A 225,059-nucleotide genomic window follows, 5' to 3' on the forward strand; every position below is an offset into this window, starting at 1 on the left:
CACTCACAGGTTCCACCTTTCGCCCCAGGGCACATTGCGCTGGACCATCGCCGGCCTGCTGCTGGTCTCCCATCTGCCCCTGGCCCTGGCCGGCGGGATCACCGTGGCCGAGGGGCCCGGCGGCATCCCCCAGCTGCAAAACCAGGGTGGCGTACCCATCGTCAACATCGTCGCGCCCAATGCCGGCGGCCTGTCCCACAACCAGTTCCTGGACTACAACGTCGGGCAACAGGGCGTGGTACTGAACAACGCCTTGCAGGCCGGGCAGTCGCAACTGGCCGGGCAATTGGCGGCCAACCAGCAGTTCCACGGCCAGGCGGCCAGCGTGATCCTCAACGAAGTGATCAGCCGCAATGCCTCGCAACTCAATGGTGCCCAGGAGATCTTCGGCCGCGCCGCCGACTTCGTGCTGGCCAACCCCAATGGCATCTCGGTCAATGGCGGCAGCTTCATCAACACCCCCAATGCCAGCCTGGTGGTGGGCCGCCCGGAACTCCAGGACGGCAAGCTGCAAGGGCTCAACACCCAGGATGCCCACGGCCAGTTGGCTATCCAGGGCGGTGGCCTGCGCAACGCCGAGGGTTCGATCAATCTGATCGCCCCGCGCATCGACAGCCAGGGCGCCCTCAAGGCCCGGGACCAGTTGAATGTCACCGTCGGTCGCAACCAGCTGGACTACCCCAGCGGCCAGGTGCGTAACGTCGACCCGGCAAGCCGCACCCAGGAGCAGCGCATCGACGCCAGCCTGTTCGGTGCCATGCAGGCCGGGCGGATCAATATCGTCAGCACCGCCGAAGGTGCCGGGGTGCGTGTCGGCGCCGTCCAGGTGGACGGCCGCGACGGGGTCAAGCTGAGTTCCGCCGGTGACCTGGACATCCGTGGCCAGGCCGTGGACAACAGCCTCGACGCGATCCGTGCCGGGGTCAGCAGCCAGGGCGACATCGAGCTGCACGGGGCCAAGGACCTGACCCTGGCCGCCACCGATGTCAGTGGCCGCAACGTCAAGCTCGACGCCGGGCGCAACCTGACCCTGAGCAGCATCGAAAGCCGCAAGCTCCAGGAAAAACGCCAGCAATGGGAAAACAGCACCATCGGCATCACCTGGGAAACCTACGACAGTACCCACACCGACAGCGACAGCCGCCAGCACGGTAACAAGGTCGTCGCCCGGCAGGATGCCGAGCTGAATTCCGGCGCCACCACCCAGATCCAGGGCAGCAGCGTCGAGGCCGGCAATCGCCTGAGCGCCCAAAGCGGCGGCGACCTGCGCCTGACCGCTGCCACCGAGACCCACACCCAGCGTGACCAGGGCCAGCATCGCAAGCACCTGTGGAAGGAAAACTGGGACAACGCCAGCAGCGAGCAGCGCACCGTCACCAGCCAGCTCAAGAGCGGCAAGCAGCTGGAACTGACCAGCCAGCAGACACTGCAACTGCAGGGCGCCGAGCTGCACAGCCAGGGCGACATCCTGCTGAGCGCCAAGGACGTCGACATCACCAGCGCCAGCCGCCAGCAGAGCCAGAGCAACCAGCGCTACTCCGGCGACCTGGTGGGCGGTGGCTTCTTCGGCAAGAACGCCGACGGCGACCAGGGCAAGACCCAGAACCAGGGCAGCAAGGTCAACGCCGACGGCAAGCTGATCGTGCGCGCCGACAGCGTACGCATCAGCGGCAGCCAGGCCCGCGGCGGCACCGAGGCCAGCGTCATCAGTGACAAGGGCGCGCTGACCATCGACGGCGTGCGGGACACGTCCCACAGCAATAACCACAGCAAGGACAGCAAGTTCTTCGGCATTGCCAAGGACGAGAGCCGCCAGCAGAACAAGGGCAGCACCACGGTCGGCAGCCAGTTGCGCTCGGACAGCAACCTCAAGTTGCAGAGCGCCGAGGACCTGACCGTCAGCGGCTCCCAGGTCGCCGCAGCAGGGGCACTGGACGCCAGCGCCAAGGGCACGATCAAGGTCGCGGCCGCCGAAGACACCCAGCACGACAGCAGCAGCACCCAGAAGCGCGGCTTCGACGCCTACGCCAAGGAAAATGCACCGGGCACCGGCCAATACCGGGCCGGGGTGCGCTACCAGGATCAGCAGCGCAACGACAGCAGCGACAGCACCCGGCAACAGGCCTCCAGCCTCACCGGCGGCACCCTGGCGGTCACTGCCGGCGAAGATCTCAAGGTGCAAGGCAGCGACCTTGCGGCCACGGCCGGCGATGCCAGCCTGAGCGGCAAGCATGTGCAGTTGCTGGCCGCGGACAACACAACCGAGAAGCACAGCGACAGCACCACCACCGGCGGCGGCTTCTATTACACCGGCGGCCTGGACCGGGCCGGCAACGGCGTGGAAGTGGCGCACAACAGCAGCCAGGACAGCAGCAGCAAGAGCACCGCGCAAACCAGCAACATCGGCGCCAGCGGCAACCTGACCATCAACGCCGGCAACCGCCTGACCACCGAAGGGGCCCAGGTCAAGGCTGGCGGTACCTTGCAGGTCAACGCCGGCGAGGTGGTGAACAAGGCCGCCCGCAACAGCGAAACCAGCCACCACCAGGACAACAACTGGGCAGTGGATGTCGGCGCCAACGTTGAATACAAGGGCGTCACCCGGCCGATCGAGAAGGCCATCCAGGGCGTGGCCCAACGCAAGTTCCATCAACCGGGAGTACTCGATGCCCTGGAACAGCCCAACGTCGGGCTGGACGTGGACGTCAGCCACCAGAACCGCCAGCTGGACAGCAGCAGCGGCACCGCGGTGGTCAGCCAGTTGAGCGGTGGCCAGGTCGAGGTCAAGGTCAAAGGCCAACTGCAGGACCAGGGCACCCAGTACCGTGCCACTGATGGCGCGATGAAAATCAGCGCCGACAGCCTGCTGGCCAGCGCCGCCAGCAACAGCACCAGCAGCAGCGAACAGGCCCTGGATGCCAAGGCCGGCGTGCGGGTCTACACCAATACCGGCGAGGACCTGAACATCCGCGGCAGCGGCGCCGGTGGCAGCAGTACCGTCACCAGCAGCAAGGACCAGGCCCAGGTCGGCAGCTACAACGCCAGCCAGGGCGTGGACATCCAGCTGGCCGGCGACGGGCGCTTCGAAGGCAGCCAGTTCAATGGCGGCCAGGGTGGCGTGACGCTCAAGAGCGGCGGTGAACTGGCGCTGAACCAGGCCAATGACCGCCAGAGCAGCAGCAACTCCAGCCTGCGTGGCGACGCCTCGCTGACCCTGGGCACCACCCCGGGCAGCAACGGCAGCAACCTCAACCTGGGTGCCGGTGTCCAGCTGGACCACAAGAGCCTGGAGCAGCAGGACAGCCAGGCGCGGGTTGCCAGCATCCAGGGCCAGGGCCCGGTGCAGCTCGACAGCGGCGCCAACCTGACGCTGCAAGGCACGCAGATCGGCAACGCGGCACGGCCTACCGGCGATATCCGCCTGGGCGCTGGCGGCAAGCTGGACCTGCAAGCCGCCGTGGACACCCACACCAGCCAGGGCAGCAACCTGGGTGGCGGGCTCACCGCCGGTGCCAGTAAAACCAGCAGCGAGCAAAGCAGCGGCAAGAGCGCCAACCTCAGCGCCAACTTCAACATTGGCCGGGTCTCTGAAAACGACCAGAGCCAGCGCGGCGCGCAACTCTACAGCCAGGGCCAGGTCCTGCTGGGCAGCGCCGCCACCGGCGACGACGCGATTCACTTGCAGGGCACCCGGATCGATGCCGGCAAGGTCGTCCTGGATGCGGCCCAGGGCGGCATCTTCCAGGAGTCGGCGCACTCTACCCAGGCCCATGACAACTGGGGCCTGACCCTGGGCGCCGGTGGCAGCATGGGCAAGACCACCCTGGCCGATGCCAGCGAGCACGACTCGCCGAAAATCGACCGCGGGATCAACGCCCGGGCCAAGATCGACGTCGACCAGCGCCAGAGCACCACCCAGCACAACAGCCTGATCAAGGCCGACCAGGTGGTCCTCAACAGCGCCGGCAACGTGCATCTGGCCGGGGCCAACATCGACGCGCAACGGGTCGACGGAGCCATCGGTGGCCGCCTCGACATCGAAAGCCGCCAGGACCGCCTGCGCAGCACCCAGGTCAATATCGACGCCAAGCTGGAGGTGGCGAAGAACCAGCCCGGGCTGGTGGACAAGCTGGCCAAGCCGGCCGGCCCGCTCAAGGACGACCTGAAGGCCAAGGCCGAGAAAGGCTTCGACAAGCACCGCGAAAAACTGGAGAACGCCGTGGACAAGGGCGTCGACAAACTCGGCTCGGCCAAGGACAGCGTGGTCGCCCAGGCCAGCAACGCCAAGGAGCGCCTGGGCGAGAAGCTCAGCCGCAGCGGCAGCTACGACGTCAACCCCGAGCCCCGTGGCGCCTTTGGCAACGGTGTGGACAAGGCCAAGAGCTACCTGGCCGACAAGGCCGACGCCGTGGGCAATGGCTTCTCCAGCCTCAAGGAACGTTTCTGGCCGAAAACCAGCGACAGCTACTCGGTCAGCGAGAAGAATACCACCGGCAGCAAGGTGGCCAACACCGCTGAAGGCGTACTGTTCGGCGACAAGAGCGGCAACACCTCCTACACCCCGACCTTGAACCTGGGCTTCAGCCATGCTGGCAAGGACAGTGTGGAGCAGGCCTCGGGCATCCGTGGTCAGCAAGGGGTGAACCTGCGGGTCAGCGGCGAAACCACGCTCACCGGTGCACGCATCGGTGCCAGCGAGGGTCGGGTCGACCTGGGGGGCTCCAAGGTCACCAGCAACGCCCTGGCCGGCTCGGACTACCGCGTCGACACCGGGCTCAACCTGTCCAAGTCACCGGTCAACCTGGCCCTGGGCGCCGGTAGCGAGCTGACCCGCAAACAGGACGAGGCCACCAGCAAGGACCAGGTGTTCAACCTCGGCCCGCTGCGTGTCGGCGGCCACAGCAACAGCCAGCTGCTGCAAGCCGGTATCGATCAGAAAACGCCATGAGGTCATGGCCGCCCTCCTTCCTGGGAGGGCGGCCTGGGTGCCCCACCCTGTTGAACTTCCATTAGATGCCACCCGCCTGTAATCCCTCCCCTTATTCTGTGTAAGGCGCTTCCGAGATTGCGTCTAACCGCACTTTCGCCACTTTTCCCCTCCACCAGCTGGGCTAACGTTCGGGCTTTCCATTGGTCGGCTGGAGGCCTGTATGGGCTCGGTACTAATCATTGATGATCATCCCGTGGTGCGCATGGCCATTCGCATCCTGCTGGAGCACGAGGGGTATTCGATCGTTGGTGAAACCGATAACGGCGTCGATGCACTGCAAATGGTCCGTGATTGCGAACCGGACCTGGTCATCCTCGATATCTGCATTCCCAAGCTGGACGGGCTGGAGCTGCTGGAGCGCCTCGGCAACATGCCGAAGCCCTCGCGGATCCTGGTCCTGACCGCCCAGTCCGCTGCCCTGTTCGCCAACCGCTGCATGCGCGCCGGGGCTTGCGGCTACGTCTGCAAACAGGAGGACATGAGCGAGCTGCTCAGCGCCATCAAGGCAATCTGCAGCGGCTACAACTACTTCCCCAGCCAGGCCCTGCAGGTTGACCGCATCACTTTTGGCTCGCCACTGGAGTTGGCGCAGTTCAACTCACTCAATGACCGGGAATTGATGGTCCTGCAGCTGTTCGCCATGGGCCAGACCAACAAGGAAATTGCCGCCGGCATGTTTCTCAGCAACAAGACCGTCAGCACCTACAAGAAACGCATCATGCAGAAACTGGCGACCACCTCGATGAGTGAACTGGTGGACATGGCCAAGCGTAACGCATTGATATGAACCGCCAGCCAGCCCCTTCCCCGATGTGCCGGGTACCCTGGCCATGACCCCGGCCCTGCTGCCGATGGGCGTCGCTGCCCTGCTGTTGCTGTCGATGGCGGCCGGGCTGGGCCTGGCCTGCCTGTACCGGCAACTGCGCCAACACCGGCAACAGGTCCAGGCGCTGCAACAGACGGTGGCAACCCTGGGCACCAGCCTGCAGCAGGCCGAGCGGGCCAACCGCCTGAAAGGCCAGTTCCTCGGCCACCTTGGCCATGAGATCCGCACACCACTGAACGCCTTCATCGGCCTCCTGGAACTGGTGCTGCAACGCACCGAGGACGGCTCAGCCAACCGTGGTTCCCTGGAGCTGGCCCTGGGTGCCGCCAGTGACCTGCGGGAGCTGCTCGGCGACCTGCTGGACATCAGCCGGATCGAGTCCGGGCAACTTCAACTGAACCCGGCCTGGACCTGCCTGAGCCACAGCGCCGAGGCAGTGCTGGGGGTGTTCCAGGCCCTGGCCCGGCAGAAGAACCTGGACCTGAGCCTGGAGTTCCAGGCCCCATCCCCCGAACCCCAGGTACTGGTAGATGGCCTGCGTTTCAAGCAGATCCTGACCAACCTGTTGAGCAATGCCCTCAAGTTCACCCGACAGGGCAAGGTGCAGGTCAAGCTGCAATTGCTGCCGGCGGCGCGCCCCGGGCACTTCGACCTGCTGCTGCGGGTGCTGGACACCGGCATCGGCATTCCCCCACAGGAGCGCCAGCGCCTGTTGCAGCCCTTCGCCCAGGTGGAACCGACCAGCCAGTCGCCACGGGACAGCAGTGGCCTCGGCCTGCCCATCAGCCATCAGCTTTGCCTGCAGATGGGGGGCAGCCTGAGCCTGCACGGCCGCACGGGCCCCGGATGCGAAGTGCAGGTCAGGCTGACCTTGCCCGGCCGCACGGCCGTCGCCCCCAGGCCCGTCGCCGCCACGCCGGCTGCTGCCCAACTGCCGCTGGATGTGCTGCTGGCAGACGATCACCCTGCCAGCCTGACCTTGCTGCAAGGGCAACTGGAGCACCTCGGGCACCGGGTCACCTGCGCCGGGAACGGGTTGCAGGCCTATCAGCTATGGCACGAGGGCGACTTCGACCTGCTGATCGTCGACTGCAACATGCCCTTGATGAATGGCTACCAACTGGCCGAGGCCATACGCCGCAGCGAAGGCTCCGGGCCGGCGGTCAACCTGATCGGCTGCAGCGCCAGCAACGACCCGCAGACGCATCAGCGTGGCCTGGATGCCGGCATGCACGATTGCCTGTGCAAGCCCTTGGGGCTGGAGTTGCTGGGCTCACGCCTGGCGACGCTGCACCCCCGGCCAAGGCCTGACAGTTTCAGCATCGAGGCCTTGTTCACCCTGACCCATGGCAAGCCGCAGTTTGTCCGGAGCATGCTGGAAAAACTGTCGCAGTGTTGCCGTGAGGATCGCCACCTGCTGGGGAGGATCCCGCCCGACGATTTCACCGCCCTGCTGGAGCTGGCCCACAAGATCAGGGGCTCGGCGCTGATGGTCCGGGCCACCCCCTTGCAGAACTGCTGTGAAGACCTGGAGCGGGCTTGCCTGGAACGGGCCGGGGCTACCGTCATCAGCACCGCTGTGCGCGCCCTGGACCTGGCCCTGATACGCCTTGCCCAATCCCTGCACCGACACCTCGAAGGCCAGGCTCGATCGCAACCTGCGCTGCCCCGCGAAGCAACCCGGCCTGCCTCTTGCCAGGAAAATAGCAAAAGGCCAGTATTGCCTCGCCGTCAGCCACACCCATGAAACCCGTAGCGACGGTTTCCTCGACACCCTCGGCCCCCGGTAAAGCCAAGGCAGGCAATGCCAGCCTTAACTATGCTTGGGTCCTGAGCCATGCCTCGTGTGCCTTTGGAGTGAATTGGAATGCTGAGCACCCCTGCCTTAGCACAACGCCGCTTTCCTCTGCATATCCATATCAGTGCAATGTTCACCTTGCTGTTGCTCCTGACGGGTGTGGTGCTGGGCCTCTACAACTACCAGCAGACCACGCGACTGATCCTCGACAGCAGTGAAAAGCTTTTCCAGCGCATCGAGCTGGATGTACGCAGCGACGTCAAGGCCACCTACGATCCCATGCGCCATCTGCTCAGCCTGCTGGCGGGCTCGCCGGCGGCCCAGGCGGCGAACCTGGAAGACCGGCTGACCCTGCTGCGGCCTTTCAGCCAGGCCCTGCTGGACAACCCGGACCTGGCTTCGCTGTACCTGGGCTACGCCAATGGCGATTTCTTCATGGTGCGGCCACTGCGCAATCCGCAGATCCGCGAAAGGCGCCAGGCCCCGCAGAACAGCGCCTACGAGGTGTGGAGCATCGAACGCGACTCGCGCACCGGCCAAGTCCATTCCCAATCGCTGTTCTATGACCCCGCGCTGGTATTGATCGACCGCCTGGAGCACCCCGACGAGCGCTACGACCCACGTAACCGCGACTGGTTCTCCAGCGCCCGGGGCGACGCCGACCAGATCACTACCCGCCCCTATGTGTTCTTTTCCACCCAGAACGTCGGCACCACCCTGGCCCGGCACAGCGGCAAGATGGCCGTGATCGCCGCCGACCTGACCCTGGAACAGCTGTCCTCGACCCTTGCCAAGCACCGCGTCACACCCTCCACCGAGGTTGCCCTGCTGGATGACCAGGGCAACGTCGTGGCCTACCCGGACAGCCAGAAGCTGCTGCCGGAACAACGCAGTGCGCGGCTGGTCAAGGCGAACGACCTGAGCCCGGCGCTCGCTGCCCTGATGCGTGGCCAGACCGAAGGCGGCCATCTGCAGGCCCAGGGGCGCAGCTGGATTGTCGCCAGCGGCCATATCGCCGAGGGTGGCCCCGGCGGCTTGCAGTTGGCGCTGCTGGTGCCCGAGGACGAACTTCTGGCCGACGCCTATCGCCTGCGCTGGCAAGGCGCGCTGATCACCCTCACCACCCTGCTGCTGTGCCTACCCCTTGGTTGGCTGATCTCCCGGGTCCTGGTACGGCCGCTACACGCCCTAGTGCAGGAGGCCGACGCGATCCGCAGTTTCGATTTCGACTATCCGGTTTCCCGGCGTTCACCGGTGCTGGAGGTTGATCAACTGAGCATCTCGATGGCGCGGATGAAAGACACCCTGGCGAGCTTTTTCGAGATCAACGCCAGCCTGTCCGCCGAAACCCGTTTCGACCCGCTGCTGCAACGGGTGCTGTTCGAGACCGTAAAGATCGCCCAGGCCCAGGCCGGCCTGATCTACCTCTGTGAAAGCAAGGGCACGCGCCTGGAGCCCCATGGGCTGATCATCGATGGCCAGCCCCAGGACATGACGCAGTTCCCCATTGGCTCCCGGGAACTGGCGGACAGCCGGACTCCCGAGTGGCTGAGCCAACTGACCCACAACGACAGCGTGGTCACCACCCTGGGATTCGATCAGGCCGCAGACCTGCAGAGCGTGTTGCTGGCCCTCGACAGCCCCAGTGCGCACCTGGTGGGCATCCGCCTGCGCAACCGGCACAACGAAACCATAGGCATGCTCCTGCTGTTCCTGGTGGACAGCGGCGCCGAGGCCGACCTGGACAAACTCAGCCCGGACCGCATCGCCTTTATCCAGGCCGTGTCCGCCACCGCCGCCCTGTGCATCGAGAGCCAGCGCCTGCAGAACAAGCAGAAACAGTTGCTGGATGCCTTTATCCAGTTGCTGGCCGGGGCCATCGACGCCAAGAGCCCCTACACCGGCGGCCACTGCCAGCGGGTACCGGCCTTGACCCTGATGCTGGCCGAGGCGGCCGCCGCCAGCCAGGACCCGCGATTCGCTGCCTACCAGCCCGGCGAGGACGAGTGGGAAGCCTTGCACATCGCCGCCTGGCTGCACGACTGCGGCAAGGTCACCACCCCGGAATACGTGGTGGACAAAGCCACCAAGCTGGAAACCCTGAACAACCGCATCCACGAAATCCGCACCCGCTTCGAGGTGCTCAAGCGCGACGCCTGGATCGACTACTGGCGCGCCCTGGCCCTGGGCGGCGACGAACAGCCTCTTGCCGCCGAGCGCGAGGCCCGGCTGCTGGCCCTGGACGATGACTTCGCCTTTGTCGCCCGCTGCAACATGGGCACCGAATTCATGGCCGAGGCCGATCAGCAGCGCCTGCAGCGCATCGCCCAGCGCACCTGGAGCCGGACCCTGGACGATCGCCTGGGGGTTTCCTGGGAGGAGAACCAGCGCCAGGAACGCACCCCGGCGCCGAGCCTGCCGGTGCTGGAACCGCTACTGGCGGACAAGCCCGAACACCTGCTGGAGCGCAGCGCCACGGAAGTCATGGCGGCGGACAACCCCTGGGGCTTCAAACTGCAGGTGCCCAGCCACAAGTACAACCGTGGTGAGCTGTACAACCTGAGCATTGCCCGGGGCACACTGACGGCCGAAGAACGCTATGTGATCAACCACCACATCGTGCAGACCATCATCATGCTCGAGCACCTGCCCTTCCCCAGCCACTTGCAGAACGTGGCGGAGATCGCCGGCGGCCACCACGAGAAGATGGACGGCACCGGCTACCCCAAGCAGCTCAAGCGCGAACAGATGAGCCTGCCCGCGCGAATGATGGCCATCGCCGACATCTTCGAGGCCCTGACGGCGGCAGACCGCCCCTACAAAAGGGGCAAGACCCTGAGCGAGGCGCTGAACATCATGGCCATGATGTGCCGCGATGCCCATATCGATCCCGAGCTGTTCGAGCTGTTCATCCAGCAGCGGATCTACCAGCGCTACGCGGAGCGTTTCCTGACGCCGCAACAGGTCGACCCGGTGGACCAGGATTCACTGCTCAAGAAGGCGGGCTTGAGCACCTGAGGGCTTCAGCAGTCGCTCAGGCGCAGAAAGATCGCCGCCAGTTGCTCGATTCCCGCCTGGTCGGCAACACCGAAGCGCGCCAGCTTCGGGCTGTCCAGGTCGAGCACGCCGATCAACCGGCCGTCCTTGACCAGCGGCACCACCAGCTCGCTGTTGGAGGCGCTGTCACAGGCAATGTGCCCGGCAAAGGCGTGCACATCTTCCACCCGCTGGGTCTGCAGAGTCGCCGCCGCGGTACCGCAGACGCCACGGCCAAACGGAATCCGCACGCAGGCGATCTGCCCCTGGAACGGCCCGAGCACCAGCTCCTGGTTGCGGTTGAGGTAGAACCCCGCCCAGTTCAGGTCCTCCAGCTGGCTATAGAGGAAGGCTGAGAACTGCGCGGCGTTGGCGATGAAATCACGCTCATCGGCCAGCAGCGACTCCAACTGCGCGCACAGCAGCCCGTAACCGTCCAGGCCTTGGCCGGCGCTTTGCAAATCGATCATGCTTTTTGCTCCAACAACTGCAGGCCCACCCAATAGCGGGCAAATTGATAGGCACAACGGCCATTGCGGTTGCCCCGGCCGGTGGCCCAGCGTACCGCGAGGATGTCCAGTTCTTCGTCACGCTGCCAGTCGAGGCCGGCCTTGCGCGCCAGTTCGCCGATCCAGTGCTCCACCACGTTGAGGAAGTGCTCCTGGGTGAAGGGATAGAACGACAGCCACAGGCCGAAACGGTCCGACAGGGCGATCTTGTCTTCCACGGCTTCACTGGGATGCAGCTCGCCGTCGACGCGCTTCCAGTTCTCGTTGTCGCTTTCCTTTTCCGGCACCAGGTGCCGGCGGTTCGAGGTGGCGTACAGCAGCACGTTCTCCGGGGCCTGCTCCAGGGAGCCGTCGAGCACGCTCTTGAGCACCCGGTAATCGCCCTCGCCGGCCTCGAACGACAGGTCATCGCAGAACAGCACGAAACGCTGGGGCAGCTTGACCAGCTGTTCCACCACCCGCGGCAGGTCCGCCAGGTGGTCACGCTCGATCTCGATCAGCCGCAGGCCGCCCTTGGCGTGCTCGGCCAGCAGGGCCCGTACCAGGGAAGACTTGCCAGTGCCACGCGAGCCCCAGAGCAGGGCATGGTTGGCTGGCAGGCCGTCGAGGAACTGCTGGGTGTTGCGCGCCAGTTGCTCACGCTGCTTGTCGACCCCGATCAGGTCGCTCAGGCGCATGTCCAGGCTAACTTCCAGCGGCAGCAGGAAACCGCTGCGCCCTTCACGCTGCCAGCGGGCCGCCAGGCACTGATTCCAGTCGATGGGCTGGCGCAGGGTGGGCAACAAGGGTTCAATCCGCGCCAGAACCGCATCGGCACGTTCAAGAAATGCATTCAATCGAGCATCCACGACTTTTCCTCAGGCACGTTCAAGGTAATGATGCGGCACACAGAGCAAACGCAATCCCGATCAAGGGGTCTATCGCTTTATCAGCTGCTGCCCGGCCAGCCCGGCAACCAAAAATGATCAGCTATGCTTGCGCAGCGAAGGGAAACGAAAGTGGTTCAACCCCCCATGGATATCAAGTTCACCAACCGCCTGTCCTATAAACAGGCCCGGCTCACCGTGCTGGTGGGTTTCATTCTGGGGACCGCGCTCAGTCTGCTGCAAATCGGCATCGATTATGCCAGCGAAGACGCCTCCATCAATCGTGAAATCCAATCGCTGCTGGAAATCAGCCACAATCCGGCCTCGCGCATCGCCTACAACATCGACGCCGAGCTGGCCCAGGAATTGACCCTGGGCCTGCTGCGCTCCCCGGCGATCATTCGCGCGCAATTGATCGACAACAACAATACCCTGCTGGCCAACGTCGAACGGCCACCGCAACAGAGCCGCTATCGGGCCATCAGCGACTTCCTGTTCGGCGCCGATCGCCAGTTCGAGGATCGCCTGTATCTGAGCCACCTGCCGGAGGAGTCCCTCGGCACCCTGCACCTGGATGTGGATACCTACGCCTTCGGCAGCCGTTTCCTGCGGCGTGCCGAAGTCACCCTGATCAACGGGTTCGCCCGCAGCCTGATCCTCACCGGAATTCTCCTGGCGCTGTTCTACGTGATGCTGACCAAGCCTTTGGTGCGGGTGATCCGCGAGCTCAGCAGCCGCGACCCGCGCAGCCCGAAACAGGCCAAGCTGGACTTTCCCCATGGCCACGAGAACGACGAAGTCGGGGTGCTGGTCAAGGTGGCCAACCAGCAGTTCGACATCATGGCCACCGAGATCCAGCAGCGGCGCAACGCCGAGAACCGCCTGACCGAATACCTCGGGCAGCTGGAGAACATCGTCTCGGCCCGCACCACCGAGCTCAAGGCCAGCAATGCCCGGCTCAGCCAGTCCAACGAGGAACTGGAGATCGCCCGGCGCACTGCCCTGGACATGGCCCAGGCGCGGGCGGCGTTTCTGGCCAACATGAGTCACGAGATTCGCACCCCGCTCAATGGCCTGCTGGGGATGATCGCGCTGTCCCTGGACAGCCCGCTGAACCCCGAGCAGCGCCAGCAGCTGTCGATTGCCCATGACTCCGGCAAGGTCCTGGTGGAATTGCTCAACGATATTCTCGACATGTCCAAGTTCGACGCCGGGCAACTGGAGCTGGAGCGAATTCCCTTCGATCTCGGGGTACTGGTGGAGGACACCGCCAACCTGCTGTCGCAAAACGCCGCGGCCAGCGTGGAGCTGGCTTGCCTGATCGCCCCGGACTTCCCCGCCCTGGTACTGGGGGACCCGACCCGAGTGCGGCAGATCGTCAGCAACCTGCTGTCCAACGCCCTCAAGTTCACCCGTTTCGGCCGCGTCGATGTGCGCCTGAGCACCCTGGGCGACGGGGTGCGCATCGAGATCTGCGACACCGGCATCGGCATCGCCCAGGAAGCCCAGGTGCGCATCTTCCAGCCCTATACCCAGGCCGGCGCCGGCATCACTCGCCAATACGGCGGCACCGGCCTGGGCCTGGCCCTGACCTACAACCTCTGCGAAGCCATGGACGGCCGCCTGAGCATCAGTTCGGAAGTCGGCTTCGGCAGCCAGTTCTGCGCCGACCTGCCGCTGCCCTGCCACACTCCGGCCGCCCCGCCGCCGGCGCTGGCCGGGAAGATCATCGCCATCACCGAGGCCGGCAGCGGCCTCGCCGAGCTGCTGGCCAGCCTGCTGCCCAGTTGGGGCCTGAGCTATCAGCGCTGTGATATCGAGGATTCCCTGGCCGGCCTCGACCCCGACCTGCTGATCACCGACTGCCCGGAATGCCTGTTCGGCCTGCGCCCGGCGATCCGCGCGCCAATCCTGCTGGTGACCGCCTATGGCAGCTTCCTGCCCAGCGAAGAGGCCAACGCCCTGGCACCGCTGCAACAGCAGGCCCGGCCCCTGGCGCGCAATGCGTTGTATCAGACCCTGCGACGCTCGTTGCTGGGGGAAACCATCACCCTCAACGACGCCCAGCTGGAAATGCCGGTGCAACGGCGCCGGGCGGACATTCTGCTGGTGGAGGACAACCCGGTGAACCAACTGGTGGCCAAGGGCATGCTGAGCAAGCTCGGCTGCGCGGTGACCGTGGCCGCCCATGGCGCCGAAGCCCTCAACCAGTTGGAGCTGCATCGTTTCGATCTGGTGCTGATGGACTGCAACATGCCGGTCATGGATGGCTACGAAGCCAGCCGGCAGATCCGGCGCAGCGGGCGCTGGCCGGACCTGCCGATCATCGCCCTGACTGCCAACGCCATGCCCGAGGAACGCGAACGCTGCCGCGCCGCCGGCATGAGCGACTACCTGGCCAAACCGTTCCGTCGCGAAGAACTGATCGCCCTGCTCGATCTCTGGGTGCCGACTACGACAAAGCTTTGATCTGCTGCAGCAACTGATCCAGGCCGTCGCGCAACTGATCGAGGTTATCCAGATCGATCCCGCTGTCGCACAGCAACGCCGCCTTCAGCGGCGGCACCTGCTCACGCAGCGCCAGGCCGCGCTCGCTCAAGCTCAAGTGCACCTCGCGCTCGTCGCGCCCGGACCGCTGGCGCTGCACCAGTTGCAACTGCTCCAGACGCTTGAGCAACGGGGTCAGGGTCCCGGAATCCAGGGCCAGGCGCTCGCCCAGGGCCTTGACCGTCGGCAGGGACGGAGGCGTTGCCTGCCATTCCCACAGCACCAGCATCACCAGGTACTGCGGGTAGGTCAGGCCCAGGCGGTCGAGCATCGGCTTGTAGCCACGGACCACCGCCCGCGAGGCGGCGTACAGCTTGAAGCACAGCTGGGAATCGAGTTTCAGTGAATCCACGGACAGGTCGTTCATTTGAGCAGGGCTTCGATCTCGCGGCTCAGGTCCTGGGGTTTGGTTGCCGGAGCGAAACGCTTGACCAGCTTGCCGTCCTGGCCGATCAGGAACTTGGTGAAGTTCCACTTGATGCCTTGGGAGCCGAGCACGCCGGGTGCGCGCTTTTTCAACTGAGCGAACAGTGGATGGGCCCCGGCGCCATTGACCTCGATCTTCTTGAACAGCGGGAAACTCACACCGTAGTTGAGCTCGCAGAACTCGGAGATCGCCCCTTCGTTGCCTGGTTCCTGCTTGCCGAACTGGTTGCAGGGAAAGCCCAATACCACCAGCCCCTGGTCCTTGTAGGTCTGCCACAGCTCTTCGAGCCCCTTGTATTGCGGGGTGAAGCCGCACTTGCTGGCAGTGTTGACCACCAGCACGGCCTTGCCGGCGAAGTCCGCCAGGGTCTTTTGTTCACCCTTGATGGTGGTGCAGGGAATGGTCAGCAGTGAGTCGGTCATGACGGCAACTCCATGTGTGGAAGTAAGAGGCAGCAAAATAGCGCTCAATTAAATTGCATGCAATTTAATTGAACAAAAGGCGATTCCGAAGAATCGCCAACCGGTCAGCGCGGCACCAGGTCCAGGCACACCGAGTTGATGCAGTAACGCAGGCCGGTGGGCGGCGGGCCGTCCGGGAACACGTGGCCCAAGTGCGCGTCGCACTTGGCGCAGACCACTTCGGTACGGATCATGCCGTGGCTCATGTCACGGATCTCCACCATGGCGCTGTCGGCAATGGGCTCGTAGAAACTCGGCCAGCCACACCCGGAATCGAACTTGGCCTTGGAATCGAACAGCGGCTCATTGCAGCAGATGCAGTGATAGACCCCATCGGTCTTGGTGCCGTTGTACTTGCCCGAGAAGGGCCGTTCGGTGCCCTTGAGCCGGCAGACGTTGTACTGCTCCGGGTCGAGCATCGACCGCCATTCTTCCAGGGTTTTTTCCAGCTTTTCCATGGTCCTTCCTCTGCAACGGAAAAAGCCCGATCTGTGTCTTTTCCACGGATCGGGCGGCACGTATGATTGCGCCTCGTCAGACGCCAGTCTGGCAGCCGCGTTACACCCATTCAAACGGATTTTGCCGCAGCCGGTGCGGGTTACAGGCCGGTGTGACACGGCAGGATTCCCAGTACGGTAGTTCATCCTCCGCCTGGATCGTTCATTTTCGGGAACACATCGCCATGCAGGTCAGCAAATCGAACAAGCTCGCCAACGTCTGTTATGACATTCGCGGCCCAGTGCTCAAGCACGCCAAACGTCTGGAAGAGGAAGGCCACCGCATCCTCAAGCTGAATATCGGCAACCCGGCGCCCTTTGGTTTCGAAGCGCCGGACGAAATCCTCCAGGACGTGATCCGCAACCTGCCCACCGCCCAGGGCTACAGCGACTCCAAGGGCCTGTTCAGTGCGCGCAAGGCGGTGATGCAGTACTACCAGCAGAAGCAGGTGGAAGGCATCGGCATTGAAGACATCTACCTGGGCAACGGCGTCTCCGAGCTGATCGTGATGGCCATGCAGGCCCTGCTCAACAACGGCGACGAAGTGCTGGTGCCGGCCCCTGACTACCCGCTGTGGACCGCCGCGGTGAGCCTGGCCGGCGGCAACCCGGTGCACTACCTGTGCGACGAGCAGGCGAACTGGTGGCCGGACCTGGCCGACATCAAGGCCAAGATCACCCCGAACACCAAGGCCCTGGTGATCATCAATCCGAACAACCCCACCGGCGCCGTGTACCCCAGGGAAGTGCTGCTGGGCATGCTGGAGCTGGCCCGCCAGCACAACCTGGTGGTGTTCTCGGACGAGATCTACGACAAGATCCTCTACGATGACGCCGTGCACATCTGCACCGCCTCGCTGGCCCCGGACCTGCTGTGCCTGACCTTCAACGGCCTGTCCAAGTCCTATCGGGTAGCCGGTTTCCGTTCCGGCTGGGTGGCCATTTCCGGTCCCAAGCAGCACGCCCAGAGCTACATCGAAGGCATCGACATGCTGGCCAACATGCGCCTGTGCGCCAACGTGCCCAGCCAGCACGCCATCCAGACCGCACTGGGCGGCTACCAGAGCATCAACGACCTGGTGCTGCCCCCGGGCCGCCTGCTGGAACAGCGCAACCGCACCTGGGAACTGCTCAACGACATTCCCGGAGTCAGTTGCGTCAAGCCCATGGGCGCGCTGTATGCCTTCCCGCGGATCGACCCGAAGATCTGCCCGATCCACAACGACGAGAAGTTCGTCCTCGACCTGCTGCTCTCGGAAAAGCTCCTGGTGGTGCAAGGCACGGCCTTCAACTGGCCATGGCCGGATCACTTCCGCGTCGTGACCCTGCCGCGGGTGGATGACCTGGAGCAGGCCATTGGTCGGATCGGCAGCTTCCTCAAGTCCTACCGCCAGTAACGGAAAAATCGCAGTGCGATCCTTCTCTGGTCGCACTGCGATTAATTCAGCAACACATCTTCACTGCCCTGCTCCACTCCCCTTCTATAAGCTTGCACTTTCCGTCCTGCCCACTGTCACACCTCTGCACCGCAGCCGGGTGGCGGCCGCCCTGGCGTTGGCTCATGGCGTTGAACTACAAGCGTCTAGACCCGGTCTGTGCGACACAGTTTGAAATAGAAGCCGTATTGAATAGGCGGTTGCCGCACCTTATATACCCCGCAGTACGCTACATCTTTAGCTTGAGGAGATTTCTACAACCATGATGCGAATCCTGCTGTTTTTGGCCACTAACCTTGCGGTCGTGCTGATTGCCAGCATCACCCTGAGCCTTTTCGGCTTCAACGGGTTCATGGCGGCCAATGGGGTTGATCTGAACCTCAATCAGCTGCTGATTTTCTGTGCGGTCTTCGGTTTTGCCGGTTCGCTGTTCTCGCTGTTCATCTCCAAGTGGATGGCGAAGATGAGCACCAGCACGCAGATCATCACCCAACCGCGCACCCGCCATGAGCAATGGTTGCTGCAGACCGTCGAGCAACTGTCCCGCGAAGCGGGCATCAAGATGCCCGAAGTGGGTATTTTCCCAGCCTATGAGGCCAACGCCTTTGCCACCGGCTGGAACAAGAATGATGCGCTGGTAGCCGTCAGCCAGGGCCTTCTGGAACGTTTTTCGCCCGATGAAGTGAAAGCCGTGCTGGCCCACGAGATCGGCCACGTCGCCAACGGTGACATGGTGACCCTGGCACTGATCCAGGGTGTGGTGAACACTTTCGTGATGTTCTTCGCACGGATCATCGGCAACTTCGTCGACAAGGTGATCTTCAAGAACGAAGAAGGCCAGGGCATCGCCTACTACGTGGCGACCATCTTCGCCGAACTGGTTCTGGGTATCCTGGCCAGCGCCATCGTCATGTGGTTCTCGCGCAAACGCGAATACCGCGCCGACGAAGCCGGCGCCCGTCTGGCCGGCACCAACGCGATGATCGGCGCGCTGCAGCGCCTGCGTTCGGAACAGGGCCTGCCGGTGCACATGCCCGACACCCTGAATGCCTTCGGCATCAACGGTGGCATCAAGCAGGGCCTGGCTCGCATGTTCATGAGCCACCCTCCGCTGGAAGAGCGTATCGAGGCCCTGCGTCGTCGCGGCTGATCCAGTGCAAGGCAATACCCAAAAGGGCGACGCAAGTCGCCCTTTTGCTTGGCCGCCAAAAACCTATCTCGCGGCACCCTGCTTGCTCAGGCGATAGACCCTCTCCACCAGCCGGGTCACGCCACCCTGGAGAAACTTCCAGCTCTCGCCAAGAATGTCGCGCTCCGTTTCTACCTGCAGTTGCCAGACGCCCCCCAGACGTTGCCGGACCTCATCGTCGAGCACCGCAAATGGCGGGCCGTCCAACTGCTCCTGGGCGTAATCCATGGTGATCAGCAGCCCCTTGCTGCCATTCGGCAACAGGCCATTGAGGTGAGCGGCATAGCGCTGTCGCATGGGCGAGGGCAAGGCAATCATGGCTGCACGGTCATACAGGCCCGTGCAATCAGCGGTGTCCTCGGCGGTCAGGGCAAAGAAATCACCGCACCAGAGCTCAATGGGCCCGTGGGCGTAGACCTTGAACACCCCGTGCTGGCTGATCTGCGGCTGCAACTGGTGCTCACGAAAGAAATCCTCCACCGCCTTTTCCGCCAGTTCGATGCCCAGCACCTCGAACCCTTGGTCGGCAAGCCAGATCAGGTCCAGGCTCTTGCCGCACAAGGGCACCAGCACGCGGCTTTGCGCCGCCAGGCCCAAGGCCGGCCAGTACTGCTGCAGGTAAGGGTTGACCTCTGCCAGGTGAAAGCCGATCTGATCGCGCTCCCAGCGCTTTTGCCAAAAGTCCGCTTGCATGAGAAGTCCTTAAAATTCGATCAAAAAGCGCTAAAACTTATATTAGATTTAGATCATTGATCTGATTGAAGATGGCGCATCTTAACCTTCAGGAGCCTCTTCATGCTTCCCAGCCTGTTCATCTCCCACGGCTCTCCCATGCTGGCGCTGGAACCCGGCGCCAGCGGCCCGGCCCTGGCTCGCCTGGCAGCCGAGCTGCCCCGGCCCAGGGCGATCCTGGTGGTCTCGGCCCACTGGGAAAGCTCCGATCTGCGGGTCAGTTGCAACCCGCACCCGGAAACCTGGCACGACTTTGGCGGCTTCCCCGCCGCGCTGTTTGCCGTGCAATACCCGGCCCCGGGCGATCCGGAACTGGCAGCCCAGGTGGTGGAGCTGCTCCAGGCCGAAGGCCTGCCCGCCCAACTGGACAGCCAGCGCCCCTTCGACCACGGCACCTGGGTACCGCTGTCGCTGATGTACCCGCAGGCGGACATCCCGGTGGTCCAGCTGTCGCTGCCCAGCCGCCTGGGCCCGGCCCTGCAGACCCGTATCGGCCATGCCCTCGCGGGCCTGCGGGAACAGGGCGTGTTGCTGATCGGCTCCGGCAGCATCACCCACAACCTGCGGGACCTGGACTGGCACGCTGGCCCGGAAAGCGTCGAACCCTGGGCCAAGGCCTTTCGCGACTGGATGATCGACAAGCTGGCGGCCGATGACCAGGCGGCCCTGCATGACTACCGCCAGCAGGCACCGAATGCCGTGCGCAGCCACCCCAGTGATGAACACCTGCTGCCGCTGTATTTCGCCCGGGGCGCCGGTGGCGAATTCAGCGTGGCCCACCAGGGCTTCACCCTGGGCGCCCTGGGCATGGACATCTACCGATTTGGCTGATGGCCGCCAGCGCCAAGGCAAATGACAGGCAAAAAAAATCCCCGAACCAGTCGGGGATTTTTTATGCCTGATCAATCAGCCCAGGGGCCGATCAATCTTCGCGATAGCGACGCAGCTTCAGCTGCTTGCCGGCAACGCGAGTGTCCTTGAGCTTGGTCAGCAGACGGTCCAGACCGTCCTCCGGCAGCTCGACCAGGCTGAAGCTGTCACGCACCTGGATGCGGCCGATAGCTTCACGGGCCAGGCCGCCTTCATTGAGGATCGCGCCCAGAAGGTTTTTGGCAGCGATGCCGTCACGGGCACCCAGCGCGGTACGGCAGCGTGCACGACCTTCGCCCAGAGGCATTGGCGCGCGACGCTCACGGTCACCACGATCAGGACGGTCACCGGAACGCTCGGGACGATCGCCACGTGGGGCGCTGTTGGGCACCAGTGGACGCTCTTTCTCGATCGCGGCCAGGTTCAGCGCTTGACCGTTGGTAGCCTTGCGCAGCAGGGCTGCGGCCAGGGCACGCGGGCTGCAACCGATGTCGGCGGTCAGGCGATCAAGCAGATCACCGTGGGTCGCTTCAGCATCAGCCACCAGCGGCGACAGGCTGTTGGTCAGCTTCTTGATGCGGGCATCGAGAACGGCTTGGGCGTCCGGCAGGCGAACTTCGGCAACCTTCTGACCGGTTACACGCTCGATCACTTGCAGCATGCGGCGCTCACGTGGAGTCACCAGCAGCAGCGCGCGGCCTTCGCGACCGGCACGGCCGGTACGGCCGATACGGTGCACGTAGGATTCCGGGTCGTACGGCATGTCCACGTTGAATACGTGGGTGATGCGCGGTACGTCCAGACCACGGGCGGCTACGTCGGTCGCCACAACGATGTCCAGGCGGCCATCCTTGAGGGAGTCGATCACGCGCTCACGCTGGTTCTGGGCGATGTCGCCGTTCAGCGCAGCGGCTTTGTAGCCTTTGGCTTCCAGGGCACTGGCCAGGTCCAGGGTCGCTTGCTTGGTGCGCACGAACATGATCAGGGCGTCGAAATCTTCAACTTCCAGCAGGCTCAGAACGGCAGAGGTCTTCTGGTCGGCGTGAACCAGCAGGTGAGCCTGCTCGATCGCGGTGACGGTCTGAGTCTTGCTCTGGATCTTGACGTGTTTCGGGTCCTTCAGGTGACGCTCGGCGATGGCCCGGATCGACTGCGGCAGGGTGGCCGAGAACAGTACGGTCTGGCGGGTCTCCGGCATGGCCTTGAAGATCACTTCCAGGTCATCCATGAAGCCCAGCTTGAGCATCTCGTCGGCTTCGTCGAGAACCAGGTGGTTCACGGTGGCCAGGACTTTTTCGTCGCGACGCAGGTGGTCGCACAGACGGCCCGGAGTGGCGACAACGATCTGTGCGCCATTACGGATTGCTTTCAGCTGTGGGCCCATCGGCGCACCGCCGTAGACGGCCACAACAGTCACGCCCGGCATTTGCTTGGCGTAGGTTTCGAAAGCGGTTGCTACTTGCAGCGCCAACTCACGGGTTGGGGCCAGGATCAGAGCTTGCGGCTCGCGCTTGGACGGATCAATGCGGTGCAGGATAGGCAGGGCAAAGGCAGCGGTCTTACCGGTACCGGTTTGCGCCTGACCAATCATATCGTGACCGGCAAGGATGATCGGGATCGACTGCTGCTGAATAGCCGAAGGCTCTTCATAGCCGGTAGCGACTACTGCAGCGACAATATTGGGATGAAGTTCAAGAGCGGCGAAGCCGCCGATTTCCTGGGTCATGGGTCTGCCTCTAAGTGCATCCGCAAAGACCCATGCTCCAAAGCTGCGCATGCCGTGTAAGACTCAAGAGTCACCCTGGCAGCTTTGTCGGCGGGGATTTGCGAAAACGATTGGATGAATGGATCGTCAAGGATAGTCCGCGCAGCGGACAAGCAGCCGAAGCTGACTTCGGGGAATTGCATTACCTAAACGTGGCCCGGCTAAAGGCCGGCGCGCACTATACCGGAATTACTCAAAAAAGGGAGTTTTTTTTATCGGAAAAATCCGCTGAACACCCGATTGTCATGGGCTTTGCGCAGACTTCGGCGGCGCGCTATTTTGCTCAGGCCCGGCGCTGTTGGTCATCGCGCTTAAACGGTTCACCTTTGTGCACGAAACCGCCCGCGCCAACCTCCCCTCTTTCTTCCCAGGACAGCGCTCATGAATCAGCCCAGTGCCAGCCGTGTCAGCCGTGAACTACGTGGTCACCTGTTCCTTATCGGCCTGGACCGGGTGGCCAAGCGCAATGCCTTCGACCTCGAGCTGCTCAACCAGTTGAGCCTGGCCTACGGCGAGTTCGAAGCCAGCAGCGAGGCGCGAGTGGCGGTGGTGTTCGGCCACGGCGAGCACTTCACCGCAGGCCTGGACCTGGCCAATGTCGGCGCCGCCCTGGCCCAGGGCTGGCAAGCACCAGCCGGTGGCTGCGACCCCTGGGGCGTGTTCAGCGGCCCACGGGTGAACAAGCCGGTGATCGTCGCCGTACAAGGCTACTGCCTGACCATCGGCATCGAGCTGATGCTGGCCTCCGACATCAATCTCTGCGCCAGCAATACCCGCTTCGCGCAAATGGAGGTGCAACGCGGAATCTTCCCTTTCGGCGGCGCGACCCTGCGCCTGCATCAACTGGCCGGCTGGGGCAATGCCATGCGCTGGTTGCTGACCGGGGACGAATTCGATGCCCATGAAGCCCTGCGCCTGGGCCTGGTGCAGGAGGTCATGGCCAGCGAAGACCTGCTGCCCCGAGCCATCGAACTGGCCGAACGGATTGCCCGCCAGGCACCGCTGGGGGTGCAGGCGACCCTGATGTCGGCACGCCAGGCCAGGCTCGAAGGGGAAACGGCGGCCGCCCAGGGGCTGGCGCCGCTGGTGCACAAACTGATGAACAGTGAGGACGCCAAAGAGGGCGTGCGGGCGATGATCGAAAAACGGCCCGGGGTGTTCAAGGGCTGCTGAACAGGGGCCGGCAGATCGGCTTCGCCGGCCAGCCGGCGCCAGCAAGGGCTTATGTGGCCGGGCGGATCGCCTTGATCAAGGGTTGCAGGGAGTAGCCCAAGCGTGGGGCCAGGGCTTGGGCCCGGGCATTCAGGCCTGGCAGGTCCAGCTCCTGGTCGAGGTCGGACGGCACGATCAGAATCACGTTGCCCTCCTTCACCGGCAACTCCCAGTAATGGCGGTGATAGAGCCCGCGCAACAGGGCGGCGCCCAGGGGCTTGCCATCATCGGTGGCCCACTGGTTGATCACCAGCCAGCCGCCGGGGTTGAGGCGCTTCTGGCAGTTCTCCAGAAACCCCCAGGCCAGATGCCCGACGCCGGGGCCGACGTCGGTGTACAGGTCGACGAAGATCAGGTCGGCGGATTCAGCACTGTCCAGCAGCTCCAGGGCATCGCCGACTCTTATATATAGACGCGGATCGTCGTCCAGCCCCAGGTACTCGATAGCCAGGCGCGGCACGTCCGGTCGCAGTTCGATGGCTTCCACATCTTCCAGGGGCAGGAACTTCAGGCAGGCCTGGGTCAGGGTGCCGGCGCCCAGCCCGAGAAACAACGCGCTCTCCGGCGCCTCATGGCACAGGGCACCGATCAGCATGGCCCGGGTGTAGTCGTACTCCAGCCAACTGGGGTCCGCCGTGAACACGCAGCTTTGCTCGATGGCATCGCCAAACTCGAGAAAACGATAGTCCGCCACTTCCAGGACCCGGATCATGCCGAATTCGTCATGCACTTCGGCGAGCAGGCGCTCGACGCGCTCCTCAGTCATTTCATCTCCTAGCCGCGCGGGCACAGAACCTTGCCGGCGCGATAAACCAACCGCTCGGCAGCGAGCGGGAAAGGCGCGATTGTCGGCCAAGCGAGAGGAGCAGGTCACGCACTAATTTGCTGCTAACATGCCCCTCCCACCGTTAAAGCACTCGAGTCCGCGATGAGCCAACCCTGGAGCCCCGACAGCTGGCGCGCCCTGCCGATCCAGCAACAACCCCACTACCCCGATGCCGCGCACCTGCTGCAGGTCGAGCAAAGCCTGGCCAGTTATCCACCGCTGGTGTTTGCCGGTGAAGCCCGGGAGTTGCGTCGCCAGTTTGCCGAAGTCACCCAGGGCCGGGCATTCCTGCTGCAGGGTGGCGATTGTGCCGAGAGCTTCGCCGAATTCTCCGCGGCGAAGATTCGCGACACCTTCAAGGTGCTGCTGCAGATGGCCATCGTCATGACTTTTGCCGCCGGCTGCCCGGTGGTCAAGGTCGGGCGCATGGCCGGCCAGTTCGCCAAGCCGCGCTCGGCCAACGACGAAACCATCAATGGCGTGACCTTGCCGGCCTACCGGGGCGACATCGTCAACGGCATCGGTTTCGATGAAAAAAGCCGGGTGCCGGACCCCGACCGCCTGCTGCAGTCCTACCACCAGGCCACCGCCACCCTCAACCTGCTGCGAGCCTTCGCCCAGGGCGGTTTCGCCGACCTGCACCAGGTGCACAAGTGGAACCTGGATTTCATCGCCAACTCGGCCCTGGCCGAGAAGTACAGCCAACTGGCAGACCGCATCGACGAAACCCTGGCCTTCATGCGTGCCTGCGGCCTGGACAGCGCGCCGCAACTGCGCGAAACCAGCTTCTTCACCGCCCACGAAGCGTTGCTGCTCAACTATGAAGAAGCCTTCGTGCGCCGCGACAGCCTGACCAACGACTACTACGACTGCTCGGCGCACATGCTGTGGATCGGCGATCGCACCCGGCAACTCGGCGGCGCCCACGTGGAGTTCCTGCGCGGGGTGAACAACCCGATCGGGGTCAAGGTCGGCCCGAGCATGAACACCGACGAACTGATCCGCCTGATCGATATCCTCAACCCGGAAAACGATCCCGGCCGCCTCAACCTGATCGTGCGCATGGGCGCCAACAAGGTCGGCGATCACCTGCCACAGCTGATTCGCGCGGTGGAAAGCGAAGGCAAGCAGGTGCTGTGGAGCTCGGACCCGATGCACGGCAACACCATCAAGGCCAGCAGCGGCTACAAGACCCGGGATTTCGCGCAGATCCTCACCGAGGTCAAGCAGTTCTTCCAGGTCCACCAGGCCGAAGGCAGCTATGCCGGTGGCATCCATATCGAGATGACCGGGCAGAACGTCACCGAATGCATCGGCGGTGCCCGGCCGATTACCGAGGATGGTTTGTCGGACCGTTACCACACCCATTGCGACCCGCGGATGAATGCCGACCAGTCTCTGGAACTGGCCTTCCTGATTGCCGAGACCTTGAAACAGGTCAAGCGCTAAGCACACTTTCGCCGGCAAGCCCGCTCCTGCAAGGGCTGTGTAGGAGCGGGCTGGCCCGCGAAGCTCTTCACCCCAGCACCTCACGCAGGCGTCGCGCGCCATCACGCTGGCAATTGAGCTGAATCTGTTCCAACCCCAGCCAGTCGGCCATCTTTCGCAATTGCAGGGCCAATGCCCGGACACCCTCTTCGTCCAGACCGAATGGCTCCTCATGCACCGCGTGCACCGCCAGACGCCCCTGGGCCCGCTCCGCCCGCAGGTCGACCCGGGCGGCAATCCGCTCGTTGTGCAGGAACGGCAGCACGTAATAGCCATAGACCCGCTTGTGCTCAGGCGTGTAGATCTCCAGGCGGTAGCGGAAATCGAACAGCCGCTCGGTACGGCTACGCTCCCAGATCAGGGAATCGAAAGGTGACAACAGCGCGCTGGCTTCGACCTTGCGCGGCACCCGCGCCTCGGGCAGGCAATAGGCACTTTGCTTCCAGCCCTGGACCTCACAGCCCAGCAGTTCGCCGGACTCGCACAACTCGGCAAGCCGCGCGCGACTATCGCCGGGATCGAGGCGAAAGTAGTCCCGCAGGTCCTTTTCCGTGGCTACCCCCAGTGCCCCGGCCGCCTGCAGCAGCAACCGGCGCTGGGCCTGGGCTTCCTCCAACGGCATCTGCTGGAGGATCGCCGCCGGGATCACCCGTTCCGGCAAGTCATACAGACGCTCGAAACCGCGGCGGCCGGACACTGTCACCTCACCGGCAGCGAACAGCCATTCCAGGGCATGCTTTTCTTCGCTCCAGTCCCACCAGGGGCCGGCCCGCTCTTCGCGGGTGGAGAGGCTGCCGGCCCCCAGCGCGCCCTGCTGCTCCACGGCCGCCAGCACCCGGCGCAGAGTGGCCTGGCGTTCCTGGCCGAAACGCGCCAGTTGCGAGTAGATACCCTGCCCCTGGCGTGCGCGCTGCATGCGCCAGCGCATCAAGGGGTACATGGACATCGGCAGCAGCGAGGCCTCATGCCCCCAGTACTCGAACAAGGTGCGCTGGCGCCCCTGGCTCCAGGCGGCCTGATCGAGCAGCTGCTGTGGATAACTGCCAAGACGGGAAAACAGCGGCAAGTAATGGGCGCGCACCAGGGCGTTGACCGAATCGATCTGCAACAGGCCCAGGCGCTCGATCTGCTGATTGAGTCGGGAGGCCTTGATCGATGCCGGCGGCTGGCGCCCGCCGAAGCCTTGGGCGGCCAGCGCCAGCCGGCGGGCCTGCTTGAGCGAGAAAGAAGGTAGTGCGGGCATGAGCGTCTCCTGGTCTGCCCGCACGCTAGCGCACCCTGGACCAGCTTGTGTAGTGGCCACCGGGTTATTTGTGCATCGGATCGTCCCAGAACGGGCGGACCGCTTCATGCTCCACATCCGCCCGGCTCAGCCCCAGGTCATGCAGGGCCGAATCGCTCAGGCCGGCAAGCATCCGGCGCTCCTGCGCCAACTCGTGCCAGCGGACCACCTGGCGCCATAGTGCACGTAACGACAACGCCTGAATTGGCAGTTTGTGAACCAGCAGATAACCCTTTTGCGCTTTCATGATCCTGTCCTCCAGTGGGGATGAGCACAGTCTCTTCCCCGAACAAGGATCAATCCAACGAATGTTTCTTATGCAATACATCTCAGGGTTTGATGCCTTGGTTCCCCACCGGTGTTTCCAGGGACCGCTTTCAGATCCGGTAATCCCCCGGCCAGCCGCCCAGTGGGTCGCGACCGAAACCATCGAGGCTGGCCGCCGCCGACTCTTCACAGGCCAGCAGGCTGTAGCCGCCAAGATCATCGGGCAACGGCAGAGCCGAAGGGGGAGTCAGGACAATGGACGGGTGCAGTTGCCCGAGCAACTCTTGCACCGTGCTGCTGACCGCGGGCCGGGCGCCGTTGATGGCCAGCACCGCCGCCTGCGGGGTCAGGGCTTCGGCAAGGACGGTGTAGCCATGGTTGCTGCAACTGACCGGCAACCGGTGTTCCTGGCGCTGTTCCTCGATGACGCGGGCCGGCTGCTCCTCCACCGACAGGACCACCCCGCAACAGCCGGTTGCAGCAATGATCCGCGCGTCCGGGTAACGGTTTCGCAGGCTGGTGTAGGTGGACTGCTTGCCGGTGAGCACGATCAGGCCATCGCGCCCATGAAACTGCCGCACCAGCTCTGCCGAGGATTCCTCACTGACCCGCAGCCAGTCCTTTACGCCAAGCACGGCCGCCAACTCGCCAATCACTGCACTGGCCTCCTGATAACGGTCGTGACGCACCGACACCGTGGTGGGTATGCCCATCAAGGCAAAGGGCGCGGCGCGGCGGATTGCGTGCAGACAAAAGCCGTAATAGGGCAGCAGGCACAGGACTTCCTGGCCATAGCCCTGGCCCGCCCCCTGGTCATCCAGGCTCTCCCTGGCGCGAATCAGCCCCCAGCGAAACAGCGACAGGAGCTCGCCATGCAACACATCGCGCCACTTTTCCAGAGCCATCCTGGGTTCCGGCAAGCGCCTGGCCAGGGCCTCGAAGTCATCACGCTCGAATAACAATTCCTGCAACTGCGCCAGGGGCTCCAGGTTCTGGAAATAGGGCTGGTTCATGTTGCGCTCCAGGCCTGGCGCTGCAGCACCGCGTCCTTGCCGGTGCAATAGTGCTGGCGGATGCCATCCAGAAAGCTCCAGGCCAGTGACGGGAGCATGGCCGCACGCGCCACCGAGTCACGGCCCACGTCGCCCCGCGCCAGCAGGTACTCGATGTTGAGCGACGGCCGCTGATCGTGGCCCAGCTCGTCATCCAGTTCGTCATGGGCTGCCATGGCCCCCAGCAACGCTGCACAGCGCGGGTTGTTGGCGGACACCTGCGAGTAGAAACGCAGGTGACGATCATCGCCACGGCATTCGCTCAGGCTTTTTTGCAGGTAGGTCGAACCGATCAGGTAGCCCTTCCAGTCATGCCGTGCCAGGTCGCTGAGATAACCGACAAAGGCAGTGGTGGTCGGCAAGGGTCGCATCGCTTCCGGGCGCCGGACTCCCAGTTCGCGCAGCCTGGGCTTGAGGATGTCGCAGTGGGTCAGCTCATCCTGCAGGTGCTGCAACAGGTTTTCGCGGATCCGCGCATCCGCACAGGCGGCAATGGCCGGGCTGACATGTCGGGTCGCCGAGGCCAGGTAATGATAGTTCTCCAGCATGTAGCCGATGATCAGCTCATCCGCGCAGCCCTCGGTCATCTGTTGCCACAGGCCGTGGCCGTCCACCGATACCAGCCAGTCGGTGGTCATCTGTTCGATGGCCGCCACACTCTCGGCGCTGGAGCTCTGGCCATTGAGCAACTGCTCATGCACCTGGCTGATCAGTGCGCCAAAAGGCGCCGGGCTCATGACCAGTTGCGTCATTCGCGGCCCCAGGGCATAGCAGGATGCAACGACGGTATCGGCAGGGTTGTCATCGCCGGAACGCTCACCGTTGACCAGGCTCATCACACTGGACGGCCAGACCGGCAGGCCCTGGAAAATTTCCACGTCCAGGGGTGAATCAGCGGCGTGCAACAGTTGGTCCAGCCCCTCCTCGGCCACCAGTTGGGCCGCGGTGACAATGGAACTGGCACATCCCTGCTCCAGCGCAGTCAGCCAGCGGTAGATCATTTCGCTGAGGCTGCAGACTGCATTGAGCACCGTGGCCACCACCGGCGCGGGGTAGCAGTCCTGAGTGCGCACGGCCTTCTTCCAGTTATCCGAATGCCCATACTGGATGTCGGTGGAAAAATGCCCCAGCACCTTGTCTGTCGCCTTGCGGCTCAACAGGTTGTGGCCCACCAGCAACTCATGCCAACCCAGCACCGCCTCCTGCTCCACCGAGGAGTGCTCCATGAAACCGGAGCAGGCCGCCGACACCAGCTCGCCCATGGCCGCGATCTGCCGGGACAGGTGAATCCACTCCAGGGTTGCGGGCAAAGGCCGGGCCAGCCTGACCATGTCGCCGGAACAGCCGATCAGCTCCAGGGCCTCATTGAAGAACTGCGCATGATCCCACTCCTCCAGCGCATGCCTGGACAGCATCAGGGAGATCGGCGACAACCCTATGCCCGGGCTGACCGAGGGGCACATCCTCGAGGCCGCGGCAGCCAGGTAGTGCCGGGTTTCCAGAATATAAGCGTAGAGCGCAGCTTGATCACCCTCTCTTATCTTTCGCCAGATGGGGTGACCATAAACAAACTCTTCTGCAGCGGTATATTGCTCGTTCAGCAGAAAAATAACTTCTTCCGCATTGAACTGGGCGCCCAGCGCCGACAAGTTGAGACTCTGGGCAATGCGTTCGACAATAAAAGCATTATCACTAAGTGTAGAGATAGGCGCTTCCAGACTTCCCAGCAGCAGTACCGAGTGACTGCCGATAGTGCTGCGCGCTAAAAATGGAGGGCTACGCAACGGTTCAGATATATCGATATGAGTAGTTCGAGTAGTGAGGTCCATTTCTGATCCTGCCCTCCAAAGCGTTAGCGTCATTTACTCGACGATGGCTGCCCTAAGTTGCTTCGCCGCCTTCTCCGTACGTTCCACCAGGCCCACCAGCGCCTTGAGGTCTTCCGGCGCCAGCTTGCCGGCTTTGAGCTTGGTCTTGAGCTGTGTCAGCTCGGCAGTGGTTGGCTCAGTGTGTTCCGCTTTCACGTTCATGAAAGGACCCTCCAAAGTTGGTCGCAATCCCAGTACAGACCATCTGTACATGGCAAGCGCAACACTAGTAGCGGATGTTTCTTTAGGCAAACCCAAACAACGACAAAGTTGACCATTAATCGGCCCAGGGCATATTCATTGATTTTTATCGCGCAGCGAAATTAGCAAACGACAACTTATAGCCAACACTCCAGACCTTTCTTGAAAACTTATAGCCAGCACCGATAAGGCTTATCGCCAATAAAACAGCACAACTAAAGCCAAAGACAAAACCAATAAAAGCCACGAGCATTAATTGCTGGATCGAACATCATTTATCCGCAGTACTACTTGAACTGAAGGAGCACTATCGACACTCTGTTATCCAGCTATCCCTATTGCGATTGCCCAGCACTACTGATCAGGAGGAAGCGTCATGAGAGACATGCTGAGCGTGGACTGGTCGCGTATCCCGCCCCCCCAGGACGATGGCGCAGCCCGTCACTTGCAAGGCCTGCACTTGCCCGGGCTACGACTGCCCTCCACCTCGGGCGAAGGGGTCGACCTGTCGACGTTGCCCGGCATAACGGTGCTCTATGTCTACCCGCGCATGGGACGACCGGATTTGCCGCTGCTGGAGGGCTGGGACATGACCCCCGGCGCCCGCGGCTGTACCCCGCAGTCCTGCGGCTTTCGCGACCTGGCCGAGGAACTCGCGGCCGCCGGGGCGGCGAACCTGTTCGGCCTCTCGAGCCAGGACAGCGACTATCAACGTGAAGCCGTCGAGCGGCTGCACCTGCCCTTTGCCCTGCTCTCCGATGCACAGGGGCAATTGACCGAAGCCCTGGGGCTGCCGATGTTCGAATTGAACGCCACCCGCTTCCTGAAACGCCTGACTCTGATTCTCAAGGCCGGGCAGATCGAAAAGGTGTTCTACCCGGTGTTTCCACCGGACCAGAACGCCCGGCAGGTGCTGGCCTGGCTGCAAGCACAACGCCAGGGATGACGCCGTGGCCTTTCGAGGAATAAGATCAGGCCCAGGAATGCTTCCTGCCCCATGCATCTCAGGATTTGATCAATGTCCCAGTTCCCCAGCATCGACACCGAAGTGCTGCGCACCTTCGTCGCCATCGCCGATGAAGGCGGTTTTACCCGGGCTGGAGAACGGGTCAACCGCACCCAATCGGCGGTGAGCATGCAGATGAAGCGCCTGGAAGAGGACGTGCTGCAACGCCAGCTGTTCCAGCGCGACGGACGCCAGGTCAAGCTGACCGCCGAGGGCCAGGTACTGCTGGGCTATGCCCGGCGCATCCTGAAACTGCATAGCGAAGTGTTCAATACCCTGCGCGAACCGCACATGGTGGGGCTGGTGCGCATCGGCACGCCGGATGACTATGTGATGCGTTTTCTACCGGGGATTCTGTCGCGCTTCGCCCAGAGCTACCCGCTGATCCAGATCGAAGTGCATTGCGAATCGTCCAAGCAACTGCTGCAACGCCAGGACCTGGACCTGACCATCGTCACCCGAGAGCCGGGCAACGAGATCGGCCAACTCCTGCGCAAGGAGCGCTTCGTCTGGGCCGTGGCCCAGTGCTTCATGCCCCATGAACAGACGCCACTGCCGCTGGCGATGTTCAACAGCGACTGCTTTTGCCGGCTGTGGGCCTGCAACGCCCTGGATGCCATCGGCCTCGACTATCGCATTGCCTACAACAGCTCCAGCCTGTCGGCAATCATGGCGGTGGTCAGCGCCGGGCTGGCGATCACCGCGCAGCTGGAAAGCCTGATCACGCCGGACCTGCGCATCCTCGGCGAGAACGAAGGGCTGCCGGAGCTGCCCGAGGCCAGCATCATGCTGCTGCGCAACCTCAACCAGCCCTCGCCCATCACCGAATGCCTGGCCGAACACATCGTCGAAGGCTTCAAACTTTAAACGCCAGCATCACCGCACACACCACCAGGAAGCCGCAGAACAGGCCGCGCAACAGCCGCTCGGGCAAGGCGTGGGCGACCTTCACCCCCCAACTGATGCTCAGCAAGCCACCGGCTGCCAGCGGCAGACCGATCGCCCAGTCCACCTGATGGTGAAAGCCATAGGTCACCAGGGTGACCCCGGTGCTGGGTAGCGCCAGCGCCAGGGACAAACCCTGTGCTACCACCTGGGTGGTGCCGAAGACACTGGTCAGTACCGGCGTGGCAACCACTGCGCCCCCCACCCCGAACAGCCCGCCCATGGCCCCGGAAGCGGCGCCCAATACCCCGAGCCAAGGCCAGGGGTAACGCATCTCGCTGCTGGCCGGGGCACTGGCCATGAACATGCGCAGCAGGTTGTAGGCCGACAGCACCAGAAGAAAGGCGACAAAGCCGATGCGCATCTTCTGGGCATCGATGCCCACCGCCCAGATCGAGCCCAGCCAGGCGAAACTGAACCCCATCAGGGCCAGGGGCAAGGCGTGGCGCGCCTCTATGCGGTTGCGCTGGTGATAGCGCCACAGCGCGAGTAGCACATTGGGTACAACCATGACCAGCGCCGTGCCCTGGGCAATCTGCTGGTCCAGGCCAAACAGCACGCCGAGCACCGGAATCGCGATCAAGCCACCGCCAATACCGAACAGCCCGCCCACCGTACCCAACGCCGCGCCCAACAACAGATACATCATCAACTCGATCACAACCGCTCTCCTCACCTGAGAGCTGCATGCTACGCAGTCGGCCCTGGCACGGAAACGCATAGCAACGCACAATGGCTTTGCCGTTTTCGCATAAGCGAGCTGATCATGAATCCCAATACACTGACCGAACAACTGGGGCTGTTTCTTGATGTGCTGGAAGCGGGCAGCTTTTCCGCCGCGGCACGCCGCCATCCGCTGACGCCCTCCGCCGTGGCCCGGCGCATCGATAGCCTGGAAAACGCCGTGGGCACCACTCTGTTCATGCGTACCACCCACGCCGTGGTCGCCACCGCCGCCGGCCAGGCCTTTGCCGAACGGGCCCGGCGTATCGTTGCCGAGCTGCAACTGGCTCGGGCCGAGGCAGTTTCCCTGAGCCATGCCCCGGAGGGCCTGATCCGCATCGATGCCCCCGCTGCCTTCGGGCGCCGCCACCTGGCGCCGGCCATTGCCGATTTCCTGGTGCTCTACCCCGGGCTGGATGTGCAGTTGCACCTGATCGACAGCTTTGTCGACATGCAGGGCTCCCACCTGGGCAAGGTCGACCTGGTGCTGCGCGCCGGCCAGCGCGTGGACACGCGGATGGTCGCCACCTCCCTGGCCAGCATCGTGCGTATCGCCTGTGCCAGCCCCTCCTACCTGAAAAGCCGCGGCACCCCCAGCCACCCCGCCGAACTCAGCCAGCACGACGGCCTCGACTGGGATGGCCTGGCGCCGCTGTTCGCCTGGCGCTTCGAGCTTGACGGCCAGGTGCAGAGCCATCGTCCGCAGCGTATACGCCTTGGTGCCAATAACGCTGAAGCCCTGCTTTCCGGGGCCCTGGCCGGGCTGGGCATTGCCCACCTGCCCACCTGGCTGGTGAGTGAATACCTGCTGCGCGGCGAACTGGTGCCGCTGTTCTGCGAAGGCGGCCTGCCCAAGCCGGAAACCGCCGGCATCTACGCCTTGCGCATGGAACAGCACCCCAATGCCCGTAGCCGCCTGCTGCTGGAGTACCTGAAAAGCCGCTTCAGCCCGGTTCCGCCCTGGGATCTGGCATTGCAAAGCGCAATGGGCTGAAACCTGAGGAAAATTATCTGGCGCATTAAAGACTCGCCCGCTAGATTCATGACCATAAATGATCAAGGCCGCCAACATGACCACCGAACGCTCCCCCCTGGACTCCTGCGATCAACTGCTGCTGGACAACCAGGTGTGCTTTGCCCTGCACTCCACCTCGCTGATGCTGACCAAGGTCTACAAGCCTCTGCTGCAGAAGCTGGGGCTGACCTACCCGCAGTACCTGGCGATGCTGGTGCTCTGGGAACGGGACGGGTTGACGGTCGGCGAGATCAGCCAGCGCCTGCTGACCGACCCCGGCTCCCTGACTCCGCTGCTCAAGCGCCTGGAGGCCGAAGGTCTGCTCAGCCGCACCCGCAGTCGGGAAGATGAACGGGTGGTGATTGTCCAACTGACGGAACAGGGCCGGGTGCTGCGCGAGCAAGCCCGGGACATTCCCCAGTGCATCCTCGGGGCCAGCGGCCGGAGCGTGGAGCAATTGCGTCAGTTGCAGGAAGATTTGCAGGTGTTGCGCGGGCATCTGCAGGGCAGTCTTTGACGCTTTGCTGGCAAGCCAGCCCCCTATGGCTGAGGCTAGCTTCTCAACCGAAAAAATATCTTTTTCAGAATCAATGAGTTGCCCATGACTCAAGGCTAATGGAGGGGTTTTCAGCAAAATTTATCTTGCGCACTAAATATTAGCGAGATACATTTATTTCGCACTTACTTAGCGCGCAAATAATTAGCGCGAAAATCACCTACCACGAGGCTTCCACCATGCAAACTCTCTACACCGCCGTTGCAACCGCCACCGGTGGCCGTGATGGCCGCGCTGTTTCCAATGACCAGATCCTCGACGTCAAACTGGCCACCCCCAAGGAACTCGGTGGTGCCGGTGGCCAGGCGACCAACCCTGAACAGCTGTTCGCAGCCGGTTACTCGGCCTGCTTTATCGGTGCCCTGAAGTTCGTCGCCAGCCAGAGCAAGCGCAAGATCCCGGACGACGCTTCGATCACTGCCCATGTCGGCATCGGCCAGATCCCCGGCGGCTTCGGCCTGGATATCGACCTGCATGTGAGCCTGCCCGGCCTGGCCCAGGACGAAGCGCAAAGCCTGGTGGATGCCGCGCATCAGGTCTGCCCCTACTCCAATGCCACCCGTGGCAATGTGGATGTGCGCCTGCACGTTACGGTCTGAAACGGCAAATTCCAGGCATAAAAAAGCCCGACTCAAGGTCGGGCTTTTTCGTCTACAGGGGCGAGCCAGGTTTAAACCTTGGCGCGGCCTTTGTAGGAACCGCCTTCGCGGGTATCGATCTCGATCATGTCGCCGATTTCGATGAAGTCCGCAACGCTCAGCTCGGTACCGTTTTTCAGTTTGGCAGGCTTCATCACCTTGCCCGAAGTGTCGCCGCGCGCGGAACCTTCGGTGTAGTCAACCTGGCGCACGATGGTGGTCGGCAGGTCAACGGAAACCAGACGGTCTTCGAAGAACACGGCTTCGCAAACGTCGGTCATGCCTTCTTCGATGAACGGCAGAACCGCTTCGATGTCTTCGGCGTTCAACTCGTACATGGTGTAGTCAGTGGTGTCCATGAACGTGTAGGTGTCGCCGCTGATGAACGACAGGGTCGCTTCTTTGCGATCCAGGATCACGTCGTCCAGTTTGTCGTCCGCACCGTAAACGGTTTCGGTCTTGTAACCGGTCAGCAGGTTCTTCAGCTTGGTCTTCATGATCGCGCTGTTACGACCGGACTTGGTGAATTCAGCTTTCTGAACCAGCCAAGGATCGTTGTCGATACGGATCACGGTACCGGGTTTGAGTTCTTTACCAGTTTTCATTGCGAATATCCGAATTTGGATGGGATTTACAAAAATCTAGGCCGCGTATCATATCCAATTTAGGTAAAACTGCACCAGCGCCGCAGCAAGATCGGGCTGGGAGCCTTGTTCCAGACACCATTGCTCGGCGTGCGCGGCGACTTCCGGCCAGTATTGCAGCAGGTTTTTCCAGGGTTCGGCCATCGATGCTTCGCTGTTCCAGGCCTGCCACAGGGCCAGCACTGCAGCCTTGGCCCCCGGGGAAAGGGTGCGGGTATAGAGGCCGAGAAAAGCTTCGAGCTTGTCCAGGTGGATGTCTTCATCCTGGCGATAGATGTGCCAGAGCATCGGACGCCCGGCCCATTGCGCGCGAACGAAGGAGTCCTCCCCGCGCACCGCGTTGAAGTCGCAGCACCAGAGCAGCCGGTCGTAATCCTCCTGGCGCACGAAGGGCAACACCTGAACGGTCAGCGACTGGCGTACCTGGGGACAGCCCGGCGCCAGCGGTTCCTCTCCCAGCCAGCGCTGCACATCGGCCAGCACGCGGCCCTCGGGCACCAGCAGATGAGTCGGCTGCCCGTCGTCGGCCAGGGCCTGCAACCAACTGGCAACCCCGGCATTTTCGTAGGCGAACAGCGAGATCAAGCGACTGCCGGCAACAGGCGATACGCCCAGGGATTTCAGGAAATCCAGCCGGGCCTGGGGCCTGCCCTGGAAATCCCGGCGCTGCTCGAGCAGCCCGGCCTCGCGCAGCAAGCCGCCGGTATCGGCCTGGAATCCGGGAAAGAAGAAGTACTTCTGCACCCCGCGAAACTTCACGGAAGGCAGGCCATGGCACCCGCCGACCCAGTCCTCGGCGCTCAGGTAGTCCAGGTTCAGCCACAGTGGCGCACGCGCACGGTCGGCCATGGCGTCCATGTAGGCGTGGGGCAACTGGCAGGCGAAAGCCGCGATCACCACATCGGCCGCCGCCTCGTCCGGCCACTGGGCGGGCCAGTGCCGCACCTGGACGCCATCCTGAATCTGGCTGGCCTTTTGGCTATCGATCTGCGGGCAGATCTTTTCGAAAGCGCGCAAATCATCGACCCACAGGCGCACCACACATTGATGCTCGGCCACCAGTTGCCGGGCCAGGCGCCAGGTCACGCCGATGTCGCCGTAGTTGTCGACCACGCTGCAGAAAATATCCCAGGAGGCTTTCATTCCACTCCCCGATTGGCAAAGGCGCCGATTGTCCGCATAAATGCTCCTGCGCAGAAGAGCCAACCGCGATTATCTTCGTGCGACAATCGGCCCTTGCCCAACACCGCCCGCCAGGAGGCAGCCATGTCCCATCGTCCCACCGCACGTCGCTCCTTGCGCATCAGTTTCAACTTCCTGGCGCTCACCGCCAGCATTGCCCTGGGCCTGTGGCTGGGTTTCCTGGCGATCGCCCTGACCTGCTGGCTGGCCTCGCACTACCTTTTCAGCCAGCAATTGGCTCCGGTCGCACAAGCGGTGCAGCAGTTGGCAAAACCACCGGTGGCCGCGCCACCCGAGCCACAGAACCGAATGTTCGAGCATTACCAGGAAAACCTGCGCAAGAACGAGGAACTGCAATCCCTGGACAACGCCCGCAGCAACCTGCGCAACCTGTCCAACCCCAAATGCCAGTTCTGGTTGCAGCAGGACCAGACCGCGCCGAGCGAAAAAAGCCGGGCCAACGTCCTGCAATTCTGTAATTGACCATGAATAAACAGTCCGTCTGCCAACTGATTCTGCAACAGCTCCGGGACGACCTGGAGGTCGCGGTGCGGGCGGCACAAACCGCTTACGAAACCGCCACCCACGAAGAAAATATCGCCGAGAACAAGTACGACACCCTGGGGCTGGAAGCTTCCTACCTGGCCGCCGGCCAGGCTCGACGGGTCGAGGAAATCCGCCAGGCCCTGGGCCTCTGGCAGAACCTGAGCCTGCGCCCTTACGACCCTCAGAAGGGGATTCAGATCGGTGCGCTGTTGGGGCTGGAAGATGAAAACGGCCACGAACAGTGGCTGTTTCTCGGCCCGGATGGCGCGGGCCTGAAGGTCTACGTGGTGGGGCAACTGGTGACCGTCATCACCCCCCGCTCGCCCCTGGGCAACAGCCTGCTGGGCAAGTTCGAGGACGATGAGGTGGAGATCGTGGTGGCGGGCGCCCGGCAACAGTTCACTGTCACCGAGGTCCGCTAGGCAGGCTGGGGATCAGTGGACCGGCAATTCGACGCCGTCGAACAGCTCTTCCAGTTCCTGCTTGTTATGGCAGGCAATGGCCTTGGCCATGACTTCGCGGGTCAGGTGCGGGGCGAACTTCTCGATGAAATCGCACATGAAGCCACGCAGGAAAGTGCCGCGACGGAAACCGATCTTGGTGATGCTCGATTCGAACAGTTCACTGGCATCCAGCACCACCAGGTCGCTGTCGAGCTTGGTGTCGACCGCCATCTTGGCCACGATGCCCACACCCAGGCCCAGGCGCACATAGGTCTTGATCACGTCGGCGTCGGCAGCGGTGAATACCACCTTGGGCGTCAGGCCGCGATGGCTGAAGGCCTCGTCCAACTTGGAACGACCGGTAAAACCGAACACGTAAGTGACGATCGGGTACTCGGCCAGGGTTTCCAAGGTCAACTTCGGCAGCTTGGTCAGCGGGTGGCCCTGAGGCACTACCACGCAGCGGTTCCAGCGATAGCACGGCATCATCACCAGGTCACCGAACAACTCCAGGGCCTCGGTAGCGATGGCGAAATCCACGGTGCCGTCAGCGGCCATTTCGGCAATCTGCATCGGCGAACCCTGATGCATGTGCAAGGCCACATCCGGGTACTGCTTGATAAAGCTGCTGATCACCGGTGGCAAGGCGTAGCGCGCCTGGGTGTGAGTAGTGGCGATGGACAGGGTGCCCTTCTTCTCGTTGGAGAACTCCTGGGCGATCTGCTTGATGCTTTCGACCTTGCGCAGGATCTCGCCAGCGGTGGTGATGATGCGCTCGCCGGCCGGGGTCACGCGGGTCAGATGCTTGCCACTGCGGGCAAAGACCTCGACCCCGAGTTCGTCCTCGAGCAGACGGATCTGCTTGCTGATACCCGGTTGCGATGTGTAAAGGCTTTGCGCGGTAGCGGAGACGTTGAGGTCGTGGTGCGCCACTTCCCAGATGTAGCGCAATTGTTGAAGCTTCATATCAATCCCTCAAAGCAGGTAGACGCCACGGGTATCAGCGACGGTATATAACTATATTAATGGTCAGGAGAATAAATCTAGAACTTTTATTCAGAATTTTCCATTCCATCCTCAGGTATCGCCCTGACGTCGACGCTGCACCAGAGGCACCAGGTAAACCGGGACTTTGGCCAGTTGCAGAACTCGCGTTGCGGTACGCCCCAAAGGCGTTTGCGCCCCCACCCCATGGCTGTGACTTCCTACGATCAGCAAATCCACAGAGAGTTTCCCCGCCTGCTCCAGAATCACCTGGGACGGGTCCCCCTGAAGCACCCGCACCGACTGGATCAAGGTCAGGTCCTGCATCCCCTCCCCCAGCTCCTCGCGAAAACTGTCCAGCACCCGTTGCTCTATATTGGCCATCACTGTATTCAGGCCCTGGCGGTGAAACTCATTCAACGACTGCTCATCCAGGTAGCTCTGCAACACTGATTCGGCGAACAGGCCCATGGGCTCCACGGCGTGCACTACATGTAAGTCGGCATTGAACGTTCGAGCCAGCTCCAGGGCATGTTGCATCACAAAGGGCGCATACAGACCGAGGTCAGTGGCATACAGCATCGAACGAATCATATGACCTCCTCAACTGCCAAGATGGCGGAGATTGATTCAGCTTAGCAGTGCCTGGAACTGTGGGAGGTCCGAGGAAAAACCACGGATTTTAGGATTCAAGCCTTGGTTTCGTTGCTCACGCCGTGCGGCACGTGACCGGTGGCGACCACTTCGCGAGCCAGCTCGCAGTGACCGGCCTGGTCGTCGAAGAACACGTCGGCTGCAAAGGCTTCGAGGAAGGCGGCTTTTTCCAGCCCGCCAAGGAACAGCGATTCGTCCAGGCGGATGTTCCACTCGCGCAAGGTGCGGATTACCCGCTCATGGGCCGGCGCGGAACGGGCTGTCACCAAGGCGGTACGGATCGGACTGGCCTCATCGGAAAACTCTCCCTGCAGCAGGTTGAGTGCCGCCAGGAACCCCTTGAACGGCCCGCCCGGCAACGGTTCTCGTGCCGACTGCCGCTCACTGGCCTGGAATGCCTCCAGGCCGCCGGACTGGTAGATACGCTCCGAGTCATCGGAAAACAGCACCGCATCACCGTCGAACGCGATGCGCAGTTCGCCATTTTCAGCGCGCCGGGTGCCGCCGGACAGAATGGTTGCCGCAGCAAAGCCGGCCTCTAGTGCACTGCGCACATCATCGGCATGGGTGGAGAGAAACAGGTCGCTGCCAAAGGCCGCCAGATAGGGATAAGGGCTGCGCCCGCCGACGAAGGCTGCTCGGGAAATGCCCAGGCCGTAGTGCTCGATCGAGTTGAACACACGCAACCCGGTGTCGGCACTGTTGCGCGAGACCAGCACCACTTCGACCCGGGCTCGGCCCAGGCTGGCATTCAGGCTGAGGAGTTTCTTGACCAGAGGGAAGGCATCACCGGGCTCGAGGACTTCCTCTTCATGTTCGATCTGGTACTGCCGATAGGCCTCGACCCCCTGGGCCAGATAGACCTTGTGGCTGTCGCCCAGGTCGAACAGCGCCCGCGACGAGATCGCCACCACCAGCTTGCCATCCAGGCCCTTTGCCATATTTCATCCCCTTAAAGGTAATAAGCCCAACTCAGGCGTGGTGCCGGTCGATGAAACTCAAGGCCTGGTACAACGCCTGGATCTTCGGCAGCTCACAACCTGCGGCCCGCGCTGCCGCCAAGGGTGCAGCATAGATAGCTGCCAGTTCCAGAGGACGCTGGTGCAGGAAATCATGGTACATGCTGGGCCAGTAATCCGGCATGTGCTCGGTGGACTTGAACAGTTGCTGCGCATAGGCCGCGGGGATGGCATGCCCGCAAGCCGCCGCCCCCTGCAGCACTTCCTGCATCAGGTCCTGGATCAGCTCGCGGCTGGCGGGGTCGGCCATCAGTGGCGTGGTACTGGCTCGGAGCAGAACCGACAGGCCGTTATACGGGACATTCCACACCAGCTTCTGCCAGCGCGCCTGCTGCAGGTTGCTCATGGCCTGGGAATCGAGCCCCGCCTCGCGAAACAGCGCGGCGCCCTCCTCGACTATCGCCTGGCTCAGGGTCGCATCGGCACTGGCCGGGCCACTGTGGTAACCCAGGTTTACCGCGCCAAGCGCCTGGTGCTCGATCTGCCCGGGCCCGGCGCGGTGCACACAGATAAAGCACAAGCCGCCCAGAAGATGCAGCGAATCGGGAAGCACCGCGCGCAGGTCGTCTTCGACATCCAGCCCATTCTGCAGTACCAGAACCTTGGCATCGGTGGCCGCGGCCTGAATGATCGCCGGCGCCAGATCAAGGTTGCTGGTGGTCTTGGCGCCCACCAGCAGCCAGTCGCAAGGCGGCATCTGTTCGGCATTGGCGTAGGCCTGCGCCGGCTTCAACGTCAGCTTGCCGTGCTGGCTGCTGTTGACTTGCAGCCCATGCTCGAGCACTGCCGGATATTCGCTGCGCAATAAAAAGTGCACGTCGAAACCGGCACGTGCCAGCATCACCCCGTAAAAACCTCCGATCGCTCCGGTCCCGATAATGCCTACACGCGGTTTACGGCCTGCACCCATCAAGGCAACTCCTCTGGTATTCGATTAAGCGCCTGACGCAGGCTCTCGCTGAGATCCTGCTGCGTCAGGCGCGACTGTAGCGCTCCATGAAACTCACCGTCGCGGACCACGAACAAAGCCGGCAAGTGGAACACCTGATAGCGCTGAACCGCACCGCCATTATCGCCCGCATCGACCCAGCAAAGACGGTCGATGGGTAGCTCCAACTCCGGCAACCGCGCCCGGGCCCAACGGCAACTGGAACAGCCGACACTGGTGAAAACAACCAGGGAAACGCCGCCCAGGCCCAGTAATTGCTGGTCGATATCGAAATCGGTCAGTTCCAATTCGAGCACTATACTGGGGGAAACAATGTCAAATGGACGACACTCGGAGTCTGCGGTCATGGGACGTTTTCTGCCTCATCCTGATGATGTTCCGGTTGAACTGACCTTGCGCAAGCACGCCTGTATTTCACGCCAGCGGTTGCACACTATCAGCCTCGGTGGCATGGCGTGCAATTACCACCGTGCCTGGCGCCGCGGTACCGCGCTGGAGGTGTACATGCCAACGTTGGGGGATAACGCCCGTTACAACGGCTATGTCGCCTGGTGCCTGAAACGCAAGCGTGGCTACCTGGTGGGCATCGCTTTCGTCGACGAACAAACGCTGTTCGGCGCGCGCATGGGTGAGCAGGTGTGCCAGATCGCCCGCTACTGTCGCCTGCATGAACCTCAGAGCGAACAGCAATGCATTGAGGCGCTGGCGCTGGATTGGGTCGAGCAGCACGCAGAAGACTATTCCGAAGACCGTGTGCACCAGGCTTTTGTGCAGCCATAGCCCAATAAAACCGCCACCTGCCCATTGTAGAGTCACCGGCTAACGCGCTAAGGTTCCGCTCCCCGACGCGCTCAAATCCGCTGTGCTCCGCCGCGCGGGGATCGCTGGCGGCCGGCACCCGTGACCTGACGAGTAACACGATGGCTGATTTACCGATCAACGACCTTAACGTCGCCTCCAACGAGACCCTGATCACCCCTGATCAACTCAAACGAGACATCCCGCTGAGCGACACCGCCTTGCGCACCGTGACCAAGGGTCGCGAAGTGATCCGCAATATCCTCGACGGCACTGATCACCGCCTGTTCATCGTCATTGGGCCCTGCTCGATCCACGACATCAAGGCAGCCCACGAATACGCCGAGCGGCTCAAGGCACTGGCGGCTGAAGTCTCCGACACCCTGTACCTGGTGATGCGCGTTTATTTCGAGAAACCGCGGACCACCGTCGGCTGGAAAGGCCTGATCAACGACCCTTACCTGGACGACTCGTTCAAGATCCAGGACGGCCTGCACATTGGTCGCCAATTGCTGCTGGACCTGGCTGAAATGGGCCTGCCTACTGCCACTGAAGCCCTGGACCCGATCTCCCCGCAATACTTGCAGGACCTGATCAGCTGGTCGGCCATTGGTGCACGTACCACCGAATCCCAGACTCACCGCGAAATGGCTTCGGGCCTGTCCTCGGCCGTGGGCTTCAAGAACGGCACCGACGGTGGCCTGACTGTGGCAATCAACGCCTTGCAGTCGGTTTCCAGCCCTCACCGTTTCCTGGGGATCAACCCCCAGGGCGGCGTGTCGATCGTCACCACCAAAGGCAACGCCTACGGCCACGTGGTACTGCGCGGCGGCAACGGCAAGCCCAACTATGACTCGGTCAGCGTCGCCGTCTGCGAGCAGGCCCTGAGCAAGGCCAAGATCAAGCCGAACATCATGATCGACTGCAGCCACGCCAACTCCAACAAGGACCCGGCACTGCAGCCGCTGGTCATGGAAAACGTGGCTAACCAGATCCTCGAGGGCAACCAGTCGATCATCGGCCTGATGGTGGAAAGTCACTTGAACTGGGGTTGCCAGGCGATTCCGAAGAACCTGTCGGAACTTCAGTACGGCGTATCGATCACCGATGCCTGCATCGACTGGGAAAGTACCGAGAAGACCCTGCGCGGCATGCACGCCAAGCTCAAGGACGTCTTGCCGAAACGCGATCGCAGCTGACCCTTTCCTGCAGACACAAAAACGCCGGGCCAAGCCCGGCGTTTTTCATGGTCGCCCCGGTCAGAGCTTTGCTGCGTGACGCTGATGACGCTCCATATAGCGCTCTACGTACGAGCAGGACGGAATCACTGTGTAGCCCATGCGTTCGGCGTACTCCAGCGCCTGCTCGGTCAACGCCGCGGCAATACCGCGCCCACGCAGTGCGTTGGGCACGAAAGTGCGATAGATATCCAGGGTCTGCTTACCCAGGTCCATATAGGTCAGGTAGGCACGATGACCGTCCACATTGGTCTCGAACTGATGACCAGCCTGGTCATGGTGGATGGACAACGCCTCGCTCATCACTACTCCTTGCGGGTCTGGAATGCTGACCCCTACCTTACCGATGTTTTTCCGGCGAAGGAACAACTTACGCCACCTCGTGCCTGTCGGCCGCCCGTAGAAGCTCTCGCTCTTGCGCCATCAGCACGTTACAAAATATAGGCGCCATTGGCACAAATGCTCAAGCCACACTCGTCACAGATCGGCGCAAAACCTTGTTGAGGCTGAGTACGAGCCTTAGTCGGGATCGATACCTAAACGTCTTGAGACGGTACATCGCCGGATGCTGAAACATAAGACGAGCGACGCCTCTTAAAGTCACCCACAAGATGCTTAAACATAGGTTCAGGGCTGAACAAATTCTGAAGAAAAGTGCAGTCGACACAATATAGACCGACTTTAGCCTAGGCTCTGAAACAGCGCCCGGAAACTCCGATAACGATGCTGGCAAACAAGCAGCATTCGGCCCCGGAGCTTCGCCGCTGAATATTTTTTATACAACCCGCTAAAAAGTTGCTCGAAAAAGAAACAGCGCCTAGAATTTTTTTTGCTTCTTGCGCTACGTCAGTTTACTTACTACAAGTAATGGGTAGTATGTACGCCGGCTATTTCCTCACTCTGAGGTGATAGCTACTAATAGAAAGTCCTTGAAGGGGAACACGATGAACAACGTTCTGAAATTCTCTGCTCTGGCTCTGGCCGCAGTTCTGGCTACCGGTTGCAGCAGCGTATCCAAAGAAACCGAAGCTCGTCTGACTGCTACTGAAGACGCAGCAGCTCGTGCTCAGGCTCGTGCAGACGAAGCCTATCGTAAAGCTGATGAAGCTCTGGCTGCTGCTCAAAAAGCACAACAGACTGCTGACGAAGCTAACGAGCGCGCTCTGCGTATGCTGGAAAAAGCTAGCCGCAAGTAATAGTCCCTCGGGATTGTTATCGAGCCGATCCATTTTTTGGATCGGCTTTTTTATTGCCCGGAGTTCTTCACCGGCAATAAAAAACCCGCCGCTACCAGCAGGTATCGGCGGGTTGCACTTAAGCGCTTACTGCTGCAAATCGTAGGTCGCGTTGGACATTGTTGTCACAGGCGCTGTCGTCGGCACGGCGATCTCCACCGGCAAGCCATCTTCGGCTGCCACTACATCACGCACCACATCCCAGTTCATGCGCAGGTTGTTAGCCAGGTCCTCACGCTTGAGCAAGGCATTGATCACTGCGGTGTGCTTGTCGACCACCGAAGGATTGCCTTTGTCATCCAACGGCGTATGAGCTTCCAGGTAGACTTTCCCGCCGCTGATACCGAACTTGTACGGATCGTTGATGATGCGCACCGAAGTTCCCACCGGCACCATGCCGGCCATTTCCAGCACGTTGTTGTTGAGCATGCGGAAACAGCCGTGGCTGGTGCGCATGCCGATACCGAACTTCTTGTTCGAACCGTGAATCAGGTAACCCGGCGTGCCAAGTGTGAACTTGAATGGCCCCAAGGGGTTGTCCGGCCCGGCCGGTACCACGTTCGGCAAGGGGTCACCGTCGGCGGCATGCTCGGCCTTGATCGACGCCGGGGGCGTCCAGGTCGGATTCGGGGTTTTCGCGGTAATGCTGGTGTGCGCGATCGGTGACCCCCAGCCTTCACGACCAATACCCAGCGGGAAGGTGTAGACCACGTTCCGACCCTTGGGGTAGTAGTACAGTCGATACTCGGCCAGGTTGATCACGATGCCTTCGCGCGGCCCGGGCGGCAGAATGAAACGCGTAGGCAGGATCACCTCGGTGCCCGCCCCCGGCAGCCAGGGATCGACCCCCGGGTTGGCCGCGACCATTTCCAGGTAACCCAGGTCGTAGGTCGTGCCCAGGTCGGCGAAGGTATCCTCGTACTTGGCCTTGATCACCTGTACCTGGCCGACGATGTCTTCACCCGGCGGCGGTAGAGGCAATTCCAATGCGGCAACAGGACCGGCCACACACAAGGCGGCGAGTGTCAGGCAGCGGGTGACGACAGGGAGGCGGGGCAACATCCGGATAATCCTTCGCATGAACAACGAATGAAAGAAACACGATTGTACACCCCGCCCTCCGGCTACGGCAGCCAGGCCGGGGAGACAAGCGCAGACACATGAATTCCCTGTCGAAACGGCCTGCTGGCGGCCGCCTACAACTCGAAACGCAGCTCAGGCCAGATTGGCGGAGTGCCACGTTTTTGCGACTCCAGAATCGCCCGGCACAACGGGCAGAGTCGCTGGTCCTGGAAAATCGTCCGATCCACGCTCGACCAGCGCGGTTGCGCGGGCAACAAAGTGCCGCACAAGGTGCGGTCGGCAGAGCCGCCCAACTCCAGTTGACGCGTCACCAGATGCACCCGAACTTCCTGGCAGGCGAACAGGTCAAGCTGCTCATCAGGCTCGATCAGTTGATAGGCAAACAGGGACCAGGCGGGACGCGGCATCGGGGGCTCCAAATCGGGGGCGCCACATTAGCCGAAACACTGTCACTAGAAAAGCGTCAAAGCAGCGGTTTTAGCGTCGGCCAGACATTTTCCAGCAACTTGCCCTGGGCCGCTGCCGCAGGGTGCAGACCGTCTGCCTGCATCAGTTCGGGATGCCCCCCGACCCCGTCAAGAAAAAACGGCACCAAGGCTACCTTTTTCTCGCTGGCCAACTGGCTGTAGACCTGGGAAAAGGCCTGGGTATAGCGCACGCCATAGTTGGGCGGCAATTGCATGCCTAAAAGCAGCACCTTGGCACCCTGGGCCTGGGAGCTGTCGATCATCGAAGCAAGATTTTGTTGCAATTGCCGGGGCGGCTGGCCGCGCAAGCCATCGTTACCCCCCAACTCGAGAATCACCACTTCAGGCTTATGCTCTGCAAGCAGCGCCGGCAGCCGCGCCTGGCCCCCGGCACTGGTGTCACCACTGACCGAGGCATTGACTACCCTGTCGTTAAAACCCTGGTCCTTGAGCCTCTTTTCCAGCAGGGCTACCCAGCCCTGACGGGTATCCAGGCCGAAAGCCGCACTGATACTATCGCCAACGATCAGGACCGTACCCGCCGCTGCGTTCTGGGCCATGCACATCAAGGCCAGGCCGGCACTCAAAAACCATACACGCATCGGATTCTCCATGGGCGCAAGCATTCTCACTGCGCGGAACCTTAGCAAAGTGGTTCCCAGCGCGGAAGGTGAACTGACCATCCTGCATGAACTCAGCCTCGAGCTGAACCAGGGCGACAGCCTGGCCATCGTCGGCGCCTCCGGCTCCGGCAAATCGACCCTGCTGGGCTTGCTGGCGGGGCTCGACCTGCCCAGCAGCGGCGAAGTCACCCTCGCCGGCCAGGCCCTGAGCCAGCTGGACGAGGATCAGCGGGCCCGTATCCGGGCCGAGCATGTAGGGTTTGTCTTTCAGTCCTTCCAATTGCTCGACAGCCTCAATGCCCTGGAAAACGTCATGCTGCCCCTGGAGCTGGACGGCCGTCGCGATGCCCGCGAGCGGGCCACCGAACTGCTGCAGCGGGTTGGCCTTGGCCAGCGCCTTAGCCACTCGCCACGCCAGCTTTCCGGTGGCGAACAACAGCGGGTTGCCATTGCCCGGGCCTTCGCTGCCGAACCCGATGTGCTGTTTGCCGATGAACCCACCGGCAACCTCGACAGCCATACCGGTGAACGCATCAGCGACCTGCTGTTCGAACTCAACAAGGAAAGCGGCACCACCCTGGTGCTGGTGACCCATGATGAACGCCTGGCCCATCGTTGCCGGCGCCTGATCCGTCTTGAAGCGGGCCTGCTGGTCGCCCCTATGGAGCCCTGATGGCACGTCTGCCGCTGCCGCGCCTGTTCAGCCTCGCTGTCCGCCAACTATTGCGCGATGCCCGTGCCGGAGAGTTGCGGGTACTGTTCTTCGCCTTGCTGGTAGCGGTTGCGGCCAGCACGGCCATCGGCTACTTCGGTGCACGCTTGAACGGCGCCATGCTGTTGCGCGCCACCGAGTTCCTCGGCGCCGATCTGCTGCTTGAAGGCAGTTCCCCAGCACGCCCGGAACAGCTCGACAGCGGCCTGAAACTGGGGCTGGATCATGCGCGGATAGTCGAGTTCTCCAGCGTCATTGCCACCGACAATGCGATCCAGCTCTCCAGCATCAAGGCCGTCGACGAAGCCTACCCCCTGAGGGGGCAGCTCAAGAGTGCCGCAGCCCCCTATGGGGTCGAGGAGCCCGGCGGCGGTCCCGCGCCCGGAGACGCCTGGGTCGAACCGCGCTTGCTGACTGCGCTGGACCTCAAGATCGGCGACAGCATCGACGTCGGCATGAAAACCTTGCGCCTGGCCAGGGTACTGACCTACGAGCCTGACCGGGCCGGCAACTTCTACAGCCTGACGCCCCGGGTCCTGATCAACCTGCAAGATCTGCAAGCCACCGGCGTGGTCCAGCCTGGCAGCCGGGTCAGCTTCAAGGAACTGTGGCGCGGACCGGCTCCGGCGCTTGAGGCCTATCGTCAACAGATCAAGCCGGCGCTGGCCGCCAACCAGCGGCTGCAGGATGCCCGCGATGGCAACCAGCAGATCGGTGGAGCCCTGGGCAAGGCCGAACGTTATCTGAACATGGCCAGCCTGGTAGCGGTGCTGCTGTCAGGGGTTGCAGTAGCCTTGTCAGCCAATCGCTTCGCCGGGCGACGCTTTGATGCCAGCGCCCTGCTTCGCTGCCTGGGCCTCTCACGCCGGGAAACCATGCTGCTGTTCAGCGTACAGCTGGGCGTTCTGGGTCTGCTGGCCAGCCTCAGTGGGGCGTTGCTGGGATGGCTGGCCCAACTCGGCCTGTTTTACCTGCTACATGACCTGCTGCCCAACGACGTACCACCCGGAGGATTGCTACCCGCCATCGCCGGCATCGGTACCGGGCTGGTGGCCCTGGCTGGATTCGCCTTGCCGCCCCTGGCTGCGCTGGGACGGGTGCCGCCGCTGCGCGTACTGCGGCGCGACCTGCTGCCAATCCCCTCCAGCACCTGGATGATCTACGGCGCCGCTCTGTTGGCCCTGGGCCTGATCATGTGGCGCTTGAGCCTGGACCTAGTGCTGACCTTCGCCCTGCTGGGCGGTGGCCTGCTGGCGGCACTGGTATTGGGTGGCTTGTTGCTACTGCTGTTGCAAAGCCTGCGGCGCCTGCTGGCCCGCGCCGCCCTGCCCTGGCGCCTGGGCCTGGGCCAGTTGCTGCGTCACCCCCTGGCTGCGGCCGGGCAATCCCTGGCTTTCGGCCTGATACTGTTGTCCATGGCGCTGATTGCCCTGCTGCGGGGCGAACTGCTGGACACCTGGCAAAACCAATTGCCGAAAAATGCCCCCAACTACTTCGCACTGAACATTCTGCCGGCGGAAAAACAGGCCTTCAGCGAGCGCCTGGTGCAGCTCTCCGCCCCTTCGGCGCCCTTGTACCCCGTGGTTCCGGGGCGCCTGGTGAGCATCAATGGCGAGCCGGTAAGGGAGATCGTCAGCAAGGATTCCAGCGGTGATCGGGCCATACAACGCGATCTGAGCCTGACCTGGGCCGCCGATCTGCCCAGCGGCAACAGCATTATCGAGGGCAGTTGGTGGTCAGCCCAGCCGGACGATGGGTTGCCCGGCGTCTCGGTCGAGGCCAAGGTGGCGCAGAGCCTGAAGCTTAAGCTGGGTGATCACCTGACCTTCACGGTCGCCGGCGCCAACCGGGAGGCCCGGGTCACCAGCCTGCGCAGCATCAACTGGGACAACTTCCAGCCAAACTTCTTCATGATCTTCCAACCGGGCACCTTGAAGGATCTGCCCGCCACCTACTTGACCAGCTTCTACCTGAGCCCTGGGCACGATCAGCAGATTGTCGAGCTGTCCCGGGCCTTCCCGGCAGTGACCATCCTTCAGGTCGAAGCCCTGCTGGAACAACTGCGCAGCATCCTGGCCCAGGTCACCCTGGCGGTGGAGTATGTGTTGCTGTTTGTCCTGGCGGCAGGAATGGCAGTGCTGTTTTCCGGGCTCCAGGCCACCCTGGACGAACGCATTCGCCAGGGGGCGCTGCTGCGTGCCCTCGGGGCCGAGCGGCAACTGCTGGTGAAAGCCAGGCGGATCGAGTTCGGCCTGCTGGGCGCAGTCAGCGGCCTGCTGGCGGCACTGGGGTGCGAACTGGTCAGCCTGGTGCTCTACCGGTTCGCTTTCGATCTGCCCTGGCACCCGCATCCATGGCTGTTACTGTTGCCTCTGGTGGGGGCGCTGCTAGTAGGCGGGGCGGGAGTTTTCGGTACCCGTCGAGCATTGAACGCCAGCCCGCTGAATGTATTGCGCGAAGGTTGAAAGCCCAAGGCTCGCCTGCCCAGGTCGGCGAGCCTACTTCACATAATCGATCTGGTTGATCCACCAGCAGGTTTCACCTGCCGGGGTGTGGACAACGGCCTCGTCACCCACTTCCTTCTTCAGTAACGCCCTGGCCATGGGCGAATCGATGGAGATGTAGTCCTTGCGCAGGTAGATCTCGTCGTAACCGACGATACGAAAGCGCTTGATCTCGGCCGCCTCGTTTTCGACTTCGACCCAAGCACCAAAGAACACCCGTCCCTCCTGTTCCGGCGCGTAGGAAACCACCTTCATGTCTTCCAGGCGCTTGCGTATGTAGCGCACCCGACGATCGATTTCCCGCAGAAGCTTCTTGTTGTACTGATAGTCCGCATTCTCGCTGCGATCGCCCAGCGAGGCCGCCCAGGTGACCTTCTGCGTGATATCCGGGCGCTTCTCCCGCCATAAATAGTCCAGCTCTTGTTTCAGAGCGTCGTAACCATCCTGTGTGATGAGCTTGGTACTCAATTGGCTAATCAGCCTCCAGCCTTATGCATGCTGCGCATTAGTTGTATGAGCCGACAAAGCCGGCACGTCATGAGCGGCATCTGCCACCGATCTATGGACATCACTATCAGATTTGTCCGATTTAGATTTCAGAGAGGTCAGCCAATCATAGGGCCAAACAGCCGAGCCGTACGGCCCAGGGCATAGGTTCGACAAGAGCGTCGGCAATCGGCACGCCACACTGCTTGATACCCATTCCCCACAGAGCTGGCCAATAACTACCAACACCTCAAAAACAAAGGGAAAGTACCACATGGGCAACATCATTATCGTCGATGACCATCCACTGATCAGACTGGCCATCAGGTCGGTGCTGGATCCTCATCATCACAATATCGTCGCCGAAGCCGACAACGGTGCCGATGCCGTGCAACTGGTGCGCAAGCACCTGCCGGACCTGCTGATCCTCGACCTGGGCATCCCCAACCTGGATGGTTTCTCGGTCATCGCGCACATCAAGTCCGCCGGGCTGCACGTCAAGACCCTGGTACTGACCTCAAGTGATTCGAAAAACTTCGCCCTGCGCTGCCTGCAAGCCGGAGCCGCTGGCTTTCTGTGCAAGACCGAGAACCTTCACGAATTGGCCAATGCGGTAAAGGCCATCCTTTCCGGGTACAGCTACTTTCCGGAAGACACCATTAATATCCTGCAGCAGAACACCAACGCCGCCAACCAGGAGAGTGTGTTGATTTCCCGCCTGACCGACCGCGAAATAACAGTGCTGAAACTGCTGGCTACCGGTCTGAACAACCAGCAGATTGCCGATGCGCTGTTGATCAGTCACAAGACCGTCAGCACCTACAAAGTGCGGTTACTCAAGCGTTTCAATGTTTCCAACCTGGTGGCCTTGGCCGAATTGGCCAAACGCAATGCCGTAGTTTGATCATCAAGCCATTAATCGCCATCAAATGACGGACAGCCGCCACGACTGAAGACGTTCCAGTCGGTTTCTGTTCAATGGAATTCCGATCTGTACAAGGCGCAGTTCAGCAGCCGTGATGCACTACCGGCGGGTCAACTGCTGAACTGGCGGCGGATGATCAACCCCTGGCGAGCGACGCGGGTCAGTTGCTTGATGACTTCAGCAGCATCCGCAGCACTGGGTGCCGGAATGACCGCCAGATCGAAGCTGTCACTGGCAAAGCGTGCCAGGGACTCACCTTCTTCGACAAATTGAATCAGAAACGCCGCTGGGCCCGGGGAACGTCGTGGCCAACCGTCGAGATAACGCAATAGTGTGGGCTGGTGCTTGCCACCCAGGAGGATTTTCGGATTGCGCTGGGAAAGACTCGCCGTGATCGGCGCAAGACGTACAAGGGGGCGTGGTGCATTCATCGTATTGTGTCTCTGCCTCAGATTTCTGCCGGGCAGGTGAGAGGCAACACCGAACCAGCGCTTTAGCGGTATTTCGAAGCCTGACTATAGCTTCTATCAGTGATCTTTCGACTCACCTGGCGCCCCGCAAGTAGCTGTTTAAATCGGCGCATGAGCAGCATCCTAGAGAAGCCGACAGGTCAGTGTCAAGATTTGTCAGCAACGAAAAAGGCCTGCATTCGCAGGCCTGGGATAACTTTGCCGACGGCTGATCCAGAGCCTCTGGAACACCGCCCGCGTATCGACTTACTTGGCGATTACCGCATCCAGAGACAGCTTGCCGGCCCCCTCAATCAGAACTGCGACAGTGCCGCCAAGCAGTGCCAGAGCGAACTCATAACCGTTGTTGGCCATGAACAGGCCATGGCTGATATGCACCGAGAAAATCGCCACCAGCAAGGTAAACGACAGGCCCAATGCAGCGGGACGCGCCAGCAGGCCAATAATCAGTGCCAGACCGGCAAAGAACTCGGTCCCCCCCGATAACAACGCCATCAAATAGCCGGGAGCCAGACCGATACTCTCCATCCACTGCGCCGTTCCCGCCAGACCGCCACCACCAAACCAGCCAAAGAGTTTCTGCGAGCCGTGAGCCACGAAGATGATGCCGACGAAGATCCGCAGTACGGTCAAGCCGTAGCCCGCGCGAGTGCCCAGTAGCTTGTTGGTCAGTGTGCTCATGCTGTGTAGTCCTGTGTGAAGATAGGAAAGTTGGTCGCCATACTAATCAGTTTTAATCATGTTAAAAGCGGAAATTACCCAAGCTAATAATCGATTTTTTAGATTATTTACGTGACGCAACTTTTCGCTCCGGAGGCTCCAGGGAGTCTCGTTCACGATCAAAGGCCAGATAGTATTTGTTGACGCTATTAACATAGCTGACGGCCCCCATGCCCACTTGCTCCATGGCGATGCGCTCCACCTGGAAGAACCACTGGTTGGGGTTGAGCCCCCGCCGCCGGGCTTCACTGCGCATACCCTGCACCCGCTCCGGCCCCATGTTGTAGGCCGCCAGCACAAATGCCATGCGCTCGCGCTCATTGAGTTTGGGGCTGGCAAAAAATTTACGGCGAATCATCGCCAGGTACTTGGCCCCTGCCTGCACATTGCTATCTACGGACTGAATATTGTTGACCCCGACCCGCTGCGCTGCCGAAGGCGTGATCTGCATCAGCCCGGTAGGGCCGCTGCCGCTTCTGGAAGGGGGTTGCAACGCTGACTCCTTGAACGCCAGCGCCGCCAGGTTCAGCCAGTCCATGCCCTGTTCGCCGGCATGCTTCTGCAAAACCGGACGCAGTTTTTCCAGACGCTGACGGTCGGCCCGGGCCAGGGGATAGTGCACCTGATACTGGCGTCGGTAGATACGCAGGAACGCCACATCCTGATCCGCCGGCGCCTTATAGGTCTTGAGGAAGCGGTCGATACTCGCCCGCAGCATCGACGCATCGCGCCGGACAAACCAGTGTTCTTCACCCGGCTCACTGATCTTCAACTGCCTGTCCAAACGCAATTTGGGCAGGATCTTGCTCCAGCGTTCGGCAATCGGCTGCTCGACAACCGTCAGGTGGAAAATGCCGCCCTGGACCATTTCCAGCACATCCTCCACCGCCAGGCTGGGGTCGACCCACTCCACCTTGATCGGCGCCAGCTTGTGCAGCGCCAGCTTCTGATTGATCTGGCTGACCGCGTCCCCCGCCGCACTACCGGTAGTCAGGGTCAGGGTCTTGCCGGACAGCTGTTCGATCCGTGTATAACGGCGCTCACCCTTGATCCCGACCAGCAGCAGGGGAACATTACTGACGATCGGGTCGCTGGAGCTGACCGCATTTCCGGGCTGGGCTTCCAGCAGCTCACCAGGCGCCACCAGGTCGCCCTCGCCCCGCTGCAATGCACCCAGCAATTGATCCTTGGCTTTGGGAATGATCTTCAGGCTGATTTCCTGGCCGTCGCGAGCATGGCCATTGAGGTACTGCTCGAACGAGCGCAGGCGGTGGTACTCGACACCTATGGCCTGGCCCTGGACTTCTCCGGAGCTATTGCGGCTCTGATTGACCAGCACCCGGAGTACCCGGCTGCTGCGGATTTCCGCCAGGTCGCGCACTTTTCCCGTGGCGTGTGCTTCCAGTGGCCCGGGCAAGCGCGCCAGCGCCGGCAAGGGCAGCAGCAATGACAGGCACAGCGCGAGCAATATCGAGGATCGGGTCATCCGTTCTCCGCAAAGAATACTGTTCAACCCTTCGTCGCTTTTTGAAGAATTGATTGCCAGAAACAGAGCGCCTTGAGCGCTGGCAAGCTGCGAAAGACCCGTGCAATGGCGCTGAAGAACGTGGCCGTTGCTCTGGTCCGGCAGCAAAAGACAGCTATAACTCGTTGTAGTTCTTGGTTTTTCTTATAAATCTACAGCTCTGATATGCTTTCCGGCCGCAAGCGGAGATAGCACCATGCAACTCATCGATATCGGCGTCAACCTGACCAATCCCAGTTTTGCCGAAAAACACCAAGCCGTTCTCAATCGTGCTTATGAGGCTGGGGTGTGCCAGTTGGTCCTCACCGGAACCAGCGTCGAAGGCAGTGAACAGGCCCTGGAGTTGTGCCAGAAACTGGACGCCGACGGGCAGAGACTGTTTGCCACCGCCGGGCTGCATCCCCACAGCGCCAGCGACTGGAATGCCGACAGCCCGCGACGCTTGCGCGCTCTACTTGGAGAGCCACGGGTACGCGCCGTGGGCGAATGCGGCCTGGACTTCAACCGGGACTTCTCTCCCCGCCCGCAACAGGAAAAAGTCCTGGAAGAACACCTGGCCCTGGCTGTCGAGTTGCAGTTGCCAGTGTTTCTCCACGAACGTGACGCCAACCTGCGCTTGCTGGACATCCTGCGGGATTTCCGTGATCGCTTGCCGGCTGCTGTAGTCCACTGCTTTACCGGTGAACAAAAGGCCCTGTTCAGCTACCTCGACCTGGACCTGCACATCGGCATCACAGGCTGGATCTGCGACGAACGCCGCGGCACCCACCTGCACCTGCTGGTACGCGACATCCCCCGCGGGCGCCTGATGCTGGAAAGCGATGCCCCCTACCTGCTACCCCGCAGCTTGCGGCCAAAGCCGAAAAATGGTCGTAACGAACCGGCCTATCTGACCGAGGTTTTACGAGAAGTTGCGTTGCACCGCGGTGAAACCCTGGAAGACCTTGCAAGCCACAGTACCGCCTGCTCTCGGGCGTTTTTTCGCTTGCCAGAGATTGCTTGACCCACATCAAGATTTTTCCGAGATCATGGCGGCACAATAATGGCACCTTGCCAATACTGTTTCGCTCAATCAGAGAAGACCTTCCATGGGTGCCTGGCTTAGCAATATCTCGCTGAAGTACAAATTCTGGGCGGTCAATGCAGTCGCCTTCGTCACCACCTTGTTATTGGTGCTGTACGCCGTGCAACTGGAGCAACAGGCTCGCAGCCAGACAGCCCAGGCTGCCGCCCAGGCCGAGGCGAGGCTGCTCGGCGCCTGGCCCGTCGGACAGGCGCTGCCCAGCGCCGAACACCTGCTGTATTTCTCCCGGGGGCAGACCCCCAGCCTCAACGAGCAGACTCTCAGCGAACTCAACGGCGCCAACGGCTGGGTCGAGCTCAACCCGATGCCGCTGTTCGGTGAAAATCCGCTACTGGGCGCTGACGTGATCCAGCGCGCCGACGGCCAGCAGGTCGCCGTACTGGCCTACGCCCCGAGCCTGGCCCAGGTCTTCAGCGATCGTTTCACCAATTACGCCGTCGCAGTGTTCATCCTGATGTTCGCCATGCTCTGCGCCTCGCAGTTGCTGATCCGTTTTCTCCTCAGCCAACTCAACACCCTCAAGGACGTCATGCTGCACGTGGAGAAGACCGGCGACCTGTCTGCTCGCGTGCCGCTGTCCTGCAAGGACGAGGTGGGTCAGATGGCCAGTGCCTTCAATGCCATGCAGGCCGGATACCAGCGGGTAGTCAATACCGTGGCCAATACCGCCCGGCAGCTGGACCAGGGCGCTGCACGCCTGGCCTCGAGCATGAACGATGTACGCCACGGCATGCTCGGCCAGCAGAGCGAAACCGATCAGGCCGCCACGGCCATCAACGAGATGTCCGCCACCGTCTATCACATCGCCCAGCATGCCGGTGCCACCCGGGACCTGTCGCAGACCGCCGACACCCTGGCCGGTACCGGCCATGAAGTGGTGGGCCGGGTGCAGAAATCCATCGCCGGGCTTTCCAATGGCGTGCAGCAGACCGCCGAGATGATTCAGAAGCTCGCCGAGGACAGCCAGAAGATCAATGGCGTGGTCAACGTTATCCACAGCATCGCCGAGCAGACCAACCTGCTGGCACTCAATGCCGCCATCGAAGCCGCTCGAGCAGGGGAAATGGGCCGCGGTTTTGCCGTGGTAGCGGATGAAGTGCGCAACCTGGCCAAGCGTGTACAGACCTCCACCGACGAGATCACCAGCATGGTCTCGGCCCTGCAGGCCGGCACCCGGGATGCCGTGGATTTCATGCAGGAAAGCTCGTTCAAGGCCGATGACTGCGTGCAACAGGCCCAGGAAGCCGGCGCGGCACTGGCGGAAATAACCGGCGCCGTAGCCCAGATGCGCGAAAGCAACACGCAGATCGCTGTTGCAGCGGAACAGCAGAGCCAGGTAGCGGAAGAAATGAACCGGGCGGTGGTGAGCATTCGCGATGTCACCGAGAACACCGTGCAACAGACCGTTGCCTCGGCCACCACCAGCAGTGAACTGGCGACCCTGGCTGGTGAGTTGAGCAAAGCCATAGGCCAGCTGAAACTCTGATCCGAGTGCCTCTACCCCCCTCTACTGGCTATCGCACCGATAGCCAGCCTTGATTCGCCGCCATCCCAACTGGCCCCTATCCTTGGTTCATGAGTCTTCAAGAACTAAGGATGATCATCATGGGCAAACGTCACCCCAACCTCCCCGCCTGGCAATGGCGCGTCTACCCGCAGAATCACCAGCACCCTGCCAATCTGGTATTGCACCTGATTGCCGTACCGCTATTCATCATCGGCTTTCTGCTGATTGTTTCGGGCGTGTTTTCCTTGAGCTTCCTGAGCCTGGCCATCGGTGTGGTCGGCATCCTCGCAGCCCTGGGCCTGCAGCGCCACGGACACAGCCTGGAGGCCCAGGCCGCCGAGCCCTTCAGTGATCGCAAGGATGCCGTGCAACGGCTGCTGGTGGAACATTTCGTGACCTTTCCGCGCTTTGTCCTGAGCGGTGCCTTGTGGCGTGCCTGGTTGCAGCGCCACCGGCACTGATGGCTCAGGCGAAGATGGTCACCGTCTGGCGGCTCAGGGCGATCAATTGGCCCTCAGCATTCCACAAGGCCGCTGCCGCATGCCCGTAGCCGTCACGCGCGTGTTCGATTTCCACCCGGTACTTGCACCAGTCCAGAGTGCTCAGTTCCAGCAACGGCTGGACGAACTCGATGGTCCAGGTCAGGGTGCTGCCCGCAGCGGGCTTGGTCAGGTGCGGCAACAGCGCCGGCGGCCAGGCATCCACCAGCGCCAGGATATGCGCCTCGGTGACCGGTTCTTCCTTCACATCCCCACGCAAGCGCACCCAACCGCCCATGTCGCGGGAACGATTGCCGGTGAATGGCAGGCCACCGATGCTCCAGCGCATTGCCAGATGACGCATGAACTCCGGCGTCACGCCCTGGATATAAGGCAGCTCCTGGCAGTCATCCCAGTGTTTCATTTCGGGCGCTGGTTCGGCGGCCACACTGACGGACGATTCACGGGAAGCGCCAAAACTGCCCTGCACCAGAGTCACCACCTGACCCTCCTGCATGACCCGCCCCAGTACCTGGCTGACGGCCTTGCCTTCGCGCAGCACATCCACCTCGAAACTGACCGGCACATCTGGCGCCACCGGGCCGACAAAGGTGACCGCTAGCGACCGCACGGGGCGGTCCGCCGCAACCTTGGCCCGCATCGCTTCATACTGCAGAGCAACCACCAGGCCACCGAAACTGGCGCGCCCCTGGGCCCATTCCGCCGGAATGGTCAGCGCCTGGGGCTGGCCGCGAACGGCTTCGAGCAAATCGTAGAAACGCATGAAAACCTCGGGGGACAAAAAATAGACTGAGGGATCTTAACCAGCGTCGCAGAGCCACACAGCCATTATTCCGGCCAAAGCAGCGGACAGATAAGCCGCCCTTTGGCCTTCACCGCTTGAAGCAATCGCGATGCAGTTGCTCCAGCACCTGATCGGAGCGGGCCTCGGCCTTGAGCATGGTTCTGCGCCAGACCGCCACACAGGGCAGTAAATCCAGTTGCTGTTCGGCCTGGGCCAGCCATTGCCAGCAATCATGCCAATCGCCCAGGGCGCTTTGAGCCGCCTTGAGGCGCTTCATCGCCTGGGAGGGCAAGCGATCCAGCTCGGGATAGGCATCGGCGGCGTAACGCACCCGCTTGATCAGCAGACGCAGGCGATGACGGTCGTGGGCAGGGTCCAGCAGCGCCTGGCCCAAGGCTTTCCACTGTTTGGCCAGGCGTTTTTCGATACTGCCGCGCAGGCCCCGCAGCAAACCTTGGCGCTCAGAGGCCCGGAGGAACCTGGGGAAGGCATCCAGCACCAGAAACAACTGCGCCAATTCCGCCCCCGCGGCCACTGCCGAGTACTCATGCAACAGTTGTGAGGTACGACGGTCGGCAGCAGCATGCTGGCCATGCTGATGCAGATAGGCCGCCAATACTTCACGATCACGAATCGGCGTGGTCACCCGCCCCACTTCGCTGGCCGCGGCTTCCAGTTGCTCCACTCCGGGCAGGCCACGCAACGGGCGCAACAGGCTGCGCAAGCGTCGCACGCTGATGCGCAGATCATGCAAGGCCTCGGCATCCGTGGCGGCCGACAAGCGGGCCTGACAAGCCAGCAAACTCACTTCCAGGCCCAGAACCTGAGCCACCAAACGATCAACCAAGGCAGACATCAAGGCTTCCCCAACACGAGTCAAAAGCCTGACTTCGGCTTATCCAGTTCCAAGAATGGCACCGCGAACCGGCGACAGGCATTGCGCCAGATCATTCAGGTTCGCGGTGATGATTGTCGGACCAGCTTAGCGGCTGTCGCGGCTCAGCGCCCGGCCCGGGATTCACGAATGTAGAAACGCGCCTTCTCGGCCTTGTTGGTGCAGCCTTCGAAGGCTTCGAACTGCTGCTGGGTCTTGGCGCCGGTCAGCAGCGACAACGCCTTGGAGTAACTCACGGTGCCAGCGAAACCTTCGGCCTTGGCCAGGTCCAGCTCGTGCCAGGCAGCGTCCAGCTGCGTGCCGCAACTGTCACGGTAGGCAGTCTTGCCTGCACAACCGGTCAATACCAACGCAATCAGGGGCAGGCAGATCCAGGCTTTCATCGATGACACCTCAAGATAGGGAAAACAGTCGTACAGGTTAAGACGATGGCCGCAGGAAAAAGTGCCAGTCCCACCCCTTGGAAAATATAGCTGCAGGAGCATAGCCTCGCGGCCCCGGCGGCCCTAGAAAAAAACTCACAGGCCCCGCAGCGCATCAGCAATTGAACCACGAGGCGCTATGGGTGCATTGTTGCAGCCTGTTTGTCGAAGGGACGAATCATGAGCAAACGTGTCGCATTGGTCCTTGGGTCGGGGGGCGCTCGCGGTTACGCCCATATCGGCGTCATCGAGGAAATCGAAAAACGCGGTTATGACATCGCCTGCATTGCCGGCTGCTCGATGGGCGCGGTGGTCGGCGGCATCTACGCCGCAGGTAAGCTCGCCGAGTACCGGGAATGGATCGAAAGCCTGGACTACCTCGACGTGCTGCGCCTGGTGGACGTGAGCTTTCGGCTGGGGGCGATTCGCGGCGAGAAAGTCTTCGGCCAGATCCGCAAGATCGTCGGCGAAGTGAACATCGAAGACCTGCGCATCCCCTATACCGCCGTCGCCACCGACCTGACCAACCAGCAGGAAATCTGGTTCCAGGAAGGCTGCCTGCATCAGGCCATGCGTGCTTCCGCCGCGATCCCCAGCCTGTTCACCCCGGTCATGCAGGGCAACCGCATGCTGGTGGACGGCGGCCTGCTCAACCCGCTGCCCATCGTTCCGGTGGTTTCCAGCCACTGCGACCTGATCATTGCGGTGAACCTCAACTCCACCAACCAGCGCCACTACCAGTTACCGGTGATCCAGCGCCCACCCGCGTTCAAGAGCCGCTTTGACAGCCTGATCAACTCCCTGGGCTCACACCTGCCGTTTCGCCGCAAGCAGGCCGAACAACTGCTACTGCTCGAGCAGGAAGCCTTCAAGAGCGAAGCCGCGGAGATCAATCCATGGGTCGAGGGCGCCGACCCGGAAGCCCAGCAACCGGCCGCCGCGCCGCAAACCGACGGCGCGCCGAAATCCGCCAGCGGCTCCTTCATCATCGACAACGTCGGCCCGGCGTCACTGCTGGACCTGGTCAACCAGAGCTTCGAGGTCATGCAGACCTCCCTGGCGCAGTACAAGATCGCCGGTTACCCGCCGGATATCCTCATCAACGTGCCCAAGCGCGTCTGCCGCTTCTTCGAGTTCTACAAGGCGCCGGAGCTGATCGCCCTGGGCCGTGAGATTGCCAGCGATACCCTGGACCGCTACGAGCAGGACCAGTAGCGAAAGGCCGCAAACTCAGGAATCGGCGCCCAGCAGGCGGTAGCCGACCCCCGCCTCGGTGACGATGAAGCGTGGCCGGGTCGGATCGTCCGCCAGCTTCTGGCGCAAGTGCCCGACCACGATCCGCAGGTAATGACTGTCCTCGGTGTGGGTCGGGCCCCAGATGTCCTTGAGCAGTTGCTGCTGGGTAATCACCCGTCCCGGGTGCCGCGCCAGCTGGGCCAGCACCGCATACTCCTTGCGGGTCAGGGCCACTTCGACACCGTCCAGCAGCACCCGCCGATAAGCCAGGTCGACCGTCAGCGGCCCCACTTGCAACGCCGCCTCCTGCACTTCCCCGCTCGGCGCCTGGCGCAACAGGGCGCGAATCCGCGCCAGGAACTCCTGGATACCGAAAGGCTTGGTCACATAGTCGTTGGCACCACCATCCAGCGCCTCGACCTTCTGCAACTCGCTGGCACGCACCGAAAGCACCAGCACCGGCACCGCCGACCACTCGCGAAACTCGCGCAGCACCTGCTGCCCATCCATGTCCGGCAGCCCCAAATCAAGTACCAGCAGGTCCGGCTTGTTCAAGGCGGCCTGGGCCAGGCCTTCGGTGCCGGTCCCGGCTTCAATCACTTTGTATCCCTGGGACGCCAGGCTGATGCGCAGGAACTTGCGAATCTGCGGCTCGTCGTCGATGACCAGGATGGTCGCGGTCTGGCTCATGGTTTCAGTTCAAGACAAATTAAGAGGCAAAAGCGTAGCGCAAGGCATGCCGCATCCGTGTGGCGCTGACGCGGCAAGGCCGCAGCGCGTTCTACAGGTATTCACAGGTCGGACTCAAGCTCCGGCTGGGTCTGCAACGGCAGGTGCAAGGTGATGCATGTCCCCTTGCCGCCAATGCCCTCGGCGACACTGATATGCCCGCCATGGGCGCCGACCATGCCCTGGCAGATCGCCAGGCCCAGGCCGGTGCCTTGCCCGCCGCGGTCGCCACGGGCAGCGGTGTAGAACATGTCGAAGATCTTTGCCCGCTCATCCTCGGGAATCCCCGGGCCCTCATCACTGACGGCGAAGCTCAATTCCTGCTCGCTGGCACTGACTTTCAACTGCAGATGGCCATGGGGTGGCGAGAAGCGGGCAGCATTCTCCAGCACATTGACCAGCGCCTGCTCGATCAGCGCCGCATGGACGTAAAGCAAGGGCAAGTCCGCTGGCAGTTCGGTGGCCACTTGCAACGGCGCCAGCACCGCCCGCAGGCGGTTCAGGGCACTGCCGACGATATCCCCCGGCGCGACCCAGTCCCGGGCCAGCTTCAGGGCCCCATGGCCGAGCCGGGTCATGTCCAGCAGGTTCTGTATATAGCGGTCCAGGCGCTCGGCCTCATCCCGCGTGCCCTCCAGCAGCTCTCGCCGATCTTCCAGGGGGATCGCTTCCCCCAGGGCCAGCAGGCTGTCGATACTGCCGCGCATTGAGGTCAGCGGTGTGCGCAGGTCATGGGATACCGAAGCCAGCAAGGCGCTGCGCAACTGTTCGGTCTCCCCGTGCAGCCTCGCCGCTTCCAGGTCCTCGGCCAGCCGCGCCCGTGCCAGGGCCTGGGCCAGTGGCTGGCTGAGCGCAGTGAGCAGGCGCCGGCGCTGGCCGCTGAACTCTTCACCCTCACGGGGGCAGACACCGAGCAACCCCAGGGGCCCGTCATCCACCGACAGCGGCCACCACCACCATCGACCAAAGGGCAAGGTCCCGGTGCCCAGCCCCGCCGGCTGGTCATGCTGCCAGGCCCAGTCGGCCGCCGCGCGCTCGGCCTCGGAGAACTGCGGCGAACCACCGGTCTCGACTTTCCATCCACCCTGCCCGTCGCGGTTGATCAGGCAGACACGCAACTCGTCGCGACCATTCAAATGCTGGGCCGCGGCGTTGATCACCGCTTGCCGGTCAGTGGCGGCAGTCAACTTGCGCGACAGGTCCAGGAGCTCGCCGGTTTCCTCCTGGGTATCGCGCAACGCCTGCAACTGCCGGCGCTGGCGGGCCGCCAGATTGCCGGTCAGCGCGGCCATGAGCAGGAAGAACAGCAGGGTCAGTACATCTTCTTCCCGCTGGATGGCCAGGGAGAAGTTCGGCGGAATGAACAGGAAGTCATAACTGAGAAAGGACAGCGCCGCGCAAGCCAGGGCCGGCCCCAGGCTGCTGCGCACTGCCACCAGCAGCACCGCGGCGAGGAACACCAGGGAGATGTTCGGCAACGGCAGGACACTGGCCACCCCCCAGGCCAGGGCGCTGGCCAGGAGGGTGGCCAGGACTGCCAGGACGTAGTCGAACCAGATCAGCGAATGCTTGACCCGCAGGCCCGGCTGATGGGGCTGGGGCTCGCTGTCCAGGACATTGATCTCCAGGCCATCGGCATTGCGCAGCAAGCGCGCCGCCAAGCCGCCACCGAACCAGCGCCGGCGCCAGCGGCGCCTGGACTGCCCCACCAGCAGCAGGCTGGCGCGACGCTCCGCGGCGTGCTGGATCAGGGTCTTGGCCACCTCGCCGGCGCGCAACAGGACCACTTCCCCGCCCAGGCGCTCGGCCAGTTGTTGAGCAGCCTGCAAGCGCAAGCGTGCCTGCTCGTCGCGCAACCGGCCGTTATCCACATGCACCAGGCTCCAGGGCAGGTGGCGACGCTGAGCCACACGGCTGGCATGACGTACCAGCCGCTCGGCCTGGGCATCGCCGTCGATACCCACCAGCAGCCGCCCGCGCACCGCCGGTGCCGCCTGCCCCAACTGGCGATAGCCCTGGGCCAGGTCGTTGTCCACCTGGGCGGCGGCGGTCTGCATCGCCAGTTCGCGCAGGGCGGTGAGGTTGGTCTGGGTGAAAAATGCATCGATGGCCGCCCGCGCCTGCTCCGGCACGTAGACCTTGCCGTCCCGCAGACGCTCCAGCAGCTCTCGGGGCGGCAAGTCCACCAGCAGCAACTCATAGGCCTCTTGCAACACCCAGTCAGGCAGGGTTTCGCGCACCTGGACCCCGGTAATGCCGCGCACCTGGTCATTGAGGCTTTCCAGGTGCTGGACATTGACCGTGGTGAAGACGTCGATCCCGGCCGCCAGCAACTCCTGAATGTCCTGCCAGCGCTTGGCGTGCCGGCTGCCCGGGGCATTGCTGTGGGCCAGTTCGTCCACCAGTACCAGCTTGGGCTTGGCCTTGAGCAGGCCGTCGAGGTCCATTTCCTCCAGCAATACGCCACGGTATTCCGAACGCACCAAGGGCTGCTGGGGCAGCCCGCTCAACAAGGCTTCGGTCTCGGCGCGGCCGTGGGTCTCCACCACCCCGGCAAGCACCTTGACCCCTTGGCGCAGTTGGCTATGGGCCGCCTGGAGCATGGCGTAGGTCTTGCCAACCCCGGGGGCGGCGCCCAGGAACACCTTGAGCCGGCCGCGGCCGTCCCGTGGCAGCTCGGCTAGCAGCGCGTCGGCGCGACCGGAATCACTCATGGGTTATCTCTCTGCGACAAGACATTCGGTTCAATCTGCGCTCACTTCAGTTGTGTTTGCCAGCGCTCCCTGGGGCTGGAAGCCCCCGCGGGGCATTTTGCATGCCTCGCAGGTTCGGCAGCGGCTACAGCTGTTCCAGGGCCAGGTTCAGGGCCAGTACATTGACCACCGGCGGCCCCACCAGCGGCTGCTCTATATGGGCGTCCACCAGGGCCTGCAACTTGGCTGGCGACAGGTTGCGCGCCGCCGCGACCCGCGCCAGTTGATAGTCAATTGCCTGCGGTGGCAAGTGTGGATCGAGGCCGCTGCCCGAAGTGGTCAGCAATGCCAGGGGCACCGGCCCCTGCCCAGGTACCAGGAGCTTGCCGGCATCCTCGATCACCCGCGTGGCCAGGGCCGGGTTGCTCGGCGCCAGGTTGCTGGCAGAGCTGGATACCGTGGCAAAGGCCCCCGCCGAAGGGCGCGGATGGAACCAGGCATCACCGACGAAATCCTGGGCGATCAGGGCCGAACCCCGCACCCTGCCGTCGGCATCGCGCACCAGGCTGCCATTGGCCTGTTCCGGGAAGGCCAACTGGGCCACGCCGGTCACCACCAGGGGATAGGCCACACCGGTGATCAGGGTCATCAACACAATCAGGCTCAAGGCCGGACGCACTACGCTAGTCATCTCTCACTCCTCGATTCGTTCAGATCTGCAGGCCGTTACACCAGGTGCAGCGAAGTCAACAGCATGTCGATCAGCTTGATCCCAACAAAGGGCACGACAATGCCACCCACGCCGTAGATCAACAGGTTGCGCCGCAGCAGGTGCGCGGCACTGGCCGCCTGTACCCGCACCCCACGCAATGCCAGGGGGATCAGCACCACGATGATCAGGGCGTTGAACACGATGGCCGAAAGGATTGCGCTCTGCGGGCTGGCCAGCCCCATGATGTTGAGCACCCCCAGCTGTGGATAAATCGCCGCGAACAGCGCCGGCAGGATGGCGAAGTACTTGGCCACGTCGTTGGCGATGGAGAAGGTGGTCAGGGCACCCCGGGTCACCAGCAGCTCCTTGCCGATCTGCACCACATCCAGCAGCTTGGTCGGGTCGCTGTCCAGGTCGACCATGTTGGCCGCCTCGCGCGCCGCCTGGGTGCCGTCGTTCATGGCCATGCCGACATCGGCCTGGGCCAATGCCGGTGCGTCGTTGGCGCCATCACCGCACATGGCCACCAGACGCCCGTCGTTTTGCTCGTGGCGAATGCGCGCCAGCTTCTTCTCCGGCGTGGCCTCGGCCAGCACATCGTCGACTCCGGCTTCGGCGGCAATGGCCGCGGCGGTCAGCGGGTTGTCGCCGGTCACCATCACGGTACGGATACCCAGTTTGCGCAACTCGGCGAAACGCTCGCGAATGCCGGGCTTGACCACGTCCTTGAGGTGAATGGCGCCGAGCATCCGGCCCTCGGCACAGACCAGCAGCGGGGTGCCGCCGCTCTGGGCGATCTTGTCGATCTCCCGGGACAGGGCCGGTGCCAGCTCGCTGCGTTTGAGGCCGACGAAACTCAACACCGAATCCACTGCACCCTTGCGATAGACCCGGCCCTGGTAATCGACCCCGGACAGCCGGGTTTCAGCGCTGAAAGGCACTGCCGTCAGCAGATCGCTGCCCGGCTCGGGCTGTGGATAAAGCTCCCGCAGGTACTCGACGATGGACTTGCCTTCGGCGGTGTCGTCCGCCAGGGAGGCCATCAAGGCCGCTTCGGCCAGTACCTGGGCACTGACGCCCGGCGCCGGGTAGATGGCGCTGCAACGGCGATTACCGAAAGTGATGGTGCCGGTCTTGTCCAGCAGCAACACGTGCACGTCCCCCGCCGCCTCCACCGCACGCCCGGACTTGGCGATCACGTTCAAGCGCACCAGGCGGTCCATCCCGGCAATCCCGATGGCCGAGAGCAGGCCGCCGATGGTGGTGGGGATCAGGGTCACCAGCAGCGCCACCAGGAACACCAGCGGCAGGCTGCCATTGGCAAAGTGGGCGAAGGGCTGCAGGGTCACCACCACCAGCAGGAAGATCAGGGTCAGGCCGATCAGCAGGATATCCAGGGCCACTTCGTTCGGTGTCTTCTGCCGCTTGGCGCCTTCCACCAGAGCGATCATGCGGTCCAGGGTCGACTCGCCAGGGTTGCTGGTAATGCGCACCAGCAGCCAGTCGGAGACCAGCCGGGTATTGCCGGTCACCGCCGAACGGTCACCGCCGGATTCCCGGATCACCGGAGCCGATTCACCAGTGATTGCCGCTTCGTTGACCGCGGCGATACCTTCGATCACCTCGCCATCGCCGGGAATCATTTCGCCGGCTTCGACCCGTACCACGTCGCCTTTGCGCAGATTGACCGCCGGCACCAGCTGATAGCTGCCGTCGCTGGCCCGGCGGCGGGCGCTCAAGCCCTCGCTACCGGCCTTGAGGCTGTCGGCGCGAGCCTTGCCGCGGCCTTCCGCCAGGGCCTCGGCGAAGTTGGCAAAGAGCACGGTGAACCATAGCCAGAGAGCAATCTGGGCGGCGACGAAGGTCGGCACTGCGGTGTCCGGAATGAAACACAGCACGGTGGTCAGGATCGCTGTCAGTTCCACCACCAGCATCACTGGCGAGCGCTGCAACTGGCGCGGGTCAAGCTTGACGAAAGCCTGGATCAGCGCCGGGCGCCACAGGGCAGAGATTGCGGTACTCGCCACTTCGGCCTTGGCCGGCTGGCTCTTGGCGAGCGCATCGGCGGCTTTGTTCGAGGCAGGAACATGCATATTCATCATCAGGTCCTCAGAAGCCCATGCTCAGATGTTCGGCGATTGGGCCCAGCGCCAGGGTCGGCAGGAAGGTCAGGCCGCCCACCAGCAAGATGGTCACGGTCAGCAAGGCCACGAACAGCGGGCCATGGGTGGGAAAACTGTTCTGGCCGATGGGTGCGGTCTTCTTCATCGCCAGGCTGCCGGCCAGGGCCAGCACCGGCAGGATGTAGCCGAAGCGACCGATCAGCATGCCCAGGCCCAGCATCAGGTTATGGAACGGGGTATTGGCGCTGAAGCCACCGAACGCCGAGCCGTTGTTGGCGCTGGCCGAGGTGTAGGCGTAGAGCAGTTGACTGAAGCCATGGGGCCCCGGGTTGCCGATGGCTGCTGCCGGCCCCGGCAAGCTGGCGGCCAGGGCGCCCAGCACCAGGACGCCGATGGGCATCACCATCAGGGTCACTACCAGCAACTGCACCTCCTTGGCCTGTAGCTTCTTGCCCAGGTATTCCGGGGTGCGACCGATCATCAGCCCGGCCAGGAACACTGCGATCAACACGTTCAGCAACATTCCGTAGAGGCCCGCGCCGACGCCGCCGAAGATCACTTCGCCGACCATCATGTTGATCAGCGCCACCATGCCGCTCAGCGGGTTGAGGCTGTCGTGCATGCCATTCACCGAACCGTTGGAGGCCGCAGTGGTGGTCACCGACCAGAGCACCGTGGCAGTGGTGCCGAAGCGGGCTTCCTTGCCTTCCAGGGGCGCAGCCTGCTCTACCGCTGCGTTCTGCAACGCCGGGTTGGGTTGATACTCCGCCCACAGCGAGGTAGCACCGCCGATCAGGAACAAGGCGAACATGCAGGCGATGATCGCCCGGCTCTGACGCAGGTCCTTGACGTAATGGCCGAAGGTGAACACCTGGGCCACCGGAATCAGGATGATCGATACCAGTTCGAACAGATTGCTCCAGGCCGTGGGGTTCTCGAACGGGTGCGCCGAGTTGACGCCGAAGAAACCGCCACCGTTGGTGCCCAACTGTTTGATGGCAATCTGACTGGCGGCCGGGCCCAGCGGAATGACCTGGTCATTGCCCTGCAGGGTCAGGGCATCCACGTAATGGGCAAAGGTCTGGGGTACGCCCTGCCAGACCAGGAACAGCGCCAGCAGCAGGCACAGCGGCAGCAGGCCGTAGAGGGTGGCGCGGGTCATATCGACCCAGAAGTTGCCCAGGGTGCGCACCGAACGCCGGCCAATGCCACGGCACAAGGCAACCAGCACCGCCAGCCCGGTGGCAGCGCTGACGAAGTTCTGCACGGTAAGGCCGGCCATCTGGCTGAGGTAGCTCAGGGAGGCTTCGCCGCTGTAGGACTGCCAGTTGGTGTTGGTCATGAAACTGACTGCGGTGTTGAACGCCAGCGTCCATTCCTGCCCCGGAAGATGCTGCGGATTGAGCGGCAGGTGATCCTGAAACAGCAAGATGGCAAACAGCAGGACAAACCCGGCCAGGTTGAAGGCCAGCAGAGCCAGGGTGTATTTCTGCCAGCTCTGCTCAACCTGTGGATCGACCCCGGAGATTCGATAGCAGACACGCTCCACCGGGCCCAGAACCGGGGTCAGCCAGGTGCGCTGGCCCTCCATCACCCGGTAGTAGAAGCGCCCCAGCCAAGGTGCGGGCAACAGCACCAGAGCGAAGAAGGCGAGGATCAGCCAATAGTCATAACTGTGCATAACCGCAGCTCCTAGTTCCGATCCGCGCGCAGCAGCGCAACCAATAGATAAATGAACAGGCCCACTGCCAGCAGCAGCGACACCGCGTCCAGAATGTTCATGGAATGTCTCCGTGGTACGGCGATTGCCGCGAATGCAGGCATTGTCCGCAGGGTGCCTGTAAAGGAACGAGATCGACGGGGCGGGCAGCGCATAAAGAAAGCGTAAAGACTGGCGTCATCCAGCCTTTACGAGGGGCGATGAAGCGCATCGCTCGCCTCTGGAGCGCGGCTGCCCCGATGCGAGGCATCACGCCCCCCATGCACTGAAGGTCAATAGTGCTAAAAATCGGCGAAACATCCTCGATACGACAGCTTTTCGTGCTTTACGACGGTGTTCCAGGAACTGGCATGGGCACTGCACAGAACAGCCGCGAGCACGTCCTAATCGTTCAGGGAGCAACCGATGAACACACAACTCAAGCCCACCTTGGGCACGCTGCATTTATGGGGCATCGCAGTCGGACTGGTGATTTCCGGGGAGTACTTCGGCTGGAGCTATGGCTGGGGCGTGGCAGGAACCCTGGGGTTTCTCGTGACCTCGCTGATGGTGGCGACCATGTATACCTGCTTTATATTCAGTTTCACCGAGCTGACCACGGCGATTCCCCACGCCGGCGGCCCGTTTGCCTACAGCCGTCGCGCCTTTGGTGAAAAAGGCGGCTTGATCGCGGGGCTGGCCACCCTGATCGAATTCGTCTTCGCCCCTCCCGCCATCGCCCTGGCCATCGGCGCTTACCTGAACGTGCAATTCCCGGCCTTGGATCCGAAACATGCGGCGGTTGGCGCCTACATCGTATTCATGGGCCTGAACATTCTCGGGGTGAAACTGGCAGCCACCTTTGAACTGGTGGTCTGCGTGCTGGCGGTGGCCGAACTCCTGGTGTTCATGGGCGTGGTGGCCCCGGCCTTCAGCTTCAGCAACTTCGCCCTCAACGGCTGGGCAGGCGCCGACGCCTTCGGCGCCCCGGCAATTGCCGGGATGTTCGCCGCCATTCCCTTCGCCATCTGGTTCTTCCTGGCCATCGAAGGCGCGGCCATGGCTGCCGAAGAAGCCAAGGACCCCAAGCGCACCATTCCCAAAGCCTATATCAGCGGCATCCTGACCCTGGTGCTGCTGGCCATGGGGGTGATGTTCTTCGCCGGCGGCGTGGGGGACTGGCGCAGCTTGTCGAACATCAACGACCCGCTGCCCCAGGCGATGAAGACCGTTGTGGGTGACAGTTCCGGCTGGCTGCACATGCTGGTATGGATCGGCCTGTTCGGCCTGGTGGCAAGTTTCCACGGGATCATTCTCGGCTACTCGCGCCAGTTCTTCGCCCTGGCCCGGGCCGGTTACCTGCCTGCCTCCTTGGCCAGGCTGTCGCGCTTTCAGACGCCACATCGGGCGATCATCGCCGGCGGCCTGATCGGCATCGCCGCCATCTACAGCGATGGCCTGATCAACCTTGGCGGCATGACCCTCACTGCCGCCATGATCACCATGGCGGTGTTCGGTGCCATCGTGATGTACATCATGAGCATGCTCAGCCTGTTCAAACTGCGCAGGGCGGAACCGAATCTGCCACGCAGCTTCCGCGCCCCGGGCTACCCGCTGGTGCCGGCCATCGCCCTGGCACTGGCCGCGGTCTGCCTGGTGGCCATGGCCTGGTTCAATGCCCTGATCGGCCTGATATTTCTGGTGTTCATGGCCCTGGGCTTCATCTACTTCCTGCTGACCGGGCAACTGCGGGCCGACGCACCGGTGGACGCCATGCTCACCGGCCGTTGAACCGCGCTCTGCTCGCACCAGGCGGATCAGGCATACAATGGAACCACTGCGAAGCGCTTTAACTCAAAGCGTTATAGGCAGGCCCGAAGGCGAACCTTCGCCTGCGGGCTACTGCCCATTAAGGAGAGCCCTATGCCCTGGTATGCCTGGTTGATTCTGGTGGTTGCTATCGGTTCTATCGTTGGCGGCTTGATGATGCTGCGCGACACCGCCAACAAGGTCGAGCTGACCGATGAGCAACGCAAGCGCGTGGCCGAGCGCAACGCACAAATGGATGCCAAGGAAGCGCAGGATCGTTAAGCCTAGAGCCCCTTCACCCTAACGTGCAGGGGCTGCCTGGAGGCTCAGCGCTCCCATTCGGCCTTGGCAATGTGCAACCCGTGCTGGCCCTTATAGGCTGCACGTTGCGGCTGGCTCCAGCCTTCGAGCAGCGATTCGTCCAGACGATAGATTTCCACTCCCAGTGGACGGCACACGCTTAACGGGTCCTGGGCTTCAGGCCCCCACATCGGCAAGGACAGATCTCCGCCCGGACAGGTCGACAATGCACAGAGCAGGTCGATTTCGGCGAAGAACTCCAGATAATCCCCCTTCTGCGCCGGGCAGGCCTTCATGAAGTACATGTCGTCATGGTTCAGGCCCGTGCACTGGAAGATGTTCAACACATCATGCACATCGAACTCGGTCAGGCCATGAGGCAGCACTGCCCGCGTCAGGTTGGAATGGCAGTGATGGTGAAAGTCCTCGCCGGTAAGCATGCGATTCACATAGGGGTCGCAACGGGTACCCAGTAGATCGTGCAGGCGGCCACCATGCTCGTCGATGCCGTAATGGGCCAGGCTGTCATCGGTGATGGTCACCAGCGGCCGCAGAAAAGGCAGGTTCGACCAGAGCCGGTCGTGGGTACTGACATGCGCCCCCTGCAACTGCCGGGTGCGCGCAGCCCAGAGGCGCTCACGCGGATCGTTGGCATTCCATACGTTGAAGTCGCCCACCTGCGGCCCTACCGGGGTGGTCACCCGAAATACGTGCCCGGCGGGCACCTTCCAGGCGCGTCCGGTACGGATCGGAACCTCGAACTGCTCGATCAGATGGCGTTGGCCCTGATTGTGCCGAATGCGTTCGTAAAACGCCTTGTCCACCTGTAGCGCCGAACCTTTGCTGACCTGATAAGCCGCTGGATAGTCTTTGTACATGGGTATCGCCCTCATTCAGTGACACAGGGATTGGTCGAGCATGTCCAACAGCAGGCGCTCCGAGTCGTCCAGGTACAACTCCATGGCCTCGATGGCGGCCGCCTTGTCACCCTCCAGAAGCCATTCATGGATCTGTCGGTCGCGGACCAGCCAGGGCGCCTGAAACCGCGCCTCATCCGGCGCCGTACAAAACACCAGGCGCAACTGCGCCACCACGTTAGTGAAGAACTCATCGAATAGTGGCGAGCCCAGCAACCCCACCACATGCTGGTGAAAACGCAGGCCATGGGTTCCCACGGCGCGCCAGTCCTCGCGCTCCCGGGCAAGCTCCGCCGCTTCGATGGCATCGAGCATGCGATCGGACTGGTACTCGCGTAGCGGGCGAGCATTGGCGATGGCCTGCAACTCCAGGGTACGGCGCACTCGGAACAGATCCCGCACGTCATCAGCACCAAGGCGACGGACCACCACGCCTTTGTGCCGCACGTACCAGGTCAGCCCTTCCTGCCCCAGGCGGTGCAGGGCTTCACGGATGGTATTGCGTGAGGCGTTATAGGCACTGACCAGCTCGCTTTCCACCAGCGCCATTCCGGGCAATAAACGACCACCGATGATGTCAGCCCGCAGTTCCACAGTAATGTGGTCCGCCAGGGATAGTCCGTCGCTCATGGGGGCACCTCACGATTGTTCAACAATTCATGAACAGCAGGTAATCACTTATCGTGCCAACTTCAATCACCCCCTTATGCCCTCACGAAAAGCTGTCGGGAAGCTGTCAACGCTGACAATCCCTGCCTAGAAGTAGGGGCATGATCTGATAATCCTTGGTTAAAATGGCCTTCTAGTTGCGGAGGTTTCTCAAATGCGTTACTCGCCAGACCATAAAGCCCAGACTCATCAACGCATTATCAAGGAAGCTTCAGAACGTTTTCGGCGTGACGGGATAGGTGCAACAGGTCTACAGCCACTGATGAAAGCCCTGGGGTTGACCCATGGCGGCTTCTATTCCCACTTCAAGTCCAAGGATGAACTGGTAGAAGAAGCCCTGCGCGCCGCCGCCCAAGAGCTGGACGCCCATTGCGCTGCACTGTTCGCACAAGAGCATCCACTGCCAGCCTTTATCGATAACTACCTCTGCGAGTGGCACCAGAAGTCCCCTCATCAAGGCTGCCCGCTACCGACCATGAGCTCGGAACTCGGCCAGCGCGGGCAACCCAGTGCGACTACAGATGAGGTGCTCAACACCAGGCTGGAACAACTAGAATCGGTGCTGGAAGGCGAACAGAAAGCCGAGCGAAGCCTGATGCTCATGTCCACCTTGGTCGGTGCACTCATGCTTTCTCGTAGCGTGGAAAACCCGGAGTTGGGAACTCGGATACTGGAGGTGGTTCGCGAGGGCCTGAAGGAACAGGAGCGGCGCTGAAGCGATCCGCTCCAACCTACTCTTCTTATTTATAGCGAGCGGCCGCACTGCTCCTGGACAGATTGGGGCCAAGAGCCAAGCGCGCCGCCACCAAAGCCTGCCAATCCGCAGGATCGGGTAGCGAAGGCAATGTAATCAACTCACCCTGATCCAAGCCGCTCAACGCCGCATCGACCATCTCCTGTACCTCCATCACCATTTCCGCCGGAATGGCCTTGGCATCGAGCCCTGAACGCTCCCAGATTTCGGTACGAGTGACACCCGGCAAGACAGCCTGTACACGAACCCCGCTGCCCTTCAACTCAGCCTGCAGCGACTGAGTCAAACTGAGTACATATGCCTTGGTTGCACTATAAGTCGCGTTGAAACGCTCAGGAATCAAGGCCACCACCGAGGCAATATTGATAATCGCCCCACGCCCAGTCGCAGAGAAACTCGTTGCAGCCACCCCGGCCAGCCGGGTCAGTGCCACTACATTGAGCTGAATCATGTGCTCCATCTGATCCAGGTCGGCGCCAGCCAAAGCCCCGTTGGCAGCTACTCCCGCATTGTTCAGCAGCAAGCTGATACGGGAGTCGTCGCGCAAACGTTGCTCGACATTCAGTAAGTCCTTCTTGAGCGTCAAATCCGCCTTCAACACCTCCACTTGCACGTTATATTTATCGCTCAACGCATTGGCTGCCACCTTCAAACGTCCCTCATCCCGAGCAACCAGCAACAAATCAAAACCTCGCGCCGCCAGTCGCTCGGCATAAACCGCTCCAATACCGGATGAGGCCCCAGTGACCAATGCTGTACCTTGGGATTGAATCGAACTCATAGCTGGACTCCTGACAATGCATGAAAGTAATGAGCGCCTTCGGCCAGAAACATTTGGCGCCCAAAAATATTATTACCATAATATTTTCGAGCCATCATGAAAATAATCAATCCAGGCGATAGAGATTCACTGTCAGCTACCCCACTCATGAAATACAAAAGGCCGGTCAGAGACCGGCCTTCAAACGTTATGCGGGAGAACTCAATTGACTTCGAGCTTATCCAGATTTCGTTCCAGAATTGCCCTGCCAATCCCCTTGACCTCCAGCAACTCGTCCACCGAAGCAAAGGGCCCATTTTCTTCCCGATAAGCGACAATCGCCTTGGCCTTGGCAGCCCCCACCCCATAAAGCTCGCGTTGCAGCACAGCCTCATCCGCCGTATTGAGGTTGACCTTGCTCGCTTGAATCGGCGCCTGCTCCGCCACTTGCGCAGAACCGGGCTGGGTCTTGGGCCCCGGCGCTGCTTGAGTGACAAGTGCAAAGCTGGCGAGAAAAGCAAAGATCAATGAGGTGAAAAAAGAGTTACGCATAGTGACGCTCCATGACATCGAGTAAGGAAAGCAGCTTTCCAAAGCTGCCTTCCAAACCTAGGTTGATGCCACGAGCAAATCAAAAGCCAGAGAGTTACTGCTTATGTAGATTCAAGGTTTGAGACGACGCTGCTGATAGACCCAGTCGACGATTTCACCATCCGGTGTGTAGCCACTTACGGTCTCGCGAAGCAACTGGCGAACTCTTGCATAGTCGTCCAACTCAAGGGCTGCAAGGAGTTCAGCGAGCTTCAGCTTGAGTGTTTCCCACGGTAGATGATCCTCGTTGGCACTCATGATCATCGGGTGCTGAGTAGCGGCGACGTTGTCTCCAATCAGCAACTCTTCGTAAAGCTTTTCACCAGGCCGCAAGCCAGTAAATTCAATCGCGATATCACCATGAGGATTTTTCTCCGAGCGAACACTCAGCCCGGAAAGATGAATCATTTTTTCTGCCAGCTCGACAATTCTGACTGGCTCGCCCATATCCAATACAAATACGTCCCCGCCCTGCCCCATCGAACCTGCCTGAATGACCAATTGGGCAGCCTCTGGGATGGTCATGAAATAACGTGTGATCTTTGGATGCGTGACCGTCAACGGGCCACCAGACTTGATCTGCTTATGGAATAGCGGAATAACCGAACCTGAAGAGCCCAGTACATTCCCGAAACGGACCATGGTGAAACGAGTTTTATTAACCCGTGACACATTTGACAAATCATCGAACAGAACCGGGGCCAGCTCCTTGCTCAACGCCTGCAACGTAAGCTCCGCCAGTCGTTTGGTGCTACCCATGACATTGGTTGGGCGAACCGCCTTATCCGTAGAAATCAATACAAAGTTGGCTACACCACATTGCAGTGCGGCCTGCGCGGTATTGAGCGTCCCCATGACATTATTAAGTAAACCTTCAGCGATATTATGCTCTACCATCGGAACATGCTTATATGCAGCAGCGTGATAAACCGTATCGACGCTCCAGGTTTTCATGACTGACAGCAACTTTTCGTAGTTGCGTACCGAACCAAGAATTGGCAATAGTTTTACAAGCCGAGACTCTCTCGATACACGCTGCTCAAGTTCGGACAAGATACTGTAAAGATTGAACTCACTGTGATCGAGCAATATTAGCGTGCTAGGGCCCTGGAGCAGAATCTGCCGACAAAGCTCAGAACCGATAGACCCTCCAGCACCTGTCACCAGAACTGTCTGCCCCTTGATACAGTGCGCCAACAGGTCAACTTGAGCCGGGACCGCGTCACGCCCAAGCAGGTCAGCTATGTCCACCTCTTGAATGTCATCGACTTTCACTCGGCCACTGGCCAGATCCATGAAACCGGGAACACTTCGTACATGTAAGGGGAACCCTTCCAAATACCCCAGAATCTCTCTTCGACGGCTACGACTGGATGAGGGAATTGCCAGGAGAATCTCTTCTGCCCCCGTGTCATCAATCATTTGCTGCAAATGCTTGGGTTTATACACCTGCAGCCCGGCGATCATCCGATCGGCAATACTGCCGTCATCATCGATAAAGGCCACAGGACGCATCAGCCGCCCCAATCGCAACGCCGCCACCAGTTGATTGCCTGCCGCTCCAGCACCGTAGATAGCCACCTTAGGCAAACCATCATCACGATTGGTAAAGGGTACATGCTGGGCGGTGGTGAACCAGTCACCAAGAAAGTACTGACGCATCGCCAGCCTAAGTCCGCCAATCATCACCATACTCAACCACCAATAGTTGAATACGATTGAGCGCGGCACCACGGTCTGGTGATTGCTATGTAAATAGACAATCAGAGCGAGAATCAGCGCCGACAAGGTTACAGCCTTAACGATAGCAATAAGGGCATCGTTGCCGAAGTAACGCATGACGGCGCGATACATCCCGAACCGAATGAACAGCGGAATAGCCACTACCGGAGCGCTGGCGAATAGCCAGAAATGCACAATAAAGGGATTGTTCAGGTCATCAAAACCCAGCCTGACGACAAAAGCCATCCACAGCGCAATCCACACCAACACAATATCGGTGACTACCTGCAACACCCTCTTCTGCCGCCGCGGGAGCCTCAACAGAAGTGTTCGTATCTTATCCATAATTCCTTTTTCGAACCTCGGCCTTCAGCCTCGATCTATGTTGCATACTGATGGAAAGCGCCCTATTTGGCAGTCTCGAATACTAGGCAGTATCAGCCTGTTTTCTCCAACTCACCCGCCCGAAACCTGAAAGCAAGAAAAACCAGCGGCGCGTAAGCCAGTACCAGACCAATAATACCATCCAACCCGAACAGCCCCACGCCTATGGCGATTGGCAGCAGCCAGAGTGTATTGATCCCCAAGACCGCCAAGGTCACTGGTAGATGCCGACCAAACTGGCGGGAGGCGAACTGATAAGCATGACTACGATGTGCTTCATAGACCTTGTCTCCGCGAACTAACCGCCGAATCAGAGTAAAAGTCGCATCAACAATGAAGACGCCAAGAAGAATCAACCACACCCAAAGAAAGCGCGAGGATGCCCAAGCTCCCTGTACGGAAAGAACCCCCAGAACAAGCCCAAGAAAACCGCTGCCAGCGTCCCCCATGAAAATACGTGCAGGAGGGAAGTTCCAATAAAGAAAACCCAGCACTGCCATCGACAATAACAGTGGCAGCCAAATCAATGATGGAGCATCAGCAAACCAGTAAATTACGCAGGCACCAAGACACGTACTCACTGCCTGAACACTGGCAATCCCATCGATACCATCCATAAAGTTGTATAGATTGAGCATCCAGACTAGGTAGAAAATTGCGCAGATATGCCCAAGCCATGAAAGATTAAGATCAAAGCCAAACACATGAATCGCAGGCAATCCCCCTAGCCAGCTCAGCGCCCAGATCGCTGCTATAAAATGCGCGAGCAGCCTCCAACGCGCCGCTATATGCCCATGATCATCTAAAAAACCAACTACAGCTATCAGTGCTCCTGCTCCCCATAAGGAGCCTATTGACAGCGGAGGAACATCAGCCAACACGCTCAACAGAGGCGCAGCGGCCAGAAAACTCAGGACAATTGCAACTCCTCCCCCTCTCGGGGTAGGCACCGAGTGAGAGCTGCGACTATTGGGAACGTCCATCAAGCTGCGAGCTAGAGCATAGCGTCGCAATACCCAAGTTAGTAGAAGCGAAACACCGGCTACCACTAACATAAAAAACAAAATCACCATGTAACTTTAACCCTTAAAGCGCATGAAAAATTTAAAGCCATTAGAGCCACGCCACGCAAACCAAAAAGCCCTTCAAACACATTAAAACTCAAACACAACTATCAATAAAGTATTTCGCTGTAGCATCAAGTGCTTTATCTACGCTCAGAGGAGGAACCCACCCCAATAGCTCGCGATTCTTGGATATATCAACCTGAAGAGAACCGCACAGTCGTTGGGAAATAGGCGTTTTGCCCATCAATGCAGCACTAAAACTCAGGATCCCACTAGGTATGGGCAGCAGGCGAGCAGGTTTACCCAATGCGCGCCCTGTTCTTTTCAGCAGTTCGGTTGTCGAAAGATCTTCACCATCACTAACTAAAAACACCTGGTTTGCAGCTAATGGATGATCAATACACGTAACAATCAGATCCACCAAATTATCTAATGCCACCAAACTACGACGATTATCTATTGCCCCAAAAGGTAAAGGCACTCCCTTATACAACCAGCGCATCATATTGAAAAAGTTTGCTTTAACACCAGGACCGTATACAAGGACTGGACGAATAATTACAACTTCCATTCCTGTTTGAGAGGCAATGATCATCAAGCCCTTTTCCGCTTCCATCTTGGAAATACCGTAAGGATCTGTAGGGGCGGGCTCATCATCAGCAGTGTAAGGAACATTGAGCAGTGTCCCCTCACCATTAACCTTGATGGAACTGATAAAAATGAATCGACCTACACCACGCTGAGCTGCCTGGCGAGCCAAATTTAGCGTCCCTTCCACATTGACCTTCCGGAAGGCCTCGAGAGGATCGAGTGAGGACTCATGCATTACATGGACACGGGCAGCCGCATGTACTACGACATCGCAATCAAGCAGTATCGAACTCCAATCCGTCATACCATCAATCTGTTCTACCTGAGTAACAGACGTGGTAGCTGCCAAGGCCGGAATGGGCTTTCGCAACACAACAGTTAACTTATGGGGTGAACTCTTAGATAAACACTCATGAACAGCGCCACCTACAAAACCGGATGCTCCCGTCAAAAGGATTCTGGCCATTATCTACCGTACCTTCTAAAACTGGCGCCACAGAGTAATATCTGAAACACTCGAAAATGACATTATGCGCCGCCAACAACCTGCCGAGCCATACTGTCCATCAAAAAAACATCCCACCCTCAATGCAACGCAGAATACCGCAGACACTGCTCCAGGTAATCGCGCAAGCAGCAGAACTGCCATCGCAAAGCATCAGTCGATATCAAAAAAGACTTAATGCCCACTTCGATTGAAAGGAAGAACAATCAACGCTGCGGGATTTTAGGACGGTAGAAACAAGGAAGTCGCCAGGAGAAACCCAGAAGCGGCACTATAAAAATAGCTTAAAAGCAACCCAACTCAAGCCAAAGACCTATTCGATCAACACAAGACAAGCATTCCGCCTTACTCGACGAACGAAAAGCATACTAAAAGCGACTTCATCTAGAGTATTTTTATCTTAGGCTCACAGGCCATCCACCTCCTCTTCGTTAACTCGATCACGAAGCTCCTTACCCGGCTTAAAGTGGGGAACGAACTTTCCATCCAAGCTGACTGACTGACCTGTTTTTGGGTTACGACCTACACGAGGTGCGCGATAGTGAAGCGAAAAGCTGCCAAAGCCTCGGATCTCAATTCGATCGCCAGTGGCTAGGCATTGAGACATCTGTTCAAGCATCGTCTTGATGGCCAACTCGACATCCTTGGATGAGAGCAGCCCTTGATGGGTGACAATTCGTTCGATCAACTCCGACTTCGTCATATTTTTCCCTTCTTTTTCAAGCAGCTAGGTCAGTGCTTCAAAGGTTTTAGCATGCTCTGAGGGTTTTGAACAGCCCATCTGCGACACCAATACAAACTCCTTTCTTGTAGAAGATGCAGTGACAAAAACGCAAAGCCGCCCTATCGACACATGACCAGCATCGTTCGGGTCAGATAACCCGCCGGATTCCAACCGAAGGGATAATCCCCCTCCTCATCCTTGGCATCACTGGACTTGGTAATGACCTTGTAGCCATTGGTCTTACACTCACGCGCAGCACGCTTGTAGCATTTATCCCAATCCGACCCCAGCCCCGAACAGTCGACCTCTATGCCACTGACCCCGCGTGTCGCATGGGTCTTTACATTGGTCGTACACCCTGCCAAAAGAAGAATCAAAACCACTACACCCAACCTGCTCATGCTCTTCCTTAAGGCAGCTTATGCTGCTTGAATAATGCATCTATTGAGTAAGCCTAGACTCAAATACGCAGCCGACCCACCTAAGAAAGAGACAACTCATTGCACAAATTGGTTTCCCCAGCACCCTGCTCCCAACCTCTCAAATTTCAGGCACAAAAAAGGGCGACCGAAGTCGCCCTTTTTATGGTCTGACAGAACTTAGTTCTGCTTTTCCATTTGTGCACGCAGCAGGTCACCCAGAGTGGTAGGACCAGCAGCGATATCCGAAGCAGCTGGCTTGTCGCGCAGGCTCTGGATAGCTTCTTTCTCGTCTTCAACGTCTTTCGACTTGATCGAGAGCTGGATTACACGGCTCTTACGGTCAACGCTGATGATCTTGGCTTCAACTTCTTCGCCTTCTTTCAGAACGTTACGCGCATCTTCGATGCGGTCACGGCTGATTTCGGAGGCTTTCAGAGTAGCTTCGATATCGTTAGCCAGGGTGATGATGGCGCCTTTGGCGTCAACTTCTTTTACAACACCCTTAACGATTGCGCCTTTGTCGTTCTCTTGAACGTACTCGGAGAACGGATCGCTTTCCAGTTGCTTGATACCCAGGGAGATACGCTCGCGCTCTGGGTCAACCGACAGGATAACGGTGTCCAGCTCGTCGCCCTTCTTGAAACGGCGTACGGCTTCTTCGCCCACTTCGTTCCAGGAGATGTCGGACAGGTGAACCAAACCGTCGATGCCGCCGTCCAGACCAATGAAGATACCGAAATCGGTGATCGACTTGATGGTGCCGGAGATCTTATCGCCCTTGTTGAACTGGCCAGAGAAGTCTTCCCATGGGTTGGACTTGCACTGCTTGATGCCGAGGGAGATACGACGACGCTCTTCGTCGATGTCCAGAACCATAACTTCCACTTCGTCGCCGACTTGTACGACTTTCGAAGGGTGGATGTTCTTGTTGGTCCAGTCCATTTCCGAAACGTGTACCAGGCCTTCCACGCCTTCTTCCAGCTCAGCGAAGCAGCCGTAGTCGGTCAGGTTGGTTACACGAGCGGTAACGCGGGTGCTTTCTGGGTAACGAGCCTTGATAGCAACCCATGGATCTTCGCCCAGTTGCTTCAGGCCCAGGGAAACACGATTGCGCTCGCGATCGTACTTCAGAACCTTGACATCGATCTCGTCGCCAACGTTGACGATTTCGGAAGGATGCTTGATACGCTTCCAAGCCATGTCGGTGATGTGCAGCAGGCCATCGACGCCACCCAGATCGACGAATGCGCCGTAATCGGTGAGGTTCTTGACGATACCTTTGACTTGCTGACCTTCCTGCAGGGATTCCAGCAGAGCTTCGCGCTCAGCGGAGTTCTCGGCTTCGAGGACGCTGCGGCGGGAAACGACAACGTTGTTGCGCTTCTGGTCGAGTTTGATGACTTTAAACTCGAGCTCTTTGCCTTCCAGGTGCGTGGTGTCGCGCACTGGACGGACGTCAACCAGAGAACCTGGCAGGAACGCACGGATGCCGTTAACGTCGACAGTGAAGCCGCCTTTAACCTTACCGTTGATAACGCCCTTGACCACTTCTTCGGCTGCGAAGGCTGCTTCCAGAACGATCCAGCATTCAGCGCGCTTGGCTTTTTCACGGGAGAGCTTGGTTTCACCAAAGCCGTCTTCAACCGAATCCAGAGCAACGTGAACTTCATCACCAACATTGATGGACAGTTCGCCAGCATCGTTGTAGAACTGCTCAAGCGGGATCAGTGCTTCAGACTTCAGACCAGCGTGAACGGTTACCCAACGCGCTTGGTAGTCGATGTCGACGATAACACCGGTGATGATGGAGCCTGCCTGAAGGTTCAGGGTTTTTAGGCTTTCTTCAAAGAGTTCCGCAAAGCTTTCGCTCATTTTAATTCCTGTTGATAAGGGCGAAGAATCCGCCCATCTGCCACACCCCAGACGATGTGGGTTACGTTCATATAAAAGAACGATCGCAGGACTATGACTGGTCCCCTGCAATCCTTCTTGTTCACCCGGCGATATCGCGAATGGCGATTTCACTCAAGATGCGTTGCAACACCTGATCGATGGACAACTCCGTGGAATCCAGCTGTATGGCGTCAGCCGCCGGCTTGAGCGGGGCCACCGCTCGCTGGGTATCGCGCTCATCACGCGCACGGATCTCATCTAGCAGACTCGACAGACTAACACCATCGACCTTTCCCTTCAACTGCAAGTAACGGCGACGAGCACGCTCCTCGGCACTGGCAGTCAGGAAAATCTTCAACGGAGCGTCGGGAAACACCACGGTTCCCATGTCGCGGCCATCGGCAACCAACCCCGGCGGCTCCTGAAAGGCACGCTGACGCTGCAGCAGGGCGTCTCGCACAGCAGGCAACGCCGCAACCTGAGAAGCCCAGGCCCCGACCTGCTCGTTGCGCAGGTCATCCGTCACGTCATCACCCTCAAGAATGATCCGCTGCGGATGGTTCTCGGTAGCTCCGAGAAACTGCACATCCAGGTGAGCCGCCAACAATTTCAGCGACTCTTCGTTGGTCAGATCGACGCCATGATTGCGCGCGGCGAACGCCAGAAGCCGGTACAGCGCTCCGGAGTCCAGCAGACACCAGCCCAGATGCTTGGCCAGCTTCCCGGCAATGGTGCCCTTACCCGAACCACTCGGCCCATCGATGGTGATCACCGGCGCCTTAATATTCACGACTGAGCCTCTTGCGCGACACGGATCCCCACCTGCGCGCACAGCGCAAGGAAGTTCGGGAACGAGGTCGCAACGTTGGCGCAGTCATGAATGCGGATCGGCGCGTTGGCGCGCAGCGAGGCGACACTGAAAGCCATGGCGATACGGTGGTCACCATGCCCATGAACCTCCCCGCCGCCGATCTGGCCACCCTCGATGATGATGCCGTCCGGGGTCGGTTCGCACTTGACCCCCAGGGTCAGCAGGCCATCAGCCATCACCTGGATACGGTCAGACTCCTTGACCCGCAGCTCTTCAGCGCCACGCAGCACCGTGCGTCCTTCGGCGCAAGCGGCCGCGACGAACAACACAGGGAACTCATCGATTGCCAGCGGTACCAACTCTTCGGGAATCTCGATCCCCTTGAGCTTGGCGGCGCGCACATGCAGATCGGCAACCGGCTCGCCACCCACTTCGCGCTGGTTTTCCAGACGAATGTCAGCGCCCATCAACCGCAGGATATCGATCACACCTGTACGGGTCGGGTTGATCCCCACGTGCTCCAGCACCAGCTCGGAACCTTCGGCAATGGATGCAGCCACCAGGAAGAACGCCGCGGAAGAAATGTCCGCAGGCACCTCAATATGGGTTGCCTTGAGCTTGCCGCCGGATTCGACCGAGGCCGTGGCGCCGTCGACACTCACCGAGTAGCCGAAGCCACGCAGCATGCGCTCGGTATGGTCACGGGTCGGAGCCGGCTCGGTGACCGTGGTTTTCCCTTCGGCATATAAACCCGCCAACAACAGGCAGGACTTAACCTGCGCACTGGCCATCGGCAAGGTGTAGGTGAGCCCCTTGAGCTTGTGACCGCCACGAATCACCATCGGCGGGCGACCCTCGGCAGCCGTCTCAATGACCGCGCCCATTTCCCGCAGCGGGTTCGCCACACGATTCATCGGACGCTTGGACAGGGACGGATCGCCAGTCAACGTGCTGTCGAAGCTTTGTGCAGCCAGCAAGCCCGACAGCAGGCGCATCGAGGTACCGGAGTTCCCCAGGTAGATCGGCCCTGGAGCCGGCTTCAAGCCGTGCAAGCCAACACCATGAATGGTCACACGACCATGATGCGGCCCTTCGATGACCACGCCCATGTCGCGGAAAGCCTGCAAGGTCGCCAGAGCATCTTCGCCCTCGAGGAAACCTTCCACTTCAGTGGTGCCCTCAGCCAGCGAGCCAAGCATGATCGAGCGGTGAGAAATCGACTTGTCGCCCGGTACACGAATCCGCCCAGACAGGCGGCCACCAGGATTTGCCAGGAAAATCAGATCGTTGGAGTTCATAGCGTCCACATAGGCCCGGCGGGCCAGGATTTTACCGAAATGCTCGCGGGCAACCCGGGCGCGAGTGAATACGCCCAACAATTGATGCCCGTCCCCTGCATCGACCGCGTCACGCAGAGCGTCGAGGTCGTTGCGAAATGTATCGAGTGTGCGCAGTACCGCCTCGCGATTGGCAAGGAAGATGTCGTGCCACATGACCGGGTCGCTGCCGGCGATTCTCGTGAAATCGCGGAACCCGCCCGCAGCGTAACGGAAGATATCGAGATTTTCACTGCGCTTGGCCAGGGAATCGACCAGACCGAACGCCAGCAGGTGCGGCAAATGGCTGGTCGCCGCCAGGACTTCATCGTGACGCTCGACCTGCATGTGCTCGACATCCGCCCCCAGCTCACGCCAAAGCCTGTCGACCAGGTCCAGCGCCGCGGCATCAGTCTGCTCCAGAGGCGTCAGGATCACCTTGTGTCGACGAAACAGCTGCGCGTTGGAGGCTTCCACACCACTCTGCTCGGAGCCCGCAATGGGGTGCCCCGGGACAAAACGTGCAGGCATGCCGCCGAAAGCTTCTTGTGCAGCGCGCACCACATTGCCTTTGGCGCTGCCGACATCGGTCAGCACCGCTTGGCCCAGATCCATACCGGCAAGCAGAGCCAGCAGCTTTTCCATGGCCAGGATCGGCACCGCCAGTTGAATCACATCGGCGCCCTGGCAAGCCAGGACCAGATCTTCTTCACAGCGATCCACCACCCCCAGTTCGACCGCCAACTGGCGGGACTGCGGATCCAGATCGACACCGACTACCTCACGACACAGGCCACTTTCACGCAAACCCTTGGCAAAGGAACCGCCAATCAACCCCAGGCCGATCACCACCAGGCGACCGATCATAGGCACAGCAGATTGCATTGGAATGACATCAAGCACGGGCCAGAACCTTGGCCAAGGCCTCAAGGAAACGAGTATTTTCCGCCGGCAGGCCGATGGTGATGCGCAAATGATTTGGCATGCCGTAGTTGGCTACCGGACGCACGATCACCCCCTCACGCAACAACCCCTGGAAAATCGGCGCAGCCTCACGCCCCAGGTCCACGGCAATGAAATTGCCCTTGGAAGGAATCCAGCTCAGGCCCAGATCACGGACCCCCTCCTCCAACTGCTGCATGCCGGCCTCGTTCAGACGACGACTCTCGGCCAGGTAGTCCATATCCTCAAGTGCGGCGCAAGCCGCAGCCAAGGCCAGGCTGTTGACGTTGAAAGGCTGGCGCACACGGTTCAGCACATCCGCCACCACCGGGGTCGACAGCCCATAACCGACCCGCAGGGCTGCCAGGCCATAGGCCTTGGAGAAGGTTCGCGAAACCAGCAGGTTCGGGTAGGCCGCCAGGAAGTCCAGGCCATCCGGCAGGTCGCTGCCCTCGGCGTACTCGATATAGGCCTCGTCCAGCACCACCAGCACGTGGGCCGGTACATCCTGCAAGAACTCGTCCAGCTCCTCGGCACCGAACCAGGTACCGGTCGGGTTGTTCGGGTTGGCGATGAACACTACACGGGTCCGATCATCGATCGCCTTGAGCATGGCTGGCAGGTCATGCCCCCAGCTCTTGGCCGGAACCACGCGAGCCTGGGCTCCGACAGCCTGGGTAACGATGGGGTAGACGGCAAATGCGTGCTCGCTGAACACCGCATTCAAGCCAGGCGCCAGGTAGGCACGAGCCACCAGCTCCAGAATGTCGTTGGAACCGTTGCCCAGGGTCACCTGGTCGATTTCTACACCGCAGCGCTCGGCCAGCAGGGACTTGAGGGCAAAACCGTTGCCATCCGGATAACGGGTCAGCTCGGCAAGCTCGTCACGAATCGCCGCCAGGGCCTTGGGGCTGGCGCCCAGCGGGTTTTCATTGCTCGCCAGCTTGACGATGGTGGCCGGATCGATGTCCAGCTCACGGGCCAGTTCGTCCACGGGCTTGCCCGGAACGTAAGGCGAAAGTTGTTGCACGCCTGGTTGTGCCAGTGCGAGGAAGTCGCCACTCATTGTTAAAGCCTCAGAGAACCGCTTTCGGGTAGGAACCCAGCACCTTGAGTGCTACTGCTTCCTGACTGATCTTTTCCAGCACACCCTTGACCAACGGATCACGGTGGTGGCCGACGAAGTCGATGAAGAACACATAGGTCCATTTGCCACTGCGCGAAGGTCGGGTCTCGATTCGCGTCAGGTCGATGCCATTGTCGTGGAATGGCACCAACAGCTCGTGCAAGGCACCGGGCTTGTTGCTCATGGACACGATGATCGAGGTCTTGTCGTCGCCGGTCGGCGGCACTTCCTGATTACCGATCATCAAAAAGCGCGTGGAGTTGTCCGGACGATCCTCGATTTTCTCTGCCAGGCGCGTCAGGCCATACAGGCCTGCCGCCATGTCGCCGGCGATCGCCGCCGAATTCCACTCGCCCTTGACCCGCTTGGCCGCCTCGGCGTTGCTGGACACCGCCACGCGCTCGACATTCGGGTAATGGGCGTCCAGCCACTTGCGGCACTGGGCCAGGGACTGGGCATGGGAATAAATGCGACTGATGCTGTCGGTCTTGGTGTTCTCACCCACCAGCAGATGATGGTGAATGCGCAGTTCGACTTCACCGCAGATCACCATGTCGTGCTCGAGGAAGCTGTCGAGAGTGTGGTTCACCGCACCCTCGGTGGAGTTTTCCACCGGCACCACGCCGAAGTTCACGGCGCCGGCCGCCACTTCACGGAACACCTCATCGATCGCTGCCATCGGCTTGCTGATCACCGCATGACCGAAGTGCTTCATGGCCGCGGCTTGGGTGAAGGTACCTTCAGGACCGAGGTAGGCCACTTTCAATGGCTGCTCCAGGGCCAGGCACGAAGACATGATTTCGCGGAACAAGCGCGCCATCTCTTCATTGCCCAGCGGCCCCTGGTTGCGCTCCATCACCCGCTTGAGCACCTGGGCTTCACGCTCGGGACGATAGAACACCGGCACTTCGCCCTCGGCGAGGGAGCCCATCTTGACCCGCGCCACTTCCTGGGCACAGCGCGCGCGCTCACTGATCAGCTCCAGGACCTTCTCGTCCAGGGCGTCAATACGCAGGCGCAAAGCCTTGAGTTCTTGCTCAGACATCAGCCGTGTTCCTTCTCGAACTCCGCCATGTAGGCCACCAGCGCATTGACTGCGTTGATGTCCACGGCGTTGTAGATGGAAGCGCGCATGCCACCCACCGAGCGGTGGCCCTTGAGGTTCAACAGGCCGCGAGCCTCGGCGCCCACCAGGAACGGTTTGTCCAGGCGATCATCGGCCAGACGGAACGGCACGTTCATCCAGGAGCGGTCGGTCTTGTTGATCGGGTTGCTGTACAGGCCGCTGGCGTCGATGAAATCGTACAGGGTGCGCTGCTTGGCCTCATTGAGCTTGGCGATGGCTTCAACCCCGCCCTGCTCCTTGAGCCATTCGAACACCAGGCCGGACAGATACCAGGCCAGGGTCGGCGGCGTGTTGTACATCGAGCCGTTGTCCGCCGCGACCTTGTAGTCGAGCATGGTCGGGCACAGCGAACGGGCACGCCCCAGCAGGTCTTCGCGAATGATGTTCACCAGGATGCCGCTGGGGCCGATATTCTTCTGCGCGCCAGCGTAGATCATGCCGAAACGGGAGATATCCACAGGGCGCGAGAGGATGTCGGACGACATGTCGGCCACCAGGGGAACGTCGCCGGTTTCCGGGATCCAGTTGAATTCCAGGCCGCCAATGGTTTCGTTCGGCGCGTAGTGCACGTAGGCCGCATCTGGCGACAGCTGCCATTCGTTCTGGCCGGGAATTGCGAAATAGTCGTAAGGCTTGGCAGTGGCCGCCACATTCACCTGCCCGTAGCGGGAGGCTTCCTCAATGGCTTTCTGCGACCAGATACCGGTGTCGACATAGTCGGCCTTGCCACCCTCGGGCAGCAGGTTCAGTGGGATCTGGGCAAATTGCTGGCTGGCGCCGCCTTGCAGAAACAGCACTTTATAGTTCGAGGGGATATTCAGCAGATCACGCAGATCCTGCTCGGCCTTGGTGGCAATGGAAACGAACTCATCGCTGCGATGGCTCATTTCCATGACCGACAGGCCCTTGCCATGCCAATCCAGCAATTCGGCCTGGGCACGCAACAGGACAGCTTCAGGTAGCGCAGCGGGACCTGCGCAGAAGTTATAGGCTCGTTTGCTCACATCCACTCTCGCTATGCATTCACGGTAGCGGACAGAGCAAACACTCTGCCCTGCTACGATTTATTTAGTCTTGCGACTCTTCTTCGCCTGCGGCGTCTGCCTGTTGGCCTTCGGCTGCCTCATCGGTATCGGCAACCGCATCCAGCACGGCTCCCTCGAATTCAGCACCCTCTTCACCTTCGAACTCTTCGCCCTCGATTTCCGATGGCTCCTGCACCCGCTCCAGGCCCACCAGGGTTTCATCGCTGGCCAGCTTGATCAGGGTCACGCCTTGAGTGTTACGGCCCAGGCTCGACACTTCGTCGACACGAGTACGCACCAGGGTGCCCTGATCGGAAATCAGCATGATCTCCTCACCATCCAGCACCTGCACCGCGCCAACCAGGCGACCGTTACGCTCGTTGCTGACCATGGCGATAACGCCCTGGCCGCCACGCTTGTACTCGGGGAACTCGCCAATGGCGGTACGCTTGCCGAAACCACGCTCGGAGGCGGTGAGGATCTGGCTGCCTTCTTCCGGAATCAGCATGGAAATCAGCTTCTGGCCTTCCGCCAGGCGCATGCCGCGCACACCGCGAGCGGTACGGCCCATGGCGCGCACGTCGGACTCCTTGAAGCGAGTGACCTTGCCTCCGTCGGAGAACAGCATGACTTCACGCTCGCCATCGGTGATGGCGGCACTGATCAGCACGTCGCCTTCGTCCAGCTCCAGGGCGATCAGGCCCACGCTGCGCTGGCGGCTGAAGGACTCCAACGGGGTCTTCTTCACGGTGCCGTTGGCGGTCGCCATGAAGATGTAGTGACCTTCGGTGTACTCTTCTACCGGCAGCATGGTGGTGATGTATTCACCCTCATCCAGCGGTAGCAGGTTGACCAGCGGACGACCGCGTGCCGCACGGGATGCTTCAGGAATTTCATAAGTCTTCAGCCAGTACACCTTGCCCTTGCTGGAGAACAGCAGCAGCGTGGTGTGGCTGTTGGCAACCAGCAGGTGAGCGATGTAGTCCTCATCCTTGACGCCTGTGGCCGACTTGCCTTTACCGCCACGACGCTGGGCCTGGTAGGCAGCCAGCGGCTGGGTCTTGGCGTAGCCGCCGTGGGAAATGGTCACCACACGCTCTTCTTCCGGGATCATGTCACCCAGGGTCAGGTCGAGGCGGGCATCGAGAATCTCGGTGCGGCGCACGTCGCCGTATTCGGCGCGGATCACTTCCAGCTCTTCGCGGATCACTTCCATCAGGCGCGTGGCGCTATTGAGGATGCGGATCAGCTCGCCGATCTGGTTGAGGATCTCCTGGTACTCGGCCAGCAGCTTTTCGTGCTCCAGGCCAGTCAGGCGGTGCAGGCGCAACTCCAGAATGGCTTGTGCCTGTTCCGGGGACAGGAAGTACTTGCCGTCGCGCAGACCGTATTGCGGATCAAGGTTTTCCGGACGGCAGGAATCCGCACCGGCACGCTCGACCATGGTCATGACCGCGCTGGACTCCCAAGGGGTGCTGATCAGCGCTTCCTTGGCTTCCGACGGCGTCGGCGAGGCCTTGATCAGGGCGATCACCGGATCGATGTTGGACAGGGCAACGGCCTGGCCTTCAAGGATGTGGCCACGCTCACGAGCCTTGCGCAGCTCGAACACGGTACGCCGGGTAACGACTTCACGACGGTGACGAACGAAGGCTTCCAGCAGATCCTTGAGATTGAGGATCCGCGGACGGCCGTCGATCAGCGCCACGATGTTGATGCCGAACACTGCTTGCAGCTGGGTCTGGGCGTAGAGGTTATTGAGGATCACCTCAGGCACTTCGCCACGACGCAGCTCGATCACGACGCGCATACCGTCCTTGTCGGACTCATCGCGCAGTTCAGTGATGCCTTCGAGTTTCTTCTCTTTCACCAGCTCGGCGATCTTCTCGATCAACCGCGCCTTGTTCAGTTGGTAAGGCAGCTCGGTGATGACGATCTGTTGGCGGCCGCCAACCTTGTCGATGTCTTCGATGATCGAGCGGGCACGCATATAAATGCGGCCACGGCCGGTGCGATAGGCCTCGATGATGCCTTCGCGACCGTTGATGATCGCCGCGGTCGGGAAATCCGGGCCGGGGATGTACTGCATCAGCTCGTCGACAGTCAGCTCGGGATTGTCGATCAGCGCCAGGCAACCATCGATGACTTCACCGAGGTTGTGCGGCGGAATGTTGGTCGCCATGCCCACGGCGATACCGCTGGAACCGTTGACCAGCAGGTTGGGGATCTTGGTCGGCATGACCGCCGGGATCATCTCGGTACCGTCGTAGTTCGGCACCCAGTCCACGGTTTCCTTGTGCAGGTCGGCCAGCAGCTCGTGCGCCAGCTTGGTCATGCGAACTTCGGTGTATCGCATGGCCGCCGCGTTGTCGCCGTCGACCGAACCGAAGTTACCCTGGCCGTCTACCAGCAGGTAGCGCAGGGAGAATGGCTGGGCCATACGAACGATGGTGTCGTACACCGCGGTATCACCGTGCGGGTGATACTTACCGATCACGTCACCGACAACACGGGCAGATTTCTTGTACGGCTTGTTCCAGTCGTTACCGAGCTCGCTCATCGCGTACAGCACACGCCGGTGCACGGGCTTCAAGCCATCGCGCGCATCAGGCAGTGCCCGCCCGACGATTACGCTCATCGCGTAGTCGAGGTAGGACTGTTTCAGCTCGTCTTCGATATTGACCGGGAGGATTTCTTTGGCCAGTTCGCCCATGAGAAGCCTGATTCCTTTTTCTGGTGAAACTTCGTCACATCCATATGGGACGAACGAAGCTCGCCGCTGCAGGCCTAGTGCCATGCACCGACTTACGACAAATCAACAAGTTATGCCATGGATTTGCGCAGTGAAGGCAGCCGCGTCGGACCACCTTGGAAACCGCCGGATGTTATCACAATCGCCGCCACGCACCTATCCCCCTGACGCGCATGGAGCATAGTTAGTTGACCGGTGACAGCCTGATAAGAGACGAGAGGGGCTCAGAGGCCAAATTCGCACATAATTAAGCGCTTTTTACTGAGCTGACAGCTTTCCCGGGAAGCCGCCACCAACGACTTGCCCGGACACTCGTCAGTGCAAGCGCTTGCGGCACATCAATTGCGCCATCTTGGCCGTGTCCGGCCGCTCGACAACGCCCTTCTCGGTGACGATGGCATCGATCAGGTCCGCTGGCGTGACATCGAACAGCGGATTGAAGCCTTCTACCCCCTCCCCCATGCGCTTGCCCGCGATCTCCAGCAACTCCTCGCCCGCCCGCTCTGCCAAGGGAATGTCATCACCGCTGGCAAGGCTCATGTCGATGCTCGAACTGGGCGCCACCACCATGAAGCGAACACCGTGGTGCATGGCATTGACCGCCAGCTGGTAAGTGCCAATCTGGTTCGCTACATCGCCATTGGCAGTGATGCGGTCCGCCCCCACCACGACCCAGGTCACGCCCTTGGTCTTCATGATGTGCGCGGCGGCTGCATCGACATTTACCGTTACCGGAATGCCTTCGCTGGCCAGCTCCCAGGCCGTCAGGCGCGAACCCTGCAGCCAGGGCCGGGTTTCATCGGCGTAGACCCGCTCCACCATACCTTCCAGCCAGGCCGCGCGAATCACCCCCAGGGCCGTGCCGAAGCCACCGGTGGCCAGGGCGCCGGTATTGCTGTGAGTCAACAGGGCCTGGGGGTTGCCCTGATGCCGCCGGATCAGGTCCACACCCAGCTGAGCCATGGTCAGGTTGGCTTCGCGATCGCTCTCATGAATGGCCAGGGCTTCAGCTTCTAGCGCTGCCAACGGATCAGCATGTTCCCTGACCCGCTCCAGGCGCTCGCGCATGCGATTGAGCGCCCAGGACAGATTCACCGCCGCAGGAGCGGCATCCGCCAGCAAGGTGAAATCCTCTTCCAGCGCCGCAAACCAGTCGCCACCTGCGACAAATCGTCCACGTGCTGCCAGAACCAGGCCGTAGGCAGCACTGATGCCAATGGCCGGCGCCCCACAGACCACCATCGAGCGAATCGCCTCGGCCACTCCAGCGGCGCTGTCATAGGCAATCCAGGATTCCTCGAAAGGCAAGGCCCGCTGATCGAGCAGGTACAGAGTGCTATCCCGCCATTCAATGGCCCTGACTTTCTCCGCAGCCAACAGACGATCGCGCATCCCTCACCCCGCACTCATGAACAAAAGCCGCCGATTATAGCGATCCCCCTGCCAGGACGCTCGGGTATACTTCGCCATCCTTTTATATAAAGCCCTGGACCGATACTCGATGCCGAACCGCGACATTGCGCTCGACCTGCTGCTGCTCCCGACCTGGCTGGTGCCGGTGGAGCCGGCCGGCGTCGTCCTCAGGGAACACGGCCTGGGCATCCGCGACGGGCACATCGTGTTCATCGGCCCACGCGCCGAGGCCTTGAAGTATCGCGCCACGGAAATCCGCGAACTGCCCGACACGCTGCTCACCCCGGGCCTGATCAACGCCCACGGGCACGCCGCCATGACCCTGTTTCGCGGCCTGGCCGATGACCTGCCGCTGATGACCTGGCTGGAAAAGCACATCTGGCCCGCCGAAGCCAAGTGGGTGGATGAAGCCTTCGTCCGCGACGGCACCGACCTGGCCATCGCCGAGCAGATCAAGGGTGGGATCACCTGTTTCTCGGACATGTACTTCTTCCCGAAGGTTGCCAGTGAGCGGGTGCACAACAGCGGCATGCGAGCACAGGTCGCCATCCCCATTCTCGACTTCCCGATTCCCGGTGCCCAGAATGCCGACGAAGCCATCCGCCAGGGCGTAGAGCTGTTCGGCGATCTCAAGCATCATCCGCGAATCAACATCACCTTCGGCCCTCATGCACCCTACACCGTTGGCGACGAGAACCTGGAAAAAATCCGGATCATTGCCGAAGAACTCGACGCTGCGATCCACATGCATGTGCATGAGACCGCCCACGAGGTGCAGCAATCCGTGGAGCAGCACGGTGAGCGACCGCTGGCGCGCCTGGCTCGCCTGGGGCTGCTGGGACCACGCTTCCAGGCCGTTCATATGACCCAAATCAGCGATGACGACCTGGCTTTACTGGTAGAAACCAACACCAGCGTCATTCACTGCCCGGAATCCAACCTGAAACTGGCCAGCGGCTTCTGCCCTGTAGAACGCCTGTGGCAGGCCGGAGTCAACGTGGCGGTAGGCACCGATGGCGCCGCCAGCAACAACGACCTGGACCTGCTGGGGGAAACCCGTACCGCCGCGCTGCTGGCCAAGGCCGTGGCCGGGTCGGCTACCGCCCTGGATGCCCATCGCGCACTGCGCATGGCTACCCTCAACGGCGCCAGGGCCATGGGCCTGGAAAGCCAAGTGGGCTCCCTGGAAATCGGCAAGGCCGCAGACCTGACAGCCTTCGACCTGTCCGGCCTGGCCCAGCAGCCGATCTACGACCCGGTGTCGCAACTGATCTACGCCACCGGCCGAGACTGCGTGAAACATGTATGGGTCGCCGGCAAGCAACTGCTGGATGACCGACGCCTGACCCGCCTGGACGAGCATCAGCTGGGCGCTACCGCCCGCGACTGGGCCCGGCGCATCAGCGGCCACCACCCATAACCCGGGCCTTGAGCACAGGCTCGAGGCCCGACAGAGAATTTTCTAGCTTTGGAGCACTACCCATGAGCAACGTCGACCACGCTGAAATCGCCAAATTCGAAGCCCTGGCCCATCGCTGGTGGGACCGTGAAAGCGAGTTCAAGCCCCTGCACGACATCAACCCCCTGCGGGTAAACTGGATCGACGAACGGGTCGGCCTGGCGGGCAAGAAAGTCCTCGACGTCGGTTGCGGCGGCGGCATCCTCAGCGAAGCCATGGCCCAGCGCGGCGCTACCGTGACCGGCATCGACATGGGCGAGGCCCCGCTGGCCGTGGCGCAATTGCACCAGCTGGAATCCGGCGTCAACGTCGAGTACCGGCAGATCACTGCCGAGGCCCTGGCCGAGGAAATGCCCGAGCAATTCGACGTGGTCACCTGCCTGGAAATGCTCGAGCACGTGCCGGACCCTTCGTCGGTGATTCGCGCCTGCTTCCGCATGGTCAAGCCCGGTGGCCAGGTGTTCTTCTCCACCATCAACCGCAACCCCAAGGCCTACCTGTTCGCCATCATCGGCGCTGAATACATCATGAAGCTGCTGCCGCGCGGCACCCACGACTTCAAGAAGTTCATCCGCCCATCCGAGCTCGGTGCCTGGAGCCGCTCTGCCGGCCTGACCGTCAAGGACATCATCGGCCTGACCTACAACCCGCTGACCAAGCACTACAAGCTGGCCCCGGACGTGGACGTCAACTACATGATCCAGACCCTGCGAGAGGAGTAAGACATGGCTATCAGAGCCGTTCTCTTCGACATGGATGGCACCCTGCTCGATACCGCTCCGGACTTCATCGCGGTGTGCCAGGGCATGCGCCGTGATCGCGGCCTGCCACCCATCGCCGACCAGCACATTCGCGACGAGATCTCCGGCGGCGCCCGCGCCATGGTGGCGGTGACCTTCTCCATGGACCCCGAATCCCCGGGCTTCGAGGAACTGCGCCTGGAGTTTCTCGAGCGCTACCTCAAGCATTGCGCCGTGCACAGCAAGCTCTTCGACGGCATGGCCGAGCTGCTGGCAGATATCGAAAAGGCCCACCTGGTCTGGGGCGTGGTCACCAACAAGCCGCTGCGCTTCGCCGAGCCGATCATGCAGCAACTGGGGCTGGCCGAGCGCTCGGCACTGCTGATCTGCCCTGACCACGTGAAGAACAGCAAGCCCGACCCCGAACCGCTGATCCTGGCGTGCAAGATGCTCGACCTGGCCCCGTCCAGCGTGCTGTTTGTCGGCGATGACCTGCGCGATATCGAATCCGGCCGCGATGCGGGCACCAGGACCGCTGCGGTGACCTATGGCTATATCCATCCGGACGACAACCCACGGCACTGGGGCGCCGACGTGGTGGTCAGTCACCCGCTGGAACTGCGCCAGGTTCTGGACAACGCGCTGTGCAGCTGCTGAGCAGCGGCATGCCCGGCTAAGCGCCGGGGACGATCCAATTTCTGTTGAGGCCTTTTATGTTTGATTATTCCGCTCGCCCAGAACTGCTCAAGGACCGGGTCATTCTGGTCACCGGCGCCGGTCGTGGCATCGGCGCCGCCGCCGCCAAGACCTTTGCCGCTCATGGCGCCACCGTGCTGCTGCTGGGCAAGACCGAAGCCAACCTGACCGAGGTCTACGACGCCATCGAGGCGGCCGGCCATCCGCAGCCGGCGGTAATCCCGTTCAACCTGGAAACCGCCCTCCCGCACCAGTACGACGAACTGGCGGCCATGATCGAAACCGAGTTCGGCCACCTCGACGGCCTGTTGCACAACGCCTCGATCATCGGCCCGCGCACGCCTCTGGAGCAGCTCTCCGGGGAGAACTTCATGCGTGTGATGCAGGTCAACGTCAACGCCATGTTCATGCTTACCAGCACCCTGCTGCCCCTGCTTAAGCTGTCCCAGGATGCTTCGGTGGTCTTCACCTCCAGCAGCGTTGGCCGCAAGGGCCGGGCTTACTGGGGCGCCTACGGCGTGTCGAAATTCGCCACCGAAGGCTTGATGCAGACCCTGGCCGACGAGCTGGACACCGTGGCCCCGGTGCGGGCCAACAGCATCAACCCAGGCGCCACCCGCACCAGCATGCGGGCCCAGGCCTACCCGGGAGAAAACCCCAGCAACAATCCGACCCCGGAAGAAATCATGCCGGTCTATCTGTACCTGATGGGGCCGGACAGCACCGGGATCAACGGTCAAGCCTTCGACGCGCAGTAATACCCCTCCCGTTCGTCGCGACGGAATACCGTCGCGACGCCTCGGCAATGCCTACCCCGCGTAGGTTTCAAGCCAAACAAATGTCATTTTTGACGACAGCCTTTTTACGCCGAAACCCAACCTTCTGAATCCAAACAAGTTTTCCCAATATGAACCGAATGGCACGAGTTTCGCTCTAACGACACTCAATACACAGTGCATTGACGCTGTGGAAAACGGCTTGCGCTGAGGGCTTTATAGCCACAGGCGAGACGGCCTAAAATATGCGCGTTGTCCTACGGGACTGATGGAACAGTATGACGCGCAGCTCTGAGCCGCTCTCACCCAGGCAGTTAGACCGTACACAGTGCTCAGGGGGCTCAAGCTCAGATGAAAACACCGACCCAGACCAACGCAATTGACTTCGATAGCGCCAAATTGCAACGCCTGGGCTTTGGCCAGCAGTCGCCACTGATCAAGCAGCCCATCAGCCTCGCCCAGTTGCGCCAGCAACTGGGCCTGCAGCTGCAGACCAGCCTTGAACCGCAACGCATCCTGGGCCTGTTCTTTCGTGAGGTTCAGCGCCTGGTCCCCCTGGATGCCCTGCAGTACCAGCACACTCCGAGCGACCTGCGCCTGGAGTTCGGCCAGCGCGGCCATCACTCCATCAGCTACAGCCTGAGCCACGAAGGCGAACCGATGGGCGAGCTGGTCTTTCGCCGCAACCAGCGCTTCAGCGAATCAGAACAGGGCTCCCTGGAATCGCTGCTCTCGACCCTGCTGTACCCGATGCGCAATGCCCTGCTGTATCGCGCCGCCACTCGCAGCGCCCTGCGGGATCCACTGACCGATACCGGCAATCGCATCGCCATGGACCAGACCCTGCAACGGGAAATCGAAATGGCCCGTCGTCACCTGCTTCCACTGTCGCTGCTGATGCTGGACATCGATCACTTCAAGCGCATCAACGACAACCACGGCCACAGCGCCGGCGATCAAGTGCTCAAGGCCGTTGCCGCGGCAATCAAGGGGCAATTGCGCAATGTCGACATGGTGTTTCGCTTTGGCGGGGAAGAGTTCTTGATCCTGCTGTCCAACACTGGGCGCGAAGCCGCGGCGATGGTGGGCGAGCGTCTGCGCCATGCCGCCCAGGCCCAGGACTACCGAGCCGATGGTCAGCCGATCGAACTTACCGTAAGCCTGGGGTGTTCGACTCTGCTACCGGGAGAATCCGCAGAAAGCCTGTTGCGACGCGCCGACAGCGCGCTGTACGTGGCCAAGCGCGAAGGGCGCAACCGCCTGGCAATGGCGGGCTGAGCACAAGGTAGCGCCCTGCCCCGTTGATGCACGGGCAACTTCATCACCCCACACGCCCAGCGTGCGCGGCAATCGAAGCGCCCGACATTCCCTGACTCAGCCTTCGGCCAGTGCCAGGCGCTCGCGGGTCACCGCAGTCTTTTCCTGCTGCATGCAGCGTTCCAGGAACAGGTACATATAGTCATAGCTCTTGCAGATGGCCTGACGCAGCTCGACCTGCAGGGCCTTGCTCGGGTTCAGCCCTGCCAGGGTGACGATGATTTCCAGCGCTTCCCAGGGATGGGCGTCGTCGTACTGGGCATGCATCTTCAGCCACTTCATGGCACGTTTGCGATCCTCTTCCGGGAACGCCGCGGCATAGATGCCGTTGGAACACACCAGCGCCGACCACTCGCCCGTAGCCCCTTCAATGGCGTAGTTGGTGGCGGCAATGGCCACGATCAGGGAATCGGCAGAACTGGTATGCCAGCACCAATGGCTCAAGGCATGCAGCTCTGGCGGTACTTGCTGGGCCTGCAGGTCTTCCAGGGTCACGCCATGGGCCCGGCTCCAGTGCACCCAGTAATCGGCATGATTGAGCTCGACCCGGATATTGCGCATTAGCCAGCGACGCGCCATGTCTTCGCCGGGATGGCGGGCAAAACGGGTCTTGGTCAGGTTTTGCGCCATGTACAGGGCGAACTGTTCAACCACCGGCCAGCCGCCAATCAGATACTGACGCATGACTTTGGCACTGAGTTTGTTATCGCGCATGCGCTGGTACAGCTCATGCTCCACGACGCGGCGCTTGCTCTCGCTGCAGTCCTGGATCAATTGCTGGGTCCAGGCGGGGTAACTGGCAGCTTCCATGAGCGGGCCGGTTCGGCTGAATGTGTCGATCACTGTCGGGCTCCTTTTGATTGTGATGTACGGATCCAAAAGAGGTTTCAACGGAACGTACCGGGCGCCTTGAACAACAGTGGCTGTGGTCTCACGGGTCGACACTGCAGGCTGTCACAGGTGAACAATTGCGGGCGTTCAATAATGTAGCCTTGAGCATAATCCACGCCGATCTCAAGCAATGCCTGCTCGATCTGCGGTGTTTCAACAAACTCGGCAATCGTGCGCTTACCCATGACATGCCCGATGTGGTTGATCACTTCGACCATGGCGCGGTTAATCGGGTCGTCCAGCATATCCTTTACGAAACTTCCATCGATCTTGAGGAAGTCTACAGGCAAATGTTTGAGATAAGCGAACGACGACATTCCCGCACAAAAGTCATCCAGGGAAAAATGGCAGCCTAAGCCCTTGAGTTCATTTATGAAACGAATGGCACTGCCCAAATTGGCAATCGCACTGGTTTCAGTAATTTCAAAACAGATCAACTTTGGCGGTACGCCATAGACGACAAACTGCTCGCGCAAGAAGTCGAGAAACGCATCATCACCGATGGTGATACCCGACAGGTTGATGGCGCACATTGCCATTGGCCCTTCACGGCCTTCGGCAATGCATTGGGCAATGATCTTGAATACGTTCTGTACCACCCAACGGTCCAGAGAGGTCATCAGGCCGTAGCGCTCCGCCGCCGGAATGAAGCTGTCCGGCAGAATCATCCGACCCGCCTCGTCATGCAGGCGCAACAGAATCTCCACATGCCCGCCGCCACGCTCGACATGCCCCAGGGCGGTGATCTCCTGCGAATAGAGGCAGAAGCGGTTTTCCTCCAGCGCCATGTGCAGACGCTGGACCCAGGCCATCTCGCCAAAGCGCAGCGACAGCTCGGAATCGTCGGCATGGTAGACCTGCACCCGGTTACGCCCCTTTTCCTTGGCCATGTAGCAGGCCATGTCCGCCGCTCTCAGCGAGGCTTCGAGGGTGGTCGGGGTCTGGGCGATGTGCACCAGGCCGATACTCACGGTGGTCACGAAGGGCCGGCCTTTCCAGACGAAATGCAGATTCTGCACGGTCTGGCGCAGCCCCTCGGCAATCTTCTCCGCGGCCTCTGGCGAGCAATTCTCCAGGAGGATGCCGAACTCGTCCCCACCCAGCCGTGCCAGGGTGTCGCCTTCGCGCAGGCCCGACTGCAGCAGCGCGCAGATATGCCGCAGCAACTCGTCCCCGGCAGCATGGCCACAGGTGTCATTGACCAGCTTGAACTGATCCAGATCGAGGAACATCAGCGCATGCCGTGCCGGCTGGCGAATCAGGCTGTGCAGGGCCTGCTCCAGGCGGAACTCGAACTCCCGGCGATTGGCCAGCCCGGTCAGGGCGTCATGGGTCGCCTGCCAGGAGAGGTTGGCGATGTATTGCCGCTCCTGGGTCATGTCGTGCAGCACCAGCACCGTGCCGCTGACCTTGCCGGCATTGCGGATCGGCGCCCCCACCAGGGTCACCGAGACTGTGCTGCCGTCCAGACGCTGGATCAGTTTGGAATGCTCGCTGCCGCCGCTGAGCTGACCGCTGAGGATGTGTTCGATGAGGGTGAAACCGTCAGCCTGGGCATTTTCATCCAGCAGGTTGAACAAGGCTGCCAGGGGCAACCCCACTGCCTGCTCGGCCTTCCAGCGAGTCAGATCCTCTGCCGCCGGGTTCATGTAGGCGATGGCACCTTCGACGTCGGTGGTGATCACCCCGTCGCCGATGGACTGCAGGGTGATCTGCGCCCGCTCCTTTTCCAGTTGCAGGGCGTCGGCAAAGGCATGACGCTGGGCCAGCAGCTTGTGCGTGCGCAGCAGGGCCAGGGCAATCAGCACCAGCGCGGTTGCCAGGTTGGTCACCAGCAACAGCCGCAAGATCACCCGCGAACCCTCGCCCAAGGCATCGCTGAAGGCCTTGGCAGCGGGAGTGACGCCGTCATTGATGGCGAAAATCTGACTCTTCCAGCGCTGCACGTCGCCTTCGCTGGCGCTGTTGCTGCCGATCCTCTGGTGCATCTCCCGGGCCACGGTGTCCAGTTGCAACAGGTATCCGTCCCCCACGGTCCACAGATCGATGGCCTTTTCCAGGTAGCTGAAATGACGGAAGTTGAGGTACAGCCAGATCAGGCTGGAGACATCGTCCGGGTGATTGCCGCCCTTGAGGATGCCCAGGCGTGCGGCCTCCAGATCCGGTGGCTGGTGATCCAGGGCAACCCGCAACTCATGCCCGCCCTGGGGCACGGCAATTGCGTTCTGGTACTTGAGGAAAGTGCCTTCGTCGCGGCTGTCGGCATACAGATTGAGGTAGTAGATGGCGTCTTTCTGGCCCTTGGACCACAGGCTTTCACCAGCCACATAGCCCCGTACCGCCGACAGTACGTACAGGCTGAGGCCGCCCAACAGCGCTTGAAATAACACCACGGCGATGAAGGGCCAGACGATGCCCAACAAGCGCGGCGTTGCGAAAGTCCGCTTTTGCTTCATGAGGGTCCTTGCTTGCGCACAGCCAAATGAACACCCAGTAGTTGCGCCTCAGACAGCACAGGTTAGGCCAATTTCCACAGAACCGGCGCAGGGCAGGCTGCCGCTGACGCAGACTGGCCGGGGAAACGGGCCGCCGCACTAAAGCTGAAACGGTTGTTCCACCAGGAAATTCAAGCACTAAGCACAGAAAGACGGATAAAACTCAAGGCTATCGAACCTGCTGCAAATGCCCGTACAGCTTGGCGTAAAGGCCGCCATCGGCAATCAGCTGCTGATGGTCGCCATCTTCGGCAATCTGCCCGCCATCGAACACCAAAACCCGGTCCGCCTGTTTTACCGCTGACAAGCGATGGGCAATGATCAGCGTAGTCCGCCCACGCAGAAAACGCGTCAAGGCCTGATGCAGGTTGTACTCGGTGGCAGCATCCAGGGCGGAAGTGGCCTCATCGAGAATCACCACCTTGGGCTCGGCCAGAACCATCCGCGCAATCGCCAGGCGCTGGCGCTGGCCCCCGGACAAACGCACACCGGAACGCCCCACCACGCTGTCCAGCCCCTGCGGCAAGGCCCTGACGGTAGCGTCCAACTGAGCAATTTCCAGGGCCTGCCAGCAGGCTTCGTCACTGCGCTCGCGCCCCATGGCCAGGTTGGCGCGGATGGTGTCGTTGAACAGCGCGGGATGCTGCAACACCACCGCCACGTTCTCCCGCACCGTCTCCAGGCCGATTTCCTGCTGGGTCGAACCACCAAAGCGGATCACCCCGGTCTGCGGTGTGTACAGCCCCAGCAGCAACTGCACCAGGGTGCTCTTGCCGCCACCGCTGGCACCGACAATGGCTACCTTTTCACCGGGAGCGATGGACAGGTCCATATTGTCCAGCACCCGCTCGTCACCGTAGCCGAAGCTCAAGCCGCGGACCTCGATGCCGACGGTCTCGCGCCCCACGAACGGGTCCGCACCCGGGCCGTACTGCGGTTCGTCGGCCCGCGCCAGCAGCTCGTTGATCCGGGTCAGTGCGCCGCCCGCGGCGTAGTAGGCGTATTGCAGGTTCAGCAACTGTTCCACCGGCCCGATCATGAACCACAGGTAACTGAATACCGCCAGCATCTGGCCGATGGACAGGTCGGAGAACAACACGGTCAGCATCGCCGCCGCGCGGAAGATATCGATGCCGAACTGGAACAGCAGCCCGCTGGCGCGGCCCGAGGCATCGCTTTTCCATTGCGAGGCCACAGCGTAGTCCCGCACTTCCTCGGCACGCCGCCCCAGGCGCCCGAGAAAGTAGCCCTGGCGATTGCTCGCGCGAATTTCCTGGATAGCCTCCAGGGTCTCGGTCAGGGCCTGGGTAAAGCGCGAAGTGCTGTCGTTTTCCAGCTTCTTCAGGTGCTTGACCCGCTTGCCCAACTGCACCGTGGCGAAGATCACCAGCGGGTTGAACAGCAGGATCAGCAAGGCCAGTTTCCAGTGCATCCACATCAGGATGCCCGCCGTGCCCACCAGGGTCAGCATGGCCACCAGGAAGCGGCTGAGGGTCTCACCGACGAACTTGTCCACCGTGTCCAGGTCGGTGACCAGGTGAGTGGTGACCGTACCGCCCCCCAGGCTTTCGTATTCCCCCAGGGAAATGCGCTTGAGCCGCTCGATCAGCCGCACGCGGATGCGGTAGACGATGTCCTTGGCCAGCCCGGCAAACAGCCGCGCCTGAATCACGTTGAACACCAGCGCCGAGCAGCGCAGGATCAGCGTCACCATGAGCATCAGGCCGATATAGCCAGCGGCACTCTGCCATCCCTGGGGCAGGAAGCGGTTCATCACCTGCAGAGCGGCATCGCCGTGCCCCAACAGCACCTCATCCACCAGCAAGGGCAGCAGCAGCGGGATCGGCACACTGCACAGGGTCGCCAGCACGGCGACGCCGTTGGCGATCCACAGAGATTTCTTGTGCTCAAGAGCCAGGCGACGGATATGCGCCCAGCTCAGGCGATCGATCGGCTTACCGCTGACGCTTGAATCCACCGGTTCAGGCACAGGCGGCGCGCTCCAGCCAGCGCCCCAACAGAGGAGACAGCTCGCTCAGCGGCTGATAGCCGTTGGTCAGCAACGCCAACTGGCCATTACGCTCGGCCAGCAAGGTAGGAAAGCCGGCGATTCCCAGGTCCTGGACCCAGGTGAAGTCCGCCGCGGTAGCCACATGCTGCTCGGCCCGGTCGAAGGCCTCGGCGAATTCGATGCGCGGCACCCCTGCCCGCTCCGCCAGCTCCACCAGCACACTGGCCAGGGTGACATCCCGGCCTTCGACATAGAACGCCTGCTGGATCAGCCCCAGCAGGGTCCAGGCGCAGTCCGCCGCCAGGCCACGTGCGGTGACGATGGCGCGACAGGCCGGTTCGGTGTCATAGACAAAGCCATCGGGCAAGGCGCCCTCGAAGCCGAACGGTTGGCCGGTGGCCTGGTGCACCGCCTGCCAGTGCTCGAGGATGTAGCGCCGGGTATTGGGTTCCAGGGCCGCACCGCTACCGGTACGCAAGCCCCCCACCACCAGGTGCACCTCGACCCCGGCGGCCCGGGCCTGCTCCGCCAGGGCCTGGGCCACGGGCGCAAAGCCCCAGCACCATGAACACATCGGGTCCATCACATAGAGCAGGCGGGCAGACATGGCTCAAGCCTCGGAAGAAGATTGCTTGTAGTTGTAACCAATCGGGTGCGGCATGTTGCGAGCCTTGGCCAATTCGATCTGCTTCTGCCGGTCGATGGCGCTGCGGCGGGTCTTCTCGCTCAGCTTGTCCCAGCAGTGCGGGCAGCTGATACCAGGCACATAGTGCTCGGATGCACGATCCTCGACGCTCACTGGAGTACGGCAGGCATGACATTGATCGTAGTCGCCTTCGCTCAGGTCGTGGCGCACGGTGACCCGGTTATCGAACACGAAGCAGTCGCCCTGCCATTTGCTCTCTTGCTGCGGCACCTCTTCGAGGTACTTGAGGATCCCGCCCTTGAGGTGGAACACCTCGTCGAAACCTTCGCTGAGCATGTAGCTCGAGGCCTTCTCGCAACGGATGCCGCCGGTGCAGAACATCGCCACCTTCTTGTGCTTGCTCGGGTCGAAGTGGGCTTTGATGTAGTCCGGGAACTCGCGGAAGCTGGTGGTCTTGGGGTCGATGGCGCCTTCGAAGGTGCCAATGGACACTTCATAGTCGTTGCGGGTATCGATCAGCAGCACTTCCGGATCGCTGATCAGGGCGTTCCAGTCCTGTGGCTCGACGTAGGTCCCGACCTTCTTGTTGGGATCGACGCCGGGCACGCCCAGGGTAACGATCTCTTTCTTGAGCTTGACCTTGGTGCGGTAGAACGGCTGCTCGTCGCAGTAGGATTCCTTGTGATCGATATCCACCATGCGCGGGTCGTTCTTCAGCCAGGCCAACAGCCCGTCGATGCCTTCGCGGCTGCCGGAAACCGTGCCGTTGATGCCTTCTTCGGCAATCAGCAAGGTGCCCTTGATGCCGTTGTCGAGCATTGCCTGCAACAGGGGCTCACGCAGGTTGACGTAATCTTCGAGGGTGACGAACTTGTACAGTGCCGCCACGACAATAGGTTGTGCCATGGGTAATCTCCAGGTGGCTACCCTCGTAAAGGGTGAACCGGATGCAAAAAAAAACGCGCCGGCATAAGCGGCGCGTTGCGGATTCTAACAAAAAAACCGCGGTTAATGCTGACTGCCACCGGCACAGGTCGGCGAAGCCGGAGCCACACCGATCTTCGACCATTCCTCAGGCGTATAAGTGTGCAGCGCCAACGCATGGAACTGGCCCATCAGCTCACCCAGGGTGGCGTAGACCTTCTGATGGCGCTTGACGCTGTTGAGGCCGGCGAACTGCTCGCTGACCAGTACCGCCTTGAAGTGGGTTTCCAGGCCACGGCTGTGCATGTGGCTTTCATCCAGCACTTGCAGGTGCTCGGGCTGCAATGCCCCGAGCGCCGCTTCGATACGTTGTTGCATGGTCATTGCGGGCTCCGCTTACTTCTTCTTCGCCGGGGCAGCCTTGGGCTCGAGCTCGGCGGTCATGTCAGCCAGCAGCTTGTTCACTACCGGTACCGCGCTTTCCAGCTTGGCCTGGGTCATCTGCGCCGATTGCTGGGTCAGCTGGGGCATTTTTTCCAGGACTTTCTTGCCCAGTGGCGACTGATAGAAAGCCACCAGTTCCTTGAGCTCCGATTCGCTGAAATTGCTGGTGTAGAGCTTGACCATGTCCGGCTTCAGCTTGTTCCAGCCAATGGCCTGGTCCAGGGCGGCATTGGCCTTGGCCTGGTAGGTTTCCAGCAGGGCACGCTTGGATTCCGGGGCTTTGGTCTGCTCGAAGCGCTGGGCGAACATTTGCTGAACTTGCATGTACACCGGGGTACCGAGCTTGTCCGCATGGGCCAGGGTCAGGAAGGCCTCGGCACTGGCGTTGTGGCTGGCGGTATCGGCAAGAACCTGGCCGCTGGCACACACCAGAACAACCGCGGTACAGATGGCACGAAAACGGGTCATCGAGTTTCCTTTATCTAGCAGGCGAGGTAGAACCCCAAGGGCGCCCATTCTGCGCCTATTAATCCGCGTCCCTCAACCCCACGCCGACCGGCCCCCGGTTTTGCTCGGCCATGGCGGGGAAAAACCCCCGGCATGGAACCCGAGCCGCGGATCACGGCCTAAACTGGCCTGTCAGACTAGGAGGATTGCCACGATGAACCGAATCGAAACCGACAGCCTGGGCCAGGTTGAAGTCCCGCAAGAAGCCTACTGGGGCGCGCAGACCCAACGTTCGCTGGTCAACTTCGCCATCGGCAACGAACGCATGCCCTTGGCGGTGCTGCATGCCCTGGCCCTGATCAAGAAAGCCGCGGCGCGGGTCAACGACCGCAACGGCGACATCCCTGCCGATATCGCCCGCCTGATCGAACAGGCCGCCGACGAAGTGCTCGCGGGCGAGCATGACGACCAGTTCCCTCTGGTGGTGTGGCAGACCGGCAGCGGTACCCAAAGCAACATGAACGTCAACGAAGTGCTGGCTGGACGGGCCAACGAGCTCGCGGGCAACCCTCGGGGCGGCAAGACGCCGGTGCACCCCAATGACCACGTCAATCGCTCGCAAAGCTCCAACGACTGCTTCCCCACTGCCATGCACATTGCGGCGGCCCAAGCCGTGCAGTTCCAGTTGCTGCCAGCGATCACCGAGCTCTCCGGCGGCCTGGCCGAGCTGTCGGCGCGGCACATGAAGCTGGTGAAGACCGGTCGCACCCACATGATGGACGCCACACCCATTACCTTCGGCCAGGAAATCTCGGCCTTCATCGCCCAACTGGGGTACGCCGAGCGCGCCATCCGCAGCGCTTTGCCGGCCGTCTGCGAACTGGCTCAGGGCGGCACCGCGGTAGGCACCGGGCTCAACTCACCCCACGGTTTCGGCGAGGCCATCGCCGCCGAGTTGGCGGCGCTCTCGGGCCTGCCCTTCGTCACGGCGTCGAACAAGTTCGCCGCCCTGGCCGGCCATGAACCGCTGACCAGCCTTTCCGGCGCCCTGAAAACCCTCGCCGTGTGCCTGATGAAAATTGCCAACGACCTGCGCCTGCTGGGCTCGGGGCCACGGGCAGGCCTGGCCGAGGTCAAGCTCCCCGCCAACGAGCCCGGCAGCTCGATCATGCCCGGCAAGGTCAACCCGACCCAGTGCGAAGCCCTGTCGATGCTGGCCTGCCAGGTCATGGGCAACGATGTGACCATCGGCTTTGCCGCCAGCCAGGGCCACCTGCAACTGAACGTGTTCAAGCCGGTGATCATCCACAACCTGCTGCAATCGATCCGCCTGCTGGCCGATGGCTGCAGCAACTTCCAGCACCATTGCATCGCCGGGCTGGAGCCCGACCCGCAACAGATGGCCGCGCACCTGGAGCGCGGGCTGATGCTGGTGACCGCGCTCAATACCCATATCGGCTACGACAAGGCCGCCGAGATCGCCAAGAAGGCCTATGCCGAGAACCTGACCTTGCGCGAGGCGGCGCTGGAACTCGGGTACCTGACCGATGAACAGTTCGATGCCTGGGTCCGCCCGGAAAACATGCTGGAGGCCGGGAAGCAGGGGTAAGACCGCAGTCGCCTTCGCTAGCGAGCCAGCTCCTGCCACAACCCGACTGCAGGAGCTGGCTCGCCAGCGAAGCTCAGCCCGCCGCGATCCGCTGCCGCCGCGCTCGCAACCCCGCCATCAACGACGGACCCAGTGCCGTCAGCGCCGACCCCAGCACCACCAGCAGCGCCCCGCCATAGCCCAGGCCATTGATCTGCTCGGCCTGCACATACTCGGGCCAGAGCCAGGCGGCCCAAGCCACCGCGACAAAGGTCACCAGCGGCGTAATGGCCAGGGTCGCGCTGACCCGCGACGCTTCCCAATGGGCCAGAGCCTCGGCAAAGGCGCCATAGGCAATCAGGGTATTGAGGCAGCACGCCAGCAACAGCCAACCCTGCAACGGGTTCAATTCCAGCGCCTCCAGCGGGTGAGCCCAAGGGGTGAGCAACAAGGCGCAGAACAGGTAGATCACCATCATTACCTGCAGGGAATTCCACACGCTCAGCAGTTGCTTCTGGCCCAGGGCGTAGAAGGTCCAGACCGCGGAAGCGGCAAGAATGGTCAGGACCCCCGCGGTGTAGTCGCTCAGGGAAGTCAGCAGTTCGCTCAGGCGCTGATTGAAGAACAGCCCAAAGCCGATCAGCAGCACCAGAAGCCCCAGGCCCTGGCCGAGGCTGAACCGCTCCTTGAATACGAACAGGCTGGCGATCAATAGCAGGATAGGCCCCATCTGCACCACCAGTTGCGCGGTGCCCGGGCTCAACAGATTGAGGCCCATGAGGTACAGCACGTAATTGCCTACCAGGCCACAGACCGAGATCGGCACCAGCCAGATACCCTTGGGCCCCAGCACTCGCCAGCGCGGCAGGCGCCCCACCGCCGCCAGGTAGGCCAGCAGGCAGCCACCGGACACCGTCAGGCGAAACCAGGTCACGGTGACCGGGTCCATCACTTGCAGTACCTGCTTGAGCTTGATGGGCAGGATGCCCCACAACAGCGCGGTCAGTAAGGCCAGGAACAGACCATAGACCCAGCGACCGGACGAGACGTGCATGCGAACCCCACAAGGCCTTACGAGCAAGGCTCACATACTAGGCCCGCGCCGGCAGCCGACACAGAGACAGTTGGCGACAAAGCGCAAACAGGATTGTGCAGGTCGCAAACCGGCCCCACGGGAGCCGGCTTGCCGACGAAGCGAAACCTAGCGTACCGCCTCGAACAACCCCGTGGCCCCCATGCCGCCGCCCACGCACATGGTGACGATGCCATAGCGCAGGTTGCACCGCTGCAGCTCGCGCACCAGATGCCCGACCTGACGCGAACCGGTCATGCCGAACGGGTGGCCGATGGAGATCGAGCCGCCATTGACGTTGTAACGGGCGTTGTCGATCTCCAGGCGGTCGCGGGCATACAGGCACTGGGAAGCGAACGCTTCATTGAGCTCCCAAAGATCGATATCAGCCACGCTCAGGCCCTTGGCCTTGAGCAGCTTGGGCACCGAGAACACCGGGCCGATACCCATCTCGTCCGGCTCGCAGCCGGCCACGGTAAAGCCGCGGAAGAATGCCTTGGGCTTGAGCCCCAGGGCCAGGGCCCGCTCCAGGCTCATCACCAGGGTCATCGAAGCACCGTCGGACAGCTGCGAGGAATTGCCCGCCGTCACCGAACCGTCGTCGGCAAACACCGGCTTCAACGCCGCTAGGTTTTCCAGGGTGGTGTCGGGGCGGTTGCAATCGTCGCGGTCCACCACGCCATCAAGGATCTGCACCTCACCGGTGTTCTTGTCCTCGACCTTGTACTTGACCGTCATCGGCACGATCTCGTCGCTGAAAAGGCCGGCGGCCTGGGCCTGGGCGGTACGCTGCTGGCTTTGCAGGGAGTAGCGGTCCTGGGCTTCGCGGCTGACACCGTAGCGCCGGGCCACCACTTCGGCGGTCTGGCCCATGGGGAAGTAGATGCCCGGTACCTGCTCCTTGAGAAGCGGGTTGACCAGGTTTTCGGTGTTGACGCTCTTCATGGTCAGGCTGATGGATTCGACGCCACCGGCCACGATGATGTCGCTGCAGCCGGAGGCGATCTGGTTGGCGGCGATGGCGATCGCCTGCAGGCCCGAGGAACAGAAGCGGTTGAGGGTCATCCCCGCGGTGCCGGTGCCCAGGGCCGAGAGCACCGCGACGTTGCGCCCTATGTTGAAACCCTGGGCCCCTTCATTGGAGCCGGCGCCGACGATGCAGTCCTCGACACTGGCCGGGTCGATGCCGTTGCGGGCGAGCAGCGCATTGACGCAGTGGGCGGCCATGTCATCCGGACGGGTCTGGTTGAACTTGCCCCTAAAGGACTTGGCCAGGCCAGTCCGTACGCTGTCGACGATCACCACTTCACGCATGACGCACCTCATTGTTGTTGGCGGCAGGAAGAGCATCGAGCATAGATCCCCCTCCTGTCCCGCCGCGACAATCATTCACTGGGCGTATGCGCGACTATCGACCTACTTCTTGTCTTTCTTGTCGTGCTTGTCCGAGCGCTCGAACGCGGCTTCCAGGGCGCGGTTGATGGTGCGCAGAACCTTGACCCGGGCCCAGCGCTTGTCGTTGGCCTCCACCAGAGTCCAGGGCGACACCTCGGTGCTGGTGCGGTCGACCATGTCGCCGACGGCAGCGCGGTAATCGTCCCACTTGTCGCGGTTGCGCCAGTCGTCCTCGGTGATCTTGAAACGCTTGAAGGGAATCTCCTCCCGGGCCTGGAAGCGCTCCAGCTGGGTGTCCTTGTCGATGGCCAGCCAGAACTTGACCACGATCACCCGGGCATCGGCCAACTGCTCCTCGAAGTCGTTGATCTCGCTGTAGGCCCGCAACCAGTCGGCGGGGCTGCAGAAGCCCTCGATGCGCTCCACCAGCACCCGGCCGTACCAGGAACGATCGAAGATGGTGAACTTGCCCCGGGCCGGGATATGCCGCCAGAAACGCCAGAGATAGGGCTGGGCGCGCTCCTCTTCCGTGGGCGCGGCAATCGGCACGATGCTGTACTGGCGCGGGTCCAGGGCCGCCGCGACCCGGCGGATGGCCCCGCCCTTGCCCGCCGCGTCGTTGCCTTCGAACACCGCCACCAGGGCGTGCTTGCGCATGCGCTTGTCCCGCAGCAGGCCGGCCAGGCGCGCCTGTTCGGTAATCAGTTGTTCTTCGTAGTCGTCCTTGTCCAGGTGCTGGGTCATGTCCAGGCTGTCCAGCAGACTGAGCTGATCCACCGCCGGAGGCAGCGGCGCCGCGTTGACCTGGGTGGCTCGCAGGGGCTGGCGGTTCAGCGCGCTTTGCAGCCCTTCCAGGAGAATCCGCCCCACGGTAAGGCTGCGGTAATGCGGATCGACGCCCTCGATCACGTGCCAGGGCGCATAGTCGCGGCTGGTGCGGCGCAGCACGCGCTCGCCGTACTTGACGAACTTGTCGTAGGTTTCTGACTGCTGCCAGTCCAGCGGGCTGATGCGCCAGCTGTGCAGCGGGTCGTCCTGCAACGCCTTGAGGCGGGCCTTCATCTGTTTCTTGGACAGGTGGAACCAGAACTTGAAGATCAGTGCGCCTTCATCGCAGAGCATCTTCTCCAGGCGCTCGGCGCCGTTGATCGCCTGGTCCAGGCGCGGATCCTTAATCTCGCCATGGACCCGGCTCTGCAGCATCTGGCTGTACCAGTTGCCGAAGAACACCCCCATGCGCCCCTTGGCCGGAAGCATCCGCCAGTAGCGCCAGGCCGGTGGCCGCGACAGTTCCTCGTCGGTCTGCTGGTCGAAGGTGCGCACCTCGATCAGCCGCGGGTCCATCCATTCGTTGAGCAGCTTGACCGTCTCGCCCTTGCCCGCACCCTCGATCCCGTTGATCAGCACGATCACCGGAAAGTTCGCCTTCTGGCGCAGTTCGAACTGGGCTTCGAGCAAGGCCTCGCGCAACGCCGGCACCTCGGCATCGTAGGTTTCTTTGTCGATGGCGTGACCGATTTCAGCGGATTCGAACATGGGTGGCTCCCTTCCAAGAATTTTCCAAGACTAGCGGATCGACCTCGGCCAGGGAAAACAAATCCCCGAACCTGCAGCGCCTTGCCATGGATCAAGCGCCGCCGGCGCGATGGGCTAGAATGGCCGCCTTGCGCAACATGAGCCGAACATGATCCCTGAACTGCCCCACGCCCAGCTCGACTGGGACGACCAAGGACGCCCGCGCTCGCGGGTCTTCGACGATGTGTACTTCTCCAGCGAATCGGGCCTGGATGAAACCCGCCACGTGTTCATCGAACAGAACCGCCTGGGCCAGCGCTTTGCCGCCCTGGCCGATGGCGAACGCTTCGTTATCGGTGAAACCGGCTTCGGCACCGGGCTGAACTTTCTCTGCGCCTGGCAGTTGTTCCAGCAACAGGCCCCGACCGGTGCCCGGCTGCATTTCGTCAGTGTGGAAAAGTACCCCTTGAGCCCTGCCGACCTGCAACGGGCCCTGGCCCTGTGGCCGGAACTGGCGAGCTTCTCTGCACCGCTGCTGCAGCAGTACGTGGCAGTGCATGGCGGCTTCCAGCGCATCGTGCTGGAGGGCGGGCGAGTGACCCTGACCCTGCTGATCGGCGATGCCCTGGAGCAACTGCCGCAACTGGACGCCCAGGTCGATGCCTGGTTTCTCGACGGTTTCGCACCGGCCAAGAACCCCGACATGTGGACCGCCGAGCTCTTCGCCGAACTGGCGCGCCTGGCCGCCCCAGGTTCCACTATCAGTACCTTCACCAGCACCGGCTGGGTGCGCCGGCTGCTGAACAGTGCCGGCTTCAAGATGAAACGCACCCCGGGCATCGGCCACAAATGGGAGGTACTGCGAGGCGAGTTCCTCGGCTGGCCAGAGGATGCGCCGGCGCCGGCCAGGGCCAGGCCCTGGTTCGCCCGCCCCCCGCGGCAAGAGAAGACCGCCCTGGTGATCGGCGGCGGGCTGGCCGGTTGTGCCAGCGCCGCCAGCCTGGCCGCCCGCGGCTGGCAGGTGCAATTGCTGGAGCGTCATGCAGAGCTGGCCCGAGAGGCCTCGGGCAATCCCCAGGGCGTGCTCTACCTCAAGCTCTCGGCCCACGGCACCGCCCTGTCGCAGATGATCCTCAGCGGCTTCGGCTATACCCGGCGCCAACTGGAGCATTTGCAGCGCGGCCAGGACTGGGATGGCTGCGGCGTGCTGCAACTGGCCTTCAATGCCAAGGAAGCCGAGCGCCAGGCCCAACTGGCCGCGGCTTTTCCCGCCGACCTGCTGCACCTGCTGGACCAACCCCAAGCCCAGGCCCGGGCCGGTATCGGCCTTGAGCACGGAGGCCTGTTCTACCCCGAAGGTGGCTGGGTGCATCCGCCGGCCCTGTGCCAATGGCAGGCCAGCCACCCGCGGATCCAGGTCCTGGCACACCGGGAAGTCCTGGAACTGCGCCGGGTCGATGAGCAATGGCAAGCCTGGGACGGCGACCGGATGCTGGCCAGCGCCGCGGTGGTGATCCTCGCCGGTGCGGCCGAGATCAAGCGCTTCCCGGCCAGCGCCGACCTGCCCCTCAAGCGCATTCGCGGGCAGATCACCCGCCTGCCCCAGACCGCACAAAGCCAGAGCCTGGCCACGGTGGTCTGCGCCGAAGGCTACGTCGCCCCCGCGCGCCTGGGGGAACACACCCTGGGCGCCAGTTTCGACTTCAAGAGCCAGGACCTGACCCCCACCAGCGCCGAGCATTCCGGCAACCTGGAGATGCTGCGGGAAATCTCCAGCGACCTGCTGCAGCGCCTGGGTGCCGAGCAACTGCCCCTGGACAGCCTGCAAGGCCGCGCGGCCTTTCGCTGCACCAGCCCGGACTACCTGCCCATCGTCGGCCCCCTGGCGGACCCGCTTGCCTTTGCCGAAACCTACGCCGCCCTGGGCAAGGATGCGCGCCAGGTGCCGGACCTGCCCTGCCCCTGGCTCGACGGCCTGTACATCAACAGTGGCCACGGTTCCCGTGGGCTGATCACCGCGCCGCTGTCCGGCGAGCTGCTGGCCGCCTGGCTGGAAAACGAGCCCCTGCCCCTGCCCAGAAGCGTGGCCGAAGCCTGCCATCCGAACCGTTTTGCCCTGCGTCGCCTGATTCGCGGCAAGGCCTGAAGCAGAGCGGCGGCGCTGACTTTCCAGCGCCGCCAATGGCCGCTGGCCAGCACCAAGCGCTACATCCAACCGTCCGGCCCCACTCAACTGCTTATAACCGATCGATCTAAAACTCCCGAGTTACGCACAGGTCAGTTTCCAGGTAGCCGCCCTTTTGACGGCGGCAGATTGACTCTCCCCAACGGAAAAACCGGTAAGGACTTATGTGCGGACTAGCTGGCGAATTACGCTTTGATCATCAACCTGCCGACCTGGCAGCGGTTGAACGAATCACCCACCACCTGGCCCCTCGCGGCCCGGACGCCTGGGGCTTTCACAGCCAGGGCCCGATTGCCCTCGGCCATCGACGGTTGAAAATCATGGACCTTTCGGACGGCTCGGCGCAGCCCATGGTCGACAACCAACTGGGCCTGTCCCTGGCCTTCAATGGCGCGATCTACAACTTCCCCGAACTGCGCGCCGAACTGGAAGCCAAGGGTTATGCCTTCTATTCCGGCGGCGACACTGAGGTGTTGCTCAAGGGCTACCACGCCTGGGGCGCGGACCTGCTGCCCAAGCTCAACGGCATGTTCGCCTTCGCCATCTGGGAGCGCGATGCCCAGCGCCTGTTCATCGCCCGCGACCGCCTCGGGGTCAAGCCGCTGTACCTGTCGCGCACCGGCCAGCGCCTGCGCTTCGCCTCGGCCCTGCCGGCGTTGCTCAAAGGTGGCGACATCAACCCGTTGCTCGACCCCGTGGCGCTCAACCACTACCTGAACTTCCATGCCGTGGTGCCAGCACCGCGAACCCTGCTGGCAGGCATCGAAAAACTGCCGCCGGCCACCTGGATGCGTATCGAGGCCGACGGCCGCACCGAGCAGCAGACCTGGTGGACCCTGCCCTACGGCCCCCGTGCCGACGAAACCAACCTGACTCTGGAAGACTGGCGTGACCGGGTGCTGGACAGCACCCGTGAAGCGGTGGCCATCCGCCAACGGGCAGCGGTGGATGTGGGCGTGCTGCTGTCTGGCGGTGTCGACTCCAGCTTGCTGGTGGGCCTGCTGCGAGAGGTCGGGGTGGACAACCTGTCGACCTTCTCCATCGGCTTCGAGGACGCCGGTGGCGAGCGGGGCGACGAGTTCCAGTACTCCGACCTGATTGCCCGGCACTACGGCACCCGGCATCACCAGTTGCGCATCGATGAACGTGAAATCATCGAACAGTTGCCCGCGGCCTTTCGGGCCATGAGCGAGCCGATGGTCAGCCACGACTGCATCGCTTTCTACCTGCTGTCCCGGGAAGTGGCCAAGCACTGCAAGGTAGTGCAAAGCGGCCAGGGCGCCGACGAACTCTTTGCCGGCTACCACTGGTACCCGCAGGTGGACGGCGCCAGCGACCCCTACGCGGCCTACCGTCCGGCCTTCTTCGACCGCAGCTACGACGACTACGCGGCCACCGTACAACCGCAGTGGCTGACCGCCAACGATGCCGCCGGGGATTTTGTCCGCGAGCATTTCGCCCAGCCCGGCGCCGACGCCGCGGTGGATAAGGCCCTGCGCCTGGACAGCACGGTGATGCTGGTGGATGACCCGGTCAAGCGTGTGGATAACATGACCATGGCCTGGGGCCTGGAGGCGCGCACGCCGTTCCTCGACTACCGCCTGGTGGAGCTTTCGGCCCGGGTGCCGGCGCGCTTCAAGTTGCCGGACGGCGGCAAGCAGGTGCTCAAGGAAGCTGCGCGGCTGGTGATCCCCAGCGAGGTGATCGACCGCAAGAAAGGCTACTTCCCGGTGCCGGGCCTCAAGCACTTGCAGGGCGCGACCCTGGACTGGGTACGCGAACTGCTGCTGGACCCGAGCCAGGATCGCGGCCTGTTCAAGCCGGCCATGCTCGACCGCCTGCTGACCGATCCCCAGGGCCAGTTGACGCCCTTGCGCGGCTCCAAGCTGTGGCAACTGGCGGCATTGAACCTGTGGCTCAGCGAACAAGGAATCTGACCGATGAAAGCTCACGCCACGGCTTACAGCCAACGCCTGCTGCGCGGCCAGGCGCCGTCCTATGAACGCCTGCAGGCGCGCTTCGCCGAAGACGGCAGCGAACCCGGGTGCGAACCGATCGCGGTACATTGCGGTTGGGGCCGCCTGCTGATCGGCCATACCTTTCCCGACCCCACCAGCCTGGCCGGGGAGTTGCTCAACGAGCGACCTGGCGAGCGCGACATCGCCCTGTATGTGGCAGCGCCGCAACAGGTGCTCGGGCTGGAACCGGCGCAACTGTTCCTCGACCCTTCCGATACCCTGCGCCTGTGGTTCAGCGATTACCGCCAGGCCACTCGGGTATTTCGCGGCTTCCGCATCCGTCGCGCCCAGAGCGAAGCCGACTGGCAAGCCATCAACCATCTGTACCAGGCCCGCGGCATGCTGCCCATCGACCCGCAACTGCTGACCCCGCGCCATCAGGGCGGGCCGGTGTACTGGCTGGCCGAGGACGAAGACAGCGGCGCGGTGATCGGCAGCGTCATGGGCCTCAATCACCACAAGGCCTACCAGGACCCGGAACACGGCAGCAGCCTCTGGTGCCTGGCAGTGGACCCCGACTGCAGTCGCCCGGGCGTCGGCGAAGTGCTGGTGCGCCACCTGATCGAACACTTCATGAGCCGCGGCCTGAGCTACCTCGACCTGTCGGTGCTGCACGACAACCGCCAGGCCAAGAACCTCTACGCCAAACTCGGGTTTCGCACCCTGTCGACCTTCGCCATCAAGCGCAAGAACGGCATCAACCAGCCGCTGTTCCTCGGCCCCGGGCCCCAGGCGGAGTTCAACCCCTATGCGCGGATCATCGTCGAGGAAGCTCATCGCCGGGGCATCGATGTTCAGGTGGATGACGCCGACGCCGGGCTGTTCACCCTCAGCCACGGCGGGCGCCGGGTACGCTGCCGGGAATCGCTGAGCGATCTCACCAGCGCCATCAGCATGAGCCTGTGCCAGGACAAGAGCCTGACCCACAAGGTTCTCAAGGGTGCTGGCTTGAACCTGCCGGCGCAGCAACTGGCGGGCAACGCCGATGACAACCTGGGCTTTCTCGACGAGCACCAGCGGGTGGTGGTCAAGCCCCTGGATGGCGAACAGGGGCAAGGCGTGGCGGTGGACCTGCGGACCATCGAAGAGGTGCAAAAGGCCATCGACCACGCCCGCCGCTTTGACAGCCGGGTATTGCTGGAAAGCTTCCACGAAGGCCTGGACCTGCGCATCCTGGTGATCGGCTTTGAAGTGGTGGCAGCGGCTATCCGCCGTCCCGCGGAAATCATCGGTGATGGTCAGCACTCCATCGGCGCGCTGATCGAAGCCCGCAGCCGTCGCCGCCAGGCGGCCACCGGCGGCGAGAGCAAAATCCCCCTGGACCAGGAGACCCAGCGCACCCTGCACGCCGCCGGCTACGACTACAACAGCGTACTGGCCGCCGGGGAGCGGCTGTTTGTACGGCGCACCGCCAACCTGCACACCGGCGGCACTCTGGAAGACGTCACCGGCATCCTTCATCCGACCCTGGCCGACGCCGCCATCCGCGCAGCCCGTGCCCTGGACATTCCCGTGGTGGGCCTGGACCTGATGGTGCCGGCGGCGGATCAGCCCGAGTACGTGTTCATCGAAGCCAACGAACGCGCCGGGTTGGCCAATCACGAACCGCAACCCACCGCCGAACGTTTTGTCGACCTGCTGTTTCCCCACAGCCAACCGGCGCCGTGATCCTTCGCCGGCAAGCCGGCTCCTACCCTCACTGGTAGGAGCCGGCTTGGCAGCGAAGGCGCCCCCTGGCCCTCCATCCATGCCCTCATCGAAACCATCGATGGCCGTTTCTCATCAGGAGTTTCCATGACCCGCAAGATTCCCGAACCCGACCTCGCCTACCTGCAGAAAGTCCTCCTGGAAATGCTCGCCATTCCCAGCCCCACCGGCTTTACCGACACCATCGTGCGCTATGTCGCCGAACGCCTGGAAGAACTGAGCATCCCCTTCGAGCTGACCCGTCGCGGCACCATTCGCGCCACCCTCAAGGGCCAGAAGAACAGCCCGGATCGGGCCGTCTCGGCGCACCTGGACACCATTGGCGCCAGCGTGCGCGCGGTGAAGGACAACGGCCGCCTGACCCTGGCCCCGGTGGGCTGCTGGTCCAGCCGCTTTGCCGAGGGCAGCCGGGTCAGCCTGTTCACCGACAACGGCGTGTTGCGCGGCAGCGTCCTGCCGCTGATGGCCTCCGGGCACGCCTTCAACACCGCGGTGGACGAACTGCCCATCAGTTGGGACCACATCGAGCTGCGCCTGGATGCCTACTGCACCACCCGCGCCGACTGCGAATCCCTGGGGATAGGCGTGGGTGACTTTGTTGCCTTCGACCCCTTGCCCGAGTTCACCGAAAGCGGCCATATCAGCGCCCGGCACCTGGACGACAAGGCCGGTGTCGCCGCGCTGCTGGCCGCGCTCAAGGCCATAGTCGACAGCGGCGAGCCGCTGATGATCGACTGCCATCCGCTATTCACCATCACCGAAGAAACCGGCAGTGGTGCGGCAGCGGCCCTGCCCTGGGACGTCAGCGAGTTCGTCGGCATCGACATTGCCCCGGTCGCCCCGGGCCAGCACTCCAGCGAGCATGCGGTGAGCGTGGCCATGCAGGACTCCGGCGGCCCCTACGACTATCACTTGTCCCGTCACCTGCTGCGCCTGGCCGGCGAACACGAGTTGCCGGTGCGTCGCGACCTGTTCCGCTACTACTTCAGCGACGCCCATTCGGCGGTCACCGCCGGCCACGACATCCGCACTGCGCTGCTGGCCTTCGGTTGCGACGCCACCCACGGCTATGAGCGCACCCATATCGACAGCCTGGCGGCACTCAGCCGCCTGCTGGGGGCCTACATCCTCAGCCCGCCGGTATTTGCCAGCGACGCGCAACCGGCCCAGGGCTCACTGGACCGCTTCAGCCATCAACTGGAGCACGATGCACAAATGGAAAGCGATACCCGGGTGCCCTCGGTGGACAGCCTGGTGGGGCAGAAATCCTGAACCCGCCCCGGAGTTTGTGCACGCCCTGGCTGGCGGCACGGCCCCGGGCGCAGTAGGATCCCGGATTGTTTGCCGGAGGCCCCCATGCTGATTCCCCACGACCAACTTGAAGTCGACACCCTGACCCGCCTGATCGAGGACTTCGTGACCCGCGAGGGCACCGACAACGGTGATGAAACGCCCCTGGAGACCCGTGTGCTGCGGGTGCGCCAGGCCTTGACCAAGGGCCAGGCGGTAATCGTCTTCGATCCGGACAGCGAACAGTGCCAACTGATGCTCAAGCACGATGTGCCCAAGGAGCTGTTCGACTGACCCTACCCCCGGCCCAGCCCCCTGGGCCGGGTTATTCAGCCATTGGAAAAGCGCGGGCCGAACAGAATCACACTGGCCCCGATCACGCACAGCGCCAGCCCCAGCCAATCCGAACCCAGGGGCCGTACCCGCTCCACCACTGCCAGCCAGCCAATCGAAGCGACGATATAGATGCCTCCGTAGGCGGCATAGGCGCGCCCGGCGTAGGTGGCCTCGACCTTGGTCAGCAACAGGGCGAACAGGGTCAGGCTGACCAGCGCGGGAATCACCCACAAGGCACTCTTGCCCTGACGCAGCCACATCCAGAACGCATAGCAGCCGGCGATTTCAAACAGCGCGGCGAGGAAGAACCACAGGTAATTGAGCATGCAGGAACTCGTCAGGATTGTCGGATGCCGGCAACCCTAACGACGCCCAGGGGGATTGGGCAAGCTCAACTGGCGCTTTGCTTGGCCTTGGCGCGCATCTTGTCGGCCATCAGGGTCATTTCGTCGTACAGCGCCTGGGGATTTTTCTGCTTCAGGGCCCAGGCCATACGGCCCTGCTCATGGGGCAGGATCATGAACTGGCCGGCATCGACCTGGGCATGGATGTAGTCGGCGATCTCGGCGGCGGTGATCGGCGAGTTTTCCAGCAACTTGCCCACCTGGGCCTTCATGGCCGGGGTCGGCCCCCGGAAGGAGTCCAGCAGGTTGGTCTGGAAGAACGACGGGCAGACCACATGCACGCCGATTTCCTGCTGCGCGAGCTCGATCAACAGGCTCTCGGAAAGCGCCACCACTCCGGCCTTGGCCACGTTGTAGTTGCTCATGGCCGGGCCCTGCATCAAGGCCGCCATGGAAGCGATATTGATGATCTTGCCCTTGCTCTGCTCCAGCAGCGGCAGGAAGGCCTTGCAGCCCTTGACCACCCCCATCAGGTTGATCGCGATCTGCCAGTCCCAATCCTCCAGCGACAGTTCGCTGAAGAACCCGCCAGAGGCCACGCCGGCGTTGTTGACGATGATGTCGATGCCGCCGAACTTCACCTCGCAGGCCTGAGCGAAGGCGGTCAACTGGCTGTAGTCACGCACATCGCAACGCTGCACAAAACCGTCACCACCGGCTGCACGCACCAGTTTCAGGGTTTCCTGCAGGCCCGCCTCGCTGACATCGGACAAGGCCAGCCGCCAGCCCTCGCGGGCCCAGCGCAAAGCGATTTCGCGACCCAGGCCGGAGCCGGCGCCAGTGATCATCATGCGATTTTGCATAAGAGTTGCCTTGTTGTTCCGGGGAAGATGAGCCGCAGTGTAGCGAAGGCCCCTGCGCCACCCACGCACCATCAGGGTGCTGAATGCCCCGGGCAAACCGCCGGCCCGGTGCCCCCGACCTGTCATCCGCCTCCCCTGCTCCGGGCAGGCGCAAAGGAAATAAGACCGAAAGCGGAAAGCTTTAAAAATACTTGGAATTTTCTGGAGGGGCGCAGAGTCGGATTTATTAAGCGGTTCGCTTTATCCCTAAAACGAACTTGTCCTTGAATAACTGCGTTGTTCAACTCTATTCCAATAAGGAAACAGCCATGGGCACCATTCTGATCGTTATTCTGATTCTGCTGCTGATTGGCGGCCTGCCAGTATTCCCGCACTCCAGAAGCTGGGGTTATGGGCCTTCAGGAATCATTGGCGTCGTGCTGGTGGTGCTGTTGGTACTCTTGCTGCTGGGCAGGATATAACGCCCTTATTGCTCGCCCCAGAGCATGTTTGAACGTAAAAAGGCGCCGGTCTTCACCGGCGCCTTTTTATTAGCCCGAATAAAAAACACCCCACTTGTGGGGTGTTTTATTCACGCGGGCAACTTGCGCCAACCCCGCATGACAGGGCCGGCGCTACAGCGTTTAGTCCGGTTTCCCGTTGACCACGCCTGCGGTGTTGTCGAGCAAGCTCTTGGTCGCCGTCTGCAGGAAGGATTCCAGCTTCTGCTTGAGCTGCGCCTCATCGGCAGAATCCGGGATCAGTTCGCCCCCCGGTGCCGAACCCAGTTCGTACTTGTACAGCCGTGGCGGCATTTCCTTGGGCAGTACCAGCACCCGGTCCGCCGTCAGCAGCGCTACGGTCTGGTCACTGCCCGAAGGCTTGATCACGCCGAAGCCCTTGTCGCCTTCCGGCAGGTTGAGTAGGTCGCGCCCCCAGCACTGGTGCAGTACGTCGCCACCCAGGCGGCCCATGATGGTGGGCACGATGTCGATCTGGGTGCCCACGGTGTGGTCACGCTGGCCGAACTTTTCCTGGATGCCCGGAGCGATCATCAGCATGGGCACGTTGAAGCGCCCCAGGTCCATTTCGGTGATCTGCTGCTCGTTGCCGAAGCCATGGTCGCCCACCACCACGAACAGGGTTTCCTTGAAGTAAGGCTCCTTGCGCGCTTTCTCGAAGAACTGGCCCAGGGCCCAGTCGGAGTAGCGCATGGCCGTCAGGTGTTCGTTGAGGCTGCCGCGGTCGGTCACCTTGTCCACCGGCAAAGGCGTGGGCAGGGCATACGGCGTGTGGTTGGACAGGGTCTGCAGCAGGGCATAGAACGGCCCCTTGCCTTCCCGGGCCTTCAACTCTTCCAGGCCGCGGTTGAACATGTCCTGGTCGGACACGCCCCAGGTCGGGTCGGAGAACACCGGATTGACGAAGTCGTTACGGCCGATGAAGTTGGTCATGCCCTGGTTGCTGAAGAACCCCGACTGGTTGTCCCAGGCGAAATCGCCGTTGTAGACATACACGTCATCGTAGTTGCGAGCACTGAGCAGTTGCGGCAGGCCGGACAGCTTGTGGCTGCCTTCCGGGGTCTGCATCAGGTATTCGAAGCCAGGCAGGTTGGGGAAGCACGCCATGGTGGCGAACATGCCCTGGTGGGTGTGGGTGCCGTTGGAGAAGAAGCGGTCGAACAGCAGGCCTTCCTTGGACAGTTTGTCGAAGTACGGAGTGATCTCCCCCGGACGTCCCAGGGCGCCCACCGAATGCCCGGCGAAGCTTTCCATCAGGATCACCACGACGTTCTTGATCGGCAGGGTCTTTTCCCCATCCGGCGTGTAGGTGCGGCGTACAGCGGCGATGTCGGCATCCACCAGCTTGTCACTCGGCACCAGCAGCATGTCGCGCACGGTCTGCTGCGCCAGAGGCTGAGGCAAGGTGGCCTTCCAGATATTGGTGCGGTCCTCGGACAGACGATCCTTGGCCGCCGCCATCAGTTGCAGCGTGCCATTGAGGCCCAACTGGTTGGCGAAGTTGGATTCAGTGGTGTAGACGTCACCCCAACGCATCGGCGGGCCCTGGCGCAGAGTGCCACGGGCTGCAACCACGCAGATCAGCAGACACACCACGAACACCGCAATGCGCGCATACCAGGGGGCAATCTGCCGGGTGCCGACATTGCCGCCGCTGAACGGGCCGCGGGGCCGGGTGGCGCGGTCGGCCCCCTTGAATGCCAGGCTCAGGATCCAGGTGCCCACGGCCCAGGCCAGCAGGTAGCGGACCACCGGGAAGCCGTACCAGAGCATGCTCATCACGGTTTTCGGGTCTTCCTTCACATACTGGAAGACCAGGCCGTTGAGGCGCTGGTGGAACTCTCGGTAGAAGTCCATCTCCATCAGGCCGAGGAACAGCGCGATGCTGGAGGTGACTGTCAGCCAGAAGCGCAACACCCCGCGAGCCGCCATGGCCCGGGCGCTGAACAGCGCCAGCAGCAGCGGTACGCTGAGGTAGACCACCAGCCGCAGGTCAAAACGCAGCCCGTTGGCAAACGCTTCGAGGAAGGTCGAGGCCGGAGTGTCGAGAATCATCTCGCGGTTGTAGATCAGCAGCGCGACGCGCAACAGGGAAAGCATCACCATCATGACCAGGGCGCACAACAGCGTGTAGGCCAGATGGGATTTAACGGTCGGTTGCAGCAGGCGATTCGAGGATCGCTGCTGACTCAGGGCATCCGAGTTTGCCATGTGGTTTTAGGACCCATTGGAAGTTTAAGTTGCAAAGATAAAGCTGCGTTCTGCCCTCTTGTTGCCGCCAGGGCGACGGGGGAATTCGCGGTGCGCAAATGTTGCACGATCACTCAAGGCATTGCCATTGATTAGTGGGCAGCACCGAAAAACCCACTGCCAACGGCTCTGGGACAAGAGATTGCAGAAAGTTATACCGGGGAAAAAGCGCCGGCGAATTGTCTTAGAGCGTTTGTGAAAATTTCGTTCAACGCATGTTTAGTCACACAAAAAAGGGCCTGACGGCCCTTTTCCCTGTGCAACCTGCGTCTCCAGCTTCAGAGCCGCACATTGCCTCGCGGCCCGGCGATCGCCCAGATGATCAGCCCCAGCACCGGCAGGAGAATGATCAAGAGCACCCAGAGGACCTTCATCCCGGTTTCGGCGCCGCTTTTGAGTACGTTGATGATGGCCCAGATATCCAGGGCCAGAATGATCAGGCCAACCAGGCCATTGAAGGTGGAACCCATGGTGTCGCTCCCTAAATGATGGCGTGCCTCTTTAGGATAGCCGTGCTGGATCAGGGTTCCGTTTTATTCCACAGCCGCTCGGGCTTCAGACATGAACGGCGATCTTCAAGGCCTCCAGGGCCGGCGCTGCGGCGATCCCGACCTCGGCGCACAGCTCCAGCACCCGCGGCACGTCGTTGCCGTAGACCAGTACCATCTGCAACTCGTCATCCAGCAACTGGCTGAAGTTCATCAACACATAGCCGCCGTTTTCCGGGTTCATGCTGCCCATCTGGATCTGGATGCGGTTCAAGGCCGTCAGGGCTTCGATCTTGGCCAACTGCTTGGGCTTGATGTTGAAAGCCACGTCCTTGCCGAACGAGGCGACGATCTGGGCGAACAGGTCGACATAGGTATCGGCCTGAAACAACACGGTTTCCGGCAGGCTGCCGACCACCACCCATTCCCCCAGGGGAATGGGGAAGCTGTCGTCGTAGTTGATATCCGGGTTGGCTGCCAGGAATCCCTGAGGGTCGGCGTAGGCCTGGCTCGCCTCCTCGGCGATCTGCTGGATCTCGGCATCGCCCATGCACCCGGAGCTGATCTTGCTAATGAGTTCGATAAGGGCGGTTTTCATGGGCACATCCTGGAAGCGAGGAAATCAAGGGGCGCGAAGAATAGCCTAAAGTGCCCGAGCTATCACGCCAGGCAGCACCTGACGCCTGCACGCCCCGATCATCGCCGGCTCAGGCCAGGAGTTTTTCGAGCTGCGCCGTGGTATCCATGGCGCCCATGGTCTTGGCCGCTTCCAGGGCACTCACGCCATTGCTGTCGCGGGCCTTGGGGTCGGCGCCCTGGCTGATCAGGTAGGTGACGATTTCCGTGCGGTTGAACATCGCCGCCATCATCAGCGCGGTACGTCCGTCGAAGGACGAGCCTTCCACTTGGGCGCCCCCCTCCACCAGCGCCTTGACCACCGCCAGGTCGCCCTTGAAGGCAGCCCCGGCAATCGGGCTCTGGCCATTGTCGTTGCGGATCTCGGGGTCGGCCTGGTGCTTGAGCAGCACCTGCACCGCGTCCACATGGCCGTGATAGGCGGCGAGCATCAGCAGCGTGTCGCCCTTGTGATTGCGCAGGTTGACCGGCAGGCCACTGGCAGCCAGCTTGTCGAGCATCTGTGCGTCGCCCTGGCGGGCCACGTTGAACACCTGTTCGACAAACTGGGCGGCCTCTTCTTCAGTCATCTGGCGGCTTTTGTCGGTCATCGGAAACTCCAGGTTCGGCAATTCGGAAAGGCGCTAGTTTCCCCAAGCCGGCGCCAGCCTGTCATCCCTTTTTTCCCGAGAGCCACCATAGGCAGAATCAATAACGCAGGCGCCCACCCTGAATGTCCGCGAGAATCTGCGGGGTCAGCCGCACGTAGGTATCCGAGCCCGGCAACCAGGCATACACCGGCTCGTCACCGATTTGCTGCAGATCGAATGCCTGCTCCTTGAGGCGACTCTTCTGGTACTTGAAGGTGCCGGTGGTGTCCATCTTCACTTTGATCCGCAGGAACAGCGGCACTGCGTAGGCCGGCAACTGCTGCCGGGCGAACTGCAGCAACTCGCTGAAATCCAGGGTCGCCAGGGATTCTGCCGGAGTGATCGCCACCATCCCGGCCCGACCGTTGGTGTTGTGGATCTCGACACCATAGGCCACCACCTCGGCAACCTGCGGGTGCCCCAGCAGGACGTTCTCCACCTCGGTGGTGGAAACGTTCTCGCCCTTCCAGCGATAGGTATCTCCCAGCCGGTCGACGAACTGCACATGGCCAAAGCCGATATCGCGCAGCAGATCGCCGGTGTTGAAGTAGCAGTCGCCCTTCTCGAATACGTCCTTGAGAATCACCTTGAGGTTCTTTTCCGGGTCGGTGTAGCCATCCAGGGGCGCCTTGTCGTCGATCTTCGCCAGCAGCAGCCCCTGGCCACCCTTGGCTACCTTCTGCATGAAGCCCTGGCTGTTGCGCAGTGGCGCACCGGTATCGTGGGCGTATTCCACCAGCGCCCAGGGGATCAGGGAAAAGCCCACGGTATTGTCGAAGTTGAGGATGTTGCTGAAACCGATATTGCCGTCGCTGGCGGCATACAACTCACAGATATGACCGACGCCGAAACGTTGCTTGAACTCGCTCCAGACGCCCGGGCGCAGCCCGTTGCCGATCATCTTCGAGACCCCGTGCTCGGTATCCCGTGCGCAAGCCGGCTGGTCGATCAGGTAGCGGCACAACTCCCCGACATAACCCACGGTCGTGGCCTTGTAGCGGCGCACGTCATCCCAGAACTGGCTGGCGCTGAATTTGCGGCGGATGGCAAAGCCCGAGGCGCCAGTAATCGCCGAGCCCCAGCACACGCACAGACCGGTGGCGTGGTACAGCGGCAAGGTGCAATACACCACGTCGCCGGGCTGCATATCCAGGGCGATGGTGCCGAAGCCGGCAGAGGTGCGCATCCAGCGACCATGCTTGAAGATCCCGGCCTTGGGCAACCCCGTGGTGCCGGAGGTATAGATGTAGAAGCAAGGGTCGTTGAGGAAGATGCGCTGGGTCTGCGCCAGGTTGTCCGATGGGTAACCGGCGCTCTCGGCCATCAGGTTGCGCATTCCCTCGGGGGTCGGCCCGGGGTCGGCAAAGGTGTCCTGATCGGCCACGAACCAGGTGCGCTGCGGATCGATGCCCACCTGCTCGCGTACCGCCGAGTAAGCGGCCTGCAGCTCGCCGCCGAGGATGATCGCCGCCGGTTTCACCAACGCCAGGCTGTGCGCCAGCACGCCCTGGGTCTGCGCGGTGTTGAGCATCGCGCAAATGCCTCCGAGCTTGGCCACCGCCAGCACCGTGACCAGCAATTCCGGGCGGTTCTCGATGAAGATCGCCAGCACATCACCCTTGCCGATGCCCTGCTCCTGCAGGTAGGCAGCAATGCGGTTGGCCCATTGATTGACCTGTGCATAACTGAGCACCCGATCACCGTACAGCAAGGCCGGCCCCTCGGGGTTGCGCAGGGTCGCCTGCTCAAAGCTCCAGCCCAGGCCGCAGGGCTGGTCCGGGTTGTCGATATTGCCCGCCTTCATGCCCCGCACCACTCGCGGCAGTGCCCTGGCAATGGAGGGCACCTTACGCAGCATCATGCCCCAGGTGATCATGTCGCTCTTGTGCTTGTTCATGGTTGCTCCGGTTGCACAGCAAGGATCTGGGCCCGGGCCTGGCCGGCCGGGCGTTGGCAACAGCGGCGCAAGGCTCAACCGGGGGTAGCGATCCAGGGTGCGGCGAGCGGCACGCGGGAGCTGTGGATATCTCTCGCAAAGGGATGAAGGCAGGACAAGCGCAGGGCTGCAAAGAGCACCGGCGATGAGGCGCAGGAAAGGTTCATGGAGAGCGTCCTATGTTCTTATTATTGGTCGGGCGGGATCGCAAGATCGCGCCACAACACATTCCATGTCGCAGAAACGCCGTTCAAGCCGCTTTCGCGGGGCCGCCGAGGCCAGGTTGAACCAACGTGACTGGCTGGAAAATACGTCAGCTCTCGCGACGCTGTACACGGGGTTTTTGCAAACTTTTGTATCTACCCTCGGTCTCCCCACGCAGCGTACTTGTCCCCGCTTCAACGATTGAATTTTCCACCCTGGCCCGCGGTCACAACACTGCCACGGCACCCGCCAACACCCCCTGCGGACCTGCAAAATGCAGGATGCACGATGGCCATTCATGCAATTTGCACGAACAGGCGCTTTTTGGATTTTTATAAGCTATTGTTTTTAAAGGATATTTTAAAAAAACGATACTGGCACAATCGCTGCACCTATCACTCCACGCTTGCCCTTCAAGAGCTAACGGAGCTGATAGACATGAGCCTGATCCAAGAAAAATTTTCTTCCCTGTTCTCCAACTTCGAAGTGACCACCCAGCCACGCCCTGACGGTGGCATCCTGTTGACCCTGCGCAACAGCGAAGGCAAACAGTTCAAGCGTTCGATCTCCTACGCACAGTTGCACGCCGCCGACCAACTGTCGTGGGTCATCAGCGCAATTCGTCGGGACTTGGCCGAACAGGCCAGTGAGTTGCCACAGATCTCCATGCTGCAAAGCCAGAACCGCTTTGCCCTGCCGACTTACCACTCCGCGTAAGCCGCTTGCGCTGCACCTGTCCGGGCCGGCCCCACCTTGCGTGGGTCCGGCCCGTTGACGTTGTGCTCCCCGCTCAATCGTCCAGGCGCGGGAACTGGCTGGCGATCGCGTCGCCGGTCAGGCTGGCGTTCCAGCCCTGGGGGTTGTTGAACATGCGGATGGCCACCAGGTTCGGCCGCTCGCCCATGTCGAACCAATGGGCGGTGCCCGCCGGCACCGAGATCAGGTCATTCCTTTCGCACAGTACGGCGTACACATAGTCATCGATGTGCAGGTTGAACAGGCCCCGGCCCGCAACGAAGAAACGTACTTCATCCTCACTGTGGCGGTGCTCATCGAGAAAGCTGGCGCGCAGCTCGGCCTTCTGCGGATGGTCTTCATCGAGGCTGATGACATCCACGCTGGCGTAGCCACCCTCGGTCATCAGGCGATCGACCTGCTCCTGATAGGCGCTTATCACTTCTTGCTGGCTGGTGCCCGGCGCAACACGCGTGGTGGCAGGCCAACGGTCGAAACGAATCCCCTGCTCGGCCAGGGTTGCAGCGATATCGTCGAAGTGGGTCAGGACCTTGTTCGGCAGGTCCGGACTGGATACGTGGTAGACGGACAGGCTGCTCATTACGGCAACTCCTCTTGCATGCGGGTGGCAATGATAACGGCTGCGGCCAAGGCTGCGACGCTGGCAATACTAAAGGTCAATGTGGGGCCCAGGGCATTCCAGCTATAACCCGAATACAGGGCCCCCAGGGCGCCCCCGGTTCCCGCCAGGGCCGCGTACAACGCCTGGCCCTGGCCTTGCTGGCGGGCACCGAAACTGCGCTGCACAAAATGAATGGCGGCGGCGTGGAAACTGCCGAAGGTCGCCGCGTGCAGCACCTGAGCCAACAACAGCACCCCGAGGTGTTCCGCCAGGCTGCCCAGCAGCAACCAGCGCAGAGCCGCCAGCAGGAAGCTCGCCAGCAGCACTCGCCGCACGGAAAAGCGCGCCAGGAGCCAGCTCATCGCCAGAAACATCAACACTTCGGCCACCACACCCAGGGCCCAGAGCATGCCGATCACCCCGCGGGTATAGCCCAGGCGCTCCAGGTGCAGAGTCAGGAAGGTGTAATAGGGGCCGTGGCTCATCTGCATCAGTGCCACGCACAGGTAGAAGGCCAGCACACCGGGGCTGCGCAGTTGCCTGACAAAGCCCTCCCCGGCGTGCCGCGGCCCCTGCACCCGAGGCTGGGCGTTAGGCACCCACAGGCTGCTGAGGACGATGCCCGCCATGATCACCACCAGCGCTACCGGGTAGATGTCCAGGCTCAACCACTCGAACAAACGCCCCAGGGCCACCACGGTAAGAATGAAGCCGATGGAGCCCCAGAGGCGGATCTGGCTGTAGCGCGAGGCCTGGCCTTGCAGGTGCGCCAGGGTGATCACTTCGAACTGCGGCAGCACCGCGTGCCAGAAAAAAGCATGCAGGGCCATGACCATGGCCAGCCAGGCATAGCTCTTGTCGACGAAGATCAGGGAGAAACAGACCAGGGTGCAGAACGCACCAAAACGCACGATCGCCAGGCGCCGCCCGGTGTAGTCCCCCAGCCAGCCCCAAAGGTTGGGCGCCACGCAGCGCATGAGCATGGGAATGGCCACCAGTTCGCCGATGCGCGCACTGGAGAACCCCAGGTGATCGAAATACAGCGCCAGGAATGGCGCGGTCGAGCCCAGCAGCGCGAAATAGAACAGGTAGAAACTGGAAAGCCGCCAGTAGGGAAGTGCCGCCACGGCCTTCAGACCGTGGCGACTGGCAGGACCGGCATTACAGCTGGCCCAGCACCGGCGTGCTGACGCGCACGTCGGCATTCTGGCCGCGGTGGCGCAGCAGGTGATCCATCAGCACGATGGCCATCATCGCCTCGGCGATCGGCGTGGCGCGAATGCCCACGCACGGGTCGTGGCGCCCCTTGGTGATCACGTCCACCGGGTTGCCGTCGATATCGATGGAGCGCCCGGGGGTGGTAATGCTGGAGGTCGGCTTGAGCGCCAGGTGAGCGACGATCGGCTGCCCCGAGGAGATGCCGCCCAGAATGCCGCCGGCGTTATTGCTGAGGAAACCTTGCGGGGTCAGTTCGTCACGGTGCTCGGTGCCGCGCTGGGCAACGCAGGCGAAACCGGCGCCGATCTCCACGCCCTTGACCGCGTTGATGCTCATCAGCGCATGGGCCAGCTCGGCGTCCAGGCGATCGAAAATCGGCTCGCCCAGGCCCGGCATCACCCCTTCGGCCACCACGGTGATCTTCGCTCCGACCGAATCCTGGTCTCGACGCAACTGGTCCATATAGGCTTCCAGCTCCGCAACCTTTCCCGGATCAGGGCTGAAGAATGCGTTGTTCTCTACCGAATCCCAGGTCTTGAAGGGAATCTCGATCGGGCCCAGCTGGCTCATGTAGCCGCGAATCACGATGCCCTGGCTGGCCAGGTACTTCTTGGCAATGGCCCCGGCCGCCACGCGCATGGCGGTTTCCCGGGCCGAGCTGCGGCCGCCACCACGGTAGTCGCGGATGCCGTACTTGTGGTGGTAGCTGTAGTCGGCGTGAGCCGGGCGGAACAGGTCCTTGATCGCCGAATAGTCCTTGGACTTCTGATCGGTGTTGCGGATCAACAAGCCGATGGAACAGCCGGTGGTCTTGCCTTCGAACACCCCGGAGAGGATCTCGACCTCGTCGGGTTCCTGGCGCTGGGTGGTGTGGCGGCTGGTGCCAGGCTTGCGCCGGTCCAGGTCACGCTGCAAGTCCTCCAGCGTCAGTTCCAGGCCCGGCGGGCAGCCGTCGACAATGGCGACCAACGCCGGACCATGGCTTTCGCCCGCGGTGGTGACAGTGAACAGCTTGCCGTAGGTATTGCCGGACATGCAGGGAGCTCCGTGAAATCAGCCGAAATAACTCAATCTGGATTAGCGCGTGCGCCAGTATACGCAGGCTACCCAACTAGTTCATCCTCGAACCTTCTGCCTGTTACCGAGTCAAACCGGCACCTTATCCATGATGGCGCGATGATGCTGCGAGTTCTTCTCTTGAGCCTTTCCCTGTTCACCGGCCTGGTTCATGCGGCCGTCCTGCAACGCCCCGTGAGCCTGGACACCGGGCACGGTGAGCTGTACGGCTCGCTGCTGCTACCCAAGTCCGAGCAGCCGGTGCCGGTGGTGCTGATCATTTCCGGCTCCGGTCCCACTGACCGCGACGGCAACAACCCCGATGGCGGGCGCAACGACAGCCTCAAGCGCCTGGCCTGGGTACTGGCCAAGCACAACATCGCCAGCGTGCGTTATGACAAGCGCGGCGTGGCCGCCAGCCTCGCCGCGACCCCGGACGAACGCAACCTGACCCTGGACGCCTATGTGGCGGATGCCGTGGCCTGGGGCAACAAGCTCAAGGCCGATCCACGCCTGGGCCAACTGATAGTCCTGGGGCATAGCGAAGGCGCACTGATCGCCACGCTGGCGGCACCGCAACTGAATGCCGCAGGCGTTATCTCGATCTCCGGAACCGCCCGCCCGGTGGACCAGATCCTGCGCCAGCAGTTGAGCTACCGCCTGCCACCGGCGCTGATGCTGCGCAGCAATGAGCTGCTGGACAGCCTCAAGGCCGGCAAGGTCGACCCGGATGTGCCCCCTGCCCTGCAAGTCATCTTTCGCCCCAGCGTGCAGCCTTACCTGATCACCCTGTTTCGCGAAGACCCGGCGGCGGCCTTCGCCCGCCTGAAGATGCCGGCGCTGATCATCCAGGGCAGCAACGACATCCAGGTCAGCGTCGATGACGCCAGGGTCCTCAAGGCCGCCAAACCGGATGCGCAACTGGCCCTGATCGAAGGCATGAACCATGTGATGCGCATCGTGCCCAATGACCTCAAGCGCCAGCTGGCCTCCTACAAGGACCCGCAATTGCCGCTGGCAGCGGAACTGGGCAGCGCGATCATCGATTTTATTGACGGACTTCACACCCGTTAGGCTGTTTTTGCCCTCCAGTCCTGAAAAAAACGGCCGATAAGCCTTTGCCGGCCGTTCAATTGCTGTCGGCGCGCAGCGATTGGACAGGATCTCGCCGTTATGACTGATACCCCGAATTCACCCGCCACCGAGCAAGAAGCCGCCGCCCCGGAAGCGCCGCCGCTGCCGTGGGCCGATGTGCAGGCCGAGCACCACAAGATGCTGCGCCTGGCACCCTTGCAGACCGATCGCGCCACGGGCGGACGGCCTCTGCGCTTTGTCGAGTTCGGTTATGCCGAACGCAACAACAAAGAGCACAGCCTGCTGCGCATGACCATCAGCCTCCCCGGCCAACGGGTGCGCAAGGAACAGAATCACCTGGATGTGTGGGTCGAGCACGACACTCGCCGGGTGCACTTCGAGCCCGAAGGCGGCCTGCAGGTCGAACCGTTGAACCGCGGGATCGGCCGTTTCCTGCTGGCCCAGGCAGCGCAGTGGGCCCAGAAGAAGTGGCCGCACTACCGGGTCGACGGCTTCGATCTGGCGAACAAGGATGCCCTCAACGAAGACACGCGCCTGCGTCGTGACCACGTGCTGCGCACCCAGGGTTTCGATGTGGTGTATGCCGATGCCCAGCACCTCAAGGGCAGCGTCAAGGATGTCCAGGTGGGTGAACTGCTGGGCCAGTGGAATAGCGAAAAGCTGCAGTTCGTGGAGATTCTGGAAGCGGCGCAGATGCTCCAGCAGGCCGAACAGAATCTTGAAGAACTGGAAGTGAAGCTGCGCAAGCAGGAAGAGAAAGTCACCAAGTACAAGCGCGAGGACACCGGTCTGCGCTTCACCATCACCTGCCTGGTGGCCTTTGCGGTGTTCCAGGCCGGGCTGCTGATCTGGATTGCGACTCATCGCTGAGCCGCAACGCCTGACCGCCAGAGGCCCGCGTTGCGCGGGCCGGCAATCGGCTCAGACCCGGGACGCGAACAACGCCTGATGTTCGCGGCACTGCTCCGCGGTCAGCATGAACACACCGTGGCCACCGCGCTCGAAGTCCAGCCAGGCGAAGTCGACCTCCGGGTACAGCGCCTCGACATGCACCTGGCTGTTGCCCACCTCGACAATCAGCAAGCCCTTCTCGGTCAGGTGGTCCGCCGCCTCGGCCAGCATCCGCCGCACCAGGTTCAGGCCGTCCTCGCCACAGGCCAGGCCCAGCTCGGGCTCGTGCTGGTATTCATCCGGCATGTCGGCGAAGTCTTCGGCATCGACATAGGGCGGGTTGGACACGATCAGGTCGAAGCGCTGCCCGGGCAGGCCATCGAAGCCATCGCCCTGGACCGTGAACACCCGCTCATCGACGCCATGGCGCTCGATGTTCTGGTTGGCCACTTCGAGGGCTTCGAAGGACAGGTCCGCCAACACCACCTCGGCATCACGGAATTCATAGGCACAAGCGATACCGATGCAGCCGGAACCGGTACACAGGTCGAGAATCCGTGCCGGCTCGCTGCCCAGCCAGGGTTCGAAACGTTTTTCGATCAGCTCGCCAATCGGCGAACGGGGAATCAGCACGCGCTCATCGACAATGAACGACATGCCGCAGAACCAGGCCTCGCCCAGCAGGTAGGCGGTAGGCACGCGCTCCTGGATACGGCGCTTGAGCAGGTGCTGCACATGGACCAGCTCGTCGTCTTCCAACGCGCAATCAAGGTAGCTGTCGGCAATTTCCCAAGGCAGGTGCAAGGCGCCGAGCACCAGTTGACGGGCCTCGTCCCAGGCATTGTCGGTACCATGGCCGAAGAACAGATCCTCCCCATGAAAGCGGCTGACAGCCCAGCGGATATGGTCGCGCAAGGTGCGCAGGCGGGAAGTGATCACGGCACAGACTCCTGACAAAACGACCGGCGATTCTAACAGCCAAAACGCTTGCCGACGACGAATGAAAAACCAGCGACGGGCAATGGTGTTCAAGCGTTTTTTTCTCGGGAAGGCTGCATACCTTGCCCCACTTGACAAGGCTACAGGCCAGCAACGGCGCACCTTACGTTAGTAGCGATTCACAGAAGCGCTCAGCCAGAGGACAATGGCGCAAAAGCCCCACTCACAGGAGCCCCAGAATGTCCGTTCCAAAGACGATGTTTCAACTCAGCGGTCGTGGTTATGCAGCGGCCAATTTGAGCCACGCGACCCTTGTGATCATCGACGCCCAGAAAGAATACCTCAGCGGCCCGCTGGCCCTGTCCGGCATGGACGCGGCAGTGGCCAACATCCGCCAACTGCTGGCCGCGGCCCGGGCTGCCGGTCGCCCAGTGGTGCACGTACGCCACCTCGGTACCGTCGGCGGCCTGTTCGACCCACAAGGCGAGCGCGGCGAGTTCATTCCCGGCCTTGAACCCCAAGGCGACGAAACCATCATCGGCAAACTGCTGCCCAGCGCGTTCCACGGCACCGAACTGGAAAAGCGCCTGCAGGACCTCGGTTCCCTGGACCTGATCGTCGCCGGTTTCATGAGCCACTCCAGCGTCAGCACCACCGTGCGCGCGGCCAAGAACCTGGGCTTTCGCTGCACCCTGGTAGAAGACGCCTGCGCCACCCGCGACCTGCCCTACAAGGGTGGCATCCTCAGCGCCGAACACGTTCAGCAAACCGAAATGGCAATCATGGCCGACAACTTCGCCACCCTCGCCCAGACCGCAAGCCTGATCTGATCAGCCCTGGTGAGCGGCTGGCGGGCCGCTCATCCATAAACCCCTCGCCTTTGCAGCAATTGCCTTAGCCTCAGGAACCACCCGGTCAACTTCCGGTCGAAGGGCCGATACCCATTGAGGAAGGTCGGAATGAAGATATCCGATGGTTTTGACGCACGCCGATTGCGGCCCAAAAGCCCGCGAAACTGGCGGTTGCGCCTGGGTGCGGGATTCTCCGCGCTACTGGCGACATTTGGCGTGCTGCTGGCGATGGCCGGTACTGCGAGCCTGCTGGGCCGTGCCCCGGCGCTGGGGGAAATGAATGCCAGCCCGGCGGGCTCGGCGGTGATCCTGGTGGTCGGCCTGTTGCTGCTGTATGTCGGCGTGCGCTTGTGGCGGCGCTGCCGGCGGCGCATGCGCCAGCCCCTGGCGCTGAACATGGCGCCGCACCTGATGAAAAAACACGACTGACATTCCCGAGGCGCGATTTGCGCGCCTTAAGGTGTTCCGAGTTGGGTAAACTAGCCGCCCTTCGCGGAGGCTGACATGCAAGACGACGATTTTTCCCTGTTCAAAAACGAGATCCGCGGCGTCAAGCCGATCAAGCACGATCGTGCCGATACAGGCAAACCCAAGAGCGACCGGGCGCAGATCGCCAAGTTGCGCCAGGCGGCCACCGTACGCAGCGAGACCACCACGGTGGACGGGCTGTCCGACCAGTTCGTCATCGACGTGGGGCCGGAAGATGAGCTGATGTGGGCCCGCGACGGGGTCCAGGAAAGCCAGATGCGCAAGCTGAAGATCGGCCAGATCCCCTTTGAAGGCAGCCTCGACCTGCATGGCATGACCGTGGAAAAGGCCCGGGAAACCCTCTGGGCCTTTCTCGCTGAAGCCACCCAGTTCGAAATCCGCTGCGTGCGCGTCACCCACGGCAAGGCCGTGCGCCTGGACGGCAAGCGACCGATGATCAAGAGCCACGTCAACACCTGGCTGCGCCAGCATCCGCAGGTGCTGGGCTTCACTTCCTGCCAGGCCAGGCATGGCGGTACCGGGGCGCTGTACGTCATGCTCAAGCGCACCATGATGGAAGGCCGTGACGAATAAAGCCGCTGCATCACGCTTGCAGCGTCGTGTCCGCCACCGTACCCTTGCCCTTTGCGTAAAATCCCACAGGTAGTTTCATGTCCCTGGAACAGAATTACACCGCGATCCTCGGCCAGCTGGGCGAGGACGTCTCCCGCGAGGGCCTGCTCGACACGCCCAAGCGTGCCGCCAAAGCCATGCAGTACCTCTGCCGCGGTTATGCCCAAACCCTGGAAGAGGTCACCAACGGTGCCTTGTTCAGCTCCGACAACAGCGAAATGGTCCTGGTCAAGGACATCGAGCTCTACTCGTTGTGCGAACACCACCTGCTGCCGTTCATCGGCAAGGCCCACGTCGCCTACATTCCCAGCGGCAAGGTCCTGGGGCTGTCGAAAGTCGCGCGCATCGTCGATATGTATGCCCGCCGCCTGCAGATCCAGGAAAACCTCAGCCGGCAGATCGCCGACGCCGTCCAACAAGTGACCGGCGCCCTCGGGGTGGCCGTGGTGATCGAGGCCAAGCACATGTGCATGATGATGCGCGGTGTGGAGAAACAGAATTCGTCGATGATCACCTCGGTGATGCTGGGCGAATTCCGCGAGAATGCCGCGACCCGCAGCGAATTCCTCAGCCTGATCAAGTAACAGGCTGCAGGCGAAAAAACCGGCGTTGATCGCCGGTTTTTTTTCGCCCGGGAAAAATCAGGTAAGCTGCCGCCCCTTCATTCATGGGCAAGAGGCAATAACCGTGATCGTCAAAGCGCTGCGAGTCGGCCTGGGCCAACTCATCATTTTCATCGACTTCATCACCCGCCCACGCAAGCAGCAGCGGGACGCCGCCGCTCAGGCGCAAGTCGTGGAAGCCGCCAAGGGCCTGACCCTGTACCAGTTTCACGCCTGCCCGTTCTGCGTGAAGACCCGCCGTACCCTGCATCGCCTGAATGTGCCGGTGGCCCTGCGCGACGCAAAAAACAACGAGCAGGACCGCCAGGCCCTGTTGGAGCAGGGCGGCAAGATCAAGGTGCCGTGCCTGCGCATCGAAGAGAACGGCCAGACCACCTGGATGTATGAATCCAAGGTGATCATCGATTACCTGAACCAGCGCTTCGCGACCGTCTGACGCCCTCCCCGGGGCTCTTCAGCCCCGGGCCAACTGCAAGTCAAGCAAGGCCGCGCCCAGGCACTTGCCGTGGGCATCCAGCGCCAGGGAGCGGGTCACTCCGCCGCGCAGGATGCCCGGCAAGACAAAGTTCAAGGCCCGCACATTCTCCAGGACATAGCGCTGTACCGGCGCCGCATCGCTCCCCAGCAAGCCGGCGAAATATTGCGCCACGCGCTCGGCGGTAAGCTGCTCGCAAAGAAAGGCAAAGTCCTCGGCGCGGTAGGCAATCACCGAAATATTCGAAGTGTCGCCCTTGTCCCCGGTACGCGAGTGCGCCAAGTCACGCAATTTGACCTCATTCATGCCCGTACCTCCTGATGCAAGGTGACCCTGACGGCCTCCCGGGGCAGTAATAGCGAAGCCACCGCCACCACCTGCCGCAGGCTTTTACTGGCCCCGCCGCCACCAGCGGGCCCATTGGTATAGAGGGTTTCCACCTCATTGCCGACGCGCACCGCTTCGGCCTTGTCCGTGCAGCGAGCCGCCACCCGCAGGCGCACTTCCCAGGGTTCGGCAGGCGCTCGCTGGCCCAGTTCAACACCGTGCAAGGCATCGATGCCGATCAGTTCCGCGCGCACTTCCTGCATCTGCACCCCGGTCAGGGCCAGGCGCTCGAGCACGATATCCCGGGCCAGCCGCGCCCTGGCCACAGCCCCAGGGCCGCCATAGGAAATCTGCCCTTCGCCGATCCAGCCATCCAGGTAGCCGACGCTGACCTTGAGCCGCTCAGGCCGTGGGCTGCCTGCCGCCCCTTGCAGCCGCACCCGGTCCGGTGCCTCCTCGACAAAGCCCACCGCGGAAAAGTCGGCACAGACATCCGGCGTCAGGTAGGCCGCCGGGTCATGCACTTCGTAGATCAACTGCTCGGTACAGGTAGCGCTGCTGACCTGCCCCCCGGAGCCCTTGACCTTGGTGATCAGCGCCGCGCCCTGTGCATCCACTTCGGCCAGGGGGAACCCCAGGCGCGCCAGACCGGCCACATTCTTGACCCCCGGATCGGCAAAGTAGCCGCCGCTGACCTGCCCTGCGCACTCCAGCAGATGCCCCACCAGGGTCCCGCGCCCCAGGCGCAGCCAGTCATCCTCGGCCCAGCCGAACTCGAAGATCTGCGGCGCCAGGAACAACGAGGGGTCGGCCACCCGCCCAGTGATCACTACGTCGGCATCGGCCCGCAGCGCGTCGACGATGCCCTGGGCGCCCAGGTAGGCATTGGCGGAAATCAGCCGCTGCCCCAGCGAGCCCAGGGTCTGCCCGTTGTCCAGCACCCACTCCGGCCGGGCCCGCAGAGTCTCGAGCACATCGTCCCCCAGCACCGCGATCACCTTGAGCCCTGGCAAGCCCAGCTCGGCGGCGATCCGTTGCACCTCGGCCACCGCCGCCAACGGATTGGCCGCCCCCATGTTGCTGATGATGCGCAAACGCCGCCCCGAGGCCGTGGCGCCGACAAAGGGCAGCACCCCGCGCATCCGCGCCCCCAGCAACGGGTCGTAGCCGCTGTGCGGGTCGGCCAGGCGCGCCTGCTGCGCCAGGGCGATGGTGCGCTCGGCCAGGCATTCGAACACCAGGTAATCCAGGTCGCCCTGTTGCGCCAACTCGATGGCGGGCTCGATACGGTCACCGGAGTAACCGGCGCCGGAGCCGATACGTAGGCTTTTCATCTTAAAAAACTCCCAGCAGCAGCGCGGTCAGGGTCATCAACACTGACGCAGCGAATAGAAAGGGGATGGTGAAACGCTGGTGGTCGGCCAGTTCGATCTTGCACAGGCCCACCAGCAGGAAGGTCGCCGGGGTCAGCGGGCTTACCGGGAAACCGGTGGTGTGCACGCCGAGCAACGAAGCCTGGGCCACTTGCAGCGGGTCGACACCCAGGGCCTTGCCCACTTCGGCAATCACCGGCATCACCCCGAAGTAGTAGGAGTCAGGGTCGAACAGCATGCTCAGGGGCATGGACAGGAACCCCACCACCGTCGGAATCAGCTTGCCGTGACCAGCAGGAATCTGCGCCACCGCCACTTCGGCAATCGCCTTGAGCATGCCGCTGCCCTGCATGATGCCGGTGAACACACCGGCCGCCAGGAGAATGCTGGCCATGGTCAGGGCCGTCTTGGCATGAGCATCGATGCGTGCCCGCTGGGCCTCGACATCCGGATAGTTGATGCACAACGCCAGCACCGTGCCGACCATGAACATCACCACCGGATCGACCCAGCCGGCAATCATCACCAGCATCACCAGCACCGTGAGCAGCAGGTTGATCCAGAAGCGCCCGGGACGGCGCAGCGCCTCTTCGGCGGGACTCAATACCCGGGTCGGGATGCCTGCACCGGCCGTGGCATCGGCACCGAGCCCCAGGCGGCGCTCCTCCCGGCGGCCGAGCCACCAGGCGCTGGCGAAGACGAACAGCAGGCCGACGATCTGCACCGGGATCAGCGGCTGGAACAGATCCGCCACCGGCACATGCAGGGCCGCTGATGAGCGCAGTACCGGGCCGGTCCAGGGCAGGAAATTGACCCCCGCGGCCATCGCCGCGACACAGGCCAGAATCCGTCGATCGATGCCCAGCCGGGTATACAGCGGCAGCATTGCCGGCACCGTCACCAGGAAGGTCACCGCGCCGGAACCGTCCAGGTGCACCAGCAGCGCCAGAAGCGCCGTACCGACCACGATCCGCGTCGGCCGGGTGCCGACGGTGCGCAGGATGCGGTCGATGATCGGGTCGAGCATGCCGGCGTCGGTCATGATGCCGAAGAACAGGATAGCGAACACGAACATGCCTACCACGGGGGCGACGTTCTTGATGCCGGTGACGATGAAGGCGCTGGTCTGCAGACCGAAGCCGCCGATCAGCGCGGCGATGATCGGCAGCGCAATCAGCGCGACCAGAGGCGACAGGCGCTTGCTCATGACGGCCGCGAGCAGGCAGAGAATGGTGATGACACCCAGGGTGGCGAGCATGGAGCAACTCCAGTGTGCCGCCTCTTCAAGCCGGGGCCGGAAGGCGGACGGTTATTGTTTTTCTGGAGTATTGAAATCGCGCTAGTCTTTGTAAATTGGAATATTCGGCGCCTTGCATTCGGAAAAACAAAATGAAGAACTCGATCCAGCATATCCAGGCCTTCCTCGCCGTGGCCCGCAGCGGCAACTTCAGCAAAGCCGCCGCCGAGCTGCACCTGTCGCCATCAGCCCTTACCGTGCAGGTCCAGCAACTGGAGGAATGGCTGGGGGTCGCCCTGCTCGATCGCAGCCCGCGCCATGTCAGCCTGACCGCTGCTGGGCTGCAGGCCCGGGGACCGATGGAGAAACTGCTGCTGGACCTGGACAACATCGTCAGTGGCTCCCGGGACCTGGCCGCCCTGCGTCGGGGCGTGGTCACCCTCGCCGCGCTGCCGTCGGTCTGCGCCGGGGTGCTGCCGCCGGCCTTGCGCCAGTTTCGCGAGCAATTTGCCGGAATCGAGGTACGCCTGCAGGACCTGGTGGCTCACCGCATTCATGCCCAGGTCCGGGCCGGCGAGGTGGATTTCGGTATCGGCGGGCGCGCCCGGCTCAGCCACGGGCTGGATTTCCAACCTCTGCTGGAGGATCGCCTGTGCCTGTTCGTGGCCACCGATCATCCCCTGGCCCAGCGCCAGTCAGTGACGCTGAAGGACCTGGCCCGCCAGCCGATCATTCTCACCGGCCGCGACAGCAGCGTGCGCGAGCAGGTCGAAGCGCTGTTCGACGACAGCCGACTGTCCCTGCTTCCAGCCATGGAAGCCAACTACATGAGCACGGTGCTGGCGCTGGTACGCCAGGGGCTGGGCATTACCCTGCTGCCGGAATCCGCCGATGACGGCCGTGAGGGCCTGCGCCGGATTGCCATCAAACACCCGGGGGTCAGCCGCGAGATCGGCCTGATCCGCCGCAGTGGCCAGCAACTGAGCCCAGCGGCGCAGCGCTGTTATGAGTTGCTACGCCAGAACCTGGCCGGCAAACATCGTTAGCGGGCCCCACAACGCACCGAACCGGCACAAGGCCGGTCCAGTGGGGATAAAAGCACCCGCTCAGTCGAGCATCGGCACGTGTCGCGGATGGCTTTGCACTCGCTGCATCCAGGCCTGGATGCCCGGGTAGCGGCTCAGGTCGAAACCGCCCTCATCGGCCACGTGGGTGTAGGCATAGAGCGCAATATCGGCGATCGAATAGTGCTCGCCCACCAGGTACGGGGTGCGGCTCAATTGTTTCTCCATCACGTCCAGCGCCTTGTAGCCACGCTTGTGCAACTTCAGGTATTCCTCGCGGCGCTCCTCCGGCAGCCCCTCGTAAAGCTGGATGAAACGCGCCACCGCGATGTAGGGCTCATGGCTGTACTGCTCGAAGAACTGCCATTGCAGAACCTGGGTGCGCAAGCGCGGTTCGCTGGGCAGGAACTGACTGCCGTCGGCGAGGAAGTTGAGAATCGCGTTGGACTCCCACAGGCAGGTGCCGTCTTCCAGTTCCAGAACCGGAATCTTGCCGTTGGGGTTCTTTGCCAGGAAGGCCTCGGTCTGGGTATCACCCCCGAGAATATCCACCGCCTGCCATTCATAAGGCAGCCCCAGCAGATTGAGCATCAACTTGATCTTGTAGCAGTTGCCCGAACGGTAATCGCCATAAACCTTGTACATGGCCCTCCCCTTAGGCTGCCTGTGCAGCCTGTGCTTGACGTATCACGGTGGCCAGCCGCTTGAGGCCTTCGTCCAGCCGCGCCGGATCGATATGGCTGAAATTCAACCGCAGATGCCCAGGGTTGCGTTCCGGATCGGCAAAGAACGGCTCACCGGGCATGAATGTGACGTCGTGCTCCAACGCCGACTTGAGCAAAGTGCGGGTATCCAGGGGCTGTTTCAAGCTCAGCCAGAAAAACAATCCGCCCTGGGGCACCTGCCAATCCGCCAGATCGGCGAAATGGGTGAGCAAGGCGCCCTGGAATTCATCCCGGCGCTGGCGATAGAAACTGCGCAACTGATCCAGGTGCGCCTGATACTGCTCGCTGCCGATCCACTGCATGGCCTGCCACTGGCCAACCCGATTGGTGTGCAGGTCCGCCGACTGCTTCAGCCGCAGCAGGTGCGGAAACAGGTCCGGGCTGGCAATCAGGTAACCCACCCGCAGGCCCGGCAACAGGGTTTTAGACACGGTGCCGGTGTAGATCCAACTGGCTTTTTCCAGGCGGCCGACAATAGGCGTGGCACTGCCACCATCGAACGTCAGCTCACGGTAGGGCTCGTCCTCGATCAGGGTCACGCCGAACTCGTCCAGCAAAGCCGCCACGGCATCACGCTTGGCTTCGCTGTAGCGCACCGCCGAGGGGTTCTGGAACGTCGGAATCAGGTAGATGAACGCCGGCCGGTGCTGCTCCAGGCGCGCGCGCATCTGCACCAGGTCCGGGCCATCGGCCTGCAGCGGTACGGTCAGGCAGTCGGCGCCGAACAGCTGGAAAATCTGCAGGGCGGCCAGGTAGGTCGGTGCTTCCAGCATGATCTGGGTGCCCTTGTCGATGTACAGCTTGGCTGCCAGATCGAGGGTCTGCTGGGAACCACTGACCACCAGCACCTGGCTCGCCTCGCAAGGCACCCCGAGCTGGCGCGCCTGGGCCGCGAGGGCTTCACGCAATTGCGGCTCGCCTTCGCTCATGCCGTATTGGCCCATGGCCAACGGCATGTCCTGCCATTGCACCTTGGGCAGCATCACTTCGGCCGGCAGGCCCCCGGCGAACGACATCACTTCCGGGCGCTGGGCCGCGGCAAGGATTTCACGGATCAGAGAGCTTTTGAGACGCGATACACGTTCGGAGAAGGCCATGGAGATCACCGCTAGCGAAGGCTGAGGAAAATACGTCAAACTGCTTGACCGAAATTACGCCGACCTTTGCAGATACGTCAATATGCTTGACCTTAAAAACCAGGCTTCGCAACAAGCGGCCATGGAAGCTTTCTTCTTCGGCTATCAGGCGTTTACCGCCAAGGCCGACGAAATGCTCGAACGCCGGGGCCTGAGCCGGGTGCACCAGCGCATCGTGTTTTTCATCGCCCGCTATCCCGGGCTCAGCGTCAAGGAACTGCTCAATCTGCTGGGGGTGAGCAAGCAGGCATTGAACACACCGTTGCGCCAATTGATGGAAATGCACCTGGTGGACAGCATCGCACCGGACAGCGACAAGCGTAAGCGCCTGTTGCAGTTGACCGCCGATGGCACAGGCTTCGAGCAATCCCTGCGCCGCGAGCAGGTCAAACTCCTGCAACGGGCCTTCAGCGAAGCTGGCGAGAGTGCGGTCAATGGCTGGCTGGCGGTGAACCAGGCGCTGGCCGGCAAACCCGTCGAAGACTGAGCCCCTGCGGGCGCCATTCATTGGTGCGCCGGCCCCGGCCTTGCCCCAAACCCTTGCACACCCCGGCGCAACGTCGGGGCCGCGATATAGCCATGTTCGCGGATTTTTCGCACACAACCCTAAAAACATTATTTGCTTTCTTTGTATACAAACGCATAATTCGCCCGACGAGTTCTTGACCCGCAGGTCAACAAAACCCGCACGCCTTACCTGCCTCAAAGAGCCGCTGCCCACCCTTGCGTGTCCGGCTCTGGAAAAAACAATAAAACTCTTGAGGAGTACTCGCTGTGGAAAGCCGCAAATCCGAAGCCTCTACGCTCGATCTCTCGCCGTCGCTGAACAGCGGCTGGCTGGAGCGCATCTTCAAACTCAGGTTGCATGGCACCACGGTGAAGACCGAGTTGATTGCCGGTCTGACAACCTTCATCACCATGGCCTACATCATCTTCGTCAACCCCAACATCATGGCCGACGCCGGCATCGATCACGGCGCAGCCTTCGTCGCCACCTGCATCGCCGCCGCCCTGGGCTGCCTGTTGATGGGCCTGTACGCCAACTGGCCGGTGGGCCTGGCCCCGGGCATGGGGCTCAACGCCTTCTTCACCTACACCGTGGTCGGCACCATGGGCTACCACTGGGAAACCGCCCTTGGCGCGGTGTTCATTTCCGGTGTGCTGTTCATGATCCTGACCCTGTCGCGGGTACGTGAATGGCTGCTCAACAGCATTCCGGTGAGCCTGCGGTTCGCCATGGGTGCCGGGGTCGGGCTGTTTCTCGGCCTGATCGGCCTGAAGACGGCCAACATCATCGTCGACAGCCCGGCCACCCTGATCAAGCTCGGCAACCTGCGAGACCCCGGCCCACTGCTGGCGGCCGTCTGCTTCTTGATGATCGCAGTGCTCAGCTATCACCGGGTCTTCGGCGCGATTCTCATCAGTATCATCGCCGTGACCCTGGCCGGCTGGGGCCTGGACCTGGTGCACTACAACGGGATCATGTCCACTCCGCCGAGCCTGGCGCCGACCTGGATGGCCATGGACATCGCCGGGGTGTTCAACGTCAGCATGATCAGCGTGGTCCTGGCGTTCCTCTTCGTGCACATGTTCGACACCGCCGGCACCCTGATGGGCGTGGCCCAGCGCGCCGGCCTGGTGAACGCCGATGGCAAGATCGAGAACCTCTCCCGCGCACTCAAGGCGGACAGTGCCTCCAGCGTGTTCGGTGCCGTGGTCGGTGTACCACCAGTCACCAGCTATGTGGAAAGTGCCGCCGGGGTCGCCGCTGGTGGCCGCACCGGGCTGACCGCGGTCACCGTGGGCGTGCTGTTCATTGCCGCAATGTTCTTCGCTCCCCTGGCAGGCATGATCCCCGCCTATGCCACCGCCGGCGCGCTGATCTATGTGGCGATGCTGATGATGGGCGGCATGGCCCACATCAACTGGGACGAGGCCACCGACAGCATTCCGGCCATCGTCACCGCGATCATGATGCCCCTGACCTTTTCCGTCGCCGATGGCATTGCCCTGGGCTTCATCACCTATGTGGTGCTGAAGGCCGGCACCGGCAAGTACAAGGAAATCTCCATCAGCCTGTATGTGCTGTGCGCGATTTTCATCGCCAAGTTCATTTTCCTCTAGGACGCCCTGCTCCACCCAGGCCCCATCCCGCTGGATGGGGCTTTTTCGTTGCCGATGATCAGCTGTGGCCAGCAGGTCCGGGGCGGTCACAGGGCCCTTTCGGCGGCGAGCCTGCTCCTGCGGGATCTAGTGGAGCCGACGACCAGTGAAGGCTTTATGCCAGACGAAAAAAAGCCCGCAGTGTGGGCGGGCAAGGACCAAAGAAGCTATTTGCGCAGGATTCTTGGGGGGAAAGTCCTAGCTTCCTCTGTAGGTCGAATAGCTGTAAGGCGAGATCAGTAGCGGTACGTGATAGTGGTCCTGCTCGGCGCTGATGCCGAACCGCAGTACCACCACATCCAGGAACGCCGGCTGCGGCAGTTGCACACCACGGGCACGGTAGTAGTCACCGGCATGGAAGTGCAGCTGGTACACCCCGGAACGGTAGTCATCACCCTGCAGCAGCGGCGCATCGCAACGGCCATCGCTGTTGGTCAGGGTGCTGGCGACCAATTCCAGCTGGGCCCCTTCCACTCGATACAGCTCGACCTTGATAGCGCTGCCAGGGCAGCCATGTGCGGCATCCAAAACGTGTGTAGTCAAACGTCCCATTGATTCTGCGTGCCTGGCGCCTTCAAGCGTTCAGGCCTCGCGCCTCCCGGAGTCAGTAATTGAAGGAGACCGCAGCGTTTCGACCGGTGAAAAGCTGCGGCGAGAGCAAGATTAAGACATTTTTCAAAAAAATTGTACACAATAATAATCGCAAATATTCCCGGCTCCGCGACGCTTCGAATGCATCAGCGGATTTGCCTGAACGCCATAGCGACAGACGACTTGTCATCCATTAGCTGACCATCCAGGCAAGTTTCTTGCAGGTGACAGCCATAGCGATAAAAGCGGAAAAATGCAAAAAATCAGGCTTACAAAGTGAAGACAAACTTGTATACAATCATTCCATCGCAGTGACGCCCACCTGGCTTTCCGGCTTCAGGTTCCGCCACGCCACCGTTATCACGAATAAGAAGGAAGACTGCAGTGAGCGCTGACTACCCTCGCGACCTGATCGGTTACGGCTCCAACCCTCCTCACCCTCACTGGCCGGGCAATGCCCGCGTCGCCCTGTCCTTCGTGCTCAATTACGAAGAGGGCGGCGAGCGCAACATCCTTCATGGCGACAAGGAATCGGAAGCCTTCCTCTCGGAAATGGTCTCGGCGCAACCGCTGCAGGGCGAGCGCAACATGAGCATGGAATCGCTGTACGAGTATGGCAGCCGTGCCGGCGTCTGGCGGATTCTCAAGCTGTTCAAGGAATTCGACATTCCACTGACCATCTTCGCCGTGGCCATGGCCGCCCAGCGTCACCCGGACGTGATCCGCGCCATGGTCGAAGCCGGCCACGAGATCTGCAGCCACGGCTACCGCTGGATCGACTACCAGTACATGGACGAGGCCCAGGAACGCGAGCACATGCTCGAAGCGATCCGCATCCTCACCGAAATCACCGGCGAACGCCCACTGGGCTGGTACACCGGCCGCACCGGCCCGAACACCCGGCGCCTGGTGATGGAGGAAGGCGGCTTCCTCTATGACTGCGACACCTACGACGACGACCTGCCCTACTGGGAACCCAACAACCCCACCGGCAAGCCGCACCTGGTGATCCCCTACACCCTGGACACCAACGACATGCGCTTTACCCAGGTGCAGGGCTTCAACAAGGGCGACGACTTCTTCCAGTACCTGAAGGACGCCTTCGACGTGCTCTACGCCGAAGGTGCCGAAGCGCCGAAGATGCTTTCCATCGGCCTGCACTGCCGCCTGATCGGCCGCCCGGCGCGCCTGGCCTCGCTCAAGCGCTTCCTCGAATACGTCAAGGGCCACGAGCAGGTGTGGTTCAGCCGCCGGGTGGACATCGCCCGTCACTGGCAACAGACCCACCCTTACCAGGGAGCGGCGAAATGACTGCCTTCCAGAGCCTCAAGCCCTCGACCCTGAGCCGCGAAGATTTCGTCAAGGCCTTCGCCGACATCTACGAACACTCGCCGTGGGTTGCCGAAAAGGCCTACGAACTGGGGCTCGACGCCTCCGTCGACCAGATCGAGACCCTGCACCAGCGCATGAGCGACATCCTGTTGAGCGCCGATCACGCCAGCCAGCTGGCACTGATCAACGCTCACCCGGACCTGGCCGGCAAAGCCGCCGTCCAGGGCCAGTTGACCGAAGCCAGTACCAATGAGCAGGCCGGCGCTGGTATTCACCAATGCACCGCCGAAGAGTTCCAGCGCTTCACCGAGCTCAACGACGCCTACAAGGCCAAGTTCAAGTTTCCCTTCATCATGGCGGTGAAGGGCAGCAATCGGCACCAGATCCTCGCCGCATTCGAAACCCGCATCCACAACTCGGTGGACACCGAGTTCAAATGCGCACTGGCTGAAATCAACAAGATCGCCCTGTTCCGCTTGCTGACCCTGTAGCGATTGCCCGCCTGGCCCGAGAAAGCATCTGCACCGATGCATTTCCCAGGGCCTCGCGAGCACCCCGGCCACTGAATTCAAGGCAGACAAGAAGAATGAAAACCAACGCCGTAGCTTTCGAGAAGTTCGTCAACCTGGCCGATGCCCGGCTGGGAACCAAGATCATCTCGGTCACCGATGACTGGTTCGCCGACGCCAACCGCCTGTTCCAACCGACTCCGGCGGTCTGGAAGGAAGGCGTATTCGATGACAACGGCAAGTGGATGGATGGCTGGGAATCACGCCGCAAGCGCTTCGAAGGCTACGACAGTGCGGTCATCCGCCTCGGCGTGGCCGGCTCGATCAAGGGCGTGGACATCGACACTTCATTCTTCACCGGCAACTTCCCGCCCTCGGCCTCCCTGGAAGCCTGCTTCCTGGCCGCAGGCGAACCGGATGAAAACACCCATTGGACCGAAGTGCTGCCGGCGGTGGAGTTGCAGGGCAACAGCCACCACTACCACGAGATCCACAACCACCAGCCGTTCAGCCACCTGCGCTTCAACATCTACCCCGATGGCGGCGTAGCACGGCTGCGGGTCTACGGCATTCCCTACCGCGACTGGTCGGCCATCGGCGACGACGAACAGGTCGACCTGGCTGCCGCCCTCAACGGCGGCCGCGCCCTGGCCTGCTCCGACGAGCACTTCGGGCGCATGGGCAACCTCCTCAACCCCGGCCGCGGCATCAACATGGGTGACGGCTGGGAAACCGCCCGGCGCCGTACTCCCGGCAACGACTGGGTGATCATCGCCCTGGGCCATGCCGGTGAAATCGAAAAGATCATCGTCGACACCCTGCACTTCAAGGGCAACTACCCGGACAGCTGCTCGATCCAGGGCGCCTTCGTCAAGGGTGGCACCGACAGCCAGATCGAAACCCAGAGCCTGTTCTGGCGTGAACTGCTACCCAGCCAGAAATTGGAAATGCACGCCGAACACAGTTTCGTCGAACAGATCAGGGCACTGGGGGCTATTACCCACGTGCGCCTGAATGTATTCCCGGACGGTGGCGTCAGCCGCCTGCGACTGCTGGGCAAGGTCAAAAAATAAAGGGTCGCGCAGCGCGCGGGCGACCGGTTTGCCCGCAGTAGCCACGGACCAGACAACAACGAACTCGAGATAAGAAGAACAGCATGCGCACATTAGTGATTGAGCCCCTGAGCAAAGAAGCCTTCGCCCCTTTCGGTGACGTAATCGAGACCGACGGCAGCGATCACTTCATGATCAACAACGGTTCGACCATGCGCTTCCACCGCCTGGCAACGGTCGAGACCGCTCAGCCGGAAGACCAGGCCATCATCAGCATCTTCCGCGCCGACGCGCTGGACATGCCGCTGACCATCCGCATGCTGGAACGCCATCCGCTGGGCAGCCAGGCTTTCATCCCGCTGCTCGGCAATCCCTTTCTGATCGTGGTCGCGCCACTTGGCGATGAACCTGTATCGGGCTTGGTCCGTGCCTTTGTCAGTAATGGCAGGCAGGGCATTAATTACCATCGCGGCGTCTGGCACCACCCGGTGCTGACGATCGAAAAGCGGGATGACTTCCTGGTGGTTGATCGCAGTGGCACTGGCAATAACTGCGATGAGCATTTCTTCAAAGAGGATGAGCGTTTGATCCTCGCCCCCCACCAATAAGAGAAGGTCTGATCACCCGACAACAAGGGTGGCAGGCAAGAGGTAAAGACTGTGGAAGCACATCTGTTGGAATGGCTCAACCTGAGCGTGCGTTGGGTACATATGATCACTGGTGTGGCCTGGATCGGCGCATCGTTCTATTTCGTCTGGCTGGAGAACAACCTCAACCGCGTCAACCCCAAGGACGGCCTGTCCGGCGACCTCTGGGCGATTCACGGCGGTGGTATCTATCACCTGGAAAAATACAAGCTGGCACCGCCCTCGATGCCGGAGAACCTGCACTGGTTCAAATGGGAAGCCTACTTCACCTGGATGTCCGGGATTGCCCTGCTGTGCCTGGTGTTCTACTTCAACCCGATGCTCTACCTGGTTGCCCCCGGCAGCGGCCTGACCGGCCCTGAAGGCGTGGCCATCGGTATCGGTGCGTTGATCGCCGGCTGGTTCGTCTATGACTTCCTCTGCGATTCGCCACTGGGCAAGAAGCCCGCCCTGCTCGGCTTCATCCTGTTCCTCCTGCTGATCGGCGCTGCCTATGGCTTCAGCAAGGTGTTCAGTGGCCGTGGCGCGTACCTGCATGTGGGCGCCATCATCGGCACCATCATGGTGGGCAACGTGTTCCGCATCATCATGCCGGCCCAGCGCGCGCTGGTGGCAGCGATCGCGGAAAACCGCACCCCCGACCCGACCCTGCCGGCCAAGGGCCTGCTGCGCTCGCGTCACAACAACTACTTCACCCTGCCCGTGCTGTTCATCATGATCAGCAACCACTTCCCGAGCACCTACGGCAGCCAGTACAACTGGTTGATCCTGGCCGGGATCGCGGTCCTGGCGGTATTGGTGCGTCATTACTTCAACACCCGTCATGACAGCCACAAGTTCGCCTGGACCCTGCCCGTCGCGGCACTGGGCATGATCTGCCTGGCCTACGTGACCGGCCCGACCCCAGCGCCAAGCGCTCCGGAAGTGGCCAAGGCCCAGACCCAGTACCAGCCATTGCCGGAAACCGCCCTGGGCGGCAAGCCGGCAACCTCGGCTGCGACAGAGGCACCGGCCGCTCCAGCCGCTGCGGCAACGGCTCCGGCCAGTGCCCCGGCGCAGGCGGCCAACGCCGGCCCGTCCTTCGACAAGGTGCATAGCGTGATCCAGGAGCGTTGCGCGGTCTGCCATTCGGCCAAGCCCACCAGCCCCCTGTTCAGCGCAGCACCGGCCGGGGTGATGTTCGACACTCCTGAGCAGATCCGCCTGCAAGCCGCGAGGATCCAGGCCCAGGCCGTCGCCAGCCAGATCATGCCGCTGGGCAACATCACCCAGATGACCCAGCAGGAACGCGAACTGGTCGGTGCCTGGATTACCCAGGGAGCCCAGACCAACTGATCAGCCTGGTACCCGGCTGATTCGCGAGCAAGCTCGCTCCTACAGAACCGCAATTGTCTGTAGGAGCGGGCTTTCTTGCCATCAGTCAGAAGATTCGCCTGTTGCAAACACGTTGCGCGTAAAGACGCAGCGGTTAAATCACAAGAATAAAAAGATCCGAGGTGTTGCATGTCCGATTCATCCGAACAGTGCGTCCCCGATGCGCCCGCCATTCAGCGCTTGCCCTTCCTGCAACTGATCCTGGTCGGTCTGCAGCACGTCCTGCTGATGTATGGCGGTGCAATCGCGGTACCGCTGATCATCGGACAGGCCGCTGGCCTGAGTCGTGAAGAAATCGCCTTCCTGATCAATGCCGACCTGCTGGTTGCCGGGATCGCCACCATCGTCCAGTCAATGGGCATCGGCCCCATGGGCATTCGCATGCCGGTGATGATGGGGGCCAGCTTCGCCGCGGTGGGCAGCATGGTGGCCATGGCCGGCATGCCCGGCATCGGCATGCAGGGAATTTTCGGCGCAACCATCGCCGCCGGTTTCTTCGGCATGCTGATCGCGCCGTTCATGTCCAAGGTGGTGCGCTTCTTCCCGCCGCTGGTCACTGGCACGGTCATCACCTCGATCGGTCTCTCGCTGTTTCCCGTGGCGGTGAACTGGGCAGGCGGCGGCAGTAGCGCAGCCCAGTTCGGCTCGCCCATCTACCTGACCATCGCCGCCCTGGTGCTGGGTACCATCCTGCTGATCCACCGCTTCATGCGCGGCTTCTGGGTGAACATCTCGGTACTGATCGGCATGGGCCTGGGCTACATCCTCTGCGGCCTGATCGGTATGGTCGACCTCAGCGGCATGGCCCAGGCGCCCTGGCTGCAGGTAGTCACACCGCTGCACTTCGGCATGCCGCAGTTCCACCTGGCCCCGATCCTCTCCATGTGCCTGGTGGTGGTGATCATCTTCGTCGAGTCCACCGGGATGTTCCTGGCCCTGGGCAAGATCACCGGCCAGGAGGTCACCCCACGCATGCTGCGTCGCGGCTTGCTGTGTGATGCCGGGGCATCGTTCTTCGCTGGCTTCCTCAACACCTTCACCCACTCCTCCTTTGCCCAGAACATCGGCCTGGTGCAGATGACCGGCGTGCGCTGCCGTTCCGTGACCATGGTCGCCGGCGGCCTGCTGATCGTCCTCAGCCTGCTGCCCAAGGCGGCGTTCCTGGTGGCGTCGATTCCACCGGCGGTGCTGGGGGGCGCGGCCATCGCCATGTTCGGCATGGTGGCTGCGACCGGGATCAAGATCCTCCAGGAAGCCGACATCGCCGACCGGCGCAATCAGTTGCTGGTGGCCGTGAGCATCGGCATGGGCCTGATTCCCGTGGTGCGCCCCGAGTTCTTCGCCCACCTGCCCCTGTGGATGAGCCCCATCACCCACAGTGGCATCGCCATGGCGACCTTGAGTGCGCTGGTGCTGAACCTGCTGTTCAACATTCTCGGGGGGAGCGAGCGCGCGGCCAGCAATGCGGATCACGCCCATCAGCACTGAGTCACCAGCAGGGTGCCGGTTCGGCGCCCTGACCTTGCTTCACCGTTCATGCTTGACCGCAGCGCTCGCCCACTCAGGATCGAGCGCTACCCATTAGACGCTGCGCCTTGAAAATAAGAACAAACAGGGAGCAACACCTATGCAGCCTGCCCAGGCTTTCCTGGCGGTGGCCGCTGGACGGCCATTAGCGCCATGCAATCCCCCTGACGGCCGCCAGTCATTGGCACTCTATTGCCCTTCAATGCGGATGCTTGCCTGAGATGGCCCGCATACCCGCCCCAAAGTGGTTGCAAGTGCGCCGTTGCGGAGCACTTGAGCCCTGCCGTGAGAGCCAGTATTCTCCGCGGCCGCGCAAGTCTGGTCTAAAAAAAAGCCCGGATGAAAAACCTGACCCAAGAGCCAACTTATCCCGGCCTGGACAGGTAACAAGGCGCAAGAAAACATCGCGAAAAACACTCTCGCCCGGCGGTATCGCTACAGCCGGACGGGAGTTTTTTGCTTTTTTTCGGCCTTGGCTCAGCTCTTGCTAACAGCAACAAAGCTGACCGATCGGATGGTTTTTTGCAGCAACGAAAAAAGGCGCCAAACCAGAGCGCCAAGCCAAAAAAACGTGGAACTACCTACTTGGGAGCAACCGAATGAAACCGATGTGCAAGAGCCTGATGTTGGCCGCCAGCTTGCTGGCCGGGGGGCAGGCCGTGGCTGGCGACCTGTTGCAATGGCAGAACAACAGCCTGACTTACTTGTATGGCAAGAACTTCGAAGTTAACCCGCAGATTCAACAGACGGTCACTTTCGAACATGCCGATGCCTGGAAGTACGGGGATAACTTTTTCTTCCTCGACCGCATCTTCTATAACGGCAAGGAAGACGGCAACGTCGGCCCGGACACTTACTACGGCGAGTTCACGCCACGCCTGTCGTTCGGCAAGATCTTCGACCAGAAACTTGAATTCGGCCCGATCAAGGACGTGCTCCTGGCGTTCACCTACGAGTTTGGCGAAGGTGACAACGAGTCCTACCTGATCGGCCCGGGCTTCGACCTGGCAGTCCCTGGCTTCGACTATTTCCAGCTGAACTTCTACCAGCGCCACACCGAGGGCAGCCGCCCGGGCGACAACGTCTGGCAGATCACGCCAGTGTGGTCCTACACCATTCCCGTGGGCCGTTCGGACATCCTGATCGACGGCTACATGGACTGGGTGGTGGACAACGACCAGAACGCCAAGGGTACCTACCACGCCAACCTGCACTTCAACCCGCAGATCAAGTACGACCTGGGCAAGGCGCTGAATTGGGGCGCCAAGCAGCTGTACGTCGGCTTCGAGTACGACTACTGGAAGAACAAGTACGGTATCGAGGACTCGCGCAACTTCGAGACCAACCAGGACACCGCCAGCCTGCTGGTCAAGTACCACTTCTGATGCTTGGCTGATGCCGCCTGCGCCCCTCCATGGAGGGGCGCAGGCGGTATTTGCCATCAGGCAATGCGTGAACCGGAATCCCGCCAGAATGCCGGATCGGCACTCTTGAGCCGCTCCACCGCGTTATGGATGTGGCTCAGCGCCGCTTGCCTCGCCCCTTCGACATCCCGCGCCGCAATCGCCCGATAGACCGCCAGATGCTCGGCACGCACCGTGCGCGCCAGATCCTTGCGCCGTTCCTCATTGGAGCGGGTGATACGAATCGCTTCCTTGATGAATTGCGCAATGAATTCATGCAGGGAGGGGTACAGCGGGTTACCGGTGGCCTGGGAAATCGACAGGTGGAACGCCAGGTCCTGCTCCACCCCATCCTGACCCGCCTGCTCGGCGCTATCGATAGCCAGCAGCGCCTGATGAATCGCCTCTAACTGCGAAGGGGTATGGCGCTGGGCCGCCAGGGCCGCCGCCTCGCCTTCGATACCACGACGCAGTTCGGTGACCCTGAGCACCGCCTCGATCGAGCCACGTACGTCCAGGTCGATAGTGAACGCCTTGATATGGGCGCCCTCGCACACCACGGTGCCGCTGCCTTGGCGCACCTCCACCAGGCCCGCCGACTTCAAGCGGGATATGGCCTCGCGGATGACGGTGCGGCTGACGCCGAAACGCTCGCACAGAACCGGTTCGGTGGGCAGGCGCGCTCCCGGCAGGACTTCGCCATTGGCGATGTGTGCCTTGAGCGCCGCAGTCACCTGGTCCGCCAGCGTGCCCTTGGCCGAATCCTTGAGCGTCGCCAGGGAATCGGCGGCGGGGAAAGCGTTATCAGGCTTGGACATGGGCATCTCGGTAGTCAAATTGGCTAACGGTACTGCATTTCAGGCACGCCGTCCTGCCCGAAGCCCGCCATTGAATTCGTATGATGTATTATGTTATCTAAGCCATGTCAGCAAGTCCGATAAAAACAAAATCACCCAAATACAAGAAACAAGGATGGGTAAAGACATGCCTGAATCACTGTCGCAAACCGCCTCGGCCCCGGTCACCGCCTCCTTCGAGGACCTGGCCTACCGTAAAGTCGCCTGGCGCATCCTGCCGCTACTGTTGCTGTGCTACCTGGTGGCCTATCTGGACCGGGTCAACGTCGGCTTCGCCAAGCTGCAGATGTCCGAAGACCTGCAGTTTTCCGAAGCGGTCTATGGCCTGGGCGCCGGGATCTTCTTCATTGCCTACTTTCTGGTGGAGATTCCCAGCAACCTGATCCTGCATCGAGTCGGCGCGCGGCTGTGGATCGCGCGCATCATGATCAGCTGGGGCCTCATTTCCTCGTGCATGGCCTTCGTCAGCACCCCCACTTCCTTCTATGTCATGCGCTTTCTGCTGGGCATCGCCGAGGCCGGGTTCTACCCGGGGGTGATCCTCTACCTGTCGTACTGGTTCCCCTCCAACCGCCGCGGCAAGATGTACGCACTGTTCGCTACCGCCGTGCCGCTTTCGGGGCTGATCGGCGCACCGCTATCCGGGTGGATCATGAGCGCCCTCAATGGCCATCACGGATTCGCCGGCTGGCAGTGGATGTTCTTTCTCGAAGGCCTGCCCTCGATTCTGGTGGGCGGCCTGGTGATCTACTGCCTCAGCGACCGGATCGCCGACGCCGGCTGGCTGACCCGGGAACAGAAGACCCTGCTGCAGAGCAGGATCGAGGCCGAAACCGACGGCCACCAGGTACACAGCGTGCGCCAAGTGTTCGGGCAGCCGCGGATCTGGCTGCTGACCGCCATCTACTTCTGCATGATCGCCGGCTTCTACACCGTCGGTTTCTGGCTGCCCTCCTTGATTCGCCAGGCAGGCGTCAGCGACGTCTTCCAGGTCGGCATGCTCACCGCGATTCCCTATGCCGCAGCGGCGCTGACCATGGTGCTGATATCCCGCAGTGCCGACCGCCTGCGCGAACGTCGCTGGCACCTGGCGCTGACCGCGGTGCTGGGTGGGGTGGGGCTGATGATTTCCGCCACCTGGAGCGACAACTTCACAGTGTCGATGATCGGCCTGACCCTGGGGGCCATGGGCGCCTTCAGCACCCTGCCACTGTTCTGGAGCCTGCCCACTGCCTTTCTCGGCGGCACCGCAGCGGCAGCCGGGATTGCCCTGATCAACTCCTGGGGCAACCTCGCCGGGTTCGTTTCACCCTACCTGATGGGCTTTCTCAAGGACCTGACCCAGAGCACCACCATCGGCATGTACGTGATGGCCAGTGCGCTGTTCGTCGGAGCCCTGCTGGTCTTCAAGATCCCCGGAAAACTGGTCAATCGCTGATAGTTGGAGTTACTCATGAATATTCTTGTCACCGGCGCCGCCGGGTTTCTCGGACGCCGCCTGATCCAGGCCCTGCTCGAGCGCGGCTCACTCACCGACCGTCACGGCCAGTTGCACCCCATTCAACGGATTACCGCGTTCGACCGCGACCCCGTGCAAGGCCTCGACGACCCTCGGGTCCAGGTCAAGGGTGGGGATATCACCGATCCCCAGGTCCTGGCGAACCTGATCGACGCCAACACCCAGGGCATCTTTCACCTGGCCGCAGTGGTCTCCAGCCAGGCAGAAAGCGATTTCGATCTGGGCATGCGCGTCAACTTCAGCGCCACCCAGGGACTGCTGGAACGCGCGCGACAGTTGGGTACTTGCCCGAAGTGGGTGATGACCAGCTCGGTGGCCGTCTTCGGTGGGCAACTGCCGGACACCGTCGGCGATGATCAAGTCTGGTCACCCCAGAGTTCCTATGGCACCCAGAAAGCCATGAACGACCTGCTGCTGGCCGACTATAGCCGTCGCGGCTTCGTCGATGGCCGCAGCCTGCGCATGCCCACCATCGTCGTGCGCCCCGGCAAGCCCAATCTGGCGGCATCAAGCTTTGCCAGCGGCATCATCCGTGAGCCCCTCAACGGTCAGGCCAGTGTCTGCCCGGTGCCCTTGAACACCCGGCTATGGCTGATGTCACCGGCACAGGCCATTGCCAACCTGGTTCACGGTCATGAGCTGGCCGCCGAGCGCTTGAACCAGGGCCGAGTGATCAACATGCCCGGTTTGTCACAGACAGTGGAGCAGATGATCGATGCGCTGCGCGAGGTGGCCGGTGACGCAGTGGCCCGGCAGGTTCAATTGCGGCCGGATGCAGCCATCGAGCGCATCGTCGGCTCTTGGCCGGGAGCGTTCAGCACACCTTATGCAAACCAACTGGGCTTCACCGCGGACCCGGACTTTGCCAGCGTGATCCGACAGTTCATCAGGGATTATCTGCATCGTTGAACAACGGACCGCCCCCAGGATGGCCTCCTTGAGCTGGAGGCCGTCCTCGCTGGGTTTGCCACAAGACCTGCAAGCACTACCAGCTGTAGCTCAGGTTCAACTGCCCGCCGTAACCGTACTCGCTGGCGCTTCCCGAATGGCCGAATAGATGACTGGATAGCTCCACATCCCGAGCGACCCGCAACTGGGCTCCTACCTTCAACTCCAGAGCATCCCGCGATGGCCTGGCATCGAAGCTGTTACTCCCCATCCGTACCGACGGCACCGCCTCGCTATGCAGCCAGTTGGTTTCGACAAAGGGTCGCAGCACCGATTCATCGGCTGCCTGACCAGGCTGCTGGTAGAGCCGCACGCCAATACTGGAGCGCCAGGCATCGGCAGTGCCATTGCGCAACCGCGTATCCTGCAAGTCTGCGGCCCTGGCGGTATAACGGCTATAGATCAGCTGCCCGCGAGGCTCCACCACCCAGGCCCGGAAGGGAGAATCAGCGGCAAATGGCGCCAATGCATAGCCGGACTCCAGGGAGGCCGACCATAGGTTCGAATCATAATCGGCGGACCCCAGTTCACTGCTCAGCCGGTTGGTATAGCGACCGTACTGCAACCAGGTGTCGACATAGGCGCCCAGCCGGTTCACGTCATCCGCATAGAAAGTGCCATACACGCCCGCCGAATAACCCGAGACCTTGCCATGGGCCTTCGCTTGAACAGCAGTATTGGTGTCGCGGCGCATCAATGTGGAGGTCGAGTCGATGCGCGCGTCGCCATAGCCCGCCATGAGCCCGGCATAGAGCGCGCCTTGCGCGCCCACCGGCCGGCGCAGCAACGCCCCGCCCATCTGCACCACATCGCTGCTGGAATCGATATCGACCTTGCCTTCGGCCATGCGCATGCCCTTGTCATGCCGCCCCTGGGCCCGCATCCAGAGTCCCGAAACCTGGCGGTCGGCCCCCAGGCTGCGTTTGCTTGCACGGTCCTGCAGGCCATGGTCGAACATTGTCCTGGTGGCCTGCTGGGTGCCGATATATGCCCCGCCTTCCGGTGCCACCTGGCTGGCTTCTGAGGTCAGGTACCAGTCATTCGTGTTGCCCGAGATGCCACCTTGCACCAGGCTGTACTCATAGCCATTGATCGAAAGGCTGCCGACGCTCCAACGATAACCGCTGGAGCCCGTGTCCAGGTAGAAGGCGTCGGCTGCGATGGTTCCGCCATTGATCGCCTGCACCAGGGGGATCCCTTCCTGCGTCAGCCCCCCCTTACCGCCAGCGTTGAGCACTCGCACTGCGGTTCGGCCACTGGCCGTTCCACCATCGATGACCAGCCGGTCGCTGGGGGACGTGTCTCCGCCCAGGTGGGTGTTGAATACCATCGTGCCATTACCGATGTAGTCGTTAACGGTCAGGGTCTGGAAACCGGCTGCGCCGAACACCAGCGTACCGTTGTTGGTCAAGGTGCCCAGTGTCGAGTCACTGCGTATGTTCCAGCGGCTGCTGTCATCGAGCAGCAGGCTGTTGATCCGCCCTCCGCTCTCGGCCCGCAGAGCCCCCGTCAATTCCGAGCCGGCGCTGAGGCTCAGGTCCACACTGCCGTTCTGGGCAAGGACATCGCCCACCAGCGTCGAGCCGCTGGCCTCGACACTGACCTGGCCGGTATCGACGGGAACATTGTTCAACATTGCCTGGCGGGTCTGCAGAAAGATGCCCTGGGCCTCCTGCCCATCGGCACGCGCAACAATGCTCGAGTTCATCAGGGTGAACTGATGATCGCCGCCACTGGCCAGCAAGCCTGCGCCATCCTGGGTACTGATCTGACTGCCGGTCAGCGAAAGGCTATTGCTCGCCGTCCCGCTGTTGACATAACTCCAGACGCCAGACGCCAGGTCCCCGTGAGTGGCCAGCCGGGAGTTCTCCAAAGTTGCCACCGCACCATTGCCCAGTGCCAGGGCGGACGCACCGTTGCCGTTGGTGATGACCTCGGAGCTACTGGCGGCCAGACGCGCATCGTCCGCCCGCACGAACAGACCATGGGCCGCTTGCCCATGGGTGACGACCTCAGACTGTGCCAGGCGCAGGTCGGCCCCCGTAGTTTGTGCCAGGGCGCCGAAGGATCCGGCGCCGAATGTTTCGATCCTGATATTGCTCGCCTCAATGCTGGCGTCGCTGTCGAACTGGTTGTACAGGTACAAACCCAGCGAATTCGCACCATGAGTGGTGATGCTGCCGTTGCTCAGCGTCGCCTGGCCGGCCCGGTTATCCAGCCCGTGGGCAAACTGGGCGCCGTAGGTGTCGATGCTGAAGCGATCGGCCACCAGCTTCGTCTCGGGCATGAACATCCATATTCCGCCTGCTTGAGCTCCAGAGGAGCTGATGCGGACGTTATTCAACGTGGCGCTGGCGGCGTCGCCATTGAGGTTGAGCCCATAGCCATTGCTGGAGCTCAGCGTTGCATCGCGAATATCGGCTGACGAGCCAACGCCGTCGAAGTCGTACCCCAGAAATACTGCGTCCTCGTGGGCGGTGAGGCTGCCGCCAAGCATCGAGAATTTGCCACCATAAAGTCGGGCGCCGGAGTAGCTGGCAGAAGTGCCATGGCTGTCGATGAAGGCCAGGCTTGAACCCGCCCCCCTGACATCCAGAACCGAAGCGTCCTCGCCCGCCGTATTGATGGTGACCGCCTCCAGCGTCATTGACGCGCGCTGGGACACCTCGGCGCCATATCCGCTGGCATTACTGGTAGAGATGCTCAGGTTACGAGCGTCCAGAGCCGTTCCCGCACCCGAGGCGACCACGCCATGGCCATAGGTGCCGAGGGTGGTAATGCTGCCACCGTCAAGCGTGATACGGCCACCACCATACGCGTACGCACCAAATGACTGCCGGGAAGTGAGCGAGGTGCCGGTGGCGACGATTTCACTGCCAGGACCACGGGCCTCGAGCGCGTAAGTGCGGTGGCTCAGTACCTGGCTATCCACCAGAGTCACGTGTCCACCATCGCTGGCGCTGACCCCGACCGTGAAGCTGCCGACCGGGGAACCGGCCTGGATATCAACCCCTTCGGCATTCAGGTTATTGCCCTTGGCCGAGATGTTGATCGCCGCCCCCGGGCCGTCATAGATCACGGAGTCGCCCGGATGCAGGCTCATCGAATCACCGCCAGCCGGATTGGAGAGATCAATCTGGCCGTACTCAGCAGCTCGCGTCTGGATCGACACAGCCACGAGGGACATCGTAAAAAGGCCCGACAGCGTCGAGCGGACCAATCGTTGCATGAGACTACCTACCACATTTGCGTCGCAGGCTCCTCAAGACAATGTCCACAATTGACAGCAAATGGCCGTAGAAGGCAGGAGGAACCGCGATGATGATCGACATTGATCACCACCATCATCCAAGCGATCCCGAACCTTTGTAATCAGATTGATCTCAAAAGACTGCACCGGCCCTCGGCAGCGCCGGCAATAGAGAGCAGGAAGGGCTGCGCGCATTGTTCCGCACGCAGGCGCGTGCATGCTCCCAAGCGGATTCAGGCCCGTGGCGCGCGCGCCAGCCCAAGGAAGCGCGCCAGCTCCTCGCGCTTGGCCAGGGCGTCACTGCGTCCCAGCTCGATCAGCTCGTTGCAGTAGGCCGCTTCAAACAGCAGATAGCTCAAGACCCCTGCGCCGCTGGTGCGGGTCGCCCCGGGCCCACGCAGGAATACACGCAACGCTGCCGGCAGCTCATGCCGATGACGAGCGGCAATCTCGTCGATGGGCTGGCTGGGGGCAATCACCAGCACTTCCACTGGAGCAATGCCCAGGGCGCGGTCGGCCGCACTGCCGGGCAGCAACCGGCTGAAGTGATTGAGCCGTTCCAGCAATTCGATATCGCTTTCCAGGCTGTCAATGAAGGTGCTGTTGAGCATGTGCCCGCCAATCTGCGCCAGGGTCGGCTCCTGACCGGTATAGGTCCGCTGCCCGGCACTCTCCGGATCGTTGCCCCGCGGGTTGCCGCTGACGCCCACCACCAGCACACGGCTGGCCCCCAGGTGCAGGGCCGGGCTGATGGGCGCCGACTGGCGCACCGCCCCATCGCCGAAATACTCCTGGTCGAGCTTCACCGGCGCGAACAGCAAGGGGATCGCCGAACTGGCCAGCAAGTGGTCCACCGTCAGATGGGTGGGAATGCCGATCCGTCGATGCCGCAACCAGGGATCGATCACCCCGCCCCCTTGATAGAAGGTCACCGCCTGGCCGGATTCGTAGCCGAACGCGGTTACCGCCACAGCGTGCAATTGGCCCTGGGCAATCGCGTCGTTGATGCCCGACAGGTGCATGTGTTCGTTGAGCAGCTCGCGCAGCGGCGAGTTGTTGATCAGCGCCACCGGCACCTGGGCACCCAGCCCCAGCAGGCTGTGGCCGACAAAGCGGCTGGCCTGGCGAATGACCCCGGGCCAGTCGCTGCGCATTACCTGATCACTGCGAAAGTTGCGCCAGAACGCCGTGAGGCGCTGGATCGCCGCAGAAAAGTCCGCGGCGCCACTGGCCAGGCTGACGGCATTGATGGCCCCCGCTGAAGTGCCGACGATCACCGGGAACGGGTTGCGCGCCCCCGGGCCCAGCAACTCGGCAATCGCCGCCAGCACGCCGACTTGATAAGCGGCCCGGGCACCACCGCCGGAAAGAATCAAACCTGTTACCGGTCCAGCACTCATTGCTTCACTCCATCCATGGCGTACCAGGGCCGCTCATCAAGGCCAGAGGGTCAACCGCGCTTCTTATAGAGCTTGGGCTCGCCTGGCGGCCGGCTCTTGAAGCGACGGTGAGCCCAGAGGTACTGCTCGGGGCAGGCGCGCAAGGCGGTTTCCACCCACTGATTGATCCGCAGGCAATCCTCCTCTTCGGTGGCGCCGGGAAAATCCGTCAGGGGGGCATGGATCACCAGACGGTACCCACTGCCATCGGCCAGGCGTTCCTGGGTGAAAGGCACCACCAGCGCCTTGCCCAGGCGGGCGAACTTGCTGGTAGCGGTGACCGTCGCGGCCTGGATACCGAACAGCGGCACGAAAACGCTCTGCTTGGCGCCATAGTCCTGGTCCGGCGCATACCAGATCGCCCGTCCGGACCGCAGCAGCTTGAGCATGCCGCGCACGTCGTCGCGCTCCACCGCCAGGGAATCGAGGTTGTGGCGCTCGCGCCCGCGGCGCTGGATGAAGTCGAACAGTGGGTTCTTGTGTTCGCGGTACATGCCATCGATGGTGTGTTGCTGGCCCAGCAGCGCCGCGCCGATCTCCAGGGTGGTGAAGTGCAGGGCCATGAGAATCACCCCATGACCGTCGCGCTGGGCTTGCTTGAGGTAGTCCAGCCCTTCGACATGGGCCAGCCGAGCCAGCCGCGGCTTGGACCACCACCAGCTCATGGCCATCTCGAAGAAGGCGATCCCGGTGGAGGCGAAGTTCTCCTTGAGCAGGCGTTTGCGTTCCGCGGCGGACTTTTCCGGGAAACACAGTTCCAGGTTGCGCTTGGCAATCCGCCGGCGCTCACCGGCCACCCGGTACATCAGCGCCCCGAGGGCGCGACCGATGTGCAGCAGTGCGGCATAGGGCAACTGGACGATCAGCCATAACACACCAAGCCCCAGCCACAGCGGCCAGAAACGTGGAGACAAGAATGCAGCTCGAAAACGCGGGCGATCCATTACAGATTCCGGGACAGACAACAAGGTCGCGCATTCTACATCGGTTCGACCTGGCTTGCGGGGCGCGGGCGATCTCGTTATAAGTCTCGGCACTTTTAGTGACAAGCCGCCTTCTGCAGACCATGAGCCAAACCGAATCGCTAGACCAAGATCCTGTGTTCCAGTTAAAGGGCAGCATGCTCGCCATCACCGTGCTGGAACTGGCCCGCAACGACCTCGAAGGCCTCGATCGCCAACTGGCCGCGAAAGTCGCCCAGGCGCCGAACTTCTTCAGCAACGCCCCGCTGGTACTGGCCCTGGACAAGCTGCCTGCTGGCGAAGGCTCGGTGGATCTGCCCGGGCTGATGCGCGTCTGCCGCCAGCACGGCCTGCGGACCCTGGCGATCCGCGCCAGCCGCATCGAAGACATTGCCGCGGCGATTGCCGTCGACCTGCCGGTGCTTCCGCCTTCCGGCGCCCGGGAGCGGCCGCTGGAGCCACCGGAAAGTGAAATCAAGAAGCCGGAAAAACCGCCGGAACCCACCATCAAACCGACTCGCATCATCACCTCGCCCGTACGCGGTGGGCAGCAGATCTATGCCCAGGGTGGCGATCTGGTGGTGGTGTCCTCGGTCAGCCCCGGTGCGGAACTTCTCGCCGATGGCAATATCCATGTATACGGCCCCATGCGCGGTCGCGCCCTGGCCGGAGTCAAGGGTGACACCAAGGCGCGGATTTTCTGTCAGCAATTGAGCGCTGAACTGATCTCCATCGCAGGCCAGTACAAGGTTTCCGAGGACCTGCGACGCGACCCGCTGTGGGGCTCCGGAGTCCAGGTCAGCCTGTCGGGTGACGTGTTGAACATCACACGTCTTTAACGGATACTGCCGCATTTTCCAAGCATCTCTAAAACGTAGCGAAAACGGCTCAAACGAAGTAGGAAATTGGCAATCAGCAGTGTTTATCGACGATAAACCCTGCCGCTGACCGAGCTCCAGCCAAGGCTGTCCGACTGCAGTAGTTTTCAAGAGATGTTTTTCAGGGGCTAAAAGTCCTTTTTCCTTAGGGGTGAAACACCTTGGCCAAGATTCTCGTGGTTACATCCGGCAAGGGTGGTGTGGGTAAAACCACCACCAGCGCCGCTATCGGTACCGGCCTCGCTCTGCGCGGCCACAAAACAGTGATCGTCGACTTCGACGTCGGCCTGCGTAACCTCGACCTGATCATGGGCTGCGAGCGTCGCGTGGTGTATGACTTCGTCAACGTGGTCAACGGCGAAGCCAACCTGCAGCAAGCCCTGATCAAAGACAAGCGCCTGGAAAACCTCTACGTACTGGCCGCCAGCCAGACCCGTGACAAAGACGCGCTGACCCTGGAAGGCGTGGAAAAGGTCCTGATGGAACTCAAGGAAACCTTCGAGTTCGTGGTCTGCGACTCCCCGGCCGGTATCGAGAAAGGCGCGCACCTGGCCATGTACTTCGCCGACGAAGCGATTGTCGTGACCAACCCTGAAGTGTCTTCGGTGCGTGACTCCGACCGTATGCTCGGCCTGCTGGCCAGCAAATCCCGTCGCGCCGAAAAGGGCGAGGACGCGATCAAGGAACACCTGCTGTTGACCCGCTACAACCCGGAGCGTGTCAGCAATGGCGAAATGCTCGGTGTTGAAGACGTCAAAGAAATTCTGGCAGTGACCCTGCTCGGCGTCATTCCGGAATCCCAGGCAGTGCTCAAGGCTTCCAACCAGGGCGTGCCGGTGATTCTCGACGACCAGAGTGATGCTGGCCAGGCCTACAGCGATGCGGTTGACCGCCTGCTGGGCAAAACCGTGGAGCACCGGTTCCTTGATGTCGAGAAGAAGGGATTCTTCGAGCGCCTGTTTGGAGGTAGATAATGAATCTTTTTGACTTCTTTCGTGCCAGCAAAAAGGTCAGCACCGCGTCGGTAGCGAAAGAGCGTCTACAGATCATCGTGGCGCATGAACGCGGCCAGCGCAGCACCCCTGATTACTTGCCCGCCTTGCAGAAGGAACTGGTGGAAGTGATCCGCAAGTACGTCAATATCGGGTCCGACGACGTGCACGTCGCTCTGGAAAACCAGGGCAGCTGCTCGATCCTGGAACTCAATATCACCCTGCCTGATCGCTGATTGATCCGACGGGAGCCACGGCGGCTCGCGGGCCTCATGCATTGCATCGAGGTCGGCGAGCCGCCGTTGGCGTTTGTTACGAGGCTGTTTCAATGCCGTTGTCGAATATCCACATCCTGCATCAGGACGCCGCCGTCCTGGTGGTGAACAAACCCACCCTGCTGCTCTCCGTCCCCGGCCGCGCCGACGACAACAAGGATTGCCTGATTACCCGCCTGCAGGAAAACGGCTACCCGGAAGCCCGCATCGTCCACCGCCTGGACTGGGAAACCTCGGGGATCATTCTGCTGGCTCGGGACGCAGACACTCATCGCGAACTGTCCCGACAGTTTCATGACCGCGAAACGGAAAAAGCCTACACCGCACTCTGCTGGGGCCAGCCGGAACTGGACAGCGGCAGCATTGACCTGCCCCTGCGCTACGACCCGCCCACCAAGCCCCGGCACGTGGTGGACCACGAATTCGGCAAGCATGCCCTGACCTTCTGGCGCATCGTGGAACGCTGCGGCGATTGGTGCCGGGTCGAATTGACCCCCATCACCGGCCGCTCCCATCAGTTGCGGGTACACATGCTGTCCATCGGCCACCCGCTGCTGGGCGATGGCCTTTATGCCCATCCACAAGCACTGGCGGCCTGGCCCCGCCTGTGCCTGCACGCCAGCATGCTCAGCTTCACCCACCCCCAGACCGGCGAGCGCCTGCGCTTCGACTGCCCCGCGCCGTTCTGAGCGCACGCCGCCCAAGCCGGCTTGCGGGCAAAGGCCGCCCCAGCGGCCCTTGTTCGCCGGCAAGCCGGCTCCTACAAGGCACTCCTATACGTTAAACTCGCGCCACTGCTGTCTGGAGCTACTTATGCGCGAAGAGTTGAACCAAGGCCTGATCGACTTTCTCAAGGCCTCCCCTACCCCTTTCCATGCCACTGCCAGCCTCGTTCAACGCCTGGAAGCGGCGGGTTACCAGCGCCTCGACGAGCGCGAGCCATGGACCACCGAAGCCAACGGCCGCTACTACGTCACCCGTAACGACTCCTCCATCGTCGCCTTCAAACTGGGCCGGCATTCGCCACTGCAAGGCGGCATCCGCCTGGTAGGCGCTCACACCGACAGCCCCTGCCTGCGGGTCAAGCCCCAGCCGGAACTGCAACGCCAGGGCTTCTGGCAACTGGGCGTCGAAGTCTATGGCGGCGCATTGCTGGCTCCGTGGTTCGACCGCGACCTGTCCCTGGCCGGCCGCGTGACCTTCCGCCGCGACGGCAAGGTGGAAAGCCAGCTGATCGACTTCAAGGCACCGATCGCGATCATTCCCAACCTGGCCATTCACCTCAACCGTGAAGCCAACCAGGGCTGGGCAATCAACGCGCAGAACGAACTACCACCGATCCTGGCCCAGTTCGCCGGTGACGAGCGGGTGGATTTCCGCGCGGTGCTGACCGACCAACTGGCCCGCGAGCATGGTCTGAACGCCGACGTGGTGCTGGACTACGAACTGAGCTTCTACGACACCCAGAGCGCTGCGGTGATAGGCCTGCACGGTGACTTCATCGCCGGCGCACGCCTGGACAACCTGCTGTCCTGCTACGCCGGGCTGCAGGCCCTGCTCACCGCCGACAGCGATGAAACCTGCGTGCTGGTGTGCAACGACCACGAAGAAGTCGGCTCCTGCTCGGCCTGCGGCGCCGACGGCCCGATGCTCGAACAGACCCTGCGCCGCCTGTTGCCCGAAGGTGACGAATTCGTCCGGACCATTCAGAAGTCGCTGTTGATCTCCGCAGACAACGCCCACGGCGTGCACCCCAACTATGCCGACAAGCACGACGCCAACCACGGGCCGAAGCTCAATGCCGGCCCGGTGATCAAGGTCAACAGCAACCAGCGCTACGCCACCAACAGCGAAACCGCCGGCTTCTTCCGCCACCTGTGCATGGCCGAAGAAGTGCCGGTACAGAGCTTCGTGGTGCGCAGCGACATGGGTTGCGGCTCGACCATCGGCCCGATCACCGCCAGCCATCTGGGGGTACGCACTGTGGACATCGGCCTGCCGACCTTCGCCATGCACTCGATCCGTGAGCTCTGTGGCAGCCATGACCTGGCTCATCTGGTGAAAGTGCTGAGCGCCTTCTACGCTAGCCACGAACTGCCATGAGGCAGAGGGCGGGCGCGTGGACACACGCCCGCCTGTTTCTGATGCACATCAACCCGGGCCGCGACAAAGCGACCTAGACTTACAGTTACTCCTCCTGACAAGGCTGTCGCCATGATCTCGATGTCTTCGTTCCACTCCATGCTCATCCCCATTCTCACGGGCATGATCCTGCTGGCCATCGGCTTCAACTTCCGGGACAAGAACCTCGGTGTGTTCAGCATGTGGATCGGCATGCTGCTGATTCTCGGCACCGTGGTCTACAAGATCCTGGCCAAGCTCGCGGAATAAATGCAGCACTCACCCTCGCATTGAATTTGGCGGCCTCGTACACTCGGTCGATCCATTTTCCCCGAGGTTGACCGCCCAGTGTTCGCTCGTCTTTTTGCCCTGCCCTGCTATGTGCTCGTCTGCCTGCTGACCCTGCTGCCCCTGGGGAGCGCCCAGGCGGTGGGCTTGCCTGGCTTGCTGGGCAACCAGACCAAGGCGCAGCCCCAGGCTGAGGAACCCCTGGGGCAATCCCTGGACGAGGTGATCAAGTCCCTGGAGAACGACCAGCAACGGACCAAGCTGCTGGCGGACCTGAAAAAACTGCGAGATGCCACGAAAAAAGCCCAGCCCACGCCAGAAGAAGGCGTACTGGGCCTGATCGGCGGCACCCTGTCGAACCTGGAAAAGCAATTCTCCGGGGCCGACAGCCCGGTTACCCGCTGGTCCGACGAGTTCGACCTGGCCAAGGAAGAACTCTCGGCACTGATGCTGCCAGCCAGCCAGTGGCTGCCGATCATCTTTGCCTTTGCCCTGATCCTCATGGTCTGGAGCCTGCTGGCAGCAGCGCTGATCTGGCTCAGCCACCGGGTGCGCCTGCGCTTCGGCCTGACCGAAGACCTGCCCCAGCACCCCAAGACCTGGGACCTGCTGCGCTTTGCCCTGCGCAAGCTCGGCCCCTGGCTGATCGCCCTGTTGATCACGGTCTACATGACCTACTCCCTGCCCTCTTCCCTGGGCAAGGACCTGGCCATGGTCCTGGCCTACGCCCTGGTGGTCGGCACCTGTTTCTCGGCGATCTGCGTGGTGGCGTTCTCCGTACTCGATGGCCCGCACCGCCATCGCGCCCTGTACATCCTGCGGCGCCAGGCCTTCCGCCCGCTGTGGTGGATCGGCAGCTTCGCCGCCTTTGGCGAGGCCCTGAGCGACCCACGCATGGTGGCCAGCCTGGGCCAGCACCTGGCCCATACCGCGGCGACCTTCGCCAATGTCATGGCGGCGCTGTCCACCGGCGTGTTCATCCTGCGTTTCCGCCGCCCCATCGCCCACCTGATCCGCAATCAGCCACTGTCACGGCGCCTGACCCGCCGGGCCCTGAGCGACACCATCGAGATCATCGGCACCTTCTGGTACCTGCCGGCCCTGGTGCTGGTAGGTATCTCGCTGTTCGCCACCTTCGTTTCCGCCGGCGACACCAGCACCGCCCTGCGCCAGTCGTTGCTGTGCACGGTACTGCTGGTGCTGTGCATGGTGATCAACGGCCTGGTACGCCGCCATGCCCTCAAGCCCCAGCGCGGGCACAAACGCCATGCGCTGTACTCCGAGCGGCTGAAAAGCTTCTTCTACACCCTGGCTCACCTGGCGGTCTGGCTGGCATTCATCGAGCTCGGCCTGCGGGTCTGGGGCATGTCGCTGATCCGCTTCACCGAAGGCGATGGCCATGAAGTCAGCGTCAAGCTGTTCAGCCTCGGCGGCACCCTGATCTTTGCCTGGCTGATCTGGATTCTCAGCGACACCGCGGTGCATCACGCCCTGACCCGCTCGCGCAAGGGCCTGGCCAACGCGCGCGCGCAAACCATGATGCCGCTGATCCGCAACGTGCTGTTCGTGGCGATCTTCATCATTGCCACCATCGTCGCCCTGGCCAACATGGGCATGAACGTCACGCCGCTGCTGGCCGGTGCCGGTGTCATCGGCCTGGCCATCGGTTTCGGCGCCCAGTCCCTGGTGGCGGACTTGATCACCGGCCTGTTCATCATCATCGAGGACTCCCTGGCCATCGACGACTACGTCGATGTCGGCGGCCACCTGGGCACCGTCGAGGGCCTGACTATCCGTACCGTGCGCCTGCGGGACATCGACGGCATCGTGCACACCATCCCGTTCAGCGAAATCAAGAGCATCAAGAACTACTCCCGGGAGTTCGGCTACGCGATCTTCCGCGTGGCGATCCCGTACAACATGGAAATCGACGACGCAATCAAGCTGATGCGCGATGTCGGCCAGAAGATGCGCACCGACCCCCTGCAGCGCCGCAATATCTGGTCGCCGCTGGAAATCCAGGGGGTGGAGAGTTTCGAGTCCGGCAGCGCCATCCTCCGGGCCCGTTTCAAGACCGCACCGATCAAGCAGTGGGAAGTGTCCCGGGCGTTCAACCTGTCCCTCAAGCGTCACCTCGACGAAGCCGGGCTGGACCTGGCTACGCCGCGCATGAGCATTCAGGTGATCACCGCAAGCGGCGGCGCGGAAAAGGAGTGATCCTGTAGAAGCCGGCTTGCCGGCGAACGACACTGGCGCCTAAAGAACGTCAACACCGACATGAATCGCGTCATGGCGCCAGAACTCCAGGTCGCAATCGATCAGCCGCTCGTGCTGGTCATAGTTCACCCGGGCAATCCGCAGCCCCGGGCTGCCCACCGAAACCTTCAAGGCCGCCGCCGCTTCCGGCTGCAGTGAGGTGGGCACGATTTCAAAGCGCACCCGTCCGTAGTGCAGGTCGTAATGCCGGGCATAGAGTTCGGTGATCGACTGGTTCAGGTCCAGATCGAGAATCTTCGGAAAATACTTGGGGTTCAGGTAGTGCTCGACATACAGCACCAGCCGCTCATCGATACGTCGTGCGCGGCAGATCTGGATCACGCTGGACAGTGCTGGCAATTGCAGCCAGGCGCAGACCGCCGCCGATGCCGGTTGCAGGCGCGCGGAAATCACCTCGGTGGAGGGCACCCGCCCCTGGGCGCTGACCATGGCGTGGAAGTGGCTGCGCTGCATCAGGTTGTAGGCCAGGCGCGGCGGCGAGACAAACCAGCCACGCCGCTCTTCACGGTAGATCTGGCCCTGGGCCTCCAGTTGCAGCAGGGCCTCACGCACAGTGATGCGGGTGGTGGCAAATAGCTCGCTGAGCTTGCGTTCGGCCGGCAGCTTGCTACCGGGCGCCAACAGCCCGTGGGCGATCTGCTCCTGCAGGACCTGGCCGATGGCTGTCACCGCTTTGGTTGCATCAATACGCATCAACGTTACCTATCTGGACTAGACCAGCACTGTTTCAGGGCAGCGCAATGGCCGGGGCAGTGCTCTGCATCCGCGCCCAAAGCCTAGGCAATGCATATGACTGACAGATGACAAAGGCGCTCAGCGGGCCTGTCACCAACTTGCAAATTACCCGCCAGATCCTTGTTCTGCGGGCGTTTGGCCATGGTCTACGCTTATTTCGCAGCCTCGGACCTGCGCCTCAATCCATGCGTCGATCGTTGGCACCGACATCAAAGTGTCATCCAACCCGCCTAAATTGGCTCAGGTATTGCTGACCTAGACCAACCCACTGCAAGACTGTCGATAAAACGCAGCGTTGAACACGCCCAAAGGAGCTTCGGATGAAACAGCTTTTCCTGGCATCACTGTTAGGCTCGACCATTGCCCTGTGCACCGCCGCCATGGCTGCTGATAACGATTTGAAAACCCTGGAAGCCGCTGCGAAAGCAGAAGGCGCGGTCAACAGCGTCGGCATGCCCGATGACTGGGCCAACTGGAAAGGCACCTGGGAAGACCTGGCCAAGACCTATGGCCTCAAGCACATCGACACCGACATGAGCTCGGCCCAGGAGATCGCCAAGTTCGCCGCCGAGAAAGACAATGCCAGCGCCGATATCGGCGACGTTGGCGCAGCCTTCGGCCCGATCGCGGTCAAGCAGGGCGTGGCCCAGCCTTACAAGCCGAGCACCTGGGCCCAGGTCCCGGACTGGGCCAAGGACAAGGACGGCAACTGGGCACTGGCCTACACCGGCACCATCGCCTTCATCATCAACAAGAAGCTGCTGCACGGCTCCGAAGCGCCTAAGAGCTGGGCCGACCTGGAAAAGGGCAAGTACAAGGTTTCCATCGGTGACGTGAGCACCGCCGCCCAGGCCGCCAACGGCGTACTGGCCGCCGCCATTGCCAAGGGTGGTGACGAGAAGAACATCCAGCCGGCGCTGCTGATGTTCGCCGAGATCGCCAAGCAGGGGCGCCTGTCCCTGGCCAACCCGACCATCGCCACCATGGAAAAGGGTGAAGTGGAAGTGGGCGTGGTCTGGGACTTCAACGGCCTAAGCTACCGCAACAAGATGGTCAACAAGGACGACTACATCGTGCTGATCCCGTCGGACGGCTCGGTGATCTCCGGCTACACCACCATCATCAACAAGTACGCCAAGCATCCCAACGCCGCCAAGCTGACCCGCGAGTACATCTTCAGCGACGCCGGCCAGACCAACCTGGCCCGCGGCAATGCGCGGCCGATCCGTGCCGAGCACCTGACCCTGCCAGCGGACGTACAGGCCAACCTGCTGCCCAACGAGCAGTACAAGCACGTAACACCGATCAAGGACGCCGATGCCTGGGAGAAAACCTCCAAGGGCCTGCCGCAGAAGTGGCAGGAAGAAGTGATCATCAACATGCAGTAAGGCTGCATCCCTGTAGGAGCCGGCTTGCCGGCGAATGGCTCAAAGGCGCTGCACAGACAAGCGCACACAGGCCACTCGCCGACAAGCTGGCGCCTGCACACCCGATCCCGGAGCCCTCCACCTCATGAAGCACAACGTCATCCTTGTGGTGCTCGACGGCCTCAACCACGAAGTTGCCCGACACGCCATGGGGCACCTGCAAGCCTACGTCGGTGCTGGCCGCGCCGCCCTGTACAAACTGCAATGCGAACTACCTGCCCTCTCCCGCCCGCTGTACGAATGCATACTCACCGGCGTGCGGCCGATCGACAGCGGTATCGTGCACAACCAGGTCTCGCGCCTGTCCAACCAGCGCAGCCTGTTCCACTACGCCCGCGAGGCCGGCCTGAGCACTGCCGCCGCGGCCTATCACTGGGTCAGCGAGCTGTACAACCGTTCGCCCTTCAACGCCCCGCAAGACCGGCACACCGCAAACCCTGAACTGCCGATCCAGTACGGCCACTTCTACTGGAGCGATCATTACCCCGATTCCCATCTGTTCGCCGACGCCGAGGACCTGCGCCTGCGCCATCAGCCCAACCTGCTGCTGGTGCATCCGATGAACATCGACGACGCCGGACACAAGCACGGCCTGGACAGTTCGCAGTACCGCAACAGCGCGCGCTCGGCGGACATCATTCTCGCCGACTACCTGCAAGGCTGGCTCGACGCCGGCTACCAGGTGCTGGTGACGGCCGACCACGGCATGAACAACGACCGCTCGCACAATGGCCTGCTGGCCGAGGAGCGAGAGGTCCCGCTGTTCGTTCTCGGCGACGCTTTCAGCCTCGACCCCGCTGCCGCGCCGAAACAGACCGAACTGTGCGGCACCGTCTGCCAATTGCTGGGCGCGCCCCATGACAAACCTTTCTGCCGGGAGCTGTTGAAGTGAATTCAGTCACCCGTGGCAAATGGCTGGCGGCCCTGTGCCTGGTGCCCTTCGCCCTGTTCTTCATCGTGTTCCAGATTGCCCCCCTGGTGTGGGTGCTGATCAACAGCCTGCAATCGGAAGAGTTCGGCTGGGGCCTGGCCAACTTCACCAGGATCTTCAGCTCGAAGTTCTACCTGCAGGCCATCCAGTACAGCCTGGAGATCAGTTTCTGGTCCAGCGTGTTCGGCATCATCATCGCGGTGCTGGGCAGCTACTCGCTGCGCCGGGTGGATTCGCGCCTGCGCAACTTCGTCAATGCCTTCGCCAACATGACCAGCAACTTCGCCGGGGTGCCCCTGGCTTTCGCCTTCATCATCCTGCTGGGCTTCAACGGCACCATCACCATCATGCTCAAGCAGTCGGGGATCATTCAGGACTTCAACCTGTACTCCAAGACCGGGTTGATCATTCTCTACACCTACTTCCAGATCCCCCTTGGCGTGCTGCTGCTCTACCCGGCCTTCGACGCCCTGCGCGAGGACTGGCGTGAATCCGCCGCCTTGCTGGGGGCCAACGGCTGGCAGTTCTGGCGGCATATAGGCCTGCCGGTGCTGACCCCGGCGCTGCTGGGCACCTTCGTCATCCTGCTGGCCAACGCCCTGGGCGCCTACGCCACGGTCTACGCGCTGACCACCGGCAACTTCAACGTCCTGCCGATCCGCATCGCCGCCATGGTCTCCGGGGACATTTCCCTGGATCCGAACATGGCCAGCGCCCTGGCCGTGGTGCTGGTGGCGCTGATGACCCTGGTGACCATCGTCCATCAACTGCTGTTGAAGAGGAGCTACCATGTCTCGCGCTGAACCCGGCTCCGCCGCGCTCTACCACCGAGTGATGGTCTACCTGCTGTTTGCCATCCTTCTGCTGCCGCTGCTGGGGACCTTCGTCTACTCGATTGCCAGCAGCTGGTCGGCGACCATCCTGCCCAGCGGCTTCACCTTCAAGTGGTACCTGCAGCTGTGGAGCGACCCACGTTTTCTCAATGCCTTCGGCCAGTCATTGCTGGTCTGCGTGGGTGCGCTGGTGCTTTCAGTGGTGCTGATCCTGCCGCTGCTGTTCGTGGTGCACTACCACTTCCCCAAGCTCGATGCGCTGATGAACATCCTGATCCTGCTGCCCTTCGCGGTGCCGCCGGTGGTGTCCTCGGTGGGCCTGCTGCAACTCTATGGTTCGGGGCCCTTCGCCATGGTCGGCACGCCCTGGATCCTCATCGGCTGCTACTTCACCGTGGCATTGCCGTTCATGTACCGGGCCATCACCAACAACTTGCAGGCGATCAACCTGCGGGACCTGATGGACGCGGCCCAACTGCTGGGCGCCAGTACCTGGCAGGCGGCCTTCCTGGTGGTCCTGCCGAACCTGCGCAAGGGCCTGATGGTGGCGCTGCTGCTGTCCTTCTCGTTCCTGTTCGGCGAGTTCGTGTTCGCCAACATCCTGGTGGGCACCCGCTATGAAACCCTGCAGGTCTACCTGAACAACATGCGTAACAGCAGCGGCCACTTCACCAGCGCCCTGGTGATTTCCTACTTCTTCTTCGTGCTGCTTCTGACCTGGGCCGCCAACATCTTGAACAAGGACAAAAGCCAATGAGCTTCGTCAGCGTCCAACACCTGCAAAAGAACTATGCGGGCACCACAGTGTTCAGCGACATCAATTGCGAAATCCGCAAGGGCGAGTTCGTCACCCTGCTCGGCCCTTCCGGCTGCGGCAAGTCGACCCTGCTGCGTTGCATCGCCGGCCTGACCCCGGTGGACGGCGGCAAGATCCTCCTCGACGGCCAGGACATCGTGCCCCTGAGCCCGCAGAAACGCGGGATCGGCATGGTGTTCCAGAGCTACGCGCTGTTTCCCAACATGACCGTGGAACAGAACGTGGCCTTTGGCCTGCGCATGCAGAAGGTCGGCGCCGAAGACAGCCGCAAGCGGGTCCAGGAAGCCTTGCAACTGGTGGAGCTCAACGACTTCGCCAGCCGCTACCCGCACCAGCTGTCCGGTGGCCAGTGCCAGCGCGTGGCCCTGGCCCGCTCCCTGGTGACCCGCCCGCGCCTGCTGTTGCTGGACGAACCGCTGTCGGCCCTGGATGCACGGATCCGCAAGCACTTGCGCGAACAGATCCGCAACATCCAGCGGGAACTGGGCCTGACGACGATCTTCGTCACCCACGACCAGGAAGAAGCCCTGACCATGTCCGACCGGATCTTCCTGATGAACCAGGGCCGGATCGTCCAGAGCGGCGATGCCGAAACCCTCTACACCGCCCCGGTGGACGCCTTCGCCGCGGGCTTTATCGGCAACTACAACCTGCTGGATGCCGACAGCGCCAGCAAGCTGCTGCAGCGGCCGGTCAGCGGCCGCATCGCCATCCGCCCGGAAGCCATCGAACTGCGCAAGGAAGGCCCACTGGATGCGCTGGTACGCAGCCACAGCCTGCTGGGCAACGTGATCCGCTATCGAGTCGAGGCCCGAGGCGTGGATCTGGTGGTGGATGTACTCAACCGCTCGGCCGATGATCTGCACGCCGACGGCCAGCGTCTGGCATTGAGCATCGATCCGACAGCCCTGTGTGAGGTAGCCTGATGGCATTCACGCAATTGATCCTGAAGAGAGAGCGGCACTGATGGCCTTGGCAATTTTTGATCTGGACGAAACCCTGATTCACGGCGACTGCGCCACCCTCTGGAGCGAACAGATGGGCCGCCTGGGCTGGGTCGACAGCGAGTCGTTCATGCGTCGCAACCATGAGCTGATGGACGCCTACAGCCATGGCAAGCTGGCCATGGAGGAGTTCATGGACTTCAGCCTGGAACCCATGAGCGGACGCACCCCGGAGGAGGTCGCGCACCTGGTCGAACCCTGGGTCGAAGAGGTGATCGAGCCGATCATCTTCAGCGACGCCTGCAAGGCCATTGCCGCCCACCGCCAGGCCGGCGACCGGATCCTGGTGATCTCGGCCTCGGGCACCCACCTAGTGAAACCGATTGCCGCGCGCCTGGGTATCGACGAAGTCCTGGGAATCGAGCTGGAGGTGCAGCATGGGGTCTACAGCGGCCGCACCGTTGGCACCCTGACCTACCGCGAGGGCAAGATCACCCGCCTGCTGCAATGGCTGGATGCCGAGGAAGAAAACCTGGAAGGCGCGACCTTCTACTCCGACTCGCGTAATGACCTGCCGTTGCTGCTGCGCGTGGACCACCCGCAGGTGGTGAACCCGGATCCGGTGCTGCGTGAACATGCGCAGAAGGCCGGCTGGCCGATCCACCACTGGAAGTGACCCGCCCCAGATATCCCCGGAGCTGGCTTGTGTAGGAGCTGGCTTGCCAGCGAACAGACCGCCAGGCCTGACGCTCCCTTCGCCGGCAAGCCGGCTCCTGCAGGGCTCAGGTCAGGCTGGGGTCGATCACCAGCACCAGCTTGCCCGAGACCTGATTGGTCGCCAGCTCCGCAAAAGCGGCTTCTGCATCCTGGATCGCAAAGGTCCTGGCCAATTGCGGGCTCAGACGCCCTTCGCTGAACAACGGCCAGACATTCTGTCCAAGGTCGCTCAACAGGTCGGCCTTGAACTGGTCATTGCGGCTGCGCAGGGTCGACCCCAGAAACTGGATCCGCTTGGCCAGCACCTGGGCCAGGTCCAGCTGCGCTTCGCGCCCGCCCATCAAGCCGATCAGCACCCAACGTCCATCCAGGGCCAGCAGCTTGAGGTTGTTGGCCACATAATTGGCGCCCACCGGGTCGAGAATCACATCAAAAGGCCCAAAGTCCCGCAGCGCCTCAATGCCATCGGTACGCACCACACCGCCCTGGGCACCGAGGCTCTCGCAGTAGGCCAGGCGATCGGCTGAACCAACGCTCACCCAGCACGGGTTGCCGAACGCCTTGCACAGCTGGATAGCCGCCGAGCCGACGCCACTGGCGCCAGCGTGCAGCAGGACCTTCTCGCCCGGCTTGAGCGCTGCCAGCTGGAACAGATTCAGCCAGGCTGTGCTGTAGACCTCGGGCAGCGCCGCGGCCTCGGCCAGGGACAACCCTTCGGGTACTGGCAGTACATGGCGGGCATCTACCACCACTTCTTCAGCCATGCCTCCGCCCGCCAGCAGGGCACAGACCCGATCACCCACTTGCCAGGACGAACCCGGGCCCACTTCACTGACTACCCCGGAGCATTCCAGGCCAAGGGCCTTGCTGGCTCCGGGAGGTGGGGGATAGAGCCCCGCACGCTGCAACAGGTCGGCCCGATTGAGGCCAGCAGCCGCCACCCGAATGCGAACTTGCCCCACATCACAGGCCGGACTTGGCTCTTCCACCCACTCCACATGACCTTCAACGCCTTGCAATGCTTTCACAGTGCCTCCATAGTGAGTCTGGACTGAGCCCGGAGCGGTAGCACCGGGCTTTTTGCATTATGCGACCGGTCCTTATGGAACCGGCGACTTCAAAGACGGCCTAATATGCGTTATCAATTGCCCCCGCGTCGAATCAGCATGAAGCATTTGTTCCCCAGCACCGCCCTCGCTCTTTTCATTGGTTTCGGCCTGCTGCCGATGTCGACCAATACGTTCGCAGCCAATAGCTGGGACAATCTTCAGCCCGATCGCGATGAGGTAATTGCCAGCCTCAATGTCGTTGAACTGCTCAAACGTCATCACTACAGCAAACCGCCGCTGGATGATGCGCGCTCGGTGATCATCTACGACAGCTACCTGAAGCTGCTGGATCCGTCGCGCAGCTACTTCATGGCCAGCGACATCGCGGAGTTCGACAAATGGAAAACCCAGTTTGACGACTTCCTCAAGAGCGGCGACCTGAACGCCGGTTTCACCATCTACAAGCGCTATCTGGACCGGGTCAAATCCCGCCTGGACTTCGCTCTGGCCGAGCTTAACAAGGGCGTCGACAAGATCGACTTCACCACCAAGGAAACCTTGCTGATCGATCGCAAGGATGCTCCTTGGCTCAAGACCACCGCCGAACTCGACGACCTGTGGCGCAAGCGCGTCAAGGACGAAGTGCTGCGGATGAAGATCGCCGGCAAGGATCCCAAGCAGATCCAGGAAACCCTGACCAAGCGCTACAAGAACCAGCTGGCGCGCCTGGACCAGACCCGTGCCGAAGATATCTTCCAGGCCTACATCAACACCTTCGCCATGTCCTACGACCCGCACACCAACTATCTGTCGCCGGATAACGCGGAAAACTTCGACATCAACATGAGCCTGTCGCTGGAAGGCATCGGCGCCGTGTTGCAGAGCGACAATGATCAGGTCAAGGTCGTGCGCCTGGTGCCGGCAGGTCCTGCCGACAAGACCAAGCAGGTAGCCCCTGCGGACAAGATCATCGGTGTGGCCCAGGGTGACAAGGAAATGGTCGACGTGGTGGGCTGGCGCCTGGACGAAGTGGTCAAGCTGATCCGTGGTCCGAAAGGCACCCTGGTACGCCTGGAGGTGATCCCGGCCAGCAATGCGCCAAACGACCAGACCAGCAAGATCGTGCCGATCACCCGCGAAGCGGTGAAGCTCGAAGACCAGGCGGTGAAGAAGTCGGTCCTCAACCTCAAGCAGGACGGCAAGGACTACAAGCTCGGGGTGATCGAGATCCCGGCCTTCTACCTGGACTTCAAGGCCTTCCGCGCTGGTGATCCGGATTACAAGAGCACTACCCGCGACGTGAAGAAACTGCTGACCGAGTTGCAGAAAGACAAGGTCGACGGTGTGGTCATCGACCTGCGCAACAACGGCGGCGGCTCCCTCCAGGAAGCCACCGAGCTGACCAGCCTGTTCATCGACAAGGGTCCTACCGTGCTGGTGCGCAACGCCGACGGCCGGGTGGATGTACTGGAAGATGAAAACCCCGGTGCCTTCTACAAAGGCCCGATGGCACTGCTGGTCAACCGTCTCTCGGCTTCGGCTTCGGAGATCTTCGCCGGCGCCATGCAGGACTACCACCGCGCCTTGATCATCGGCGGCCAGACCTTCGGCAAAGGCACCGTGCAGACCATCCAGCCGCTGAACCACGGCGAGCTGAAGCTGACCCTGGCCAAGTTCTACCGGGTTTCCGGGCAGAGCACCCAGCACCAGGGCGTGCTGCCGGATATCGGCTATCCGTCGATCATCGACACCAAGGAAATCGGCGAAAGCGCCCTGCCTGAAGCCATGCCATGGGACACCATCCGCCCGGCCATCAAGCCTGCGGTAGACCCGTTCAAACCGTTCCTGGCTCAGCTCAAGGCCGAACACGAAAGCCGCTCGGCGAAAGATCCGGAGTTCGTGTTCATCCGCGACAAGCTGGCCCTGGCACAGAAGCTGATGGCGGAAAAAACCGTCAGCCTCAATGAAGCCGATCGTCGGGCGCAACATGCCGATATCGAAGCCAAGCAACTGGCCCTGGAAAACGCCCGTCGCAAAGCCAAGGGCGAGGAGCCGCTCAAAGAGCTGAAGAAAGAAGACGAAGATGCACTGGCTGCTGCCGAGCCGGACAAGACCAAGCCGGAAGACGACGCCTACCTGAGTGAAACCGGGCGCATCCTGCTGGACTATCTGAAGCTCAACACCTCGGTGGCCAAGCACTGAGGATGATGGCAATTTAATTCGATCGCTCCTCGGATCGTCATTAAACAGTCATCATTCTGTCGTGAAATAAAGGACCGGGCGCCGCTCTCTAGCCAGAGCCGCGCCCGGTCCTTTTTTTATCGACAGAGATCGCCATGACCACGACCGAACAGCTCAGTGCATTGAGTTCAATCCTGGCTCAAAGCGGTTTGCACAGCCTGTTCCAACCGATCATTTCCCTGTCCGAGCGGCGCATCCTGGGTTATGAGGCCCTGAGTCGCGGCCCCTCAAACAGCCCTCTGCACTCCCCTGTCGCGCTGTTCGCCGTCGCGCGCCAGGCCGGGCGCCTGAGCGAGCTGGAGATTGCCTGTCGGCAAAGCGCCTGCAAACGCTTCAGCGAACAGCAACTGCCCGGCAAGCTGTTCCTCAATGTCTCACCGGAATCCCTGCTGGAGGCCGCCCACCAACCAGGGCGTACCTTGCAGCTGCTTGAGGACTTCGGCATCCCCCCCAGCCAGGTGGTGATCGAGCTTACCGAACAGACCCCGATCGACGATTTCCAGTTGCTGCAGAACGCCCTGCACCATTACCGCGACATGGGTTTCTCCATCGCCCTGGACGACCTGGGCGCCGGTTATTCGAGCCTGCGCCTGTGGTCGGAGCTGCGCCCGGACTACGTGAAAATCGACCGGCACTTTATCGACGGCATTCACCAGGATGCCCTCAAGCGCGAGTTCGTCGGCTCGATTCTGCAAATCGCAAAAGCCTCCCGCGCCCAGGTGATCGCCGAAGGGATCGAACTGACCGAAGAACTGGCAGTGCTGACCGAGATGGGCGTCGACCTGGTCCAGGGCTACCTGTTGTGTCGCCCCCAGGAACAGCCGCCGAGGGACGCTCGGGCAATGATGCCCAAGCATGATCACACCAGCGTGGCCCTCAACGATGATGGCAGCGACCTCAGTGCGCTGCTCAACGAGCAACCGGCCGTTGCCCGCAATACGCCCACCGCCAACGTCCTGGAAGCCTTTCGCCGGCAAGCCAACCTCAACTCCCTGGCGGTGCTGGACGAACAGGGGCAGCCTTGCGGCATCGTCCATCGGCACTCGCTCTCCGACGCCCTGCTCAAGCCCTTTGCCACCGACCTGTTCGCCCGCAAGCCCATCAGCCGCCTGATGAACGATGACTTTCTCGCGGTCGAACTCAGCCAGTCCCTGCAGCAGGTCAGCCGCCTGATCACCAGCCGCGCCCGCCAACGCATCGAGGAAGATTTCATCATCACCTTGAATGGCCATTATCTGGGGCTGGGGCGGGTCATCGATGTGCTCAAGCTGATTACGGAGCTGAAGATCCAGCAAGCCCGCTACGCCAACCCGCTGACTCTGCTGCCCGGCAATGTGCCGATCCAGCAGTGCCTGAGCCGCCTGCTGCAGCAAGCTCGGGAATCGGTGATCTGCTACGTCGACATCGACAGTTTCAAACCCTTCAACGATATCTATGGCTATGGCCGCGGCGATGAGGTGCTGCTGTGCCTGGCCCAATGCCTGAACGACCGGGTAGACCCGAGCCGCGACTTCGTCGGACATATCGGTGGGGATGACTTTCTGCTGGTGCTGGGGCCGGAAGACTGGCGCCGACGGCTCAACCAGTTGCTGGATGACTTCCACAGCCAGTGCCGGCGCTTCTACCGCAGCGAACACCTGGAGGCTGGCTGCTTTGTCGCCCCCAATCGGCAAGGTATCCGTCAGGAATTTCCCTTGCTGTCACTGTCCATCGGCGTAGTGCACCTGTATCCACAGGCCTGTGGCCAACTGGACTCCAGCCAACTGGCGGAGCTGGCCTCCCAGGCCAAGCATCACGCCAAGAATATCCAGGGCTACAGCATCCATGTGATCGACAGCCTGGAAGCGGCAGCCAGCCTGGGTGCGCAAAACCTCAGTGAGCCGCTGCGGGATCAGTCGGCTGATCGAGCTGCGTCAGTTTGAGCGCCGCAAGAGGATGCCCGGCCTGGGCCGAAAGCGTCCACCAGCGCGCCGCTTCGACAGCGTCGGGAGCCTTGCTGGGCGAGCCGGCCAGGCTGATCACGCCCAACTGATAGGCTGCCTTGCCATCCCCTGCCAGTGCAGCCAGCCGCAGCAGGCGTTGACCTTCTTGACGGGCGCCAAGCCCCTGCCCACGAAAAGTCAGGATGTGCCCATAAAAGCTCAGCGCACCGACATTGCCCAGATTGGCCATGCGCGCGAACTGACCTTCCATCCAACGCCAGACACGGGGTTGGCGGACAAACCACGGCCAATGAAACAAACGGCGCGCCAGCCAATAGCCGAGTCGCGCCTTGAGTGCCAGGAACATTCAAGCCTCCGCTGATTCGGGATACTCGTACTCGAAGACCCGCACCACTTCCGAGGCATGCCAGGAAGCCGCGGCAACACCGTCGGAAGGGCCGGAAAAACGCCCCAGACGCTCCACGCACTCGAAGAAGCCGGTACGCGGCAAGCGGCTGGCCCCCTGGCTGATCACCAGGGAACTGCGCAAAGGCTGTTCGGCCCGTGCATCCAGCGCTGCCAGATGCTCCAGCGCGGCTGTCAGGGTCTGCATGGCCGGGCTGGGCAGTTGCAAGCGCTCCAACAAGGCTCGATAGGTTAAAAGATGCCGCTGACGACGGGCCTGATCCAGCTCACCCAACAGCCCATCCCAGTGCTGACGACTGATCCTTACACTCACGATTGCTCCCTCCACCCCGGCACCGTCAACTCCCAGGCCAGGCTGCGGCGAATCGCAGCGTCGGGTTGACGCTCGCCACTTTCAATCAGGGCCAGGTAAGACGGACTGATACCAACTTTGCGGGCCAGCGCCTCGATGGCGATGCCCTTCCCTTCGCGCAGACTGCGTAATTGATCCAGGCCCGGAAGATTCTGGGCTGGTGGCGCTGCCTGAGAAGTTGCGGCAGCGTGCGGTGGTTGTTCGGTAAGACCTGCGGCTGACAATAAAGCTTGATACTGAGCCCACGGCAGAACCGCATATTCGGGCTCGCCATCGCGTTCAATAATCTGAATATCCATTACTACCCCGTAGGACAACGACACTTAGCGAGTCGGACTTTTCCCTTGAAGTGTAATCCTAACAGCGGCAATGGTCGCGGGGAGCATGATTGTTGTGGGAGGCGGTGAATACCCTTAGTTTTTCTGCGGTCCTTCCAGCAGCAATTGCTCCGCAGTGTCCGGCAAGCGCTCGACAACCGCGAGTTTTTCCGGCATTTGCCGATTACGCCAGGTTCGGAAGGCGTTGAGTTCGTCATCCAGGGTTTTCATCAACCAAGCCAGAACGGCGATATCGTCAAGCATGCCGAACACCGGAATAAAGTCGGGAATGGCATCCACCGGGCTGAGGAAATACATCAAGCCTGCCACCACCGACAGCAGCGCCTTGGGGCTGATGGCCCGGTACTCGCCACGCCAGTAGGCCAGGCACAGTGCCTGCAACAAGCGCAGGTCCTGTTTGACCTTGCCCAGGCGTCCGCCCTGGCTGGCGCCTTTGCTCGCCACGGCGAACAGCAGCGTGGGCAAACGACCGCGGCTCAGCAAGCGCCCCGCCAACGGCAGGAAACGAGCAAAATTCCAGGGTGCTTTCATCATCACTCCCACTGAAATGTTATCCACACAAATTGTGGATAACCTTGTGAACAGAGCTATTTTTCACGGCTGAAAGCCCCGTTTCATAAGGGCTGAGCTCAGATCGGGCGTTTTTTACTCACATAAAAAAACCCATAATTTCATTGACTTGGCAGCCTCCAGCGACTACCTACCGCTCATACCCTGTTCAGACCACCCACGCTGCCGTCGGTTCGGATAATTTGCCAGCAGCAACCTGCAGAAACGACAACGCCCCGTAAGAACGAGGCGTTGCTTCAGGCGCTGACGCAGGTTACTTGGAGGCGTCCTGCTTGGCTGGATCCTTGATACCCAGCAGCTCCAGTTCGAAGACCAGCACCGAGTTGGCTGGAATCGCCGGGCTCGGGCTCTGGGCGCCGTAGGCCAGGTCGCTCGGGATGTACAGCTTGTACTTCTCGCCCACGTGCATCAGTTGCAGGCCTTCGACCCACCCCGGGATCACGCCGCTGACCGGCAGATCGATCGGGCTGCCACGCTCTACCGAGCTGTCGAACACAGTGCCGTTGGTCAGGGTGCCGGTGTAGTGAACAGTCACGACATCAGTCGGCTTGGGCTGAGGACCGTCAGCCTTTTTCAGTACTTCGTACTGCAGACCGGAAGCGGTGGTGGTCACACCGGTTTTCTTGCCGTTCTCTTCGAGGAATTTCTTGCCGGCAGCCGCCGACTCTTCGCTCATCTTGGCCATGCGCTCTTCGGCACGCTTTTGCAGCGCGGCGAAGGCTTCGACCAACTCTTCATCCTTCAGCTTCTGTTCTTTCTTGCCGACGGCATCTTCGATGCCCTGGGCGACCGCTTTGGAATCCAGGTCATCCATGCCTTCCTGAGCCAGACTCTTGCCCATGTTCAGGCCGATACCGTAGGAAGCTTTTTGCGCCGGGGTTTTCAGCTCTACGCTGGTCTGCGAATCACAACCCGCAAGTACCAGGCTAACCAGGGCCACCGCCGCCGCCAACCGATGCTGTTTCATGCTATTTCCTTGTTCATGCGCCTAAAGGGCAATCGAATAAAGCCGCGAGCTTATCAGGCGACCACGACCAATGGCTACCGGCGTAAGAGTAGTAAATGGCCGATAAGTTCACGTCTTTAAACGCGTTTTCATGCTCTGGGGTACACTCTGCCCAGGCCGCTTACCGAGGCGCTTGAACGGGCGCGAATAACCATAGCTCAAGTAATGGCTACTTGCCGCGTCAGATGAGCTCAGGCATAAGGAAACGAAATTCGACAAGGAAGTACATCTTGCGCCTCATCTATCGTGTGTTGCTGTTGATTGCCGTGCTGATCGGCATTGTCCTGGCTGTAGTCCTGTACTACGTGGCCAATCCGAAACTCCCCGACTATGTACCCGTTGAACAGGTGCACTACCTGGACCAATGGGATGCCAAGGATCGCCAGACCTACTATTTCACTCCCCAGGGCACCCAGGTCAAAGGCCTGCGCTATGAATGGTTCAGCGCTCTGGAACTGCCGTTCTCCGAGCAGCCCTTTGCCGCTCCCGAGTACCTGGCCCGCTTCGGCTTCCTGGTGGAGCCGGGGCAGAAAGCCACAGCGCAGAATCCCGGCAACCTGCCCGTGGGCTTCGCCCGCCATCAGAATCCGGGCAGCGCGGAACAATACCTGGACATCACCTGTGCTGCCTGCCACACCGGCGAGCTGCGTTTCAACCATCAAGCCCTGCGCATTGATGGCGGCTCGGCGCAGCACGTGCTGCCGTCCAGCGTACCGACCCTGCGTGGTGGCAGCTTCGGCCAGGCCCTCGTGGCCAGCCTGACCAGCACCTACTACAACCCCTGGAAATTCGAGCGCTTCGCCCGCAAGGTGCTGGGTGCCGACTACGAAGCCAGGCACGAACAACTGCGCAAGGACTTCAAGGTCTCACTGGATAACTTCCTGCGGGTGGCCTGGAACGATACCCATCGCGGCCTCTATCCAACCGAAGAGGGTCCGGGCCGTACCGACGCCTTTGGCCGCATCGCCAATGCCAGCTTCGGCGACGCCATTTCCCCTGAGAACTATCGGATCGCCAATGCCCCGGTGGACTACCCGCAACTCTGGGATATCTGGACCTTCGACTGGGTCCAGTGGAACGGCTCGGCGCAGCAACCCATGGCGCGCAATATCGGCGAAGCCCTGGGGGTCGGCGCCACCCTGAACCTGTTCGACGCCAACGGCCAACCCCTCACCGGCGAGGCCCGCTACCCTTCCAGCGTACGTGTCCGCGATCTCAACCTGATCGAGGAAACCTTGCAGCGCCTCAAGCCACCGGCCTGGCCGGAAGCCTTGCTGGGCACGATCGACAAGCCGCTGGCCGCCAAGGGCCGCGAGCTGTTCGCCAGCAACTGTGCCGGCTGCCATGTACCCTCGGTCAGCGACAACAACGGCCGCCCCGTGCAGCAGTTGAAAATGCTTCCGGTAGCGGTGATTGGCACCGACCCGAATTCGGCGAGCAATATCGCCGACCTGCGCTATGACCTGAGCTCCTTGCAGTGGGATACCGCCGAACTGGCCAGGTCCAATGTCGAGCTGCACCCGACACCCAGCGAACCGCTGGACCTGCGTCAACTTTCGGCTGCCAAGGGCCTGGCCTACATCACGGCCTTTGTCGAAGAGCGTGCCTATCGCGACGCCAAGGTCACCTCCGAGGAGCGCCCGCGGCTGGACGGCTACGGGCTGCCGATCGGCGTACGCGAGTTGCGCGCCTACAAGGCCCGCCCGCTGGCCGGGGTCTGGGCCACACCGCCGTACCTGCACAACGGCTCGGTACCCAACCTCTATCAACTGCTGTCTCCGCAATCAGAGCGCTCGACAACCTTCTACCGCGGCACCTTCGAGTACGATCCCAAGCACCTGGGCTATCGCCCGGAAGCCTTCAAGAACGGTTTTGAATTCGATACCCGCATCAGCGGCAACCACAACAGCGGCCACGAATTCCGCGCCGGCCAGCGTGGCAATGGCGTTATCGGCCCACTGCTGCAGCCAGAAGAGCGCTGGGCCTTGCTGGAATACCTGAAAGTGCTGGGCGGACCATTGGAGTCGCAATTGCCATGAAACTCGATCTCGCCAGAAAACGACCGTCCCTGCTGGCCCGACTGTGGCTGCGCCTCGGCGCCTTGCTGGGCAGGACCCTGTTATTGCTACTGGTCATCGGCCTGCTGGGCTGGGCACTGTCCAGTGCCTGGTTCGCCTGGCACCACCGAGGCCCGGTAGCGGTGCAGGAGCAGGTTCCTGCCGATGAGGCAGCCCGCACCCAGGACATCATCCAGACCGCGGTGCGCATCGTTGACCAGCACCGCGAAGGCACCCGCTACCTGCGCGATGCCCATGCCAAGGCCCACGGTTGCGTGAAGGCGCAGGTCCAGGTCCTCAACGACTTGAGCCCGCCACTGCGCCAGGGAGTATTTGCCACCCCTGGCCAGACCTGGCAGGCCGTCGTACGCCTGTCCAACGGCAACGCCTACCCGCAGTTCGACAGTATTCGCGACGCCCGCGGCATGGCGATCAAGCTACTGGATGTTCCCGGGCAACAACTGATGGCGTCGGAATCACAACGCCGTGAACAGGACTTCGTGATGTTCAATCATCCGAATTTCTTCGTCAGCGACGTAGCCGAATATCAGCAGAACATCGCCGCCCAGGCGGACGGCAAGAAAGTCGGCGCATTCTTCCCCGGGTGGGATCCGCGCACCTGGCAGGTACGGCATCTGTTCATCGCCCTGGCGACCCTGTCACCGGCCCCGGCCAGCCCGACCCAGACCACCTACTACTCGGTCTCGCCCTACAAGTTCGGCAATGCCAACGCCAAATTCCGGGTCATGCCGGACCCCGAGAGTTGCCCGGCCTACAGCCTGCCAGCACAGAACCAGGATCTGCCCAACTTCCTGCGCAGCGCCCTGACCCAGCAACTCTCCACCGACCGGGTTGGCGCCTGTTTCGTACTGCAAGTCCAGCGCCAGGACCCGAACCGTTTCATGCCGATCGAAGACACCAGCATTGAATGGAAAGAAAGTGACGCCCCCTTTGAAACGGTGGCGCGGATGACCCTTCCCGCCCAGGACTTCGATACCCCGGCGCAGAACCTGGCTTGCGACAACCAGTCCTTCAACCCCTGGTTCGGTCTGGAAGCCCATCGCCCCATCGGCGGCATCAACCGTCTGCGCAAGGCGGTGTATGAAGCCGTCAGCGACTACCGGCATAGCCGTAACGCCGAGCAGTAGGCAAAAACGCAAAAAGCGGCCCGAGGGCCGCTTTTTTCATGCGCAGGATTCGAACCGATACAAATCCCAGACAGCAAAAAGCCCGCATTGAGCGGGCTTTGTGTGGCGACCTGGCGTTCAGTGTTCCAGGTTGCCGAATATGGCGCAGCGGACGGGACTCGAACCCGCGACCCCCGGCGTGACAGGCCGGTATTCTAACCGACTGAACTACCGCTGCGCGTAGCGTTGAAAGTAAGTGGTGGGTGATGACGGGATCGAACCGCCGACATTCTGCTTGTAAGGCAGACGCTCTCCCAGCTGAGCTAATCACCCTTTACCTTCGTTGCGGGGCGCATTATGCCACAGAAATTCTTAAAGTGTTGATTTAATTAATAATTTTATTAAAAAAACCAAATTTCCATGTACAGCAACACAACCCACGTAACTCTTTACAGCAAAAAGCCCGCGTTAGCGGGCTTTCTGTGGTGACCTGGCGTTCAGTGTTCCAGGTTACCGAATATGGCGCAGCGGACGGGACTCGAACCCGCGACCCCCGGCGTGACAGGCCGGTATTCTAACCGACTGAACTACCGCTGCGCGTAACACTGAATGCGAATGGTGGGTGATGACGGGATCGAACCGCCGACATTCTGCTTGTAAGGCAGACGCTCTCCCAGCTGAGCTAATCACCCTTCACGTTCGGTGTGGCGCGCATTCTACGGAGCAGCCCCCACTCTGGCAAGCACTTTTTATAATAATTTTTTCAGGCCTTCCAAAGGCTTAGCGAAGGGTTGGCCTGAGCAGCAGCGAAGAGAATAATGCCCTCCTTTGTATAAAGGAGAGATTCACCCCATGTGGTTCAAAAACCTGCTGATCTATCGCCTGACCCAAGATCTGCCTTTTGATGCTGAGGCGCTGGAAACTGCACTGGCGACCAAACTGGCGCGCCCCTGTGCAAGCCAGGAGTTGACCACTTACGGTTTCGTCGCCCCTTTCGGCAAAGGTGAAGACGCCCCGCTGGTTCACGTCAGCCAGGACTTCATGCTGGTAGCCGCGCGCAAGGAGGAACGCATCCTGCCTGGCAGCGTGGTGCGCGATGCGGTGAAGGAAAAGGTCGAAGAGATCGAAGCCGAACAGATGCGCAAGGTCTACAAGAAGGAACGCGACCAGATCAAGGATGAAATCATCCAGGCCTTCCTGCCCCGTGCGTTTATCCGTCGCTCCTCGACCTTCGCCGCCATTGCCCCGAAACAGGGCCTGATCCTGGTCAACTCGGCCAGCCCGAAGCGCGCCGAAGACCTGCTCTCCACCCTGCGCGAAGTCCTCGGCACCCTGCCGGTTCGCCCGCTGACCGTGAAGATCGCCCCCACCGCGATCATGACCGACTGGGTCAAGACCCAGAAAGCCGCCGACGACTTCTTCGTACTCGACGAGTGCGAACTACGCGACACCCACGAGGACGGCGGCATCGTGCGTTGCAAGCGCCAGGACCTGACCGGCGAGGAAATCCAGCTGCACCTGAGCACCGGCAAGGTGGTCACCCAACTGTCCCTGGCCTGGCAGGACAAACTGTCCTTCATGCTCGACGACAAAATGGTGGTCAAGCGCCTGAAGTTCGAAGACCTGCTGCAGGATCAGGCGGAACAGGACGGCGGTGATGAAGCCCTCGGCCAGCAGGATGCCAGCTTCACCCTGATGATGCTGACCTTCGGCGACTTCCTGCCGGCGCTGTTCGAAGCCCTGGGCGGCGAGGAGATTCCGCAGGGCATCTGACGCCTTGCCCGGATAACCGCTACGCACTAGACGCCACCGCCTTCGGTGGCGTTTTCACATAATAAGGAACAGGTCATGCGCGCACTGGCTGCACTGAGCCGCTTTGTCGGCAACACCTTCGCTTACTGGGTACTGATCTTCGCCATCCTGGCATTCTTCCAGCCTGGCTGGTTCGTCGGTCTCAAGGGCGCCATCGTGCCGCTGCTGGGCCTGGTGATGTTCGGCATGGGCCTGACCCTGAAACTCGAAGATTTCGCCGAAGTGGCCCGCCACCCATGGCGCGTGGCCCTGGGAGTGGTGGCCCATTTCGTGATCATGCCCGGGGTGGCCTGGGTGCTCTGCCAGGCATTTCACCTGCCGCCGGAAATCGCCGTCGGGGTGATCCTGGTCGGCTGCTGCCCAAGCGGCACCTCTTCCAACGTGATGACCTGGCTGGCCCGCGGCGACCTGGCGCTGTCGGTGGCCATTGCAGCGGTTACCACTCTACTGGCCCCACTGCTGACCCCGGCGCTGATCTGGTTGCTGGCCTCGGCCTGGCTACCGGTCTCGTTCATGGAACTGTTCTGGTCGATCCTGCAAGTGGTGCTGCTACCGATCGTGCTGGGAGTGCTGGCCCAGCGCCTGCTGGGCCAGCGGGTGCAGCACGCGGTGGAAGTACTGCCGCTGGTTTCCGTGGTGAGCATCGTCATCATCGTCACCGCGGTGGTGGCCGCCAGCCAGGCGAAAATCGCCGAGTCGGGCCTGCTGATCATGGCCGTGGTGATGCTGCACAACAGCTTCGGCTACCTGCTGGGCTACTTCACGGGGCGTCTGTTCAAGCTGCCACTGGCGCAGCGAAAATCCCTGGCCCTGGAAGTCGGCATGCAGAACTCCGGCCTGGGCGCGGCCCTGGCCAGCGCTCATTTCTCGCCACTGGCGGCGGTACCCAGCGCCTTGTTCAGCGTCTGGCACAACATTTCCGGGGCCCTGCTCTCGACCTATTTCCGGCGAATGGAAGATCCAGCCGAACAAAAGCTGGAAATACAGCGAGGCCATGACTGAGGAAAAAAATACTCGCCCACGTGAGAGTGGGCAGTATACTGCGCATCGCGAGGACGACCTCGCGACTCATTCGAGCGATCAATTCCGGGGACGACCCCATCAACCGATGAGGTAGGCATGTCCTGGATCATTCTGTTTTTTGCCGGTTTGTTTGAAGTGGGCTGGGCCGTCGGCCTGAAATACACCGATGGCTTCAGCCGCCCGCTGCCCACCGCCCTGACCATCATTGCCATGGCCATCAGCCTCGGCCTGCTGGGCCTGGCGATGAAGGAACTGCCCCTGGGCACGGCCTATGCCATCTGGACCGGAGTCGGCGCCGTCGGCACGGTGATCGCCGGTATCATCCTGTTTGGCGAATCCATGGCTCTGGTGCGCCTGGTCAGCGTGGCGCTGATCATCGCCGGGCTGGTGGGCCTGAAAGTCAGCGCCAGCTGAAAAGCCCAGGCAGAAATGAAAACGCCCGCAAATGTGCGGGCGTTTTCGTATCCGGCAGCTAGCGCCGTGGGCCCCGCAAGTGCGCCACCATGGCCTGCAACTGCGCCGGTTCGGCTGCGTCCACCGCCACCGATGGCCCGGCCACCAGGGTCACTCGCGACCAGAAACGGTGGAAGAAACCCTTGCTCGGATCGCGACTGAAGAAGCTGCCCCACAAGCCTTGCAGAGCCATGGGAATCACCGGCACCGGGGTTTCCTCGAGAATCCGTGTCAGCCCGCCCTTGAACTCGTTGATCTGGCCATCGGCAGTCAGCTTGCCCTCGGGAAAAATGCACACCAGTTCGCCATCGCGCAGGTACTGGGCAATGCGCTGGAAGGCTTTTTCATAGATCTGCAGGTCTTCATGCCGACCGGCGATGGGAATGGTTCCAGCGGTACGGAAGATGAAGTTCAGCACTGGGAGGTTGTAGATCTTGTAGTACATGACGAAGCGAATCGGCCGACGCACCGCACCACCAATCAGCAAGGCATCGACGAAAGACACGTGGTTGCACACCAGCAGGGCAGCGCCTTCATCAGGGATCAACTCCAGATTGCGATGCTCGACGCGGTACATGGAATGGCTGAGCAGCCAGATCATGAAACGCATGCTGAACTCGGGCACCACCTTGAAGATGTAGACGTTGACCGCAATGTTGAGCAGCGACACCACCAGGAACAGGTGGGGAATGGTCAGCTGGACCATGCTCAGCATCACGATAGAGACAATCGCCGACACCACCATGAACAGCGCATTGAGAATGTTGTTGGCGGCTATCACCCGGGCTCGCTCGTTTTCCGGGGTACGGGACTGGATCAGGGCATACAGCGGCACTATATAGAAGCCGCCGAAGATCCCCAGGCCAAGGACATCGAACAGCACCCACCAGGCATGGGCAAAACCCAGCACTTCAATCCAGCCATGACCCGTGGCGCTTTCCGGGATACCACCGGAATGCCACCACAGCAGCAGGCCGAACACCGTCAGGCCAAAGGAGCCGAACGGTACCAGGCCGATCTCCACTTTGCGCCCCGACAGCTTCTCGCACAGCATCGAGCCTACGGCAATCCCCACCGAGAACACCGTCAGGATCAGGGTTACCACGGTCTCGTCGCCGTGCATCCATTCCTTGGCATAGGCCGGAATCTGGGTCAGGTAGATGGCGCCAACGAACCAGAACCAGGAGTTGCCGACAATCGAGCGCGACACCGCCGGGGTCTGCCCCAGCCCCAGGCGCAAGGTGGCCCAGGACTGGCTGAAGATATTCCAGTTCAGGCGCATCTCCGGGGTCGCCGCGGCAGCCCGGGGAATGGCGCGGCTGGCCAGGTAGCCCAGTACCGCCACACCGATCATGGCGCTGGAGACTATCGGCGCGTAATGCTCCGAGGACATCATGACCCCAGCGCCGATAGTGCCGGCCAGGATCGCCAGGAACGTGCCCATTTCCACCAGGCCGTTGCCTCCCACCAATTCCTCTTCACGCAAGGCCTGGGGCAGGATCGAATACTTCACCGGGCCGAACAGCGCCGAGTGGGTGCCCATGGCGAACAGGGCCACCAGCATCAGCGACAGGTGATCGAAGGCGAAGCCCACCGCCCCCACCACCATGATCGCGATCTCCCCCAGTTTGATCAGGCGGATCAGCGAGTCCTTGGCGAACTTCTCGCCAAACTGCCCGGCCAGGGCGGAAAACAGGAAGAACGGCAGGATGAACAGCAAGGCACAGAGGTTGACCCAGATCGACCGGTCACCCTCGATGCTCAGCTTGTAGAGAATGGCCAGGATCAGCGACTGCTTGAAGATGTTGTCGTTGAAGGCACCGAGGGATTGCGTGATGAAAAACGGCAGGAACCGCCGCTTGCGAAGCAAGGTGAACTGCGAAGGGTGACTCATCTTCCATGTCCCTGAGTGGCGTGGATACTGTTATTGGAATGTCGAATATCGATCCAGGCCACAACCTTACCTATCTTTGCCGATTATTTCCGTAACCCCGCAATGCACGGCGAGACAAACAGCTCTCCTCTATAGGCCCCCTGCACCGTGCGCTTGGCCACGATCAGCCACATCACCGCCAGCGCCGCCACCAGTACCGCGCCAAACACACTGAAAAACCCCAGGTGCAAGGTGCTGCCCAGTTTAAGGGTGGCCAGCGAATACACGCCCAGAGGAAAGGTAAAGCCCCACCAGCCAAGATTGAAGGGTATGCCTTCGCGCAGGTAACGGCGGGTGATGAGCACGGCCATCAACATCCACCACAGACCGAACCCCCACAGTGTGAGCCCCGCCACCAGGCCCAGGCCGGCGGCAATCTCACCGACGCCGGGCAAGCCATTGGCGGCGAAGATCGCCGGTGCATCGGCGCCCAGCACCAGCATCCCCAAGGCACCGGTGCCGATTGGCCCCAGGGCCAGCCAGCTCGACGCCGCCATGCTTTCATGGGGCAGTTTGTGCAGCGCCATGCGCAACAGCAGGATGGTCAGGATGCTGAACGCCACCGGCAGCGAAAAGGCCCACAGCACGTAGCTGGTGCTGAGCATTACCAACTGCCCGTGGGCATCCAGCAGATGAGGCGCAAGCAGGCCGCCACTGGCCGCCGCCACTTCGGCCGCCACCACCGGCAGCAGCCAGACCGCGGTCATCTGGTCGATGCTGTGTTCCTGGCGGGTGAACATCATGTAGGGAATCAGGATCCCGCAGGCCAGGGACATGGCCACATCCAGCCACCACAGCAGTTGCGCCACCTCCACCACACCATCGCCCCAGCGAGGCATGCCGAACACCAGCAAGCCATTGATGATGGTCGCCAGGCCCATGGGGATGGTGCCGAAGAACATCGAGACCGTGGAGTGCCCGAAAATCCGCCGCGCCTCGTCGAAGAACAGCACCCAGCGCGCGGTATACATCGCGGTAAACAACAGGAACAGGGCGATGGTCAGCCACCAGAAACCCTCTGCCACCTGGTGCAAGCCGGGAACCTCGGCCGGCCACTGGGCCAGCGCCAAGGCCAGAACCCCGGTACCCATGGTGGCGGCGAACCAGTTGGGGGTGAATTGGCGAATGGCTTCGAGGGGATGCGGCAGATGGCTCAATGGCCAGTGGCCGGTTTTAACGCTATTGGGGCATGTCATGGTCGTGTCTCCTGTCCTCCGATGAGGTAGGAAACATGGTAGAACCTAATCGAATATCTATATAACGGGTAATTTCTCTATCTGTTATCTATTTTGCAGATAAACATCTATGCCACGGCCCCAGGAGCGATCACCGCAATCGGACCACGCCCGGCGACACGCCCGTATCTGATTGGCGTACAGCACCTCTCCCCTGCGGCTTCCCAGGCACAATCCCGCAGCCCTTGAAGCCTCGGGCTCAAAGCCCCGACGCCCCACACGCCGCCACCGGGCGCTGGCGCATCAGGGCCAGCAGCGCACCGAGGGACAAGAGAACCAGTACCGCACCATAGCCGTCGGTAGTAGCGATCAGGCCGAAGCTGCGGGTCAGGTTGCCAGCCAACAACGCCGGCAGGCAGAAGGCCAGATAGCTCAGCACATAAAACGCCGACATCAGGCCCGCACGCTCATGAGGCAGGGCCAGTGGCACCACACTGCGCAGCGCACCGAGAAAACCGGCACCAAAGCCGCTGCCCAGCACCAAGGTGCCAAAGAAGAACAACGGCAGGCTGGCGCTATGCACCGCAGCGAGGATCAGCATCACTCCCGTCGCCAGCATCCCGGCGCCCAGGCGCAGCACCCTGTCTGCAGGACGCTGACGCAGGGAAAAGATCATCAGCGCGCCGCTGAGTGTCAGCACCGCCACCAGGCCACCGCCGATCAGGTTCGAGGTGGAGCCGGTCGCCGCACGGACCAGCGAAGGCGCCAGCGACAGATAGAAGCCGCCCACCGCCCACACCGCCACGTCCACCGGCAAGGCCAGCCATAACGCGCGCCGCGCTTGCACCGGCACATGCAGCGTGGGTTTCAGCGAAGCCCAGGCACCGGGTTGCGGGCTGACACTTTCCGGCAAGCGCCAGACATACCCGGCCTGGAGCACGAACACCCCGAGCAGCAGCCAGTAGCTCAATTGCAGTGGCCAGGGCGCAAACTCCACCAACAGGCTGGCCCCCATGGCACCACAGGCCATGCCCAATAGCGGCGCAACGCTATTGACCAACGGCCCCTGCTGACGATCGGTATCCAGCAGGGCCGCCCCCAGTACACTGGTGGCCATGCCGGTGGCAAAGCCTTGCATCACCCGCGCGGCAATCAGCCACTGCACTCCGCTTTCATTGATGAACAGCAACATCGCCAGGATATTGAGCAGCAAGGCGACAAAAATCACCGGTCGCCGCCCCAGGTGATCCGACAGCGACCCTACGGTCAGCAGAGCCGCCAGCAGGCTCATCGCGTAGACCCCGAATATCAGGGTCAGCACCGCCGGGGAAAAGTGCAGGTTTTCCTGATACAGGTGGTACAGCGGGGTCGGTACGCTGGAGGCAGCCAGAAAACTCAACAGGGTAATGGCCAGAAACACCAGACTGCGACGGTTGGACACGCAAGTGTCGATAGCACCGGACATAAGCACGCTCCACTAAAGCTAATATTTTGCTTTTGCGCAGTGTGCTACCCGCCAATGCTTAAAGCAAATTCTTTGTGTTAAGGTGCCGCCCCATGGCTATCAAAGAAGGTCTGCGCCCCGGCGGCCGTAGCGCCCGGGTCCAGGAATCCATTCACACTGCGGTCCGCGAGCTCCTTGAAGAGCAGGATCGCTCGTCCCTCACCGTGCCGCAGATCGCCGCCCGAGCAGGTGTCACTCCGTCGACCATCTACCGGCGCTGGGGCGACCTGTCGGCCCTGCTGGCCGATGTCGCCCTGGAACGAATGCTCCCGGACAGCGAACCGGCCAATACCGGCAACCTGCGCGGCGACCTGCGGGCCTGGGCCGAACAGTATCTGGACGAAATGAGCTCGGAGCCCGGGCGCAACATGATGCGCGATGTGCAATGCAGCGCGACCCCGGGCTATTGCGTGACCATCCTCAGCGGGCAGTTGCAGTGCATCCTCGAGCGCTATCAGGGCCACACGGAACACCTGCCGGACATCGACCGCCTGCTGAACCTGCTGGTAGCACCGACAGTGTTTCGCATCCTGTTCTCCGCCACGCCACTGCCGGTTCAGGAACTCCATGAACTGATCGAGATCGCTCTGCAGCCGTAGCCCTTCCCCGCCTCGGCTCAGCCCTGCGACATCAGGCCGCGCTGATACCTTGGTCGACACTGACGCCAATCCAACATCGTGCCAGACTGTCTGGCCGGGCTGAGGTGCCCGGTGTCTTTGTTCCGGAGTTTCCATGTCGTTGTCCAGCGGGCTGATCGCCGCCGTTGCCCTGGCCTATATGGCCATCATGTTCGCCATCGCCTTCTACGGTGACCGCCGCAGCGCGCCACTTCCGCCGCGGGTGCGGGCCTGGGTATACAGCCTGTCGCTGGCGGTCTACTGCACCAGCTGGACCTTCTTTGGCGCGGTGGGCCAGGCGGCCGAGCAGCTCTGGGCCTTCCTGCCGATCTACCTCGGCCCCATCCTGCTGCTGGTGTTCGCCCCCTGGGTGCTGCAGAAGATGGTGATGATCAGCAAGCAGGAGAACATCACCTCGATCGCCGACTTCATTGCTGCCCGCTATGGCAAATCCCAGTCGCTGGCGGTGGTGGTGGCGCTGATCTGCCTGGTGGGGGTACTGCCCTACATCGCCCTGCAGCTCAAGGGCATCGTGCTTGGGGTCAACCTGCTGATCGGTGCCGGTGCAGACGCCATGGGCACCCGCGCCCAGGACACGGCGCTGATCGTGTCGCTGATCCTGGCCCTGTTCACCATCGTCTTCGGGACCCGCAACCTCGATGCCACCGAGCACCACCGCGGCATGGTGCTGGCGATTGCCTTCGAATCCCTGGTCAAGCTGTTTGCCTTTCTCGCCGTCGGCGCCTTCGTCACCTTCGGCCTCTATGACGGCTTCGACGACCTGTTCAACCAGGCCATGCTGGCTCCGCGCCTGGAGCAGTACTGGAAGGAAACCATCAACTGGCCGTCGATGGTGGTGCAGACCGGAGTGGCGATGATGGCGATCATCTGCCTGCCGCGGCAGTTCCACGTCACCGTGGTGGAAAACATCGAACCCCAGGACCTGCGCCTGGCCAAATGGGTGTTCCCGGCGTACCTGGCCCTCGCCGCGCTGTTCGTGGTGCCCATCGCCCTCGCCGGGCAGATGCTCCTGCCCAGCAGCGTATTGCCGGACTCCTTCGTCATCAGTCTGCCCCTGGCCCAGGCCCACCCCGCCCTGGCTCTGCTGGCATTCATCGGCGGTGCCTCGGCGGCCACCGGCATGGTGATCGTCGCCAGCGTGGCGCTGTCCACCATGGTCTCCAACGACATGCTGCTGCCCTGGCTGTTGCGCCACAAGAATGCCGAGCGGCCGTTCGAAGTATTCCGCCACTGGATGCTCTCGGTGCGCCGGGTGAGCATCGTGGTCATCCTGTTGCTGGCCTACGTCAGCTATCGCCTGCTGGGCTCCACCGCCAGCCTGGCCACCATCGGCCAGATCGCCTTCGCCGCCGTGACCCAACTGGCACCGGCCATGCTCGGCGCGCTGTACTGGAAACAGGCCAACCGCCGCGGTGTATTCGCCGGCCTGGCTGCCGGCACCTTCATCTGGTTCTACACCCTGATCCTGCCCATCGCCGCCCACAGCCTGGGCTGGTCCCTGAGCAGTTTCCCCGGCCTGGCCTGGCTGCACGGCAATCCGCTGAACCTGCCGATCACCCCGCTGACCCAAGGCGTAGTGCTGTCCCTGGCGGGCAACTTCACCCTGTTCGCCTGGGTTTCGGTGCTCTCGCGCACCCGAGTCTCCGAGCACTGGCAGGCCGGACGCTTCATCGGCCAGGAAATCAGCGGCCGCCTCAGCTCCCGCTCGATGCTGGCGGTACAGATCGACGACCTGCTGAAACTGGCCGCGCGTTTTGTCGGTGAGGAACGTGCGCGCCAGAGCTTCATCCGCTTCGCCTATCGTCAGGGCAAAGGCTTCAACCCGAACCAGAATGCCGACGGCGAGTGGATCGCCCATACCGAGCGCCTGCTGGCCGGTGTGCTCGGCGCCTCTTCCACCCGCGCGGTGGTCAAGGCCGCCATTGAAGGCCGGGAGATGCAGCTCGAAGACGTGGTGCGCATCGCCGACGAAGCCTCCGAGGTGCTGCAGTTCAACCGGGCCCTGCTGCAAGGGGCGATTGAAAACATTACCCAGGGCATCAGCGTGGTCGATCAGTCGCTGAAGCTGGTGGCCTGGAACCGCCGCTACCTGGAGCTGTTCAACTACCCCGATGGGCTGATCAGCGTGGGCCGGCCAATTGCCGACATCATTCGTCACAATGCCGAGCGCGGCCTGTGCGGACCTGGCGAGGCGGAAGTCCATGTGGCCCGGCGCCTGCACTGGATGCGCCAGGGTCGAGCTCATACTTCCGAGCGGCTGTTCCCCAATGGCCGGGTCATCGAACTGATCGGCAACCCCATGCCCGGCGGCGGCTTTGTCATGAGCTTCACCGACATCACCCCGTTCCGCGAAGCCGAGCAGGCCCTCACCGAGGCCAATGAAGGGCTGGAACAACGAGTGGCGGAGCGTACCCACGAACTGTCGCAACTCAACGCAGCACTGACTGAGGCCAAGGGCACGGCGGAAGCGGCCAACCAGTCGAAGACGCGTTTTCTGGCCGCGGTCAGCCACGATCTGATGCAACCGCTGAACGCCGCGCGCCTGTTCTCCGCAGCCCTGTCCCACCAGGACGACGGCCTGTCCGCCGAAGCCCAGCAACTGGTGCAGCATCTGGACAGTTCGTTGCGCTCCGCCGAGGACCTGATCAGCGACCTGCTGGACATCTCGCGCCTGGAAAACGGCAAGATCACCCCTGATCGCAAGCCCTTTGCCCTCAACGAACTGTTCGACACCCTGGGAGCCGAATTCAAGGTCCTGGCCCAGGAACAGGGCTTGCAGTTCCGGGTGCGCGGTAGCCATCTGCGCATCGACAGCGACAGCAAGCTGCTACGTCGGGTGCTGCAGAACTTTCTGACCAATGCCTTCCGTTACGCCAAGGGCCCCGTTTTGCTGGGAGTGCGCCGCCGTGGTGAAACGTTGAGCCTGGAAGTCTGGGACCGGGGGCCAGGTATTCCCCAGGACAAACAGCAGGTGATCTTCGAGGAATTCAAGCGCCTGGACAGCCACCAGACCCGCGCCGAGAAAGGCCTGGGCCTGGGCCTGGCGATTGCCGATGGCCTGTGCCGGGTGCTCGGCCATCCGCTGCAGGTACGTTCCTGGCCCGGCAAAGGCAGCGTATTCAGCGTCAGCGTGCCCCTGGCCCGCAGCAGCGTGGTGGCTCCAGGCAAGGCAGCCGAGCTCAACGGCCAGTCCCTCAATGGCGGGCAAGTGCTCTGCGTCGATAATGAAGACAGCATTCTGATCGGCATGAACAGCCTGCTCACCCGCTGGGGCTGCCAGGTCTGGACCGCCCGCAACCGCGAGGAATGCGCGGCGCTGCTCAAAGAAGGCATCCGCCCGCAACTGGCCCTGGTGGACTACCACCTGGATAACGGCGAGACCGGAACCGAGGTCATGGCCTGGCTGCGCACGCAACTGGGCGAGCCGGTACCGGGGGTCGTGATCAGTGCCGATGGGCGCCCTGAAATGGTCGCCCAGGTCCATGCAGCGGGCCTGGACTATCTGGCCAAGCCGGTGAAACCGGCGGCCTTGCGCGCCCTGCTGAGCCGGCACCTGCCCCTGGGCTGACGGGCCTTTGGCGGATTACTCCGGCAATTCCAGCTCGCGTCCTTCGGCGTCGGTCATGGCCCGCTCCAGCAAGTCCGCCGGCAAGCTCTTGCTGGCCCGGGCGCCGAGCAGCTTGAGCTGCTCGCTACGGCTGACCAGGTTGCCACGCCCTTCAGTCAGCTTGTTACGCGCAGCGGCGTAGGCCTTGTCCAGTTGTTGCAGGCGATTGCCCACTTCATCCAGGTCCTGGATAAACAGCACGAACTTGTCGTACAGCCAGCCGGCGCGCTCAGCGATCTCCCGGGCATTCTGGCTCTGGCGTTCCTGCTTCCACAGGCTGTCGATCACCCGCAAGGTGGCCAGCAACGTGGTTGGGCTGACGATCACGATATGCCGGTCAAAGGCTTCCTGGAACAGATTCGGCTCGGCCTGCAGAGCCGCGGAAAACGCTGCCTCGATGGGCACGAACAGCAGCACGAAATCGAGGCTGTGCAAGCCTTCAAGGCGCTTGTAATCCTTGCCGGCCAGACCTTTGACGTGATTACGCAAGGACAGCACGTGCTGTTTCAGGGCCGCCTGGGCGACCTGCGGATCGTCGCTACCGACGTATTGCTGGTAAGCCGTGAGGCTGACCTTGGAATCCACTACTACCTGCTTGTCACCCGGCAACATGATCAGCACGTCAGGCTGGAAGCGCTCGCCATCCGGGCCCTTGAGGCTGACCTGAGTCTGATACTCGCGGCCCTTTTCCAGGCCAGCGTGCTCCAGCACTCGCTCCAGAATCAGCTCGCCCCAGTTGCCCTGAGTCTTCTGGCCCTTGAGGGCACGGGTCAGGTTGGTGGCCTCATCGCTCAGGCGCAGGTTCAGCTGTTGCAGGCGCTCCAGCTCCTTGGCCAGGGAGAAGCGCTCCCGGGCTTCGGCCTGATAGCTTTCCTCGACCCGCTTCTCGAAGGACTGGATGCGCTCCTTGAGCGGGTCCAGCAACTGCCCAAGGCGCTGCTGGCTGGTCTCGGCGAAACGCTGTTCGCGCTCATCGAAGATCTTCCCCGCCAGCTCGGCGAACTGGGCGCGCAACTCATCCCGCGAGCCTTGCAGATCGGTCAGGCGCTGCTGGTGGCTGTCCTGCTGCTCACGAAGCTCGGCATTCAAGGACGCCGCCAGGGCATCCAGCCGGCGCAATTCGTTTTCTTTGGCGGCCCGTTCCAGGTTCCAGGCGTGGGCGGCATCACGGGCGTTATCGCGCTCGATCTGCAGCAATTCGACCTCGCGGCGCAGGGCTGCCAGGTCCGCCTGCTTCAGAGCATTGGCCTGGCTCAGGTCGCTGACTTCATCGCGGCTGGCATCCAACTGTGCTGCCAATCCCTCCTGGGCCAATTGGGCCGTGGCCAGGCGCTCTTCCAGCAGGCTCAGCTCAGTCTGGCTGGAACTGGCCCGGCGTTGCAGTTGCCAGGCCAGAACCAGTAGCGGCAGCGCCGCTCCCGCCAGGCCAAGCAGCAAGCTGGTCAAGTCCATAGCCATAGCGATTCCTGCCGTAGAAAGAAGAAATGAAGGTTAACCAAGCGTCCGAGTGTTGGACAGCTCAGTCTTCGATCCGGCCCAGCTCCAGTTGCGCACGGCGGTCGCCGGCACGGGCAGCCTGGCGCAACAGGTCATGGCCGATGCGACGATCACGGGCGTTGCCGCATTCGCGGCACATCAACTGGCCCAGGCGACTCTGCGCCGCGACCACGCCTTCCCGGGCCGGCTGCTTGAGCAGGCGTCCAGCAAAATGCTTGACGTTGGGGTTGTGACCAAGGCGCGGGCTGTCCAACAGCCAGAGAGCAACGCGCAGGGAAAACCGCTTGGGTTCGGTAACACTGGCAGGGGTCGCGGTAACAGAAGGTGATACGGAGCGAAACTTCATAAAGCACTGTGGGGCAGATCGGAAGGCGCGCCACTCTACTCCTTTTTTCGCCCGGGTAAAGCCTAAAAGAGCCAGCACGCCCGTCCTAGAGCAAGCGCTTGGGACAATCCACAGAAGCTGTGGATAACTCAGTGGACAACCCCTCCACAACCCTCCCAAAGCCCCATGAGACGGGCCTTGCAGTCAAACTGACGATTTTTTCACCAGTAAAAAAAAGCGATGTTTATCATTGACTTAAATTCTCGAGACAGGCTAAGGGGCGGGCGTTGGGGAAGGTGACAACGGGGTGACACGCTGCGCAACAAGTGTGCACAACCTTGCGCAGATTAACGCCGGTAACGCACTGTTTTCGTACACGCCACAACAGCAACGGTTACACAGCTGATGCTTGAGCCTCTGGCCTCTTCTGAAAGTTTTTTCCTAGCACACTTGCATTATGTCGTTCAACCCAATAGAATCCTCGCCGTTAGTACCAAGCTGAAAGTCAATTCTGGTCGAACAAGTCCCATCGACAGCGTCTCCAACCGAGCACAACGTCGAACACCAAGGACCGACCACCTCGATGGTTTCCAGGTAAAGCTCACCCTCCCGCCCTTGATACGAATTCAACGGCAGTGCTCGAGCCATTTACTCTGACCGAACCAACCTGCAAATTGATCAGGATCTCCACCCTGGGCCCCGAACCTTTGCCCTTGCTGTGTTGCCTGCCCTCCTAAGTACCTACCTGCCAGCCCTAGCGCAACCAATCAACGCGCTGCAACTGGCTGCTTTGTTCCAGTCAGGTTCTTCGTTTGACCAATGCTGGTCGACGTTTACTGGAACGTTTTAACGTTGCACGGTTCTTAACCGTGTCATTTGTAGGAACACCTAATAATTATGTCTACTCAAATCCAGACTCAGGATGCCATTCGCACCCTAACCCACGCCTTTGCACCGTTGAACTGCCTGATCATGGCCGCTCGCAAAGGTTGCTTCAGCTTCACCCTGGTCAACGAACATGGGATCGCCCGTCACAGCGAACGCCTGTATCCCGACCAGTATTCCAGCGCCGAACCGCTGCAGGCAGTGATCGAACGTGCGCGCCAGGCCCTGGTTGCCTGATACGCCGAACTGCTGAAAACCCTGAAAAGCCTCGCCTGATCGCGGGGCTTTTTATTGCCTGCAATTCGCCCATTTACCCTACAGAGCAAAGTACCAATCGATATAAGGCTTATAACAAGAGGACGGAAATATTTTAAAAACAGTCCTTTACAGCACAGATATGACACTACACTTCAACTCAAGCGGCCTGAACCGCTTCCGGCAAACCTGATCCTTTTTTGCTGCCAAGCGCCCTTCAGGTTTCGCCGGCCATTTCACGCTTCGAGGGCTTTATGGGTATCGCCGCCAGCGAGTTGTGCCGCTATGTGATCCGCCCGACGCTGATGTACCTGGGCAGCCATAGCAAAACCGCTGAAGTCCTGCTGCTGGGCATTGCCGCCAGCCAATCGGCGCTGGGCTCAGCCCTGCACGATCGTCGTGGCCACGGCCTCTACCGCATCACCGAATTGCGCCATCAAGCCCTCTGGGACCAGTACCTGGCACTGGATCCGGAACGGGCCAGCCTGGTTCGCGGGCTCGCCAGCCAGCATGCGTTCCTCAGCGGGCCGCACCTGGAACTGACCGTCAACCTGCGTTACGCCACCGCCATTGCCTGGTTGCTGGTGGAAGAACAACACACGCCGCTCCCCGCTGCCGACGACCTGCTCGGCATGGCCCGCATCTGGAGGAAGACCTTTCAACCACAAGGACGTTTAAGAGATTTCGCCTGCGCCTGGCAGACCTGCATTGCACCGTTAAACCAGGTCGCCTGCTGACAACGACTTTTGCAAAATCGGAGAAAGAAGCCGATTTTGGTCGGATTGTCCTACAAAAACGCTCTAAATCAACTGTTGCAGCCTATAGCGCCGAGATCGAAATGTTGGTAATTTTCGCCTCGGTGATCACCAGGAGTTCTAATAATGAAAAAAGTAATGCTCAAATCCACCATAAGTCTCGCGGTTGCACTTGCCTCTACCCAACTTTTCGCCAGCGGTTTTGCTCTTAACGAACAAAGCATCAGCGGCATGGGTACCGGCTTCGCGGGTCGTTCCTCTTCTGCCGAAGATGCCAGCACCGTTTACGGTAACCCTGCCGGCATGTCCCTGCTGCAACGTGACCAGGTAACTGTCGGCGTAGCGGCAATCGATGCCAAGACCAACCTGAAAAACGTCAAGGGCGGCCCACCCGGCGGCACCAGCGACGGTGACATGGTTCCGTTCACCAGCGTTCCTATGGGGTTCTTCGTCAAACAACTGGGCAACGGCTGGGCATTGGGTCTGGGCGCCTATGCACCCTTCGGCCTGGTTACCAACTATGAGTCCACTTCTGCCAGCCGCTATTACGGCGACAAGAGCGTAGTCAAGGTCGTCACCCTGCAACCGACCGTCAGCTATGCCTTCAATGACATGGTGTCGATCGGCTTCGGCCCGACCATCAACCGCCTGAGCGGTGAACTGACTTCCGCGACCCCATTTCCAAACCCTGCGCTCTTCGGCCGCAATGATGGCAGCGTGAAGATCAAGGGTGACGATACCGCCATCGGCTACAACGTCGGCATCATCGTCCAGCCTACCGACACTACTCGCCTGGGCCTGACCTACCACTCGAAGGTCAAGTACAAGCTGGAAGGCCACACCAACATCGCCGGCCCGGGCTTCGGTCCGTTCAATGGCGGCCGTTACGACGCCTCGCTGGACATCACTACTCCGGAAGTCGTTGACTTCTCTGTCACCCAGAAACTGGATGACCAGTGGACCGTCTACGCAGGTAGCACCTGGACTCGCTGGAGCCGCCTGAAAGACATCACCGTGAACAACGAAGGTGTTCCTGCTCTGCTTGGCGGTTCTGCGGGCCCAATCGGCACCATCACCGAGCCACAGAACTGGCACGACACCTGGGCCTCGGCTGTTGGTGTTTCCTACAAGGTCAACAAAGAGTGGGTTCTGCGCAGCGGCCTCTCGGTTGACCAGGCGCCAACCAACAACACCGACCGTTCCGTACGTATCCCTACCGGTGACCGTAAGGCCATCAGCTTCGGTGCCGGCTACAGCCCGACTGAAGACCTGACTCTGGACCTGGCGGTTTCCTACCTGAAGGAAGAAGACGTCAACGTCAACAGAACCGGCAAAGGCAATGCCTACAGCGCTACTTACCAGAACAGCGCATGGGGCTACGGCCTGGGCGCTACCTACAAGTTCTAACGAGCTCTAGGCCGCGCAGTTTCAAACCAATAAAAAACCCGCAGATGCGGGTTTTTTTATTGGCTAATGAATAGGCTTTCTCAGGATTTCGACGCCAATGCCTTCTCCACCGCTTCGATGAATTCCGGATTGTCCGGTTTGGTCAGGCTGGAAAAGTTGGCAATCACATTGCCCTGGCGATCCACCACGTATTTATAGAAATTCCACTTCGGCGCGCTACTCTGCTGCGCCAGCACCTTGAACAGGTGCACCGCATCCACCCCCCGAACCTTCTGTGGCTCGGTCATGGTGAAGGTCACGCCGTAATTGACGTAGCAGACCTTGGCAGTCTCCGCGCCATCCTTGGACTCTTGCTTGAAGTCATTGGAGGGCACGCCCACCACTTCCAGCCCTTGATCCTTGTAACGCTGGTACAGCGCCTCAAGGCCTTTGAATTGCGGAGCAAACCCGCAGAAGCTCGCCGTATTGACCACCACCAGCGGCTTGCCGGCAAAGCGCTGGCACAAGTCGATGGATTCCTTGGCGTGCAATTTGGGCAAGGAACCCTGCAACAGGGGCGGACAGTCCGCCGCCCATGCCGAGCCGGCCAAGGTCGCGAGTAAAGCTGGAACCGCAAACCAGCGCATAGCCATGTCCAGAATCCTTGTCAAAGTGTCGGGCTACGACGTTACTCGCCCCCTCGCTCCCCTAGCAAGCGCCCATGCCCAGCTGCATCAGCGCCAGGCCGCCCCGGTGCCAGCCCCACCAGGCCAGCAGCAACAATAGAATGCCGAGGCCCAGGCCGGCACCGCGCAGCAGCCAGCGGTTCATGCCGCGCTGGCCTGCAAACGCGCCACCGGCCGCTCGCGCACCGGCCAGTTCAGTGCCGCCGCCAACAGACTAAGGAGAATCGCCACCTGCCAGATCAAGTCGTAGCTCCCGGTACGGTCATACACCACGCCCCCCAGCCAACCACCAAGGAAAGACCCCAATTGGTGGAACAGGAACACAATGCCGCCGAGCATGGACAGGTTGCGCACGCCAAACAAGGTGGCCACGGTGCCGTTGGTCAACGGCACGGTGGACAGCCAGAGAAAGCCCATGGCCATGCCGAACAGATAGGCGCTGGTCTGAGTCACCGGCAACCACAGGAACAGCCCGATCACCACCGCCCGTAGCAGATACAGGCCCGTCAGCAGGCGCGGCTTGGACATCCGCCCACCCAGCCAGCCGGCGGTATAGGTACCAAAGATATTGAACAGGCCAATCAGGGCCAGCACCGTGGTGCCCACGGTCGCCGGCAAGTGCTGGTCCACCAGATACGCCGGCAGGTGCACGCCGATGAACACCACCTGGAAGCCACAGACGAAAAAGCCGAATGCCAACAGCCAGAACCCTGAATGGGAACAGGCTTCACGCAAGGCCTCCATGAGGCTCTGCTCATGCCCCAGCGCCGGCAGCGGTTTGTCCTTGAGCATGCTCACCAATGGCACGATCAAGGCCACCAGCAAGCCCAGCACCAGCAGCGCCGTAGACCAGCCCAGCCAGCCGATCAGCCCCAGGGTTCCGGGGAGCATGGCAAATTGGCCGAAGGAACCTGCCGCACTGGCAATCCCCATGCCCATGCTGCGTTTTTCCGGCGGCAAGGCGCGGCCGACAACACCGAGAATTACCGAGAAGGACGTACCCGACAGACCTATGCCGATCAGCAGCCCGGCACTCAGGGACAGGGTCAGGGCCGAATCCGACAGCCCCATGAACACCAGCCCGACCGCGTACAGCACGCCACCCACCAGCACCACTTTCGCCGCACCAAAACGATCGGCCAAGGCTCCGGTAAAAGGCTGGGCCAGCCCCCAGATCAGGTTCTGCAGGGCAATGGCGAAGGCGAAGACTTCGCGCCCCCAGCCAAACTGCGCGCTCATGGGCGGCAGGAACAGGCCGAAGCCATGTCTGATCCCCAGCGACAAGGCCAGGATCAATGCGCTGCCGAGAAGCACCCAGCCGCTGGTACGCCACATCGATGACATTTTTATTCTCCAGTTACGGGCATATACCCGCTTATAGTCGAACGAAAGGCGCTCAAGACAGTTCGTTCAGCAAGGCCAACAAGGTTTCACGCTTTTCCACACCCAGGCGATCGATCAACCGCTGCTGAGCCGCTTCCCACGCAGGCAAGGCCGCCACCAGCCGCTCATGCCCGGCCTCGGTCAACAGCACCAGCCGGTTTCGCTGATCGTCGCCTTCCTGCAGGCGCACCAGCCCTGCAGCTTCCAGGACCCGCACATTGCGCCCGAGCGTGCTGCGATCCAGCCCCATGGCTTCCGCCAGGCTGGAAATGCTTGGCTGATCAAGGCGCAACAGGTTGTTCAGCAGAGAATACTGGGCAACGTTGATCCCGAAGCCATCAAGGGCGCCGTCGTAGTACCTGCTGACGCCACGGGCGGCGCGACGCAGGTTGGTGCACAAACACTGAGAGGGAAGCATGATGCGTGTATATACCCGTGATTATTCCAAGGCAAGATTTTTCATGAAAATCGTCAATCCCGTGCTCCACTCAAAGCAGCGCCACCCCGAGCAATACGGCAGTTTCCAACAGTTCAAGCACAGCCCCGGCAGTGTCTCCAGTGGTACCACCCAGGCGCCGCATCATCACTTGCCGCAGCCAGAAGAACAGCACAGCGGCCAGCAGCACTGCCCATAACCCGCTGTAGCCCCCCAGCAGCAAACAGGCCAGCACGCTCAAGCCCAGCACTTGCCGCCCGGCCACACGTGGCAGGTGGTCAGCCAGCGCCTGCCCCAGCCCACCGGCACGCACATAAGGCGTGCAGAGAAACAGGCCCAGCAATGCCCCGCGACCGATCAGCGGCGCCAGCAACAAGGCAAAGCCCTGCTGCTGTTCGATCAGCGCCACCAGGGCGGTGAACTTGAGCAGCAGCACCAGCACCAGGGTCACCACGGCGATCGGACCACTACGGGGGTCCTTCATGATGCTCAGGGTCCGCTCTCGATCGCCAAAGCCCCCCAGCCAGGCATCGGCACTGTCCGCCAGGCCATCCAGGTGCAGACCACCGCTGAGCAGGACCCAGGCGGTCAACAGCAAGGCCGCATGCAGCAACAGGGGAACACCGCCCAGCATGGCATTCAGCACCCACAACAGCACGCCGAACAGCAGCCCCACCAACGGATAGAACAACAGCGAGCGGCCCAGCTCTTCAGGCCGAGGCATGCCCGGCAGGCGGACCGGCAGGCTGCTGAGAAACTGCAAGGCAATCCAGAACGGCAACATCTCAGCCCTCCTCGCTCATCCGGCCTTCGCTGGCGACCTGCAGACGAAACAGCGCGCCATGACCCACTTCAACGTTCAACAACTGCTGGCGCGGCAGCCCTCGAGCCCGGGCCAGCAGCAGGCGCATGACCCCGCCATGGCTGACCAGCAGCACACGCTGCCCGGCGCAGGCCTGGTACAAGCGCTCTATCGCCCCCAGCACCCGCAGGGAGAACAGCTCTACCGGCTCGCCCCCAGGCGGGGTGAATGCATAGGGATCGGCCCAGAAACGCCCCAGATCATCGGCGTCGGTTTCCATCAGCGCCGCCGCGCTCTGCCCTTCCCAGGCACCAAAGTGCAGTTCCTGAAGATCAGGCTCGAGGCTCAGCGGCAACTGCAACCGCTCCGCCAGCTCTTGGGCGAAACGCGCACAGCGCTGCAATGGCGAACTCAGTACCCGGTCCCAGGGGCCCCGCCCCTGGACGGCTTCGCGCATCTGTTGCCAGCCCGTTGCAGTCAACGCATCGTCCAGGCTGCCGCGCAGGCCACCACCCAGTTCGGTTTCACCGTGGCGCAACAGGTCCAGGTACAAGGTCATGCCGGACGATCCGCCACCGCTGCTTCGGCGAAAGTCGCCATCTGCCCGTGCAGGTCACAGGCCAGCCGCAGCAACGGCACTGCCAGGGCGGCGCCGCTGCCTTCACCCAAGCGCAGGCCCAGGTCCAGCAAGGGTTCGGCTTGCAGGGTCTGCAGCACATGCCGGTGCCCGGGCTCGGCGCCCTGGTGGGCGAACAGCAACCAGGGCGCGCAGGCCGGATTCAGACGCACCGCCACCAACGCGGCGACGCTGCAGATGAAACCGTCCACCAGCACCGCAATGCCCTCCTGGGCACACGCCAGGTAAGCCCCCACCAGCGCCGCCACTTCAAAGCCACCCAGGTTGAACAAGGTCTGCAAGGCATCGCCGCGAGAGGCATCGTGCAGCGCCAGGGCACGCTCGATAACCTGCGCCTTGTGATTGACCCCCTCGGCATTCAGGCCGGTGCCCGGCCCGGCCAGTTGTGCCACTGGAATACCCAGCAGGGCACAGGCAATGGCACTGGCTGCGGTGGTATTGCCGATGCCCATTTCACCGCCGATAAACAGCTGGGCGCCGTCGGCATGAGCCCGCAGCGCGCTGTCGCGGCCGGCTTGCAGGGCCTGCTCGCCCTGTGCAGGGGTCATCGCCGGCTCCTGGACAAAATTCTGCGTGCCGGCCCCCAGGTTCAGGTGGCGCACCCCCGGCAGGTTCAAGCCTGGCATCACTGTGCCCAGATCCACCACCTCCAGTTGCGCCTGCAGTTGCCGGGCCAGCACGCTGATGGCCGCTCCGCCGCTGACGAAGTTCAACAACATCTGCCCGGTGACTTCCTGCGGGTAGGCGGAAACGCCCTCGGCCACCACCCCATGGTCACCGGCGAAGATGGCGATCCATAGCCGCTCGATGCCGGGCTTGAGCCGTCCTTGCAGGCCCGCCAGGCGTACCGCCAGTGGCTCCAGGCGCCCGAGAGAGCCGGCCGGCTTGGTCAGTTGCTGCTGACGCGCCAGGGCCTGCTCGACCATCTGGGTGTCGATTGCCTTGCAGGGTTCCAGCCACCAGGAGTTACTCATAACGCAGTTCCTTTCAAAGTCAGGGGCAGGCCGGCGACCGTCAGCACCACTCGCTGACAACGCTCGGCCAGGGCTTGATGCAGCCAACCGGCTTCATCCACATAGCGGCGAGTCAATTCGCCCAGCGGCACGACACCCATTCCGGTTTCGTTGCTGACAAAAATGATCTCCCCCGGCAAGCTCGCCACGCACTGCAACAAGGCCTCGCGTTCGGCGGCCAGGCGCTCGGGGTCCTCGAGCATCAGCAGGTTGGTCAGCCACAGGGTCAGGCAGTCCACCAGCAGGCAGCGCCCTTCGCCGGCAGATTCCTGCAGCACCCGGGCCAGCTCCAGCGGCTCCTCGATCAAGCCCCAATGGGCCGGACGCCGATCGCGATGATGGGCAATGCGTTGATTCATCTCGCCATCCAGGGGCTGGCTGGTGGCGATGTAGGTCACCGCCAGGGCGCTGTCACCGGCGAGCTTTTCAGCGAGGCGGCTCTTGCCGGACCGGGCACCGCCGAGGATCAGTTGCAACATGCTTGGGCACCTCTGATAGGGAAGACGGCCTGGGTTGAGCGCTCAAAGGCCACAGAGCCGACGCAGTGCAGCGGTGTCCAGGTGATGCTCCACCAGGTCCGCCAGACGCTCGATATCGCGTTCACGCAAGGCGTGGTAATCCACCTCCTGCACCGCTTCGAGCCCGGCCCAGCGCAACAGCGCACTGCAGGCCGCAGGGGTTTCGAACAGACCGTGCAGGTAGGTGCCGAGGATCTGCCCGTCGGCGCTGCAGGCGCCATCGCTGCGACCGTCGTCCAGTTGCACGGCGGCCAGCTCCAGGGCCGGCCCGCGAGTGACCCCGGCGTGAATTTCATAACCACTGACCGCGGCATTCTCCAGGCTCAGGCGACCGCTGACGTTACGCAGCTGCTTCTCTTCTTCGAGCACGGTTTCAAATGCCAGCAGGCCCAGGCCGGGGCTGGAGCCCGCAGCGCCTTCGAGCCCGAGCGGGTCATGCACCTGCTCGCCAAGCATTTGCAGGCCACCGCAGATGCCCAGCACTTTGCCGCCGTAGCGCAGGTGGCGGGCAATCGCCCGATCCCAGCCGTTGCTGCGCAGGTAGGCCAGATCGCCCCGTACGCTTTTCGAGCCGGGGAGGATGATCAGATCGGCAGCAGGAATCGCCTGGCCGGGGCCGATGAATTGCAAGTCGACCTGAGGATGCAGGCGCAACGGATCGAAATCCGTGTGATTGCTGATGCGCGGCAGCACCGGCACCACCACCTTGAGCAACTGTTCGACCTTGCCCACCTGGCGTTGGTCGATACCGTCCTCGGCTTCCAGGTGCAGGTCCAGGACATAGGGCAGCACGCCGATCACCGGCTTGCCGGTACGGGCTTGCAGCCAGTCCAGGCCCGGTTGCAGCAACGCCAGGTCGCCACGAAAGCGGTTGATGATGAAGCCCTTTACCCGGGCCTGCTCACTGGGAGACAGCAGTTCCAGGGTGCCCACCAAATGGGCGAAGACCCCACCTCGATTGATGTCGGCGATCAGCAGCACCGGGCAGTCCACCGCCTCGGCAAAGCCCATGTTGGCAATATCGCCGGCCCGCAGGTTGATCTCCGCCGGCGAGCCGGCACCTTCCACCATCACCACCTGATAAGCGCTTTTCAGGCGCTCATGGGAAGCCAGTACGGCCTGCATGGCGATGGCCTTGTAGTCGTGATAGGCCACGGCGTTCATGCTGGTCACGGCGCGGCCGTGAATGATTACCTGAGAGCCGGTATCACTGTTGGGCTTGAGCAGCACCGGGTTCATGTCGGTGTGGGGCGCCAGATTGGCCGCCTGGGCCTGGACGGCCTGGGCCCTGCCGATCTCGCCGCCATCGGCAGTCACCGCACTGTTGAGGGCCATGTTCTGGGGCTTGAACGGCACCACGCTGACACCCTGGCGCCGCAGCCAACGGCACAGGGCCGTCACCAGGGTGCTCTTGCCGGCATCCGAGGTGGTGCCTTGAACCATCAGAGTGCTCATGGATATTCCTTGCGATAGGCCTGCAGCGCCTGTTCCAGGCGATCCCAATCGGCCTCCTCGGCGGGCAGGCCGAAGCGCAGGCTGCTGTTATGAGTGAACAGCCGCAGGAGAATGCCGCGGCGCGCCATGAAGTGATAAAGCGATTCGGCCTCGGCACTGATCAGCCACTGAAACAGCGCGCAACCGCCCTGGGGCTTGAGACCATGGCGCTCGAGGACTTCAACCAAACGCTCGCTCGCCGCTTCGCTGCGCAACCTTTGCCGGGCGTGCCCCTGGGTATCGCGCAGGCAGGCCTGCCCCACCACCCGGGTCGGCCCGCTGACCGCCCAGGGTCCGACCTGCTCCGCCAGCAGTTTGAGCAGCCGGCGCTCGGCCAGGACAAAACCCAGACGTACTCCGGCCAGGCCAAAGAACTTGCCGAACGAACGCAACACAATCAGCCCCACCTGATGGGCGTGGCGAGCCAGGCTCAGGTGCGGGGTGTTGTCCATGAAGGCTTCGTCCACCACCAGCCAGCCGCCGCGCTGAGCCAGGCGCGCGTGCCAGTCCAGCAGGCGCTCCGGGGTCAGGCTCAGTCCGGTAGGGTTGTTCGGGTTGACCACCACCAGCACATCGAGGCTGTCGAGGAAGAAATCCACTTCCTGCTCCAGCACTTCGCGTACCCGGTAGCCGCTGCGGCGCCAGGCTTCGGCATGCTCGGCATAACAGGGCGACAGCACACCGACCTTGCCCGCTCGACGCAAGCGCGGCAGCAACTGGATTGCTGCCTGGGAGCCGGCCACCGGCAGCACTTCACTGGCGCCATAGTATTCGCGGGCCGCCTGTTCCAGTCCGTCATCGGTTTCCGGCAGGCGCGCCCAGGCACGCAGCGCAATGGGCGGCAGGGGAAACGGCCAGGGCGCCAACCCGCTGGACAAGTCCAGCCAGGCATCTTCGGCAATCCCGTATTGCTCGGCCGCCTTGCGCAGTCGTCCGCCGTGCTCAAGCATAGAATTCAGCCCCCAGGCAAAGAATCAGCAGCCACAGCCAGACACCCCGCTGCACCAGCTGCCAGCCACGATCAATGGAACCGGCACTGGCCGGCTCGCCTTCACCCAGTTGCGGGCGCTGATGCAGCTCACCGTGATAAATCGCTGCGCCACCCAGCTCCACTCCCAGGGCGCCCGCCCCGGCCGCCATCACCGGGCCAGCATTCGGGCTGTCCCAGGTCGGGCCCTGGCGGTGCCAGCACTTGAGTGCCAGCCGGGTCTTGCCCAGCAAGGCGTAAGTCAGGGCCACCAGGCGCGCGGGAATGTAATTGAGCAGGTCGTCAATCTTCGCCGCAGCCCAGCCAAAACGTTCGAAGCGCTCGTTGCGGTAGCCCCACATCGCATCCAGGGTATTGCTCAGACGGTAGAGCACCACCCCGGGCGCGCCGGCCACGGCAAACCAGAACAGCGCGGCGAACACCGCATCGCTGCCGTTTTCCAGCACCGATTCGGTGGCCGCGCGGGCCACTTCGGTGGCGTCCAGCTCGCTGGTCTGGCGACTCACCAGAAACCCCACCCGGCGGCGCGCTTCTTCCAGATCGTCACTGCGCAACGCCTGGGCCACCGGCTCCACATGCTCGCCGAGGCTGCGCAGGCCCAAGGCGCAGTACAACGCCAGGATTTCCACCAGCCAGCCGACGTAGGGCAACCAGGACAGCGCTGTGGCCACCAGGGTCAGGGGCACCACCGCCAGCACCCAGGCGGTGACGCCATGGCTGCGCCAGCCACGGCCGGCGGAGTTGAAACGTTGCTCGATACGATCGGCCACACGGCCGAACGCCACCAGCGGATGCCAGCGCCTGGGTTCGCCCAGCAGCGCATCCAGCGCGACCCCGGCGACACTCAGCAAGGCCACACTCATTGACTCACTCCCCAGTAATTCTCATACAACAACTCACTCAGCGGCCGCGGTTGCGCCCAGCCTTCCAGTGCCAGCATCGGCGCCGGGTAGAATTCGGTGACCGGGCCCAGGCACAGCACGGCCACGGGCTTGGCACCTGCCGGCAGCCCCAGCAGATCGGCCAGGGCCTGAGGATCGAACAAAGACACCCACCCCATTCCCAGGCCCTCGCTGCGGGCCGCCAGCCACAGGTTCTGGATGGCGCAGGACAGGGACGCCAGGTCCATCTCCGGCAGGGTCCGACGGCCGAAGATGTGTCGTTCGCGGTCATCCATCAAGGCGGCCACCAGCACCTCGGCACAATCGTTGATGCCTTCGACCTTGAGCTTCATGAACTCGTCGGAACGCTCACCCAGGGCTTGGGCGGTGCGCACCCGCTCCGCCTCCACCAACTGCTGGATGTGCTTGCGCAACAGGCGGTCGCTGATGCGAATAAAACGCCAGGGCTGCATCAACCCGACACTGGGCGCCTGATGCGCTGCTTCCAGCAAGCGCCGCAGCACTGCCGGCTCGACACTGCCACCCGCGAAATGACGCATGTCGCGGCGCTCGGCGATGGCCCGGTAGACCCCCTCGCGCTGCGCCTCAGAGAACCCCTGCTCACTCACCCGCCACGCCCTCGGCTAAAACCGGCTGAACAGGCGCGCCCGGCGCAAACAACGCCGCCACCGCCGCCGGATTGGACGGGAAATAGAAGTGCACGTAAGAGGCCGTCATCCGCCCCTGGCGATACACCGCTTCCGCGCCGCGCCCGCCGTTGGGGCTGAGCCCACGAGCGATGGGCAGCAGCTCGGTGCTGGTCAGGGAATGGTGATAGGTGTGGCCGCGCAGACTGCCTTCGGGCAAATCCACCGCCTGCAAGGCCAGTGCCGCCAGGCGCTTCTGCATTACCGCATCTCCGGGCAGCAGGCCCAGGAGCTCGGCACGCTGGCCTTCGACATCGGTCAGGGAGTCCAGCAGGTAGAGCATGCCGCCGCACTCGGCGAGCAGCGGCTTGCCGGCCGCGTGATGGGCACGAATGGCCTGCAGCATGCTGCTGTTGCGGGCCAGGGCCTGATGGTGCAATTCGGGATAGCCGCCGGGCAGGTACAGGCTGTCCGCGTCGGGCAGCTGGGTATCGTGGATCGGCGAGAAGAAGCTCAACTGCGCCCCCATGGCTCGCAACAGATCGAGGCTGGCGCCATAGGTGAAGGCAAACGCCTCGTCCCGCGCCACGGCAATCCGCACGCCCTTGAGCAGTGGCGCGCAAGCCACCGGCGTGGGTGCAGCAAAACTCACCGCTGGCGGCAGTTCCACCTGGCAACTGCTGGCCAGGGCCTCGGCGGCGGCATCCAGGCGCAGGTCCAGATCATTCAGCTCGCTGGCCTGCACCAGCCCCAGATGGCGGCTGGGCAGCTCGATATCGGTTTCCCGGGACAAGGCGCCATACCAGCGCAAGCCTTCCGTCAGGCTGCCTTCCAGCAACTGCGCATGGCGCAGGGTACCAACCCGGTTGGCCAACACCCCGGCAAACGGCAGGTCCGGCTGGTAGCGCGCCAGGCCCAGAGCCAGGGCGCCGAAAGTCTGGGCCATGGCGGTGCCATCGATCACCCCCAGCACCGGCACGCCGAAATGCCGCGCCAGATCGGCGCTGGAAGGGGTGCCATCGAACAGGCCCATGACCCCCTCGATCAGAATCAGGTCGGCCTCTCCCGCCGCCTCCCAGAGCAGACGGCGGCTTTCCTGCTCGCCCACCATCCACATGTCCAACTGGTACACCGCGGCACCACTGGCGCGCTCAAGAATCATCGGGTCGAGGAAATCCGGGCCGCACTTGAAGACCCGAACCTTGCGCCCCCGGTTGCGGTGCAAGCGGGCAAGGGCCGCGGTCACCGTGGTCTTGCCCTGGCCGGAAGCCGGTGCGGCGATCAACACTGCCGGGCAATGACGAACATCAGTCATGAATTCACGCTCACAGCTCGACACCTTTCTGCGCCTTGATCCCGGCCTGGAAGGCGTGCTTGACCATGCCCATCTCGGTCACGGTATCGGCCAGCTCGATCATCTCCGGCTTGGCGCCGCGACCGGTCACTACCACATGCTGCATGGGCGGACGGGCCTGCAGGTCACTGAGCACCTGATCCAGGTCCAGGTAGCCGTGCTTGAGGGCAATGTTCAGCTCGTCGAGCACCACCAGGCCAATATCCGGGTTGCTCAGCAACTCCCTGGAAACCGCCCAGGCGGCTTCAGCAGCAGCAATATCGCGCTGGCGATCCTGGGTTTCCCAGGTAAAGCCTTCGCCCATCACGTGAAAGCGCACCTGCTCGGGGAAACGCCGGAAGAACAGTTCTTCGCCGGTGCTGTTACGCCCCTTGATGAACTGCACCACGCCACACTGCATGCCGTGGCCCATGGACCGCGCCAGCATGCCGAAGGCCGAGCTGCTCTTGCCCTTGCCGTTGCCGGTCAATACCAGCAGCAGGCCGCATTCGTTGGGCGAGTTGGCAATGCGTTCATCGATCACGGCTTTTTTGCGCAACATGCGCGCCAGATGGCGCTCGTCACGATCGGGGGATTCACTCATGGGGCAGCTCTCCGTTGGGGCTGGGGAACGGGGGGCAGGGAAAAGGAACAGACGGCGCTAGCCTGGCATCGCCCACCGTGATGCCGTTGGATGGATCAGGCCGGTCTCCGGGCTCATGAGCGGCATGGCTGCCGGACTGCGCGCCTTCCCGTGTCATTGACACAGTGGCGTCAGGCGCAGTCTTGACTCATCTACCGTTGCGGGGGCAGCGCCGGAATCGTCGTCGGCTCCATCACTGGAACAGACCCTGACCGGCTTCCCTGTTTCACTCTGTCGGCCACCGGCCACAGAGCACCTGAAACAAGTCGCGAAGGTTAGAGGGTTGGGGGTGGAGCGTCAATTAAAGCCGGCCGTCGCCCCCGGCACAAAACTGCACTGCATCAATAAACTGACGCCAATCTTGTGCCACACTCAGAGCAATGATATCAAATAGCCACTTTTCAGCGCCCCAGGCGCCAACCACACAACAATAAGGGGTGAGTTCGATGCAAGGCATGATCATCAGCAATCCGAAGCTGGAATTCCTGCGCCCGATGCTGGAACGCTGGTTCGATTGCATCGATCGCTACAACGCGGTTCGCGGCGATAACGAAACGCCCTACTGGTTCGACGAGCAGGCCAATCTCGGGCTGCTCAGCGCGGCGGCCTGGATGGCCGAGATGGTCAGCCTGGAACACAGCCCCAGCAGGAAACAGCAGGAAGAAGGTGCGCGCAACGCCCGCACCGACCTGTACCTGGCCACCAAGGAAGAGCGCGCCTACATCCACGCCACCCAGCGCTGGCCAAGGGTCAACAGCCTGAACCTGACCCAGGCACTGCTGGACGTTGCCCAGGATGCAAGAAAGATCAGCTACGCCAGCGACCTGAGACTGGGTTGCCTGTTCGTTGCCCCACAAAAATCCCAGCACAGCGCTACCCCGGAAGAGCTCCAGGACATGCTCGACGAACTGCAGAAGGAGCACTGCTGCGCCGTGGCCTGGTACTTCCCCTACGCCTATCGCAAGCTGCACAACGAGACCGGCCACTACCACCAGGGCGTCGCCGTGCTCTTCAAGGAGGCCCGCTGATCGGGCGGAACCATCGACTGGCTATGCTTCTCTATGACTACGACGTCCGTGCACTCATAGGGAAATTCGCATGCTCAAGCTTCAGCACAGCCTACTGATCGCCATCGCCGCCAGCCTCGCCGCCTGCGGCGAAACTTCCAGCCTGCAGGTGTCCGACGGCACCGGCCCCAACCCCAAGCTGCCGGAACCCAACCCGACGCTGATCCCCACGGTCAACATCGCCCCCGCCATCGGCTGGCCGCAAGGCGCAAAACCCCAGGCCGCGGCCGGCACCCAGGTCAAGGCTTTCGCCGAGAACCTCGACCATCCACGCTGGCTCTACGTCCTGCCCAATGGCGATGTACTGGTGGCGGAAACCAACGCCCCGCCCAAACCGGATGACAGCCAGGGCATTCGCGGCTGGATCGCCGGCAAGGTCATGGGCCGTGCCGGGGCGGCCGTGCCCAGCGCCAACCGCATCACCCTGCTAAGGGACCAGGATCACGATGGCGTGGCGGAGACCCGCACAGTGTTTCTGGAGAACCTCAATTCGCCCTTTGGCATGACCCTGGTGGGCAATGACCTGTATGTGGCCGATACCGACAAGCTACTGCGCTTTCCCTACCAGAGCGGCGACACCCAGATCAGCGCAGCCGCCACCAAGGTGGTCGACCTGCCCGGCGGTACCCTCAACCATCACTGGACCAAGAACGTTATCGCCAGCAAGGACGGCAGCAAGCTCTACGTCACCGTGGGCTCCAACAGCAACGTCGGCGAAAACGGCCTGGACAAGGAGCAAGGCCGAGCGGCGATCTGGGAGGTGGACCGTGAAAGCGGCCAGCACCGCCTGTTCGCCACCGGCCTGCGCAACCCCAATGGCCTGGCCTGGGAGCCGGCCAGCGGCGCACTCTGGACCGCAGTCAACGAGCGGGACGAAATCGGCAGCGACCTGGTGCCGGACTACATCACCTCGGTCAAGGATGGCGCGTTCTATGGCTGGCCCTTCAGCTACTACGGGCAACATGTGGATGTACGGGTCAAGCCGCAGAACCTCGACCTGGTGGCCAAGGCCATCGCCCCGGACTACGCGGTAGGCCCGCACACCGCGTCGCTGGGGCTGACCTTCGCCGACGGCAGCAAGCTCCCCGCCCCCTTCACCGAAGGCGCCTTCATCGGCCAGCACGGTTCCTGGAACCGCAAACCCCATAGCGGCTACAAGGTGATTTTCGTGCCATTCAGCGCCGGCAAGCCCAATGGAGCGCCGATCGATGTGCTTAGCGGCTTTCTCAATGCCGACGAGAAGGCCATGGGACGCCCGGTCGGAGTGGTGATCGACCAGCAAGGCGGGTTATTGGTGGCCGACGATGTCGGCAACAAGATCTGGCGAGTCTCCGCCGCCAAAGCCCCCTAGGCTCAACGCTTGCGGCACAGCGTCAGACCATCTCCCAGCGGCAGCAGCGACAGATCGATACGCGAGTCATCCTTCAAGGCGCGATTGAGCGCCTGGATGGCTCGGGTATCCTCGCTCAGGGAATCGGTCTCCAGCACGCGCCCGCTCCACAGGGTGTTATCGAACACCAGCAGCCCGCCAACGCGCAGCAGGCCCAGCGCGACCTCCAGGTAGGCCGGGTAGTTGGCCTTGTCGGCATCGATGAAGATCAGGTCGAAACAGCCAAGCTGCCCCGCTCGCTCCAGGCTGGCCAGGGTATCCAGGGCCGGGGCCAGGCGCAGTTCGATGCGCTGGCCCACCCCCGCCTCCTGCCAGTAGCGCAGGGCCGTAGCGTTGTAGTCGCCGGGAATGTCGCAGCAGATCAGAGAACCGTCTTCAGGCAGCGCCTGGGCCATGCACAGGGCGCTGTAGCCGGTGAAGGTGCCGACCTCCAGCACGCGACGGGCGCCGGTCAACTTCACCAGCAACGCGAGGAACTGGCCCTGCTCGGGCGCCACCTGCCAACGGGCGGTGGGCATTGCCTGGGTTTCATCCCGCAGACGACGCAGCAGGGGCGTTTCACGCAGGGAAACGTCCAGCAGGTAATGGTAGAGGGCATCGTCGAGGTTCAGCGTCCGAGCGGTCACAGGCACCTCGACCAGAGAAGATTAGGGATTGCGCGCCAGGTGTTCTGGCTGCAGGACGCGCTTCGCGCTCAGGTAGGCCTTCTGCCAATAGGCCTTGGACAGGCTGTCGAGCTTCACCGTGCCGCCGGTAGCCGGCGCATGCACGAAGCGCCCTTCCCCCACGTAGATGCCCGCATGGCTGACCTGGGAGCCGCCATTGGTGGCGAAGAAGATCAGATCGCCGGTCTGCAGCGCGTTCTTGCCCACATCCGGCGCCTGCATGCCGATCATTTCCCGGGTTGAACGCGGCAGGGAAATACCCGCCGCATCGCGGTAGACGTAACCGATCAGGCCACTGCAGTCGAAACCGGAATCCGGGGTGTTGCCGCCCCAGCGATAAGGCGTGCCCACCAGCCCAAGGGCGCGGAACAGCACGTCTTCGGCAACCGGAGAGAAGGTTTGGGAGGAGTTGAACACCGGAGCACGCACCACAGGCGCAGGCGGCGGGGTACGGCTGGCACAGGCGCTGAGCAGCGCTGCGAGGGCAATAAGAGCAAAACGGGCTGAGGTCGACATAAGCTGGACAATCCTGATCGGGATGCGGCTTTCTCTGCCGTGGCACTGAAAACAAAACCGCGTAAGCAAGGCTTACGCGGTTAGTTTCAACAATAGATCAGGATTCTAGCGCCTACACGCCAAACTTCAAGTAAGACTTTAACTTCGCCCTACAAATAGTCCGCTTATTTGCGTGCAGTGACCACGGTTGGAGCCATGGCAAGTGCGCGCTTGGCTTCGATGAAGGTCTTGCTCCAGTAGCTATCGCCCAGGCTGTCGACCCGCACACCGCCACTGCGACGGCTGCTGGAGTGGATGAACTGGTCATCGCCCAGGTAGATACCTGCGTGGCTGACGCGCCCACGGCCGTTGGTGCTGAAGAACAGCAGATCACCCGGCTTGAGATTGTTGCGCGCTACCAGAGGCGCTTTCACGTTGATCATTTCGCGAGTGGAACGCGGCAGGTTCATGCCCGCCTCTTCACGAAACAGATAACCGATGAAACCGCTGCAATCGAAGCCGGCTTCCGAGGTACCGCCGAAACGGTAACGGGTACCGATCAGGGACATGCCGCGCTCGAGGATGCTGTCAGCCAGAACTGGCAACTGGTAAGGCTTGCTGTCAGAGAACTCTGCCAGTTCCTTTTCAGTTGCCAGCTCTTCCTGATAAACAGCGGAAGACTGGTTTTTGACGGAGACTTGAGCCTGCTGGACAGGTTGCTGCTGGGACACCGGAGTGTGGGAGGCGCAACCAAACAACAGGGTGACGAGTGCGAGAGGCACGAGGGGTGCGAAGCGATTTAGCATGGGCACGACCGTGGCTTGAAATAAAAGAAGACGCGACTATGCCTTCTATCGCCCTCATTTGCAAATTCAATCGATCAGAATGTGACTTATGAGTTTCTTCCGTACATCTAAGGCTTTAAGCCCATTTTAAGTCCGCCCACCTCTGGAAACCCTTCCAAAGGTGCGTTTTCTGGCGCCTGGAATATGCCGAAGGTCGCCCCCGAAAGCCCTGGAAGCCTTGTCTTTACCAGCCCAGGGTCTCTTTCAGAAAAGGGATGGTCAGCTTGCGCTGGGCCTGCAACGAAGCCTGGTCGAGGCGCTCGAGAAGCTCGAACAGGGCACTCATGCTGCGGGTACCGCGGGTCAGGATGAAATGCCCGACCTCGTCGGTCAGATGCAGCCCCCGGCGGGATGCCCTTAGCTGCAAGGCACGCAATTTGTCTTCGTCGGAGAGCGGGCGCATCTGAAAGATCAGTGCCAGGGTCAGGCGAGACTTCAAATCCGCCAGCTTCACCGGCAACTCGCGAGGCGAGGTCGAGGCCGCGATCAACAGGCGCCGACCACTGTCGCGCAAGCGGTTGAACAGATGAAACAGCGCTTCTTCCCAATCCGCCTTGCCAGCCACAGCCTGCAGGTCATCCAGGCAGACCAGCTCGTACTGTTCCAGGTTGTCGAGAATCTCGATACCGCGATCCAGAAGCTCCGCCAGCGGCAGATACACCGCCGGCTCCCCCAACTGCTCGAAACGCAGGCACGCGGCCTGCAGCAAGTGCGTGCGGCCCACCCCATCCTTGCCCCAGAGGTAGATCAGGCTTTCGGTCCAGCCGGCGTCGGCTTCGCAGAGGCGCTCGACGTAGCCGAGTGCTGCGGCATTGGCGCCTGGGTAGTAGTTGATGAAGGTGGCGTCATCACGCAGACGCACACCTAGGGGCAGCTGAATCGGTTTCATGCTGACTGAACAGTTCCAAACGAACCGTTAGTGGCCTCTGTGTAAAGTTTGCAAAGTTTATACCCGTGACGCCGAGCGCACAATGCAGCAGACCACAAGCAAAATCAAAGGTTTGCGACAGCCAAACGCAATCGAAGGGCGTTCCTTGACAGCTACCGTGACGGCCAGCCAAGCGCCGCCAACCGTCACGCAGGCCCGCGCGCCCCTTTACAACTCGGGGTCTTCAGCACCGCTGTAGAGATCCGAATCCTTGTACAGATCATGCACATGGCGCACCAGCACCATGATCACCGCTGCCACCGGCAGCGCCAGCAGCACCCCGGTAAAACCGAACAGTTCGCCGCCGGCAAGAATGGCAAAGATCACCGCCACCGGGTGCAGGCCGATGCGATCGCCCACCAGCAACGGCGTCAGCACCATGCCCTCAAGGGCTTGCCCCACCATGAATACCGCGACAATGCCGATCATCGGATACAGGTCGCCACCGAACTGGAACAGCCCGGCAATCAGCGCCGCACCAATGCCGATGACAAAGCCCATATACGGCACGATTGCCGCCAGACCGGCAATCAGACCGATCAACAGCCCCAGCTCCAGCCCCACCAGCATCAGGCCCGCGGCGTAGATCACCCCGAGAGCCAGCATCACCAGCAATTGCCCGCGAACAAAAGCCCCCAGCACTTCATGGCACTCCCCGGCCAGAGACACCACCTGCTCTTCGCGGCTGCGTGGCAACAGGCTGCGGATCTTGGCCATCATCAAGTCCCAGTCCCGCAGCAGATAGAAGCTGACCACCGGGATCAGCACCAGATTGGCCAGCCAGCCGATCAGCGCCAGGCCCGAAGCCGTTGCCTGGCTCAGCACCACGCCGACGATATCGGTGGTCTGGCCCATGTGCTCGCTGATGGCCGCCTTGACCTTGTCGAACTTCCAGAAGCCGTCCGCCAGACCGAGCTTGGACTGCACCCAGGGCATGGCGCTGTGCTGGACCCAATCGAGCATCTGCGGCGCCAGTTCATAGAGCCGCACCAACTGCTTGGCCAGCATGGGCACCAGCACCAGCAGCAGGGTCATAACGATCAGGGTGAACAAGGCGAATACCGCCACCACGCCCCAGGTCCGCGACAACCCCCATTGCTCCAGCCGGTCCACCAGCGGATCGAACAGGTAGGCCAGCAATAACGCCACCAGGAACGGACTGAGGATCGGGTGCAGCAGGTAGACGAACCCGCAGGCCAGGAGCACGACACCCAACCAGACCCAACGACGCGTATCAGCCATATACCTCTCCAGCTTCTATATAGAAGGAAACAATCTGCTACCAACGAAAACGCAGTTGGGCCTGCGGCGCCACCGGGGCGGTCCCTTCAGCGCCTTGTACAGGAGCTTGCGGCGCAGGCGCTTCACCCGCCGGAATCTCTTGCAGCTTGGCCAGCGACAGTTGCGCCCGCAGCTGCTCCGCACTGCCGTTGACGCGATAGACGATCCGATCACCGTCAACGCTCTGCAACTGCGCACCAAAAGGCTCCAGCAAGTGCCCAAGGGCCGCGTAATGCTCCAGAGTCATTCCCTGCACTTCCAGCAACTGCTCGCTGGAAGCACCAGGACGAGTGACGAAACGGGGCGCCAGACGCTGGCTCACCGCCAGCAACACCCCATCGGCCAGGGCCGCGGTATCGGCGCCCTGGACAGTGCCCTGCTCCTTCTGATCGCCCAGCCACAGCCGCCACTTGGCTTGCCATTGGCCACCTTCTTCCCGGGCATGTACCGCCAGCAACGCATCAGCACCGTAACGCTCGGAGGCTTCGCGCAGCGGCGCCGGATCGGAACCTTCAAGATTCGGCGCCGTGGCGACGATCTGCTCGTTCAGATCCCCCAGCGGCAGGCGCAGGGGCAAGCCACGATGTTGAGCCGCACGCCGCAAGGGCGCCGCGCTGGCCTGACCATCACCCACCAGGCTCGAGCCTTCGGTGGAATCACTCAGCCACCAGCCGATGATCGACGGCCGGTTGTTGCCCCAGAGCGATAGCCCGGCCTGACGCAGGGCGCGATCGGTGGTGACCGGATCGAAATCCACCTGCAGGCTTTCCGGCGGGCCGGCGTCGTAGCCGTACTGACTGATGATCTGCTGCGGGTCCTTGCGTATCGCCGCCAGCCCTGGCCCCTGGGCGGCCTTGGCGTCGCCAGTGAGGCGCAGCACCAGGGTTTCCAGGGCCCGTTGCGTGGCCTGGTCGCGCTCTTCGGGCGACTGGCTGCTCACAGGCTCACGCACTTGATACAGGCCATTGAGGGTTTCGGCATGACTCGCCAGGCTGACCAATGACAAACAGCCCACAAACAGAAATTTACCCAGACGCATGGAAGATTCCCGACGACAGAAAACGATTGAAACAGCGCACTTGAACCGCGGCGAGCAAGGCTGTGACCACAAGCCTGGGCAAAACATTCACCCGGCGCCCGATAGTTTTCGCGCTGTCATAACGATAGCCACTTGAGCGCTATACCTTATACAGGCATGGGCAGGAGCACCAACACGACCAATCGCGGTTTTTTTAACAGGATATGCCTCTCCCCGTCGGCCCGAGGATGGCCGCTGCCCCTCAAGCCTGATAAAATCGCGCGCCTTCGCAGACCGGCATCAGCTGGGCACCCTGAAACGCTTTTCCTGTGTTTCCGGCAGTCTCACTGGTTCGGTCGATACCCCTGAATCCCCCCTAAAGGCCTGGATCATGAGCAAGCAACCCTCCCTGAGCTACAAAGACGCCGGTGTAGACATCGACGCCGGTGAAGCATTGGTCGAACGCATCAAGAGCGTCGCCAAGCGCACTGCGCGCCCGGAAGTCATGGGCGGCCTGGGCGGTTTCGGCGCCCTCTGCGAAATCCCGGCCGGCTACAAGCAACCGGTGCTGGTCTCCGGCACTGACGGCGTCGGCACCAAGCTGCGCCTGGCCCTGAACCTGAACAAGCACGACAGCATCGGCATCGACCTGGTGGCCATGTGCGTCAACGACCTGGTGGTCTGCGGCGCCGAACCGCTGTTCTTCCTCGACTACTACGCCACCGGCAAGCTCAACGTCGATACCGCAGCCCAAGTGGTAACCGGCATCGGCGCTGGCTGCGAGCTGTCCGGCTGCTCCCTGGTGGGCGGCGAAACCGCTGAAATGCCCGGCATGTACGAAGGCGAAGACTACGACCTGGCCGGCTTCTGCGTAGGTGTGGTGGAAAAGGCCGAGATCATCGACGGCTCGAAAGTTGCCGCCGGCGATGCCCTGCTGGCCCTGCCCTCCTCCGGCCCGCACTCCAACGGCTACTCGCTGATCCGCAAGATCATCGAAGTCTCCGGCGCCGACATCGAAAGCATCCAGCTGGACGGCAAACCACTGACCGACCTGCTGATGGCGCCGACCCGCATCTACGTCAAGCCACTGCTGAAGCTGATCAAGGACACCGGCGCGGTCAAGGCCATGGCCCACATCACCGGTGGCGGCCTGCTGGACAACATCCCGCGTGTGCTGCCAAAAGGCGCCCAGGCCGTGGTCGACGTGGCGAGCTGGCAGCGCCCGGCGGTCTTCGACTGGCTGCAGGAAAAAGGCAACGTCGACGAGCACGAAATGCACCGCGTGCTGAACTGCGGCGTGGGCATGGTCATCTGCGTGGCCCAGGATCAGGTCGAGAACGCCCTGAAGGTCCTGCGCGAGGCGGGCGAGCAGCCATGGGTCATCGGCCAGATCGCCACCGCAGCCGAAGGCGCGGCCCAGGTCGAGCTGAAGAACCTCAAGGCTCACTGATGCAAGAGCGGATGTCGCCGACCTGTGACGTTGTGGTGCTGTTGTCCGGCACCGGCAGTAACCTGCAAGCCTTGATCGACAGCGTGCACACCGGCGACAGCCCGGTGCGCATCGCCGCCGTGATCTCCAACCGCGCTGACGCCTATGGCCTGCAGCGCGCCAAGGAAGCGGGTATCGCTACCCGCTTCCTCGATCACACCGCCTTCGAAGGCCGGGAGGCCTTCGATCAGGGGCTGATCGAGCTGATCGATACCTTCCAACCCAAACTGGTGGTCCTGGCCGGATTCATGCGCATTCTCAGCGCCGGGTTCGTCCGCCACTACCAGGGCCGGCTGCTGAATATCCACCCCTCGCTGCTCCCGAAATACAAAGGGTTACACACTCATCAGCGGGCGCTGGAGGCCGGAGATACGGAGCATGGCTGCAGCGTGCACTTCGTCACCGAGGAACTCGATGGCGGCCCTCTGGTCGTACAGGCTGTGATCCCGGTAGAGTTGCACGACTCGCCGCAGAGCCTGGCGCAGCGAGTGCACGTCCAGGAACACCGGATTTACCCCATGGCCGTACGCTGGTTTGCCGAAGGTCGGCTGACGCTCGGCGATCAGGGTGCTTTACTGGATGGTCAATTACTGGCCGCCAGCGGCTATTTGATTCGAACCTAGGAGATTTTATGCGTCGCGCCCTGCTCTTCGCTTGCGCTCTGTTCGCCCTGCCGGCTGTGCAGGCGGCAGACCTTCACCCGTTCTCCGCCAGCTACACCGCCGACTGGAAGCAACTGCCCATGAGCGGCACTGCTGAACGCAGCCTGGAAAAAACCGCCAATGGTGCGTGGAAACTCAGCTTCAAGGCATCGATGATGATTGCCAGCCTGAGCGAGGAAAGCACCCTGACCCTGGACAAGGACACCCTGGTGCCCCAGTCCTATCGCTTCGAGCGTGGCGGTCTGGGCAAAGCCAAGAAAGCCGACCTGGATTTCGACTGGAAAGCCAAGATGGTCACCGGCACCGACCGTGGTGATGCGGTCAAGCTGCCGCTGAACACCGGCATGGTGGATAAATCCACCTACCAGCTGGCCCTGCAGCACGATGTGGCAGCCGGCAAGAAGACCATGAGCTATCAAGTGGTCGACGGCGGTGAAGTCGACACCTATGACTTCCGTGTCCTGGGCTCGGAGAAGGTTGACACCAAGGCTGGCCAGATCGATGCGATCAAGGTCGAGCGCGTTCGCGACCCGACACAGAGCAAACGCATCACCGTGATGTGGTTCGCCAAGGACTGGGATTACCTGCTGGTGCGTCTGCAACAGGTGGAAACCGACGGCAAGGAGTACAACATCATGCTCCTCAACGGCACCGTTGACGGCAAGACGGTCAAAGGCAGCTGAGCCGCAGCAGTCACGAAGCCTCGCGAAAGCGGGGCTTTTTTTTGCCCGGGATTTGGTTCCTCGCCCGCACAGCAAGCCCCGGCACAAGCCCTCGAAGATGAAACTTTTGTCATGAAGCGGTACGCCCTGCGGCGAAATGTCACGGTTTACGCGGGCTGCAGGATTTTCTTCGATTCTGCAAAGGTTTGTTGCAGCGCCAGGCAATTTACTTAGCAAGCTAACAAAATATATAACAGAGTCCTGCACACGCCTTGCTGCAGATCAACAGAGATTGGAGCTAGCAGATGACTGTAAAAGTAACTGAACGCGACGATTCACATATGTCCCATGAAGGCGTAGCCGCGGGTGTACGGATCTGGGATGTACATCAACAAGACATGCTGGTGGGCATGTTCCACTCCGAGAGCGACGCCCACAGCTACA

At 62.0% G+C, this 225,059-nt stretch carries 210 protein-coding genes, 4 tRNA genes, 1 pseudogene and 1 riboswitch (2 of these 216 cut by a window edge); of the genes and pseudogenes, 93 read left to right on the top strand and 122 right to left on the bottom strand.

Annotated features, from left to right (window positions below; genetic code table 11):
- The 4 genes from AC1RMG_RS12745 to AC1RMG_RS12760 all read left to right on the top strand — a co-directional run.
- Positions 1 to 4,948, top strand: partial view of a hemagglutinin repeat-containing protein gene (locus AC1RMG_RS12745; RefSeq protein WP_493169369.1) — the 3' portion only. It extends 11 nt beyond the left edge of the window; only the last 4,948 of its 4,959 coding nucleotides appear in the window; the start codon falls outside the window, past its left edge; it ends in the stop codon at positions 4,946 to 4,948.
- Between the two features lie 202 nt (positions 4,949 to 5,150).
- Positions 5,151 to 5,777, top strand: a complete 627-nt coding sequence (locus AC1RMG_RS12750; protein WP_123431289.1) for a response regulator transcription factor — start codon at positions 5,151 to 5,153, stop codon at positions 5,775 to 5,777.
- Between the two features lie 43 nt (positions 5,778 to 5,820).
- Positions 5,821 to 7,563 (top strand): response regulator, encoded by a 1,743-nt coding sequence (locus AC1RMG_RS12755; protein WP_493169371.1) that lies wholly within the window; start codon positions 5,821 to 5,823, stop codon positions 7,561 to 7,563.
- A 120-nt stretch (positions 7,564 to 7,683) separates the two neighbouring features.
- Positions 7,684 to 10,632 carry an HD domain-containing phosphohydrolase gene (locus tag AC1RMG_RS12760; protein WP_019092870.1) on the top strand — a complete coding sequence of 983 codons (2,949 nt, stop codon included), beginning with the start codon at positions 7,684 to 7,686 and terminating at the stop codon, positions 10,630 to 10,632.
- Between the two features lie 5 nt (positions 10,633 to 10,637).
- Here the strand turns inward: AC1RMG_RS12760 and AC1RMG_RS12765 are convergent, their stop codons facing one another.
- Positions 10,638 to 11,120, bottom strand: a complete 483-nt coding sequence (locus AC1RMG_RS12765; protein ID WP_011062515.1) for a GAF domain-containing protein — start codon at positions 11,118 to 11,120, stop codon at positions 10,638 to 10,640.
- A complete protein-coding gene (locus AC1RMG_RS12770) occupies positions 11,117 to 12,007 on the bottom strand; it encodes an ATP-binding protein (RefSeq protein WP_019092871.1) in 891 nt (296 codons plus the stop codon). The genes AC1RMG_RS12765 and AC1RMG_RS12770 overlap by 4 nt, the downstream gene beginning before the upstream one ends.
- A 165-nt stretch (positions 12,008 to 12,172) precedes the next feature.
- On the opposite strand from AC1RMG_RS12770, the gene AC1RMG_RS12775 reads away from it, so the two are divergent.
- Positions 12,173 to 14,494, top strand: a complete 2,322-nt coding sequence (locus tag AC1RMG_RS12775; protein WP_011062517.1) for a hybrid sensor histidine kinase/response regulator — start codon at positions 12,173 to 12,175, stop codon at positions 14,492 to 14,494.
- Here AC1RMG_RS12775 and AC1RMG_RS12780 read toward each other — a convergent pair.
- The 3 genes from AC1RMG_RS12780 to msrB all read right to left on the bottom strand — a co-directional run bounded on the left by AC1RMG_RS12780 (position 14,478) and on the right by msrB (position 15,918).
- Entirely contained in the window at positions 14,478 to 14,939 is a 462-nt protein-coding gene (locus AC1RMG_RS12780; RefSeq protein WP_077934590.1) for a MarR family winged helix-turn-helix transcriptional regulator, read from the bottom strand. The genes AC1RMG_RS12775 and AC1RMG_RS12780 overlap by 17 nt on opposite strands.
- On the bottom strand, positions 14,936 to 15,421 hold the full coding sequence (locus AC1RMG_RS12785; protein ID WP_015636530.1) for a glutathione peroxidase: 486 nt from the start codon (positions 15,419 to 15,421) through the stop codon (positions 14,936 to 14,938). The genes AC1RMG_RS12780 and AC1RMG_RS12785 overlap by 4 nt, the downstream gene beginning before the upstream one ends.
- A gap of 104 nt (positions 15,422 to 15,525) precedes the next feature.
- Positions 15,526 to 15,918 (bottom strand): peptide-methionine (R)-S-oxide reductase MsrB, encoded by a 393-nt coding sequence (gene msrB / locus AC1RMG_RS12790; RefSeq protein ID WP_011062520.1) that lies wholly within the window; start codon positions 15,916 to 15,918, stop codon positions 15,526 to 15,528.
- Positions 15,919 to 16,142: 224 nt separating this feature from the next.
- Here msrB and AC1RMG_RS12795 point away from each other — a divergent pair, with 224 nt between their 5' ends.
- Positions 16,143 to 17,354: a pyridoxal phosphate-dependent aminotransferase gene (locus AC1RMG_RS12795; protein ID WP_011062521.1), complete on the top strand. Its 1,212-nt coding sequence runs from the start codon at positions 16,143 to 16,145 to the stop codon at positions 17,352 to 17,354.
- A gap of 301 nt (positions 17,355 to 17,655) precedes the next feature.
- The gene (gene htpX, locus AC1RMG_RS12800; protein ID WP_015636531.1) at positions 17,656 to 18,543 is read left to right on the top strand and encodes a protease HtpX; all 888 of its coding nucleotides are present in this window, start codon (positions 17,656 to 17,658) and stop codon (positions 18,541 to 18,543) included.
- A gap of 63 nt (positions 18,544 to 18,606) precedes the next feature.
- Here htpX and AC1RMG_RS12805 read toward each other — a convergent pair whose 3' ends face one another.
- Positions 18,607 to 19,275 (bottom strand): thiopurine S-methyltransferase, encoded by a 669-nt coding sequence (locus AC1RMG_RS12805; RefSeq protein WP_493169374.1) that lies wholly within the window; start codon positions 19,273 to 19,275, stop codon positions 18,607 to 18,609.
- A 102-nt stretch (positions 19,276 to 19,377) separates the two neighbouring features.
- Between AC1RMG_RS12805 and AC1RMG_RS12810 the strand changes: the two genes are divergently transcribed.
- The gene (locus tag AC1RMG_RS12810) at positions 19,378 to 20,145 is read left to right on the top strand and encodes a DODA-type extradiol aromatic ring-opening family dioxygenase (protein ID WP_053159698.1); all 768 of its coding nucleotides are present in this window, start codon (positions 19,378 to 19,380) and stop codon (positions 20,143 to 20,145) included.
- Between the two features lie 91 nt (positions 20,146 to 20,236).
- Here AC1RMG_RS12810 and AC1RMG_RS12815 read toward each other — a convergent pair whose 3' ends face one another.
- On the bottom strand, positions 20,237 to 21,910 hold the full coding sequence (locus AC1RMG_RS12815) for a DEAD/DEAH box helicase (RefSeq protein ID WP_011062525.1): 1,674 nt from the start codon (positions 21,908 to 21,910) through the stop codon (positions 20,237 to 20,239).
- A gap of 420 nt (positions 21,911 to 22,330) precedes the next feature.
- Between AC1RMG_RS12815 and AC1RMG_RS12820 the strand changes: the two genes are divergently transcribed.
- Positions 22,331 to 23,122, top strand: a complete 792-nt coding sequence (locus tag AC1RMG_RS12820; protein ID WP_053153080.1) for a crotonase/enoyl-CoA hydratase family protein — start codon at positions 22,331 to 22,333, stop codon at positions 23,120 to 23,122.
- A gap of 49 nt (positions 23,123 to 23,171) precedes the next feature.
- On the opposite strand, the gene AC1RMG_RS12825 is transcribed toward AC1RMG_RS12820, so the two are convergent.
- Entirely contained in the window at positions 23,172 to 23,927 is a 756-nt protein-coding gene (locus tag AC1RMG_RS12825; protein ID WP_011062527.1) for a spermidine synthase, read from the bottom strand.
- Positions 23,928 to 24,089: 162 nt separating this feature from the next.
- On the opposite strand from AC1RMG_RS12825, the gene AC1RMG_RS12830 reads away from it, so the two are divergent.
- Positions 24,090 to 25,436, top strand: a complete 1,347-nt coding sequence (locus tag AC1RMG_RS12830) for a class II 3-deoxy-7-phosphoheptulonate synthase (protein WP_194237939.1) — start codon at positions 24,090 to 24,092, stop codon at positions 25,434 to 25,436.
- Between the two features lie 67 nt (positions 25,437 to 25,503).
- Here AC1RMG_RS12830 and AC1RMG_RS12835 read toward each other — a convergent pair whose 3' ends face one another.
- The 5 genes from AC1RMG_RS12835 to AC1RMG_RS12855 form a co-directional block, all read right to left on the bottom strand.
- Positions 25,504 to 26,718, bottom strand: coding sequence for a winged helix-turn-helix domain-containing protein (locus AC1RMG_RS12835; RefSeq protein WP_125063707.1), 1,215 nt, complete (start codon positions 26,716 to 26,718; stop codon positions 25,504 to 25,506).
- A 64-nt stretch (positions 26,719 to 26,782) separates the two neighbouring features.
- Positions 26,783 to 27,004: a DUF1127 domain-containing protein gene (locus AC1RMG_RS12840; RefSeq protein ID WP_041119391.1), complete on the bottom strand. Its 222-nt coding sequence runs from the start codon at positions 27,002 to 27,004 to the stop codon at positions 26,783 to 26,785.
- Between the two features lie 130 nt (positions 27,005 to 27,134).
- Entirely contained in the window at positions 27,135 to 28,037 is a 903-nt protein-coding gene (locus tag AC1RMG_RS12845; protein WP_015636536.1) for a hypothetical protein, read from the bottom strand.
- Complete coding sequence (locus tag AC1RMG_RS12850) at positions 28,034 to 29,491, bottom strand: thiaminase II/PqqC family protein (protein ID WP_169892177.1); 1,458 nt, start codon at positions 29,489 to 29,491, stop codon at positions 28,034 to 28,036. Before AC1RMG_RS12850 ends, AC1RMG_RS12845 begins: the two co-directional genes overlap by 4 nt.
- Before the next feature lie 447 nt (positions 29,492 to 29,938).
- The gene (locus tag AC1RMG_RS12855; RefSeq protein ID WP_015636538.1) at positions 29,939 to 30,106 is read right to left on the bottom strand and encodes a hypothetical protein; all 168 of its coding nucleotides are present in this window, start codon (positions 30,104 to 30,106) and stop codon (positions 29,939 to 29,941) included.
- A 415-nt stretch (positions 30,107 to 30,521) separates the two neighbouring features.
- On the opposite strand from AC1RMG_RS12855, the gene AC1RMG_RS12860 reads away from it, so the two are divergent.
- Both AC1RMG_RS12860 and AC1RMG_RS12865 read left to right on the top strand, forming a co-directional pair.
- Entirely contained in the window at positions 30,522 to 31,091 is a 570-nt protein-coding gene (locus AC1RMG_RS12860; protein ID WP_011062532.1) for a peroxiredoxin, read from the top strand.
- A gap of 72 nt (positions 31,092 to 31,163) precedes the next feature.
- Positions 31,164 to 32,018 (top strand): LysR substrate-binding domain-containing protein, encoded by an 855-nt coding sequence (locus AC1RMG_RS12865; RefSeq protein ID WP_493169378.1) that lies wholly within the window; start codon positions 31,164 to 31,166, stop codon positions 32,016 to 32,018.
- Here the strand turns inward: AC1RMG_RS12865 and AC1RMG_RS12870 are convergent.
- Entirely contained in the window at positions 32,008 to 32,757 is a 750-nt protein-coding gene (locus AC1RMG_RS12870) for a sulfite exporter TauE/SafE family protein (RefSeq protein WP_011062534.1), read from the bottom strand. The two genes, AC1RMG_RS12865 and AC1RMG_RS12870, sit on opposite strands and share 11 nt — an antisense overlap.
- A 105-nt stretch (positions 32,758 to 32,862) precedes the next feature.
- Between AC1RMG_RS12870 and AC1RMG_RS12875 the strand changes: the two genes are divergently transcribed.
- From AC1RMG_RS12875 to AC1RMG_RS12885, 3 genes are all read left to right on the top strand, one after another.
- The gene (locus AC1RMG_RS12875; protein WP_011062535.1) at positions 32,863 to 33,813 is read left to right on the top strand and encodes a LysR family transcriptional regulator; all 951 of its coding nucleotides are present in this window, start codon (positions 32,863 to 32,865) and stop codon (positions 33,811 to 33,813) included.
- Between the two features lie 76 nt (positions 33,814 to 33,889).
- Positions 33,890 to 34,351: a MarR family winged helix-turn-helix transcriptional regulator gene (locus tag AC1RMG_RS12880; protein ID WP_053153230.1), complete on the top strand. Its 462-nt coding sequence runs from the start codon at positions 33,890 to 33,892 to the stop codon at positions 34,349 to 34,351.
- Between the two features lie 218 nt (positions 34,352 to 34,569).
- On the top strand, positions 34,570 to 34,989 hold the full coding sequence (locus tag AC1RMG_RS12885) for an organic hydroperoxide resistance protein (RefSeq protein WP_011062537.1): 420 nt from the start codon (positions 34,570 to 34,572) through the stop codon (positions 34,987 to 34,989).
- Positions 34,990 to 35,060: 71 nt separating this feature from the next.
- Here the strand turns inward: AC1RMG_RS12885 and AC1RMG_RS12890 are convergent, their stop codons facing one another.
- The gene (locus AC1RMG_RS12890) at positions 35,061 to 35,633 is read right to left on the bottom strand and encodes an elongation factor P (protein ID WP_007931398.1); all 573 of its coding nucleotides are present in this window, start codon (positions 35,631 to 35,633) and stop codon (positions 35,061 to 35,063) included.
- Between the two features lie 48 nt (positions 35,634 to 35,681).
- Complete coding sequence (earP, locus tag AC1RMG_RS12895) at positions 35,682 to 36,815, bottom strand: elongation factor P maturation arginine rhamnosyltransferase EarP (RefSeq protein WP_011062538.1); 1,134 nt, start codon at positions 36,813 to 36,815, stop codon at positions 35,682 to 35,684.
- Positions 36,816 to 36,938: 123 nt separating this feature from the next.
- Between earP and AC1RMG_RS12900 the strand changes: the two genes are divergently transcribed.
- Together AC1RMG_RS12900 and AC1RMG_RS12905 are read left to right on the top strand one after the other, a co-directional pair.
- Positions 36,939 to 37,337 carry a hypothetical protein gene (locus tag AC1RMG_RS12900; RefSeq protein WP_493169380.1) on the top strand — a complete coding sequence of 133 codons (399 nt, stop codon included), beginning with the start codon at positions 36,939 to 36,941 and terminating at the stop codon, positions 37,335 to 37,337.
- Positions 37,338 to 37,339: 2 nt separating this feature from the next.
- Entirely contained in the window at positions 37,340 to 37,822 is a 483-nt protein-coding gene (locus AC1RMG_RS12905) for a GreA/GreB family elongation factor (protein ID WP_019092880.1), read from the top strand.
- Between the two features lie 12 nt (positions 37,823 to 37,834).
- On the opposite strand, the gene cysB is transcribed toward AC1RMG_RS12905, so the two are convergent.
- The 5 genes from cysB to AC1RMG_RS12930 form a co-directional block, all read right to left on the bottom strand.
- Positions 37,835 to 38,809, bottom strand: a complete 975-nt coding sequence (gene cysB, locus AC1RMG_RS12910; protein ID WP_011062541.1) for an HTH-type transcriptional regulator CysB — start codon at positions 38,807 to 38,809, stop codon at positions 37,835 to 37,837.
- A 111-nt stretch (positions 38,810 to 38,920) separates the two neighbouring features.
- A complete protein-coding gene (locus AC1RMG_RS12915; protein WP_011062542.1) occupies positions 38,921 to 39,421 on the bottom strand; it encodes a universal stress protein in 501 nt (166 codons plus the stop codon).
- 95 nt (positions 39,422 to 39,516) lie between these two features.
- The gene (locus AC1RMG_RS12920) at positions 39,517 to 40,422 is read right to left on the bottom strand and encodes a 5'-nucleotidase (protein WP_015636544.1); all 906 of its coding nucleotides are present in this window, start codon (positions 40,420 to 40,422) and stop codon (positions 39,517 to 39,519) included.
- A gap of 31 nt (positions 40,423 to 40,453) precedes the next feature.
- Positions 40,454 to 41,410 (bottom strand): putative 2-dehydropantoate 2-reductase, encoded by a 957-nt coding sequence (locus tag AC1RMG_RS12925; protein WP_368994271.1) that lies wholly within the window; start codon positions 41,408 to 41,410, stop codon positions 40,454 to 40,456.
- A complete protein-coding gene (locus AC1RMG_RS12930) occupies positions 41,410 to 41,796 on the bottom strand; it encodes a thioredoxin family protein (RefSeq protein ID WP_011062545.1) in 387 nt (128 codons plus the stop codon). The genes AC1RMG_RS12925 and AC1RMG_RS12930 overlap by 1 nt, the downstream gene beginning before the upstream one ends.
- Between AC1RMG_RS12930 and AC1RMG_RS12935 the strand changes: the two genes are divergently transcribed.
- Positions 41,795 to 42,229: a PilZ domain-containing protein gene (locus AC1RMG_RS12935; protein WP_011062546.1), complete on the top strand. Its 435-nt coding sequence runs from the start codon at positions 41,795 to 41,797 to the stop codon at positions 42,227 to 42,229. The genes AC1RMG_RS12930 and AC1RMG_RS12935 overlap by 2 nt on opposite strands.
- 140 nt (positions 42,230 to 42,369) lie before the next feature.
- A complete protein-coding gene (locus tag AC1RMG_RS12940; protein WP_011062547.1) occupies positions 42,370 to 43,446 on the top strand; it encodes a 3-deoxy-7-phosphoheptulonate synthase in 1,077 nt (358 codons plus the stop codon).
- Positions 43,447 to 43,506: 60 nt separating this feature from the next.
- Here AC1RMG_RS12940 and AC1RMG_RS12945 read toward each other — a convergent pair whose 3' ends face one another.
- Positions 43,507 to 43,788: a GNAT family N-acetyltransferase gene (locus AC1RMG_RS12945; RefSeq protein WP_011062548.1), complete on the bottom strand. Its 282-nt coding sequence runs from the start codon at positions 43,786 to 43,788 to the stop codon at positions 43,507 to 43,509.
- A 641-nt stretch (positions 43,789 to 44,429) separates the two neighbouring features.
- On the opposite strand from AC1RMG_RS12945, the gene oprI reads away from it, so the two are divergent.
- The gene (gene oprI / locus AC1RMG_RS12950) at positions 44,430 to 44,681 is read left to right on the top strand and encodes an outer membrane lipoprotei OprI (protein ID WP_003448337.1); all 252 of its coding nucleotides are present in this window, start codon (positions 44,430 to 44,432) and stop codon (positions 44,679 to 44,681) included.
- A 126-nt stretch (positions 44,682 to 44,807) separates the two neighbouring features.
- Here the strand turns inward: oprI and AC1RMG_RS12955 are convergent, their stop codons facing one another.
- The 3 genes from AC1RMG_RS12955 to AC1RMG_RS12965 all read right to left on the bottom strand — a co-directional run bounded on the left by AC1RMG_RS12955 (position 44,808) and on the right by AC1RMG_RS12965 (position 46,872).
- Positions 44,808 to 45,782: a L,D-transpeptidase family protein gene (locus AC1RMG_RS12955; RefSeq protein WP_015636545.1), complete on the bottom strand. Its 975-nt coding sequence runs from the start codon at positions 45,780 to 45,782 to the stop codon at positions 44,808 to 44,810.
- Between the two features lie 134 nt (positions 45,783 to 45,916).
- Positions 45,917 to 46,210 carry a hypothetical protein gene (locus tag AC1RMG_RS12960; RefSeq protein WP_007931378.1) on the bottom strand — a complete coding sequence of 98 codons (294 nt, stop codon included), beginning with the start codon at positions 46,208 to 46,210 and terminating at the stop codon, positions 45,917 to 45,919.
- 56 nt (positions 46,211 to 46,266) lie between these two features.
- Positions 46,267 to 46,872: an arylesterase gene (locus AC1RMG_RS12965; protein WP_019092884.1), complete on the bottom strand. Its 606-nt coding sequence runs from the start codon at positions 46,870 to 46,872 to the stop codon at positions 46,267 to 46,269.
- 10 nt (positions 46,873 to 46,882) lie between these two features.
- On the opposite strand from AC1RMG_RS12965, the gene AC1RMG_RS12970 reads away from it, so the two are divergent.
- A complete protein-coding gene (locus tag AC1RMG_RS12970; RefSeq protein WP_493169383.1) occupies positions 46,883 to 47,566 on the top strand; it encodes an ABC transporter ATP-binding protein in 684 nt (227 codons plus the stop codon).
- Positions 47,566 to 50,070 carry an ABC transporter permease gene (locus AC1RMG_RS12975; RefSeq protein ID WP_493169385.1) on the top strand — a complete coding sequence of 835 codons (2,505 nt, stop codon included), beginning with the start codon at positions 47,566 to 47,568 and terminating at the stop codon, positions 50,068 to 50,070. Before AC1RMG_RS12970 ends, AC1RMG_RS12975 begins: the two co-directional genes overlap by 1 nt.
- Positions 50,071 to 50,103: 33 nt before the next feature.
- Here the strand turns inward: AC1RMG_RS12975 and greB are convergent, their stop codons facing one another.
- Positions 50,104 to 50,577: a transcription elongation factor GreB gene (greB, locus tag AC1RMG_RS12980; RefSeq protein ID WP_011062553.1), complete on the bottom strand. Its 474-nt coding sequence runs from the start codon at positions 50,575 to 50,577 to the stop codon at positions 50,104 to 50,106.
- A gap of 292 nt (positions 50,578 to 50,869) precedes the next feature.
- Between greB and AC1RMG_RS12985 the strand changes: the two genes are divergently transcribed.
- The gene (locus AC1RMG_RS12985) at positions 50,870 to 51,499 is read left to right on the top strand and encodes a response regulator transcription factor (RefSeq protein WP_011062554.1); all 630 of its coding nucleotides are present in this window, start codon (positions 50,870 to 50,872) and stop codon (positions 51,497 to 51,499) included.
- Positions 51,500 to 51,630: 131 nt separating this feature from the next.
- Here AC1RMG_RS12985 and AC1RMG_RS12990 read toward each other — a convergent pair whose 3' ends face one another.
- The 3 genes from AC1RMG_RS12990 to AC1RMG_RS13000 form a co-directional block, all read right to left on the bottom strand.
- Positions 51,631 to 51,951: a hypothetical protein gene (locus tag AC1RMG_RS12990; protein WP_011062555.1), complete on the bottom strand. Its 321-nt coding sequence runs from the start codon at positions 51,949 to 51,951 to the stop codon at positions 51,631 to 51,633.
- Between the two features lie 285 nt (positions 51,952 to 52,236).
- Positions 52,237 to 52,671 (bottom strand): DoxX family protein, encoded by a 435-nt coding sequence (locus tag AC1RMG_RS12995; RefSeq protein ID WP_053153111.1) that lies wholly within the window; start codon positions 52,669 to 52,671, stop codon positions 52,237 to 52,239.
- A 103-nt stretch (positions 52,672 to 52,774) separates the two neighbouring features.
- Entirely contained in the window at positions 52,775 to 54,196 is a 1,422-nt protein-coding gene (locus AC1RMG_RS13000; RefSeq protein WP_011062557.1) for an MltF family protein, read from the bottom strand.
- Between the two features lie 235 nt (positions 54,197 to 54,431).
- Here AC1RMG_RS13000 and AC1RMG_RS13005 point away from each other — a divergent pair, with 235 nt between their 5' ends.
- From AC1RMG_RS13005 to AC1RMG_RS13015, 3 genes are all read left to right on the top strand, one after another.
- Positions 54,432 to 55,238, top strand: a complete 807-nt coding sequence (locus tag AC1RMG_RS13005) for a TatD family hydrolase (protein ID WP_493169388.1) — start codon at positions 54,432 to 54,434, stop codon at positions 55,236 to 55,238.
- Positions 55,239 to 55,323: 85 nt separating this feature from the next.
- The gene (locus AC1RMG_RS13010) at positions 55,324 to 56,805 is read left to right on the top strand and encodes a methyl-accepting chemotaxis protein (RefSeq protein ID WP_019092890.1); all 1,482 of its coding nucleotides are present in this window, start codon (positions 55,324 to 55,326) and stop codon (positions 56,803 to 56,805) included.
- 119 nt (positions 56,806 to 56,924) lie between these two features.
- Complete coding sequence (locus AC1RMG_RS13015; RefSeq protein WP_493169390.1) at positions 56,925 to 57,287, top strand: terminase; 363 nt, start codon at positions 56,925 to 56,927, stop codon at positions 57,285 to 57,287.
- A 4-nt stretch (positions 57,288 to 57,291) separates the two neighbouring features.
- On the opposite strand, the gene AC1RMG_RS13020 is transcribed toward AC1RMG_RS13015, so the two are convergent.
- From AC1RMG_RS13020 to AC1RMG_RS13030, 3 genes are all read right to left on the bottom strand, one after another.
- Positions 57,292 to 58,089, bottom strand: a complete 798-nt coding sequence (locus AC1RMG_RS13020) for an acyl-CoA thioesterase (RefSeq protein ID WP_011062561.1) — start codon at positions 58,087 to 58,089, stop codon at positions 57,292 to 57,294.
- A 109-nt stretch (positions 58,090 to 58,198) separates the two neighbouring features.
- Positions 58,199 to 58,966 carry a CHAD domain-containing protein gene (locus tag AC1RMG_RS13025; protein ID WP_011062562.1) on the bottom strand — a complete coding sequence of 256 codons (768 nt, stop codon included), beginning with the start codon at positions 58,964 to 58,966 and terminating at the stop codon, positions 58,199 to 58,201.
- A gap of 143 nt (positions 58,967 to 59,109) precedes the next feature.
- On the bottom strand, positions 59,110 to 59,388 hold the full coding sequence (locus tag AC1RMG_RS13030) for a hypothetical protein (RefSeq protein ID WP_011062563.1): 279 nt from the start codon (positions 59,386 to 59,388) through the stop codon (positions 59,110 to 59,112).
- Between the two features lie 219 nt (positions 59,389 to 59,607).
- Between AC1RMG_RS13030 and AC1RMG_RS13035 the strand changes: the two genes are divergently transcribed.
- Positions 59,608 to 60,642 (top strand): patatin-like phospholipase family protein, encoded by a 1,035-nt coding sequence (locus AC1RMG_RS13035; RefSeq protein ID WP_493169392.1) that lies wholly within the window; start codon positions 59,608 to 59,610, stop codon positions 60,640 to 60,642.
- Positions 60,643 to 60,657: 15 nt separating this feature from the next.
- Here the strand turns inward: AC1RMG_RS13035 and AC1RMG_RS13040 are convergent, their stop codons facing one another.
- The 6 genes from AC1RMG_RS13040 to kdpF form a co-directional block, all read right to left on the bottom strand.
- Positions 60,658 to 61,353: a response regulator gene (locus AC1RMG_RS13040; protein WP_011062565.1), complete on the bottom strand. Its 696-nt coding sequence runs from the start codon at positions 61,351 to 61,353 to the stop codon at positions 60,658 to 60,660.
- A 101-nt stretch (positions 61,354 to 61,454) separates the two neighbouring features.
- Entirely contained in the window at positions 61,455 to 64,106 is a 2,652-nt protein-coding gene (locus AC1RMG_RS13045) for a DUF4118 domain-containing protein (RefSeq protein ID WP_493169394.1), read from the bottom strand.
- A 124-nt stretch (positions 64,107 to 64,230) separates the two neighbouring features.
- Positions 64,231 to 64,776 carry a potassium-transporting ATPase subunit KdpC gene (kdpC, locus tag AC1RMG_RS13050; protein ID WP_011062567.1) on the bottom strand — a complete coding sequence of 182 codons (546 nt, stop codon included), beginning with the start codon at positions 64,774 to 64,776 and terminating at the stop codon, positions 64,231 to 64,233.
- A 35-nt stretch (positions 64,777 to 64,811) separates the two neighbouring features.
- Positions 64,812 to 66,896 (bottom strand): potassium-transporting ATPase subunit KdpB, encoded by a 2,085-nt coding sequence (kdpB, locus tag AC1RMG_RS13055; protein WP_258611057.1) that lies wholly within the window; start codon positions 66,894 to 66,896, stop codon positions 64,812 to 64,814.
- A 10-nt stretch (positions 66,897 to 66,906) separates the two neighbouring features.
- Entirely contained in the window at positions 66,907 to 68,601 is a 1,695-nt protein-coding gene (gene kdpA, locus AC1RMG_RS13060; RefSeq protein ID WP_493169397.1) for a potassium-transporting ATPase subunit KdpA, read from the bottom strand.
- Positions 68,602 to 68,612: 11 nt separating this feature from the next.
- Entirely contained in the window at positions 68,613 to 68,702 is a 90-nt protein-coding gene (kdpF, locus tag AC1RMG_RS13065) for a K(+)-transporting ATPase subunit F (RefSeq protein WP_019092894.1), read from the bottom strand.
- A 343-nt stretch (positions 68,703 to 69,045) separates the two neighbouring features.
- Here kdpF and eat point away from each other — a divergent pair, with 343 nt between their 5' ends.
- Complete coding sequence (gene eat / locus AC1RMG_RS13070; protein ID WP_011062570.1) at positions 69,046 to 70,410, top strand: ethanolamine permease; 1,365 nt, start codon at positions 69,046 to 69,048, stop codon at positions 70,408 to 70,410.
- 132 nt (positions 70,411 to 70,542) lie between these two features.
- Positions 70,543 to 70,710 carry a DUF2897 family protein gene (locus AC1RMG_RS13075; RefSeq protein WP_011062571.1) on the top strand — a complete coding sequence of 56 codons (168 nt, stop codon included), beginning with the start codon at positions 70,543 to 70,545 and terminating at the stop codon, positions 70,708 to 70,710.
- Positions 70,711 to 70,754: 44 nt separating this feature from the next.
- Here AC1RMG_RS13075 and AC1RMG_RS13080 read toward each other — a convergent pair whose 3' ends face one another.
- Positions 70,755 to 71,606: an urea carboxylase-associated family protein gene (locus tag AC1RMG_RS13080; RefSeq protein WP_011062572.1), complete on the bottom strand. Its 852-nt coding sequence runs from the start codon at positions 71,604 to 71,606 to the stop codon at positions 70,755 to 70,757.
- Between the two features lie 15 nt (positions 71,607 to 71,621).
- Positions 71,622 to 72,275 (bottom strand): GntR family transcriptional regulator, encoded by a 654-nt coding sequence (locus tag AC1RMG_RS13085; protein ID WP_041119412.1) that lies wholly within the window; start codon positions 72,273 to 72,275, stop codon positions 71,622 to 71,624.
- A 193-nt stretch (positions 72,276 to 72,468) separates the two neighbouring features.
- Between AC1RMG_RS13085 and AC1RMG_RS13090 the strand changes: the two genes are divergently transcribed.
- On the top strand, positions 72,469 to 73,029 hold the full coding sequence (locus tag AC1RMG_RS13090) for a TetR/AcrR family transcriptional regulator (RefSeq protein ID WP_072442838.1): 561 nt from the start codon (positions 72,469 to 72,471) through the stop codon (positions 73,027 to 73,029).
- 25 nt (positions 73,030 to 73,054) lie between these two features.
- Here AC1RMG_RS13090 and AC1RMG_RS13095 read toward each other — a convergent pair whose 3' ends face one another.
- The 15 genes from AC1RMG_RS13095 to mtnA form a co-directional block, all read right to left on the bottom strand.
- Positions 73,055 to 73,849, bottom strand: coding sequence for an SDR family NAD(P)-dependent oxidoreductase (locus tag AC1RMG_RS13095; protein WP_103289558.1), 795 nt, complete (start codon positions 73,847 to 73,849; stop codon positions 73,055 to 73,057).
- Between the two features lie 201 nt (positions 73,850 to 74,050).
- Positions 74,051 to 74,380, bottom strand: a complete 330-nt coding sequence (locus AC1RMG_RS13100) for a ComEA family DNA-binding protein (RefSeq protein WP_019096112.1) — start codon at positions 74,378 to 74,380, stop codon at positions 74,051 to 74,053.
- A gap of 111 nt (positions 74,381 to 74,491) precedes the next feature.
- Positions 74,492 to 76,486 carry a polysaccharide biosynthesis protein gene (locus tag AC1RMG_RS13105; protein WP_493169402.1) on the bottom strand — a complete coding sequence of 665 codons (1,995 nt, stop codon included), beginning with the start codon at positions 76,484 to 76,486 and terminating at the stop codon, positions 74,492 to 74,494.
- Between the two features lie 92 nt (positions 76,487 to 76,578).
- Positions 76,579 to 77,598, bottom strand: a complete 1,020-nt coding sequence (locus AC1RMG_RS13110) for an MraY family glycosyltransferase (protein ID WP_401156320.1) — start codon at positions 77,596 to 77,598, stop codon at positions 76,579 to 76,581.
- 88 nt (positions 77,599 to 77,686) lie between these two features.
- A complete protein-coding gene (locus AC1RMG_RS13115; RefSeq protein WP_370057863.1) occupies positions 77,687 to 78,649 on the bottom strand; it encodes a UDP-glucose 4-epimerase family protein in 963 nt (320 codons plus the stop codon).
- Positions 78,650 to 79,094: 445 nt separating this feature from the next.
- Positions 79,095 to 79,391 (bottom strand): integration host factor subunit beta, encoded by a 297-nt coding sequence (gene ihfB, locus AC1RMG_RS13120; RefSeq protein ID WP_053153140.1) that lies wholly within the window; start codon positions 79,389 to 79,391, stop codon positions 79,095 to 79,097.
- A gap of 140 nt (positions 79,392 to 79,531) precedes the next feature.
- The gene (locus AC1RMG_RS13125) at positions 79,532 to 79,813 is read right to left on the bottom strand and encodes a hypothetical protein (RefSeq protein ID WP_125063000.1); all 282 of its coding nucleotides are present in this window, start codon (positions 79,811 to 79,813) and stop codon (positions 79,532 to 79,534) included.
- Positions 79,814 to 80,011: 198 nt separating this feature from the next.
- Entirely contained in the window at positions 80,012 to 81,706 is a 1,695-nt protein-coding gene (rpsA, locus tag AC1RMG_RS13130) for a 30S ribosomal protein S1 (RefSeq protein ID WP_007931318.1), read from the bottom strand.
- A gap of 121 nt (positions 81,707 to 81,827) precedes the next feature.
- Positions 81,828 to 82,517, bottom strand: coding sequence for a (d)CMP kinase (gene cmk / locus AC1RMG_RS13135; protein ID WP_011062580.1), 690 nt, complete (start codon positions 82,515 to 82,517; stop codon positions 81,828 to 81,830).
- Positions 82,514 to 84,721, bottom strand: a complete 2,208-nt coding sequence (locus tag AC1RMG_RS13140) for a bifunctional prephenate dehydrogenase/3-phosphoshikimate 1-carboxyvinyltransferase (protein WP_041752460.1) — start codon at positions 84,719 to 84,721, stop codon at positions 82,514 to 82,516. The genes cmk and AC1RMG_RS13140 overlap by 4 nt, the downstream gene beginning before the upstream one ends.
- Positions 84,722 to 84,749: 28 nt before the next feature.
- On the bottom strand, positions 84,750 to 85,862 hold the full coding sequence (gene hisC, locus AC1RMG_RS13145; RefSeq protein ID WP_493169403.1) for a histidinol-phosphate transaminase: 1,113 nt from the start codon (positions 85,860 to 85,862) through the stop codon (positions 84,750 to 84,752).
- Between the two features lie 10 nt (positions 85,863 to 85,872).
- Positions 85,873 to 86,967: a prephenate dehydratase gene (gene pheA, locus AC1RMG_RS13150; RefSeq protein ID WP_011062583.1), complete on the bottom strand. Its 1,095-nt coding sequence runs from the start codon at positions 86,965 to 86,967 to the stop codon at positions 85,873 to 85,875.
- A complete protein-coding gene (gene serC / locus AC1RMG_RS13155) occupies positions 86,967 to 88,052 on the bottom strand; it encodes a 3-phosphoserine/phosphohydroxythreonine transaminase (RefSeq protein WP_026019999.1) in 1,086 nt (361 codons plus the stop codon). Before serC ends, pheA begins: the two co-directional genes overlap by 1 nt.
- A gap of 64 nt (positions 88,053 to 88,116) precedes the next feature.
- Positions 88,117 to 90,786 carry a DNA gyrase subunit A gene (gene gyrA / locus AC1RMG_RS13160; protein WP_011062585.1) on the bottom strand — a complete coding sequence of 890 codons (2,670 nt, stop codon included), beginning with the start codon at positions 90,784 to 90,786 and terminating at the stop codon, positions 88,117 to 88,119.
- Positions 90,787 to 91,140: 354 nt separating this feature from the next.
- Positions 91,141 to 92,217 carry an S-methyl-5-thioribose-1-phosphate isomerase gene (gene mtnA, locus AC1RMG_RS13165; RefSeq protein WP_258611061.1) on the bottom strand — a complete coding sequence of 359 codons (1,077 nt, stop codon included), beginning with the start codon at positions 92,215 to 92,217 and terminating at the stop codon, positions 91,141 to 91,143.
- A gap of 109 nt (positions 92,218 to 92,326) precedes the next feature.
- On the opposite strand from mtnA, the gene AC1RMG_RS13170 reads away from it, so the two are divergent.
- The 5 genes from AC1RMG_RS13170 (at position 92,327) to AC1RMG_RS13190 (ending at position 97,187) form a co-directional block, all read left to right on the top strand.
- The gene (locus AC1RMG_RS13170; RefSeq protein ID WP_065365452.1) at positions 92,327 to 93,658 is read left to right on the top strand and encodes a TRZ/ATZ family hydrolase; all 1,332 of its coding nucleotides are present in this window, start codon (positions 92,327 to 92,329) and stop codon (positions 93,656 to 93,658) included.
- Between the two features lie 62 nt (positions 93,659 to 93,720).
- Positions 93,721 to 94,419 carry a bifunctional 2-polyprenyl-6-hydroxyphenol methylase/3-demethylubiquinol 3-O-methyltransferase UbiG gene (gene ubiG / locus AC1RMG_RS13175; RefSeq protein WP_011062588.1) on the top strand — a complete coding sequence of 233 codons (699 nt, stop codon included), beginning with the start codon at positions 93,721 to 93,723 and terminating at the stop codon, positions 94,417 to 94,419.
- Between the two features lie 3 nt (positions 94,420 to 94,422).
- On the top strand, positions 94,423 to 95,094 hold the full coding sequence (mupP, locus tag AC1RMG_RS13180; RefSeq protein WP_011062589.1) for an N-acetylmuramic acid 6-phosphate phosphatase MupP: 672 nt from the start codon (positions 94,423 to 94,425) through the stop codon (positions 95,092 to 95,094).
- A 56-nt stretch (positions 95,095 to 95,150) separates the two neighbouring features.
- Entirely contained in the window at positions 95,151 to 95,891 is a 741-nt protein-coding gene (locus tag AC1RMG_RS13185; RefSeq protein WP_015636577.1) for a YciK family oxidoreductase, read from the top strand.
- A gap of 369 nt (positions 95,892 to 96,260) precedes the next feature.
- Entirely contained in the window at positions 96,261 to 97,187 is a 927-nt protein-coding gene (locus AC1RMG_RS13190) for a GGDEF domain-containing protein (RefSeq protein ID WP_011062590.1), read from the top strand.
- Between the two features lie 96 nt (positions 97,188 to 97,283).
- On the opposite strand, the gene AC1RMG_RS13195 is transcribed toward AC1RMG_RS13190, so the two are convergent.
- The 7 genes from AC1RMG_RS13195 to AC1RMG_RS13225 all read right to left on the bottom strand — a co-directional run bounded on the left by AC1RMG_RS13195 (position 97,284) and on the right by AC1RMG_RS13225 (position 105,105).
- Positions 97,284 to 98,036: an iron-containing redox enzyme family protein gene (locus tag AC1RMG_RS13195; protein WP_220802812.1), complete on the bottom strand. Its 753-nt coding sequence runs from the start codon at positions 98,034 to 98,036 to the stop codon at positions 97,284 to 97,286.
- Positions 98,037 to 98,113: 77 nt separating this feature from the next.
- Complete coding sequence (locus AC1RMG_RS13200) at positions 98,114 to 100,573, bottom strand: EAL domain-containing protein (protein ID WP_011062592.1); 2,460 nt, start codon at positions 100,571 to 100,573, stop codon at positions 98,114 to 98,116.
- Between the two features lie 208 nt (positions 100,574 to 100,781).
- Entirely contained in the window at positions 100,782 to 102,563 is a 1,782-nt protein-coding gene (locus AC1RMG_RS13205; RefSeq protein ID WP_169892275.1) for an ABC transporter ATP-binding protein, read from the bottom strand.
- A gap of 31 nt (positions 102,564 to 102,594) precedes the next feature.
- Positions 102,595 to 103,197: a DsbA family protein gene (locus AC1RMG_RS13210; protein ID WP_169892285.1), complete on the bottom strand. Its 603-nt coding sequence runs from the start codon at positions 103,195 to 103,197 to the stop codon at positions 102,595 to 102,597.
- Between the two features lie 36 nt (positions 103,198 to 103,233).
- A complete protein-coding gene (gene trhO / locus AC1RMG_RS13215; RefSeq protein WP_011062595.1) occupies positions 103,234 to 104,175 on the bottom strand; it encodes an oxygen-dependent tRNA uridine(34) hydroxylase TrhO in 942 nt (313 codons plus the stop codon).
- Between the two features lie 102 nt (positions 104,176 to 104,277).
- Positions 104,278 to 104,577, bottom strand: coding sequence for a BolA family protein (locus tag AC1RMG_RS13220; protein WP_011062596.1), 300 nt, complete (start codon positions 104,575 to 104,577; stop codon positions 104,278 to 104,280).
- A gap of 12 nt (positions 104,578 to 104,589) precedes the next feature.
- Complete coding sequence (locus AC1RMG_RS13225; RefSeq protein WP_015636579.1) at positions 104,590 to 105,105, bottom strand: DUF2059 domain-containing protein; 516 nt, start codon at positions 105,103 to 105,105, stop codon at positions 104,590 to 104,592.
- 193 nt (positions 105,106 to 105,298) lie between these two features.
- Between AC1RMG_RS13225 and AC1RMG_RS13230 the strand changes: the two genes are divergently transcribed.
- Positions 105,299 to 106,693: a class II fumarate hydratase gene (locus AC1RMG_RS13230; RefSeq protein WP_011062598.1), complete on the top strand. Its 1,395-nt coding sequence runs from the start codon at positions 105,299 to 105,301 to the stop codon at positions 106,691 to 106,693.
- A gap of 73 nt (positions 106,694 to 106,766) precedes the next feature.
- On the opposite strand, the gene AC1RMG_RS13235 is transcribed toward AC1RMG_RS13230, so the two are convergent.
- The 3 genes from AC1RMG_RS13235 to pap form a co-directional block, all read right to left on the bottom strand.
- Positions 106,767 to 107,726, bottom strand: coding sequence for a DMT family transporter (locus AC1RMG_RS13235; protein WP_019093385.1), 960 nt, complete (start codon positions 107,724 to 107,726; stop codon positions 106,767 to 106,769).
- Positions 107,727 to 107,873: 147 nt separating this feature from the next.
- Positions 107,874 to 109,058 carry a thiolase family protein gene (locus AC1RMG_RS13240; protein WP_207239750.1) on the bottom strand — a complete coding sequence of 395 codons (1,185 nt, stop codon included), beginning with the start codon at positions 109,056 to 109,058 and terminating at the stop codon, positions 107,874 to 107,876.
- A gap of 102 nt (positions 109,059 to 109,160) precedes the next feature.
- The gene (gene pap, locus AC1RMG_RS13245) at positions 109,161 to 110,675 is read right to left on the bottom strand and encodes a polyphosphate:AMP phosphotransferase (RefSeq protein ID WP_011062601.1); all 1,515 of its coding nucleotides are present in this window, start codon (positions 110,673 to 110,675) and stop codon (positions 109,161 to 109,163) included.
- Between the two features lie 148 nt (positions 110,676 to 110,823).
- Here pap and mnmC point away from each other — a divergent pair, with 148 nt between their 5' ends.
- The 5 genes from mnmC (at position 110,824) to AC1RMG_RS13270 (ending at position 118,148) form a co-directional block, all read left to right on the top strand.
- Positions 110,824 to 112,800, top strand: a complete 1,977-nt coding sequence (gene mnmC, locus AC1RMG_RS13250; RefSeq protein WP_493169404.1) for a bifunctional tRNA (5-methylaminomethyl-2-thiouridine)(34)-methyltransferase MnmC2/FAD-dependent 5-carboxymethylaminomethyl-2-thiouridine(34) oxidoreductase MnmC1 — start codon at positions 110,824 to 110,826, stop codon at positions 112,798 to 112,800.
- Positions 112,801 to 113,003: 203 nt separating this feature from the next.
- Positions 113,004 to 114,776 carry an N-acetylglutaminylglutamine amidotransferase gene (locus tag AC1RMG_RS13255; protein ID WP_493169405.1) on the top strand — a complete coding sequence of 591 codons (1,773 nt, stop codon included), beginning with the start codon at positions 113,004 to 113,006 and terminating at the stop codon, positions 114,774 to 114,776.
- 3 nt (positions 114,777 to 114,779) lie between these two features.
- The gene (gene ngg / locus AC1RMG_RS13260) at positions 114,780 to 116,525 is read left to right on the top strand and encodes an N-acetylglutaminylglutamine synthetase (protein WP_065365447.1); all 1,746 of its coding nucleotides are present in this window, start codon (positions 114,780 to 114,782) and stop codon (positions 116,523 to 116,525) included.
- A gap of 126 nt (positions 116,526 to 116,651) precedes the next feature.
- The gene (locus tag AC1RMG_RS13265) at positions 116,652 to 117,836 is read left to right on the top strand and encodes an osmoprotectant NAGGN system M42 family peptidase (protein WP_011062605.1); all 1,185 of its coding nucleotides are present in this window, start codon (positions 116,652 to 116,654) and stop codon (positions 117,834 to 117,836) included.
- 84 nt (positions 117,837 to 117,920) lie between these two features.
- Positions 117,921 to 118,148 (top strand): YheU family protein, encoded by a 228-nt coding sequence (locus AC1RMG_RS13270; protein ID WP_011062606.1) that lies wholly within the window; start codon positions 117,921 to 117,923, stop codon positions 118,146 to 118,148.
- Between the two features lie 35 nt (positions 118,149 to 118,183).
- On the opposite strand, the gene AC1RMG_RS13275 is transcribed toward AC1RMG_RS13270, so the two are convergent.
- On the bottom strand, positions 118,184 to 118,516 hold the full coding sequence (locus AC1RMG_RS13275; RefSeq protein ID WP_011062607.1) for a YnfA family protein: 333 nt from the start codon (positions 118,514 to 118,516) through the stop codon (positions 118,184 to 118,186).
- A 65-nt stretch (positions 118,517 to 118,581) separates the two neighbouring features.
- Complete coding sequence (locus tag AC1RMG_RS13280) at positions 118,582 to 119,397, bottom strand: SDR family oxidoreductase (protein WP_011062608.1); 816 nt, start codon at positions 119,395 to 119,397, stop codon at positions 118,582 to 118,584.
- A gap of 308 nt (positions 119,398 to 119,705) precedes the next feature.
- Here AC1RMG_RS13280 and AC1RMG_RS13285 point away from each other — a divergent pair, with 308 nt between their 5' ends.
- Complete coding sequence (locus tag AC1RMG_RS13285; RefSeq protein WP_007945780.1) at positions 119,706 to 119,858, top strand: DUF3309 family protein; 153 nt, start codon at positions 119,706 to 119,708, stop codon at positions 119,856 to 119,858.
- A gap of 162 nt (positions 119,859 to 120,020) precedes the next feature.
- Here AC1RMG_RS13285 and AC1RMG_RS13290 read toward each other — a convergent pair whose 3' ends face one another.
- The 5 genes from AC1RMG_RS13290 to AC1RMG_RS13310 form a co-directional block, all read right to left on the bottom strand.
- Positions 120,021 to 122,108: an LTA synthase family protein gene (locus AC1RMG_RS13290; protein ID WP_011062610.1), complete on the bottom strand. Its 2,088-nt coding sequence runs from the start codon at positions 122,106 to 122,108 to the stop codon at positions 120,021 to 120,023.
- Positions 122,109 to 122,425: 317 nt separating this feature from the next.
- Entirely contained in the window at positions 122,426 to 122,617 is a 192-nt protein-coding gene (locus AC1RMG_RS13295; RefSeq protein ID WP_015636585.1) for a PLDc N-terminal domain-containing protein, read from the bottom strand.
- Between the two features lie 85 nt (positions 122,618 to 122,702).
- Positions 122,703 to 123,233, bottom strand: coding sequence for a hypothetical protein (locus AC1RMG_RS13300; protein WP_015636586.1), 531 nt, complete (start codon positions 123,231 to 123,233; stop codon positions 122,703 to 122,705).
- A gap of 109 nt (positions 123,234 to 123,342) precedes the next feature.
- Positions 123,343 to 123,861 (bottom strand): ankyrin repeat domain-containing protein, encoded by a 519-nt coding sequence (locus AC1RMG_RS13305; RefSeq protein WP_011062613.1) that lies wholly within the window; start codon positions 123,859 to 123,861, stop codon positions 123,343 to 123,345.
- A gap of 97 nt (positions 123,862 to 123,958) precedes the next feature.
- Positions 123,959 to 125,797: a long-chain-acyl-CoA synthetase gene (locus AC1RMG_RS13310; protein ID WP_015636587.1), complete on the bottom strand. Its 1,839-nt coding sequence runs from the start codon at positions 125,795 to 125,797 to the stop codon at positions 123,959 to 123,961.
- A 681-nt stretch (positions 125,798 to 126,478) separates the two neighbouring features.
- Here AC1RMG_RS13310 and AC1RMG_RS13315 point away from each other — a divergent pair.
- Positions 126,479 to 126,757: a DUF3509 domain-containing protein gene (locus tag AC1RMG_RS13315; RefSeq protein WP_019093389.1), complete on the top strand. Its 279-nt coding sequence runs from the start codon at positions 126,479 to 126,481 to the stop codon at positions 126,755 to 126,757.
- Positions 126,758 to 126,830: 73 nt separating this feature from the next.
- On the opposite strand, the gene AC1RMG_RS13320 is transcribed toward AC1RMG_RS13315, so the two are convergent.
- Genes AC1RMG_RS13320 through aroC form a run of 3 tightly spaced genes read right to left on the bottom strand, consistent with a single transcriptional unit; the run spans position 126,831 to position 129,650 of the window.
- A complete protein-coding gene (locus AC1RMG_RS13320) occupies positions 126,831 to 127,376 on the bottom strand; it encodes a 1,2-dihydroxy-3-keto-5-methylthiopentene dioxygenase (protein WP_015636589.1) in 546 nt (181 codons plus the stop codon).
- Positions 127,376 to 128,524 carry an MFS transporter gene (locus AC1RMG_RS13325; RefSeq protein ID WP_011062617.1) on the bottom strand — a complete coding sequence of 383 codons (1,149 nt, stop codon included), beginning with the start codon at positions 128,522 to 128,524 and terminating at the stop codon, positions 127,376 to 127,378. The genes AC1RMG_RS13320 and AC1RMG_RS13325 overlap by 1 nt, the downstream gene beginning before the upstream one ends.
- Positions 128,525 to 128,558: 34 nt before the next feature.
- Positions 128,559 to 129,650, bottom strand: coding sequence for a chorismate synthase (aroC, locus tag AC1RMG_RS13330; RefSeq protein ID WP_077934611.1), 1,092 nt, complete (start codon positions 129,648 to 129,650; stop codon positions 128,559 to 128,561).
- Between the two features lie 141 nt (positions 129,651 to 129,791).
- Here aroC and AC1RMG_RS13335 point away from each other — a divergent pair, with 141 nt between their 5' ends.
- Together AC1RMG_RS13335 and AC1RMG_RS13340 are read left to right on the top strand one after the other, a co-directional pair.
- Positions 129,792 to 130,745, top strand: coding sequence for an alpha/beta hydrolase (locus tag AC1RMG_RS13335; RefSeq protein ID WP_015636592.1), 954 nt, complete (start codon positions 129,792 to 129,794; stop codon positions 130,743 to 130,745).
- A gap of 99 nt (positions 130,746 to 130,844) precedes the next feature.
- On the top strand, positions 130,845 to 131,636 hold the full coding sequence (locus AC1RMG_RS13340; protein WP_011062620.1) for a hypothetical protein: 792 nt from the start codon (positions 130,845 to 130,847) through the stop codon (positions 131,634 to 131,636).
- A gap of 51 nt (positions 131,637 to 131,687) precedes the next feature.
- Here AC1RMG_RS13340 and prmB read toward each other — a convergent pair whose 3' ends face one another.
- Entirely contained in the window at positions 131,688 to 132,596 is a 909-nt protein-coding gene (gene prmB / locus AC1RMG_RS13345) for a 50S ribosomal protein L3 N(5)-glutamine methyltransferase (RefSeq protein WP_011062621.1), read from the bottom strand.
- 239 nt (positions 132,597 to 132,835) lie between these two features.
- On the opposite strand from prmB, the gene AC1RMG_RS13350 reads away from it, so the two are divergent.
- From AC1RMG_RS13350 to AC1RMG_RS13370, 5 genes are all read left to right on the top strand, one after another.
- Entirely contained in the window at positions 132,836 to 133,426 is a 591-nt protein-coding gene (locus tag AC1RMG_RS13350; protein ID WP_011062622.1) for a cysteine hydrolase family protein, read from the top strand.
- A 129-nt stretch (positions 133,427 to 133,555) separates the two neighbouring features.
- The gene (locus tag AC1RMG_RS13355) at positions 133,556 to 133,876 is read left to right on the top strand and encodes a hypothetical protein (protein WP_011062623.1); all 321 of its coding nucleotides are present in this window, start codon (positions 133,556 to 133,558) and stop codon (positions 133,874 to 133,876) included.
- Positions 133,877 to 133,951: 75 nt separating this feature from the next.
- Entirely contained in the window at positions 133,952 to 134,509 is a 558-nt protein-coding gene (locus tag AC1RMG_RS13360) for a Smr/MutS family protein (protein WP_011062624.1), read from the top strand.
- 77 nt (positions 134,510 to 134,586) lie between these two features.
- Positions 134,587 to 135,132, top strand: coding sequence for a GTP cyclohydrolase I FolE (folE, locus tag AC1RMG_RS13365; RefSeq protein WP_011062625.1), 546 nt, complete (start codon positions 134,587 to 134,589; stop codon positions 135,130 to 135,132).
- Positions 135,133 to 135,235: 103 nt separating this feature from the next.
- On the top strand, positions 135,236 to 135,607 hold the full coding sequence (locus AC1RMG_RS13370) for a glutathione S-transferase N-terminal domain-containing protein (RefSeq protein WP_065365442.1): 372 nt from the start codon (positions 135,236 to 135,238) through the stop codon (positions 135,605 to 135,607).
- An 18-nt stretch (positions 135,608 to 135,625) separates the two neighbouring features.
- Here the strand turns inward: AC1RMG_RS13370 and AC1RMG_RS13375 are convergent, their stop codons facing one another.
- The 3 genes from AC1RMG_RS13375 to AC1RMG_RS13385 are packed head-to-tail and all read right to left on the bottom strand — an operon-like array spanning position 135,626 to position 138,604.
- Positions 135,626 to 135,952, bottom strand: a complete 327-nt coding sequence (locus AC1RMG_RS13375; protein ID WP_011062627.1) for an AtuA-related protein — start codon at positions 135,950 to 135,952, stop codon at positions 135,626 to 135,628.
- A complete protein-coding gene (locus AC1RMG_RS13380; RefSeq protein ID WP_053159745.1) occupies positions 135,949 to 137,307 on the bottom strand; it encodes an acyclic terpene utilization AtuA family protein in 1,359 nt (452 codons plus the stop codon). Before AC1RMG_RS13380 ends, AC1RMG_RS13375 begins: the two co-directional genes overlap by 4 nt.
- Before the next feature lies 1 nt (position 137,308).
- Positions 137,309 to 138,604, bottom strand: a complete 1,296-nt coding sequence (locus AC1RMG_RS13385; protein ID WP_011062629.1) for a CitMHS family transporter — start codon at positions 138,602 to 138,604, stop codon at positions 137,309 to 137,311.
- Positions 138,605 to 138,735: 131 nt separating this feature from the next.
- Between AC1RMG_RS13385 and AC1RMG_RS13390 the strand changes: the two genes are divergently transcribed.
- The gene (locus AC1RMG_RS13390) at positions 138,736 to 139,629 is read left to right on the top strand and encodes a LysR family transcriptional regulator (protein ID WP_011062630.1); all 894 of its coding nucleotides are present in this window, start codon (positions 138,736 to 138,738) and stop codon (positions 139,627 to 139,629) included.
- A 60-nt stretch (positions 139,630 to 139,689) separates the two neighbouring features.
- Here the strand turns inward: AC1RMG_RS13390 and AC1RMG_RS13395 are convergent, their stop codons facing one another.
- The gene (locus AC1RMG_RS13395) at positions 139,690 to 140,292 is read right to left on the bottom strand and encodes a glutathione S-transferase family protein (RefSeq protein ID WP_011062631.1); all 603 of its coding nucleotides are present in this window, start codon (positions 140,290 to 140,292) and stop codon (positions 139,690 to 139,692) included.
- 10 nt (positions 140,293 to 140,302) lie between these two features.
- On the bottom strand, positions 140,303 to 141,469 hold the full coding sequence (locus tag AC1RMG_RS13400; protein ID WP_011062632.1) for an aminotransferase-like domain-containing protein: 1,167 nt from the start codon (positions 141,467 to 141,469) through the stop codon (positions 140,303 to 140,305).
- An 82-nt stretch (positions 141,470 to 141,551) separates the two neighbouring features.
- Between AC1RMG_RS13400 and AC1RMG_RS13405 the strand changes: the two genes are divergently transcribed.
- Both AC1RMG_RS13405 and AC1RMG_RS13410 read left to right on the top strand, forming a co-directional pair.
- The gene (locus tag AC1RMG_RS13405) at positions 141,552 to 141,995 is read left to right on the top strand and encodes a MarR family transcriptional regulator (RefSeq protein ID WP_262212660.1); all 444 of its coding nucleotides are present in this window, start codon (positions 141,552 to 141,554) and stop codon (positions 141,993 to 141,995) included.
- A 287-nt stretch (positions 141,996 to 142,282) separates the two neighbouring features.
- Entirely contained in the window at positions 142,283 to 143,632 is a 1,350-nt protein-coding gene (locus tag AC1RMG_RS13410) for an NCS2 family permease (protein ID WP_015636600.1), read from the top strand.
- Positions 143,633 to 143,869: 237 nt separating this feature from the next.
- Here the strand turns inward: AC1RMG_RS13410 and uraH are convergent, their stop codons facing one another.
- Positions 143,870 to 144,223 (bottom strand): hydroxyisourate hydrolase, encoded by a 354-nt coding sequence (gene uraH, locus AC1RMG_RS13415; RefSeq protein WP_011062635.1) that lies wholly within the window; start codon positions 144,221 to 144,223, stop codon positions 143,870 to 143,872.
- Positions 144,224 to 144,646: 423 nt separating this feature from the next.
- Between uraH and puuE the strand changes: the two genes are divergently transcribed.
- From puuE to AC1RMG_RS13450, 7 genes and pseudogenes are all read left to right on the top strand, one after another.
- Positions 144,647 to 145,573, top strand: coding sequence for an allantoinase PuuE (puuE, locus tag AC1RMG_RS13420; RefSeq protein ID WP_011062636.1), 927 nt, complete (start codon positions 144,647 to 144,649; stop codon positions 145,571 to 145,573).
- Complete coding sequence (gene uraD, locus AC1RMG_RS13425) at positions 145,570 to 146,085, top strand: 2-oxo-4-hydroxy-4-carboxy-5-ureidoimidazoline decarboxylase (RefSeq protein WP_011062637.1); 516 nt, start codon at positions 145,570 to 145,572, stop codon at positions 146,083 to 146,085. Before puuE ends, uraD begins: the two co-directional genes overlap by 4 nt.
- Before the next feature lie 95 nt (positions 146,086 to 146,180).
- Entirely contained in the window at positions 146,181 to 147,176 is a 996-nt protein-coding gene (alc, locus tag AC1RMG_RS13430; RefSeq protein ID WP_493169406.1) for an allantoicase, read from the top strand.
- 83 nt (positions 147,177 to 147,259) lie between these two features.
- Entirely contained in the window at positions 147,260 to 147,763 is a 504-nt protein-coding gene (locus tag AC1RMG_RS13435; RefSeq protein WP_011062639.1) for an ureidoglycolate lyase, read from the top strand.
- Between the two features lie 51 nt (positions 147,764 to 147,814).
- Entirely contained in the window at positions 147,815 to 149,137 is a 1,323-nt protein-coding gene (locus tag AC1RMG_RS13440) for a urate hydroxylase PuuD (protein ID WP_015636602.1), read from the top strand.
- Positions 149,138 to 149,305: 168 nt separating this feature from the next.
- Positions 149,306 to 150,696 (top strand): annotated as a pseudogene (locus tag AC1RMG_RS13445) (nucleobase:cation symporter-2 family protein).
- Positions 150,697 to 151,302: 606 nt separating this feature from the next.
- Complete coding sequence (locus AC1RMG_RS13450; protein WP_011062642.1) at positions 151,303 to 152,088, top strand: outer membrane protein OmpK; 786 nt, start codon at positions 151,303 to 151,305, stop codon at positions 152,086 to 152,088.
- A 56-nt stretch (positions 152,089 to 152,144) separates the two neighbouring features.
- Here AC1RMG_RS13450 and AC1RMG_RS13455 read toward each other — a convergent pair whose 3' ends face one another.
- Positions 152,145 to 152,930: a FadR/GntR family transcriptional regulator gene (locus tag AC1RMG_RS13455; protein WP_019093447.1), complete on the bottom strand. Its 786-nt coding sequence runs from the start codon at positions 152,928 to 152,930 to the stop codon at positions 152,145 to 152,147.
- Between the two features lie 160 nt (positions 152,931 to 153,090).
- Between AC1RMG_RS13455 and AC1RMG_RS13460 the strand changes: the two genes are divergently transcribed.
- Together AC1RMG_RS13460 and denD are read left to right on the top strand one after the other, a co-directional pair.
- Positions 153,091 to 154,401 carry an MFS transporter gene (locus tag AC1RMG_RS13460; RefSeq protein WP_011062644.1) on the top strand — a complete coding sequence of 437 codons (1,311 nt, stop codon included), beginning with the start codon at positions 153,091 to 153,093 and terminating at the stop codon, positions 154,399 to 154,401.
- A gap of 15 nt (positions 154,402 to 154,416) precedes the next feature.
- The gene (denD, locus tag AC1RMG_RS13465; RefSeq protein WP_011062645.1) at positions 154,417 to 155,391 is read left to right on the top strand and encodes a D-erythronate dehydrogenase; all 975 of its coding nucleotides are present in this window, start codon (positions 154,417 to 154,419) and stop codon (positions 155,389 to 155,391) included.
- A 76-nt stretch (positions 155,392 to 155,467) separates the two neighbouring features.
- On the opposite strand, the gene AC1RMG_RS13470 is transcribed toward denD, so the two are convergent.
- From AC1RMG_RS13470 to AC1RMG_RS13480, 3 genes are all read right to left on the bottom strand, one after another.
- Positions 155,468 to 158,659 (bottom strand): autotransporter family protein, encoded by a 3,192-nt coding sequence (locus AC1RMG_RS13470; protein ID WP_493169408.1) that lies wholly within the window; start codon positions 158,657 to 158,659, stop codon positions 155,468 to 155,470.
- A 254-nt stretch (positions 158,660 to 158,913) separates the two neighbouring features.
- Positions 158,914 to 160,080: a patatin-like phospholipase family protein gene (locus tag AC1RMG_RS13475; RefSeq protein WP_011062647.1), complete on the bottom strand. Its 1,167-nt coding sequence runs from the start codon at positions 160,078 to 160,080 to the stop codon at positions 158,914 to 158,916.
- Positions 160,081 to 160,130: 50 nt separating this feature from the next.
- A complete protein-coding gene (locus tag AC1RMG_RS13480) occupies positions 160,131 to 161,063 on the bottom strand; it encodes a lipid A biosynthesis lauroyl acyltransferase (RefSeq protein ID WP_015636608.1) in 933 nt (310 codons plus the stop codon).
- Between the two features lie 122 nt (positions 161,064 to 161,185).
- Between AC1RMG_RS13480 and minC the strand changes: the two genes are divergently transcribed.
- The 7 genes from minC (at position 161,186) to AC1RMG_RS13515 (ending at position 167,852) form a co-directional block, all read left to right on the top strand.
- The gene (gene minC, locus AC1RMG_RS13485) at positions 161,186 to 161,920 is read left to right on the top strand and encodes a septum site-determining protein MinC (RefSeq protein ID WP_011062649.1); all 735 of its coding nucleotides are present in this window, start codon (positions 161,186 to 161,188) and stop codon (positions 161,918 to 161,920) included.
- Positions 161,921 to 162,120: 200 nt separating this feature from the next.
- The gene (minD, locus tag AC1RMG_RS13490) at positions 162,121 to 162,933 is read left to right on the top strand and encodes a septum site-determining protein MinD (RefSeq protein WP_011062650.1); all 813 of its coding nucleotides are present in this window, start codon (positions 162,121 to 162,123) and stop codon (positions 162,931 to 162,933) included.
- Entirely contained in the window at positions 162,933 to 163,187 is a 255-nt protein-coding gene (gene minE / locus AC1RMG_RS13495) for a cell division topological specificity factor MinE (RefSeq protein ID WP_007898843.1), read from the top strand. The genes minD and minE overlap by 1 nt, the downstream gene beginning before the upstream one ends.
- Positions 163,188 to 163,279: 92 nt before the next feature.
- Entirely contained in the window at positions 163,280 to 163,915 is a 636-nt protein-coding gene (locus AC1RMG_RS13500) for an RluA family pseudouridine synthase (protein WP_493169410.1), read from the top strand.
- Positions 163,916 to 164,039: 124 nt separating this feature from the next.
- On the top strand, positions 164,040 to 165,329 hold the full coding sequence (locus AC1RMG_RS13505) for a M18 family aminopeptidase (protein ID WP_041119454.1): 1,290 nt from the start codon (positions 164,040 to 164,042) through the stop codon (positions 165,327 to 165,329).
- A 111-nt stretch (positions 165,330 to 165,440) separates the two neighbouring features.
- Positions 165,441 to 165,617: a hypothetical protein gene (locus tag AC1RMG_RS13510; RefSeq protein WP_011062653.1), complete on the top strand. Its 177-nt coding sequence runs from the start codon at positions 165,441 to 165,443 to the stop codon at positions 165,615 to 165,617.
- 78 nt (positions 165,618 to 165,695) lie between these two features.
- Complete coding sequence (locus AC1RMG_RS13515) at positions 165,696 to 167,852, top strand: mechanosensitive ion channel family protein (protein WP_493169412.1); 2,157 nt, start codon at positions 165,696 to 165,698, stop codon at positions 167,850 to 167,852.
- 39 nt (positions 167,853 to 167,891) lie between these two features.
- On the opposite strand, the gene AC1RMG_RS13520 is transcribed toward AC1RMG_RS13515, so the two are convergent.
- A complete protein-coding gene (locus AC1RMG_RS13520; RefSeq protein ID WP_011062655.1) occupies positions 167,892 to 168,605 on the bottom strand; it encodes a UTRA domain-containing protein in 714 nt (237 codons plus the stop codon).
- A 362-nt stretch (positions 168,606 to 168,967) separates the two neighbouring features.
- Between AC1RMG_RS13520 and AC1RMG_RS13525 the strand changes: the two genes are divergently transcribed.
- The 6 genes from AC1RMG_RS13525 (at position 168,968) to AC1RMG_RS13550 (ending at position 174,275) form a co-directional block, all read left to right on the top strand.
- A complete protein-coding gene (locus AC1RMG_RS13525; RefSeq protein ID WP_015636612.1) occupies positions 168,968 to 170,035 on the top strand; it encodes an ABC transporter substrate-binding protein in 1,068 nt (355 codons plus the stop codon).
- A 124-nt stretch (positions 170,036 to 170,159) separates the two neighbouring features.
- Positions 170,160 to 170,966 (top strand): alkaline phosphatase family protein, encoded by an 807-nt coding sequence (locus tag AC1RMG_RS13530; RefSeq protein ID WP_011062657.1) that lies wholly within the window; start codon positions 170,160 to 170,162, stop codon positions 170,964 to 170,966.
- Positions 170,963 to 171,808: an ABC transporter permease gene (locus AC1RMG_RS13535; RefSeq protein WP_011062658.1), complete on the top strand. Its 846-nt coding sequence runs from the start codon at positions 170,963 to 170,965 to the stop codon at positions 171,806 to 171,808. Before AC1RMG_RS13530 ends, AC1RMG_RS13535 begins: the two co-directional genes overlap by 4 nt.
- Positions 171,795 to 172,595, top strand: coding sequence for an ABC transporter permease (locus AC1RMG_RS13540; protein WP_011062659.1), 801 nt, complete (start codon positions 171,795 to 171,797; stop codon positions 172,593 to 172,595). Before AC1RMG_RS13535 ends, AC1RMG_RS13540 begins: the two co-directional genes overlap by 14 nt.
- Positions 172,592 to 173,581, top strand: coding sequence for an ABC transporter ATP-binding protein (locus AC1RMG_RS13545; protein ID WP_220223109.1), 990 nt, complete (start codon positions 172,592 to 172,594; stop codon positions 173,579 to 173,581). The genes AC1RMG_RS13540 and AC1RMG_RS13545 overlap by 4 nt, the downstream gene beginning before the upstream one ends.
- Positions 173,582 to 173,621: 40 nt before the next feature.
- A complete protein-coding gene (locus tag AC1RMG_RS13550; RefSeq protein WP_011062661.1) occupies positions 173,622 to 174,275 on the top strand; it encodes an HAD family hydrolase in 654 nt (217 codons plus the stop codon).
- 106 nt (positions 174,276 to 174,381) lie between these two features.
- Here AC1RMG_RS13550 and AC1RMG_RS13555 read toward each other — a convergent pair whose 3' ends face one another.
- The gene (locus AC1RMG_RS13555) at positions 174,382 to 175,344 is read right to left on the bottom strand and encodes an NAD(P)H-quinone oxidoreductase (RefSeq protein WP_011062662.1); all 963 of its coding nucleotides are present in this window, start codon (positions 175,342 to 175,344) and stop codon (positions 174,382 to 174,384) included.
- 138 nt (positions 175,345 to 175,482) lie between these two features.
- On the opposite strand from AC1RMG_RS13555, the gene AC1RMG_RS13560 reads away from it, so the two are divergent.
- Together AC1RMG_RS13560 and AC1RMG_RS13565 are read left to right on the top strand one after the other, a co-directional pair.
- Positions 175,483 to 177,567 (top strand): carboxy terminal-processing peptidase, encoded by a 2,085-nt coding sequence (locus tag AC1RMG_RS13560; protein ID WP_173476968.1) that lies wholly within the window; start codon positions 175,483 to 175,485, stop codon positions 177,565 to 177,567.
- 134 nt (positions 177,568 to 177,701) lie between these two features.
- On the top strand, positions 177,702 to 179,528 hold the full coding sequence (locus tag AC1RMG_RS13565; protein WP_015636618.1) for a bifunctional diguanylate cyclase/phosphodiesterase: 1,827 nt from the start codon (positions 177,702 to 177,704) through the stop codon (positions 179,526 to 179,528).
- Here AC1RMG_RS13565 and AC1RMG_RS13570 read toward each other — a convergent pair.
- The 5 genes from AC1RMG_RS13570 to bamJ all read right to left on the bottom strand — a co-directional run bounded on the left by AC1RMG_RS13570 (position 179,479) and on the right by bamJ (position 182,181).
- The gene (locus AC1RMG_RS13570; RefSeq protein ID WP_011062665.1) at positions 179,479 to 179,895 is read right to left on the bottom strand and encodes an SEL1-like repeat protein; all 417 of its coding nucleotides are present in this window, start codon (positions 179,893 to 179,895) and stop codon (positions 179,479 to 179,481) included. The genes AC1RMG_RS13565 and AC1RMG_RS13570 overlap by 50 nt on opposite strands.
- Positions 179,896 to 180,267 carry a hypothetical protein gene (locus AC1RMG_RS13575; protein ID WP_003179080.1) on the bottom strand — a complete coding sequence of 124 codons (372 nt, stop codon included), beginning with the start codon at positions 180,265 to 180,267 and terminating at the stop codon, positions 179,896 to 179,898.
- A complete protein-coding gene (locus tag AC1RMG_RS13580; RefSeq protein WP_015636619.1) occupies positions 180,264 to 180,605 on the bottom strand; it encodes a helix-turn-helix domain-containing protein in 342 nt (113 codons plus the stop codon). The genes AC1RMG_RS13575 and AC1RMG_RS13580 overlap by 4 nt, the downstream gene beginning before the upstream one ends.
- 114 nt (positions 180,606 to 180,719) lie before the next feature.
- Positions 180,720 to 181,175 carry a YkvA family protein gene (locus AC1RMG_RS13585; protein ID WP_011062666.1) on the bottom strand — a complete coding sequence of 152 codons (456 nt, stop codon included), beginning with the start codon at positions 181,173 to 181,175 and terminating at the stop codon, positions 180,720 to 180,722.
- A gap of 292 nt (positions 181,176 to 181,467) precedes the next feature.
- On the bottom strand, positions 181,468 to 182,181 hold the full coding sequence (gene bamJ / locus AC1RMG_RS13590; protein ID WP_053159759.1) for a BamJ family beta-barrel-assembly machinery protein: 714 nt from the start codon (positions 182,179 to 182,181) through the stop codon (positions 181,468 to 181,470).
- 269 nt (positions 182,182 to 182,450) lie between these two features.
- On the opposite strand from bamJ, the gene AC1RMG_RS13595 reads away from it, so the two are divergent.
- On the top strand, positions 182,451 to 184,259 hold the full coding sequence (locus tag AC1RMG_RS13595; protein ID WP_493169415.1) for a di-heme-cytochrome C peroxidase: 1,809 nt from the start codon (positions 182,451 to 182,453) through the stop codon (positions 184,257 to 184,259).
- The gene (locus AC1RMG_RS13600) at positions 184,256 to 185,425 is read left to right on the top strand and encodes a catalase family protein (RefSeq protein ID WP_368994095.1); all 1,170 of its coding nucleotides are present in this window, start codon (positions 184,256 to 184,258) and stop codon (positions 185,423 to 185,425) included. The genes AC1RMG_RS13595 and AC1RMG_RS13600 overlap by 4 nt, the downstream gene beginning before the upstream one ends.
- Positions 185,426 to 185,565: 140 nt before the next feature.
- Here AC1RMG_RS13600 and AC1RMG_RS13605 read toward each other — a convergent pair.
- The 4 genes from AC1RMG_RS13605 to AC1RMG_RS13620 all read right to left on the bottom strand — a co-directional run bounded on the left by AC1RMG_RS13605 (position 185,566) and on the right by AC1RMG_RS13620 (position 186,096).
- Positions 185,566 to 185,642 (bottom strand) — tRNA-Asp (locus AC1RMG_RS13605).
- 19 nt (positions 185,643 to 185,661) lie between these two features.
- Positions 185,662 to 185,737, bottom strand: a tRNA-Val gene (locus tag AC1RMG_RS13610).
- Positions 185,738 to 185,924: 187 nt separating this feature from the next.
- Positions 185,925 to 186,001: transfer RNA gene (locus AC1RMG_RS13615), tRNA-Asp, on the bottom strand.
- 19 nt (positions 186,002 to 186,020) lie between these two features.
- Positions 186,021 to 186,096, bottom strand: a tRNA-Val gene (locus AC1RMG_RS13620).
- A 160-nt stretch (positions 186,097 to 186,256) separates the two neighbouring features.
- Between AC1RMG_RS13620 and rdgC the strand changes: the two genes are divergently transcribed.
- The 3 genes from rdgC (at position 186,257) to sugE (ending at position 188,653) form a co-directional block, all read left to right on the top strand.
- The gene (rdgC, locus tag AC1RMG_RS13625) at positions 186,257 to 187,177 is read left to right on the top strand and encodes a recombination-associated protein RdgC (protein ID WP_011062670.1); all 921 of its coding nucleotides are present in this window, start codon (positions 186,257 to 186,259) and stop codon (positions 187,175 to 187,177) included.
- Positions 187,178 to 187,252: 75 nt separating this feature from the next.
- Positions 187,253 to 188,218, top strand: coding sequence for a bile acid:sodium symporter family protein (locus AC1RMG_RS13630; protein ID WP_011062671.1), 966 nt, complete (start codon positions 187,253 to 187,255; stop codon positions 188,216 to 188,218).
- Between the two features lie 117 nt (positions 188,219 to 188,335).
- The gene (sugE, locus tag AC1RMG_RS13635; RefSeq protein ID WP_011062672.1) at positions 188,336 to 188,653 is read left to right on the top strand and encodes a quaternary ammonium compound efflux SMR transporter SugE; all 318 of its coding nucleotides are present in this window, start codon (positions 188,336 to 188,338) and stop codon (positions 188,651 to 188,653) included.
- Between the two features lie 58 nt (positions 188,654 to 188,711).
- On the opposite strand, the gene AC1RMG_RS13640 is transcribed toward sugE, so the two are convergent.
- The 3 genes from AC1RMG_RS13640 to AC1RMG_RS13650 form a co-directional block, all read right to left on the bottom strand.
- Positions 188,712 to 190,586: an MFS transporter gene (locus tag AC1RMG_RS13640; protein WP_169892144.1), complete on the bottom strand. Its 1,875-nt coding sequence runs from the start codon at positions 190,584 to 190,586 to the stop codon at positions 188,712 to 188,714.
- Between the two features lie 83 nt (positions 190,587 to 190,669).
- Positions 190,670 to 191,821 (bottom strand): TDT family transporter, encoded by a 1,152-nt coding sequence (locus tag AC1RMG_RS13645; protein ID WP_493169418.1) that lies wholly within the window; start codon positions 191,819 to 191,821, stop codon positions 190,670 to 190,672.
- 238 nt (positions 191,822 to 192,059) lie between these two features.
- Complete coding sequence (locus AC1RMG_RS13650) at positions 192,060 to 193,265, bottom strand: MFS transporter (protein ID WP_194237610.1); 1,206 nt, start codon at positions 193,263 to 193,265, stop codon at positions 192,060 to 192,062.
- A 92-nt stretch (positions 193,266 to 193,357) separates the two neighbouring features.
- On the opposite strand from AC1RMG_RS13650, the gene AC1RMG_RS13655 reads away from it, so the two are divergent.
- Positions 193,358 to 193,903, top strand: coding sequence for a TetR/AcrR family transcriptional regulator (locus AC1RMG_RS13655; RefSeq protein ID WP_220223110.1), 546 nt, complete (start codon positions 193,358 to 193,360; stop codon positions 193,901 to 193,903).
- A gap of 133 nt (positions 193,904 to 194,036) precedes the next feature.
- The gene (locus AC1RMG_RS13660; protein ID WP_258611071.1) at positions 194,037 to 197,510 is read left to right on the top strand and encodes a hybrid sensor histidine kinase/response regulator; all 3,474 of its coding nucleotides are present in this window, start codon (positions 194,037 to 194,039) and stop codon (positions 197,508 to 197,510) included.
- Between the two features lie 15 nt (positions 197,511 to 197,525).
- On the opposite strand, the gene AC1RMG_RS13665 is transcribed toward AC1RMG_RS13660, so the two are convergent.
- Positions 197,526 to 198,893 (bottom strand): DNA recombination protein RmuC, encoded by a 1,368-nt coding sequence (locus AC1RMG_RS13665; protein WP_162865008.1) that lies wholly within the window; start codon positions 198,891 to 198,893, stop codon positions 197,526 to 197,528.
- A gap of 175 nt (positions 198,894 to 199,068) precedes the next feature.
- Positions 199,069 to 199,392 (bottom strand): SEL1-like repeat protein, encoded by a 324-nt coding sequence (locus AC1RMG_RS13670; protein WP_011062679.1) that lies wholly within the window; start codon positions 199,390 to 199,392, stop codon positions 199,069 to 199,071.
- 876 nt (positions 199,393 to 200,268) lie between these two features.
- Between AC1RMG_RS13670 and AC1RMG_RS13675 the strand changes: the two genes are divergently transcribed.
- From AC1RMG_RS13675 to AC1RMG_RS13685, 3 genes are all read left to right on the top strand, one after another.
- The gene (locus AC1RMG_RS13675; protein WP_011062680.1) at positions 200,269 to 200,493 is read left to right on the top strand and encodes a hypothetical protein; all 225 of its coding nucleotides are present in this window, start codon (positions 200,269 to 200,271) and stop codon (positions 200,491 to 200,493) included.
- Between the two features lie 272 nt (positions 200,494 to 200,765).
- Positions 200,766 to 201,248 (top strand): hypothetical protein, encoded by a 483-nt coding sequence (locus AC1RMG_RS13680; RefSeq protein WP_015636627.1) that lies wholly within the window; start codon positions 200,766 to 200,768, stop codon positions 201,246 to 201,248.
- A gap of 144 nt (positions 201,249 to 201,392) precedes the next feature.
- Positions 201,393 to 202,673, top strand: a complete 1,281-nt coding sequence (locus AC1RMG_RS13685) for an OmpP1/FadL family transporter (RefSeq protein WP_125063069.1) — start codon at positions 201,393 to 201,395, stop codon at positions 202,671 to 202,673.
- 80 nt (positions 202,674 to 202,753) lie between these two features.
- Here AC1RMG_RS13685 and AC1RMG_RS13690 read toward each other — a convergent pair whose 3' ends face one another.
- From AC1RMG_RS13690 to cobO, 14 genes are all read right to left on the bottom strand, one after another.
- Positions 202,754 to 203,305, bottom strand: coding sequence for a glutathione peroxidase (locus AC1RMG_RS13690; protein WP_493169422.1), 552 nt, complete (start codon positions 203,303 to 203,305; stop codon positions 202,754 to 202,756).
- Positions 203,306 to 203,360: 55 nt separating this feature from the next.
- Complete coding sequence (locus AC1RMG_RS13695; protein WP_015636629.1) at positions 203,361 to 203,483, bottom strand: hypothetical protein; 123 nt, start codon at positions 203,481 to 203,483, stop codon at positions 203,361 to 203,363.
- A complete protein-coding gene (locus AC1RMG_RS13700) occupies positions 203,480 to 204,682 on the bottom strand; it encodes an MFS transporter (RefSeq protein WP_047337533.1) in 1,203 nt (400 codons plus the stop codon). Before AC1RMG_RS13700 ends, AC1RMG_RS13695 begins: the two co-directional genes overlap by 4 nt.
- A gap of 52 nt (positions 204,683 to 204,734) precedes the next feature.
- Positions 204,735 to 205,139 carry a MarR family winged helix-turn-helix transcriptional regulator gene (locus tag AC1RMG_RS13705; protein WP_015636631.1) on the bottom strand — a complete coding sequence of 135 codons (405 nt, stop codon included), beginning with the start codon at positions 205,137 to 205,139 and terminating at the stop codon, positions 204,735 to 204,737.
- 70 nt (positions 205,140 to 205,209) lie between these two features.
- Positions 205,210 to 205,941: an adenosylcobinamide-GDP ribazoletransferase gene (locus AC1RMG_RS13710; protein ID WP_015636632.1), complete on the bottom strand. Its 732-nt coding sequence runs from the start codon at positions 205,939 to 205,941 to the stop codon at positions 205,210 to 205,212.
- Between the two features lies 1 nt (position 205,942).
- Positions 205,943 to 206,518, bottom strand: a complete 576-nt coding sequence (cobC, locus tag AC1RMG_RS13715; protein WP_015636633.1) for an alpha-ribazole phosphatase family protein — start codon at positions 206,516 to 206,518, stop codon at positions 205,943 to 205,945.
- Positions 206,515 to 207,570 carry a nicotinate-nucleotide--dimethylbenzimidazole phosphoribosyltransferase gene (cobT, locus tag AC1RMG_RS13720; protein ID WP_401020380.1) on the bottom strand — a complete coding sequence of 352 codons (1,056 nt, stop codon included), beginning with the start codon at positions 207,568 to 207,570 and terminating at the stop codon, positions 206,515 to 206,517. The genes cobC and cobT overlap by 4 nt, the downstream gene beginning before the upstream one ends.
- Positions 207,567 to 208,088, bottom strand: a complete 522-nt coding sequence (cobU, locus tag AC1RMG_RS13725; RefSeq protein ID WP_072450684.1) for a bifunctional adenosylcobinamide kinase/adenosylcobinamide-phosphate guanylyltransferase — start codon at positions 208,086 to 208,088, stop codon at positions 207,567 to 207,569. Before cobU ends, cobT begins: the two co-directional genes overlap by 4 nt.
- 42 nt (positions 208,089 to 208,130) lie before the next feature.
- Positions 208,131 to 209,582 carry a cobyric acid synthase gene (locus AC1RMG_RS13730; protein ID WP_015636636.1) on the bottom strand — a complete coding sequence of 484 codons (1,452 nt, stop codon included), beginning with the start codon at positions 209,580 to 209,582 and terminating at the stop codon, positions 208,131 to 208,133.
- Positions 209,579 to 210,571, bottom strand: a complete 993-nt coding sequence (cobD, locus tag AC1RMG_RS13735; protein WP_011062691.1) for a threonine-phosphate decarboxylase CobD — start codon at positions 210,569 to 210,571, stop codon at positions 209,579 to 209,581. The genes AC1RMG_RS13730 and cobD overlap by 4 nt, the downstream gene beginning before the upstream one ends.
- Positions 210,564 to 211,472: an adenosylcobinamide-phosphate synthase CbiB gene (gene cbiB / locus AC1RMG_RS13740; protein ID WP_015636637.1), complete on the bottom strand. Its 909-nt coding sequence runs from the start codon at positions 211,470 to 211,472 to the stop codon at positions 210,564 to 210,566. The genes cobD and cbiB overlap by 8 nt, the downstream gene beginning before the upstream one ends.
- Complete coding sequence (gene bluB / locus AC1RMG_RS13745; RefSeq protein WP_015636638.1) at positions 211,469 to 212,119, bottom strand: 5,6-dimethylbenzimidazole synthase; 651 nt, start codon at positions 212,117 to 212,119, stop codon at positions 211,469 to 211,471. The genes cbiB and bluB overlap by 4 nt, the downstream gene beginning before the upstream one ends.
- Entirely contained in the window at positions 212,112 to 213,452 is a 1,341-nt protein-coding gene (locus tag AC1RMG_RS13750) for a cobyrinic acid a,c-diamide synthase CobB (RefSeq protein WP_015636639.1), read from the bottom strand. Before AC1RMG_RS13750 ends, bluB begins: the two co-directional genes overlap by 8 nt.
- A gap of 10 nt (positions 213,453 to 213,462) precedes the next feature.
- The gene (cobO, locus tag AC1RMG_RS13755; RefSeq protein ID WP_015636640.1) at positions 213,463 to 214,074 is read right to left on the bottom strand and encodes a cob(I)yrinic acid a,c-diamide adenosyltransferase; all 612 of its coding nucleotides are present in this window, start codon (positions 214,072 to 214,074) and stop codon (positions 213,463 to 213,465) included.
- Between the two features lie 81 nt (positions 214,075 to 214,155).
- Positions 214,156 to 214,388: riboswitch (cobalamin riboswitch) on the bottom strand.
- 171 nt (positions 214,389 to 214,559) lie between these two features.
- Here cobO and AC1RMG_RS13760 point away from each other — a divergent pair.
- Positions 214,560 to 215,141, top strand: a complete 582-nt coding sequence (locus AC1RMG_RS13760; RefSeq protein WP_493169426.1) for a hypothetical protein — start codon at positions 214,560 to 214,562, stop codon at positions 215,139 to 215,141.
- 70 nt (positions 215,142 to 215,211) lie between these two features.
- Positions 215,212 to 216,531 carry a PQQ-dependent sugar dehydrogenase gene (locus AC1RMG_RS13765; RefSeq protein WP_493169428.1) on the top strand — a complete coding sequence of 440 codons (1,320 nt, stop codon included), beginning with the start codon at positions 215,212 to 215,214 and terminating at the stop codon, positions 216,529 to 216,531.
- Between the two features lie 2 nt (positions 216,532 to 216,533).
- Here the strand turns inward: AC1RMG_RS13765 and AC1RMG_RS13770 are convergent, their stop codons facing one another.
- The 6 genes from AC1RMG_RS13770 to AC1RMG_RS13795 form a co-directional block, all read right to left on the bottom strand.
- A complete protein-coding gene (locus AC1RMG_RS13770; RefSeq protein ID WP_041752473.1) occupies positions 216,534 to 217,196 on the bottom strand; it encodes a class I SAM-dependent methyltransferase in 663 nt (220 codons plus the stop codon).
- A gap of 21 nt (positions 217,197 to 217,217) precedes the next feature.
- Positions 217,218 to 217,751 carry a C40 family peptidase gene (locus AC1RMG_RS13775; protein WP_011062699.1) on the bottom strand — a complete coding sequence of 178 codons (534 nt, stop codon included), beginning with the start codon at positions 217,749 to 217,751 and terminating at the stop codon, positions 217,218 to 217,220.
- 164 nt (positions 217,752 to 217,915) lie between these two features.
- Positions 217,916 to 218,536 carry a C40 family peptidase gene (locus AC1RMG_RS13780; RefSeq protein WP_015636644.1) on the bottom strand — a complete coding sequence of 207 codons (621 nt, stop codon included), beginning with the start codon at positions 218,534 to 218,536 and terminating at the stop codon, positions 217,916 to 217,918.
- 223 nt (positions 218,537 to 218,759) lie between these two features.
- Positions 218,760 to 219,464, bottom strand: a complete 705-nt coding sequence (hda, locus tag AC1RMG_RS13785) for a DnaA regulatory inactivator Hda (RefSeq protein WP_007898944.1) — start codon at positions 219,462 to 219,464, stop codon at positions 218,760 to 218,762.
- A 207-nt stretch (positions 219,465 to 219,671) separates the two neighbouring features.
- The gene (locus AC1RMG_RS13790; RefSeq protein WP_011062701.1) at positions 219,672 to 220,745 is read right to left on the bottom strand and encodes an AI-2E family transporter; all 1,074 of its coding nucleotides are present in this window, start codon (positions 220,743 to 220,745) and stop codon (positions 219,672 to 219,674) included.
- Between the two features lie 37 nt (positions 220,746 to 220,782).
- A complete protein-coding gene (locus tag AC1RMG_RS13795) occupies positions 220,783 to 221,823 on the bottom strand; it encodes a DUF2066 domain-containing protein (protein WP_315868654.1) in 1,041 nt (346 codons plus the stop codon).
- A gap of 370 nt (positions 221,824 to 222,193) precedes the next feature.
- Here AC1RMG_RS13795 and purM point away from each other — a divergent pair, with 370 nt between their 5' ends.
- From purM to AC1RMG_RS13815, 4 genes are all read left to right on the top strand, one after another.
- On the top strand, positions 222,194 to 223,252 hold the full coding sequence (purM, locus tag AC1RMG_RS13800; RefSeq protein WP_011062703.1) for a phosphoribosylformylglycinamidine cyclo-ligase: 1,059 nt from the start codon (positions 222,194 to 222,196) through the stop codon (positions 223,250 to 223,252).
- An 11-nt stretch (positions 223,253 to 223,263) separates the two neighbouring features.
- Positions 223,264 to 223,914, top strand: a complete 651-nt coding sequence (purN, locus tag AC1RMG_RS13805) for a phosphoribosylglycinamide formyltransferase (RefSeq protein WP_015636646.1) — start codon at positions 223,264 to 223,266, stop codon at positions 223,912 to 223,914.
- 8 nt (positions 223,915 to 223,922) lie between these two features.
- Positions 223,923 to 224,636, top strand: coding sequence for a DUF3108 domain-containing protein (locus tag AC1RMG_RS13810; RefSeq protein WP_011062705.1), 714 nt, complete (start codon positions 223,923 to 223,925; stop codon positions 224,634 to 224,636).
- A 284-nt stretch (positions 224,637 to 224,920) separates the two neighbouring features.
- On the top strand, positions 224,921 to 225,059 hold the 5' portion of the coding sequence (locus AC1RMG_RS13815; RefSeq protein WP_011062706.1) for a hypothetical protein. It continues 50 nt past the right edge of the window; 139 of the gene's 189 nt are visible here — the first part of the coding sequence; the start codon lies at positions 224,921 to 224,923; the stop codon falls past the right edge of the window.

This window comes from Pseudomonas sp. GW822-FHT04H02 (assembly GCF_058800645.1).

What these genes read in the sequence shown, in the direction of transcription:
- aroC (WP_077934611.1), bottom strand. Translation starts at nt 129,650, where the DNA reads ATGTCCGGCAATACCTACGGCAAGCTGTTCACTGTCACCACCGCGGGC.
- trhO (WP_011062595.1), bottom strand. Translation starts at nt 104,175, where the DNA reads ATGGCACAACCTATTGTCGTGGCGGCACTGTACAAGTTCGTCACCCTC.
- AC1RMG_RS12905 (WP_019092880.1), top strand. Translation starts at nt 37,340, where the DNA reads ATGAATAAACAGTCCGTCTGCCAACTGATTCTGCAACAGCTCCGGGAC.
- AC1RMG_RS13220 (WP_011062596.1), bottom strand. Translation starts at nt 104,577, where the DNA reads ATGACCATGCAACAACGTATCGAAGCGGCGCTCGGGGCATTGCAGCCC.
- AC1RMG_RS12985 (WP_011062554.1), top strand. Translation starts at nt 50,870, where the DNA reads ATGGGCAACATCATTATCGTCGATGACCATCCACTGATCAGACTGGCC.
- AC1RMG_RS13520 (WP_011062655.1), bottom strand. Translation starts at nt 168,605, where the DNA reads ATGCGTATTGATGCAACCAAAGCGGTGACAGCCATCGGCCAGGTCCTG.
- AC1RMG_RS12965 (WP_019092884.1), bottom strand. Translation starts at nt 46,872, where the DNA reads ATGCGTGTATGGTTTTTGAGTGCCGGCCTGGCCTTGATGTGCATGGCC.
- mupP (WP_011062589.1), top strand. Translation starts at nt 94,423, where the DNA reads ATGGCTATCAGAGCCGTTCTCTTCGACATGGATGGCACCCTGCTCGAT.
- AC1RMG_RS13680 (WP_015636627.1), top strand. Translation starts at nt 200,766, where the DNA reads ATGGGTATCGCCGCCAGCGAGTTGTGCCGCTATGTGATCCGCCCGACG.
- AC1RMG_RS13240 (WP_207239750.1), bottom strand. Translation starts at nt 109,058, where the DNA reads ATGCGTGAAGTGGTGATCGTCGACAGCGTACGGACTGGCCTGGCCAAG.
- AC1RMG_RS13645 (WP_493169418.1), bottom strand. Translation starts at nt 191,821, where the DNA reads ATGACATGCCCCAATAGCGTTAAAACCGGCCACTGGCCATTGAGCCAT.
- ihfB (WP_053153140.1), bottom strand. Translation starts at nt 79,391, where the DNA reads ATGACGAAGTCGGAGTTGATCGAACGAATTGTCACCCATCAAGGGCTG.
- eat (WP_011062570.1), top strand. Translation starts at nt 69,046, where the DNA reads ATGAACACACAACTCAAGCCCACCTTGGGCACGCTGCATTTATGGGGC.
- AC1RMG_RS13270 (WP_011062606.1), top strand. Translation starts at nt 117,921, where the DNA reads ATGCTGATTCCCCACGACCAACTTGAAGTCGACACCCTGACCCGCCTG.
- AC1RMG_RS13385 (WP_011062629.1), bottom strand. Translation starts at nt 138,604, where the DNA reads ATGCTCGCCACCCTGGGTGTCATCACCATTCTCTGCCTGCTCGCGGCC.
- AC1RMG_RS13360 (WP_011062624.1), top strand. Translation starts at nt 133,952, where the DNA reads ATGCAAGACGACGATTTTTCCCTGTTCAAAAACGAGATCCGCGGCGTC.
- AC1RMG_RS12880 (WP_053153230.1), top strand. Translation starts at nt 33,890, where the DNA reads ATGACCACCGAACGCTCCCCCCTGGACTCCTGCGATCAACTGCTGCTG.
- bamJ (WP_053159759.1), bottom strand. Translation starts at nt 182,181, where the DNA reads ATGAAACAGCATCGGTTGGCGGCGGCGGTGGCCCTGGTTAGCCTGGTA.
- AC1RMG_RS12935 (WP_011062546.1), top strand. Translation starts at nt 41,795, where the DNA reads ATGGGACGTTTTCTGCCTCATCCTGATGATGTTCCGGTTGAACTGACC.
- AC1RMG_RS13650 (WP_194237610.1), bottom strand. Translation starts at nt 193,265, where the DNA reads ATGTCCGGTGCTATCGACACTTGCGTGTCCAACCGTCGCAGTCTGGTG.
- AC1RMG_RS13100 (WP_019096112.1), bottom strand. Translation starts at nt 74,380, where the DNA reads ATGCGTAACTCTTTTTTCACCTCATTGATCTTTGCTTTTCTCGCCAGC.
- AC1RMG_RS13670 (WP_011062679.1), bottom strand. Translation starts at nt 199,392, where the DNA reads ATGAAGTTTCGCTCCGTATCACCTTCTGTTACCGCGACCCCTGCCAGT.
- AC1RMG_RS13375 (WP_011062627.1), bottom strand. Translation starts at nt 135,952, where the DNA reads ATGAATGAGGTCAAATTGCGTGACTTGGCGCACTCGCGTACCGGGGAC.
- AC1RMG_RS13025 (WP_011062562.1), bottom strand. Translation starts at nt 58,966, where the DNA reads ATGTCTGCCTTGGTTGATCGTTTGGTGGCTCAGGTTCTGGGCCTGGAA.
- AC1RMG_RS12805 (WP_493169374.1), bottom strand. Translation starts at nt 19,275, where the DNA reads ATGCAAGCGGACTTTTGGCAAAAGCGCTGGGAGCGCGATCAGATCGGC.
- AC1RMG_RS13320 (WP_015636589.1), bottom strand. Translation starts at nt 127,376, where the DNA reads ATGAGCAGCCTGTCCGTCTACCACGTATCCAGTCCGGACCTGCCGAAC.
- AC1RMG_RS13505 (WP_041119454.1), top strand. Translation starts at nt 164,040, where the DNA reads ATGCGCGAAGAGTTGAACCAAGGCCTGATCGACTTTCTCAAGGCCTCC.
- AC1RMG_RS13170 (WP_065365452.1), top strand. Translation starts at nt 92,327, where the DNA reads ATGCCGAACCGCGACATTGCGCTCGACCTGCTGCTGCTCCCGACCTGG.
- AC1RMG_RS12795 (WP_011062521.1), top strand. Translation starts at nt 16,143, where the DNA reads ATGCAGGTCAGCAAATCGAACAAGCTCGCCAACGTCTGTTATGACATT.
- pheA (WP_011062583.1), bottom strand. Translation starts at nt 86,967, where the DNA reads ATGTCTGAGCAAGAACTCAAGGCTTTGCGCCTGCGTATTGACGCCCTG.
- hda (WP_007898944.1), bottom strand. Translation starts at nt 219,464, where the DNA reads ATGAAACCGATTCAGCTGCCCCTAGGTGTGCGTCTGCGTGATGACGCC.
- sugE (WP_011062672.1), top strand. Translation starts at nt 188,336, where the DNA reads ATGTCCTGGATCATTCTGTTTTTTGCCGGTTTGTTTGAAGTGGGCTGG.
- rdgC (WP_011062670.1), top strand. Translation starts at nt 186,257, where the DNA reads ATGTGGTTCAAAAACCTGCTGATCTATCGCCTGACCCAAGATCTGCCT.
- AC1RMG_RS13545 (WP_220223109.1), top strand. Translation starts at nt 172,592, where the DNA reads ATGAGCTTCGTCAGCGTCCAACACCTGCAAAAGAACTATGCGGGCACC.
- denD (WP_011062645.1), top strand. Translation starts at nt 154,417, where the DNA reads ATGAATATTCTTGTCACCGGCGCCGCCGGGTTTCTCGGACGCCGCCTG.
- AC1RMG_RS13015 (WP_493169390.1), top strand. Translation starts at nt 56,925, where the DNA reads ATGGGCAAACGTCACCCCAACCTCCCCGCCTGGCAATGGCGCGTCTAC.
- AC1RMG_RS12930 (WP_011062545.1), bottom strand. Translation starts at nt 41,796, where the DNA reads ATGACCGCAGACTCCGAGTGTCGTCCATTTGACATTGTTTCCCCCAGT.
- AC1RMG_RS13045 (WP_493169394.1), bottom strand. Translation starts at nt 64,106, where the DNA reads ATGAGTGATTCCGGTCGCGCCGACGCGCTGCTAGCCGAGCTGCCACGG.
- minC (WP_011062649.1), top strand. Translation starts at nt 161,186, where the DNA reads ATGAGCCAAACCGAATCGCTAGACCAAGATCCTGTGTTCCAGTTAAAG.
- uraH (WP_011062635.1), bottom strand. Translation starts at nt 144,223, where the DNA reads ATGGGACGTTTGACTACACACGTTTTGGATGCCGCACATGGCTGCCCT.
- AC1RMG_RS12925 (WP_368994271.1), bottom strand. Translation starts at nt 41,410, where the DNA reads ATGGGTGCAGGCCGTAAACCGCGTGTAGGCATTATCGGGACCGGAGCG.
- AC1RMG_RS13675 (WP_011062680.1), top strand. Translation starts at nt 200,269, where the DNA reads ATGTCTACTCAAATCCAGACTCAGGATGCCATTCGCACCCTAACCCAC.
- AC1RMG_RS12840 (WP_041119391.1), bottom strand. Translation starts at nt 27,004, where the DNA reads ATGAAAGCGCAAAAGGGTTATCTGCTGGTTCACAAACTGCCAATTCAG.
- AC1RMG_RS13265 (WP_011062605.1), top strand. Translation starts at nt 116,652, where the DNA reads ATGACCCGCAAGATTCCCGAACCCGACCTCGCCTACCTGCAGAAAGTC.
- AC1RMG_RS12990 (WP_011062555.1), bottom strand. Translation starts at nt 51,951, where the DNA reads ATGAATGCACCACGCCCCCTTGTACGTCTTGCGCCGATCACGGCGAGT.
- AC1RMG_RS13255 (WP_493169405.1), top strand. Translation starts at nt 113,004, where the DNA reads ATGTGCGGACTAGCTGGCGAATTACGCTTTGATCATCAACCTGCCGAC.
- AC1RMG_RS13230 (WP_011062598.1), top strand. Translation starts at nt 105,299, where the DNA reads ATGAACCGAATCGAAACCGACAGCCTGGGCCAGGTTGAAGTCCCGCAA.
- AC1RMG_RS13310 (WP_015636587.1), bottom strand. Translation starts at nt 125,797, where the DNA reads ATGAACAAGCACAAGAGCGACATGATCACCTGGGGCATGATGCTGCGT.
- AC1RMG_RS12890 (WP_007931398.1), bottom strand. Translation starts at nt 35,633, where the DNA reads ATGAAAACTGGTAAAGAACTCAAACCCGGTACCGTGATCCGTATCGAC.
- ngg (WP_065365447.1), top strand. Translation starts at nt 114,780, where the DNA reads ATGAAAGCTCACGCCACGGCTTACAGCCAACGCCTGCTGCGCGGCCAG.
- AC1RMG_RS12775 (WP_011062517.1), top strand. Translation starts at nt 12,173, where the DNA reads ATGGATATCAAGTTCACCAACCGCCTGTCCTATAAACAGGCCCGGCTC.
- cobO (WP_015636640.1), bottom strand. Translation starts at nt 214,074, where the DNA reads ATGAGTGAATCCCCCGATCGTGACGAGCGCCATCTGGCGCGCATGTTG.
- AC1RMG_RS13080 (WP_011062572.1), bottom strand. Translation starts at nt 71,606, where the DNA reads ATGTACAAAGACTATCCAGCGGCTTATCAGGTCAGCAAAGGTTCGGCG.
- AC1RMG_RS12960 (WP_007931378.1), bottom strand. Translation starts at nt 46,210, where the DNA reads ATGCCGCGTCCCGCCTGGTCCCTGTTTGCCTATCAACTGATCGAGCCT.
- AC1RMG_RS13600 (WP_368994095.1), top strand. Translation starts at nt 184,256, where the DNA reads ATGAAACTCGATCTCGCCAGAAAACGACCGTCCCTGCTGGCCCGACTG.
- AC1RMG_RS12835 (WP_125063707.1), bottom strand. Translation starts at nt 26,718, where the DNA reads ATGCCCGCACTACCTTCTTTCTCGCTCAAGCAGGCCCGCCGGCTGGCG.
- AC1RMG_RS13525 (WP_015636612.1), top strand. Translation starts at nt 168,968, where the DNA reads ATGAAACAGCTTTTCCTGGCATCACTGTTAGGCTCGACCATTGCCCTG.
- AC1RMG_RS13300 (WP_015636586.1), bottom strand. Translation starts at nt 123,233, where the DNA reads ATGAAAACCGCCCTTATCGAACTCATTAGCAAGATCAGCTCCGGGTGC.
- AC1RMG_RS13280 (WP_011062608.1), bottom strand. Translation starts at nt 119,397, where the DNA reads ATGCAAAATCGCATGATGATCACTGGCGCCGGCTCCGGCCTGGGTCGC.
- AC1RMG_RS13035 (WP_493169392.1), top strand. Translation starts at nt 59,608, where the DNA reads ATGAGCAAACGTGTCGCATTGGTCCTTGGGTCGGGGGGCGCTCGCGGT.
- AC1RMG_RS13780 (WP_015636644.1), bottom strand. Translation starts at nt 218,536, where the DNA reads ATGCTAAATCGCTTCGCACCCCTCGTGCCTCTCGCACTCGTCACCCTG.
- mtnA (WP_258611061.1), bottom strand. Translation starts at nt 92,217, where the DNA reads ATGCGCGATCGTCTGTTGGCTGCGGAGAAAGTCAGGGCCATTGAATGG.
- AC1RMG_RS13695 (WP_015636629.1), bottom strand. Translation starts at nt 203,483, where the DNA reads ATGAACCGCTGGCTGCTGCGCGGTGCCGGCCTGGGCCTCGGCATTCTA.
- AC1RMG_RS13470 (WP_493169408.1), bottom strand. Translation starts at nt 158,659, where the DNA reads ATGCAACGATTGGTCCGCTCGACGCTGTCGGGCCTTTTTACGATGTCC.
- AC1RMG_RS13640 (WP_169892144.1), bottom strand. Translation starts at nt 190,586, where the DNA reads ATGAGTCACCCTTCGCAGTTCACCTTGCTTCGCAAGCGGCGGTTCCTG.
- AC1RMG_RS12765 (WP_011062515.1), bottom strand. Translation starts at nt 11,120, where the DNA reads ATGATCGATTTGCAAAGCGCCGGCCAAGGCCTGGACGGTTACGGGCTG.
- AC1RMG_RS13315 (WP_019093389.1), top strand. Translation starts at nt 126,479, where the DNA reads ATGAGCCTGATCCAAGAAAAATTTTCTTCCCTGTTCTCCAACTTCGAA.
- AC1RMG_RS13225 (WP_015636579.1), bottom strand. Translation starts at nt 105,105, where the DNA reads ATGACCCGTTTTCGTGCCATCTGTACCGCGGTTGTTCTGGTGTGTGCC.
- AC1RMG_RS13435 (WP_011062639.1), top strand. Translation starts at nt 147,260, where the DNA reads ATGCGCACATTAGTGATTGAGCCCCTGAGCAAAGAAGCCTTCGCCCCT.
- AC1RMG_RS13030 (WP_011062563.1), bottom strand. Translation starts at nt 59,388, where the DNA reads ATGAAAGCCTGGATCTGCCTGCCCCTGATTGCGTTGGTATTGACCGGT.
- AC1RMG_RS13760 (WP_493169426.1), top strand. Translation starts at nt 214,560, where the DNA reads ATGCAAGGCATGATCATCAGCAATCCGAAGCTGGAATTCCTGCGCCCG.
- AC1RMG_RS13355 (WP_011062623.1), top strand. Translation starts at nt 133,556, where the DNA reads ATGAAGATATCCGATGGTTTTGACGCACGCCGATTGCGGCCCAAAAGC.
- gyrA (WP_011062585.1), bottom strand. Translation starts at nt 90,786, where the DNA reads ATGGGCGAACTGGCCAAAGAAATCCTCCCGGTCAATATCGAAGACGAG.
- AC1RMG_RS13395 (WP_011062631.1), bottom strand. Translation starts at nt 140,292, where the DNA reads ATGTACAAGGTTTATGGCGATTACCGTTCGGGCAACTGCTACAAGATC.
- AC1RMG_RS12940 (WP_011062547.1), top strand. Translation starts at nt 42,370, where the DNA reads ATGGCTGATTTACCGATCAACGACCTTAACGTCGCCTCCAACGAGACC.
- AC1RMG_RS13200 (WP_011062592.1), bottom strand. Translation starts at nt 100,573, where the DNA reads ATGAAGCAAAAGCGGACTTTCGCAACGCCGCGCTTGTTGGGCATCGTC.
- AC1RMG_RS13685 (WP_125063069.1), top strand. Translation starts at nt 201,393, where the DNA reads ATGAAAAAAGTAATGCTCAAATCCACCATAAGTCTCGCGGTTGCACTT.
- AC1RMG_RS12810 (WP_053159698.1), top strand. Translation starts at nt 19,378, where the DNA reads ATGCTTCCCAGCCTGTTCATCTCCCACGGCTCTCCCATGCTGGCGCTG.
- AC1RMG_RS12750 (WP_123431289.1), top strand. Translation starts at nt 5,151, where the DNA reads ATGGGCTCGGTACTAATCATTGATGATCATCCCGTGGTGCGCATGGCC.
- AC1RMG_RS12760 (WP_019092870.1), top strand. Translation starts at nt 7,684, where the DNA reads ATGCTGAGCACCCCTGCCTTAGCACAACGCCGCTTTCCTCTGCATATC.
- AC1RMG_RS13090 (WP_072442838.1), top strand. Translation starts at nt 72,469, where the DNA reads ATGCGTTACTCGCCAGACCATAAAGCCCAGACTCATCAACGCATTATC.
- AC1RMG_RS12825 (WP_011062527.1), bottom strand. Translation starts at nt 23,927, where the DNA reads ATGACTGAGGAGCGCGTCGAGCGCCTGCTCGCCGAAGTGCATGACGAA.
- AC1RMG_RS13275 (WP_011062607.1), bottom strand. Translation starts at nt 118,516, where the DNA reads ATGCTCAATTACCTGTGGTTCTTCCTCGCCGCGCTGTTTGAAATCGCC.
- AC1RMG_RS13550 (WP_011062661.1), top strand. Translation starts at nt 173,622, where the DNA reads ATGGCCTTGGCAATTTTTGATCTGGACGAAACCCTGATTCACGGCGAC.
- AC1RMG_RS13390 (WP_011062630.1), top strand. Translation starts at nt 138,736, where the DNA reads ATGAAGAACTCGATCCAGCATATCCAGGCCTTCCTCGCCGTGGCCCGC.
- AC1RMG_RS13690 (WP_493169422.1), bottom strand. Translation starts at nt 203,305, where the DNA reads ATGGCTATGCGCTGGTTTGCGGTTCCAGCTTTACTCGCGACCTTGGCC.
- AC1RMG_RS13040 (WP_011062565.1), bottom strand. Translation starts at nt 61,353, where the DNA reads ATGAGCCAGACCGCGACCATCCTGGTCATCGACGACGAGCCGCAGATT.
- AC1RMG_RS12815 (WP_011062525.1), bottom strand. Translation starts at nt 21,910, where the DNA reads ATGACCCAGGAAATCGGCGGCTTCGCCGCTCTTGAACTTCATCCCAAT.
- AC1RMG_RS12920 (WP_015636544.1), bottom strand. Translation starts at nt 40,422, where the DNA reads ATGGCAAAGGGCCTGGATGGCAAGCTGGTGGTGGCGATCTCGTCGCGG.
- AC1RMG_RS13455 (WP_019093447.1), bottom strand. Translation starts at nt 152,930, where the DNA reads ATGCCCATGTCCAAGCCTGATAACGCTTTCCCCGCCGCCGATTCCCTG.
- AC1RMG_RS13765 (WP_493169428.1), top strand. Translation starts at nt 215,212, where the DNA reads ATGCTCAAGCTTCAGCACAGCCTACTGATCGCCATCGCCGCCAGCCTC.
- AC1RMG_RS13655 (WP_220223110.1), top strand. Translation starts at nt 193,358, where the DNA reads ATGGCTATCAAAGAAGGTCTGCGCCCCGGCGGCCGTAGCGCCCGGGTC.
- AC1RMG_RS13585 (WP_011062666.1), bottom strand. Translation starts at nt 181,175, where the DNA reads ATGAAAGCACCCTGGAATTTTGCTCGTTTCCTGCCGTTGGCGGGGCGC.
- AC1RMG_RS12915 (WP_011062542.1), bottom strand. Translation starts at nt 39,421, where the DNA reads ATGATTCGTTCGATGCTGTATGCCACTGACCTCGGTCTGTATGCGCCC.
- AC1RMG_RS13295 (WP_015636585.1), bottom strand. Translation starts at nt 122,617, where the DNA reads ATGGGTTCCACCTTCAATGGCCTGGTTGGCCTGATCATTCTGGCCCTG.
- AC1RMG_RS12970 (WP_493169383.1), top strand. Translation starts at nt 46,883, where the DNA reads ATGGGCGCAAGCATTCTCACTGCGCGGAACCTTAGCAAAGTGGTTCCC.
- AC1RMG_RS12785 (WP_015636530.1), bottom strand. Translation starts at nt 15,421, where the DNA reads ATGACCGACTCACTGCTGACCATTCCCTGCACCACCATCAAGGGTGAA.
- purM (WP_011062703.1), top strand. Translation starts at nt 222,194, where the DNA reads ATGAGCAAGCAACCCTCCCTGAGCTACAAAGACGCCGGTGTAGACATC.
- AC1RMG_RS13190 (WP_011062590.1), top strand. Translation starts at nt 96,261, where the DNA reads ATGAAAACACCGACCCAGACCAACGCAATTGACTTCGATAGCGCCAAA.
- AC1RMG_RS13305 (WP_011062613.1), bottom strand. Translation starts at nt 123,861, where the DNA reads ATGACCGACAAAAGCCGCCAGATGACTGAAGAAGAGGCCGCCCAGTTT.
- msrB (WP_011062520.1), bottom strand. Translation starts at nt 15,918, where the DNA reads ATGGAAAAGCTGGAAAAAACCCTGGAAGAATGGCGGTCGATGCTCGAC.
- AC1RMG_RS13140 (WP_041752460.1), bottom strand. Translation starts at nt 84,721, where the DNA reads ATGATCGGTCGCCTGGTGGTGATCGGCCTGGGGTTGATTGGCGGTTCC.
- AC1RMG_RS12820 (WP_053153080.1), top strand. Translation starts at nt 22,331, where the DNA reads ATGAATCAGCCCAGTGCCAGCCGTGTCAGCCGTGAACTACGTGGTCAC.
- AC1RMG_RS13085 (WP_041119412.1), bottom strand. Translation starts at nt 72,275, where the DNA reads ATGAGCGACGGACTATCCCTGGCGGACCACATTACTGTGGAACTGCGG.
- AC1RMG_RS13660 (WP_258611071.1), top strand. Translation starts at nt 194,037, where the DNA reads ATGTCGTTGTCCAGCGGGCTGATCGCCGCCGTTGCCCTGGCCTATATG.
- cobU (WP_072450684.1), bottom strand. Translation starts at nt 208,088, where the DNA reads ATGTTGCAACTGATCCTCGGCGGTGCCCGGTCCGGCAAGAGCCGCCTC.
- AC1RMG_RS13500 (WP_493169410.1), top strand. Translation starts at nt 163,280, where the DNA reads ATGCCGTTGTCGAATATCCACATCCTGCATCAGGACGCCGCCGTCCTG.
- AC1RMG_RS13380 (WP_053159745.1), bottom strand. Translation starts at nt 137,307, where the DNA reads ATGAAAAGCCTACGTATCGGCTCCGGCGCCGGTTACTCCGGTGACCGT.
- AC1RMG_RS13125 (WP_125063000.1), bottom strand. Translation starts at nt 79,813, where the DNA reads ATGAGCAGGTTGGGTGTAGTGGTTTTGATTCTTCTTTTGGCAGGGTGT.
- pap (WP_011062601.1), bottom strand. Translation starts at nt 110,675, where the DNA reads ATGTTCGAATCCGCTGAAATCGGTCACGCCATCGACAAAGAAACCTAC.
- ubiG (WP_011062588.1), top strand. Translation starts at nt 93,721, where the DNA reads ATGAGCAACGTCGACCACGCTGAAATCGCCAAATTCGAAGCCCTGGCC.
- AC1RMG_RS13210 (WP_169892285.1), bottom strand. Translation starts at nt 103,197, where the DNA reads ATGTGTTCATGGTGCTGGGGCTTTGCGCCCGTGGCCCAGGCCCTGGCG.
- uraD (WP_011062637.1), top strand. Translation starts at nt 145,570, where the DNA reads ATGACTGCCTTCCAGAGCCTCAAGCCCTCGACCCTGAGCCGCGAAGAT.
- AC1RMG_RS13290 (WP_011062610.1), bottom strand. Translation starts at nt 122,108, where the DNA reads ATGGCAAACTCGGATGCCCTGAGTCAGCAGCGATCCTCGAATCGCCTG.
- minE (WP_007898843.1), top strand. Translation starts at nt 162,933, where the DNA reads ATGAATCTTTTTGACTTCTTTCGTGCCAGCAAAAAGGTCAGCACCGCG.
- AC1RMG_RS12855 (WP_015636538.1), bottom strand. Translation starts at nt 30,106, where the DNA reads ATGAACGTGAAAGCGGAACACACTGAGCCAACCACTGCCGAGCTGACA.
- cbiB (WP_015636637.1), bottom strand. Translation starts at nt 211,472, where the DNA reads ATGAGTGTGGCCTTGCTGAGTGTCGCCGGGGTCGCGCTGGATGCGCTG.
- AC1RMG_RS13480 (WP_015636608.1), bottom strand. Translation starts at nt 161,063, where the DNA reads ATGGATCGCCCGCGTTTTCGAGCTGCATTCTTGTCTCCACGTTTCTGG.
- AC1RMG_RS13475 (WP_011062647.1), bottom strand. Translation starts at nt 160,080, where the DNA reads ATGAGTGCTGGACCGGTAACAGGTTTGATTCTTTCCGGCGGTGGTGCC.
- AC1RMG_RS13020 (WP_011062561.1), bottom strand. Translation starts at nt 58,089, where the DNA reads ATGCGTTTCTACGATTTGCTCGAAGCCGTTCGCGGCCAGCCCCAGGCG.
- AC1RMG_RS12860 (WP_011062532.1), top strand. Translation starts at nt 30,522, where the DNA reads ATGAGAGACATGCTGAGCGTGGACTGGTCGCGTATCCCGCCCCCCCAG.
- AC1RMG_RS12900 (WP_493169380.1), top strand. Translation starts at nt 36,939, where the DNA reads ATGTCCCATCGTCCCACCGCACGTCGCTCCTTGCGCATCAGTTTCAAC.
- AC1RMG_RS12865 (WP_493169378.1), top strand. Translation starts at nt 31,164, where the DNA reads ATGTCCCAGTTCCCCAGCATCGACACCGAAGTGCTGCGCACCTTCGTC.
- AC1RMG_RS12995 (WP_053153111.1), bottom strand. Translation starts at nt 52,671, where the DNA reads ATGAGCACACTGACCAACAAGCTACTGGGCACTCGCGCGGGCTACGGC.
- earP (WP_011062538.1), bottom strand. Translation starts at nt 36,815, where the DNA reads ATGAAAGCCTCCTGGGATATTTTCTGCAGCGTGGTCGACAACTACGGC.
- AC1RMG_RS13405 (WP_262212660.1), top strand. Translation starts at nt 141,552, where the DNA reads ATGCTTGACCTTAAAAACCAGGCTTCGCAACAAGCGGCCATGGAAGCT.
- AC1RMG_RS12755 (WP_493169371.1), top strand. Translation starts at nt 5,821, where the DNA reads ATGACCCCGGCCCTGCTGCCGATGGGCGTCGCTGCCCTGCTGTTGCTG.
- kdpA (WP_493169397.1), bottom strand. Translation starts at nt 68,601, where the DNA reads ATGCACAGTTATGACTATTGGCTGATCCTCGCCTTCTTCGCTCTGGTG.
- AC1RMG_RS13460 (WP_011062644.1), top strand. Translation starts at nt 153,091, where the DNA reads ATGCCTGAATCACTGTCGCAAACCGCCTCGGCCCCGGTCACCGCCTCC.
- AC1RMG_RS13795 (WP_315868654.1), bottom strand. Translation starts at nt 221,823, where the DNA reads ATGCGTCTGGGTAAATTTCTGTTTGTGGGCTGTTTGTCATTGGTCAGC.
- AC1RMG_RS13450 (WP_011062642.1), top strand. Translation starts at nt 151,303, where the DNA reads ATGAAACCGATGTGCAAGAGCCTGATGTTGGCCGCCAGCTTGCTGGCC.
- AC1RMG_RS13580 (WP_015636619.1), bottom strand. Translation starts at nt 180,605, where the DNA reads ATGGATATTCAGATTATTGAACGCGATGGCGAGCCCGAATATGCGGTT.
- AC1RMG_RS13075 (WP_011062571.1), top strand. Translation starts at nt 70,543, where the DNA reads ATGCCCTGGTATGCCTGGTTGATTCTGGTGGTTGCTATCGGTTCTATC.
- AC1RMG_RS12845 (WP_015636536.1), bottom strand. Translation starts at nt 28,037, where the DNA reads ATGAACCAGCCCTATTTCCAGAACCTGGAGCCCCTGGCGCAGTTGCAG.
- AC1RMG_RS13340 (WP_011062620.1), top strand. Translation starts at nt 130,845, where the DNA reads ATGACTGATACCCCGAATTCACCCGCCACCGAGCAAGAAGCCGCCGCC.
- cysB (WP_011062541.1), bottom strand. Translation starts at nt 38,809, where the DNA reads ATGAAGCTTCAACAATTGCGCTACATCTGGGAAGTGGCGCACCACGAC.
- kdpC (WP_011062567.1), bottom strand. Translation starts at nt 64,776, where the DNA reads ATGACTAGCGTAGTGCGTCCGGCCTTGAGCCTGATTGTGTTGATGACC.
- AC1RMG_RS13185 (WP_015636577.1), top strand. Translation starts at nt 95,151, where the DNA reads ATGTTTGATTATTCCGCTCGCCCAGAACTGCTCAAGGACCGGGTCATT.
- oprI (WP_003448337.1), top strand. Translation starts at nt 44,430, where the DNA reads ATGAACAACGTTCTGAAATTCTCTGCTCTGGCTCTGGCCGCAGTTCTG.
- kdpF (WP_019092894.1), bottom strand. Translation starts at nt 68,702, where the DNA reads ATGAACATTCTGGACGCGGTGTCGCTGCTGCTGGCAGTGGGCCTGTTC.
- cobC (WP_015636633.1), bottom strand. Translation starts at nt 206,518, where the DNA reads ATGACCTTGTACCTGGACCTGTTGCGCCACGGTGAAACCGAACTGGGT.
- AC1RMG_RS13700 (WP_047337533.1), bottom strand. Translation starts at nt 204,682, where the DNA reads ATGTCATCGATGTGGCGTACCAGCGGCTGGGTGCTTCTCGGCAGCGCA.
- AC1RMG_RS12875 (WP_011062535.1), top strand. Translation starts at nt 32,863, where the DNA reads ATGAATCCCAATACACTGACCGAACAACTGGGGCTGTTTCTTGATGTG.
- AC1RMG_RS13790 (WP_011062701.1), bottom strand. Translation starts at nt 220,745, where the DNA reads ATGGCTGATACGCGTCGTTGGGTCTGGTTGGGTGTCGTGCTCCTGGCC.
- alc (WP_493169406.1), top strand. Translation starts at nt 146,181, where the DNA reads ATGAAAACCAACGCCGTAGCTTTCGAGAAGTTCGTCAACCTGGCCGAT.
- AC1RMG_RS13000 (WP_011062557.1), bottom strand. Translation starts at nt 54,196, where the DNA reads ATGACCCGATCCTCGATATTGCTCGCGCTGTGCCTGTCATTGCTGCTG.
- AC1RMG_RS12830 (WP_194237939.1), top strand. Translation starts at nt 24,090, where the DNA reads ATGAGCCAACCCTGGAGCCCCGACAGCTGGCGCGCCCTGCCGATCCAG.
- AC1RMG_RS13105 (WP_493169402.1), bottom strand. Translation starts at nt 76,486, where the DNA reads ATGGATAAGATACGAACACTTCTGTTGAGGCTCCCGCGGCGGCAGAAG.
- htpX (WP_015636531.1), top strand. Translation starts at nt 17,656, where the DNA reads ATGATGCGAATCCTGCTGTTTTTGGCCACTAACCTTGCGGTCGTGCTG.
- AC1RMG_RS13110 (WP_401156320.1), bottom strand. Translation starts at nt 77,598, where the DNA reads ATGGTGATTTTGTTTTTTATGTTAGTGGTAGCCGGTGTTTCGCTTCTA.
- AC1RMG_RS13235 (WP_019093385.1), bottom strand. Translation starts at nt 107,726, where the DNA reads ATGCACGTCTCGTCCGGTCGCTGGGTCTATGGTCTGTTCCTGGCCTTA.
- kdpB (WP_258611057.1), bottom strand. Translation starts at nt 66,896, where the DNA reads ATGAATATGCATGTTCCTGCCTCGAACAAAGCCGCCGATGCGCTCGCC.
- AC1RMG_RS13570 (WP_011062665.1), bottom strand. Translation starts at nt 179,895, where the DNA reads ATGTTCCTGGCACTCAAGGCGCGACTCGGCTATTGGCTGGCGCGCCGT.
- AC1RMG_RS12850 (WP_169892177.1), bottom strand. Translation starts at nt 29,491, where the DNA reads ATGCTGTCCAGGCATGCGCTGGAGGAGTGGGATCATGCGCAGTTCTTC.
- AC1RMG_RS13750 (WP_015636639.1), bottom strand. Translation starts at nt 213,452, where the DNA reads ATGACTGATGTTCGTCATTGCCCGGCAGTGTTGATCGCCGCACCGGCT.
- AC1RMG_RS13115 (WP_370057863.1), bottom strand. Translation starts at nt 78,649, where the DNA reads ATGGCCAGAATCCTTTTGACGGGAGCATCCGGTTTTGTAGGTGGCGCT.
- mnmC (WP_493169404.1), top strand. Translation starts at nt 110,824, where the DNA reads ATGATCCCTGAACTGCCCCACGCCCAGCTCGACTGGGACGACCAAGGA.
- AC1RMG_RS13810 (WP_011062705.1), top strand. Translation starts at nt 223,923, where the DNA reads ATGCGTCGCGCCCTGCTCTTCGCTTGCGCTCTGTTCGCCCTGCCGGCT.
- AC1RMG_RS12955 (WP_015636545.1), bottom strand. Translation starts at nt 45,782, where the DNA reads ATGTTGCCCCGCCTCCCTGTCGTCACCCGCTGCCTGACACTCGCCGCC.
- AC1RMG_RS13730 (WP_015636636.1), bottom strand. Translation starts at nt 209,582, where the DNA reads ATGAGCACTCTGATGGTTCAAGGCACCACCTCGGATGCCGGCAAGAGC.
- AC1RMG_RS13400 (WP_011062632.1), bottom strand. Translation starts at nt 141,469, where the DNA reads ATGGCCTTCTCCGAACGTGTATCGCGTCTCAAAAGCTCTCTGATCCGT.
- AC1RMG_RS13630 (WP_011062671.1), top strand. Translation starts at nt 187,253, where the DNA reads ATGCGCGCACTGGCTGCACTGAGCCGCTTTGTCGGCAACACCTTCGCT.
- AC1RMG_RS12975 (WP_493169385.1), top strand. Translation starts at nt 47,566, where the DNA reads ATGGCACGTCTGCCGCTGCCGCGCCTGTTCAGCCTCGCTGTCCGCCAA.
- AC1RMG_RS13540 (WP_011062659.1), top strand. Translation starts at nt 171,795, where the DNA reads ATGTCTCGCGCTGAACCCGGCTCCGCCGCGCTCTACCACCGAGTGATG.
- folE (WP_011062625.1), top strand. Translation starts at nt 134,587, where the DNA reads ATGTCCCTGGAACAGAATTACACCGCGATCCTCGGCCAGCTGGGCGAG.
- AC1RMG_RS13710 (WP_015636632.1), bottom strand. Translation starts at nt 205,941, where the DNA reads ATGTTGCCGTTCTGGATTGCCTTGCAGTTTCTCAGCAGCCTGCCGGTC.
- AC1RMG_RS13005 (WP_493169388.1), top strand. Translation starts at nt 54,432, where the DNA reads ATGCAACTCATCGATATCGGCGTCAACCTGACCAATCCCAGTTTTGCC.
- AC1RMG_RS12780 (WP_077934590.1), bottom strand. Translation starts at nt 14,939, where the DNA reads ATGAACGACCTGTCCGTGGATTCACTGAAACTCGATTCCCAGCTGTGC.
- AC1RMG_RS13195 (WP_220802812.1), bottom strand. Translation starts at nt 98,036, where the DNA reads ATGGAAGCTGCCAGTTACCCCGCCTGGACCCAGCAATTGATCCAGGAC.
- cobT (WP_401020380.1), bottom strand. Translation starts at nt 207,570, where the DNA reads ATGAGTAACTCCTGGTGGCTGGAACCCTGCAAGGCAATCGACACCCAG.
- AC1RMG_RS13010 (WP_019092890.1), top strand. Translation starts at nt 55,324, where the DNA reads ATGGGTGCCTGGCTTAGCAATATCTCGCTGAAGTACAAATTCTGGGCG.
- AC1RMG_RS13530 (WP_011062657.1), top strand. Translation starts at nt 170,160, where the DNA reads ATGAAGCACAACGTCATCCTTGTGGTGCTCGACGGCCTCAACCACGAA.
- purN (WP_015636646.1), top strand. Translation starts at nt 223,264, where the DNA reads ATGTCGCCGACCTGTGACGTTGTGGTGCTGTTGTCCGGCACCGGCAGT.
- AC1RMG_RS13775 (WP_011062699.1), bottom strand. Translation starts at nt 217,751, where the DNA reads ATGTCGACCTCAGCCCGTTTTGCTCTTATTGCCCTCGCAGCGCTGCTC.
- hisC (WP_493169403.1), bottom strand. Translation starts at nt 85,862, where the DNA reads ATGAGTGGCGACTTCCTCGCACTGGCACAACCAGGCGTGCAACAACTT.
- AC1RMG_RS13705 (WP_015636631.1), bottom strand. Translation starts at nt 205,139, where the DNA reads ATGCTTCCCTCTCAGTGTTTGTGCACCAACCTGCGTCGCGCCGCCCGT.
- cobD (WP_011062691.1), bottom strand. Translation starts at nt 210,571, where the DNA reads ATGCTTGAGCACGGCGGACGACTGCGCAAGGCGGCCGAGCAATACGGG.
- AC1RMG_RS13560 (WP_173476968.1), top strand. Translation starts at nt 175,483, where the DNA reads ATGAAGCATTTGTTCCCCAGCACCGCCCTCGCTCTTTTCATTGGTTTC.
- AC1RMG_RS13095 (WP_103289558.1), bottom strand. Translation starts at nt 73,849, where the DNA reads ATGAGTTCGATTCAATCCCAAGGTACAGCATTGGTCACTGGGGCCTCA.
- AC1RMG_RS13285 (WP_007945780.1), top strand. Translation starts at nt 119,706, where the DNA reads ATGGGCACCATTCTGATCGTTATTCTGATTCTGCTGCTGATTGGCGGC.
- AC1RMG_RS13565 (WP_015636618.1), top strand. Translation starts at nt 177,702, where the DNA reads ATGACCACGACCGAACAGCTCAGTGCATTGAGTTCAATCCTGGCTCAA.
- AC1RMG_RS12945 (WP_011062548.1), bottom strand. Translation starts at nt 43,788, where the DNA reads ATGAGCGAGGCGTTGTCCATCCACCATGACCAGGCTGGTCATCAGTTC.
- AC1RMG_RS13510 (WP_011062653.1), top strand. Translation starts at nt 165,441, where the DNA reads ATGATCTCGATGTCTTCGTTCCACTCCATGCTCATCCCCATTCTCACG.
- AC1RMG_RS13350 (WP_011062622.1), top strand. Translation starts at nt 132,836, where the DNA reads ATGTCCGTTCCAAAGACGATGTTTCAACTCAGCGGTCGTGGTTATGCA.
- AC1RMG_RS13335 (WP_015636592.1), top strand. Translation starts at nt 129,792, where the DNA reads ATGATGCTGCGAGTTCTTCTCTTGAGCCTTTCCCTGTTCACCGGCCTG.
- rpsA (WP_007931318.1), bottom strand. Translation starts at nt 81,706, where the DNA reads ATGAGCGAAAGCTTTGCGGAACTCTTTGAAGAAAGCCTAAAAACCCTG.
- AC1RMG_RS12885 (WP_011062537.1), top strand. Translation starts at nt 34,570, where the DNA reads ATGCAAACTCTCTACACCGCCGTTGCAACCGCCACCGGTGGCCGTGAT.